The organism is Rhizobium sp. BK538, assembly GCF_014197575.1.
In the GTDB taxonomy this organism is placed as follows: domain Bacteria; phylum Pseudomonadota; class Alphaproteobacteria; order Rhizobiales; family Rhizobiaceae; genus Rhizobium.
Genome location: NZ_JACIFT010000010.1, coordinates 57672 through 229017 on the forward strand (window position 1 = coordinate 57672; position 171346 = coordinate 229017).

At 60.3% G+C, this 171346-nt stretch carries 175 protein-coding genes, 4 tRNA genes, 2 pseudogenes and 1 riboswitch (1 of these 182 running past the window's edge); of the genes and pseudogenes, 68 read left to right on the forward strand and 113 right to left on the reverse strand.

Annotation, left to right across the window (positions count from 1 at the left end; translation table 11 throughout):
• From FHX09_RS13945 to FHX09_RS14045, 21 genes are all read right to left on the reverse strand, one after another.
• Positions 1 to 288 carry the 5' portion of a rod-binding protein gene (locus FHX09_RS13945; protein WP_132588335.1) on the reverse strand. It extends 279 nt beyond the left edge of the window, so 288 of the gene's 567 nt are visible here — the first part of the coding sequence; the start codon lies at positions 286 to 288; its stop codon lies beyond the left edge, outside the window.
• Between the two features lie 32 nt (positions 289 to 320).
• Positions 321 to 734, reverse strand: a complete 414-nt coding sequence (locus tag FHX09_RS13950; RefSeq protein WP_007796668.1) for a hypothetical protein — start codon at positions 732 to 734, stop codon at positions 321 to 323.
• 4 nt (positions 735 to 738) lie between these two features.
• Complete coding sequence (fliR, locus tag FHX09_RS13955; protein ID WP_132588334.1) at positions 739 to 1491, reverse strand: flagellar biosynthetic protein FliR; 753 nt, start codon at positions 1489 to 1491, stop codon at positions 739 to 741.
• Positions 1488 to 3575, reverse strand: a complete 2088-nt coding sequence (flhA, locus tag FHX09_RS13960) for a flagellar biosynthesis protein FlhA (RefSeq protein ID WP_132588333.1) — start codon at positions 3573 to 3575, stop codon at positions 1488 to 1490. Before flhA ends, fliR begins: the two co-directional genes overlap by 4 nt.
• Before the next feature lie 88 nt (positions 3576 to 3663).
• On the reverse strand, positions 3664 to 3930 hold the full coding sequence (gene fliQ / locus FHX09_RS13965; protein WP_007796656.1) for a flagellar biosynthesis protein FliQ: 267 nt from the start codon (positions 3928 to 3930) through the stop codon (positions 3664 to 3666).
• A gap of 64 nt (positions 3931 to 3994) precedes the next feature.
• On the reverse strand, positions 3995 to 4423 hold the full coding sequence (gene flgD, locus FHX09_RS13970; protein ID WP_007796653.1) for a flagellar hook assembly protein FlgD: 429 nt from the start codon (positions 4421 to 4423) through the stop codon (positions 3995 to 3997).
• Positions 4414 to 4863, reverse strand: a complete 450-nt coding sequence (flbT, locus tag FHX09_RS13975) for a flagellar biosynthesis repressor FlbT (protein WP_007796651.1) — start codon at positions 4861 to 4863, stop codon at positions 4414 to 4416. Before flbT ends, flgD begins: the two co-directional genes overlap by 10 nt.
• Positions 4860 to 5207 carry a flagellar biosynthesis regulator FlaF gene (flaF, locus tag FHX09_RS13980; RefSeq protein WP_007530128.1) on the reverse strand — a complete coding sequence of 116 codons (348 nt, stop codon included), beginning with the start codon at positions 5205 to 5207 and terminating at the stop codon, positions 4860 to 4862. Before flaF ends, flbT begins: the two co-directional genes overlap by 4 nt.
• 36 nt (positions 5208 to 5243) lie before the next feature.
• Positions 5244 to 6290, reverse strand: coding sequence for a flagellar hook-associated family protein (locus tag FHX09_RS13985; RefSeq protein WP_007796648.1), 1047 nt, complete (start codon positions 6288 to 6290; stop codon positions 5244 to 5246).
• A 3-nt stretch (positions 6291 to 6293) separates the two neighbouring features.
• A complete protein-coding gene (flgK, locus tag FHX09_RS13990) occupies positions 6294 to 7760 on the reverse strand; it encodes a flagellar hook-associated protein FlgK (RefSeq protein ID WP_007796644.1) in 1467 nt (488 codons plus the stop codon).
• An 18-nt stretch (positions 7761 to 7778) separates the two neighbouring features.
• Entirely contained in the window at positions 7779 to 9083 is a 1305-nt protein-coding gene (locus FHX09_RS13995; protein WP_007796641.1) for a flagellar hook protein FlgE, read from the reverse strand.
• A gap of 130 nt (positions 9084 to 9213) precedes the next feature.
• A complete protein-coding gene (locus FHX09_RS14000) occupies positions 9214 to 9885 on the reverse strand; it encodes a response regulator transcription factor (protein ID WP_007796638.1) in 672 nt (223 codons plus the stop codon).
• 283 nt (positions 9886 to 10168) lie between these two features.
• A complete protein-coding gene (locus FHX09_RS14005; RefSeq protein ID WP_037083332.1) occupies positions 10169 to 10732 on the reverse strand; it encodes a transglycosylase SLT domain-containing protein in 564 nt (187 codons plus the stop codon).
• Positions 10674 to 12098, reverse strand: a complete 1425-nt coding sequence (locus tag FHX09_RS14010) for a flagellar hook-length control protein FliK (RefSeq protein ID WP_132588332.1) — start codon at positions 12096 to 12098, stop codon at positions 10674 to 10676. Before FHX09_RS14010 ends, FHX09_RS14005 begins: the two co-directional genes overlap by 59 nt.
• A 1-nt stretch (position 12099) precedes the next feature.
• A complete protein-coding gene (motC, locus tag FHX09_RS14015) occupies positions 12100 to 13407 on the reverse strand; it encodes a chemotaxis protein MotC (protein WP_132588331.1) in 1308 nt (435 codons plus the stop codon).
• Positions 13408 to 13410: 3 nt separating this feature from the next.
• Positions 13411 to 14685: a MotB family protein gene (locus FHX09_RS14020; RefSeq protein WP_132588330.1), complete on the reverse strand. Its 1275-nt coding sequence runs from the start codon at positions 14683 to 14685 to the stop codon at positions 13411 to 13413.
• Positions 14682 to 15317, reverse strand: coding sequence for a hypothetical protein (locus FHX09_RS14025; RefSeq protein ID WP_184450249.1), 636 nt, complete (start codon positions 15315 to 15317; stop codon positions 14682 to 14684). Before FHX09_RS14025 ends, FHX09_RS14020 begins: the two co-directional genes overlap by 4 nt.
• Positions 15318 to 15483: 166 nt before the next feature.
• The gene (locus tag FHX09_RS14030) at positions 15484 to 16449 is read right to left on the reverse strand and encodes a flagellin (protein WP_037083371.1); all 966 of its coding nucleotides are present in this window, start codon (positions 16447 to 16449) and stop codon (positions 15484 to 15486) included.
• 265 nt (positions 16450 to 16714) lie between these two features.
• Entirely contained in the window at positions 16715 to 17623 is a 909-nt protein-coding gene (locus tag FHX09_RS14035; protein ID WP_132588328.1) for a flagellin, read from the reverse strand.
• A 240-nt stretch (positions 17624 to 17863) separates the two neighbouring features.
• Positions 17864 to 18754, reverse strand: a complete 891-nt coding sequence (locus FHX09_RS14040; protein WP_132588327.1) for a flagellin — start codon at positions 18752 to 18754, stop codon at positions 17864 to 17866.
• Positions 18755 to 19040: 286 nt separating this feature from the next.
• On the reverse strand, positions 19041 to 19931 hold the full coding sequence (locus FHX09_RS14045) for a flagellin (RefSeq protein WP_132588326.1): 891 nt from the start codon (positions 19929 to 19931) through the stop codon (positions 19041 to 19043).
• A 353-nt stretch (positions 19932 to 20284) separates the two neighbouring features.
• On the opposite strand from FHX09_RS14045, the gene FHX09_RS14050 reads away from it, so the two are divergent.
• A complete protein-coding gene (locus FHX09_RS14050; protein WP_132588325.1) occupies positions 20285 to 22210 on the forward strand; it encodes a glycosyltransferase family 41 protein in 1926 nt (641 codons plus the stop codon).
• Positions 22211 to 22296: 86 nt separating this feature from the next.
• Here the strand turns inward: FHX09_RS14050 and fliP are convergent, their stop codons facing one another.
• The 13 genes from fliP to flgF form a co-directional block, all read right to left on the reverse strand.
• A complete protein-coding gene (gene fliP, locus FHX09_RS14055; protein ID WP_007796609.1) occupies positions 22297 to 23034 on the reverse strand; it encodes a flagellar type III secretion system pore protein FliP in 738 nt (245 codons plus the stop codon).
• Positions 23031 to 23543 (reverse strand): flagellar basal body-associated FliL family protein, encoded by a 513-nt coding sequence (locus FHX09_RS14060; protein WP_132588324.1) that lies wholly within the window; start codon positions 23541 to 23543, stop codon positions 23031 to 23033. Before FHX09_RS14060 ends, fliP begins: the two co-directional genes overlap by 4 nt.
• 11 nt (positions 23544 to 23554) lie before the next feature.
• Positions 23555 to 24271: a flagellar basal body L-ring protein FlgH gene (flgH, locus tag FHX09_RS14065; protein ID WP_007796603.1), complete on the reverse strand. Its 717-nt coding sequence runs from the start codon at positions 24269 to 24271 to the stop codon at positions 23555 to 23557.
• Positions 24268 to 24801 (reverse strand): MotE family protein, encoded by a 534-nt coding sequence (locus FHX09_RS14070; protein ID WP_007796601.1) that lies wholly within the window; start codon positions 24799 to 24801, stop codon positions 24268 to 24270. Before FHX09_RS14070 ends, flgH begins: the two co-directional genes overlap by 4 nt.
• Complete coding sequence (locus FHX09_RS14075; protein WP_007796598.1) at positions 24798 to 25919, reverse strand: flagellar basal body P-ring protein FlgI; 1122 nt, start codon at positions 25917 to 25919, stop codon at positions 24798 to 24800. Before FHX09_RS14075 ends, FHX09_RS14070 begins: the two co-directional genes overlap by 4 nt.
• Positions 25916 to 26401 carry a flagellar basal body P-ring formation chaperone FlgA gene (gene flgA / locus FHX09_RS14080; protein WP_132588323.1) on the reverse strand — a complete coding sequence of 162 codons (486 nt, stop codon included), beginning with the start codon at positions 26399 to 26401 and terminating at the stop codon, positions 25916 to 25918. Before flgA ends, FHX09_RS14075 begins: the two co-directional genes overlap by 4 nt.
• A 17-nt stretch (positions 26402 to 26418) precedes the next feature.
• Positions 26419 to 27207, reverse strand: a complete 789-nt coding sequence (flgG, locus tag FHX09_RS14085) for a flagellar basal-body rod protein FlgG (RefSeq protein ID WP_007796592.1) — start codon at positions 27205 to 27207, stop codon at positions 26419 to 26421.
• 19 nt (positions 27208 to 27226) lie between these two features.
• The gene (locus FHX09_RS14090; RefSeq protein WP_007796590.1) at positions 27227 to 27553 is read right to left on the reverse strand and encodes a flagellar hook-basal body complex protein FliE; all 327 of its coding nucleotides are present in this window, start codon (positions 27551 to 27553) and stop codon (positions 27227 to 27229) included.
• Entirely contained in the window at positions 27553 to 27969 is a 417-nt protein-coding gene (gene flgC, locus FHX09_RS14095) for a flagellar basal body rod protein FlgC (protein ID WP_132588322.1), read from the reverse strand. Before flgC ends, FHX09_RS14090 begins: the two co-directional genes overlap by 1 nt.
• Before the next feature lie 4 nt (positions 27970 to 27973).
• Positions 27974 to 28366: a flagellar basal body rod protein FlgB gene (flgB, locus tag FHX09_RS14100; protein ID WP_007796582.1), complete on the reverse strand. Its 393-nt coding sequence runs from the start codon at positions 28364 to 28366 to the stop codon at positions 27974 to 27976.
• A gap of 172 nt (positions 28367 to 28538) precedes the next feature.
• Positions 28539 to 29090, reverse strand: coding sequence for a hypothetical protein (locus FHX09_RS14105; RefSeq protein WP_007796578.1), 552 nt, complete (start codon positions 29088 to 29090; stop codon positions 28539 to 28541).
• Between the two features lie 11 nt (positions 29091 to 29101).
• Complete coding sequence (gene fliI / locus FHX09_RS14110) at positions 29102 to 30493, reverse strand: flagellar protein export ATPase FliI (protein WP_183718850.1); 1392 nt, start codon at positions 30491 to 30493, stop codon at positions 29102 to 29104.
• Between the two features lie 14 nt (positions 30494 to 30507).
• Positions 30508 to 31242, reverse strand: coding sequence for a flagellar basal-body rod protein FlgF (flgF, locus tag FHX09_RS14115; protein WP_007796572.1), 735 nt, complete (start codon positions 31240 to 31242; stop codon positions 30508 to 30510).
• A 250-nt stretch (positions 31243 to 31492) separates the two neighbouring features.
• Here flgF and motA point away from each other — a divergent pair, with 250 nt between their 5' ends.
• The 6 genes from motA to FHX09_RS14145 all read left to right on the forward strand — a co-directional run bounded on the left by motA (position 31493) and on the right by FHX09_RS14145 (position 36682).
• Positions 31493 to 32365 (forward strand): flagellar motor stator protein MotA, encoded by an 873-nt coding sequence (gene motA / locus FHX09_RS14120; RefSeq protein WP_007796569.1) that lies wholly within the window; start codon positions 31493 to 31495, stop codon positions 32363 to 32365.
• A 6-nt stretch (positions 32366 to 32371) separates the two neighbouring features.
• Positions 32372 to 33310 (forward strand): FliM/FliN family flagellar motor switch protein, encoded by a 939-nt coding sequence (locus tag FHX09_RS14125; RefSeq protein WP_132588320.1) that lies wholly within the window; start codon positions 32372 to 32374, stop codon positions 33308 to 33310.
• Between the two features lie 64 nt (positions 33311 to 33374).
• A complete protein-coding gene (gene fliN / locus FHX09_RS14130) occupies positions 33375 to 33959 on the forward strand; it encodes a flagellar motor switch protein FliN (RefSeq protein ID WP_007796565.1) in 585 nt (194 codons plus the stop codon).
• A 29-nt stretch (positions 33960 to 33988) separates the two neighbouring features.
• Positions 33989 to 35029 carry a flagellar motor switch protein FliG gene (gene fliG, locus FHX09_RS14135; RefSeq protein ID WP_007796561.1) on the forward strand — a complete coding sequence of 347 codons (1041 nt, stop codon included), beginning with the start codon at positions 33989 to 33991 and terminating at the stop codon, positions 35027 to 35029.
• Between the two features lie 128 nt (positions 35030 to 35157).
• The gene (gene flhB / locus FHX09_RS14140) at positions 35158 to 36237 is read left to right on the forward strand and encodes a flagellar biosynthesis protein FlhB (protein ID WP_132588319.1); all 1080 of its coding nucleotides are present in this window, start codon (positions 35158 to 35160) and stop codon (positions 36235 to 36237) included.
• Between the two features lie 4 nt (positions 36238 to 36241).
• Complete coding sequence (locus FHX09_RS14145) at positions 36242 to 36682, forward strand: hypothetical protein (RefSeq protein ID WP_007796554.1); 441 nt, start codon at positions 36242 to 36244, stop codon at positions 36680 to 36682.
• A gap of 21 nt (positions 36683 to 36703) precedes the next feature.
• On the opposite strand, the gene FHX09_RS14150 is transcribed toward FHX09_RS14145, so the two are convergent.
• The 13 genes from FHX09_RS14150 to FHX09_RS14210 all read right to left on the reverse strand — a co-directional run bounded on the left by FHX09_RS14150 (position 36704) and on the right by FHX09_RS14210 (position 48805).
• Positions 36704 to 37450: a helix-turn-helix transcriptional regulator gene (locus FHX09_RS14150; protein ID WP_007796551.1), complete on the reverse strand. Its 747-nt coding sequence runs from the start codon at positions 37448 to 37450 to the stop codon at positions 36704 to 36706.
• 12 nt (positions 37451 to 37462) lie between these two features.
• A complete protein-coding gene (locus FHX09_RS14155; protein ID WP_132588318.1) occupies positions 37463 to 38209 on the reverse strand; it encodes a helix-turn-helix transcriptional regulator in 747 nt (248 codons plus the stop codon).
• Positions 38210 to 38586: 377 nt separating this feature from the next.
• Positions 38587 to 40281 carry a flagellar basal-body MS-ring/collar protein FliF gene (gene fliF / locus FHX09_RS14160; RefSeq protein WP_007796545.1) on the reverse strand — a complete coding sequence of 565 codons (1695 nt, stop codon included), beginning with the start codon at positions 40279 to 40281 and terminating at the stop codon, positions 38587 to 38589.
• A gap of 110 nt (positions 40282 to 40391) precedes the next feature.
• Positions 40392 to 40784 carry a hypothetical protein gene (locus FHX09_RS14165; protein WP_007796543.1) on the reverse strand — a complete coding sequence of 131 codons (393 nt, stop codon included), beginning with the start codon at positions 40782 to 40784 and terminating at the stop codon, positions 40392 to 40394.
• Between the two features lie 16 nt (positions 40785 to 40800).
• Positions 40801 to 41355: a chemoreceptor glutamine deamidase CheD gene (gene cheD / locus FHX09_RS14170; RefSeq protein WP_007796542.1), complete on the reverse strand. Its 555-nt coding sequence runs from the start codon at positions 41353 to 41355 to the stop codon at positions 40801 to 40803.
• A complete protein-coding gene (locus tag FHX09_RS14175; protein WP_007530058.1) occupies positions 41352 to 41741 on the reverse strand; it encodes a response regulator in 390 nt (129 codons plus the stop codon). The genes cheD and FHX09_RS14175 overlap by 4 nt, the downstream gene beginning before the upstream one ends.
• Entirely contained in the window at positions 41741 to 42784 is a 1044-nt protein-coding gene (cheB, locus tag FHX09_RS14180; RefSeq protein WP_132588317.1) for a protein-glutamate O-methylesterase CheB, read from the reverse strand. Before cheB ends, FHX09_RS14175 begins: the two co-directional genes overlap by 1 nt.
• Positions 42781 to 43692, reverse strand: a complete 912-nt coding sequence (cheR, locus tag FHX09_RS14185; protein WP_007796536.1) for a protein-glutamate O-methyltransferase CheR — start codon at positions 43690 to 43692, stop codon at positions 42781 to 42783. The genes cheB and cheR overlap by 4 nt, the downstream gene beginning before the upstream one ends.
• A complete protein-coding gene (locus tag FHX09_RS14190) occupies positions 43689 to 44156 on the reverse strand; it encodes a chemotaxis protein CheW (RefSeq protein WP_132588316.1) in 468 nt (155 codons plus the stop codon). Before FHX09_RS14190 ends, cheR begins: the two co-directional genes overlap by 4 nt.
• 4 nt (positions 44157 to 44160) lie before the next feature.
• Positions 44161 to 46452: a chemotaxis protein CheA gene (locus tag FHX09_RS14195; protein WP_132588315.1), complete on the reverse strand. Its 2292-nt coding sequence runs from the start codon at positions 46450 to 46452 to the stop codon at positions 44161 to 44163.
• A 17-nt stretch (positions 46453 to 46469) separates the two neighbouring features.
• Positions 46470 to 46835, reverse strand: coding sequence for a chemotaxis response regulator CheY1 (gene cheY1 / locus FHX09_RS14200; RefSeq protein ID WP_007530053.1), 366 nt, complete (start codon positions 46833 to 46835; stop codon positions 46470 to 46472).
• Positions 46832 to 47128 carry an STAS domain-containing protein gene (locus FHX09_RS14205; RefSeq protein WP_007796526.1) on the reverse strand — a complete coding sequence of 99 codons (297 nt, stop codon included), beginning with the start codon at positions 47126 to 47128 and terminating at the stop codon, positions 46832 to 46834. Before FHX09_RS14205 ends, cheY1 begins: the two co-directional genes overlap by 4 nt.
• Before the next feature lie 63 nt (positions 47129 to 47191).
• Positions 47192 to 48805, reverse strand: coding sequence for a globin-coupled sensor protein (locus tag FHX09_RS14210; protein WP_132588314.1), 1614 nt, complete (start codon positions 48803 to 48805; stop codon positions 47192 to 47194).
• A 635-nt stretch (positions 48806 to 49440) separates the two neighbouring features.
• Between FHX09_RS14210 and FHX09_RS14215 the strand changes: the two genes are divergently transcribed.
• Positions 49441 to 50862, forward strand: coding sequence for a glycosyltransferase family 39 protein (locus FHX09_RS14215; protein WP_132588313.1), 1422 nt, complete (start codon positions 49441 to 49443; stop codon positions 50860 to 50862).
• Positions 50863 to 50866: 4 nt separating this feature from the next.
• Here the strand turns inward: FHX09_RS14215 and FHX09_RS14220 are convergent, their stop codons facing one another.
• Entirely contained in the window at positions 50867 to 51172 is a 306-nt protein-coding gene (locus FHX09_RS14220; protein ID WP_132588312.1) for a transcriptional regulator, read from the reverse strand.
• Positions 51173 to 51206: 34 nt separating this feature from the next.
• On the opposite strand from FHX09_RS14220, the gene ybaL reads away from it, so the two are divergent.
• From ybaL to FHX09_RS14255, 7 genes are all read left to right on the forward strand, one after another.
• A complete protein-coding gene (gene ybaL / locus FHX09_RS14225; RefSeq protein ID WP_132588311.1) occupies positions 51207 to 53024 on the forward strand; it encodes a YbaL family putative K(+) efflux transporter in 1818 nt (605 codons plus the stop codon).
• Between the two features lie 54 nt (positions 53025 to 53078).
• A complete protein-coding gene (locus FHX09_RS14230; protein WP_132588310.1) occupies positions 53079 to 53462 on the forward strand; it encodes a hypothetical protein in 384 nt (127 codons plus the stop codon).
• 92 nt (positions 53463 to 53554) lie between these two features.
• Positions 53555 to 56110 (forward strand): protein translocase subunit SecD, encoded by a 2556-nt coding sequence (gene secD, locus FHX09_RS14235; RefSeq protein WP_132588309.1) that lies wholly within the window; start codon positions 53555 to 53557, stop codon positions 56108 to 56110.
• Between the two features lie 218 nt (positions 56111 to 56328).
• Positions 56329 to 57951, forward strand: a complete 1623-nt coding sequence (locus FHX09_RS14240) for a VOC family protein (RefSeq protein WP_183718848.1) — start codon at positions 56329 to 56331, stop codon at positions 57949 to 57951.
• A 669-nt stretch (positions 57952 to 58620) separates the two neighbouring features.
• A complete protein-coding gene (locus FHX09_RS14245) occupies positions 58621 to 59538 on the forward strand; it encodes a glycosyltransferase family 2 protein (protein WP_132588307.1) in 918 nt (305 codons plus the stop codon).
• Positions 59539 to 59606: 68 nt separating this feature from the next.
• A complete protein-coding gene (locus FHX09_RS14250) occupies positions 59607 to 61097 on the forward strand; it encodes a lipopolysaccharide biosynthesis protein (protein WP_007796503.1) in 1491 nt (496 codons plus the stop codon).
• 41 nt (positions 61098 to 61138) lie between these two features.
• Positions 61139 to 62158, forward strand: coding sequence for a polysaccharide pyruvyl transferase family protein (locus FHX09_RS14255; protein WP_007796500.1), 1020 nt, complete (start codon positions 61139 to 61141; stop codon positions 62156 to 62158).
• Positions 62159 to 62164: 6 nt separating this feature from the next.
• On the opposite strand, the gene FHX09_RS14260 is transcribed toward FHX09_RS14255, so the two are convergent.
• A complete protein-coding gene (locus tag FHX09_RS14260; protein ID WP_132588306.1) occupies positions 62165 to 63061 on the reverse strand; it encodes a DMT family transporter in 897 nt (298 codons plus the stop codon).
• 152 nt (positions 63062 to 63213) lie between these two features.
• On the reverse strand, positions 63214 to 63639 hold the full coding sequence (locus tag FHX09_RS14265; RefSeq protein ID WP_132588305.1) for an OsmC family protein: 426 nt from the start codon (positions 63637 to 63639) through the stop codon (positions 63214 to 63216).
• Between the two features lie 237 nt (positions 63640 to 63876).
• Between FHX09_RS14265 and FHX09_RS14270 the strand changes: the two genes are divergently transcribed.
• Positions 63877 to 64083, forward strand: coding sequence for a hypothetical protein (locus FHX09_RS14270; protein ID WP_132588304.1), 207 nt, complete (start codon positions 63877 to 63879; stop codon positions 64081 to 64083).
• Between the two features lie 135 nt (positions 64084 to 64218).
• Here the strand turns inward: FHX09_RS14270 and FHX09_RS14275 are convergent, their stop codons facing one another.
• A complete protein-coding gene (locus FHX09_RS14275) occupies positions 64219 to 64623 on the reverse strand; it encodes a hypothetical protein (protein ID WP_007796487.1) in 405 nt (134 codons plus the stop codon).
• Between the two features lie 242 nt (positions 64624 to 64865).
• On the opposite strand from FHX09_RS14275, the gene FHX09_RS14280 reads away from it, so the two are divergent.
• On the forward strand, positions 64866 to 65099 hold the full coding sequence (locus FHX09_RS14280; RefSeq protein WP_132588302.1) for a hypothetical protein: 234 nt from the start codon (positions 64866 to 64868) through the stop codon (positions 65097 to 65099).
• 117 nt (positions 65100 to 65216) lie between these two features.
• Here FHX09_RS14280 and FHX09_RS14285 read toward each other — a convergent pair.
• From FHX09_RS14285 to FHX09_RS14330, 10 genes are all read right to left on the reverse strand, one after another.
• A tRNA-Phe gene (locus FHX09_RS14285) sits at positions 65217 to 65292 on the reverse strand.
• 182 nt (positions 65293 to 65474) lie between these two features.
• Complete coding sequence (gene yacG, locus FHX09_RS14290) at positions 65475 to 65684, reverse strand: DNA gyrase inhibitor YacG (protein WP_183718846.1); 210 nt, start codon at positions 65682 to 65684, stop codon at positions 65475 to 65477.
• 19 nt (positions 65685 to 65703) lie between these two features.
• Complete coding sequence (locus FHX09_RS14295) at positions 65704 to 66324, reverse strand: Maf-like protein (protein WP_007796473.1); 621 nt, start codon at positions 66322 to 66324, stop codon at positions 65704 to 65706.
• Positions 66325 to 66376: 52 nt separating this feature from the next.
• Positions 66377 to 66595 (reverse strand): translation initiation factor IF-1, encoded by a 219-nt coding sequence (gene infA, locus FHX09_RS14300; RefSeq protein WP_003545338.1) that lies wholly within the window; start codon positions 66593 to 66595, stop codon positions 66377 to 66379.
• Positions 66596 to 66712: 117 nt separating this feature from the next.
• Positions 66713 to 67189, reverse strand: a complete 477-nt coding sequence (locus FHX09_RS14305) for a low molecular weight phosphatase family protein (protein ID WP_132592453.1) — start codon at positions 67187 to 67189, stop codon at positions 66713 to 66715.
• A 5-nt stretch (positions 67190 to 67194) separates the two neighbouring features.
• Entirely contained in the window at positions 67195 to 67668 is a 474-nt protein-coding gene (locus FHX09_RS14310) for a UPF0262 family protein (protein ID WP_007796467.1), read from the reverse strand.
• Positions 67669 to 67671: 3 nt separating this feature from the next.
• A complete protein-coding gene (gene hisD, locus FHX09_RS14315; RefSeq protein ID WP_184450251.1) occupies positions 67672 to 68970 on the reverse strand; it encodes a histidinol dehydrogenase in 1299 nt (432 codons plus the stop codon).
• Positions 68971 to 69006: 36 nt separating this feature from the next.
• Positions 69007 to 69444: a DUF2948 family protein gene (locus FHX09_RS14320; RefSeq protein ID WP_007796456.1), complete on the reverse strand. Its 438-nt coding sequence runs from the start codon at positions 69442 to 69444 to the stop codon at positions 69007 to 69009.
• A gap of 115 nt (positions 69445 to 69559) precedes the next feature.
• Entirely contained in the window at positions 69560 to 70852 is a 1293-nt protein-coding gene (gene murA / locus FHX09_RS14325; protein WP_132592457.1) for a UDP-N-acetylglucosamine 1-carboxyvinyltransferase, read from the reverse strand.
• A 103-nt stretch (positions 70853 to 70955) separates the two neighbouring features.
• Positions 70956 to 71150: a hypothetical protein gene (locus FHX09_RS14330; RefSeq protein ID WP_037083322.1), complete on the reverse strand. Its 195-nt coding sequence runs from the start codon at positions 71148 to 71150 to the stop codon at positions 70956 to 70958.
• Between the two features lie 152 nt (positions 71151 to 71302).
• Between FHX09_RS14330 and FHX09_RS14335 the strand changes: the two genes are divergently transcribed.
• Together FHX09_RS14335 and FHX09_RS14340 are read left to right on the forward strand one after the other, a co-directional pair.
• Positions 71303 to 71377 (forward strand) — tRNA-Thr (locus tag FHX09_RS14335).
• Positions 71378 to 71459: 82 nt separating this feature from the next.
• The gene (locus tag FHX09_RS14340; protein WP_183718842.1) at positions 71460 to 72317 is read left to right on the forward strand and encodes a capsular polysaccharide synthesis protein; all 858 of its coding nucleotides are present in this window, start codon (positions 71460 to 71462) and stop codon (positions 72315 to 72317) included.
• Between the two features lie 146 nt (positions 72318 to 72463).
• Here the strand turns inward: FHX09_RS14340 and FHX09_RS14345 are convergent, their stop codons facing one another.
• Positions 72464 to 72712 (reverse strand): hypothetical protein, encoded by a 249-nt coding sequence (locus FHX09_RS14345; protein ID WP_007796446.1) that lies wholly within the window; start codon positions 72710 to 72712, stop codon positions 72464 to 72466.
• Between the two features lie 310 nt (positions 72713 to 73022).
• Between FHX09_RS14345 and FHX09_RS14350 the strand changes: the two genes are divergently transcribed.
• Positions 73023 to 73265, forward strand: coding sequence for a DUF982 domain-containing protein (locus FHX09_RS14350; RefSeq protein ID WP_007796443.1), 243 nt, complete (start codon positions 73023 to 73025; stop codon positions 73263 to 73265).
• 227 nt (positions 73266 to 73492) lie between these two features.
• Here the strand turns inward: FHX09_RS14350 and FHX09_RS14355 are convergent, their stop codons facing one another.
• The 3 genes from FHX09_RS14355 to FHX09_RS14365 form a co-directional block, all read right to left on the reverse strand.
• Positions 73493 to 74641, reverse strand: a complete 1149-nt coding sequence (locus FHX09_RS14355; protein WP_132592461.1) for an acyltransferase — start codon at positions 74639 to 74641, stop codon at positions 73493 to 73495.
• 153 nt (positions 74642 to 74794) lie between these two features.
• Entirely contained in the window at positions 74795 to 75052 is a 258-nt protein-coding gene (locus FHX09_RS14360; RefSeq protein ID WP_007796438.1) for a hypothetical protein, read from the reverse strand.
• Between the two features lie 222 nt (positions 75053 to 75274).
• The gene (locus FHX09_RS14365; RefSeq protein WP_007796435.1) at positions 75275 to 75538 is read right to left on the reverse strand and encodes a BON domain-containing protein; all 264 of its coding nucleotides are present in this window, start codon (positions 75536 to 75538) and stop codon (positions 75275 to 75277) included.
• Positions 75539 to 75706: 168 nt separating this feature from the next.
• Between FHX09_RS14365 and FHX09_RS14370 the strand changes: the two genes are divergently transcribed.
• Both FHX09_RS14370 and FHX09_RS14375 read left to right on the forward strand, forming a co-directional pair.
• Positions 75707 to 75985 carry a hypothetical protein gene (locus FHX09_RS14370; protein WP_007796432.1) on the forward strand — a complete coding sequence of 93 codons (279 nt, stop codon included), beginning with the start codon at positions 75707 to 75709 and terminating at the stop codon, positions 75983 to 75985.
• A gap of 81 nt (positions 75986 to 76066) precedes the next feature.
• A complete protein-coding gene (locus FHX09_RS14375) occupies positions 76067 to 78127 on the forward strand; it encodes an ATP-dependent helicase (protein WP_132592463.1) in 2061 nt (686 codons plus the stop codon).
• Between the two features lie 8 nt (positions 78128 to 78135).
• On the opposite strand, the gene FHX09_RS14380 is transcribed toward FHX09_RS14375, so the two are convergent.
• The 3 genes from FHX09_RS14380 to FHX09_RS14390 form a co-directional block, all read right to left on the reverse strand.
• Positions 78136 to 79200 carry an enoyl-CoA hydratase/isomerase family protein gene (locus FHX09_RS14380; RefSeq protein ID WP_184450253.1) on the reverse strand — a complete coding sequence of 355 codons (1065 nt, stop codon included), beginning with the start codon at positions 79198 to 79200 and terminating at the stop codon, positions 78136 to 78138.
• Between the two features lie 146 nt (positions 79201 to 79346).
• Positions 79347 to 80381 (reverse strand): UDP-glucose 4-epimerase GalE, encoded by a 1035-nt coding sequence (gene galE / locus FHX09_RS14385; RefSeq protein ID WP_132592467.1) that lies wholly within the window; start codon positions 80379 to 80381, stop codon positions 79347 to 79349.
• 171 nt (positions 80382 to 80552) lie between these two features.
• The gene (locus FHX09_RS14390) at positions 80553 to 80744 is read right to left on the reverse strand and encodes a hypothetical protein (RefSeq protein WP_037083363.1); all 192 of its coding nucleotides are present in this window, start codon (positions 80742 to 80744) and stop codon (positions 80553 to 80555) included.
• A 402-nt stretch (positions 80745 to 81146) separates the two neighbouring features.
• On the opposite strand from FHX09_RS14390, the gene cax reads away from it, so the two are divergent.
• The 3 genes from cax (at position 81147) to FHX09_RS14405 (ending at position 83092) form a co-directional block, all read left to right on the forward strand.
• Entirely contained in the window at positions 81147 to 82289 is a 1143-nt protein-coding gene (gene cax / locus FHX09_RS14395; protein ID WP_132592469.1) for a calcium/proton exchanger, read from the forward strand.
• 114 nt (positions 82290 to 82403) lie between these two features.
• Entirely contained in the window at positions 82404 to 82757 is a 354-nt protein-coding gene (locus FHX09_RS14400; RefSeq protein ID WP_184450255.1) for a hypothetical protein, read from the forward strand.
• 23 nt (positions 82758 to 82780) lie between these two features.
• Complete coding sequence (locus tag FHX09_RS14405; protein WP_132592471.1) at positions 82781 to 83092, forward strand: potassium channel family protein; 312 nt, start codon at positions 82781 to 82783, stop codon at positions 83090 to 83092.
• Between the two features lie 63 nt (positions 83093 to 83155).
• Here the strand turns inward: FHX09_RS14405 and FHX09_RS14410 are convergent, their stop codons facing one another.
• Both FHX09_RS14410 and mscL read right to left on the reverse strand, forming a co-directional pair.
• Positions 83156 to 84322, reverse strand: coding sequence for a pyridoxal phosphate-dependent aminotransferase (locus FHX09_RS14410; protein WP_184450257.1), 1167 nt, complete (start codon positions 84320 to 84322; stop codon positions 83156 to 83158).
• A gap of 122 nt (positions 84323 to 84444) precedes the next feature.
• Entirely contained in the window at positions 84445 to 84885 is a 441-nt protein-coding gene (gene mscL, locus FHX09_RS14415; protein WP_132592475.1) for a large conductance mechanosensitive channel protein MscL, read from the reverse strand.
• Between the two features lie 213 nt (positions 84886 to 85098).
• On the opposite strand from mscL, the gene FHX09_RS14420 reads away from it, so the two are divergent.
• On the forward strand, positions 85099 to 88602 hold the full coding sequence (locus tag FHX09_RS14420) for a PAS-domain containing protein (protein ID WP_132592477.1): 3504 nt from the start codon (positions 85099 to 85101) through the stop codon (positions 88600 to 88602).
• On the opposite strand, the gene FHX09_RS14425 is transcribed toward FHX09_RS14420, so the two are convergent.
• A complete protein-coding gene (locus FHX09_RS14425) occupies positions 88562 to 89161 on the reverse strand; it encodes a TetR/AcrR family transcriptional regulator (protein WP_183718831.1) in 600 nt (199 codons plus the stop codon). The two genes, FHX09_RS14420 and FHX09_RS14425, sit on opposite strands and share 41 nt — an antisense overlap.
• Positions 89162 to 89294: 133 nt before the next feature.
• On the opposite strand from FHX09_RS14425, the gene FHX09_RS14430 reads away from it, so the two are divergent.
• A complete protein-coding gene (locus FHX09_RS14430; protein WP_132592481.1) occupies positions 89295 to 90494 on the forward strand; it encodes an MFS transporter in 1200 nt (399 codons plus the stop codon).
• Position 90495: 1 nt separating this feature from the next.
• On the opposite strand, the gene FHX09_RS14435 is transcribed toward FHX09_RS14430, so the two are convergent.
• Complete coding sequence (locus FHX09_RS14435; RefSeq protein WP_007796389.1) at positions 90496 to 90900, reverse strand: GFA family protein; 405 nt, start codon at positions 90898 to 90900, stop codon at positions 90496 to 90498.
• Between the two features lie 55 nt (positions 90901 to 90955).
• Here FHX09_RS14435 and FHX09_RS14440 point away from each other — a divergent pair, with 55 nt between their 5' ends.
• A complete protein-coding gene (locus tag FHX09_RS14440; protein ID WP_132592483.1) occupies positions 90956 to 91456 on the forward strand; it encodes a MarR family transcriptional regulator in 501 nt (166 codons plus the stop codon).
• 122 nt (positions 91457 to 91578) lie between these two features.
• Here FHX09_RS14440 and FHX09_RS14445 read toward each other — a convergent pair whose 3' ends face one another.
• The 4 genes from FHX09_RS14445 to FHX09_RS14460 all read right to left on the reverse strand — a co-directional run bounded on the left by FHX09_RS14445 (position 91579) and on the right by FHX09_RS14460 (position 97476).
• Positions 91579 to 91794, reverse strand: coding sequence for a hypothetical protein (locus FHX09_RS14445; RefSeq protein WP_132592485.1), 216 nt, complete (start codon positions 91792 to 91794; stop codon positions 91579 to 91581).
• 305 nt (positions 91795 to 92099) lie between these two features.
• Positions 92100 to 95900: a peptidoglycan-binding protein gene (locus FHX09_RS14450; RefSeq protein ID WP_184450259.1), complete on the reverse strand. Its 3801-nt coding sequence runs from the start codon at positions 95898 to 95900 to the stop codon at positions 92100 to 92102.
• Positions 95901 to 96243: 343 nt separating this feature from the next.
• The gene (locus tag FHX09_RS14455) at positions 96244 to 96945 is read right to left on the reverse strand and encodes an SDR family NAD(P)-dependent oxidoreductase (RefSeq protein ID WP_132592489.1); all 702 of its coding nucleotides are present in this window, start codon (positions 96943 to 96945) and stop codon (positions 96244 to 96246) included.
• Between the two features lie 72 nt (positions 96946 to 97017).
• Positions 97018 to 97476 (reverse strand): Lrp/AsnC family transcriptional regulator, encoded by a 459-nt coding sequence (locus FHX09_RS14460; protein ID WP_132592491.1) that lies wholly within the window; start codon positions 97474 to 97476, stop codon positions 97018 to 97020.
• 121 nt (positions 97477 to 97597) lie between these two features.
• Here FHX09_RS14460 and FHX09_RS14465 point away from each other — a divergent pair, with 121 nt between their 5' ends.
• Positions 97598 to 98881 (forward strand): cystathionine gamma-synthase family protein, encoded by a 1284-nt coding sequence (locus FHX09_RS14465; RefSeq protein ID WP_132592493.1) that lies wholly within the window; start codon positions 97598 to 97600, stop codon positions 98879 to 98881.
• A gap of 13 nt (positions 98882 to 98894) precedes the next feature.
• Here FHX09_RS14465 and FHX09_RS14470 read toward each other — a convergent pair whose 3' ends face one another.
• Together FHX09_RS14470 and FHX09_RS14475 are read right to left on the reverse strand one after the other, a co-directional pair.
• Positions 98895 to 99266: a hypothetical protein gene (locus FHX09_RS14470; RefSeq protein WP_007796366.1), complete on the reverse strand. Its 372-nt coding sequence runs from the start codon at positions 99264 to 99266 to the stop codon at positions 98895 to 98897.
• Between the two features lie 378 nt (positions 99267 to 99644).
• Positions 99645 to 100118, reverse strand: a complete 474-nt coding sequence (locus FHX09_RS14475) for a VOC family protein (protein ID WP_132592495.1) — start codon at positions 100116 to 100118, stop codon at positions 99645 to 99647.
• 195 nt (positions 100119 to 100313) lie between these two features.
• Here FHX09_RS14475 and FHX09_RS14480 point away from each other — a divergent pair, with 195 nt between their 5' ends.
• From FHX09_RS14480 to FHX09_RS14495, 4 genes are all read left to right on the forward strand, one after another.
• Positions 100314 to 102110: an acyl-CoA dehydrogenase C-terminal domain-containing protein gene (locus tag FHX09_RS14480; RefSeq protein WP_007796360.1), complete on the forward strand. Its 1797-nt coding sequence runs from the start codon at positions 100314 to 100316 to the stop codon at positions 102108 to 102110.
• Between the two features lie 37 nt (positions 102111 to 102147).
• Positions 102148 to 103356: an acetyl-CoA C-acetyltransferase gene (locus FHX09_RS14485; protein WP_007796359.1), complete on the forward strand. Its 1209-nt coding sequence runs from the start codon at positions 102148 to 102150 to the stop codon at positions 103354 to 103356.
• 12 nt (positions 103357 to 103368) lie between these two features.
• Positions 103369 to 105582: a 3-hydroxyacyl-CoA dehydrogenase NAD-binding domain-containing protein gene (locus FHX09_RS14490; RefSeq protein ID WP_184450261.1), complete on the forward strand. Its 2214-nt coding sequence runs from the start codon at positions 103369 to 103371 to the stop codon at positions 105580 to 105582.
• 118 nt (positions 105583 to 105700) lie between these two features.
• Positions 105701 to 106096, forward strand: a complete 396-nt coding sequence (locus FHX09_RS14495) for a Rap1a/Tai family immunity protein (RefSeq protein WP_184450263.1) — start codon at positions 105701 to 105703, stop codon at positions 106094 to 106096.
• Positions 106097 to 106208: 112 nt separating this feature from the next.
• Here the strand turns inward: FHX09_RS14495 and FHX09_RS30485 are convergent, their stop codons facing one another.
• The 4 genes from FHX09_RS30485 to abc-f form a co-directional block, all read right to left on the reverse strand.
• Positions 106209 to 106538 carry a lysozyme inhibitor LprI family protein gene (locus FHX09_RS30485; protein ID WP_348632828.1) on the reverse strand — a complete coding sequence of 110 codons (330 nt, stop codon included), beginning with the start codon at positions 106536 to 106538 and terminating at the stop codon, positions 106209 to 106211.
• The gene (locus tag FHX09_RS14505; RefSeq protein ID WP_132592501.1) at positions 106435 to 107550 is read right to left on the reverse strand and encodes an NAD(P)/FAD-dependent oxidoreductase; all 1116 of its coding nucleotides are present in this window, start codon (positions 107548 to 107550) and stop codon (positions 106435 to 106437) included. Before FHX09_RS14505 ends, FHX09_RS30485 begins: the two co-directional genes overlap by 104 nt.
• A gap of 44 nt (positions 107551 to 107594) precedes the next feature.
• Complete coding sequence (locus FHX09_RS14510) at positions 107595 to 108068, reverse strand: VOC family protein (protein WP_037083359.1); 474 nt, start codon at positions 108066 to 108068, stop codon at positions 107595 to 107597.
• Between the two features lie 642 nt (positions 108069 to 108710).
• Positions 108711 to 110333, reverse strand: coding sequence for a ribosomal protection-like ABC-F family protein (gene abc-f / locus FHX09_RS14515; protein ID WP_037083356.1), 1623 nt, complete (start codon positions 110331 to 110333; stop codon positions 108711 to 108713).
• Between the two features lie 299 nt (positions 110334 to 110632).
• Between abc-f and FHX09_RS14520 the strand changes: the two genes are divergently transcribed.
• Positions 110633 to 111265, forward strand: coding sequence for a TerC family protein (locus tag FHX09_RS14520; protein ID WP_007796345.1), 633 nt, complete (start codon positions 110633 to 110635; stop codon positions 111263 to 111265).
• A 49-nt stretch (positions 111266 to 111314) separates the two neighbouring features.
• Here FHX09_RS14520 and FHX09_RS14525 read toward each other — a convergent pair whose 3' ends face one another.
• Positions 111315 to 111926: a DUF922 domain-containing protein gene (locus tag FHX09_RS14525; RefSeq protein WP_184450265.1), complete on the reverse strand. Its 612-nt coding sequence runs from the start codon at positions 111924 to 111926 to the stop codon at positions 111315 to 111317.
• A gap of 261 nt (positions 111927 to 112187) precedes the next feature.
• On the opposite strand from FHX09_RS14525, the gene FHX09_RS14530 reads away from it, so the two are divergent.
• Entirely contained in the window at positions 112188 to 113108 is a 921-nt protein-coding gene (locus tag FHX09_RS14530) for a sulfite exporter TauE/SafE family protein (RefSeq protein ID WP_007796342.1), read from the forward strand.
• Positions 113108 to 113914 (forward strand): TIGR02186 family protein, encoded by an 807-nt coding sequence (locus FHX09_RS14535; RefSeq protein ID WP_007796338.1) that lies wholly within the window; start codon positions 113108 to 113110, stop codon positions 113912 to 113914. Before FHX09_RS14530 ends, FHX09_RS14535 begins: the two co-directional genes overlap by 1 nt.
• On the opposite strand, the gene FHX09_RS14540 is transcribed toward FHX09_RS14535, so the two are convergent.
• Complete coding sequence (locus FHX09_RS14540) at positions 113915 to 114421, reverse strand: helix-turn-helix domain-containing protein (protein WP_007796335.1); 507 nt, start codon at positions 114419 to 114421, stop codon at positions 113915 to 113917.
• A 92-nt stretch (positions 114422 to 114513) separates the two neighbouring features.
• Between FHX09_RS14540 and FHX09_RS14545 the strand changes: the two genes are divergently transcribed.
• Positions 114514 to 115071 carry a dihydrofolate reductase family protein gene (locus tag FHX09_RS14545; protein WP_132592507.1) on the forward strand — a complete coding sequence of 186 codons (558 nt, stop codon included), beginning with the start codon at positions 114514 to 114516 and terminating at the stop codon, positions 115069 to 115071.
• Positions 115072 to 115113: 42 nt separating this feature from the next.
• On the opposite strand, the gene FHX09_RS14550 is transcribed toward FHX09_RS14545, so the two are convergent.
• Positions 115114 to 116184, reverse strand: coding sequence for a cyclic nucleotide-gated ion channel (locus tag FHX09_RS14550; protein ID WP_184450267.1), 1071 nt, complete (start codon positions 116182 to 116184; stop codon positions 115114 to 115116).
• 179 nt (positions 116185 to 116363) lie between these two features.
• Between FHX09_RS14550 and FHX09_RS14555 the strand changes: the two genes are divergently transcribed.
• Positions 116364 to 116945, forward strand: coding sequence for a transglycosylase SLT domain-containing protein (locus FHX09_RS14555; protein ID WP_007796329.1), 582 nt, complete (start codon positions 116364 to 116366; stop codon positions 116943 to 116945).
• A 150-nt stretch (positions 116946 to 117095) separates the two neighbouring features.
• Entirely contained in the window at positions 117096 to 117329 is a 234-nt protein-coding gene (locus tag FHX09_RS14560; protein ID WP_132592509.1) for a hypothetical protein, read from the forward strand.
• A 38-nt stretch (positions 117330 to 117367) separates the two neighbouring features.
• Here the strand turns inward: FHX09_RS14560 and pdeM are convergent, their stop codons facing one another.
• The 4 genes from pdeM to FHX09_RS14580 form a co-directional block, all read right to left on the reverse strand.
• The gene (gene pdeM / locus FHX09_RS14565; RefSeq protein WP_007796324.1) at positions 117368 to 118093 is read right to left on the reverse strand and encodes a ligase-associated DNA damage response endonuclease PdeM; all 726 of its coding nucleotides are present in this window, start codon (positions 118091 to 118093) and stop codon (positions 117368 to 117370) included.
• A gap of 129 nt (positions 118094 to 118222) precedes the next feature.
• The gene (locus FHX09_RS14570; protein WP_183718821.1) at positions 118223 to 120745 is read right to left on the reverse strand and encodes a ligase-associated DNA damage response DEXH box helicase; all 2523 of its coding nucleotides are present in this window, start codon (positions 120743 to 120745) and stop codon (positions 118223 to 118225) included.
• Between the two features lie 158 nt (positions 120746 to 120903).
• Complete coding sequence (locus tag FHX09_RS14575) at positions 120904 to 122157, reverse strand: FAD-binding oxidoreductase (RefSeq protein WP_132592513.1); 1254 nt, start codon at positions 122155 to 122157, stop codon at positions 120904 to 120906.
• A 63-nt stretch (positions 122158 to 122220) separates the two neighbouring features.
• Positions 122221 to 122976, reverse strand: a complete 756-nt coding sequence (locus FHX09_RS14580) for an ABC transporter substrate-binding protein (protein WP_132592515.1) — start codon at positions 122974 to 122976, stop codon at positions 122221 to 122223.
• Positions 122977 to 123151: 175 nt separating this feature from the next.
• Between FHX09_RS14580 and FHX09_RS14585 the strand changes: the two genes are divergently transcribed.
• Both FHX09_RS14585 and FHX09_RS14590 read left to right on the forward strand, forming a co-directional pair.
• A complete protein-coding gene (locus FHX09_RS14585) occupies positions 123152 to 123652 on the forward strand; it encodes an Rrf2 family transcriptional regulator (RefSeq protein ID WP_132592517.1) in 501 nt (166 codons plus the stop codon).
• Positions 123653 to 123679: 27 nt separating this feature from the next.
• Positions 123680 to 124141 (forward strand): carboxymuconolactone decarboxylase family protein, encoded by a 462-nt coding sequence (locus FHX09_RS14590; protein WP_007796307.1) that lies wholly within the window; start codon positions 123680 to 123682, stop codon positions 124139 to 124141.
• Between the two features lie 46 nt (positions 124142 to 124187).
• Here FHX09_RS14590 and FHX09_RS14595 read toward each other — a convergent pair whose 3' ends face one another.
• Positions 124188 to 124823 (reverse strand): YitT family protein, encoded by a 636-nt coding sequence (locus FHX09_RS14595; RefSeq protein ID WP_007796304.1) that lies wholly within the window; start codon positions 124821 to 124823, stop codon positions 124188 to 124190.
• Between the two features lie 210 nt (positions 124824 to 125033).
• The gene (locus FHX09_RS14600; RefSeq protein ID WP_132592519.1) at positions 125034 to 125966 is read right to left on the reverse strand and encodes a methyltransferase; all 933 of its coding nucleotides are present in this window, start codon (positions 125964 to 125966) and stop codon (positions 125034 to 125036) included.
• A gap of 146 nt (positions 125967 to 126112) precedes the next feature.
• On the opposite strand from FHX09_RS14600, the gene FHX09_RS14605 reads away from it, so the two are divergent.
• The 3 genes from FHX09_RS14605 to FHX09_RS14615 are packed head-to-tail and all read left to right on the forward strand — an operon-like array spanning position 126113 to position 128256.
• Positions 126113 to 126379: a DUF6460 domain-containing protein gene (locus FHX09_RS14605; protein ID WP_132592521.1), complete on the forward strand. Its 267-nt coding sequence runs from the start codon at positions 126113 to 126115 to the stop codon at positions 126377 to 126379.
• Position 126380: 1 nt separating this feature from the next.
• Positions 126381 to 126878 (forward strand): CAP domain-containing protein, encoded by a 498-nt coding sequence (locus FHX09_RS14610; protein ID WP_132592523.1) that lies wholly within the window; start codon positions 126381 to 126383, stop codon positions 126876 to 126878.
• A gap of 31 nt (positions 126879 to 126909) precedes the next feature.
• Positions 126910 to 128256 carry an MATE family efflux transporter gene (locus tag FHX09_RS14615; RefSeq protein WP_184450269.1) on the forward strand — a complete coding sequence of 449 codons (1347 nt, stop codon included), beginning with the start codon at positions 126910 to 126912 and terminating at the stop codon, positions 128254 to 128256.
• On the opposite strand, the gene FHX09_RS14620 is transcribed toward FHX09_RS14615, so the two are convergent.
• On the reverse strand, positions 128232 to 129320 hold the full coding sequence (locus FHX09_RS14620) for a quinone-dependent dihydroorotate dehydrogenase (RefSeq protein WP_007796286.1): 1089 nt from the start codon (positions 129318 to 129320) through the stop codon (positions 128232 to 128234). The two genes, FHX09_RS14615 and FHX09_RS14620, sit on opposite strands and share 25 nt — an antisense overlap.
• Positions 129317 to 129670 (reverse strand): DUF952 domain-containing protein, encoded by a 354-nt coding sequence (locus FHX09_RS14625; RefSeq protein WP_132592527.1) that lies wholly within the window; start codon positions 129668 to 129670, stop codon positions 129317 to 129319. Before FHX09_RS14625 ends, FHX09_RS14620 begins: the two co-directional genes overlap by 4 nt.
• Before the next feature lie 108 nt (positions 129671 to 129778).
• Between FHX09_RS14625 and FHX09_RS14630 the strand changes: the two genes are divergently transcribed.
• From FHX09_RS14630 to FHX09_RS14650, 5 genes are all read left to right on the forward strand, one after another.
• A complete protein-coding gene (locus FHX09_RS14630; RefSeq protein ID WP_007796280.1) occupies positions 129779 to 130177 on the forward strand; it encodes a hypothetical protein in 399 nt (132 codons plus the stop codon).
• A gap of 87 nt (positions 130178 to 130264) precedes the next feature.
• The gene (locus tag FHX09_RS14635) at positions 130265 to 130912 is read left to right on the forward strand and encodes a response regulator transcription factor (RefSeq protein WP_184450271.1); all 648 of its coding nucleotides are present in this window, start codon (positions 130265 to 130267) and stop codon (positions 130910 to 130912) included.
• A 103-nt stretch (positions 130913 to 131015) separates the two neighbouring features.
• A complete protein-coding gene (locus FHX09_RS14640; RefSeq protein WP_007796274.1) occupies positions 131016 to 131681 on the forward strand; it encodes a helix-turn-helix transcriptional regulator in 666 nt (221 codons plus the stop codon).
• A gap of 11 nt (positions 131682 to 131692) precedes the next feature.
• Positions 131693 to 132430, forward strand: coding sequence for a thermonuclease family protein (locus FHX09_RS14645; protein WP_184450273.1), 738 nt, complete (start codon positions 131693 to 131695; stop codon positions 132428 to 132430).
• A gap of 53 nt (positions 132431 to 132483) precedes the next feature.
• Positions 132484 to 132897 (forward strand): tellurite resistance TerB family protein, encoded by a 414-nt coding sequence (locus FHX09_RS14650; RefSeq protein ID WP_007796267.1) that lies wholly within the window; start codon positions 132484 to 132486, stop codon positions 132895 to 132897.
• A gap of 93 nt (positions 132898 to 132990) precedes the next feature.
• Here FHX09_RS14650 and FHX09_RS14655 read toward each other — a convergent pair whose 3' ends face one another.
• Together FHX09_RS14655 and FHX09_RS14660 are read right to left on the reverse strand one after the other, a co-directional pair.
• The gene (locus tag FHX09_RS14655; protein ID WP_132592531.1) at positions 132991 to 133866 is read right to left on the reverse strand and encodes a transporter substrate-binding domain-containing protein; all 876 of its coding nucleotides are present in this window, start codon (positions 133864 to 133866) and stop codon (positions 132991 to 132993) included.
• Positions 133867 to 134163: 297 nt separating this feature from the next.
• On the reverse strand, positions 134164 to 134472 hold the full coding sequence (locus FHX09_RS14660; protein ID WP_132592533.1) for a hypothetical protein: 309 nt from the start codon (positions 134470 to 134472) through the stop codon (positions 134164 to 134166).
• 105 nt (positions 134473 to 134577) lie between these two features.
• On the opposite strand from FHX09_RS14660, the gene FHX09_RS14665 reads away from it, so the two are divergent.
• Positions 134578 to 134820, forward strand: a complete 243-nt coding sequence (locus tag FHX09_RS14665; RefSeq protein ID WP_184450275.1) for a hypothetical protein — start codon at positions 134578 to 134580, stop codon at positions 134818 to 134820.
• A gap of 235 nt (positions 134821 to 135055) precedes the next feature.
• Positions 135056 to 137068 carry a methyl-accepting chemotaxis protein gene (locus FHX09_RS14670; protein WP_183718807.1) on the forward strand — a complete coding sequence of 671 codons (2013 nt, stop codon included), beginning with the start codon at positions 135056 to 135058 and terminating at the stop codon, positions 137066 to 137068.
• A 138-nt stretch (positions 137069 to 137206) separates the two neighbouring features.
• Here FHX09_RS14670 and FHX09_RS14675 read toward each other — a convergent pair whose 3' ends face one another.
• Entirely contained in the window at positions 137207 to 137392 is a 186-nt protein-coding gene (locus tag FHX09_RS14675; RefSeq protein ID WP_007796256.1) for a hypothetical protein, read from the reverse strand.
• Positions 137393 to 137674: 282 nt separating this feature from the next.
• On the opposite strand from FHX09_RS14675, the gene FHX09_RS14680 reads away from it, so the two are divergent.
• Together FHX09_RS14680 and FHX09_RS14685 are read left to right on the forward strand one after the other, a co-directional pair.
• The gene (locus tag FHX09_RS14680) at positions 137675 to 138520 is read left to right on the forward strand and encodes a glycosyltransferase family 2 protein (RefSeq protein WP_183718805.1); all 846 of its coding nucleotides are present in this window, start codon (positions 137675 to 137677) and stop codon (positions 138518 to 138520) included.
• An 18-nt stretch (positions 138521 to 138538) separates the two neighbouring features.
• Positions 138539 to 139564, forward strand: coding sequence for a glycosyltransferase family 2 protein (locus FHX09_RS14685; protein WP_184450277.1), 1026 nt, complete (start codon positions 138539 to 138541; stop codon positions 139562 to 139564).
• 43 nt (positions 139565 to 139607) lie between these two features.
• Here the strand turns inward: FHX09_RS14685 and FHX09_RS14690 are convergent, their stop codons facing one another.
• Positions 139608 to 139763 carry a CsbD family protein gene (locus FHX09_RS14690; RefSeq protein ID WP_183718801.1) on the reverse strand — a complete coding sequence of 52 codons (156 nt, stop codon included), beginning with the start codon at positions 139761 to 139763 and terminating at the stop codon, positions 139608 to 139610.
• Between the two features lie 66 nt (positions 139764 to 139829).
• On the reverse strand, positions 139830 to 140621 hold the full coding sequence (locus FHX09_RS14695) for a putative nucleotide-diphospho-sugar transferase (RefSeq protein ID WP_132592540.1): 792 nt from the start codon (positions 140619 to 140621) through the stop codon (positions 139830 to 139832).
• 430 nt (positions 140622 to 141051) lie between these two features.
• Between FHX09_RS14695 and FHX09_RS14700 the strand changes: the two genes are divergently transcribed.
• Both FHX09_RS14700 and FHX09_RS14705 read left to right on the forward strand, forming a co-directional pair.
• Positions 141052 to 141393, forward strand: coding sequence for a hypothetical protein (locus tag FHX09_RS14700; RefSeq protein ID WP_184450289.1), 342 nt, complete (start codon positions 141052 to 141054; stop codon positions 141391 to 141393).
• Between the two features lie 29 nt (positions 141394 to 141422).
• Positions 141423 to 141899: an HD domain-containing protein gene (locus tag FHX09_RS14705; protein WP_007796246.1), complete on the forward strand. Its 477-nt coding sequence runs from the start codon at positions 141423 to 141425 to the stop codon at positions 141897 to 141899.
• 284 nt (positions 141900 to 142183) lie between these two features.
• On the opposite strand, the gene FHX09_RS14710 is transcribed toward FHX09_RS14705, so the two are convergent.
• Positions 142184 to 142873: a glutathione S-transferase family protein gene (locus FHX09_RS14710; protein WP_132592542.1), complete on the reverse strand. Its 690-nt coding sequence runs from the start codon at positions 142871 to 142873 to the stop codon at positions 142184 to 142186.
• A 302-nt stretch (positions 142874 to 143175) separates the two neighbouring features.
• Here FHX09_RS14710 and FHX09_RS14715 point away from each other — a divergent pair, with 302 nt between their 5' ends.
• The 4 genes and pseudogenes from FHX09_RS14715 (at position 143176) to FHX09_RS14730 (ending at position 146756) form a co-directional block, all read left to right on the forward strand.
• The gene (locus FHX09_RS14715) at positions 143176 to 144189 is read left to right on the forward strand and encodes an AraC family transcriptional regulator (protein WP_184450279.1); all 1014 of its coding nucleotides are present in this window, start codon (positions 143176 to 143178) and stop codon (positions 144187 to 144189) included.
• 318 nt (positions 144190 to 144507) lie between these two features.
• Positions 144508 to 144922 (forward strand): annotated as a pseudogene (locus tag FHX09_RS14720) (IS21 family transposase); the annotation flags it as partial.
• Positions 144923 to 144984: 62 nt separating this feature from the next.
• On the forward strand, positions 144985 to 145506 hold the full coding sequence (locus tag FHX09_RS14725) for a hypothetical protein (protein ID WP_184450281.1): 522 nt from the start codon (positions 144985 to 144987) through the stop codon (positions 145504 to 145506).
• A 189-nt stretch (positions 145507 to 145695) separates the two neighbouring features.
• Positions 145696 to 146756 (forward strand): annotated as a pseudogene (locus tag FHX09_RS14730) (site-specific integrase).
• Positions 146757 to 146821: 65 nt separating this feature from the next.
• Here FHX09_RS14730 and FHX09_RS14735 read toward each other — a convergent pair.
• A tRNA-Gly gene (locus FHX09_RS14735) sits at positions 146822 to 146895 on the reverse strand.
• Between the two features lie 264 nt (positions 146896 to 147159).
• Here FHX09_RS14735 and FHX09_RS14740 point away from each other — a divergent pair.
• The 3 genes from FHX09_RS14740 (at position 147160) to FHX09_RS14750 (ending at position 152047) form a co-directional block, all read left to right on the forward strand.
• The gene (locus FHX09_RS14740; protein WP_132592548.1) at positions 147160 to 148545 is read left to right on the forward strand and encodes an HlyD family efflux transporter periplasmic adaptor subunit; all 1386 of its coding nucleotides are present in this window, start codon (positions 147160 to 147162) and stop codon (positions 148543 to 148545) included.
• Between the two features lie 185 nt (positions 148546 to 148730).
• Positions 148731 to 149891, forward strand: a complete 1161-nt coding sequence (locus FHX09_RS14745) for a hypothetical protein (protein ID WP_245505514.1) — start codon at positions 148731 to 148733, stop codon at positions 149889 to 149891.
• Positions 149876 to 152047, forward strand: a complete 2172-nt coding sequence (locus FHX09_RS14750; protein WP_184450285.1) for a cellulose synthase catalytic subunit — start codon at positions 149876 to 149878, stop codon at positions 152045 to 152047. Before FHX09_RS14745 ends, FHX09_RS14750 begins: the two co-directional genes overlap by 16 nt.
• Positions 152048 to 152065: 18 nt before the next feature.
• Here FHX09_RS14750 and FHX09_RS14755 read toward each other — a convergent pair whose 3' ends face one another.
• Entirely contained in the window at positions 152066 to 153160 is a 1095-nt protein-coding gene (locus tag FHX09_RS14755) for a 2'-deoxycytidine 5'-triphosphate deaminase (RefSeq protein ID WP_007796236.1), read from the reverse strand.
• A 72-nt stretch (positions 153161 to 153232) separates the two neighbouring features.
• A riboswitch (SAM riboswitch) is annotated at positions 153233 to 153311 on the forward strand.
• A 44-nt stretch (positions 153312 to 153355) separates the two neighbouring features.
• On the opposite strand from FHX09_RS14755, the gene FHX09_RS14760 reads away from it, so the two are divergent.
• Together FHX09_RS14760 and apaG are read left to right on the forward strand one after the other, a co-directional pair.
• A complete protein-coding gene (locus FHX09_RS14760; RefSeq protein ID WP_183723194.1) occupies positions 153356 to 154540 on the forward strand; it encodes an O-succinylhomoserine sulfhydrylase in 1185 nt (394 codons plus the stop codon).
• A 201-nt stretch (positions 154541 to 154741) separates the two neighbouring features.
• Complete coding sequence (apaG, locus tag FHX09_RS14765) at positions 154742 to 155134, forward strand: Co2+/Mg2+ efflux protein ApaG (RefSeq protein WP_007796230.1); 393 nt, start codon at positions 154742 to 154744, stop codon at positions 155132 to 155134.
• On the opposite strand, the gene FHX09_RS14770 is transcribed toward apaG, so the two are convergent.
• The 3 genes from FHX09_RS14770 to FHX09_RS14780 form a co-directional block, all read right to left on the reverse strand.
• Complete coding sequence (locus FHX09_RS14770; RefSeq protein WP_132592556.1) at positions 155135 to 156130, reverse strand: Hsp33 family molecular chaperone; 996 nt, start codon at positions 156128 to 156130, stop codon at positions 155135 to 155137.
• A gap of 92 nt (positions 156131 to 156222) precedes the next feature.
• Entirely contained in the window at positions 156223 to 157140 is a 918-nt protein-coding gene (argF, locus tag FHX09_RS14775) for an ornithine carbamoyltransferase (RefSeq protein ID WP_007796225.1), read from the reverse strand.
• 42 nt (positions 157141 to 157182) lie between these two features.
• Positions 157183 to 158379: an aspartate aminotransferase family protein gene (locus FHX09_RS14780; protein ID WP_132592558.1), complete on the reverse strand. Its 1197-nt coding sequence runs from the start codon at positions 158377 to 158379 to the stop codon at positions 157183 to 157185.
• Between the two features lie 428 nt (positions 158380 to 158807).
• Between FHX09_RS14780 and FHX09_RS14785 the strand changes: the two genes are divergently transcribed.
• Complete coding sequence (locus tag FHX09_RS14785; protein ID WP_007796222.1) at positions 158808 to 159341, forward strand: GcrA family cell cycle regulator; 534 nt, start codon at positions 158808 to 158810, stop codon at positions 159339 to 159341.
• 97 nt (positions 159342 to 159438) lie between these two features.
• Here FHX09_RS14785 and phoB read toward each other — a convergent pair whose 3' ends face one another.
• From phoB to phoR, 7 genes are all read right to left on the reverse strand, one after another.
• Positions 159439 to 160122, reverse strand: a complete 684-nt coding sequence (gene phoB, locus FHX09_RS14790; protein WP_007529789.1) for a phosphate regulon transcriptional regulator PhoB — start codon at positions 160120 to 160122, stop codon at positions 159439 to 159441.
• Positions 160123 to 160158: 36 nt separating this feature from the next.
• Positions 160159 to 160872 (reverse strand): phosphate signaling complex protein PhoU, encoded by a 714-nt coding sequence (gene phoU, locus FHX09_RS14795; protein WP_007796220.1) that lies wholly within the window; start codon positions 160870 to 160872, stop codon positions 160159 to 160161.
• A gap of 43 nt (positions 160873 to 160915) precedes the next feature.
• Complete coding sequence (gene pstB / locus FHX09_RS14800; protein ID WP_007796217.1) at positions 160916 to 161731, reverse strand: phosphate ABC transporter ATP-binding protein PstB; 816 nt, start codon at positions 161729 to 161731, stop codon at positions 160916 to 160918.
• A gap of 14 nt (positions 161732 to 161745) precedes the next feature.
• The gene (gene pstA / locus FHX09_RS14805; RefSeq protein WP_132592560.1) at positions 161746 to 163068 is read right to left on the reverse strand and encodes a phosphate ABC transporter permease PstA; all 1323 of its coding nucleotides are present in this window, start codon (positions 163066 to 163068) and stop codon (positions 161746 to 161748) included.
• Entirely contained in the window at positions 163065 to 164546 is a 1482-nt protein-coding gene (gene pstC / locus FHX09_RS14810; RefSeq protein ID WP_132592562.1) for a phosphate ABC transporter permease subunit PstC, read from the reverse strand. Before pstC ends, pstA begins: the two co-directional genes overlap by 4 nt.
• Positions 164547 to 164696: 150 nt before the next feature.
• The gene (locus tag FHX09_RS14815; protein WP_132592564.1) at positions 164697 to 165731 is read right to left on the reverse strand and encodes a substrate-binding domain-containing protein; all 1035 of its coding nucleotides are present in this window, start codon (positions 165729 to 165731) and stop codon (positions 164697 to 164699) included.
• A gap of 197 nt (positions 165732 to 165928) precedes the next feature.
• The gene (gene phoR, locus FHX09_RS14820) at positions 165929 to 167152 is read right to left on the reverse strand and encodes a phosphate regulon sensor histidine kinase PhoR (RefSeq protein ID WP_132592576.1); all 1224 of its coding nucleotides are present in this window, start codon (positions 167150 to 167152) and stop codon (positions 165929 to 165931) included.
• Between the two features lie 238 nt (positions 167153 to 167390).
• On the opposite strand from phoR, the gene ppk2 reads away from it, so the two are divergent.
• Complete coding sequence (ppk2, locus tag FHX09_RS14825; RefSeq protein ID WP_132592566.1) at positions 167391 to 168272, forward strand: polyphosphate kinase 2; 882 nt, start codon at positions 167391 to 167393, stop codon at positions 168270 to 168272.
• A 1-nt stretch (position 168273) separates the two neighbouring features.
• Here the strand turns inward: ppk2 and FHX09_RS14830 are convergent, their stop codons facing one another.
• Positions 168274 to 169461: a hypothetical protein gene (locus tag FHX09_RS14830; RefSeq protein WP_132592568.1), complete on the reverse strand. Its 1188-nt coding sequence runs from the start codon at positions 169459 to 169461 to the stop codon at positions 168274 to 168276.
• Positions 169462 to 169718: 257 nt separating this feature from the next.
• On the opposite strand from FHX09_RS14830, the gene FHX09_RS14835 reads away from it, so the two are divergent.
• Together FHX09_RS14835 and FHX09_RS14840 are read left to right on the forward strand one after the other, a co-directional pair.
• Positions 169719 to 170678, forward strand: coding sequence for a nitronate monooxygenase family protein (locus FHX09_RS14835; protein WP_007796198.1), 960 nt, complete (start codon positions 169719 to 169721; stop codon positions 170676 to 170678).
• Positions 170679 to 170806: 128 nt separating this feature from the next.
• Positions 170807 to 170882, forward strand: a tRNA-Thr gene (locus FHX09_RS14840).
• Between the two features lie 131 nt (positions 170883 to 171013).
• On the opposite strand, the gene FHX09_RS14845 is transcribed toward FHX09_RS14840, so the two are convergent.
• A partial coding sequence (locus FHX09_RS14845) for an HlyD family secretion protein (RefSeq protein ID WP_184450287.1) occupies positions 171014 to 171346 on the reverse strand: 333 nt, incomplete at its 5' end.

The window sequence follows — 171346 nt, forward strand, 5'->3', positions numbered from 1 at the left end:
CATGTTCTTGATGAAGTTCTGCAGGACCATCGCCTCGAACTTGCGGTAGGTTTCCGGCACCTCTTCCGTCTTGGTGCTGCGGTTCTTGCTGTCGCTCAAACCGGTCTTGCCGACGGCGCGATCGAGAATATCGACGGCCGACGTGAAGCCGTTGCCGGCTTCGGCGAGACTGTTGGCGGCAAAAGCGGCCTGGTTTGCCTTCAGTTTGTCCTGGGCCGCCTGGACCTCCAGCGGGTCGGCAGCTTTGACAACATCAAGGACCAGATCACTCGGAGGTGAAATAGCCAAGTCACAATCCTCTTGCTTTAAAATTGTGACGATTATGATTTTTGAAGCTTGCTGGAGGCTGGCGTACCGAATTTTTGATCGATGAGATCATAGACCGCGTTGTCGTCGGCCTCCCGGCGCTCGGACTCAAGCGCCTCGCGCATGCCGTCTTCCAGCCGATCGCCCTTGGCGCGCTCCTGAACAACGCGCATTTCGTGAATCTGTTGCATGCCGGTCAGCTGCTTGTCTTTGATCCCGAGCCGGTTGAAGCGATCCGCATAGCCCTGCGAAAAAGCATGGTGGACGGGGTCCATGGAGCCAAGTGCCAGAATGACGCTGTCCATCTGATCGTTGACCTCCGCGCGCTGGCGGCTCGTCTCGGCAAGATCGAATTCGGCCATCTGCTCCAGATGACGTTGAACCGCCACGAGGCGTTTCAGTTTCTGGGAGCGTGTCTTGTCCGCCATGCTGCTACCTGCCGATGAAGACGCTGGCGAAGGATTGGCCGAACTGGCTGACCAGCGCTGCCACGGAGAAGTAGAAAAGGAAGAGGCCGCCGAGAAGCAGGTAGGGCGTCGATATGAAGTACACCGGAATCTGCGGCGCCAGCTTGTTGATGAAGCCGATAGCGATGTTGAACATCAGGCCGTAGATCAGGAAGGGGCTCGAGAGCCGCAGCATGATCATGAACGTCGATGACAGCGTGTCCGTGAACGAGATGAGCGTACTGCGCATCTGCATGATGCCGCCGAAGGGCATCGACGTGTAGGAATCGACCAACGCCCGGAACACGATGTGATGAAAGTCCATCATGAACAGGATCATCATGCCGGCAAACGTGATGAAGCCGGAAAGGCTGGTTTCGGGCGTATCTTCGAAGATATCGCCCGCGCTCGGTTGCGTGTATCCGATCATCATTGCGATGACGCTGGCCGCAAACTGCAGGCCGAGCGTATAGAGCCGGGCAAGCATGCCGTACATGACGCCGATCAGCGATTCGCTGAAAATATAACCGATATAGGTGGCGTTCGATGTGTGGACGATCGGATAGACCGTATCCCAAAGCACGGGCAGAATCGCGAGAGACAGTGCAGCGGCAATGAAAACCCGCAATTGCGCCGGCACGCGGGCCGACGAAAAGCCGGGCATCGCCAGGACGCAGCCACCGATCCTACAGAAGATCAGGAACAGCGCCAGGACGGTCCCTTGCGGGTCAGTTATCATGAAATCGAGCCCAGAATCTTTATCTCGATGCCCTTGGCCAGCTCGACATGCGACAGAACCGGGAGCGTTGCGAACAATCGTTCGATGATCATGCGCACATAGGAGCGCGTTTCCGGCGAAGTGACAAGGGCGAATGGCAGGCCGCGATCCATGAATTCACGGATAACCTTCGTCGCCTGCTCGCTGAACTCCTCCAGCATGCGCGGATCGATGTCAAATTCGATGATGTCGCCCTTGTTGTCACGCTTCAGCGCCTGATGGAAGGCAAGGTCCCACTTGCTGCCGAGTCGCAACACGCGAAGTACGCCGTTGTCGGCGAGGTCGCCACATAGCTGCTGCGCCATGCGAACGCGGACGTGTTCGACAATCTGCTCGGTCTTGCGGACATGCGGCGCGAGTTCGGCGACGGCTTCCAAGATGAGGTGCAGGTTGCGGATCGACACGCGCTCGGCAAGGAGCAGCTTCAGCACGGCCTGCAGGCCGGAATAGGACATGTGCGACGAGCAGATCTCGTCTGCCAGCTTCTTGTATTCCGGATCGAGCCTGTCGATCAGCACCTTCACGTCCTTGTACGACAGAAGCGCCGGCAGATTGTTGCGAATGACTTCGCTCATGTGCGTCAGCACGACCGAGACATTGTCGATCGGCTGGAAACCCTCGCGCTTCAAGTCTTCTGCAAAGGCTTCAAGAATGGAAACCGCGGGCATGCCGAAGGCCGGTTCGCGAATCTCGTCGCCTGGAATGCTCGGCTTGCGGCCGGAGCCGGTGACAACAAGAACTTCGCCCACGCGCAGCATGTTGGAGGCAACCGTCGTGCCGTGGATTCGGATCTGATAGGACTTCTCGGCAATGCCGATATCGTCGGTGACCTTGATTTCCGGAACAACGAAACCGTACTGCGTCGCAAACTTCTTGCGCATCTTGCCGACGCGGAAAGCGAGCTCCTGGTGAGCGCCGAGCAGGCGCGTCGACACCATCTTGCCAAGCGCGAGTTCGATTTCCGAGGTACGCAGTACCGACTTGACGGAGTCCTTCTCGAGCTCCTTGTTCTGGACGACCTTCTTCTCTTCTTGTTCGCGCCGAGCCCTATTCTCGGCCTCGACCTGGCGAGGAATGAACCAGGCACCGAAGGCAAGAAGACCGGAAAGGAACATGAAGGGGACAAACGGCAGACCCGGCATGAGGCCGAGGATCGCCATCAGAACCGCGGACACCGAAAGCGCGCGCGGATAGCCGCTCAGCTGGTTGACGACCGCCTGTTCGGTGGAACCGACCGTGCCGCCGCGCGACACGAGAAGGCCGGCTGCGAGCGAAACGATAAGGGCCGGCATCTGCGAGACGAGGCCGTCGCCTACGGACAGCTTGACGAAGACGTCGGCGGCTTCGCCGATCGGCATACCGTGGCGGAAATAGCCGATGATGATGCCGCCGAAAACGTTGATGCAAGTGATCAGCAAACCGGCAATCGCATCGCCACGAACGAACTTCGACGCACCGTCCATCGCACCGAAGAAGGAGCTTTCCTCTTCCAGCTCCTTGCGTCGGCGCTGGGCTTCCTTCTCGTCAATGATGCCGGCAGAAAGGTCTGCGTCGATCGACATCTGCTTGCCGGGGATGGCATCAAGTGTGAAGCGCGCGCCGACTTCCGCGATACGCGTCGCACCCTTGGTGATGACGATGAAGTTGATGGTGATCAGGATCAGGAAGACGATCAGACCGATCACGAAGTCGCCCGACATGACGAGGCTTGCAAAGCCGGCGATGACGCCGCCGGCGGCATCGTGACCCTCGTTGCCGTGCGAAAGGATGACACGTGTGGTCGCGATGTTCAGCGCCAAGCGCGTCATGGTCGCGATCAGAAGGATGGTCGGGAAGGACGAGAAATCGAGCGGCTTCTGGATCCACAGCGCCACCATCAGGATCAATACCGAGAAGGCGATCGAGAAGGCCAGTCCCATGTCGATCAAAAACGGCGGGATCGGCAGGAAAAGCACGCAGATGATAAGGATGATGCCCATGGCAAAACCGATATCACGTACGCTAAGTCCGGCTTTCGGAAGGGGGAGTGCAGGAGGTTGCGCCATTTCGATTCCGTCTCTTCATGAGAGGTGCGGGCATGATGCCCACCAATTCGGATCGAGAATTAAATGGCGAAGCTTGCGCGAAGGTGGCTCAGAAACCTGACTGAATGCGCGAAAACACCAGATTGGTGAAAATCGAAATCTGCGATCCGACGAATGGCGCCGAGATGCCGATGGTGACGAGGACGGCCACGATCTTCGGAACGAAGGTGAGCGTTGCTTCCTGAACCTGCGTCAGCGCCTGGAACAGCGCGATGACCAGACCGACCACCATGGCCGCCGCAACCGCCGGGCCCGCGGAAACTAGGACCGTCCAGATCGCAGCCTGAAAGAGGTCAAGTGCATCAGCTTCATTCATCGTCAGGCAACCTCATATCGCCTTGCGGTTCGCCCGATATGGCCGAACCGCCTCATAATTGCACTTAGCTCGACGTCGTCGGCGCCTTGTCGGCCAGGGTGATTCCCGCCTGCACAAGGATACTCTTGCCGTCGGTCGTCGTCGCGACAATTCCGTCGGAATAGACCTTGACCGAGGCAACCGTGCCTTTGACGGAACCGTCAGCGCTGGTCATGTACTTGCCGATATAGCTGCCGGCCTGCGTCAGGCTGGAGCTGGCAAGCAGCGTGTCCAGCTTGCTGTTCGTCTGGATCGTCTGTTCGACCTGCGAGAAGCTCGCTAGCTGCGACATCTGCTCGCTGGCATCGACCGGATCCGTCGGATCCTGGTTCTTCATCTGTGCGATGAGCAGCTGAAGGAAGTTGTCGTAGTTCAGTGTCGCCTTCTGCTGCGCGCTTGATGTGCTCGACGACGACGAGGTGCTCGACGTGCTCGAAACGCCACTTACCGCCATGGTGCAATCTCCTTACGAATCTGCTCGACCATCGTCGGCGGCATTTCGTGATTGTTGAGGATGCTGTCTTCGATCGGGTAGAGACCGCGGATCGCCTTGAGCGCGTCGAAGGCTCGTCCGGTCGAGACCAGACCATCGATGCGCTTCAGCTCGGCGAGGACTTCCTCGTTCTTGAAGCAGGTCAGCAGCATGGTGATCGACTTGCGGAACATCGCCGTCGACTGCTCCTTGCCCTCAGGATTGATGAGGATCATCTGCGCGATGAAATAGAGCTGGCGCAGTGGCGTGGTCGCGTCTTCCGGCTGGAGGACGTGGTTTTCGAGAAGGAACGTTACATCATTCAGGAATTCCAGCGCGACCTTGCGATCGACGCGCAAGACCGCACCGTTAATAAAGATCTTTTCCCCGGCTTTTAGCGAGATACGAAGTGTGCTTTTCATTTTAGTCCATCCCTGATGATGGTGGTAACGTCGATAATGCCTTGGTAGTTCGTCGATTGCCGGCGCCTGATCCGATCGCACTCCTTCAAGATCCAGATCGCGATGGAGATGAGGTTGGCCCGCAACTGAATCTCAAGCTGGTTATCCGGATGCTTGAGATCCTCGATGAAACTCACCCAGACACGCCGGGTGTAGAACAATGCATCAATGGCTTCCCGGCTGTACTTCTCTTTGTCCCGCGCAATCGACAGTAGCTCGATGGACCGGTCGAGAACTTGACGTTCCCGCTCCTTCGCATCGGCCACCGAGTCCTCCATGATCTCGGAGTAAGAGAACTGATACATTCATGCATCCTTCTTTGTCTTTCATACCCTTGATCATCAAAGGTAATTCACGAGACTCAACTGCTGGATTTTCGATACGATGGTGTAGGCGGTCTCCAGCTGCGTCTGGAGGGTGTTGACGAGTGTCGATGCTTCCGAGGTATCCACGCCCTGGAGATCGACGAGCTTGTTCTGGATGATGCTCGATTGTGCATCGAGGGCGTCGTTGGCCTTCTCGACGCGCTCCTGCGAAAGGCCGAGCTGGCTTGCCTGCGTGACGATGCCCGTGGTCGCCTGGGCGGCATAGCCGATCGCCTTGGAGGTGACCGTGCCCAAGGCATCAGCACTTAGGCCCTGGCCGGCCAATGCCGAAACAGTGATCGAAGCCAGTGCGAAGTAGCGCATGCCTTCCGAGTTCGCATTTGTCGAGGAGGTCACGACTTCCGAGTTGCTGATGCGGCTGGTCATGTTCTGATTGGAAGCGCTCGACCAACCGGTCGTCGGATCGGTCCAGCTCGTCTCCGAGAACATCGGCTCGACCGTGCCGGTGATGAAGGTTTCCATCTCGGAACCAGTGAGCTCGCCAACCGTCTTGCCGAGTCCGGTCGCATAGGTGCCGAGCGCCGCGGTAATATTAGCTGTCACCGTGGCCGACTGGTCCTTCAACGGCTGCACATCGGTGTTGATACCCGAGAACAGGTATTCGCCGTTGAGCATCGAATTACCCGTATCCATCAGCTGCGACAGCGCGTCGCCGGCAGACTGCATGGCCACCGTAATGCTGGTCGTATCTTGGCTACCCTGAAGCGCGGTCAGTTTCGAAACGAGCGCGTCACCAGCAGTCTTCATGCTGTCGAGGCCGAGCTGGGACGCTTCAAGGCGCGCCGAAACGACTGAATTGCTGCCCTTGAGAGCCTTGATGCGGCTGACTTCGGACGTGAAGTTCACGCTCTTGGCCGCGCCGGATCCGAGGGAGGCGCCAATATCGGCGTAAACGCCCGTCGTTGCTTCGAGGGAAGCGCTGACCAATTGCTTCTGCGACTGGCGGATCGTCAATCGCATTGCGTTCTGAATGGCTGAGCTAGAAATAAATGAACTTTTCATGGCTTAACTCGCTATATCCAGCAATGACTTCAACATTTCGTCGACAGCGTTGAGGATCTTCGTGGCCGCCTTGTAGGACTGCTCGATGTCGAGAAGCAGTGTCAGTTCTTCGTCGAGATTGACGCCGGTCTCGTTGGAATAAGCTTCCGTCGAACGCGAGAGTGCCGCGGACGTATTCTCGGACGCTGTCGTCGCATCGCTTCGATACTGCTCAAGCCACCCAACCGAGCTCGAGGCGTAGTCCATGATGTTGACGTTGGACGAGAGGCCGGCGGCGGCCGAGAAGGTCTGTGCGGTGCCCATCGCCGTGTAGAGCGCATCGAGATTGTCGGAGAAGCCGCTGCTGTTCGTTGTGTTGAGGTTGGTGAGGCCGGAGATCGACCCATCGCGCAACTTCATCGGGTCGCCGCCCTGGCTGGTGATGACGGCGGCATTGACCGTGATGGTTCCGGCGATGCCGTCGATCACGCCCGTCGTCGTCGGCGTGCCGCCTGACGTTCCAGCCGCGGTCTTCCAGACGAAGAGGCCTGGCTGCGTCGTGGCGGGCGTCCCGCCGGTTTCCGAAAACATGGTGACGAGCGACTTCGCGATCTCGTCGAGCTGCGACTGGAATGTCGTCGCAACTTCGTCGCGCACTTGCAACAGCGCCTGCAGACTTCCCTGTGCCGTGCTCGTAGACCCTTTGCCGGCCCCGAGCAGCACGCCATCGATATAGACGCCATTGCCTTTCGTCTGCGCGGTATAGGTGTTCTGGGCAACAAACGTAATTGTGCGCGGTATCGTGTCGAAAACGACCGTGCCGTCGGTGGTGTAGAGTGCCATGTCCCCGTTGTCGCGATCGACCGCGTTGACCCCAACGATCGAGGAAATCTGCTTCAGCAGTTTGTCGCGCTCATCCAGTGCATCGGCTGGATTGCCGCCGGTTGCGGTTGCGCTCTTGACGGCATCGTTCGCCGTCTTGAACTGCGCAAGCAGCGTGTTAAGCGTCGAGACCTGGGTCGCGATTTCCTTGTCGGCGCCCTGGCGGACGGCCTGCACGGATTTCGTTGCGTCGTTCAGTGAATTGGCGACGTCCTGTGCGGCCGTGACCGCACTCTGCGCCGCAATCGTGCTGCTCGGCGACGTGCGAAAAGCCTGCAGCTTTTCACGAAACGTCGCCAGGTAGTTCGCCGGTGACGTTTCGTAATCGTTGCCGCCCATGATCGATTTCAGGTCGGTGAGGCCACTGAGCAGGGTTTGCTGGCCACTGTCCTGCGCGCTCGCCTTCAGCCACTGACGCAGCAGCGCATCTTCCTGCGCGCGGCTGATCTTCACGACTTGCGCGCCATTCAGCGACGTGGTGATCATCGCCTGCCGGCGCACGTAATCGCTGTTGCTCGAGTTCGAGATATTGTTCGATACCACACTGCTTTGAGTGCCGGTATTGCTGAATATGCTCTGCGCAGTGTTTAGTGCGGAAGTGAGCGACATGGCTTATCCGAACCCTACTTATCTCTTGAGGTTCACGAGGACGTCCATGATGTCGGACCCCGTCTGGAACACCTTGGAATTGGCGGTGTAGCTGCGCTGCGATTCGATCATTTCGGTCAGTTCGCCGGCGAGGTCGACGTTTGAGCTTTCGAGCGCGCCGGCCTGTATGGTGCCGAAACCGTTGGTCTGCGGGAAGCCGGTGACGGTAACGCCGGACTGGCCGTTGGCGCTATAAACGTTGCCGCTCATCAGCGTCATGTTGTCCGGGCTCGCGACAGTCGCCAGCGGAATGCGGTAGATCGGCTTGGAGGTGCCATCGGAGTACTTGGCATAGACGGTCCCGTCCTTGTCGATCGTCACGTCCTTGACTGGGCTTGCGGCCTGGCCGTTCGGCGTGCCGCTGCCGGCGAAATCGGAGGCGAGCTGCGTAAAGCCGCTGAGATCCATGGCGATCGATCCACCCGTTACCGTATCGGTGATCGCGAGCGCGCCGGCACCGACCATCTTGCCGTTGGCGTCGAAGCTCAACGTCGTGCTTCCGACGACAGCAGATGTTGCCGGGGCCGCAAAGCTGTAAGGGAAGGAGGACGTGCCGCCGGTGGCCGCATCGTCATGACGGAAGACCGCTACCTCCCAGGTGCTTGCGGCACCCGTCGCCGGGGGCGGCGTCGTGGCCGATGTCTTGGTGAAGTAGAAGTCATACTGAACGGTGTTGCCGAGCTTGTCGTAGCCGACCATCGACATCTGCTTGGTGTCACTGGTGATCGGCGCCGTGTTGGAGCTCGGCAGGCCGGTTGTCGTGACATTCGCGTTCGAATTCAGGTTGCCCGAGAACGTGCCGGTCGTCGAGGCGATCGCCGTCAGACCGGACTGGTTGACGTTGACCGGAACGAGACCGGAGAAGCCGTTAACGACGACAGCCGGCGCGCCGGCGTCGTAGGAATAGCCCATCAGCTTGAAGCCGGCGGAGTTGACCAGGTTGCCCTCGTCGTCCTTGGTGAAATCGCCCGCGCGGGTCAGAACCGGAACGCCGTCCGGGCTCTGCACGATGAAGAAGCCGTCGCCCGAGATCGCCAGATCGTAGCTCGACGTCGTGTAGGAGATATCGCCCTGCTCGGAAACGGACTGACGAACGGACGTCTGGACGCCGCCTGAATTGTAGTTACCCGAGGTCGACGGCAGGACCAGCGACGAGAAGGCGCTCGACACGGCCTTGTAGCCCGTCGTGTTTGCGTTCGCGATGTTATCGGCGACGGTGCTGAGGCGGTTTGCCTGGGCGTTCATGCCGGACACGGCCGTCTTCATGCTGCCAAAAATGCTCATCTGAAAACCTCGATTCCCTTAGTAGGCTTGAGAGTATTTGGTGGGCCTTGCGTGAAGCTGTCTGAGGCTGAACCATCATCGACGAGAATGCAGCGACTATGGCCAGGCAACACGGCCCGTTCTGAAAAAATCAGTTCCAGTCAATGCAGTAGCCAAGGAAGCGCTTCGAATCGACCGGATCGAAGCCGAGCTTCTTCCGGAGCTTCTTGCGCAGCTTGGAAATGTGGCTTTCAACGACGTTTTCTTCGACTTCGTCGTCGAATATCCCGTAGATCGCGTTGAAGATCTGCGTCTTGGTGACGCGGCGACCGCGGTTTGCGATCAAATACTCCAGGATGCGACGCTCGCGGCGGGGAAGCGCAAAGACTTCGCCATGAATTTCCGGATCGCGACCATCCGAGAAGACGCGGATCGCGCCGATGTCGGTGTGGCTGGATATCGCTTTCAGTCGGCGCCGGATGGCGGCGGCTCGAGCCAGGATTTCGCGGGGATGCACCGGCTTGCGCACGACGTCGTCGACGCCACAATCAAAAAGTGCAAGGGTGTTTTCCAGCGAGGGCTGGTCGCTGACCGCGATAACCGGCGCCATGGTCCGGTCGCGGATCGCACGCGGCAGCTCGAAATTCTGCTGCCCCTGCCCGATCAGGAAGGCCTCGACAGCTGCGATATCAGAATCCGCCGCCGTCTGAACCCATTCACCGAATTCATTTGGATCAAACCCCGTGGAAGGAATGCCTTCCCGCCCGAAAAGTGAAGTGTAACCATCTTTCACGAGCTCACGCTCATCAACCACTACGATCATTCGTCCGCCTCCGAATCACTTGTGGTACCTCGATGCTCTATGGGTACGAATCGCGCGATTCTGGGACAAGCTGTAGGAACTAATCGACGGGAATTAATAGTTGATTAAGAATTGAGGCGCGATTTGATCTAGATGTAGTAGGAAGTCGAAATCATGCACACAAAAATTTCGTGGAAAAGTTAACGACGCCTAAAATGTGACTTGCCTTGCCATATTGAGACAGATTCTCGCCACAATATGACACATTTCCGCTTTGTTCCGTTTTCTACCCGTTTTGATTGAATCAATTCTGGCAGAAGTTGCTCGCATTGGGAGTCCATTTGCCATAGCCGGTGGCGACCAGATTGGCGATGACCCGGCACACATACTGCTTCTGGGCAGGGTCATTGTTGGGGCCGGCGTGATAGCGGGCCACCGCCATCGTCCATGTTTCGTGCCGGTCGTGGAGATTGCGCAGGAACCTTGCCGCGTATTCCACATTGCGACGCGGGTCGAACATCTCCTCCGCAGACCGGAAATTCTCACCATGGTAGTACTGGTTGATCTGCATGCAGCCGATGTCGATGAGCTTCGCGCCTGACCTGCGTGCGACGACAACCTGCCTCAGTGCGTCCTGCTCGGAGGGCGGAAAGAAGGCCTTGCCTTCGATGTTCAGCGCGTAGGGGTAGAGCGATCCCTTGCGTCCGGTCTCGGTTAGACCAACGGAGTAGAGAATGCCTTCAGGGATGCCGTACTTTAGCGCGGCCGCCTGAATCTCCTGCTCACAGGCGCTGTTCGACGCCCGTGCGCTAGAGATAGACGTCGCCAGTGCGACCGCTGCCAGCGGCGCCAGGAGAAGTGCTTTCAACACCGCTTTCGCCCGAGCCATCGAAGCCTCCGCCAGTTCGCTGTCCTGATTGATTTTGACGTTCACGCGCCTCGCCGCCCTGACCTTGCTGGGCAAAGGCCTGACCCTGCTGCTGGCCCTGTGCGTTCGCCTGATTACCAGCGTCCGAACGGTCGACCGGCGCCATGCTGATCGTGATGTTGTCGATCGCGTAGCCCTGGCTGCGCAATGCCTCGATGATCTTGCCGTGGTCTTCCTTGAGTTGCCGATAGGCCGCGCCGCTCTCGACCTTGAGGTCGACGTTGAGCGCGTCGCCCTGAAGCCGCATCGTCGCGGTAACGAGACCGAGGTCGATCGGGTTCATCTGGATCTTGAGCGTATTCACCACCTTGCCGGTGCTCGTCCACTCGGCGGCATTCGACAGGGCGGAGCTCGCCTGCATGGCATGCGCCCATTCCGGATCACCGGATATCGCCGCCGTCACTGCGGCAGAATTGGTGTTCTGCGCCAAACCAATGTAGCGGCGCGAGTCCAGAACGGAGACGCTCTCGATGTTAGCCTTGCCGCCGGCCTCGGCGGTGGCATCCTTGTCGATGCCAACATGCATATCCATCGACTGACCGCGGCCAACGGCACGGCTCAGCCGGAATGTCGTCGCGTCGGTATCGCCGGCAACCTCTGTGCCGGGCAGCTGAGCGTCCACGGTCATATCGACGCTGGCCAGATCAGCTTCGGCAGATGTCTCATCCTTGGACTTGATACCGGCAACGGGCTTTTCTCTCGGATCGGTCGATACCTTGACATCCGCCTTTTGGTTCACCGCAGCCAGTGCGGCGAACGCTGCTGCTGCAGTTCCGTCAGTCGGCACCTGCTTCAGTAAGCTCAGGACATCGGAGAGCACGCTATTGTCCTCGGCGCCCTTCTTTACCTCGGTGCCGTCAGTCTCCGTCTGCTTGGTACCCTTGGCTGGATGGCTCGCCACGTCATCGCCCAGCGTGTCGGACAGATCCCGCGAGTTGGTGTCATCGGCGTGCTTGCCCTTGGCCTTCGGGTCACGCTCCGTTTTCTTCGTCTCTTTATCCGTCGAGCCCGCCGTCTGTTCTTTCGTCTGCACCTGCGCCGCCAGGGAGGCGCTGCCGAGATCGATCAATGCCTTCGGGCTGGTGTGGCGCGGCGCAGCGGATACGCTACCATCGGTGCCGTCGCCGGCGTGCTGGTCCACCGCGGGCTGCTCGGTTGAGTCATGCTTTCCGCCGCTTGCCTTGTTCAGGACGTCAGAGAACCCGCCTGCATCCGCATCACCACCGTTGCCGGTCTGACGGCCAATGCCCGCGGCAGAGGCAACCCCTGCTCCTGACGCACCCCCCGAAACGCTGATGTCCATCATCTCAATTGCTTTCTTTGTTCAAGATGCCATCGATCTCATCCAGTTGCGATCGACTTGACGTCACGAACGCGCTGAATGACGGGTCGGCGTCCTGCTGTCCCCCAACATTGGATGGCGGCGTCCCTGCCGCTCCTCCCACAACAGGACCTGGGGCCGGGTTGGGTATCTCTCCCTGCTCCGCCTCCGATGAGGCCGCTGCCTGTTTAGAAGTAATTTCTTGGCTATAAGATTTAGGGGTCTTCGCTTGTGTCAGGCTTGCCGGGTCCGGCGGACGAAGCACTTGTTCTGCAATGGCTTTTGCTGCGGCCCTAAGCGCCTGATCGCGCGAAGACAGCTCCTGATCCGGGATGGATGAAATGTTCTTCGCGGCCGTATTAATCTTGTCCGTCGGGATCGCCGCCATGCCGCCGTAGAAATCCGCCAGCGCTCCAAAGGCGTTGTCGGAATCGCCGGCAAGCGTCTGCGCACGCGCTGCGGCCATCCGTGCAAGATCACCCTTGCCGGCGATCGCAGCCGCGCGAGCGATGCGGAGATAGACTTCACGCTGCCTGGCCTCATCCATGAAGGAGAGAATGCCAACAACATCGTCCGGCTTCACCTCGTGATCATGATTGACCAGCAGCTTGACGAAAAGGTCCGCGAACTGGCTCGCATAGGGCGAATGCAGGAAACGGCGCACATAGCGCTGCGAATAATTGAGCCCCTTGTCCACCATCCCGGCTTCGACGCAGATCGACACGGAGCGGCGCAGCGCCGCCTCTTCGACGATCGTCCCCGGCGCATTGAGGCGCGCCTGGTCATACAGCTTCAGCGCCTCCATTGGGCTCTTGGCGATGGTGACATTGCCGCCAACCAGCGCAAGATAGGGGCCGATTTTCTTGTCCCTGTATTCGTTCGCAGTCTCGACGAGGCTCTTGGCGACGAGCAATCCCTTGCCGCTTAGATATTTGCGCAACACGTCGCTGATGCGATTGTCGAAGTGACCATTTACATCGCGGGCAACAAGGTATTCGAGCGTCTCGGGATTGCCGCCACTCATGGCATAGATCAGCGCCGCGTCGACGTTGCGGTCATCGTCGAAAACCGACGGATCGATGGTGCGCAGGCGCTGATCGATCGTGCCGAGCATGAAGCGCTGCATCTCGGCGGCAGAGTGATCGCCAAGCACGACGGAATCCTGCACGAACTGCAGCGACCGCAGCATCTTGTAGGGTGCAATGTCCTCCTGATCTTCCGCATACGCGACGGCAGCATGACTCCCCGCAAGGCCGAGAAGCAAAAGCAGAAGACGTTGGTGGAGACGGACCATGGATTATCCCTGATCCGCTTGCAACAAGATTTCGATGCGCCTGTTGGTCGCATTGAAGGGATCCGCCTGATCCTTCAACTTGCGGTCAGCAAAGCCAGAGACTTGCGAGACCCGCTTTTCGTCGAGTCCGCCTCGAACGATCATGTAGTAGGCAGCCTGGGCGCGATCCATGGACAAGCGCCAGTTCTCGTTCTCGCCCTTATACTGACGGCCGTCCGTGTGGCCGCGAATGACAATAGCGCCTGGCTTGCCCTTTAGGATCTCACCGATCTTTTCCATCGCGAGCACCATTTCCTTGCGCGGAACGGCCGACCCGATGTTGAACATGGAATCATCGCTCTGGTCGGAAATGCTGACCAGAAGGCCACCCTCCGACGGTGTTACCGTGAGACCTTCAGCGAGCTTGCCAGCCACGCCACTGATCTGCTGGGCGATTTCCTTTTGCAGGTCTTCGGCCTGTTTCTGCTCGGTGGCCTTTTGTGCCTCAGTCTGCGGCTTTTCCTTGCCCTCGGCATTTTTGGCAGCCGTTTCCGCGGAGGCTGCACCGTGTTGCGGCATGCTCTCTGCCGTTTCCTGCGCCTGCCCGTCGTGAGCCGCGGCCGTTGTCAGATCCGGCGGATTCTCGGATTCCGCCTTGGCAACTTCGGTAGCATCGGCGGGCGCGTCGCTCGATGCCGGCTGCGTCTTGTCGGCGTGCGTCACTTCGACCTGCTTCGTCCAGAAATCCGGATCGAAGGGGTCGCGGTAGGCCTGACCGCCGTCCGCGCCGGTTGCCGGACCGGAATCGCTGGCACCGCCCTCGCCCTTGGCGCTGACATTTGCCTGCTGGCCGACTTCCTGCGCAATCTCCGCCAGCACCGAATAGGGATTCTCGAAAAAGTCGGCTTCGGAGTAGTTGGTCTGGTCGCCTGACGTCGAGGTCTGGTCGTCGCCGTTTGCTGCCGATGCGCCCTTGGTGGGCTCGTCCTCTTTTTCCTTCGACTTGTCCTGCTTCTGATCGCCGTCCGCCTGGTCGACGGGCTTCTTCAAGCCTTTTTGCGTGGGCTTCTCGTCGGCGAGCTTGATCGGATTGAAATAGGTCGCAACTGAGGCCTTGGTTTCCTCGTTCGCAGCGTTGACCAGCCACATGACGAGAAAGAACGCCATCATCGCCGTCATAAAATCGGCATAGGCAATCTTCCAGGCGCCACCATGCGCACCGTCGTGATCCCCGCCGCCATGCCGCTTGACGATGATGATCTCGTTCTTGCCGTGGTGGTGGTTTTCGCTCTCACTCATTCCAGAACTTTCTTCAAGCTCGTCGCCCAGGCCGACATCCGCGTGACGAGGACAGCGTCGCCAAATTCGACGGTCAGGTCGACATCGCCGGTTTCATGATGGCGCAGAAGACCAGCCTTTTCGCCAAGTGTGCTCTTCAGCACATCGAAAAGCCGCGTCGGCCCCCTGACCGTCACGGTACCGACATCGCCTTCCAGCACCGCATCGCGAAGGATGCCGGCAACATCGACGGCAGCCTTCTGCGACAGAGCATCGGTCATAACAGGTGCAAGCGCCCGTGCGACCGTCGCGCTGACAAGCTCGGCAACCTCATGCGCCATGGCCTCAAGTCGGGAGGAGATCAGTGCCGCCGTCTCAACCTCGTATCGGTCACGGAGCTCTTCGACCTCGCGCTGATGAACGAGCGCGACCGTTTGCGCCTCGAGTTCATACTTCTCCGTCAGCGCTGCGGTTGCTTCGGCATAGCCTTCCGCATGTGCGCTGCGGCGCTCGGCTTCGAGATCCACGACCGGTTCGGATCCGATATCCGCAAAGCCGCCGAAATCATTCGCGAGATCGTCGGCTTCCGCGACGGGAGCGACCACGGCCGGCTCGCCAAAATCCTTCAGGTACCGAGAAAGCAGCGCGCTCACCGAATCCACCCTCTCGCTGCAGAGAACTGCGACATGCCGCGCTCCATCATGAACTGACAACTCATCAGGCACGGTTTCCGCACTGCGCCTTTGTATCGAAACTAGGGAGTCAAACTTGCGCGAGGATGAAGGGGGAAGCCGAACAAGCTCGACTCCACCTCCGCCACTATTGCAGCAGGATCAGCACTTTGCTGGCAGCCGTATTCAGGATCGAAATCGCCTGGACACCCATCTGCTGTTGCGTCAGCAACGCCTTCTGAATGGTCGATGCTTCGTCCATGTCGGTATCGACGAGCGCACCGACGCCCTTGTCGATCAAGTCAGACATGTCTGCGGTGTAGGCGACGCGATCACTGATACGCGCGCTCATGGTGCCAAGGCCGGCCGCTGTCGTTGTCAGTTTCGACAGGATGGAATCGACCACTGCCAGCATGTCCTTCAACTGCGCGGACGTCGTGTTACTATCGAGCTTTATTTCCGTTCCGCTCGCCGGCGTCGTCGAACCGGCGTCCAACAGATAGTAGTTGCGTGCCGTCGCGGTGCCGTCGGGATTGAGCGTGTTTGCATCTACCGTCTTCGTCAGCAGACCGCGATTGGCGTCCGTCGTGTCGATCATGACGGTCTGGTCGGCCGGGTAGCTGATCGTCTGCGCCTGGTACTCACCGTTCGTGCCGCGCACGAAGCCGCCGATCACCGAGCGCGAGGTCGGAAGCGTGGTATCGCGGTTGAGCAGCCAGTTTTCGCCCGCAAAGTTGGTCGTCTGAACGGTCGTCTGCAGCTGCCCTTTCAGCTCGGTCAGCGTTGTATTGAGCTTTGTCTTGTCGACGCCGGCTTCCTGCGCCGTCACCAAAGTCTTGCGGATTTCGCCCAGCTGGTCGATCAGGCTGTCCATGGACGTATAGGCGGTATCGACCTTCGATGCGCCGACACCGAGTGCGTCATGAATGTTCTGCAGCGAGCTGCTGTCCGAGCGCATGACGCTTGCATAGGACCAGTAGGTTGCATCATCCGCAGCCGTTTCGACGCGATAGCCCGACGAAACCTGCTGCTGAACCGTTGCGACGTCCTTGTTGATGATGCGCAGCGCCGCGAGGGCGTTTACCTGTGCCGAGCTGGTAATTTTGTATGTCATTTTCTGGCTCTGAATAGGGAAACGGGACAGGCCGGCAACCGGCAGCGACTGACCTGGCGTCATGCCCCCGGCTGGTCTCCCAGGCCCGGTTTGTCGCTAAAAACAAATCAACTGTTAAGCGAAGTTAACCAAGGCCTTCGACGGGCGCAAGTGCCGCAACTTCAGTGTCGCAAGCCTCGCGCAATCTTGATTATCGCTTCAAAAACAAAGAGAAAGCCGCATCATGGACGCGACTTTCCATCTTCTTCGGATGTTGCTGGGCGGCTTAGTTCTTGAACAGCGTGAGAACGTTCTGCGCGCTCGAATTGGCGATCGACAGCGACTGGATCGCCAGCTGTTGCTGCGTTTGCAGCGCGGTCAGTTTGCTCGATTCCTCTTCCATGTCAGCGTCAACAAGGCGTCCGACACCGGAGTCGATCGAGTCGCTGAGATTGGAAACGAAGCTCTCCTGCAGATCGATGCGGGTCGAGATCGAGCCGAGCTGCGAGGCGGCCTTTGTCAGCGCGCTGAGGCCCGATTCGACGGTCGTCAGAGCCAGGTCGATATCGCTCTGGCTGAAGCTCGTGATGTCCATGCCGTAGATTGAGCCGACGCTGCCGCTCGATGTGCCGATGATACCAGTCGTCGTGTCGATCGATCCTGACGTCGTCATGCCGAAAAGCACGTTGCCGGCGGAGGTGTCATCAAGAACGTACTGAGTCGTCTGCACGGAAACCTGACCATTGGCATTGCGGACGAACGAGGAGACAACGCTTTTCGTGGTATTGCCTGCCACCCAGTTCTCACCGGAGAAGGAAGCGGACTGAGCGACACTCAACAACTGCTGCTGAAGTTGTCCGATCTCGTCCTGAATCTTGGTCTTGTCGACGCCCTTTTCTGTAGCAGCCACGATCTTCGCCTTGATCTCACTGACGATGTCGATAGCGCTGTCCATGGCCGAATAGGCGGTATCGACCTTCGCGGCGCCGAGTCCGAGCGCATCGGACACAGCGGAGAGAGCCTTGTTGTCCGAACGCATGGTCGTTGCAATCGACCAGTAAGCGGCGTTGTCCTTGGCCTCTGCGACACGGTAACCTGACGAAACACGGTTCTGCGTGTCCTCCAGATTGCCATTGATGCTGCGGAGTGTCTGGAGAGCGGACATTGCCGCGACGTTCGTCAAAATGCTGGTCATGAAATTATCGCCCCTTGCTGGCAAAAATTGAAAAGGGACATTCCGGTCCGCCACCGGGAACGGCAATCAGCTTCATGCCCGCTAACCGCTTCTTAAGCTTGGTTAACATACCGTTTCGTTGACGGCAGAAAACATCAGTTTGGTTAACGCGGAGTTAACAAACATTGAAAAAGCCGCGCTCGGGGAGCGCGGCTTTCGATTGGCGATCTTTTATCCGAGCGCCCGGAGGCGCTCCGGCTATTAGCTGCGGAACAGCGAGAGGATGTTCTGCGAAGAGGAGTTCGCGATCGACAGCGACTGTACAGCCAGCTGCTGCTGGGTCTGCAAGGCGCTGAGCTTGGAGGACTCTTCTTCCATGTCGGCGTCGACCAGGCGGCCGATACCGGAGTCGATCGAGTCGCTGAGCGAAGATACGAAGTCGGTCTGGATGTCGACGCGCTGCTGGAGCGAACCGAGCTGCGAACCGAGGGTCGTCATGTTCTTCAGAGCGGTTTCGACGTCCGTCAGCAGGTTGTCGATGTCGGCCTGGGTCGTGCTGGCGCCGATCGTGAAGCCGTAGATGGAGCTGCCCGAGCTGGCGCCGGCGGTGCCGAGGATACCACCCGTCGTCGTGGCGTCGAACAGCGTGTTGGTGGCGCCGAGCGTGTAGTCGGTGGTCTTGATGGAGACCGCGCCGCCCGTGCCGCGAACGAAGGACGAAACGACGCTGACTGTGCCGCCGGCGTTGTTGACCCAGTTTTCGCCGTTGAACGAAGCAGACTGAGCGACGCTGTAAAGCTGGGCCTGCAGCTGCGTGATTTCGTCCTGAAGCTTCAGCTTGTCGACGCCGGCTTCGCTGGCTGCAACGAGCTTTGCCTTGATTTCGCCGACGAGGTCGATGGCACTGTCGACAGCGGTGTAGGCCGTGTCAAGCTTGGCGGCACCCATGCCGAGCGCGTCGGAAACAGCCGAAAGCGCCTTGTTGTCGGACTTCATCGTGGTGGCAATCGACCAGTAGGCGGCGTTGTCGGAAGCCTTGCCGACGCGCAGGCCAGACGAAACGGCGTTCTGCGTGTCACTCAAGCCCTTGTTGACACCACGCAGCGTCTGGAGTGCGGCCATTGCGGAGTTATTGGTCAGAATGCTGGTCATTTTTAATTTGCCCCTTTGGCATAATTGATAGGAAGGGACACTCCGGACTACCGGGAACGGCAATCAGCATCATGCCTGTTGACCGCTCTCTTCGTGCTCAGTCAACTCGCCGTTTCGATAGGCACATAAAACCTTATCATGGTTAAGAAATGCTGAACCAAAAAATTAAAAATCATTAAAAATATCCGTTGGTTAGCTTGACTTCATTAACCGGAAATTAAAACATTTGCGGCCGGGGCAAGCCCCGGCCGCAAGTCTTTTTCTCTGCTGTTGCGCGAGGCTATTATTAGCCGCGGAACAGCGAGAGGATGTTCTGCGAAGAGGAGTTCGCGATCGACAGCGACTGGATTGCCAGCTGCTGCTGGGTCTGCAAGGCGCTGAGCTTGGAGGACTCTTCTTCCATGTCGGCGTCGACCAGGCGGCCGATACCGGAGTCGATCGAGTCGCTGAGCGAGGACACGAAGTCGGTCTGGATGTCGACGCGGGTCTGGAGCGAACCGAGCTGCGAACCAAGGGTCGTCATGCCCTTCAGAGCGGTTTCGACGTCCGTCAGCAGGTTGTCGATGTCGCCCTGGGTCGTGCTGGAGCCGATCGTGAAGCCGTAGATGGAGCTGCCCGAGCTGGCGCCGTTCGCGCCGAGGATACCACCCGTCGTCGTGCCGTCGAACAGCGTGTTGGTGGCGCCGAGCGTGTAGTCGGTGGTCTTGATGGAGACCGCGCCGCCCGTGCCGCGAACGAAGGACGAAACGACGCTGACTGTGCCGCCGGCGTTGTTGACCCAGTTTTCGCCGTTGAACGAAGCAGACTGAGCGACGCTGTAAAGCTGGGCCTGCAGCTGCGTGATTTCGTCCTGAAGCTTGGTCTTGTCGACGCCGGCTTCGCTGGCTGCAACGAGCTTTGCCTTGATTTCGCCGACGACGTCGATGGCACTGTCGACAGCGGTGTAGGCCGTGTCAAGCTTGGCGGCACCCATGCCGAGCGCGTCGGAAACAGCCGAAAGCGCCTTGTTGTCGGACTTCATCGTGGTGGCGATCGACCAGTAGGCGGCGTTGTCGGAAGCCTTGCCGACGCGCAGGCCAGACGAAACGGCGTTCTGCGTGTCACTCAAGCCCTTGTTGACGTTACGCAGCGTCTGGAGTGCCGCCATTGCGGAATTATTGGTGTTAATGCTTGTCATAAGTCTGTCCCCAAAAACAAAATACCAAAGGAGGACATACCGGACTTCAATACCGGCGATGACGGTCCAGCTTCATGCCACTCGGTGCCGTTTTTCTTGAGCAACCAAACCCGTCATGTCGAGAGGCAATCTTGCACCCATTCATTGCCAACTCATTAAAACGGCTGGCGAAACGGCGTCGAATGGAGCCGGTGGTTAACAGTCTCCAAACATCTTCGAACACCTTGCAGCAGGACTGCACACCGGCTTCAAGCAAGCTTGGCGTGCCTAGATGGTGCAAACTGGGGTGTGATGTAGGCCAGCGCACGATTGGCCACGACGCTCGTTGAAGAAGTTCCGGATGGAGTGGGCTCTTGAATACGAATATTTCGTTTGCGGCGGCGTCGAAGGACTATCAGAAGGGACAATATCTCAAGTCGCTTGAAGTCCTGAACAAACTCATCAACACGCAGCAGGACGTCAAAACCTACGTTCTCCTAGCCAAAAACCTTCTCAAGTTGGGCTTCAAATCGGAAGCGGCAAGCGCATATGCGCTTGCCGGCGAACTCGATAGCAACAAGGAATCGCCCTATACCCGCGAAGCCGCGCTTCTGTATTTTGCGTGCGGCAACGAAGAGCAAGCCTTGCTCCAGGCCTTGCGCGTCATGACGCTTGCCCGCTCAGACGCCGATCTCGCCTGCGTTCTTGCCTCTATCCACCTCAAGCAAGGCCGAAAGGACCTCGTGAGCCCCTACCGCAAGGTGATCTCCGAGAGCAGCAATGCCGACCATGCCCGCCTTGCAGTGCGACTCCTCAGCGACGACATTCTGGACGCGACGAACGAGACGCTCGTCTATAATCTGTTCAAGAAGTTTCCCGACATCATGCCGCTCCGACTGCTCAAGCTCGTCTTCGCCCGCGAGGTCTGCGACTTCGAGCTCGTCGCCAAGGAATTCCTGCCGGTGCAGAAAATGCTCGATGGGGGCGACCACAGCGCCTTGGAACGAGACAATCCCTTCTACAATCTTCACTGGTGCAGTGACGAAGCGCTCAATGCCCTCGCTTCTCACAATCCGTCCCTTCCATTGAGAGAAGCGGCAGCGCGACGAAGAGCCGTTCCCCACGCCTGGAGCGAGAAGATCCGCATCGGATATCTTTCGTCTGACTTCTGGGCCGGACACGCAACCATGAAGCTACTGCGCCGTATTCTGGAGCTGCACGACCGGGACAAATTTGAAATAACGCTCTTCTGCCATACCGAGGAGAAGTACCTGGAACATGAGGCCGGCACGGTCGATCGCTCACAATGGGGTGACGTGTGCATCGTGCGAGACATGACGGACGAGGAAGCCGCCAAGGCTATCCGGGAGCGGCAAATCGACATTCTGGTCGACCTCAAGGGACACACATTTGGCGGTCGATCCCGAATACTGAACTATGGCGGCGCTCCGCTGCAGGCAACATGGCTTGGTTTCCCGGGCAGCGTGACTGACGTCGACCTTGATTATGCCATCGGCGATCGGTTCGTGCTGCCGAAAACCAGCGAAGCGAACTATTACGAGAAGCTGGTGCGCATGCCGGATTGCTATCAGCCCAACGACCCCGCCAATCGTCCGAAACCAAGGCCAACGACACGTGCCAAAGTGGGTTTGCCGGAGGGAGCATTTGTCTTTGCTTCGTTCAACGCAAACCGCAAGATCAACACGGCGATACTCGACGTCTGGTGCAACATCCTGAAGCGCGCGCCAAACAGCGTGCTTTGGCTAATGCTCTCGTCGCCACGCACCCAGACCAACCTGCTCAATTACATGAACAAAAGAGGGCTGGAATCGGATCGAGTGATCTTCTGCCCGCGCGTGTCCTACGAAGAGCACATCGATCGCCAACAAGTGGCCGATCTTGGCGTCGACACCTTCCCGGTCAACGGTCACACGACCACCTCCGAGCAGCTCTGGGGTGGCCTGCCGGTTTTGACCGTCAAGGGTACCAATTTTGCCTCTCGCGTCAGCGAAAGCTTGCTCAACGCGATAGGCCTGCCGGAACTGGTAGCCAGCGACATCAAGGCCTATGAAGACATGGCTGTCGAGCTCGCGAACGCCCCCGACCGCATCGCTGAATACAAGCGGCGCATCAGGGACAATGCCGGCATCATGCCACTGTTTGACGCTGAACGTTTCACCCTGCATCTCGAAAGGGCCTACGAAATGATGGTAGAGCGCGCGAAACTCGGGCAGGAACCGGACCATATCGACGTTCCGGCCCTGCCGCCCCGTACCGAACCGTTCTTCAGTTTTGACTAGGGAGCACTCCGAGGCATTTAGAACCCGCCGGCTTTCACCGGCGGTTTTTTTACGCCATGGTGCGTAGCGCTAAATGGAGGTACTGCTCAATGGAAGGAGCGGACAAGACTTCCGACCAGCAGGTTCCAGCCGTCGATCAGCACGAAGAAGAGAATCTTGAACGGCAAGGAAATCGATGTCGGCGGCAGCATCATCATGCCCATCGCCATAGTGATGGTGGCAACGATCAGGTCGATGACCAAAAACGGAAGAACAACCAGAAAACCGATCTCGAAGCCGCGCCGGATCTCCGAGATCATGAAAGCGGGAATCAGGACACGGTAATCGATCTTTTCTTCGGTCTCGACGCTCTGGCCGCGCTCCCTCGCTAGGTCCACGAAAAGCGCCAGATCCTTGTCACGCGTATTGGCCGCCATGAACGTCCGGAAGGGCTCGGCGATGCGCGCCACCGCCTGCTGCTCGTCGATCTGGTTCGACAGGAGCGGCTGAACGCCGGTCTGCCATGCCTGATCGAAGGTCGGCTGCATGACGTAGAAGGTCATGAACAGCGCGAGCGACAGGAGGATCATATTCGAGGGCGTGGAAGACAGGCCCATTCCCGACCGCAGGATCGAGAATGCGATGATGAAGCGCGGGAAGCTCGTCACCATGATCAGGATGCCTGGCGCGACCGAAAGAACGGTCAACAGGCCGAATGTTCTGATGATCCATGCCGCGACCGAACCGTCGACCGGCAAGTTCAACAGGTTTGTCGGGAGCTGCTGCGCATGCGCCAGCTCCGGTGCCGCCATCATGGCAGCGAACAGCAATAGGAATCGAATCATTCGACGACGAAGGTCCTGAACATGACCTTCGATACGCGGCCTTGCGCGCGAAGGTCAACACGCTCCTGGATGTCATCCTTAAGATATTCGAAGCCCCGTGGCCCTTCGATCTGCTGCAGCGAAACAGTGCGGACATAGGCGAGAATATCCTGATGGATATCCTCTGCGATTTTCACGTCGGGCGGGCCGCTAAACAGCAGGGCTACTTCCAGACGAACCCAGTTTTCCGACGGATAGGCGAGGTTGGACGTGATTGGCTCGAGTTGAACGACATTGTTGGCCTCGGTCGAAATGTGAGGCAGGCCTGCCTCACCCTCCTTCTTCTGCGCCGCCTCGTCCGCCTTGGCCTGCTCCGCCTCCTCGGCGCCCTTGATATTGGGTGCGACCATGCCGCCGACCACCCAGCCGCCGCCGGCGCCGAGCAGCGTCAGGATCGCGAGCCCGGCTATGGTCATTATTGCGGCCGACGTCTTTTTCGGCTGGCCTTCTGCGGCTTCTGTGTCTGCCATGGTGTCCTGCCTCAGAGCGGCGAGAAGAGATCGACGAGCTGCTGGCCGCGCGGCGGCTGCTGCACTTCCATCAGGCGGCCACGACCGCCATAGGAGATGCGCGCTTCAGCAATCTTCTCGTAGGAAATCTGATTGTCTGCGTTGACATCCTGAGGACGAGCGATGCCGGCGACGTTGAGAATGCGGATCTCCTGGTTGACGCGGACTTCCTGGGAGCCGCTGATCACGAGGTTGCCGTTCTCGAGGATGCCGGTGACCACGGCGGCGACCATGAGCTTCAGCGTTTCGGAACGGTCGATCTTGCCCTTGCCGTCGGTGCTCGTGTCGGAACCATAGGTCACATCGGTCTTGGATGTCGGATTCCAGCCCATGACGTTCGCGTCGACGTCCCAATTCAGGCCGCTCGAATTCGTGCGGCTGCGGCTGGTGTCATTCTCGAACTTCGCCTTATCGTTGATCTGGATATCGACGGTCAGGATATCGCCGACGTTGAGAGCGCGGGCATCCTTGAAGAGGGCGGCCTGAGAATCGCTCCAGAGAGAATAGCCCTGCGCGACCTGGCGCGGCTGCTTCGGATAAAGCGCCATCTGCGGCGTCTGGCCGTAAGCGAGACCGCTGCCGATAGGGCTCATGGCCGGCGCACGACCGACCTCATTGACAGCCTGCGGAGATGCGCAGCCTGCAAGGAGGGCGACGGCGGCGATCGCGACCGGGAAACGCTTGTTCATGAGGGGTCCTTCGACGTATTGGGATCGGACGCGCTGGCGATGATGTTGGCGATGACCGCGGCCTTCTGCGGATCCATCTCGTTGAGGATCAGGCTCGATTGCGTGGGGTTCAGCCGCATGATGACGGCCGCCGCCACTTCGATCTTGACCTCTTGCAGCTGCGATGCGGCCGCGTCCGGCTTCATTTTCTTATAGATATCGGTAAGGCCCGCTTCGGCCTGCTTGAGGAAATCGTCGCGGCGCTTCAGCCAGTCCTGATATTCCTCCTTGCGCTTGTTCATCTCAGCGATGCGCGAATCGACGTCGGCGCGGAGCTTCTCGAGCTCCTGCTTCTGCAGCAGGTAACGCTGGTCGCGAGCAGGATCGGCAATGTTCGTGCAGAACTGCTTGATCTCCTCCTGAGAGGTCATTTCCCCCTTCGGCGCCGGCTGCTCCTGCGCGAAGGCGCCGGGAATGGACAGCGCCACGACGGCAATTGCAGGCAGTGCAAGCCGCTGGAGCAAGTCTGACAAAGCCATGGTCTTCATCATTGCAGGACGAGCTCCGCTTGCAGCGCGCCGGCTGATTTGATGCCCTGGAGAATAGCGATGATGCCATCCGGCTTGACGCCGATATTGTTGAGACCGGCCACGAGTGTCCTGAGGTCAGGTCCATTCAGCAGCGCCACCTTGCCGCCGGTCTTCTGCGCAGCGATGTCGGTCTGCGGCTGAACCGCGGTCACGCCGCGCGAGAATGGCTCGGGCTGAATGATCTGCGGTGTCTCGGTCACCTGGACAGTCAAAGTACCATAGCTGACGGCAACAGGCGACACGCGCACATCGGCGCCGATAACGATTGTGCCGGTTCGCTCGTTCACCACCACCTTCGCCGGCGTATCCGTCTCGACGACAAGGTTCTCAAGATCGGCCATCAGGCGCGTGAGGTCTGCCGTTCTCGGCTTCTGGACGATGACTTCTTGCGCGTCCTTCGCCTCTGCCACCGGGCCGCCGAAGCGAGCGGAAGCATAACCGTTAACGACATCGGCGATGCGGATGGCCGTTGAGAAATCGGGGTTTCGTAGCTGCAGAACGAGATTAACGGAATCCTTGAAGCGTGACGGCAGCTCGCGCTCGATAATGGCGCCGCCCGGCACTCGCCCGGCGGTCGTCACACCCTCGGTGACCGTTGCGGCCTGGCCTTGCGCGGTGAAACCCGAGACCACGACGGAGCCCTGCGCGACCGCGTAGATCTGGCCGTCGGCACCCGACAACGATGTCATGATCAGTGTGCCGCCCCGCAGCGATGTCGCGTCGCCGAGCGAACTGACGTTCACGTCGATACGGCTTCCGGGGCTGGCAAAGGGCGGCAGATTGGCCGTGACCATGACGGCCGCCGTATTCTTTGCGTTGGACTGACTGCTCTGCGTGGAGATGCCTAGGTTCTGCAGCATCGCGCGCATCGACTGCTCGGTGAACGGCGAGGCGCGGAAGCCGTCGCCGGTTCCCTGAAGGCCTACGATAAGACCGTAACCGATCAGCTGGTTGTCACGTCCCGCCTGCAGGGAGGCAATGTCCTTGATGCGCGAGTTCATGGCCGCAGCAGGCGCGACGGCCAAGACATTCGGGGACAGAAACGCGAGGGCTACGAATAGGCGGAAAAACATCTTCATTTTGCGGCCACGTGTATGGTGCCGTCGGCGAGCACGGTGCCGCTGACAATCACACCGGAATCCATGTTGCGAACGCGGATGAGCTGGCCCGTCATGCCGTCTTCAAGCGGCGACCCGGCTGCCGAGATCGTCATCGAGCCGAGCGTGAAGATCAGCCGGATCGACGAGCCGCGCGTCACGGTATAGGGCTCTCGCAGGGCCGAGACCGAGATCGTGCGTCCCGGCAGGAGCGTGCGCTTCGAGATCATCCCTTCGACCTGGCGGATCGACTTTGCATAATCGCCCTTTAGGTTGGGATTGGTCACTTCCACTTCCTGGAGCTGGGTGCCGGAAACGGTTTCGCCGGGGTAAATGGTTGTTGTCGGAACAACCGCATAGCCCATGCCGGCAGCGGCTGCTGCCTGTGGCGCGGCAAATGCGGTGATCGCAACGGCGGCAGCTGCCACCCATCCGAGGATACCTTTGACCCGGCAAAACATCATGTTTCGGCCCTTCCCGATTACTTCAGGTTCTTGCTGACGATGGAGGCCATTTCGTCGGCGGTGGTGATGACCTTGGAATTCATTTCATAGGCGCGCTGCGCCGATATCAGCTCGGTGATTTCCTTCACCGGATCGACGTTCGACGATTCGAGGTAGCCCTGCTTCATGTAGCCGAATCCCTCTTCGTCGGGCGTACCGACAACTGGATCGCCGGAGGCCGGCGTCTGCTGAAACAGGTTGTCGCCGAGCGGCTGAAGACCGGCCTCGTTGACGAAGTCGGCGATCTGCAGCTGGCCGAGCACGGTCGGATCGGTGTTGCCCGGCAGCTTCGCAGAAACTTCGCCCGAGCGGCTGATCGTTACCTGCGTCGAGCCCTGCGGGATCGTGATGTTCGGCGCCACAAGATAGCCGTCCACGGTGACGATCTGGCCGGTCTCGTTCTTGTTGAATGCGCCGGCGCGGGTGTAGAGCGTGGTGCCATCCGGCGCCTGGATCTGGAAGAAGCCGCGGCCGATCAGGGCCACATCGAGGTCGTTGCCGGTCTGCGAAAGTTCGCCCTGGATGTGCAGGTTGCGGACGGCAGACGTCTGGACGCCGAGACCGATATTTGCACCTTCCGGTACGATCGACTGGTTCGCGCGGTTGGAAACGCCTTTAGCGCGCTCGGTCTGATACAGCAAGTCGGTGAATTCAGCGCGAGCGCGCTTGAAACCGGTCGTGTTGATGTTCGCGATGTTGTTGGCGATGACTTCAAGATTGGTCTGCTGGGCATCCATACCCGTTGCAGCAATGGCAAGCGCTCTCATGGCTTCGTCCTTAAATCAATTACATCTGCATCCGGGTGACGTCGAGAAAGGCCGAAACAACCTTGTCGCGAATGGCGATCGCGGTCTGAAGGGTCTGCTGCGCCTGCATGACGGCATCGACGACTTCACGTGTCGTGGCGGTGCCCTTGATGCCGGCGAAAGACATACTTTCCGCGTTCTTCAGGGTGCTCACTGCTCCGGTCGCAACATTGCTGAGAACCGCGCCGAAACCGCCGTCGTTTGCCGCGCTTTCTGCAGCGGAGGAGGCCGTGGAGTTGTCTTGGTCGATGGCAGCAAGGCCGCGGGTCATCGACAGGGAGCTGACACTATTGACGTTGTTGATCATTATTGGCTCTTCAGTAGATCGATCGTTGCCGAGATCAGGTCGCGGGATTGCTTGATGGTCTGCAAGTTGGCGTCGTAGGAGCGGTTCGCTTCCCGCATGTCGGCCATCTCGACCAGCACGTTGACGTTCGGTAGCTTGACGACGCCCTTTTCGTCCGCAGCCGGATTGCTGGGGTCGTATTCGGTAATGAACTTCGATTCATCTTCCCCAAGCTTCTTGACGTTGACCGTGGTGACGCCATTGGCGCGATCCACGGCTTCCCCGAAGGTAATCGTCTTGCGGCGATAGGGATCGGCGCCGGGCGTGTCGCCGGTCGAGCGGGCGTTGGCAATGTTTTCGGACACGACGCGCAGGCGCGTCGATTGCGCCTCCAGTCCCGATCCTGCGATTTTGAGTGCTGCTGATAAAGGATCCATGACCTTAGCTCTTCACCGTCATCAGCATCATCCGATTGAACGAGCTCACCAGCGAGGTGTTCAAATCGTATTGACGCTTGATTTCACCGGACTTGGAAAGCTCCTCGGCGAGGCCGACCGTGTTGCCGGATTCCTGGACGCCGATCTCCTGATCGAGAGCCGCATCCTTGACGTCGATGTCACTCTTCGTACCCAGATCGTTGCCGGTCAGGTGCGCAGCATTGGTGCGCGCCATCGTGATATCCGACCTATCGAGGGCAGCCTGGAAGGGCGTGATATCCTTGGCGCGATATTTCGGCGTGTTCGCGTTCGCGATGTTGCCGGCAACAACCTCCTGACGGATCGTCAGCCATTCGGCCTGCCGCGAGGCCAAGTCGAAAAGTTGAATCGGTTGCATGGGAACTCTCCGTTTTTGCTGAGGCGAACCTACGGCGGTAATCTTGCGTCAGACTTACGGAGAATGCGGTGCGAAAATCCGGACCTTGTTGGCCACTGCCTCCAGAATGCGAAGAAGGCTCCGACCGTATCCGGTGGAGCCTTCGGCTGATTCGCTGCGTGGCGGCAGGCACTCAATTGTGCTGGTAGACATCGCCCTTGGAGGTGATGATGACCCATTTGCCATCGCGTTCCTCCAGTGTCGCCAGCCGACTTTCGTCCGGTAGAATGGATCCGACACGCACGACGTACATCCCTGATGTGTCTTCGATCAGGGCACGACCGTTTGCCACATGGAGGAGGCGAAAACCCGATTTGCCGGGAAACGGCTGCTCTTCGGCCGGCGGCCCGTTGTCGTCTTCCTTGCCGATGGTGGAGACCGTCGCCGTCGTCAGCGGATCGACTGGGATCTCGGGCTTCTTTTCGTGTTGGTTCTTGTTGGCCATCGCCAGCGGCGAGACACTGAAGACGTTCCGCGCCGGCCAGTCCGGAAGGTCGCGCGTCCGGTCGCCCTGCGCGACATTGATGCCGAACTTGTCCTCGTTGAAGAAGACGTACCACGGAAAGAACGCGGACGCTCCTGCCAGGACGAGGCCGGCAATTGTCAGGGCACGGTCGAGAAAGATGGTTTTGCGCCGGAGAGGCTTCAGCGGGGCGATCTTCTCATCGTCATCGAAATCGTTCACGTCGCGCCTTTCTATCTGCGGATATTCGGCTGGCCGCCGATGCCGGCCGCCGCCTTCAGGGCGCCGGCCAAATCGGCAAAGGCATCCTGCGAATCGACGTCGCCAGGCGACTGTTTCAAAACATCGTAAATAATCGGTACCTGCTTGACCGCCATGTCGAGATCAGGGTCGGCGCCTGGACGATAGCCGCCGATCAGGCGAAGGTCGCGTGTCTCCTCGAAGCGGTGGATGAGCGTTTTCAGGCGAGACACGAGCTTCTCCTGATCCGGAGTCCAGGCCTTGCGCGCCAAACGCGAGATCGAGGCAAGCGGATCGATCGGTGGATAGCGCCCCTCCTCCGCGAGGCTGCGCTGCAAGACGATGTGGCCGTCCAAGATGCCGCGCGTCGAATCCGCGATCGGGTCGTTGTGATTGTCGCCATCAACCAGGATCGAAATGATCGCCGTGATGGTCCCCGTGCCTTGGGGGCCGGGACCTGCGCGCTCCAGCAGGCGCGGCAGCTCGGTAAAAACCGAAGCTGGATAGCCGCGCGCGATCGGCGGCTCGCCGGATGCGGTCGCGACTTCTCGTATGGCATGGGCAAACCGTGTGACGCTGTCAACGATCAGCAGCACGTTGTCGCCCTGGTCGCGGAAATGCTCGGCGACGGTGACGGCCGTCAGCGGTGCCATCTTGCGCAGCATCGGGCTCTCGTCGCTCGTCGCGACGACGGCGATCGCCTTCCTCATGTTGGCGCCAAGCGTATCCTCGATGAACTCGCGCACTTCGCGGCCACGTTCGCCGACCAGCGCGATCACGACCTTGTCGAAGGCATCGGCGCGCGCCAGCATGGAGAGCAGTGTCGACTTGCCGACGCCCGAGCCGGCGAAAATGCCGAGGCGCTGCCCAAGGCAGAGCGGCGAGAAAATGTCGATGGCGCGAACGCCTGTTTTGAAGCCTTTCTCCACGCGCTTTCGCGTCATGGATGGTGGAGCGGTGTTCGAAATGGAGCGGCGGCCGAGCCCTTCGACGATCGGACCCAGCCCATCGATCGGCTCGCACAGCGAGTTGATCGTGCGGCCGCACCAGCTTTCGGATGGCGAGATGCGGAACGCACCCTTGCGGATCACCGTGTCGTGGATGCCGATCGGCTCGCCCGGCTCAATTGGGCAGACGTAGGTCAGTTCAGGCTCGACGCGGACGACCTCACCGAGGTGGATGCCGGTCGACGATTTGTGCGCCACGAATTCGCCCAGGCGCACCTGACGCGACAGCCCCGTGACCGTGTAGTGGCCGGCGGCTATTGTCTGGACATGGCCGCCGGGCGCGACCAAGAGTTCGGGATTCGAATAGCGCGAGACGAGCCCGGCAAGGTGCGCGAGCTTCGGCGAGAGATCGGCTTCAGTGAGCGGCGTTTGGCTCATGCGTCAGACCTCGGCTAGCGGCTGCCGCCGAGCGTCTTGATCGCTTCGCTGAACGAGGCCTCGCTGTCCTTCGAGAGCGACGTCATGCTCTCGAAGGCGCGATTGACTTCGATCAGCTGCGTGATTTCGCGCATGGCGTTGACGTTGGAATTTTCCAGGTAGCCCTGCTGAACACCGACATTGAAGCGATCGGTGACGGCACGCGGCTGCTCGGTCGTCATGATGCCGCTGTTCTCGTAGCGCAGATAGCCCTTGCTGATATCGGCCTCGAAGAGACCCAGCGAGCCGACCTGTCTGCCGTCCTGATAGATCAATCCGTCAGCGCCGACTTTCGGTTCGCCAGCGGCCGTGTTGAGCGTGATCGGCGCACCACCGGCATCGAGAACCGGATAACCGCGGACCGAAATCAGCTCGCCGTTTTCCTTCATCGTGAAGCGGCCATCCTTGGTCAGAACCTTGCCGGCCGGCGTTTCCACAGAGAACCAGGCATCGCCCTTGATCGCGAAGTCGAGCATGTTTCCGGTGTGCTGGAGCTCACCGCTGTCACCCGAGAGATAGTCGTTGCCCTGTGAAACATAGGCAATCTTGGCGTTGATCTTATTGCCGGTCTCACCGAGCATCTCGTCGAACTTCACCTCCGTCGCGCGGAAGCCTGTCGTGTTCACGTTCGCCATGTTGTCGGCGATGGTGGTGAGGCGACGTTCGAGTGCGATCTGCGACGACAACGAAACATAAAGACCGGATTGCATCCCGATAGGCTCCTGCATTGGCGATGAACGGTACGAAATCCGGGTGTTTGCAGTCGGTTGGACCACGGATCTCGCTGAGGCGGCATCTCAGAAACAGGCACGGATGCCCATTCGTCACCAATAAGCTGACAGCAAATGCTTGCGCGAAGCTGGCATGGAAAGCTCGGGTTTGCAGGGCCAATCATCAGCCTCACGCAAGCCAGCAGCCCTATCCCTTGGGTTGAAAATAACGATCAGGTTTGGACTGACGATGAATATCATTATCGGATTTGTGATTACCTGCGGCTGCATCATCGGCAGCTTCATGGCGATGGGCGGCCATGTGGAGGCGCTTTGGCAGCCTTTCGAGCTCGTCATCATCGGCGGCGCCGGCCTGGGCAGCTTCGTCATGGGCAACCCGATGAAGGTGGTGAAGGATTCCGGCAAGGCGCTTGGTGAAGCGTTCAAGCACACCGTCCCGAAGGAACGGAATTATCTCGATACGCTTGGTGTTCTATATTCCCTGATGCGCGACCTTCGTACGAAGTCCCGCAACGAGATCGAGGCGCATATCGACAATCCGGCCGAATCATCGATCTTCCAGTCCGCTCCGACGATCCTCAAGAACAAGGAACTGACGGCATTCATCTGTGACTACGTTCGCCTGATCATCATCGGCAATGCCCGCTCGCATGAAATCGAGGCTTTGATGGACGAAGAGATCAACACGATCCTTCACGACAAGATGAAGCCCTATCACGCCATCCAGACGATGGGCGACGCCTTCCCCGCCATCGGTATCGTCGCCGCCGTTCTCGGCGTCATCAAGGCGATGGCACACATTAACGATTCGCCTGAGGTTCTCGGCCACCTGATCGGCTCGGCGCTCGTCGGCACCTTCCTCGGCATTCTCTTGTCCTATTGCGTATGTTCACCGATCGTTTCCCAGATCAAAATCGTCCGCAACAAGCAGCATCGCCTTTACGTCATCGTCAAGCAGACGCTGCTTGCCTACATGAACGGCTCCGTGCCGCAGGTTGCTCTCGAGTATGGTCGCAAGACAATCTCGGCCTATGAGCGTCCTTCGATCGACGCGGTCGAGCAGGAAATGATGAACCCCGGCGGCGAGAACAAGGCGGCGTAAAGGATCATGAACGCTACCCTCAAGACCCCCCTTATGGACGAAGCCCTGCTTGCCAAGCTGACCGGCAGGCTCGGCGACAAGGCCACCATCGAGAAGATCTGCGGCGCCTTCGGCGATGTCTACACTGTCTTCCTGCCCGACATCATCAAAAGCGAGACCAATCTCGATGTCGAGGTCGCCTATCTCGGCTGCGACAGCGGACATAAGAACGACCTCGTCGCCGATCTCGGCGGCAACGTGACGCTCGTTAACGCAACACTCCGCAACTGGTCGCAGAATATTACGCTGGCCTGCGGCAACAGCTTCGTCATCACGCTGATGGAGCACCTGCTGGGGGCGGCAGCCGAGACCGTCGAGCAGCCGGCCGACCGCCTGCTGTCCGTGATCGAACTCGAGCTTGCGGTCATGGTTTTCGACAAGATCGCCAATGTTCTTCGCTCGGCGGTGAACGCGCCTGGCGGCTTCGAGCCGGCCCTAGAGCTCCCCTATGCGTTCGAAACGCGTGCCAAGCCGGCCGAAGACAAGCCCGACGAGTTTGCGGCCGCGATCAACATGTCGATCACGCTTTCCGGCATTACCTCGGATTTCTCGCTGATCGTTCCCCAGGCTGCTCTGCTGAAGACGAGCGTGGCGGCTCCAAAGGCCAAGGGGCAGCCTGCCAAGTCGTCCGAATGGACCGATCAGCTCAGCGAGCAGGTGCGCCGTTCGCAGGTAACGCTTAACGCCAAGATCCGTCTGCAGGACCTGACGCTCAGGACCATTTCGAAGCTTGCGGCTGGTGACGTCATTCCCTTCTACGATCGCGGCGACGTCCGTGTCGAAGTCAGTGCCAACAGCAAGGAATTGTACGTCTGCGAGTTTGGGCGCTCGGGCGAGAATTATACCGTCCGGGTAAAGGATACGATTAACTCGGATGACGAGCTCATCCGCCACTTGATGAATTAGCCCATTTTCCAACCGGGCTGCCGCACGGCAGCTTGAGGCAAGTTTCAACTGGAATAGTGATTTCATGGCGACGAAGAAGACACCCAAGACCAGCGACCTTTCAATGGAGCTCCCGGGCAACGAGGCCGAGCTCGATCAGGCCATCGATGACCTGCGCGGCGTCCTGAAGACTGACGCGGAAGGCGGCCTGCCCGACTTCGCCGACGAGAGCGACGCCTTCAGCGGCAGCACTGACCTGTCCACCTTTGGCGGCGATTTCGAAGACGCGGCCGAGGAGCCTGCGTTCGGTGGCAGCGATTTCGGTGCAACGTCCGACTTTGGCGGCTCTGCCGATTTCGGCGACACCTCCTTCGGTGCGGTCGCTTCCGAACCGGCGCCGCTTGGCAGCGCCATGCAGTCGAACCTTGACCTGATCATGGACATCCCGATCGACGTTCAGATCATGCTCGGCAGCAGCCGCATGCAGGTCGCCGGCCTGATGAACCTGAACGAAGGCGCGACCATCGCGCTCGACAAGAAGATCGGCGAGCCGGTCGAAATCATGGTGAACGGCCGCAAGATCGCGCGCGGTGAGATCACCGTTCTGGAAAACGACGACACGCGTTTCGGCGTGAAGCTGATAGAAGTTTTGAGTACGAAAAAAGCCTGATCCCGGTGCAGGGACGGAGAGGTTAGACCATGATGGACTTTGACGATTTCGGCGGCGCTCTTGCCGAGAAACCGTTGACCCAGGCTGAAAAGGCGGCGGCCGTTCTCCTCGCTATGGGGAAAGGGGTCGCCGGCAGGCTGCTGAAGTATTTCACGCAGGCCGAGCTGCAGACGATCATCGGCTCGGCGCAAACGCTACGCGCCATTCCGCCGGATGAACTGCTCGGACTTGTCGCCGAATTCGAGGATCTGTTCACCGAAGGCGCCGGTCTTATGGACAACGCCAAGGCGATCGAAAGCATCCTTGAAGAGGGCCTGACGCCTGACGAAGTCGACAGCCTCCTCGGCCGTCGCACGACCTTCCAGGCCTACGAGACGTCGATCTGGGACCGCCTCGGCGAAGGCGACCCGGCCTTCATCGGCAAGTTCCTCCTGCGCGAGCATCCGCAGACAGTTGCCTACATTCTCTCCATGATGCCCTCCTCGTTCGGCGCCAAGGTCCTGATGCAGATTCCGGACGGGCGCCGCGCGGACATCATGAACCGTACCGTCAATCTCAAGTCCGTCAGCCCCAAGGCCGCACAGATCATCGAGAAGCAGGTCATGACCCTGTTGGCCGAGATCGACGCCGAGAAGAATTCGATCGGCTCGACGAAGGTTGCAGAGTTGATGAACGAGATGGACAAGCCGCAGGTCGATACCCTGCTCACCTCGCTTGAATCGATCAGCCGCGAATCGGTCAACAAGGTCCGGCCGAAGATCTTCCTCTTCGACGACCTCATGCTCATGCCGCAGCGCAGCCGCGTGATGCTGCTGAACGATATCTCGTCCGACATCCTCACGATGGCATTGCGCGGCTCGGCGGCCGAAATGCGCGAGGCGGTGCTCGCCTCAATCAGCCCGCGCCAGCGCCGCATGATCGAATCGGATCTGCAGAGCGGAACAGTCGGCATCAATCCGCGCGAAATCGCGATCGCGCGGCGCGCCATTGCCCAGGAAGCGATTCGCCTGGCAAATTCCGGTCAGATCCAGCTCAAGGAAACCGAGGGCGAAGGTTCGGCTGCAGCCTGAGCCGCTGTTGTTGTGTACGAAGCGCCCTCTCCCTACCGCCGTGGTTGATCGCGGCGGCAAAAGGGAGATACCCTTCCAGAAAGGCCGCGCTCTGGCGCGGCCGTTTCTTTTGATGGAGGGCCTCGGCCTTGGCCGACGACGACAAGGACAGCAAAACAGAAGACCCGACAGCGAAAAAGAAAAGCGACGCTGCCGAGAAAGGCAATGTGCCGTTTTCGCGCGAGGTGCCGCTTTTTGCCACCGTGCTTGCCACGTTCGTCTACATCATCTTCTTCCTGCCGGAGGGACTCAGCAAGGTTGGCGAGGCGCTGAAGGACATTTTCGAACAGCCTGACCAATGGAAGCTCGAAACCGGACCTGACGCGCTTTCCCTGTTCGTTCACCTGGGCTGGGTCTCGGCAGCATTGCTTGCGCCGGCCTTCATCCTGTTCATGGTATTCGGCGTCGCCGCGTCCATCTCGCAAAACCTTCCGACGCCGGTGCTCGAACGTATCCGGCCGCAGTACTCGCGTATTTCGCTCGCCAAGGGATGGTCGCGGCTGTTCAGCCTGCCTGGCCTCGTCGAGTTCGGCAAATCGCTGACGAAGATCGTCATCGTCGGCGTCGTCATGTTCTTCGTGCTGAAGAGCGAATACTTCAACGCAATCGACGCGATGTTCTCCGATCCGCAGACGATCTTCACGCGCATGATGACGTCGATGCAGAAGATTACGATCGTTGTCCTGATCGCTACCGCTGTCGTGGCGATTGCCGATTTCTTTTGGACGCGCTATCACTGGTTCACCGAACTGAAGATGACGCGGCACGAAGTCAAGGAAGAAAACAAGCAGTCGCAGGGCGATCCTTTCGTCAAAAGCCGCCAGCGCTCGGTGATGCGCGACCGCGCCCGCCGCCGCATGATCGCCAACGTCGATCGCGCGACGCTCGTGATTGCCAACCCGACGCACTTTGCCGTCGCCCTACGCTACGTGCGAGAGGAGAACGATGCGCCTGTCGTCGTCGCCAAGGGTCAGGATCTAATTGCGTTGAAAATCAGACAGACCGCGGAAAGGAACGGCATTCCCGTTTTCGAAGACCCGCCTCTGGCGCGCTCCATGTTTGCGCAAGTCTCGGTCGATAGTGTCATACCGTCTGTATTCTATAAGGCAGTCGCGGAACTCATCCATCGGGTTTACGCGACGCAAGCCAAGAACAAACGGGTAAGATAGCCGAATGAAAAAATGCCCCTACTCTACCCAGCGTGAAAAAATCCTGGCTGAAGCAATCAGCCCGGTGGCCACGGAATTGCGGCTTCTGGACGCTTCGGACCTCATCTCTCTTCTGCGCTTCGAGTACTACGGCAATCTTTCCGATCTGGTATCGTCAGCCGCCGAGCTTTTCTTCCATCCCGGCACGGTCAATTTCGGCCATGGCGGCAGCTATACGTTGGAGTGGGGCGGCAAGCCGGAAGTGGTGATCGACCTCGAAATCAAGCCGCGCGACGTCACGATCTATGCGCAGCTGACGCTTGCCGAGGCGCACGCCGGCATTGAGATCAACCATATCGCCTTCCAGAATCCCTCGACGGATCCTGACGAAAACACCGCTTTCCTCGAGCAGAGCCTGCGCGACGCACGCTATAACGTCGAGCCATTGCGGGCATTGGCGGGCTAAAGCACGCTAGGCACCTTCCTGTCAGCTTATGTATCCAAGGCGAATCGCTTTTGCGATCGCCTGGATTCGGTTGACCGAATCCAGCTTGATCGTTGCCGAGCCAAGATAGGCGTTGACGGTATGCACGGAGAGGCCGAGCTTCTCCGCAATCTCTTCGCTGATGCGCCCGTCGCCGGCAAGCTGCAGGCAGGCAATCTCGCGTTCGCTGAGAGCTTCGGCCGCCGCCACACGGCGCTCGTCGAGCGAGAGCAGATCGATCATGACTTGGCAGGACCTCGCATGCAATTCGACAATCATGTCGCTCGCCGGCTCGAGATCATCGCCCGTGAAGACAACGAAGCCATTGCCCACGGCGCCAAGGCGCACCGGAAAGGCCATGCCGGAAAACGGAAGAAGGCCGTCCTTCAGTCGCGTCATGAAGGGAGCAATGCTTGCGGGCCGGGGAGCGGCGCGATCGAGCCCGCCGGCCCACACGACCGGAAGGAGCGACTTCTCGATATGATCAAGCAGCGCTTCGCCATGGGCGTCGATGAATGCCCGGCTGAAGCCACTGTTCGAAGAGCCCCAGTTCTCCAGCTCGCAAACCAGACGTTGCTTCGCCGGAACGCCTGCCCCACTGACACGGTAGACGGCGAAGTTCTGGGCATCGGCAAGCTTCTGCATGCCGATCAGGCGCGGGAACAGATCAGACCGACTCGCAACCTTATTGACCCGCACGCCGCGCATCATTTCCGAATTTCCCATCGACCGACCGGATGGCTGCCCCATAACGCCGTCCCCTTAGACGAGATTGTTCCTGACCGCGAATGCGATGGCCTCTGAACGAGTCTTCGTCGCCGTTTTTCGCATGACACTGGTGATGTAGTTGTTGATGGTATTGCGGGAGATGCCGAGGATCATCGCGATCTCGTCGCTCGTCTTGCCTTCGGCGATCCAGAAAAGGCACTCCAGTTCCCGATCGGTCAATTCGAAGTCCCGGTCAGCCTTGGTAGCGCCGCATTGCAGGAAGCTTGCAAAATACGCCGTCAAAAGCCCCACATCCCGCAACCGCTCCTGCGACAGAATGAACCCATCATCAAACAGGAACATCAGCACCAGGCGCGAACGGCCGATGTTGAACATCAGCGAACAGTATTGGCGGCTGGCGCCATCAGGCGCGTCCGCCGTATCCGGCAGGAGGGCGAAGTGCGGCTGGAAGAGCAGCATGCATTTTTCGAGTTCCGTCGCACGGGCGAAGCCGCCGACGAAGGCATGCGCCAGGTTGGTGACGAGATCGAACGGCCAGTCCGAGGAGACGACGAAGTCGAGGCCAGCCTCCTGCACCAGGTCTGCTCGCGCCAAGAGATAGTGCGACGCGCCAACATAGTCCGTCAGTGCGCGCAGCCCGGGTTGCAACCGTCCCGTGTTCGATATCTCGCAGAGTTGTGCGATCAGTTCGTCGCGTGAAGAGAGGTTTGTCGCTGCTATACCAACGAAGTTTGCCTTGTGCGTGTCGCTCTTGAGAGCCTGCAATATATGCATGTCCATTGGCAAAACCCCGCGGCTGTAAACCACCTACGACAGAAGCTTGATCCGCATGCTCCCGAACAAATTACGACCTCTCCGCGAATCATCCAAGATTACGATAGGTGGCACAATTCACCATCTCCGAGTTCTTGGGATTTACATTTTCTGCATTTCGTGCCCTGATTCGCGCACAAATTCCGCTTGTTAAGGAATTATTAAATTAAAGTGATTCGGGGAACTCTGACAATACGATTCGCGTAAAACGCGTGGTCATATCAGCCCTCTGTCAAGTTCTATCCTCAGAAATCTTCATGCCCGCATTCGAGCGATGGTAAAATATGACTGGATAGCTGTGCAGCGCATGGGCAAAAGAAAAAGGCCGGTTGCCCGGCCTTTCTTTATGCGGCGGCGTTGTCGACCGCCCATTTTCTAAGGATTTTCGCGGCGCGTTCCTCGTTGATCTCGACCATACGCGCCAATTTGCGTTCCGGGCCTTCCTTGACGCGACGATTGAAGTTGCCGTCGTCGTCGCCGAGGCTGAGCAGGTCCTCGGTGCTGTCGAAACCGAAGTCCGAACCGAAGCCATCCATGAGCGCACCACCGGTGCCCACGCCTCCTGCCGGAGCGAAATCCGGAAGTTCGAGACCCGCGCTTTCCGGCGAGGTGTCGCCGATGACCGCCGTACCATTGCCCGTTACGCTGCGGATCATCGGGCGGACGCCCATCCAGATCACCAGGAAAGCGACTGCGACGAAGGCGAGAGAGTTGATGATGCCCGCAAGGTTGCGGCTCAGCATATCCATGACCCGGACGCCGCTGCCGGTCTCCTCGAGAAGCTGGTTCTCCAGGAAGTCCATAGCCGTGACGGTCACGACATCGCCACGGTTGGCGCTGATGCCGGCAGCCGATGCCACGATCTTCTGCATCTCTGCGAGATAGGCGTCGACCTTCGCCTGATCCGCGGGCTCACCGACCATCTGGGCAATACGGCCCTTGTTGACGACGACGGCGATAGAGAGTTTTTCGATCTTGTAGCTATTGCGCGTCGTAGCAGTCGTCTTGCTGTTGATTTCGTAGTTGGTCTGTTCTTCTTTCTTGTCGGACTTGTCTTGCGATTCCGGACCGGTGGCGCCGCCGGAGTCGGGCGCTGCCTGCGGAATGTTCTGCTCGACGGTGGTCGCGTTGTCGGACTGCTTCTGCTGCGACTGAGAGGCTTCCTTCGTCGTCCGGATGGAGCGCTCGACCTTCGATTCCGGATCGTAGGTCGTTTCCTGGATCTGCTGGCTGTCGGTGTTCAGTTCGGCCGTAACGCTGGAGCGGAAGTTATCCATACCCAGGAAAGGTGCGAGCGCCTTGTCGATATTGGTTTCAACTTCGCCCTGGACGTTCTGAACGATGTTCAGCGAACGGTTCAGCGAACTGTTGCTGGCTTCGTCACCGGAAGCGAGCAGTTGCCCAGCCGAATCGAGGATCGTGACATCACCGACATCGAGGCCGGGAACGGCTGACGCAACAAGGTGGCGGATCGACGTTGCTGCATTCCGGCCGGCGGCAGCGCTTGCGCGGATCATGACGGACGCTGTCGGCTTCTGTTCGGCTTTGCGGAAGTTGCCGACCTCGGGCATGACGATGTGAACACGAGCAGCTGTGATGCCGGAGATCGACTGGATCGTGCGACCAATTTCACCTTCGAGCGCGCGAACCCGCGTGACTTCCTGCATGAATGAGGTTAGGCCGAGCGAGCCGACATTGTCGAAGAGTTCGTAGCCTGCATTGGCGCTGTTCGGGAGACCCCGCTCGGCGAGCAGGAGACGCGCCTTGCCGGTCGTGCCGGCGGGAACCGTAATGCTGGAGCCGTCGGTTCCGACCTGGAACCCAATATTCGCTTCGGCGAGTGCTATGCTGATCTGATTCAGATCAGGGGTATCAAGCCCGACATAAAGCGTTTCCTGGGCGGGTTTGTTGACCAAAAAGGCTGCCGCCAGGATCAGCGCGACTGAAACGACGCCCACGCCGGCCAGCGCCAGCAGGCGATTCCGCCCTAGCGAACTGAAGTTCTTAAAGATTTGAACTAATTGATTTAACAGATTCATTCTGTTCTCGCACGACCGTCACAGACAAAGCGGGCTTATTGCCTCATCTCGACGATAGATGCCGAAACTTGTGCGAGCGTTTCGTGGGGAGGTGCGGAGTAGAACCCGGATTAGAAGAAGTCGAAGTCTCCGGCTGCCTTCGCCAGAGGCTGAACGTTGCCATGATACATGGAGCCGCCTAGCGCCCGCTGCATTTCGCTGAGTTTCACCAGGCTCAATGCCGTCGCGACATCGACCGCCCAGTCCTGCGGGATTTCGCCGGTGATGGTGTCGATGAACTCTGCAAGACCGCGCGTCTTCTGCACGGCAAGATCGATTCCCTGCATGACCTTCATACTCTCCGGCGAGTTCAGCAGTTCGGCACCGCCCCCGACTTCGAGGAGCTGCGGCTCGATCCGCTCGATCAGATAGGCGACGTCATGCAATTCCGAGACGATACGCATCAGGACATCAGGCAGGGCTTCAGCGGGCGACGGCTGCTCTGTCATTGCATTCACAGTCATTAATAGGTCCTCGCCCTCAGAAGAATTCGATGCTGGTTTCGACAGGTTTCTGCGGAGCGGCCGGACGCTGCTCAAGCGCAACAGTTCTCTGCGTTTCCGCACCGGTGAGCGGATACTGTCGAGCCCGCCCGGAGACCGGCCAGTATTCGAGCTTGCGCCCGTGCTCACCACCAGTGCTGGAGCTGATGACGGGAATGCCTTCATCCTTCAGGAACTGCACAGCAAAGGCGGCGTTCTGTTCGCCGACATTCGAGAATGTCGAGATCGTCTTCGCTCCACCGAAGATCTTGGCCTCCAGGCGGTCGCGGCGCGCGCCCTGCTTCAGGAGGCCGTTGATCAGCAATTCCATCAGATGGACACCGTAACGCGTGGCGTCTCCGCCCGTCATCGGCGTGTTTCCTGTCCCCGGCAGGAGGAAATGATTCATTCCTCCAATGCCTGCCACGGGATCTCGCAGGCATGCAGCCACACACGATCCAAGGATGGTCGTCAGTACCGCATTCGGATCATTCAGGACCTTCCATTCGCCCTGGATGATATTAACGCGGCGGGCTGCTACGTCGAGATTCATTTCAATGCTCCAAATACGGCTTCGATCGCCGCCTTCATCTTCTCGATCGTGAAGGGCTTGGCGAGAACGTTGTTGGCGCCGAGCTGCGCCGCCTTTGTGACCAGCGCACGATCGCCCTGCGCCGTCAGGATGATGAAGGCCGCCTTCTTGGTCGCCGGGTTGGCGCGAACAGCCTGCAGGAAGCCGAGGCCATCCATCTTCGGCATATTGAAGTCGGAGATGACAAGATGATGCGGCTGCTGGGTCATGATCTTCAAGCCCTGCTCGCCATCGCCGGCAGCGGTGATCTGCTTGAAGCCGAGCTGGGTCAGCGCGTCGCTGAGCAGCAGTCGACTGGTGACCTGATCGTCGACGATCAGAACTTTGATTTTCTCTGCGATTGACATTAGTCTGTTCCTTCCTTTCGGGCGGCTGTCATTTTCAAGATTTCTTCGCCGATGCCATTCAGCGGCAACTGTTGTTCGACGGCACCGAGCTCGTAAGCAACCCTCGGCATGCCGTAGACCACGCTTGTCTTTTCGTTCTGACCGAGCGTGCGCGCGCCGGCATGGCGCATCTTCAATAGACCGGCGGCACCGTCACGTCCCATGCCGGTCAGAATCACGCCGACAGCATTGCGGCCAGCCAGTTCGGCAACCGAATCGAATAGCACATCAACGGACGGCCTGTGGCCGTTCACGGGATCACGTTCGATGAGGCGGCAACAAGGCGCATGGGCGTTGGCAACCTGCAGGTGGCGTTCGCCACCGGGTGCGAGGTAGATTCTGCCTATCTCCAGACGCGCGCCGTCGGTCGCTTCCTGCACGACCGGCGCACAGAGCCGGTTGAGGCGTTCGGCAAAGCTCTTGGTGAAGGTTGGCGGCATATGCTGCGTGATCACCGTCGGAGGGCAGTTCGCCGGGAATTTCTGAAGCACCGCAATCAACGCCTCGACGCCACCGGTCGACGAACCGATCGCAACGATCTTGCGGCCAACGCGGAAGTCGGCAACAGCAGGCGGCGGTGCAGCCGGTGCCGGCTGGGTGTATTGGCGCCGCTGCGAACGAGCGGCCGCCTTCACCTTTTCGGCAAGGTCGCCGAAAGGGCGTGCGTCGCCCGGAAGCGGCTTGCCGACACAGTCGAACGCGCCGATCTCAAGTGCCGCCAGCGAGGCATCGGCGCCGCGATGGGTCAGCGTCGAGACCATGATGACCGGCATCGGACGCAGCCGCATGATCTTCTCGAGAAAGTCGAGGCCGTTCATGTTCGGCATCTCGATATCGAGCGTCACAACGTCGGGATTGAGCTTCTTGATCGCCTCGCGCGCCTCGAGCGCGTCGCCTGCCTGGCCGATGACGCTAACCTCCGGATCGGCGCTCAGCACGGCAGTGATCAGGCCGCGCATCGTGGCAGAGTCGTCGACGACGAGAACTTTAGCTGGTGCGCTCATGCCTTCCTCCCCACGCCCTTGGTCGTGTAGCGGTAGGTGGTGATGCCGATGTTGTCGAAGACGTGCTTGGCGTCGCCGGAAACGCGCTCGGAATGGCCGATATAGAGATGACCGCCTTCCGGCAGCAATTCGGCAAAGCGTGACCAGATCTTCATCTGCGTCGGTTCGTCGAAGTAGATCACCACATTCCGACAGAAGATGACATCGAACTTGCCCTTGAACGGCCACTGCGCCATCAGGTTCAACTCATTGTAGGTGATCAGACGCTTGACGCGGTCATCGACCTGGAACTTGCGCCGTCCCTGGACCTCGACCTCGCTGAACCACTGCTTGCGCATGGCAGGCGAGACGGTTTCGAGGGCATTTTCGTCATACGCGCCGGCACGGGCGATCGCCAGAATCTTCGGATCGATATCGGTCGCCAGAATCTTGAAGTCGTAGTCGGCAACGTTCGGCATCATCGACAGAACGGTCAGCGCGATCGAATAGGGCTCCTGACCATCCGAGGAGGCTGCCGACCAGATGCGGACCCGGCCGCCCATCTTTGCACGATGCAGCAGGTCCGGCAGAACATGATCGCGCAGGTGCTCGAAGTGATGGTTCTCGCGGAAGAAGCGTGTGAAGTTCGTCGTCAGATGCGACAGCATTTCACGACGAGGGGCAGCACCTGCCGGCGACGAAACGAGCGCGCAATATTCGCGAAAGCCCGACAGGCCGAGATTGCGAATGTGCTTCGATAGACGCGAGTAGACGAGCGATGCCTTCGTCTCGTTCAGGTAGATCCCCGCATCCGAGTAGATCATCGCGGCAATTTCCATGAGGTCGCGGCGGGTCAGCGGGTATTCGCCGCTCGCCAGCACCTCGTCGGGGCTTCCCTGCCGCGTGTCTCTTGCACTCAGGACATTCATGCAGCTTCGCTTTCCGTCTCGGGGAAAATGGCTTCTAGTTCGAGCAGGCAGATCATGCGCTTGTCGATCGCCAGGATGCCGCGGGCGAACTGGCGCTGCAGTTCCGATGCGATCTCCGGTGTCGGCCGCACGTTGTCTTCGGTAACGGTCAGAATGTCGGACACAGCATCGACCAGCAGGCCGACGACCTTCCGGTGAACCTGCGCAACGATGATGACGTGGCGTTGCGTGGGCACCGCCGGCTTCATGCCGAGACGGGCGGATAGGTCGATGATCGGCAACACCGCACCGCGCAGGTTGATCACGCCCCTCATGTAGGATGGCGAGTGCGGCATCGCCGTTGCCGGCGTCCAACCGCGAATCTCGCGAACCGACATGATATTCACGCAAAACTCCTGATCCCCGACGCGGAACGCGATCAATTCGCGGTCCCCCTCGTGCAGATTTTTCACGGCGTACGACATAACCTTATCCCACCGCTGCCAGCGATACTTCCTGCTTCAATGCTTGGCCGCGGGATGCACCCACGACGGCATCGACGTCCAGGATGAGCGCGACACGGCCGTCACCGAGGATAGTTGCAGCAGCGATGCCCGGAACGTGCGTGTAGTTCGCTTCGAGGCTCTTGATGACGACTTGGCGCTGGCCCTGGATGGCATCGACCATGAGGGCGCGCTGACCGCCGCCTTCGGATTCGACGAGAAGCGCAACGCCTTCCACCGGATTGGCCTGGGTAGCACGGAAGTTCAGAATGCGACCGACATCGACCAGTGGGCAGAAGCTGTTGCGGATCGAGATCAGGCGGTGGCTGGCGCCGAAGGAGTGGATCGCGGAGGCTTCCGGCTGCAGCGTTTCGACGATCGCCGTCAGCGGCACGACCAGCGTCTGGCCAGCAACGGTGACGACCATGCCGTCGAGAACCGCAAGCGTCAGCGGCAAGCTCATGGTGAAGACGGAGCCCTGCCCCGGCCTGGAGGTGATGTTGATGCGGCCGCCGAGCGCCTGGATCGAGCGCTTGACGACGTCCATGCCGACGCCGCGGCCGGAAATGTCGGAGATCTTGTCTGCCGTGGAGAAGCCCGGCAGGAAGATCAGGTTGTCGATTTCCTCGTCCGTTAGGTTGGCATCGGCCGGAATCAGCTCGTTGGCGATCGCCTTCTGCTTCACCTTCTCGCGATTGATGCCTGCGCCATCGTCGGCAAGCTCGATAAGGATGCGACCCGAGCGGTGCTTTGCCGTTAGGCGAACCGTACCCTCGACATTCTTACCGTTGGCGGCCCGCTTCTCCGGCGTCTCAATGCCGTGGTCGACGGCGTTGCGGATCATGTGCGTCAGCGGCTCGGCCAGCTTGTCGATGACCGTCTTGTCAACTTCGGTGTTCTCGCCTTCGGTGATCAGGCGGATCGTCTTGCCGGTCATGTCGGCGATTTCGCGGACGATACGCGACATGCGCTGGAAGACCGGCTTTACCGGTTGCGCGCGGATCGCCATGACGGAGTCCTGGATCTCGCGGGTGAGCTGCTGCAGCTCTTCGAGGCCCATGTTGATCGAGGACGTCCCGGTCGTATCGTTTTCGATGACGCTCTGTGAGAGCATCGCCTGATTGATGACGAGCTCGCCGACGAGGTTGATGAGGCGGTCGACGCGGTCGAGATCGACGCGGATCGTCTGGCCGGCGCTTGCTGCAGCGGCATTGTTGTTCTGGGCGGCGGCAGCCGCGCTTGCAGCGGCGGCGGCAGCAGATTCCTTCTTCTCGACACGGGCAGCGGCGGCAGCCATCTGCGTGACGTTGGTAGCCGTCTCGGCGGCAGCAACGGCAGCGGCGGTATCGGATTTCGGCTGTGCGGCCGGCACTTCGGCAGCACCGTCATCGAGGATGGAGAGGTCGAAGGGAACCGGGATCATCGGCAATTCTTCGACCTCGGCGGCGGCGGCCTTTGCCTCGATAGGTGTGATCTGCAGATCGCAATCCCACTCGGCGAATTCGAAGACGGTACGGATCGCGTCTTCGCCCTTTTCCGTCTTGAGCGTCACGTTCCAGTAGAAATAGGCCGCTTCCGGATCGAGATCATCGAGACCGGGCAGCGCATCCATGTTGCAGTAGCAGCTCATCTCGCCGAGACGGGAGAGGTCACGCAGCAGCAGGGTCGCGTCATTGCCTTTGGAATAGAGGTCCGAACGCGGCTTGAACGTGATTTCGTAGGCAGGCAGATCGGAGCCGGCTTCTTCCTCGCCGCCAAAATCATCGAAAGAGAAGGGAATCGGCTGGAAGCCGCTATCGTCGGTCGGCTTCGGCGCCGGAGCAGCGGCAACAGGTGCGGCGACGGGCGCCAGCTTCGCAGCCGGGGCTTCCACGGCAGCAGACGGCGTCGGCAGCTCGCCGTTGGCGAGCGCTTCCAGTTCCTTCACCAGGCCGCGGCTGCGGCTCTCATCGACGCTGCCGCCGTCGCGGGCAGCGTTGGTCAGATCGGCCAAGACGTCTGCCGACTTCAGCATGACCTTCAGGACATCCTGTGTCGGCTCAAGCTTGTTGGAACGAACGCAATCAAGTGTGGTCTCGAAGACATGCGCGAAGGCGACGAGATCATCCAGACCAAAGGCGCCAGCGCCGCCCTTGATCGAATGGACAGCACGGAACACCGCGTTGACGGTTTCCGGATCGCGATCGCCATCATTCATTTTCAGAAGACCGGATTCCAGTTCGGCGAGCTGTTCCTCGCACTCCTGGAAAAAGATCTCTTTGATTTCGTTCATATCCATAGGCGAAAATCCTAGGTTTAAGCAGTTACGCGCTCAATGGCGTCGATCAGCTTGGCAGGGTCGAAAGGCTTGACGATCCAGCCGGTGGCACCGGCCTGGCGCGCGCGGTTCTTCTTTTCCGCATCGCTTTCGGTCGTCAGGACCAGAATTGGGATCGCACGATACTTGTCGTTGCGGCGTACGCCCTCGATGAAGCCGAAACCGTCAAGGCGCGGCATGTTGATGTCGGTGACGATGACATCAGGATTGGATTCTTCCAGGACCTCGAGGCCCTCGACGCCGTCTTCGGCCTGGATCGTCTCGAAGCCCGCGTTGTTGAGGGTCACGAGAAGCATGTTCCGAATGGTCCGTGAATCATCCACGGTAAGCACTTTTTTCTTCATTGCCGGATCTCCTTGGCGAGCAGATGGTGGATATCGACACCAATCAGCTGCATGGTTTTCTGAAATGCGTCCGAAACCTTGCTGAATGTGAAGGCGAGCTTGTCCTGGTCCCAGGTCTTTGCCGCGGCCATCAGGACCTGCGCGCTCAATGCACCGACGCGTTCGACTGCAGAGGCGTCGATGGCCAGCTCGTTGCCGCGCAACGAAGCAAGCTTGTCACGAAGCGAGGTCGCTTCGTTTAGATCAAGCACCGCTGACAGGTTCAGCGTCTTCCCAGTTTTCCTTGCCGCCATCAGCTCTTCCTTGTCTCCTGGTTCCCGCTCAACGAATGCGAGCAGGGCTCATATACCGGTCTGTTAGTAAACAATCCGCCCTCCGACCGAGGCGACGGGCTGCACAAATCCGAAGTCCTCGTCGTCAGCCACGACATCGGCAGAGCGCCTGACATCGACGGCCGGGGATAACAGCGGTGCCGGGCGCGCGGGCTCGGCATTCTGCCGGGCAATGCGAAATTCGCGGATCGCCTGGCCAAGTTCGACGATGACGGTGTGCAGGTAGTCCGCACCGTTAGCGGAACGCGTTGCGCAAGCCGCGTTGTCGGTCATCTGCACGCCAAGGCCCTTCACGTTATCCGTCACGACATCGAGGCCAGCGGCGTGCTCGCTTGCCTGATTTGCGACCGCCGCAATCGCCGTGTTGATCTCACTGACCTGACGAACGATGCTACCGATCGAATCTTGAGTCCGTCCGACCATCTGGACGCCGGCATCCACCTGCGATTTGGTTGTGCTCACAAGGGTCTTGATCTCGCGCGCGGCGTCCGCCGAACGCTGCGCCAACGCGCGCACTTCTTGGGCCACGACAGCAAAGCCACGCCCAGAGTCGCCTGCACGGGCAGCTTCAATGCCGGCATTGAGCGCCAGGAGATTGGTCTGGAAGGCGATTTCGTCGATTGCACCGATAATCTGGCCGATTCTCTCGGCGGACTGTTCGATATCCGCCATAGCAGCAATTGCGCGTCCGACGACTTGGCCGCTTTCCTCGGCTGCCGCGCGTGTCGAAGCCGAAGCCTGCTCGGCGGCGCGACTGCCTGCGGCACCGTGGCGGACGCTTTCCGAGAGATCGGCAAGCGCGGCGGCAGAGAAGAGCAATTGCTGGGCATGAGCCGACGCATTGCCGGCGAATTGCTTCGACGCATCGCCGAGCGTCTGCACGGATGTTCCAGCAACCGCGGTCTTTTCGGCGATCGCCTGAAACTCGGACTGGACGGCATCGAGCGCGCCGTTGAGCGCCAGCGCGATGTCCTGGTGGGTGCCGTCTTCCTCGACGGTTGCTCGAACCGTGAGGTCACGGGCGGCAAGGCCATTGATCACATCGGCGAAAACGCGAGTGATTTCGGCTTTGTCACTGTTGCGCTGATCGGCGAGCGCGCGTTGCTGGGTCGCCCGCAGGGCATTGAAGCGCAGGGATACAGCAATCTCGACGTCTACGATCACGAGGCGAATGATTGCCGACATAAGGTCGGAAATTTCCTTGGCCCGGCGACGGCTGCTCGGCAGGAAGGAACGGCCGGCCAGCTCGGTCGCAAGGCCACCGATGACGTGCTCGAGAACGACGCCGTGGCCTGCGACATGCCAGCGCGGGTCGAGGCCCATCTTGCTTTCGGAATCGGACAGAACCTTCACGCGCTCGGCATAGAGACTGTCGAAGCGTGCATCCGTCAAAACATCCCAATGCGAGGACTGCAGGTCGTGGAGCCGCTCGACCTGGCGCTCACTTTCAAAATTGCGTGCAGCGTCGGGAAAGGACTGAAACCGCTGGAAAAGATCACGCAGTCCGGCGGTCAGGTGTTGCTGAAGATCGACGCGATGGCGCCGAACCAAATCGCAATGCTCGGCATCGAGACCGGCGAAGCGCAGTCGGTCACGCAAGCTGCCTGCCTGCGCGCCCCTAGCCTGATCTGATGGCATTTCCTGCCCCAACGCCTGTCCCCAACCACATGGCGGGCGCGAGCCCGTCATTAACCTGTCGCTCCGGCGGCAGCACTGCTGATTGGTGGCTTGCCTCCGGCGGGCTGCCGGCGGCCTGAAGCCTCCCGATCAGTAGATTCTGCTTCGGAGCTGCTTGATGAGATGGATTCCGGATCGACCGGTACGGCGGTGCGGCGTCATGCCTGGTGGGAACGAGTGAGTTTTCCCATTCCGACGTGTCATGCAATGTTTATGGTTAATTCCTTGCCTGAAGGTTAATGCGTATTTTATGAATGTCGACTTTCCAGCAGGCCCTAATAACCATCCACGAATTACTGGGCTTGCGTTGCATCGCTGCTACAAGTTCGACGCAAGCTTTGTGTTATACGCCCAGAAATAACCGTGACATGACGTCAGAAGGATTGGGCAATGATTGTTCTCGGATTGGGGTCGTGCTTCCTCGCACTTGCTGTTCTCGTAGCCGTTGCGGTGCTTGACCAGATCGAAGCGAGCCGCGGCCAGGTTGCCCTGCGCGTCCTTTGAATTTCCATAACCAGCCAGTACACGCGCCCGGCACGCCGGCGCGCTAAACTTCGCCTCTACCATTGTGTTTGCGTTCAGCGGAACTTCCGTTCATGTCTGCCAGACTTGGCCTCTTTATCATTCTTGGCGTGACGCTCTGGCGAGTGATCACCCTTCATTTCGACACAACCGATCTGTTCGTCGATGAGGCGCAATACTGGTTCTGGTCGCAGCATCTCGATTTCGGCTACTATTCTAAGCCGCCGATGATCGCCTGGGTCATTCGAGCGATGACGGAGCTCGCGGGATCGACCGCGATCTATTGGATCAGGGTGAGCGGACCGCTGATCCATATGGCGACCGCGATTATGCTGATGAAGACAGCCAAGCGCTTTGTCGGCTCTAAAATCGAAGGCTGGACCGGCGCCACCTTCATCACTGTGCCGGGCGTTGCGCTGTCGTCGGTGTTCTTTTCCACCGATGTTGTGCTTCTCTTCTTCCTGACCGCCGCGCTATGGGCCTATTTCGGCCTGACCGAGAAGCGCTCCGTAGGCCTCGCCCTTCTCATGGGATTTGCATTCGGCTGCGCCTTCCTATCGAAATATGCGATCCTCTTTGTCGTTCCCGGCGGGCTAATCGCGCTCATTCTGCTTCCAAGCGCGCGCATAGCCTGGCGTGATTTTTTCTTGTCCGTCATCGTTGCGCTTGCGGTCGCTACGCCGAACCTCTGGTGGAATCTTGCCCACGACGGCACGACCGTCCGTCACACCACGAACATCGCACATTGGAGCAAGCTTGGTATCGATGTCGCCGGCGGCCTCGAATTCTTCGCGGCGCAATTCGGCGTCGTCGGGCCAATCGTTTTCTTCGCGATGCTCTGGGCCGTCGCGCGCGCCTTCAAGGGCAAGAACAATGAGCGAGAAGCGCTGCTGATCTGGCTGTCAATCCCCGTCGTTCTGCTGATCACGCTTCAGGCGCTGGTGGCCAAGGCCTATGCCAATTGGGGCGTCACAGCCTACATCGCGGGAACGATCCTTGCCGTGTGGTTGCTTGACCGCCTCTGGCCGAAAGGCTTACGCCTTTCGCTTGCGATAAATGGTGCGGCCAGCTTCCTGTTTCCTCTGGCTGCGGTCTTTGCGCACCAGCTCGTTCTGCCGAACGGAAACGAGATCATGAAGCGCTATCTCGGTCGCAGCGCGATCAGCCGCGAGGCTGGTGAGCTGGCGCGGCGGTCAGCCATCCCAATCATCGTCAGCGATAACCGCGATCTCCTTGCAGACATGTTCCATACGCTGCGAAACGATCCCGTTCGCATCTACGCCAAGCCGCCTGCCGGCGCACCCGACAACTATTACGAGCAGGCCTTTGCCCTGCCGGGCGAAGTTGCGGACGGCGTCCTCTTCGTGACCACGCATCCGGTAGACTGCGCGCAAACGCCCGAACTAATCCAGAGCTGGCTGCCGGTGGAAGGCTACTATCGCGGGAAAACGATCTTCGCTTACGGGATTTCGCCGACCTGCCTCGCCGGCAAGTAGACCGTCATCTCGGGGCGGACAGGAGACCAAGACAGGTTCCCATCCCCTCGACCTCCACAAACACGACGCCGCCTTTTTCGAACGCGAGACGCAGCTGCGCCTCGGTTGCACGATGAATTTCGTGGTGTTTTCCTTCATAGTCACGGATGGTACTGCGCGACACGGCCGCATGCTCCGCGAGGTCGAGCTGCGTCCAGTCAAGCAATCCGCGAGCGGCCCGACACAATGCCGGGGTCAGAATTGTTTCCTTTGCGCCTTGACCCATGTTGCCAAACCACCCATATTGGTTGATATAGGTCATATATGTCATGTTTTAGACGGGATTTCCAGTTCGGGAGAAAGTGATGCCGCACGATACGCCTTTGATTTCGACGATCGTCGGAGGCCTCGTGCTTGCGTTCATCCTCGGCGCGCTTGCCAACAGACTCCGCATGCCCCCCTTGGTCGGATACCTCGTCGCCGGCGTGCTCGTCGGTCCGCATACGCCCGGTTACGTTGCCGATCAGAGCCTTGCGCCTGAACTCGCCGAGATTGGCGTCATCCTCCTCATGTTCGGCGTCGGGCTGCACTTCTCCCTCAAGGATCTCCTCTCCGTTCGCGGCATCGCGGTTCCCGGCGCCATCGTGCAGATTGGATTTGCCACGCTGCTCGGCTGGGGACTGGGCGCACTTATGGGATGGCCGACGGGAGGGAGTCTCGTCTTCGGGCTGGCCCTTTCCGTCGCTTCGACAGTCGTCCTCTTGAAGGCGCTGCAGGAGCGACGGCTGGTCGAGACCGATCGCGGCAAGATCGCGGTCGGTTGGCTGATCGTCGAGGACCTCGCAATGGTTCTGGCGCTCGTCCTTATTCCGGCGGCTGCCAGTATCGGCGGCGGGGAGCACGCGACGGCCGAGCCTCTTTCCGCCGCGCTCAGCCGGCTCTTCGGCCTCGATTTCGGCATCGGCGGCATCATTGTCATGACCCTGGTCAAAGTCGCGCTGTTTGTCGGGCTGATGCTGGTTTTCGGACGGCGTGTCATTCCCTGGACGATGCACCGCATCGCGCACACCGGATCCCGTGAACTCTTCCGCCTTGGCGTCCTTGCGATCGCTCTTGGCGTTGCCTTCGGCGCCTCCAAGATGTTCGGCGTATCGCTGGCTCTCGGCGCCTTTTTTGCAGGCATGGTTCTGGCCGAAAGCGAGCTTAGCCATCGCGCCGCGCAGGAAAGCCTGCCACTTCGCGACGCCTTCGCGGTTCTCTTCTTCGTCTCGGTCGGTATGTTGTTCGATCCAAACATCCTAATCGAGAAGCCGCTGCCGCTACTTGCCACCGTCTTCATCATCGTCATCGGCAAATCGATCGCCGCCTTCCTGATCGTCCTGCTGTTCCGCAAGCCCGTCGGCACGGCGCTGACGATTTCGGCGAGTCTCGGGCAGATCGGCGAATTCTCCTTCATCTTGGCAACCCTGGGCGTTTCCCTTGGCCTGCTGCCCGAGGAGGGACGCGACCTCATCCTCGCAGGCGCGATCATCTCGATCATCCTCAATCCGCTGCTCTTCTACGGCTGCGACCATCTGCGTCCCATGCTGGAGCGGACAAGGCGCGAAGAGCCTGTCGCCGAACAGACGGCAGAGAAGCTACCAGAACCGGCTGACGAGACCGCTGCAGAGGAGGACGAGATGCACCCGACGGCGCTTCGGGGGCATGCGATCCTTGTCGGCTATGGCCGTGTGGGCAATATCGTTGGCCAAAACCTGAAATCGTCCGGGACGCCTTTCCTCGTGATCGAGGACTCCGACAAGCGCATCGGTGAACTGCGGGACCAGGGAATGGAAGCAATCAGCGGCAATGCGGTGTCGCGTGAGGTGCTCGACCTTGCCAATATCGCCGGCGCCCGCAGTCTCGTCATCGCCATCCCCAATGCCTTCGAAGCCTGCGGCATCGCCGAGCAGGGCCGCGCCATCAACCCTTCCATCCTGATCGTCGCACGCGCGCATTCGGACGCCGAGGTCGACGAGCTGAAGGAATATGGTGCAGACACCGTCATCATGGGCGAACGGGAAATCGCCATGGGCATGGTTGACCGGCTCGCCCAAGTGCATCATGACAGTGTGCGCTATGAAGACGAAGCCGAGACTGCTACAATTGTAGCTGAGGAAGCGCCTTCTCCCGATAAAGAATGAGAGACTTTTGCGCCGTTGAGCCGGTACGAGGTTGAAAATCCCAACGATTACGAGATGAGGCTCGACGCGCGCCGCATAGGCAGCCGCGTTGCAATTTCTCTCGTCGTTGCCATTTTCGCCTATCTCGGTCTGCTGCTCGGCGGCAACCTCGTCATCGGTTCGACGCGCGGCCCGAATTCAGTTTCTTCGTCCAGCAAGGACAGCCAGCCGCCACAGGTAAGTGCGCGAGACGTTGTTCGCGGCATCTTAACCGCCGAGCGCAAGGCGGCCCCCAAATATATTCCTTTTGACTCCGGCAACGCGGCAGTAAGCGCAGCGCCTGGAATCGCGCTCCTCTCAACCGGGGAGCCCACATATCCCGTCGCCTTCCACCCGCAGCTTCGTGCTGCCGACGGCAAGGCTTACGATTCGCACGGCCCGCCAGCGGCCGCGGCATAAATGCACGCCAATCCGGCGCTTTCCATTGCTTTAAAGACACGCCACCTGCGCGAGGAGCGCAGGCTCAAGCGTTATCAAGGATAAACAACAACATGCGTAATTCACCATGGCTGGTGTTCACCTATTCGGTGATCATTTTCCTCGGCATTCTCATCGCTTTGCCGAACGCACTGCCGCAGTCGACGCTCGACCGCTTGCCTTCGTGGTTGCCACACAACCGAGTTTCGCTCGGTCTCGACCTTCGCGGTGGCTCGCACCTTGTTCTCGAAGTCGACGAAGCGGACCTGACCCGTGAGCGTCTGCAATCGCTCCTGCAGGACGCCCGTCGCGTGCTTCGTGAGAAGAATATCCAGACGAAGTCGATCGTTCGCAACCAGAACCAGATCGTCGTCACGTTGACCGATCCGGCCCAGAGCGACGAAGCCGTCACGCAGCTGAAGACCCTCGGCAACGCGATTGCCACCGGCCTCAGCGCCGGCCAGTCCGATCTCTCGGTGACGACAAATGGCGGTAGCATCATCGTCGCCTTCTCGCCGGCCGGCATCGCCAGCAACGTCGATTCTGCGGTCCAGCAGAGCCTTGAAGTCATTCGGCAGCGCGTCGACCAAGTGGGCGTTGCAGAACCGACGATCCAGCGTATCGGCGGAAACCGCGTGCTGGTGCAGCTTCCTGGCGCACAGGATCCGTCCCGTCTTCGCCAGCTTCTCGGCTCGACGGCGAAGATGTCCTTCCACATGCTCGCCCCGAACAACCAGCCTGGACCGGGCGTGACGATGCTGAAGGACGAGGAGGGCAACAGCTATCAAGTTCTCGATCGCGTCGAGATCTCCGGCGACCGCCTCTCGGATGCCCGCGTCAGCTTCGATCCAAACACGCATGAGCCGGTCGTCAGCTTCCGCTTCGACAGCGCCGGCGCAACCCGCTTCGCAGACATCACCCGCCAGAACGTCGGCAATCCCTTCGCCATCGTTCTCGACGACAAGGTTCTGAGCGCACCTGTCATCCGTGAACCGATCACCGGCGGCTCCGGTCAAATCTCCGGCAACTTCTCGGCTGACAGCGCAACCACGCTTGCCGCCATGCTGCGCGCCGGTGCGCTGCCTGCCAAACTCACCGTCATCGAGGAACGCACCGTCGGTGCCGACCTTGGTGCGGACGCTATCCGCATGGGTATCTACTCCGGCATCGTCGGCTTTGCGCTGGTCGCAGCCTTCATCTTCATCCTGTATGGCACCTGGGGCTTCCTCGCGAACTTCGCGCTGCTCATCCACACCATCTTGACCTTCTCTGCGCTCACGCTTGTCGGAGCGACGTTGACGCTGCCCGGTATCGCCGGTGTCGTCCTCGGTATCGGTCTTGCGGTTGACGCGAACGTTCTCATCAACGAGCGCATCCGCGAAGAAACGCGCAAGGGCAAGAGCGCCTTCGCCGCGATCGACACCGGCTTCCGCCGCGCCTATTCGACCATTATCGACGGCAACATGACGGCGCTGATCGCAGCGGCGATCCTGTTCTGGTTCGGCACTGGTCCGGTCCGCGGCTTTGCCGTGACCATGGCGCTTGGCCTCATCATCTCGATGTTCACGTCAGTCGCGTTCGTTCGGGTGACGATGATCGAGATCACGCGCCGTCGTAAGCTGAAGGTTCTGAACATCAGGCCCCTGATACCGATGATGTTCAACCCTTACGGTCGCCACATCCAGTTCATGAAGGCTCGCTTTTTCGGCGTGACGGTCTCGGCGCTTCTGTCGATTGCCTCGGTCATTCTCTTCATCCATCCCGGCCTCAACTACGGCGTCGACTTCCGCGGCGGCATCCAGATGTCTGTGAAGACGCAGGAGGCCAGTGATCTCGGTCGCTTCCGCGAGGGCTTGAACAGCCTCGGCCTCGGCGAAGTCTCGCTCCAATCCTACGGCGACAACAACACCATGGCGGTGCGCGCGCAGAGGCAGGATGGCGGTGAAGAAGCCCAGACAGCAGCCGTCGAGAAGCTGAAGGCCGAGATCATCAAGATCGACCCGTCGGCAACCGTGACCGGCACAGACGTCATCGGTCCGAAGGTCAGCGGCGAGCTGGCCTGGGCCGGCATCCTGTCGGTCGTCATCGCCAGCCTGGCGATGCTGTTCTACATCTGGTGGCGCTTCGAATGGCCATTCGCTGTGGGCGCCATCGTCACGCTGATCCTCGACGTGACCAAAGCGATCGGCTTCTTTGCGCTGACCGGCCTCGACTTCAACCTGACCGCTATCGCCGCCATCCTGACGCTGGTTGGCTATTCGGTGAACGACAAGGTCGTGGTCTATGACCGCATGCGCGAAAACATGCGGCTCTACAAGTCGATGCCGCTGCGCGAGCTGATCGACCGGTCGATCAATGAGACGCTGGCACGAAGCCTCTACACCAACGCGACGGCGTTCCTGGCCCTGCTGCCGATGGCGATCTGGGGCGGCAGCGCGGTCGAAAGCTTCGCTGTTCCGATGGTCTTCGGCATTCTTGTTGCCGGTGCTTCGTCGGTCTTCATCGCAGCGCCGATCCTGCTTTTCCTCGGCGACTGGCGCCGTCGCCACGGCAAGGCTGTCGCTGCGACAGACACCGCGGCGGAGATCATCCCCCCGGAAGAAGGCCAGCCGCGCAAGACCGTTGGCTAAATACCGTGCTGAAGTGAAACGAAATGAGGGCGCCGGTTGCAAAGCCGGCGCCCTCAGCGCGCCAAGAGTCTCGGTGCAAGCGCCTACATGAACAAGCCGCCGACCCTCCAGCGATTCCCCGAGGTTCTGGACGCACTGGACAGTTTGGATTTGCAGCCGCGTGGAGATAGCCTAATTCTTTAGGCGGAACCTTCAAGGCAAACTCCAATTATGACGCCATGACGTTTATAATCGCACTGATTCTGGCGTTTACATCGCCCTCCAAGCCATCCGGACTGTGCTCAATGGTATCTGGCATTCATCACGTGACCCTTATCACCCGAAAGGTCCAGGCAAACGTGGATTTCTACGCGGGATTTCTCGGCATGCGGCTGGTCAAGCAGACAGCCGGTTTCGAAGACGCCACACAACTTCATCTCTTTTACGGAGACGCCAAAGGCAGTCCCGGTTCGCTGGTGACCTTCCTGGTATGGGAAGACGGATCACCCGGGCGCGTCGGCCACAGCCAGATCGGTGAACTGTCGCTTGCCATCGACCCAGCCAGCATCGGTTATTGGCTGACCCGCTGTATGAGTTTCGGGCTTCGCTCGCAAGGTCCGGCCGATGAGTTTGGTGAACCGGTCCTGCGCCTGAAGGATCCCGACAACATCATCGTCAAGCTCGCAGGAGCCCGCGATCTGAAATCTTCGGCCGTTTGGGATGGCGCGGGCGTGCCGGTGGAGCACGCCGTTCAGCGCGTGCGCGGCGTTACCATGCTGACGGAAACGCCGGCCGAAAGCCGCGACTTCGTGGAGCGCCATTTCGGCTACCGTTTCCAGGCCAACCGCGGCAACATCGATCGGCTTGTGTCAGAATCGGGCGATATCGTCGACATCCGCAATGCGCAGGGCTTCTGGTCCGGCGCTCCGGGTCCTGGGACTGCCGACCACGTCGCGTTCCGTGCCACCAGCGAAGAGCAACTTCACAAAGTGCATGATGCCTTGAAGGAGAGCGGCGCGTCGGCGACGAACCTGCACGATCGCAAATACTTCGAATCGCTCTATGCCCGCGAGCCGGGCGGAACGCTGATCGAACTGGCGACCGACAAGCCCGGCATGACGGTTGACGAGCCGCAGGCCACGCTTGGCACCAAGCTTTTCGTTCCCAAGGACCCGATCACCGATCTCAAGGATCTGAAGGTCGTGCTTCCGCAGTTTTCGATGCCCGGCGAGCCCCGTATCAATTATCGCGATCTGCCCTTCGTCCACCGCTTCTATACGCCGCCAGACCCCGACGGCAGTGTCTTCGTCCTGTTGCACGGCTCGGGCGGCAACGAGACGACACTGATGCCCCTGCTGCACGAGGCGGCCCCGCGAGCCACACTGCTTGGCGTGCGCGGACGGGCGACCGAGGAGGGCATTCCGCGCTGGTATAAGCGCATCACGCCGTTCTCCTTCGACCAGGACGACATCAAGAGCGAAGCCGAAGCCTTCGCCGCCTTCATCGAGGGCGCCGTGTCATCATATGGCCTAGATCCGAAGAAGATCGTCTATGTCGGCTATTCCAATGGTGCGAACTTGCTCAACTCGCTTCTCTATCTGCATCCGAATCTGGTACACAAAGCGGTTCTGTTGCGCTCCATGCCGGTCCTGAAGACGTTTCCGCACGCCGATCTCAAGGGTACGGATCTTCTGGTCATCAGCGGCAAGACGGATGCTTACGGCAAGTATGCCAGCGAGCTCGAAGCGCGACTGAAGCAATCGGGAGCGACCGTCGATTCGGACGTCATCTCCGGCGGACACGACCTCGGCGACGCAGACATTCCGATCATCCAGAAATGGCTGTCACAGCAGAGCAACTAACATGGACAGGCTCGCAGCGCCGGCACGCCGTCTCAGGCGCGGCGAGCCCTTTCCTCAGGTACGTCGCGCGCGGAACCGCCGGCAATTCCGCCCTCTCGCATTGTCCGGAATGCAACGACTGAAAGAAAGCGCGAGCAAGCCTCCGTCAATTCTCGCTGAACGATCGCGAACAAATATCTCTGGTTCCCGACGGTTGCACTTTTCTGCTTCGTGCCGCGTTTGAACGGTGATCGCGGCGCACCGGCGCATTTCGGTTATTTGTAATTCAGGAAAAATCTGACGCTCGTTTCTCCAGGGATCTAGAGCCGCTCGCATCATCTATTGCGAGACACATATGGAAAAGTATTTGTTAAATTAAACTAAGAATTTTATACAATAAATGTCGCTTCAATTACACAACAAAACTCTATTCTCACCCTATGTATATTATTTTTCATACAATTATGAGTTTTTGAGAATTATTGCGACTTGCAATATCCACCGATTTTAAGATTTATCTTTTACATCTATATTTAGATTATCTTATTCTCTACAGACGGCAAGAAATTACCACATTCGTCTGCGAACTGCTCCATCTGTTCTATTTTGCTGCAGCGCAAAATGCTCCTTGCCGAAGCGGGGTCCCAGCCCTATCCTCGCTTCGACATCGATCGCAGAAGGGGAAATTGAATGCCTCCTCGACCCGTGGACATCAGCCTGATCATCTCGTCGAGAAATCGAGCCTATGGACTGACGAACTGCCTGGATGCCGTTTCTGTTGCCACCCGCCAGGCAGACTATCTGAGACTTGAACTCGTCTTCGTGGATAATGGATCCACGGACGAGACGTCGGAAGTCGTGCGCCGGTGGGCGTCGACCGCTCCAATCAAGACCAACTTGATCTATGAAGCGAAGCCGGGCCTTGCTGTCGCCCGCAACACGGGCCTGAACGCCGCGAGAGGCCGCATCCTCGCCTTTACCGACGACGATTGCGAGATCTTCCCCGACTATTTCAGCACGCTTGCGGCGCTTTTCAGCTCGGATACGGAGATGGTCATGCGCGGCGGGCGGATCGAGCTTGGCGATACACGCGACCTGCCGGTGACGATCAAGCCTGAAATGGAACCTGCGGTACTGACCAGCGACCTGCATGCCGGCGGCTTCGTTCATGGCGCCAACATGGCGTTTCCCTATGCGCTGGTCGAGAAGATCGGCCTCTTCGATACTCGCTTCGGGGCCGGGTCGCCGTTCCGCTCCGGCGAGGACACCGATTATGTGCACCGAGCCTTCAATGCCGGTGTGCGTGTCGAATATCTGCCGGATTTTGCCGTCAAACACTTCCATGGGCGTCGCGAGCTCGCGGACATCAAGCGCCTCCAAACCGGCTATGCCTTCGGCAACGGAGCGCTATACGCCAAATATCTCTTCGATCGCCGCTCAAACATGCGCGGCATGCTGCGCTGGGAAATCCGCCAGGCGGTCATGGAAGCCATGGGGCGCCGAAAACCCAACGAGGAACTTGGCCTGACTTACCGCAGCCAGCTTCGTGACAACCTTACCGGCATGCTCGCCTACTGGCGGGCTCCAAAGGCAAAGCAGCCCGCCTGAGGCGCTCTCCTCGCCGCCAGCAGAATCAACGCGCGAACCTTCGCGAGCCAAATTCGATTGGATAATGCATGGCCGATACGGCAATTGCCCACGCCGAGCTTAAGAAGAAAACCGCGCTCTCCGTCCTGTGGTCGGTCATCCGCGTGGCCTGGAGCACGATCGCAACCTTTGTGATCTTCGTCATCCTTGCGCGCATTCTCGGCCCCGGCGACTTCGGTACCTTTGCGCTTGCAAGTCTGTTCGTGGAAATCGGCCGCGTGCTTGCCTATGCGGGCCTCGGCGATGCCGTCACGCGCCAGCTCGATCTCGACGAGGAGCTAGCCGACACGGCCTTCTGGGCGACGATCGCATTCAGCGGCATCGTTGCTTCGCTGGTGTTCTTCTTTGCGCCCTACTACGGCGATCTAGTGCGCGACCCGTCGGTATCAGGCATCCTTCGCTGGCTCGCGCCGCTGCTTCCGATTTCCTCTCTGGCGGTTATCCACAATGCCCGCCTCGCCCGTGAATTCGGCCACAAGAGCCTCGCCGGTCAGGCGATCGCCGCCAGCCTGCTCTCCGGCGTCACCGCCGTCGTCTGCGCCTTTCTCGGCTGGGGTGTCTGGGCGCTGGTCGCGCAGACCGCGGTCAACGCCGCCGTGACCGTCCTGCTTGGGTGGTTCTACTATCCCTGGATGCCGAAGTTCCGCTTCAACGTCTCGATGTTCCGCTCCGTCTTCCTCTTCAGCATCAGCCTCGTCGTCACCCAGCTGATGTGGATGCTGCTTGCCCGCGTGCAGGATATCTTCATTTCGCGCTGGTTCGGCCCGGTTGAAGTCGGCCGCTATCGCATTGCCTGGCGGCTGATCGAGCTGATCGGCCAGGCGGTGCTTGCGCCGATCGGCAGCGTATCGCTCGTCACGCTGTCGCGCCTGCAGAACGATCACACCGCCTTCCGCAGCGCCTATAACAAGATCGTCGGCGCAGCGGCGCTCGGAACCATCCCGCTGTTGCTCGGCTTCGGCGCTCTGTCGAACGACATGATCGCCCTGCTCTTCGGCGACAAGTGGGGCAATGCGGGTGATATCGCCACCGTGCTCGTGCTGATGTCGGTTCCCTTCGTCATGAACTTCTTTGCCTCGTCGGCGCTTTCTGCGGTCAACCGGGCGGAATCGATCCTTTCCGTCGCAGCCCTACAGCTGGTGACGACGCTGATCCTCACCTGGCTGCTCGTCCCCTATGGCGTTGTCGCTGTTGCGGCGGGCTACACATTGCGTGCCTGGCTGACGATGCCCTATCAGCAATATGTGCTGGCGCGATACGCGCATATCGACGCAAAGAGCACGCTGAAGGCCGTCGCCCTGCCCTTCTGCGGCGCGGCGCTCATGGCCGTCTGCGTCTGGTTTGCGCATCCCGTCATCCTGGCGCACGTTCACAACCGCTGGCTGGCGCTCGGCCTTAGCATCGGTCTCGGCGGAGCGATTTACCTTGCCTTCCTGCCGATCTTCGGCCGCTCGGTCATCCGCCCCTACATCGCGCTTGCCATGTCCCTCAACCCATTCCGCAAACAGGCCGAAGCATAGCCGCTTGCATGGACCTCTTGTCCGTAAACAAGGAGCATTTAATGGAATCCAATATTACGATCATCAACCGCCTTCAGGGCGTGATCGCCAATTGCCTTTCCGATCTCTTTGATCCGTCGGAGCGTTTTGCGCTTCTCGACTTTCCGAATCATTACAACATCGGCGACAGCGCCATCTGGCTCGGTGAACTTGCCTATTTCGACCGCAAACGCACGCGGCCAACCTATGTGACCGAAATCCCGACCTACGACGAAGGCCGGATGCTTGGCGCAATCGGTAGCGGCCGCATCTTTCTCCACGGTGGCGGCAATTTCGGCGACATCTGGGCCGGCTACCGCCAGTTCCGCGAAGGTCTGCTCAACAAGCACAAGGGCCGACCGATCGTGCAGATGCCGCAGACCATCCACTTCAAGGAGCAGGCCAACATCGACAGCACTGCGCGGGCGATCGAGCGCCACGGCCAGTTCACGCTTCTCGTCCGCGACCAGCGAAGCCTGGAATTCGCCCAGCGCTGGTTCCCATGCGAAACACGCCTTTGCCCTGATATGGCTTTCTGCATCGGTCCGGTCACTCGCCCGGCGCCGCAGCATGAGCTGCTGCTCAATCTCCGTGAAGACCAGGAGGTCGGCGCCGCACAAGACCTGACCGCTGCAACATTGCGTCCGGGCACGGTGAAATCGGACTGGCCCGATGAGCCTGCCGATTTCCAGCGCCAGACAAAGCATGCCGCAATCTTGAAGGGGCTGCTGACCGGTCGTATCGGCGGTCGCGCGCGGATGACCGAGCTTGCCTATCGCGAGCGGGCGCAACAGCGCTTCGACCGCGGCGTGGCCCTGCTGAGCTCCGCGCGCCAAGTCATCACCGACCGCATGCACGGCCATATCATGTGCGTGCTTCTGGGTGCCGACCATTGCGTTCTCGACAATAGCTACGGCAAGACGAGCAGCTTCATCGAGGCGTGGGGTACCTGCAACAGCGACAAGGCAGAGCTTGCCTCGACGGTCGACGAGGCGCTTGCCATTCTCGATGCGCGTCGGGTCGCCCCGGCCGCGGTCGCCTGATTGAAATCAGCCTCGCCGGGCAACCAAAATCCCGGCGAGCACCACAATGCCGCCGATCGCCTGCATTGGGCCGATCGGCTCGCTGAGCAGCACCCAGGCGAGGATCGCCGCCACGACCGGCTGCAGCAGCAGTGTCAGCGAGGAGAAAGCTGCGGGAAGATAGGCAAGCGCGTAAGCGATGGCCATCTGCCCGCCGGCATGACTGACGAAGGCGAGACCGAAGACGATCGCCCAACCATAGGCCGTCGGCGGCAGCATATGGCCTTCGTAGAAGAAGCCTAACGGAAAGATGCAGACAGCGGCCGATGCGGTGCTCCAGAGCATGATCCGGACCGTATCGAAGCGGCTGCGGAGCTTGCCGATCGCCAGGATGTAACCCGCATAGAACACGGCGGCGATCACCGCCACGCCATCGCCGCGCAGATCGCCATTGCCAAGCGCTGCGGGGCCGCCCTTTAGGATAACCACGCCGGCCAGCGCCAACATGAGGCCGAGAACGAAGACGCGGGTAACGACTGCGCCGAAAAACAGAAAGCCGATCACCGTGACGAAGACGGGGGCAAGATTGGCGAGCAGCGTTGCGTTGGCGACCGATGTCATGGTGATGGAGAGGTGCCAGGCGGCAAGATCCATGGCAAGGACGACGCCAGGCAGGATCAGCAGGGCATAATCCGACAGCTTTTCTGGCTTCGGCCCGGCATCCTTGCCCTTGGCAAGCGAGAAGATGAAGATCGTGATCAGGGCCAGCGCCACCCGCCAGAAGGCCGTTGCCATCGGCCCGACTTCCGACAGCCGCACGAAGATCGGCGAGCCGCCGATCGCCGCACCGCCGAGGATCAGGGCGGCAAGGGCAAACCGGTTGGATGCGGGGGTTTCAGCGATACTGGCAGCGGCTTGCGACACATGTCTCTCGAATGCTTTCTAACCGCCTCAAGACTGGCGGCGAGCAAGGGACCTATCAGAAGCTGTGGCGAGCGGATAGCCGAGGAACGGCAAGGGCAGACAAACGCGCAATCTTAAATGCCTGCCGATGCGAATTTGCAGCACCGTACAAGTCAGCCTGAGATGACGGTCGAGAATTCAGGCGTCCCGCCGATGGTGTTGCTGACCGTACAGATCTCTTCCGCCGCATGCGCGATCTTCACGCGCGTTTCCTCATCGAGGTCGCCCTTGATCGAGAACGCGACGTTGAATGTCTGGACGCGCGACGGACCCTCGCTCGCCTTCTCGCCGGTGACGTCGGCCGTAATCTCGGTGATCCGGTCGAGAAGGCCCATCTGGCTCGCAGCGATGCGCGCGCTCAGCACAAGGCAGGCCGACAGCGACGCATAGAGGAGATCCAGCGGATTGAAGCCCGGTTGCGACGCGCCGGTAACGATATCGAGCTCACCCTTGGTGGCCGAGGTGATATGCGGAAAACCGGTACGACCAAGAACGGCGGTTGCGCCAACGGGACGGGGACGGGCCTTGAGGTCGGCCATGGGGAAATCCTTTGGTGATGATAGCCCGTTCTAGATAGGCATTTTGAATGGCCGCAACAACGCGCTTCTGGTCTGGCGGCGCGAGGAAAACAGACCGTCCCAAGTGATTCGGCCGGCTCCAATCTGCCCGCTCGTCAACCTCAGTTTCCCATCCCGATTTCTGAGGATAGCCCCGCGTCAGCTTCAAAGAGCAATATAAGGGTGCACTAAAACAGAAACGACTCATTGGAGTTATCCATGCGAGCACTTGCGGCTGTTCCTGTTGCACCCAGCGTGATCATCGATGCCGAGCCCTTCGGTTATGTCAGAAAGGTCTACGTCGACGACGAGCCCTGCTGGGGCTTGTTCGACTCAGATGGCGACGTGATCTTCGTCGGCGATGCGCCCAGCGATTGCCACAGTTATGCGGCCAAGGAACAGATCCGCATACAGATCATCCACTGAAACTCTGCGCGATGTCCGCGCAACGGTGACGCGGGCGAGCGACACGAAGACGACAGCGCACCCAGCACGGAAATCTGCGCTAACAGACCGTCCGGCAAGGCGATCACGCCCTGCCAAACGTTGCATTGGGCGGTATCAGCGGTAAGACGGCGCCGATGGTGTGACGACCACCTTCCCGTTGGAGAAAATGATGAAGGCGAAAAGCAGTACGCCGACAAGGGTGATAATCGACGCTAGAGCGACAAGCGGCTCCATGGCCGTATTGCCCTGAAGCATGAGGTAGAGCGCCGGCACCATCAGGGCGATGCCAGCCGTATACACGTAGTACTGGATCATGGCGATGCGCTTCTCGGCCTTCTGGGGATTGAGCGCATGGTAACCGCCAAAGATCGCCATGGTCACCCACCCCAGGAGATTACAGTGCGCATGCGCGCCGATGACGCTATGATCCTGTGAAATCGCCATGTTCAGACCCATGACGATGCCGACGATCAGAAATATCACTGCAGTCTTAAAGTATAGCTGCGAGATGCGTGGCATAGAGTACCCCCTCCGTTTGCGTCGATAGTATTATCATTGCTCAATAGAATTGAGAACGGCCGGCCTTCGAAGATTTAACCTTCGACAAACTATCATGTTACCATCCGGCAACTCCAACCGCGGAGCGGTATTGCCGGTTCGTTGCGGAGGCAGCACAGCCTCTGAACGGTAGCGCATTTTTAAGCACTTCCTTAAACTCATCTCGAATATACTGCCTTGTCGGCACATTCGCGGAGAGCGAGATGAGAGACATCTACAAACCCTTCGTCGCCAGCGACGACCCCGATCGGGACATCCGCTGCCAGGACGCGCTGCAGTTCGCCTTCCGCGACTTCGTCGCCGCATCGGTCGAAGCGGGCTGGAGCGAGCACGAAGCGCTCGAAGCCATCATCACGCTTGCGGACGACGGCCTCAGGCGGATCGGCGCCAATGACGACACGCAGACGCTGCTGGATGTGCTGCGACGGATGGCTTAAGCATCAATCAACACAAATTCTGTACGATGGTTATCGTGTCGCTCGGCTAAACGACGCGTCGGCGAAAAAGATGCCCTGCGATCGATCTGAAGCTAGTTTGGTACGAGTCTGAAAAAGTGGTGCCCAGAGCCGGAATCGAACCAGCGACACGCGGATTTTCAATCCGCTGCTCTACCAACTGAGCTATCTGGGCCAACCCGCTTCGCAGATGTTCCTTCCTGAGAAAGAACCGAGGACCTTGGTTCGCCCCGGAAGCGAGCGGGGTTATAGCATCTTGTCCGGACATGGCAAGCGCCAAATGACAGTTTTTTGAGAAGCCTTTGAATTTTCCAGATTCATCAACGAATTTAAGGGCTTCGCCCGTGGAAAACGAGCCTATTCCTCATCTTCGTAATCGGCCTTCGCCTCGTCGTCGGCAACGGGGATGGCATAAGAGCCGGAGAGCCAGCGCGAAAGATCGACTTCGCGGCAGCGGTTCGAGCAAAAGGGATAGTGTTCGCGGTGGGATGGCTTGCCGCATTCCGGGCAAGGGTGTGTCTTGCGCAGCGGTTCGACCTTGGCGGCTGTTTTCTTTTCGTCAGGCATGGAGCGGTCCCTTCGAGGATCAGCCCTCGGGCCACCGGCTATGCACGTCAAAGCCTTCACCGGTCAGCAGAAGGATGGTTTCATAAAGCGGCAGACCGACGACATTGGAATAGGAACCGACCATCTTCTGCACAAAAGTCCCGGCCAGCCCCTGGATGCCGTAGGCGCCCGCCTTACCGCGCCATTGACCGGAGGCGAGATAGTTCTCGATCTCGAAACCGGAAAGGCGCTTGAAGCGAACCTTGGTCTCGACGATCTTCTGGCGGATCTTGCGGTCTGGCGTCACCAGGCAGACGCCGGTATAGACCCAGTGGCTGCGGCCGGAAAGCAGATACAGCGCAGCCGATGCCTCGTCCGCGAATTCGGCCTTTCCAAGGATACGGCGGCCGACGGCGACGACGGTATCGGCGGACAGAATGTAGCTGCCCTTCCAGGTCATGTCGCCCTTGATGGCGGCAAGTGCTGCCTCTGCCTTTTCCGTCGACAGGCGCCGCGCCAGCGAGCGCGGGTGTTCCGACTTCTTCGGCGTCTCGTCGATATCCATCGGCATCAGGCGCGAGGGCTCGATCCCTGCCTGATTGAGCAGATCGACACGGCGGGGCGAGCCGGAAGCCAGAATGAGCTTGTATTTCAGCGCCATGGAACCTCGACCACCGGAAGACGGGAGCTAAAGCTTTCGAGCCTTGAACGGCCTACTTGAAGCGGTAGGTGATGCGGCCCTTAGTCAGGTCGTAGGGAGTCATTTCGACGAGAACCTTGTCGCCTGCCAGAACGCGGATACGGTTCTTGCGCATGCGGCCGGCCGTGTGGGCGATGATCTCGTGTTCGTTTTCGAGCTTCACGCGGAACGTCGCGTTCGGCAGAAGCTCGGTCACGATACCCGGAAATTCGAGGACTTCTTCTTTAGGCATATAGCGGTTTTCTTCCTGTCGGTTGAGATGACGGCGGTAGCCGCCCCAAATTTGCGCGGAAACTACACAATCAACGGGGGTTTGTGAACCTAATTGATCGCGTTTCCGTCATTTGTTTCACGCCGATTGCGCGGCGATGGTGTTTCTTCTAACCAGCCGGCTCTCGATCAGTTCGGTCAGATGATCACGGACCTCCCGGTAGCTATCCAGAATCTGCTCTCGTGTGCCCTGAACGACAGTCGGATCCATGGTCGGCCAATAGACGACTTCGATGGCATTTGACCGGGTCAGCTCCAGCGCTGCATGGTGCGCTGGAGGCGAGAGCGAGATGATCAGGTCGAAGTAGTCGTCCTCGAGCTCCTCCAGCGTGTGTGGATGATGCCGGCCGAGAGAAAGACCGATCTCCTCCAGTACGACGTCGACGAAGGGATCGCGCTCCCCAGCACGGACGCCCGCGGACCTGATATAGACATTCGCCGGCAACATGCTACGGGCGATCACCTCGGCCATGGGAGAGCGGATGGCATTCATTCCACACATGAACAGGATGGCGCCCGGCCGTGCCCCCTCGCCTGCCCCGACCGCCGGTTCCATCGCCGTCAGCCGCGCCAGTAGAGCACGCAGACCAGCGTGAACAGCCGGCGGGCCGTATCAAAATCGACCTCGATCTTGCCGTTCAAGCGATCCTTCAACGTCTGCGAGCCCTCGTTGTGAATGCCGCGCCGGCCCATGTCGATCGCCTCGATGCGGCTTGGAGAGGCCGAGCGGATTGCCTCGTAGTAGCTTTCGCAGATCAGGAAATAATCCTTCACGATGCGGCGAAACGGGGTCAGCGACAGGATGTGGGTCGCGACGGCACCTCCGTCCTCCGTCGTGATCGCGAAAACCAGCTTGGAATCGACCAGCGAGATATTCAGCCGGTACGGACCGCCGGAATGACCGATGGGCGTGAAGCTGTTTTCCTCGACAAGATCGAAAATGGCGACCGCGCGCTCGTGCTCGACGTCGGGCGTCGCTCGGCCGATGGTGTCGTCAAGGACGACGTCGCAAAGCCGGAAGTCGCCCGCTGCCATCTCTCACTTTTCCAGATTGAGGCGGATCGCAACCGATCGCGCATGCGCGTCCAGCCCTTCGGACACGGCGAGCGCGATGGCAGCAGGACCGAGCGTGCGCAGTTGCTCGCCACCAAGCCGCAGGATCGAAGTGCGCTTGACGAAATCGAGCACGGAAAGACCGGAGGAAAACCGGGCCGAACGGGCCGTCGGCAGAACGTGGTTCGAGCCGCCGACATAGTCGCCGATGACTTCAGGCGTATGTGCGCCGAGGAAGATCGCGCCGGCATTGCGGATACGAGGCAACAGTGCATCCGGATCGGCAACGGCAAGTTCTAGGTGTTCGGGCGCGATCCGGTTTGCCAACGCAATAGCGTCCTCCAGGGACTTCACGAGAATGATCGCGCCAAAGTCCCGCCAGCTTGCGGCAGCGGTCTCGGCGCGATTGAGCGTCTTCAGCTGCCGCTCGACGGCTGCTTCCACCAACTTCGCGAACTCGGCATCATCCGTCGCGAGGATCGCCTGCGCGCTCGCATCATGCTCGGCCTGCGCAAGCAGATCGGCGGCGATCCAGTCCGGATTGTTGTCCTTGTCGGCGATAACAAGCACTTCCGAGGGACCGGCGATCATGTCGATACCGACAGTGCCGAAGACCTGCCGCTTGGCGGCGGCAACATAGGCATTGCCGGGGCCGGTAATCTTGGCAACGGGCGCGATGGTCTCGGTGCCATAGGCAAGTGCCGCGATGGCCTGCGCGCCTCCGACCCGGTAGATTTCGGTGACGCCCGCGAGCTTGGCGGCTGCAAGCACGGCCGGGTTGACGGCACCTCCTGTTGCAGGAACGGCAATGACGATGCGATCGACGCCGGCGACCTTCGCCGGCACGGCATTCATCAGCACCGAACTCGGATAGCTCGCGGTGCCGCCCGGGACATAAAGGCCGACCGCCTCGATCGCGGTCCATCGGGAACCGAGGCCGACGCCAATGTCGTCCTCGTAGATATCGTCCTTCGGCAGCTGCCGGCGGTGATGCGATTCGATACGCAGGGCCGCAACCTTCAGCGCGCCGAGAACCTCGGCCGTAACCGCTTCGACAGCCGCGTCGATCTCGGCTTCGGTCACGCGCATCGGCGTTACGGCAAAATCGATCCCGTCGAACTTCTTCGAATATTCGGCAAGCGCCACGTCGCCGCGGGCCCTGACATCATCGATGATGGCGCGGACTGCCGTGTTCACGTCCTCGGAGACTTCGCGCTTGGTCGTCAGGAAGGCGGCAAACCGTTGCTCGAAGCCTTCCGATGCCTGATCCAGCCAGATTGTCAATGCGATATTCCTCTTTGATAACAGACGAACCAGATCTCAAGCGCCGGGATGACGCGGCTTGGATGCGGTTTCCCACGCCCCGCCGATATCCGCAAGCTGAACCTCGATGCATTCGACATCCAGCGCAATCGTTGCCGCGCCTGACAGCGCCAGCTCGACCGTGCCTTCCGGCCCCTCGCCTTTCTGCTCGAAGCGGATGGCAAGCAGCGACAGGACTTCGTCGCGGTCCTCGCGGTCAATGCCGGTCGAACGCACCGCAAGCACGCGCTTGAAGACGACAGCCGCGCGGCGGCGTTCGAAACCCTTGCGCTTCTTGCCGGCTTCCTCCCACACGAAGCGGTTGACCGCAGCCGAGAACTGACCCTCGCGCGGCGACCAGGCGATATCGGCGACCTTGAAGACGCTATCCTGCAAATGCGCGGAGACGACGGCAAGATCCTCGCTATCAAGTGCAACGAGCCTCAGATCAGTCATTCAGGCAAAACCCCATCGCCAATGCATCGCCGGAATGGCGATGCGTCTGACAACGGACATAAGGCGCGGCAACGCAATGCGCAACCGGGACAAAGGGTGAGTGACGCCCTTTTAGCTACTCGCTGACGCGCTCGACGATGGCGCCGCAGCGGGTGAGCTTTTCTTCCAGGCGCTCGAAGCCGCGATCGAGGTGGTAGACGCGGGAAACCATCGTCTCGCCTTCAGCGGCAAGGCCGGCAATCACGAGCGAAACGGAAGCGCGCAGATCGGTCGCCATGACGGGCGCACCCTTCAGCCGCGGCACGCCCTCGATCTTCGCCGTCTGACCCGACAGCGAGATCTTCGCGCCGAGACGCGCCAGTTCCTGCACGTGCATGAAGCGGTTTTCGAAGATTGTCTCGGTGACATGCGAGATGCCGGTCGAGCGCGTCATCAGCGCCATGAACTGCGCCTGCAGGTCGGTCGGGAAGCCCGGGAACGGATCGGTGACGATATCGACCGGCTTGATGCCGGCACCATTGCGGCGGATGCGCATGCCGTTGTTGGTCGGCGAAATCTCAGCGCCGGCGCGGCGGAGCGTTTCCAGTGCCGTGTCGAGGAGCGCGGCATCCGTGTTCTCGAGCGTGACATCGCCGCCGGTCATCGCAACCGCCATGGCGTAGGTGCCGGTCTCGATGCGATCCGGCAGGACGCGGTGGCGCGCGCCGGAGAGCGAAGTGACGCCTTCGATCGTGATCGCGCTCGTGCCGGCGCCCGTGATCTTGGCGCCCATGGCGTTCAGGCAGTTGGCGAGATCGACGACCTCAGGCTCGCGGGCAGCGTTGCCAATCACCGTTGTGCCGCGGGCAAGCGTCGCTGCCATCATCATCACGTGCGTCGCGCCGACCGAGACCTTCGGGAAGGTGTAGCGTGCGCCGATCAGGCCACCCTTCGGTGCGGTCGCGTTGATGTAGCCGCTGTCGATCTCGAGGTTCGCGCCCAGCGCCGCAAGGCCATCGAGGAACAGATCGACGGGGCGCGTGCCGATGGCGCAGCCACCCGGCAACGAGACGCGGCACTGGCCTTCGCGCGCCAGAAGCGGGCCGATGACCCAGAAGGAAGCGCGCATCTTGGATACCAGCTCGTAGGGAGCGGTGGTATCGACGATGGTGCGGCAGGTAAAGTGAATGGTGCGCGAGTAGGCGTCTTCCTGGCGCTCGCGGCGGCCGTTGACGGCAACGTCGACGCCGTGATTGCCGAGGATGCGCATCAGAAGCTCGACATCAGCCAGATGCGGCACGTTCTCAAGCGTCAGTGTATCGCTGGTAAGCAGCGAGGCGATCATCAGCGGCAGGGCGGCATTCTTGGCGCCGGAAATCGGAATGATGCCGTTAAGCTCATTACCGCCGACAATTCTAATACGATCCATGTGCGCTTACGGGCGATGCCCGCCTTTCTGAAAGGCTGTCTGTAAAAAGATGCGGGTGTTTAGACGAAATTAGCGGGGGCTTCAATTCGCCGTGAACGGAACATTACGATTCGTCCATTTTTGCGGCAGGCAGCCCATTCGTCTCATCCGCTTGCCCCGATCGGCGCGCACGGGTCTGCTGTTTGCGGCGGGACAAATTTTCACGAAGCTTTTCGGCGGCGCGCTCGCGGCGCAGGTTGGCCTGGCGCTCGATCTCCGCTTTGCGGCTGTGCTGGCCTTTTTTGGTGTTCTCGGTCATGCCGCAGGCTTATCCGAATTTGCGACAATTCAAAAGTGGCCGGGCCTCAATCTCTACAAAGATGGAAATTGCGGCTTGCGCTTATCATGAAGCTGTGGCAATAGGCCCCCCGTTCACGCAATGCAGCCGCATCGGTTGCGCGTCTGGTCCTCGCTGCCGTAGCTCAGTGGTAGAGCACACCCTTGGTAAGGGTGAGGTCGGTGGTTCAATCCCACTCGGCAGCACCAGTTTTCCTTAAAGAAATCATAGAGCGCGACCTTTTCCGGCATTGCTGGGCAGCCTGCCTTTGTAGGAGACCCGGGATTATCCATGCTTTTATTTGACGCATTTCTGATCTGGAAGAAAGTAGCCCATTCGATACGGCGCAGTTTTGTTGGAAAGAAGAAGTTCCATTCCGCGAATGCCCGCTATGCATTCGAAACGATGCCTAAAAAACTACCTCGCATAGTGTGGATGTATTGGGACAAGCCGCTAGAGCAAGCGCCGCCAATTGTCCGCTATGCCGTGGATACCTGGATTAGGAAAAATCCATCTTGGGATGTGAGAATCCTGAGCGACGCAAACGCGGCCGAATTCGTCAACGTGCCACCTCCCAAAAGCAACCGCAAAATTCAGTGGCGGGCAGACTTAATCAGGGTCGCACTGCTGAGGGACTATGGCGGGGTTTGGGTGGACGCGACGACTTTTTGCGTCAAACCGTTGGACGAATGGCTGCCACCGTTGATGGAGAGTGGATTCTTCGCATTTCCTGACAGTTACCCCGGCCGGACAATGGGCATTTCTTTTCTTGCTGCGGAGCCGCAAAATTACCTTGTGAGCAAGTGGTTCCAGTTGATGGTGAGATACTATTCAAAGCGCGGCAAGCTCCGTCATTACTTTTGGGTTATGTACCTTTTTGAGTACATCATAAGGACTGACCGCAAAGCGCTCGCTATTTGGCAAGCCACCCCGAAACTCGCATCAAAGGGTCCTATTCTTTTGAAGCGTATTCTGACACAGCCAGACCTATTGGAGCCGATCCCCGACTACGTCGATACGACGGCGATCACATGGTTGAAGATCAGCTCTGATACCAAGCTCAGCAATCAAGAGGTCACGTATGCCCTCGAAAGCAACGCGGATATCGAACTCCGGAAAGTCGCTGAAACCGCTCCTCAGAACCGGTAGGGCGAACACCGCACATCGTGAAGCTTGCGTCGCGCGGGCTGCGCGGACTCACATCAACAGGCGGCTAAGATCCGGAATCGCTTTATAACTTCCGCTCGGGTTCGCGGACCCCGCGAAGTCGTTGGCTTGAAGACGAAATGCCTGCATCAGGCGTCGAAGTGCCAGTCCTTCGTCGGACGGCATGACAGATAGTCCGACGCATCGAGATCCTGGATCATCTGCCTCAGCGTTCGGACAGTCTCCTCAAATGTCGCAAGCTTCGCATCGGTAACGTCCACTTTCTTGCCCGTGGCGTCGTCGACTTCGAGCCATCGATGCTGACCACTTCGCATGGATACGACCAGAGACACATACTTCTGGCATTCCGCATTCAGCACATGCTTGAGGTCCTGCATCTCCGATCTCCAACGCTGACAGGAGCTAACTGACGTTGAGCCTCCATGGTTGCACAAAGCACCGCATTCGGCCAGTTAAAAGTGCAGGCATCTGATCTGTCACCGCTCAAGGGGAGATAACGCCTTGCGGGCGAAAGATCGGAAGACACGGGAGGCCCATGAACACAGCGGTCGACCGGCACACGGCGCACGAGTTTTCCCATTTGCGGGGTCTGAAAATATCGCTAAAATGCCTTCAGTATGAGGCCTTCGGGAGGAACACGGAGGCTGATCTATACGTTTTTGGCCTAAGCAATGGAGGAGCACGCCGATGGCCGCAGAGAAATGGAATGATCCTATTCATGTGGGATTTGAAAATACGGGCGCGCGCACGATCCTTGGTCCTCTAGACGCGCTGAAATGCCTGGCAGACCTTTGGCCAAGTGCTCGCGGATTGCGTTACCTGAAGGCAAGAAGCACATGCAGAGCCGCTCTTGATGGCCGCAAAACGGTCGAGGAGGCTCGCGCGGAGTTCGTCGCGGCGGCAGAGGAAGCAAAACTGAAGGTCCATTGATCGGGCGTTCCTCCTCCGATCCCCGGCAGATTGTCGACAACCTGTCTCAGAATAGGGCGACAGTTTATTTTTGGTTAACCCTTGGCCGCACTTGCTGTTACCGCCGCGAGGAAGCTGATTGCCATTCAGGCACGTCTCTCAATAGAACATCGGCAGCCATCATGATGATGGTCAGAGGCTCGTCACCCTCTGCGAAAGCAGACGAGCCTCGATTGCAATAAGCCGTCTCACGCCGGCTTCAGACGCCTTTTCCCGATCTTGTCCAACACTTTGCGCCCGAGCTTCTGGCCCGGCCCTTCGATGCGAGTGAAACCGAGGTAAGCCAGTGCATAGGCCAGCGGCAGGAGGGCGGCCACGACGATCGCAAAGCGTACCGGCGCCGAAATCTCAGCCCCGAAATGCCTGATCATGAATGCGGCAATCGGCTGCAGCAGCAGCAGATGGATCAGGTAGACACCGAACGAAAGCTCGCCCAGCCAATGGCAGAAGCGGTTTCCCATGACTGACGAAACGCGGTCGCCGAGCCTTCCAATAAGACCAGGCAACAGATGGTAGTGCACCAGCGCGAAGAAGCCGATCACGAGAAGCACGCGGATAGCGACCTTCGTCGAGGTCATGTCCCCGCCAATCGGAAGCATCACCAGAATGACAGCAAGCAAGCCATTCATGATGGTTTGCCGCTGCGACACGAACAAGCCGTTGGCGATCAACATACCGCACAGGAAGACGTGCATTTTCAGCGGTAGGAAAGACGGCATCGGAAAATCGACATGCGCGGCCTGGATAGCCTTGGCGATGAAGAAGGCAGCAAGCGCAACGACGGCGGCGCCCGGCAGCCATCTGGTTTTCCGCAAAAGCAGCATCACAATCGGAAAGGCCGCATAAAACTGCATCTCCAGGCCAAGGCTCCAATCCGGCAACGGCGTGCGGAACGCGTAGGCCGGATGCAGCCCAAATAGAAAGCTTGCATGGATAAGGAGATTGCGCAGGCTGCCATCCAGATAGCGCTCAGGCAACTGCGGACCATGCGCGAGGAAGGTGTCAATGACCATGCGGCTCTCATAGAGCTGCGGGCCCAACAGCAGCGCGATGCACAGCATCACATAATAGAGCGGCGCGATGCGGAAGAAGCGCTTCATCCAGAAGCCGAACCAGGTGGACGGTTTCTCCCAGGGATTGGCTGTCTCGCGCAGCTGATAGTGAAAGACCATCAGGAAGCCGGACAGCATAATGAAGAGGTCAACGCCCAAATCCGGCGACGAAAGGATCGGAAGGTGCCAGCCTGTCAGTTGCAGGCTGTGGCCCACGAGCACCCAAAGGGCGGCTAGACCACGCAGCCCGTCGAGGCATCCGATCCGCTTGCTCTCAATGATCATCGGGTTATCCTTCTGGTTGAGGCTCAGCTTCGCGGAAGCTAACGCAATGTGCTGCAACGCACAACGCACAACCAGAAAAGTTGATCGGCCCTGCCTGGGAGAGAGCGATCTTGGCTACCCTATTTCATAGAATTCCAAACGAAACGGGGACGATCAACAGCGACCGTCACTCTGCACTTCAAGGTAGCCGACGCCGATAATGGTGCCGTCAAAAGACCGAATGAAGGATGGAACATAATGCGTTGTGGGCGCGGTGCAGGACACCGGCCCAGTATATTCGTTCATCGCCATCTCATCCTGCGGCAGAGCGGAATAGTCGCTCGTGATCTCGAGCGAAGCCGAAGCTGGCGTGATAAAGGTCCCTATTGCCAGCGCGAACGCCGGCACTCCCAGTCGAAGAAGTCTTTGCATGCGCTTCTCCCGTGTTTTGATTACAAGCATTAACTAATGAAAAGCGTTTTTAGTTCCAGTGCCGCCGCTACTACTTTCGCACAGTTAACTGGTCGTATTTTCGATTTAGCTAAATTGTATGATTTTACATGGCGGTAGGTGAACGCTTCCATGTGCATAGCTGCATGCTGTATGTGTGCGCCAAAACTGATGAGTTTTAAGTATTATATCTGGGTAGCCCGGCTAACGTCGCAACATCCGGCTGCGGACATAGCCCTTCCCCACGACGTCTTCAGCTATCTCAACGGCCCGCTCGACATGGCCTTTGTGCCGGACGAATCCCTCAAGAACGACGTAAGGTCCGAGGATCGACACAACGATTTCGCTGCTATCAATGTCATCGGCGGCGCTGAGGGCGCTTTCGACGGAGGCGCGGGTTGATGCGACGCTGTGGCCTTGCCCGCAGGCGTCACCGTGATCTTCCGTCGCCTGAAATCGAAGCACCATGATCGCCTCCGTGTGGCGAAATCAGTTACTGACCAACGCCACAGGGGAGTTTTAGTTGCACTGCATCAAGCTATACTTTGAGGAATCTCGCAGAGGCCATCGCACGCTACTTGGCGTCTCGACTTAGAGGGCCATATATACCAACGGTTTAGGGTAGGGGTTGCAACGATGAAAGTTCTGCTTCCGACAATTCTATCGGTCGCGATGCTATCGGGCTGTACCACGGACAGTTCGACCGAGGTACAGCCGATCCCGGGCAGCATCACCTATGGCGGACAACCGCGCACGAAGCTGACGAAATCGCCGCCCGGCAGTGTCATCTACAATTCCTTCTACGATTCGACCGGCAGCAGGGTTAAGGAAACCTATATCCTGCAGCCGGATCGCACCCTGAAGCTGACCCGACGTGTTATCGTGCCCGATTTCCCCTCACGAAACGGTTCTTGACAGCGGCGCCCTTCGAGAACATTCAAGGAACGTCGAATATTTCCGCGGTGCGATTCTCCGCCGAAGCAACCGGACGGCTGAATGTATCTTGAAAAGCTCAATCCCCAGCAGCGCGCGGCCGTCGAATACGGCACGATCACTGATGGCACCCATGTTGCCGGGCCGCTGCTCGTCATGGCCGGTGCCGGATCGGGAAAGACGAACACGCTGGCGCACCGCGTTGCCCACCTGATCGTCAAGGGCGCCGATCCGCGCCGGATCCTGCTGATGACGTTTTCCCGGCGTGCAGCCGCCGAGATGGCGCGCCGCGTCGAGCGCATCTGCGCCCAGGTGCTGGGCAGCAATTCCGGCATCATGGCGGATGCGCTTGCCTGGAGCGGGACGTTTCACGGGATTGGGGCTCGGCTCCTGCGTGAGTATGCCGAGCAGATCGGCATCGACCCCGCCTTCACCATCCACGATCGCGAAGACAGCGCCGATCTTATGAACCTCATCCGGCACGAGCTGGGCTTCTCGAAGATGGAGAGCCGATTTCCGACGAAGGGCACCTGCCTTGCGATCTATTCGCGCGTGGTCAATTCGGAAAGCGAGCTCAGCCTAGTGCTGCGCGACGCCTTTCCCTGGTGTTCGGCTTGGGAAAATCAGTTGCGGGAGCTCTTCGGCGCCTATGTCGAAGCCAAGCAGAACCAGAACATTCTCGATTATGACGATCTGCTCCTCTACTGGGCGCAGATGGTCAGCGAGCCGATCATCGCGGACGATATCGGCAGCCGTTTCGATCATGTACTGGTCGACGAGTACCAGGATACGAACCGCCTGCAGGCATCGATCCTGCTCGCATTGAAGCCCGGCGGGCAAGGCCTGACTGTCGTCGGCGACGATGCGCAGTCGATCTATTCCTTTCGCGCAGCCACCGTGCGCAACATCCTCGACTTCCCCTCGGCGTTCAGCCCGTCGGCCAATATCATCACGCTCGATCGTAACTACCGCTCGACCCAGACGATCCTCGCAGCGGCCAACGCAGTCATCGATCTTGCCTCGGAACGCTTCACCAAGAACCTCTGGACGGAGCGCCAGTCGGCCCAACGTCCAAGGCTCGTCACCGTGCGCGACGAAGCCGACCAAGCGCGATATGTTGCGGACAAGGTGCTGGAGAATCGCGAAGAAGGCGTGAAGCTCAAGCAGCAGTCGGTGCTTTTCCGCGCCTCCCATCATAGCGGCGCGCTCGAAGTGGAGCTTACCCGCCGCAACATTCCTTTCGTGAAATTCGGCGGGCTGAAGTTCCTCGACAGCGCGCATGTGAAGGACATGCTGGCCGCCCTGCGCTTCGCACAGAATCCGCGCGACCGCGTCGCCGGCTTCAGGCTGATGCAACTGCTTCCGGGCGTCGGCCCTTCGACCGCGCAGCGCGTCGTCGACCAGATGGCAGCGAATGCGAGCCCGATTCAGGTGCTTGCCGAACTGCCGGCTCCGCCCCGTTCCGGCGAGGATTGGACGGCCTTCGTTGCGATGCTGCAGGAGGTGAAGACAGGCAAGGCCGGTTGGCCGGCGGAGATCGGCCTCGTGCGCGAGTGGTATTCGCCGCACCTCGAACGCCTACACGAGGATGCCTCGACCCGCCAGGCCGACCTTCTGCAACTCGAGCAGATCGCCGGCGGTTATCCTTCCCGCGAGCGCTTCCTGACCGAACTGACGCTCGACCCGCCGGATGCGACCAGCGATCAGGCCGGCGTGCCACTGCTCGATGACGACTATCTAATCCTCTCCACGATCCATTCCGCCAAGGGGCAGGAATGGACGCGAGTGTTCATGCTGAACGTCGTCGATGGCTGCATCCCATCCGACCTCGCCGTTGGAACCCGCGCCGAGATCGAGGAGGAGCGGCGACTGCTCTACGTCGCCATGACCCGCGCCAAGGACAATCTCGATCTTGTCGTGCCGCAGCGCTTCTTCACGCACGGCCAGAACGCCCAGGGCGACCGGCATGTCTATGCGTCGCGCACCCGCTTCATCCCGGCGACACTGCTGCAGTTCTTCGAGGCGGTCGGCTGGCCGCAGGCCAGAACCGATGGCGGCGCCTCGCATCAGGCGCGACAGGTACGTGTCGATGTTGGTGCACGCATGCGCGGCATGTGGCGCTAAGGCTTGTATTAGAGGGCGAGCGGCGGCTCCGGAGGCCGGAAGAAGGCATCGATGGCGGCCTGATCGACCGCCTCTGGTGTCGCCGGCATCCAGTGTGGTTTACGATCCTTGTCGATAATGGCGGCGCGTATGCCCTCGTAGAAATCCGGGCTTTTCAATATCTGCTGGCAGGCGCCGAGTTCGCGGTTCAGGCATTCGGCAAGGGTCCTGCTTTGCCGACCCTGGCGCAGGAGACGAAGCGCAAGCTTCAGGCTGGTCGGGGAGCGCGTCTGGATGATCCGCAGCGTTTCGGCTGCAAAGTCGCCGGGCTCCTTTTGCAGTGCATGGCTGATTTCCTCGACGGTGCCGAAATGAAAGCTGCGCTCGATAAGGTCTCTGTTGCTTTTGACGGCGCTCGTTCCTGGATCGCTGGAGAGGTTCTTCAACACCGCCTCGACATCGCGCGGCCCCACGTTTCGCGGCAGCTCTGCAAGCGTCTCGACGATGTCAGGCAGCCGGAAGGAGGCGACGTGGTGGTCGGCCAGACCGGTATAGATGATATCAGCCGCGTCGATGGTCAGTCCCGTCAGCCCCATCCAGGTGCCGGCCTCACCCGGCGCGCGCGGCAGCAGCCACGTCGCCCCGACATCCGGAAAATAGCCGATCCCGGTTTCCGGCATGGCAAGCTTGGTTCGTTCGGTCACGACGCGGTGGCGGCCATGCGATGACAGACCGACGCCGCCGCCCATGGTGATGCCGTCCATCAGCGCCACATAGGGCTTCGGAAAGGTCGCGATGCGGTGGTTCAGGCGAAACTCTTCGCGCCAGAAGGTCATGGCCAGATCGGTGCCCGTGCTGCCGCTTTCGTGCAGCGCGCGGATGTCGCCACCGGCGCAGAAGCCACGCCCTCCTTCTCCCGATACGATCACGGTGGCGATATTGGCGTCCGCCGCGAAGTCGTCCATTGCAGCGGCAAAGGCGCGGACCATGTCGAGTGTCAGGCTGTTTAGCGCACGCGGCCGATTGAGGCGGATGATGCCGGCCGATGCACGCCGTTCGACAATCACCTCACTGTGCTGAACCTCGTCCCGCATGCTGACCTCCTCGCTTCCGCAGACATCGCTTCGCCGCAATCCGGAACCTCGCTTGGAGCGAACCGGCATTGCTGCGTGACGTCACCTTACCGCACTCGGCGGCATAGTCGATGGCCGCCGGCGGAGGTCAAGGATTGCTTTGGGTCTCAGAACGACGCGGCGGCGAGCGCCCGGTGGAGACTCTGGAGGTCGTCGGCGTTGCGGTTGAGCAGAAACTGTTCCCAGTCGAGCGCGCTTTGAACGATCGTCTCCAGCGAATCGTGCTTCGGCTTCCAGTCCAGAACGCGCTGGGCAAGGCCGGAGTCCGCGACGACGCTTGCGGCATCGCCCGGGCGTCTCGGCGCAATCTGTACCTTGAAGGAGTGCCCGTGCAGGCGCGTGACCATGTTGAGGACGTCGAGTACCGAATAGCCGGTGCCGTAGCCGCAATTGGCGACCAGCGAGCCGCTGCCACGGCGCAAATGCTGCAGAGCACTCAGGTGAGCCTCCGTGAGATCGCTGACATGGATGTAGTCGCGCACGCCGGTGCCGTCATGGGTCGGATAGTCGATGCCGTAGACATGAACGCCGCCGCGTTTGCCAAGCGCGGCCTCGCAAGCGACCTTGATCAGGTGTGTCGCTCCTGACGTGGATTGGCCGCTGCGTCGGAGCGGATCGGCGCCGGCGACATTGAAGTAGCGCAGCGCGACGTAATCGAAATCGTAGGCTGCCGCGGCGTCCCGCAGCATGAATTCCGTCATCAGCTTGGACTGACCGTAGGGATTTTCCGGCTTGAGCGGCGCGGTTTCCTTCACCGGTTCGGATGTCTTCTGCGGCCCGTAGACGGCGGCAGTGGAGGAGAAGACGAAATGGCGAATGCCGGCGGTGATCGCGGCGCTCAACAGCGCCCGCGTCTTACCGGAGTTATTGTCATAATAGGCAAGTGGATCGGCAACGGATACGGGCACGATCGCCGAACCGGCAAAATGGATGATGGCTTCGATGTCGTTCTCGATGAAGATTGTCTTCAACACCTGGGTATCGGACACATCGCCGAGATAGAAGCGCGCGCGCGGAGAGACCGCCCAGCGAAAGCCGGTCGAAAGATTGTCCAGCACGACGACGTCCTCGCCTGCATCCAGCAATGTCCAGACCATGTGGCTGCCGATGTAGCCCGCGCCGCCCGTGACCAAAATTGCCATGTCCTGCATCCCCGTTTTCATACACGCGGGTGCATCTGACGCCGTTTTTCCTTTCAGAATCTCCTATCGAATGCGCCCTCGGGGGCATCCGCGCCGGTAAGTTTGATGGCGTGGTTAGAGCCCGATTTCTACATCCGCTAGAATTTTATCGATGTGCCATTTCGGGGAGCTTCAGCGCCGTCGAAGCAATTCCGCAAGGTCTTCCCACAGGATCACTATCCCAATGGCGAGCAATCCACCGGGAATCAGGAAATACAGGATTCTGACGGGATTGACGGTGAAGAACAGCAGGTACAGGAGGCCGTAGACCCCTGAGATTACGAGAACCGTTCCCAGAACGAGGGAAATTATCTTCCTGACCAAGACCCACCCCCGAGCTAAACCCCTAAGGGAATTGCTACACCAAACATGCCCAAGCTGTATAGCCGGCACGTCTATGATCCGACCGTGGTTCGGAGGCCCGAGCAAGGAGACGAACCCAAACACGCGAATGGCACCTTCTTCCCTAGGAAATCGCGTCGCCCCAAGATACTGGTCTCGTTCTTGGCCTCGGACGGGGCGGCGGACCGCGCTGCGAGCCGGCGGATACGGGTTGAGAGACCTGCGCCTCAACTGGCTCGACAAAGCTGATCTGACAATCCCGAAGCCGGATGACGTCGTAAAGCTGAATTAGCGTGCACCAGCAAGTTCAGGACTGCCGCGACAGCAATTATAAAAGGTGGTAGCCTTCGTCACAGGTCGTCGCTCCGATTCCGGAGAAAAGACATGGGCACTCTTGACGAAAGACCTTCCATCGCGCCGTCTTCGATGGGACGGGCCATCATCGACGAAATCCATCATGCACCGGTTCTCGGGTTGATCGTTTTCGTGCCTGTCGTCATTCTTCTGGAACGGATTTTTCCCGATCGCCACACCCTGTTGTTCCTTGCTTCGGTCGTCGCGATCGTACCTTTGGCCGCACTCCTGAGCCGCGCAACCGAAGCGGTTGCGGCCAGGACCGGAGACGCAGTCGGCGGCTTACTCAATGCTACTCTCGGGAACCTGACCGAACTGGTGATCTCTCTCGCGGCCTTGCAGGCCGGTCAATATCTGTTGGTCAAGGCGTCGCTCGCCGGAGCGATCGTCACCAATACCCTGTTCATGCTGGGAGGTGCCTTCCTACTCGGGGGGCTCAAGCATCATGTTCAGGAATTCAATAGGGTCAACGCCCGCTTTCAGGCCTGCCTCCTGTTCCTTGCGACGATTGCGGTCCTGGTCCCATCTCTGATCAGCGAGGTGGACCAGCCTCCCGCACTCGACGTGTCCCAAAAGCTGAGCCTTGGATTGGCAATCCTTCTCATTGCCGTCTATGCGCTGGGTATGTTGTTTTCGTTGCGGACACACCGCGAGCTTTTCGCAAGCGTGAGCCACGCGGGCGAAGACGAAAAACCCTGGCCGCTTGGCCTGAGCATCGTGCTATTGGTTATCGTGACGCTGCTAGTTGCGCTGGTCAGCGAGATATTCGTCGGTTCAGTTCAGGCCGCCGCCGAGCACCTCGGGATGACGCCGGCATTTGTAGGTTTCATTGTCGTAGCCTTGGTAGGTGCAGCCGCCGAGATGACCACCGCGTTTTCGGCTGCCCGTGCAAATCGCCTGGACCTCAGTGTCGGCATTGCGCTGGGCAGCGCGGCCCAAATTGCCTTGTTTGTCGCGCCGATATTGGTGCTCGTCAGCTATTTCATCGGTCCGGAACCCATGACTTTGCAGTTTTGGCGGGGCGCAGTAACGATGATGATCGTCGCCACCTTGGCCGCCACCCTCTTGTCCAATGGCGGCCGTGGAGCCTGGTATGCCGGCGTCATGGCTCTGGCGCTTTATGCAATTTTCGCGTTCACGTTGTTTGTCTTGCCTCCCACGAATCCGTCGTGATGCCGCTGCCTTCCGAAAGCGGCAATCACCTCAGCAAGCGGGTTTACGAGCGCGTCGTCGTTCACTGCCCGTCTTCGCATGCCGTCCGATAGTCTTCTCGCGAAAGGACCGAAAATGACCGTTTATGTGGCCGAAATCTCGGAGCGCGGTATCGTCGCCTTCGAAGCGGCGAACGATGTCGACGCGGCAACCCGGCTCACCGACAGGACACTCCTGCGAGATCTCCGCGTGCTGCAAAACCAGGGGCGCTCGCTTTGGGACGGCGTTTCGCAGATACGGCTATGGGGACCGTCGCCGCAGGAGCTTGAGATCTGCCAGGGGCGGTCCGTTGCCGCGACGGCGGTCCTGGTGACTGAAAACCTTCTCGGCCACGCTTTCCATAACGCAGCCCTGTGCAGCTGGACGTACTTGCTTGCAGGCACGGCAAGCATATCGCACGACTCGGAAGGCAAATGGCCATGGCGGTAAGCTCCAGGTCCCAAGCAAAACGAATGAGACGACTGTTCTTTGCCGCGCTGTTCCAGCAGGTTTCCATACTCTGGCCCATCTTCTCCGGAATCCTTGTCGTCATGGTCGGATCCGGCATTGTCATCGGACAGATCGAGGGTTGGCGGATCGGCGAAACCTTTTACTTCACCTTCATCACGGGTCTCACGATCGGCTACGGCGACCTTGCACCCAAGCATACCGTGGCGCGGATGCTCGCCATACTGATCGGACTTTCCGGCATCGTCCTGACCGGCTTGGTCGCCGCCGCCAGCGTGCAGGCGCTTAACGCGGCAGGTCGCGACAAAGCCTCGTAAAACGAGGCCGCCCGCGGTTCATGAGCTGCCACGTAGGCGCGGGCAACCCAGCCGCAGATGCTATCAAAGTTTCAGGATGTAATCGCACAGTCTGTCGGCCGCTATCTGGATCTGCGCCGGATCGCGCAGGAAGCAGGCGCGTAGGAAGAGCTCGCCGCCCGGCCCGAAGGCCGTTCCCGGTGCCAATCCGACGCCGATTTTGTCGACGATGTCGATGGCTGCCTTGCGGCTGTCTTTCACCCCGTCGATCTTCAGAAATGCATAGAGCGCGCCATCCGGCTTCAGCGTCTCGACACGGTTCGTGGCAATCAGCGCGTCGCAAAGGACGTCGCGGGAGCGCTTGGCCTTGTCGATGTTGGACCGCACGAATGCGTCGCCATCGTTCAGGGCGGCAACCGCCCCTCGCTGCATGAACTGCGCCACGCCGGAGGTCGAATACTGGATGAGGTTTTCGAGCACCTGGCCGGTTTGCGGCGGGGCAACGATCCAGCCGACACGCCAGCCGGTCATCGACCAGTTCTTCGAGAAGGAGTTGACGAACATCACCTTGTCGTCCGGCTCCATGACATCGAGGAAGGACGGTGCGCGGCCGCCGGCAAAGTAATAGCGCGCATAAATCTCGTCGGCCATGATCCAGAGATCATGCTTGCGCGCCAGCGCCAGGATGGCCACGAGGTCGTCCCTGGTTGCGGTCCAGCCGGTCGGATTGGACGGCGTGTTGATAAACAGCCCCTTCATCTTCGGCGTGATTGCAGCCGCGATACGGTCGAGATCGACCGCCCACCTGCCGCCCTCGAAAGTCAGTTGGACGCCGACTGAACGGGCGCCGGCAATTTCCAAGGCGGCCGCAATGTTCGGCCAGGCGGGCGTCAGGTAAACGAGTTCGTCCCCAGGCGACGTCATAGCCTGCACGGCAATCTGGATCGCCTGCATGCCGGAACCGGTGACGTAGAAATGCTCGACGGGCAGGGTGATGTCGAAATGCCTAGCATAGTAGTCCGACAGCGCTTGGCGCAGCTCCGGAATGCCGCGCTGATAGGTATAGAAGGTCTCACCGCCCGACAGCGCGTCAATCGCCGCCTTGTTGATGAAATCAGGCGTCGAGAGATCTCCCTCGCCGACCCAAAGCGGCAGAAGGCCATCGCGGCCACGGGCATAATTGACGACTTCGACGATTCCACTTTCGGGCGCCAGAACGGCACGCGGGCTAAGGCTGCTGACAATCGACATGCATCACTCCGGTTTTCGCCTACATAAAGCAAACGCGGCGGCAAATCCCATGACAATCGGTGATGCGATATCGATTTTCGTGATGATTGGTCCCGCCGCAACGGCAGGACCAATTCTTAAACTCACGCGGAACGCTTGGCCAGCAGGTCGCGGATTTCCGTCAGCAGCGCCACATCGGCCGGCGGTGCGGCCGCCTCTTCGTTGGCCTCCTTGATCTTCAGCTGCTTGTCCACCTGCTTCTGCAGCGTATTCACGCCCTTGACCATCAGGAAGATGATCCATGCAAGGATGAGAAAGTTGATCAGCACCGTGATGAAGCTGCCATAGGCCAGAACCGCGCCCTGCTGGCGCGCGGCGCCCAGGGTCTGTGCGTTCACATTGGAAGACAGGCCGATGAAGTAGTTCGAGAAGTCGAACCCACCAAACACGGCACCGACGATCGGCATGATGACATCGTCCACCAGCGACTTGACGATGCCGCCAAAGGCACCGCCGATGATAACGCCGACAGCAAGGTCCATGACATTGCCGCGGGCGATAAATGCTTTGAACTCATTGAGCATTCGATCCGTCTCCCTCTGATGCAGTCGCACTGACAGGTCATTGTTTTCATTAGCTACATCTTCGATGCAATTATTCAATTGCCAATTACAATTTATCACCGCCCTCAGCGGTCTTTGACTTAAGGCCTAGGGCCCACCCGATGTTCAAAGCTTTGAAATTACCCTAATCTTGGAACTTCAGGAGACCGGCGCCGATGCGCTGGTGGAGGTTCGATGCTGCCAGGCTGGGTCATAGTCGCATCTGCTTTCGGCTATCTGCTGTTGCTCTTTGCAGTGGCGAGCCATGGCGATCGCAGGCGCCGGATGTTCGGCACGCCACCAGGCGGGCGACCGGTCGTCTATGCATTCAGTCTTGCGATCTACTGCACGTCCTGGACCTATTTCGGCGGCGTCGGGCTGGCATCGCAGCGCGGACTAGAATTCCTTGGCATTTATATCGGGCCAATCCTCGTCTTCACGCTCGGCATGCCGCTGCTGCGACGGATCATCGAGCTTGCCAAGGGCGAGAAGCTGACATCGGTCGCCGACTTCATTTCCGCGCGCTATGGCAAGAACCCGACCGTCGCGACCATCGTGGCACTGATTTCGCTCGTCGGCGCCATTCCCTACATCGCGCTGCAGCTTAAATCGGTATCGAGTACGGTAACGGCGATGCTCAACCCGTCGGATTACGGCATCGGCAGCGGCAATCTCTATTTTCTTGACCTGCCGCTGCTCGTAACGCTCGTACTCGCCTGCTTCGCGATCATGTTCGGCACACGCCACACGGATGCGACGGAGCACCAGGACGGATTGATCCTCGCCATCGCCATGGAGTCCGTCGTCAAGCTTTTCGCCTTCCTCACAGCCGGCGTCTGCGTCATCTGGTTCCTGTTCGATGGGCCCTCCGATCTCTGGGAGAAGGCGGCCGAGAACCAGCTCGTGCTCTCAGCGCTACACTACCAGACGCCGATCAGCCGCTGGGTCACGCTGATTCTGCTGTCGGCCTTCGCCATCATCATGCTACCAAGGCAATTCCACGTCACGGTTGTCGAGAATAGAACGGCGCGTGAGCTTCGACTCGCCGGCTTGCTGTTCCCGCTTTATCTCGTCGCCATCAATCTCTTCGTGCTGCCAGTGGCGATCGGTGGCCTGCTGACGTTCGGCGGCAACGGCAACGCAGACCTCTACATGCTCTCGCTGCCGCTTGCCGGGCGGATGCCGGTCGTCTCGCTGATCACGTTCATCGGCGGCTTTTCAGCCGCGACGGCGATGGTGATCGTCGCGTCGGTCGCGCTGTCAATCATGGTGTCGAACGACATCATCATGCCGATCTTCCTGCACCGAAAGCTGACCGACCGTACAGGACAGCGCAACGATTTCGCCAAGACGCTGCTCAACGTCAGGCGCAGCGCGATCTTCGCGGTGCTGCTGCTCGGCTACGCCTATTACCGCTCGACCGACAGCACAACGGGACTAGCCTCGATCGGCCTCCTTTCCTTCGCCGCAATTGCGCAGATGGCGCCAGCCCTTTTCGGCGGCCTTGTCTGGCGGCGGGCCAACGCGCGTGGCGCCATCCTCGGGCTGACATCGGGCTTCGTGATCTGGGTCTACCTGCTGTTCCTGCCCTCGCTTGGCGGACCGGACTATTCGGGCGTTGCAAGCGCCGTGCTCGGCTTCATCTTTCCCGGCACGACGATCTTCACGGGTAACGCTGCTGATCCGCTGGTCAACGCCACGGTGATGAGCCTGCTCGTCAATACGGCCTTCTTCGTCATCGGTTCGGTGACCCGCAATGCGCGACCGCTCGAACGCATCCAGGCCGGAATCTTCGTCAAGCGGCAGTCCCGTACGCAGTTTGCGACGCGCGGCTGGAAGACCCGCATCAGCGTCGGCGATCTGAAGGCAACCGTCTCGCGCTATCTTGGCGAGGAGCGCATGAAGCGGTCGTTCCAGACCTACCAGCAAAATTCGGGCCGCGATCTTGAGGATGAGCAGCCGGCCGACATGGCGCTCATTCACTTTACCGAACAGCTGCTCGGCAGCGCCATCGGCTCCTCGTCGGCCCGACTCGTGCTGTCGCTGATCCTTCAGAAGGTGGAAGACGCCTCCGCCGATACCGCCTGGCTGCTCGACCAGGCAAGCGAGGCGCTGCAATATAACCAAGACATGCTGCAGACCGCACTGTCGCAGATGGACCAGGGCATCGCGGTCTTCGACAGCTCGAACAACCTGACGATCTGGAACCGGCGTTTCCGGCAGTTGCTCGACCTGCCGGAGAATGCCGGACAAGTGGGTTTCCCGCTTGCCGACATCGTGGCAATCCTCAGCCAGCGCGGCGATGTTCCGGCCGGCGAGGTCAACCAGACCGTTCGCCACTTCCTGACGCTGGACAAGCCGTTCGCACTTGTGCTTGGCGGCGGCGAGCGCATCATCGAAGTCCGCTCCAATGCCATGCCGGACAAGGGCATCGTCGCAACCTTCACCGACATCAGCCAGCGGGTCGCCGCCGACCGGGCCCTGAAGCAGGCGAACGAAACCCTGGAACAGCGCGTCGCCGAACGCACGGCAGAGCTCACCCGCGTCAACCACGAACTCGGCGAGGCGCGGGCCGCGGCGGATGAAGCCAGCCTCGGGAAGACCCGCTTTTTCGCCGCCGCCGGCCACGACATTCTGCAGCCGCTCAATGCCGCCCGGCTCTATTCCTCGGCGCTGGTCGAGCGCATGGGCCAATCCGAAAGCAGTGCGATCGTTCGCAACATCGATTCCGCGCTGGAATCGGTCGAAACCATCCTTGGCGCCGTGCTTGACATTTCGCGCCTTGACACCGGAGCGATGCGGCCGCGCCTCGCCTCCGTGCCGCTTTCCGATCTGCTGGAGCGAATCCAGACGGACTTCGCGCCGATCGCCCGCGAAAAGAAGCTGAAGCTGGTGGTCATGCCCACCTCGCTGCGGGTTCGCTCCGACCCCAACCTGCTTCGCCGCCTGGTGCAGAACCTCGTCTCCAACGCGATCAAATACACGATCGACGGCAAGGTGCTGGTCGGCGCGCGCCGGCGCGGAAGTCAGGTCGTCATCCAGGTCATGGATTCTGGGATCGGCATTCCGCCGTCGAAGTTCCGGACCGTCTTCAAGGAATTCGCCCGGCTCGACGAAGGCGCCAAAACGGCCTCCGGCTTGGGGCTCGGCCTCTCGATTGTCGATCGTATCGCGCGCGTCCTCAACCATCCGGTGGAACTGCACTCAACACACGGCAAGGGCACGGATTTCCGGATCGTCATGCCGCGTGATGCCTCGCGGCTTGCCGAGCGCGTCGGCGCTGCCCAACCGATGGAGCATTCGGCGCAGAGCCTCAAGGGACTGAAGGTCCTGTGCGTCGACAACGAGCCGCATATTCTGGAAGGCATGCAGCTCCTGATCAGCGGCTGGGGCTGCGAGGTTCGATGCCTGGACTCGCTACGGGCGGTCCGCGCGCTTGATACGCGCCAAGCACCGCCCGATGTGATTATCGCCGATTATCACCTTGGCGACGACACCGGCATTTCGGCCATCGTCACGCTCCGGGAACGGTTCACGGCGTTCATTCCGGCCCTCATCGTGACGGCAGACCGCACACCCGAGGTTCGTGCCGAAGCCGAGCGGCACGGTATCGGCATCCAGCACAAGCCCGTGCGCCCGGCAGCGCTGAGGGCCTATATCACGCAGATTTCCGCTCAGAAGCGTACGGCGGCGGAGTGACGTCCATGTCCTTCGTCATCATGTCGGTCACGAGGCTGCGCACCCGTTCCGCGCTCGGCACCTCGCCGAACAGAATGCGGTAGATAATCGGCGCAACGACCTGATCCATCACGGCGTCGACTGGCGGAAAGCTTTCGCCGCGTGCAAGCGCCCGCTCACTCAGCAGTTCCATCTGTTCTCGCGTGAAGGCGCAGCACTTGCAGGCATTGGCATTGTCTTGCGCGGCCAACACGTCGCGGATCATCTCGCGTCCGACGTCGGAGGACATTTCTTCGGCATATTGTTCCGCCCAGGCTTCGAGGTCTCCCCTGCCGCTGCCGGTGTCGATCGGTTGCATATCGGGGCGCAGGCGTTCGACCGCCACGTCAGCCAGTAATTCCTGCAGGTCGCCCCAGCGACGGTAGATCGTCGATGGGGTGACGCCGGCCTTTGCGGCAATCAGCGGGATCGTGACATCCGCGCGCTCCATGCCCGAAAGCAATTCGCGGACCGCCTGATGCACCGAAGCCTGCACCCTGGCACTGCGGCCACCCGGCCGGAGATTTTCCTTTGTTGCCATTTCTAACGTCCTGTCTTCCCGCCCGGCGCATGGTTCAAAATCTTTGACCGATCCATTAACGCAAATTATTTGCTTTTAGTGTCGGATCGACCTACATGGCTAACGCAACGAATTAGCTTTAAGAGGCTTATATATGTTCCGCGCCGCCAATTCCACAACGACCTCGCGCAATCCGATCCCTTTCCACGCGATCACGCTCGCGACCTTCTTCGGCGCTTCGGCAGCGCCTACACCACTCTACCGGATCTATCAGGAAAACCTCGCGCTCTCTCCGGTGCTGATCACGGTAATCTTCGCGGTCTATGCCTTCGCGCTTCTTGCCGCATTGCTCATCGCCGGCTCGATCTCCGACCACCTTGGCCGCAAGCCGGTGATCTTCACGGCCCTCGTCATGGAGATCATCGCCATGGCGCTGTTCGTCGTTGCAAGCGGCCCAGGCTGGTTGATTGCTGCGCGGATTGTGCAGGGCCTGGCGACGGGCATCGCCGGCGCGTCGATCGGCGCAGCGCTCGTCGACGTCGACCGCGCGAAGGGACAGCTCGTCAACTCCATCGCACCGCTCTCAGGCATGGCCGTTGGCGCCATCGGCACCAGCGCCTTGATCCAATACGGACCTTTCCCGCTTCACCTCGTCTACGCCATCCTGCTCGCTGCCTTCATCGGACAGGCCGGCGCCATCTGGGCGACCCGCGAGACCGGCGGCCGGCGGCCGGGATTCTGGAACTCCCTGAAGCCGACAATTTCGATCCCACCGCAGGTCAAGCGTCCGCTCACCCTGGTCACGCCGATCAACATCGCAAATTGGACGCTCGGCGGCTTCTATCTCTCGCTGGTCCCCTCGCTGGTCGCCAGCACAACCGGCAGCCGGGCGCCGCTGACGGGCGGAGCGATCGTAACGGCGCTGATGGTCTCGGGCGCGGTTGCGGTCTATCTCAGGCGCGGCACGTCCGGTGCGGCCAACCTCGGTTTCGGCACGACCGCGACCACGCTTGGCATTCTGACCGTCGTCGCCGGCGTCCACCTCGGCAACGTACCGCTGCTGCTCGTCGGCACGCTCCTGGCGGGCGCCGGGTTCGGCACAAACTTCCTTGGTTCGATCGGCACGATCATGCCGCTCGCCAAGGCCGACGAACGCGCCGGTCTGCTGTCCGCTTTCTATATCCAGAGCTATCTGGCTTTCAGCCTCCCGGCCATCCTCGCCGGCTTTCTCGCCAAATCGCTTGGCTACCAGCTGACTACTGACCTTTATGCAACGGCGATCATTCTGGTGACGGGAGCCGGACTGCTCGGCCTCCGCGCCGAACGCAGCAGGGCTGCAAGGCTGCCGGCTTGAACTAGAGGTAGCTCGTCACCGCTGGCTCGTTCCACCAGTTGTCGTGGCGCCCATCCATGTAGCGGATGGGCAGCGCAGCAAGCTCCTCCGGAGATATGTTGTCGAGGCAGGCGATATTGATCGAAACATAGTCCCCGCCGATCTCGGGGATATGCCCGTGCCCGTAGGCATGCAGGCCACATGTCGGGCAGAAGCGGTGGTGGCCGCTCATCGTTGCGAACTGATAGTCGGCGGCCGCCGTCTCCTCGCATAGCAGACGGAAATCCTCGGGCTTCACGACCGCGCCCCAATAGCGCCGCTTGCCGCAGACCGAGCAATTGCAGCGGCCGGTGCCGGCCTGGAGATCGGCATCGACCTCGTAGCGGATTTTGCCGCAGTGACAGCTGCCCGTGTAGGTCTTTTTCATGGAAATTCCTCCTCCGGCCCTTTGCAATGGCGCCCGATCATGACAATATGTTGTCATGCTTGACGAGATACACAAACGACAACATGTTGTCAAACAAAATCGCCCGAAGCGGACTGCCGGAGGCGATGCCTTCTCGCTATTTGCTATCACCGCATTGCGGCTCGCAGGCCGGCTGACCGCCGCCGGCGACGACTTGGCGAGGCCGACCGGGCAGACGAGTGCTCGCTGGCAGGTGCTTGCAGGCGCGCGAAGTGGCGCGCATTCCGTGGCGCAGATCGCCCGGCTGCTCGGGATTGCCCGGCAGGGCGTGCAACGGCTGGCGGATACGCTCGAAGGTGACGGGTTGATCAGCTACGTCGACAACCCGCAGCATCAGCGCGCCAAGCTGGTTAGATTGACCGATGAAGGCGAAACCCGCCTCGCCGCGATCGACATAGCGCAGGCGGAGTGGGCCGATAGGCTCGGGCAGTCGTTCACATCAGCCGAACTCGATGCGGCCCGAGCCGTCATGACCAGGCTGATCGAAACTCTCGACGCGGAAACCGGGAAGGCATAGGCCGGCTATGGCGCCTAGTCGGCCTGAAGCAATTAACCTATGGATATCTGCCGGAAAGGACGCGAGCAGTAGCCGGGTTTCCCCCCTAAGCCGGCGGCTATCGTATATAGAGCAACGCAAGATTAGGCGCCGTGGCCAGGCTGCGGCCCGTCGGAATTCACATTGGCTGCATGCGCTTCAAGGATGGCGGCGGCTATGACTTTCTGAAGCTCGTAGACCAGTGTGCGTGACCGTTTGCGATCCAGATCCTGCGCCGCCTTCGCAAGATTCAATCCCTCGTTGAGGACTATATGGTGAGCTCGCGTCAGCGCCCAACTCTCAATATCAAGACCTATCATTCGGAATCTCCGCCAAATCATTCAGCATCAACGACATTCACCGAATCACGATACGCAGAGCACTTACGCAGCAAGAAGAATCATAGTTGCAATATTTTGCAAATAACATTTTCGGAAGAATACGCGCCGGATGCGAAATTTCTTCTTGAGCTGCGATAGATACAACCGCACCGCCTCTGAGCCTGCACGAACTGAATCCAGGCTCTGCCCACAAATACTCGGCGAAGCTTGCACGGACCTGCACACCATGGCGCGCATTTTGATCGATCTCCCGTAAGCGCACGGGAGATCGGAGGGCGCGGTAATCAGACCTTGGTGGCGGCGGGCGCCTTGTTGCGCTCCAGCAGCGCCTTCACCGTAACGTCGTTGATCTTGCCGCTCGGCTCCTGGCCGATCGATTTCTGGAAGTTCTTGATCGCCGCGACCGTCTTCGCGCCCATCTCGCCGTCCGGCTGGCCGGCGTCGAAACCGTTGTTGTTGAGGATCGCCTGGATGTTGCGGATCGCTTTCTTCATGTCGACGGTCGAGGTCTTCGTGGCATTGCCGACCCACTCATCCGGGACGTCCACGCCATTCGCCTTGCTATCGAGCGGTGCAGCCTTCCAAAGGTCGGCCTTGGCGCGCGCCTTTTCGAGCTGATCCGGCTTCATTGCGTTGGCGACCTCGTCACGTTTCTGTGACGCGTCCTTGTCGCCGCCCTTGGCGGCAATCGCGAACCACCTGTAGGACTCGGTCAGATCCTGCGCGACGCCATTGCCGCGGGCGCAAAGGATCGCCAGATTGAACTGGCTGTCGGTGATGCCGAGATTGGCTGCCTTGACGAACCAGTCCGCAGCCGTCTTGTAGTCCTGCTGGCCCAGCGCGCCGGAGGCATAGAGCACGGCGAGATTGTGCATCGCGCTGGCGTTGCCCTGGTTTGCCGCCTGCTCGTAATACTGCTTCGCCTTGGCGACATCGCGATCGACACCCGTGCCCTTCTCGTAAATGTTGCCGAGACGGTATTCTGCCGGCGCGAAGCCCTTGTCCGCAGCGAGCCGATACCAATTTGCCGCCTCCTTCGGATCGACGGCGATGCCGGCGCGGCCTTCGCTATAGCGAGCGCCGATCTCAAAGAGCGCCAGCGCATCGCCGTTCTTGGCGGCATCGGCGAGCGACCTCGGCTGCACGACATCGGGAACAGCAATACCCGCTGTTTCCACGGCCGGGGCGGCGGGCGCAGCCGCCATCCCTGCGGCGACCGGGGCCGCGTCCTTGGCAACGAATCCGGACGCGTCCTGCAGAGCGCCGGATGGCGCAAGCGGGGTGGCCGCGTCGCCGCTCAGCGGTGCGGTTGCGGTCAGATGGTCGGGTGCTGCCGGCGCGCGTACCGGATCGGCGCTTGCAAGCGGCGGGACCGGGGCTTCTGCGGCCGGGACTTCCGGAGCGGTCGCTTCGGCCTGGTCCGGTGCCGTTTCGCTGTCGGGCGGCAGGGCGTTGCTGGACGAATCCGTCAGCAGGGCAACTTTGGCGGACGGCGCCGGTTGGCCGCTTGTCAGCGTGCGGGCCAGCGGGAACGCCATGATCGCCAGCAGCACGGCGCCGACGGCAAGCAGGATCGGGCGCCGGAAGCGCGAGAAGGCACTACCCTTCACGGCATCCTTGTCCTTTGCCTTCTTCTCGGCCTTGACGGGCTTGGCGGCCGGTTCGGTTTCCAGCGCTGCAGCCTGCGCGGCGCGGCGGGCAGCCGCAATATAGTCGGCGCGCTCGTTTTCAGTCGCCGGCTTGACGTTCGTCCGCGCAGCGTTCTGGCTGGCACGTACACGCTCCAGGATCTTCTTGATGTCAGGCGCACCCGAGCCCGGCTCCAGTGGCTCGTTGGCGGCTTCCGGCGGCATCACGTCGACGGGATCGATGGAAGGAGCGGGATCAATAAGGGTGCGTTCAGCGGCAGGGGTCTCTGCCTTTGCCTTCTTGCTCGGCAGCAGACGCTTTCCGAGGCTGGAAAGCAGGCTGCCCTTCGAGGGGCCTGTGGAAGATGCCGGCTTGGTCGCGGCCTCAATCGCGATCGCACTGGTGTCGGTTGCAGCCATGACCGGCACGGCGGGCGCTTCATCGGCGACTTCGGGCTGACGGCTTGCCGGGGCGCGGGTTCCGAACACCGCCGGTTTCTGCGCGTCTTCGGCGCCAGCCTGCATTATTGCGTAGGTATCGACTGCGAAATCGGCATCGGCGGCAGGCATTCTCAGCGCCGGCCTTGCGATAGCGCGGTCTTCCATCATGTCCAATCGCTCGGCGATCTGGACCAGGGTTTCGTGCAGGGCCTGGAAGGTCTTGTGCGTGCGCTCGTCGCTGCTGCGGCTGAGATCCTCGAGTTGGCGCAGATCTTCGGCAAGCGCATTGAGCGCCGACATATCGGCCGCAGCCGGCGCGCCGCCTTGCAGGGCGCCGCTTCTCGCATAGGCCTCGACCACCGCTTCGGCCGCCTGGCGGGCAGCCTCGATGATATATTCGTCGCTAGTCGCCATATAGTCTTCGATCGCGCCCATGCGGCGGTCGAAATCCGCCGGCAGCTCGGCCGCGGGCCGCGGCTCGCTCATCAGCGCCGACAGGTTTGCGATCTGGTCCTCAAGATTCTTCAGCGCATATGGATCGGCCGCCGGTGCAGCGGTGCTTTCCTCCAGGCGCGCGACGATGTCGCTGAGCCTGCTTTCGATGCGGCGGAACGCGCTGTCGTCCACCGGAGCGGCGACAGGCTGGAGCGGCTGGAAATCCATTTCGTCAATACGGCGCGCAAGATAGTCCAGGCGCTGCGCGAGCGCGTCGTTGACCGAGCCAACCTCGAGCGCATCGATCTTACGCGAGATGTCGGCAAGCGCACCCGTCAGCTCCGGCTGCGGTGCAGCCTTGTGGCTCTGCTCGAGCAGGTAGGACAGGTGCTCCAGGCGCTCGTCGAGGCGCGAGGTCGCCTCGGCATTGGCGAGTTCCTCGACGCGCAGCGTCAGGGTTTCAAGCCGATCGGCCAGGCCATCGGCCGGCGCCGCGCGGCTCGCGACGCTATGACCCATCATATCGATCTGTTCGCCCAGGGCGTTCAGGCGGCCTTCGAGGCGATGCATCATGGCCGGATCGCCGCTGCCGGCGGCGCGACCGGTTGCCGCGATGGCGCGGCTGATTTCATCGAGCCGGCCATCGACCGCTGCAAACTGCTCGGCCATCGCCCGATCGTGCGGCTGGATCATGCTGCCGAACTGCTCCATCGCCGTTGCGATGGAGATAAGCTTGTCTTCCAGCGCGCGAACGGCGGGGCTTTCGCCCATGCCGCCGATATGGCGCTTGATATCATCGAGCCGGTAGGCAAGCGCCACCAGCTCTTCCTGCAGACCGGCCGTGTCGAGTGCATGCAACTGGTGCTCGAAACCGTCCCAGCGGGTTTCCATGTGGCGGATTGAATCTTCGCGTGCGAGCCCGTCCATCAGCGAGCGCAGCTCTTCGAACTCGCCGCGCAACCCTTGCGCCTCGGGCGCAGTGGAGCGACCGGCAAGCTGATCGATGCTATTCGCAAGGCGGCTCATGTCGGCGCGGATGTCATCGGCGAAGCGGCGGTCTTCCGCCCCGACCTTGATGCTGCGGATCTCTTCGCGCAGCGCGTTCATTTCGCGCGTCACGCCATCGGAGATGTCGCGCTTCAGGTCCTGGCGAAGATTGACGAGCGCCTGCGCGATCTCGGTCATGGTGTCTTCGGCGGCGCGGTGGGCCGGTTGCGGCGCGGCGGAACGCGGCGCGCGTTCGGCAACCGGGAGCGGCGCACGCGGAGAGGCCGACGGCTCCCGCGTGTACGGTGCGGGCTCGCGCACCGTCGGGCGTTCGCGGCTTGCCTCCAGAATGCGCTGGCGCTGGCGAATTTCAGCGAAGGGATCCGGCCGCGCTTCGGCGGCATAAGGCGCGCGGGCGGCATAAAGATCGGCGTAGCTCTCGCGCTCCGGCGCCGCTGGACGCTGGCGCTGGTCGCGAGCACCAGTGCCGATCAGCCCCTCGATCCTCGCCTCCAGGCCTTCGATGGTGCGGTTCAGCGCATCGAGCGACGCCCTGTCGGAATGCCGTGGGGAATTTGATCGCGATCCGTTCATCTTCTTGCTCGCTTCGTCTGTCCGAACCCTCGTCAGGGCCGATCATTGGCTTTTCCGTCAGCGCCGCACCGGAATGCGGACGAGAGCACCATTCATGAAGGGATAATCAATTAGACTTTCCGCAACCTGTACGGCGTAGCGGCATTCCATGGAACGCGAGACTGGAAAAAGGAATGCAGGTCGCCAATGCTCAGACCGCACCTTTCACGAAACGTGGTAAACAACCCGTTAACCAGCGCGAGATTTTTTTAACTTTTCAGGATTTTGAGCCGGTTTCCGTGCTGAAACCGGCCGACATCGCTTCGCGTGCAATCGTAGGCGGCAAAGCCATGTTAGTCCGATATCAGAACGATTCCGTCCATGGCCGCAACTCGATTTCCTGCGACCATGCGCTCCTATGCTGCAACAGGACATCGATGTAGCTTTGCGCAATGGCATCGGGATCGAGCGTCGCATCCGGCTTGGCCGGGTCTTCCTGACGCATCCTTGAACGGATGGCGCCGTCGATGATGAAGTGGGCGACGTGAATTCCCTTCGGCCCCAGCTCGCGGGCAGCGCTCTGGGCAAGGCCGCGAAGCGCGAACTTGCCCATGGCAAACGCGGCGGACTGGGCATATCCCTTGATGCTCGCCGTCGCCCCGGTAAACAGGATCGCGCCATGCCCATGCGGGATCATGCGCTTTGCAGCCTGCTGGCTGACCAGAAAGCCGCCATAGGCGCTGATTGCAATTGCCTGTTCGACAGCAACCGGGTCGAGCTCGGTCAAAGGACCGCGCAGGCGGCCGCTGGCGTTGTAGACGACGACCTCAGGATCGCCAATCGCAGCCGCGGCGTCGTCAAAGAGTGCTGCGACGGAAGCCGGCTGCGCGGCGTCCGTGGCAAAGGTCCTTGCGCCGGTCTCACCGGCCAGTTCGTTCAGCTTGTCGATGTTGCGCGCTGCCAGCGCGACCTTGACGCCACGCGCCGTCAGTTGGCGCGCAAGCGAGGCACTGAGGCCTGGCCCTGCACCGACGATGAGAGCCGAGCTGTAAGGAAACTCAGTCATGCCTGTCGTCCTCCGGATCGATATCGCCGAAATCCAAACCGCAGAACACGGCATCAAGCTCGCCAGCGGATTTTACACCCGCCGCGCCTTGATCGTATTCATCACGAAGCTGGTCTCGATACTATCGACGCATTTCAGCCGGGCAATCTTTTCCTTGATGAAACGCTCATAATCCTCGAGCCCCGAACTCATCACCTTCAGCACATAGTCACGCGATCCGGTGACCAGATGGCACTCGAGCACCTCGTCCCATCCGCGAACGGCGCTCTCGAACATCTCAATCTCGTCCTCGTGCTGGCGGCTGAGCCTGACGGAAGCCAGTGCCGTCATCGTCCAGCCGTCGACGGCTGGATCGACGAGCGTCGTGTAACCCTGGATGATCGCCGCGTCCTCCAGCCGGCGTAGGCGACGAAGGCAGGCGGATGCGGAGAGCCCGACACGCTCGGCGAGCTCGTTGTTTGGAAGGCGGGCATCGCCCATCAATTCCCTAAGGATCTTCCGGTCCATATCGTCAGCAATTTTCTGCGTCACAACTCTTCATTCTCCGCAATAAGTTGCATCATAGAGCACAGGTGCGCTGCAAATAGCAAGAACAGTCCTCGCGTTCTGATATAATTTGCGAGCATCACGCGCATCTCTTGAGGAGACGACAATGACCGCACCACACCCTTCCAAGACTCATATCGGCAACCACGCCCTGCATCCCGAAACGCAGATGCTGAACTATGGCTACGACCCGGAACTGTCGGAAGGGGCGGTGAAGCCGCCGGTGTTCCTGACATCGACATTCGTCTTCAAATCCGCCGAGGATGGCCGGGATTTCTTCGATTTCGTATCCGGCCGCAAGGAGCCACCTGCCGGCAAGGGTGCGGGGCTCGTCTATTCCCGATTCAATCATCCCAACAGCGAAATCGTCGAAGACCGGCTTGCCGTCTATGAGCGTACAGAAAGTTGCGCGCTCTTCTCATCCGGCATGTCGGCCATCGCGACGACGCTGCTTGCCTTCGTGCGCCCGGGCGACGCCATCCTGCATTCCCAGCCACTCTACGGCGGAACCGAGACGCTGCTGGCAAAGACGTTCCTCAACCTCGGCGTCGCGGCTGTCGGCTTCGCCGATGGCGTCAGCGAAGCGTCGGTTCAGGCCGCCGCCGAAGACGCCATGGCCAAGGGCCGGGTGTCGGTGATCCTCGTCGAGACGCCTGCCAATCCGACGAACAGCCTCGTCGAGGTCGCGATGATCCGCCGTGTCGCCGACGCGATCGGCAGAAAACAGGGCCACACGCCGATCGTCGCCTGTGATAACACACTGCTTGGCCCTGTCTTCCAGCGGCCGATCGAACACGGCGCCGATATCTCGCTCTATTCGCTGACCAAATATGTCGGCGGCCATTCGGATCTGATCGCCGGCGCGGCGCTCGGCCCGAAGGCCGTCATGAAGCAGGTCAAGGCGTTGCGCGGCGCCATCGGCACGCAGCTTGATCCGCACTCCTGCTGGATGCTCGGCCGTTCGCTGGAAACGCTGCAGATTCGTATGGAGCGGGCCAACAACAATGCCCGCGTCGTTGCCGACTTCCTGCGCGAGCATCCGAAGGTCGACGGGATTCACTATTTGCCCTATCACGACGCCAGTTCGCCAGTTGGGCGCACCTTCGCGGCGCAGTGCAGCGGTGCGGGATCGACCTTCTCCTTCGACATCAAGGGCGGCCAGCCGGCATCCTTCAAGTTCCTGAACGCCCTGCAGATATTCAAGCTGGCGGTCAGCCTGGGCGGCACGGAATCGCTCGCCAGCCATCCGGCAACGATGACCCATTCCGGCGTGCCGGCCGAGGTCCGCCAACGGATCGGTGTCCTGGAATCAACCATCCGCCTGTCGATCGGCATCGAGCATCCGGACGATCTCGTCGCCGATCTGCAACAGGCGCTGGACGCGGCGTGAATTTAACGGCGGCTTAGGCGGCCGCCGTTTCCCTCACATCGTCGAGCAGGAAATGCGCGACGATGTATTTCGTCGTGTAGTGGCGGCCGCTGTCGGAAATATTGTCGACGCTGCCGCCATCGGCAGGGTGCCAGCGATGGTAGTGCGGACTGGTGGTGATCAGCGTGATCGCCTTGCCGGCCCTCTTGCCGTCGAGCCGGAAGCGCATTTCGGCCAGCGGCCAGATGCGCTCATAGTCATCCATTGAAATGCGGACTTTCAGTGCCTTGCGGCTGACCGCTTCGCTGTGCGTGCCGTCCTCATGCTCCACCGCCGGCAGCTCCAGCGTGACTTCCTCGGCTCCGTCCAGGATGGAATTGAACTCTTCCGGCCACATCCGTCTCATAAAATCGCTCCTCCAAGCTCTTTCCTCGGTCTGCCCGCGAAGTCTAGCGCGTCTTCGTTCGGACGCAACCCGGTTGCGTGGCTGTTGCGTGGCGAGGAGGCCGGTGGCCACCCTGATCCATCGAGGCTCCTTCGGAGCACCTCAGGATCAGGGCGGAGCAGCGGTGGCGCAGGATTGGAGACGGTACGCCCAGAGCAAGGAAATCGTCGGCGACTTTTGACGCCGCACTAACGACCGGCCTTAATCCCTCAAAAGGCGCGCCAACGACCAGCCCTCATCCTGAGGTGCTCCGCAGGAGCCTCGAAGGACGAGGGCGGGTGATTGCTAGAATGACAGAGCGGTGACCGCGCATTTGCCTTTCAGCTCGCGACCCGCGTCTTACCGATAGGCTTGTTCGAGCTTCGCGATATCGAGTTTCACCATGCCGAGCATGACCTCGGTGACGCGCTTGGCGCGCTCCCGATCCGGATCAGCGATCATCTCGATCAGCGCCCGCGGAACGATCTGCCAGGAAAGGCCCCAGCGATCCTTCAGCCAGCCGCACTGCTCTTCGACGCCGCCTTTTTTCAGGAAGGCGTTCCATATCCGGTCGATCTCCGCCTGCGTTTCGCATTCGACCGAGATCGAGAAAGCGTGGTTGAAGGCGTCGAGCGGGCCGGCTTCCATCGCGACGAAATCCTGCTTCCCGAGCTTGAAGTCGATGATCTTGACGCTGCCCGGAGGGCCGCTCGGCGTTTCCGCCGGCAGGATGGTGGTGCGCCCCATCGACGAATTGGGAATGGTCGCCACATAGAATTCGACGGCTTGCTGGACGTCCTTCTCGAACCAGAGATTCGAACTGACCTTGAGCATGGATTTGTCCTCCTCGTAGGTGCTCTGACGAAATGTTCGACAGCCCTAGGACGTTCCCCGCCCGCCATTCCCGACACCGTGTCATCACAAATTCGAGGATCTGCGAAATTTGACGTTTACGCAAACGTCAATATTTTGTAAGAGACTCTCAAATGCCGGCCTCGACCGGCGTGCCGAATTGGAGGAATTCGAACAATGCCAGTCTACAAGGCCCCGGTTAACGACACGCTCTTCGTGCTGAACGACGTGCTCGGCCTGGAACGCTACAACAATCTCCCGGGGTTTGCCGATGCGACGCCTGACATGATCGAGGCGATTCTCGGCGAGGCTGCGAAGATTGCCGAAGAAGTGCTCTTCCCGCTGAACTATTCCGGCGACCAGGAAGGCTGCGTCCGCCGCGAAGACGGTTCCGTCTCCGTGCCCAAAGGCTTCAAGGAAGGCTACGACGCCTACTGCCAGGGCGGCTGGACGGGACTTGCGGTCCCCGAGGAATTCGGCGGCCAGGGCCTCCCCTATACGTTGCACGCCGCCGTCGGTGAATATACGTCGGCCGCCAACATGTCGCTGATGATGTATCCGGGGCTGACCCAGGGCGCGATCGCCGCAATTGTCGTCCACGGCTCGGACGAGCAAAAGCAGACCTATCTGCCGAAGATGGTCTCCGGCGAATGGTCCGGCACCATGAACCTTACCGAGCCGCATTGCGGGACCGATCTCGGCCTCCTGCGCACCAAGGCCGTGCCTCAAGGTGACGGCAGCTACAAGATCTCGGGCCAGAAGATCTTCATCTCCGCCGGCGAGCACGACATGACCGGCAACATCGTGCATCTGGTGCTGGCGCGCATCGAAGGCGCGCCTGATGGCACCAAGGGCATTTCGCTGTTCATCGTGCCGAAGCATCTCGTCAAATCGGATGGCACACCGGGCGAGCGCAATCAGGTCTCCTGCGGCGCGATCGAGCACAAGATGGGCATTCATGGCAACGCCACCTGTGTCATGAACTATGACGAGGCGACCGGTTTCCTCATCGGCGCGGAGAACAAGGGCCTCAACGCCATGTTCGTGATGATGAACGAAGCCCGCCTCGGCGTCGGTCTACAGGGTCTGGCGATCGCCGAAATCGCCTATCAGAACGCCGTCAACTATGCCCGCGAGCGCATCCAGGGCCGCTCGCTCTCCGGCCCGAAGGCGCCTGATAAAAAGGCTGACCCGATCATCGTGCATCCCGACATTCGCCGTTCGCTGATGACGATCCGCGCCTTCAACGAGGCAGGCCGCGCCTTCCTGCTCTGGACGGCGCTGAAATCCGACATCGCCCACCGCTCGGCGGACGAGAAGGAGCGCCAGACTGCCGATGACATTCTGGGTCTCGTCACCCCGATCCTCAAGGGCGTCCTGACCGACAAGGGCTTCGACCACGCCGTCATGGCCCAGCAGGTGTTCGGCGGCCACGGCTACATCGAAGAGCACGGCATGAGCCAGTATGTGCGCGATGCCCGCATCGCCATGATCTACGAAGGCGCCAACGGCATCCAGGCGCTCGATCTGGTGGGCCGTAAGCTCGGCTTGAACGGCGGCCGCGCCGTCATGGCGCTCTTCAAGGAGATCGGCGATTTCTGTGAAGAGAACCGCGACGACGAGAAGATGACGTTCTTCACCAAGAACCTGAAGAAGGGGTTGAACGACGTGCAGTCGGCGACCATGTGGTTCATGCAGCACGCCATGGCCAAGCCCGACAATGCCGGCGCGGGCTCGACCGACTACATGCACCTCTTCGGTCTCGTCGTCCTTGGCTATATGTGGGCGAAGATGGCAAAGGCTGCCGAGGATGGCCTTGCAAGCGGCGACGACGCCCGCGAAAGCTACCTTCGCAACAAGCTCGTCACGGCCCGTTTCTTCATGGAGCGGATCATGCCGGAAACGGCGCTGCGCAAGGCCCGCATCGAGACCGGCGCAGAAACGATGATGACCTTGGCCGCCGAGGCTTTTTGAGTTCAACGGCGCCCGACGCCGATAGGGAGATGAGACAATGACCAAGGTTTTCATTTACGACCACGTGCGCACGCCACGCGGCCGCGGCAAAAAGGACGGTTCGCTGCACGAGGTGCCGTCGGTGCGCCTTGCCGCCAAGACGCTGGAAGCGATCCGAGACCGCAATGGACTCGATACAGCAACGGTCGACGACATTATCATGGGCTGCGTCGATCCTGTCATGGAAGCCGGCGCGGTCATCCCGCGCGGGGCGGCCTTCGAGGCCGGCTATTCGACCAAGGCGCCTGGCATGCAGATATCCCGCTTCTGCGCTTCCGGCCTCGACGCCGTGAACTTCGGCGCGGCGAAGATCGCGCAAGGCGCCGATGACATCGTCATTGCAGGCGGCGTCGAAAGCATGTCGCGCGTCGGTCTCGGCATGTCGGGCGGCGCCTGGTTCATGGACCCGTCGGTGAACTTCCCGGCCTACTTCATGCCGCAGGGCGTCTCGGCCGACCTGATTGCCACCAAATACGGCTTCTCGCGCGACGACGTCGACGCTTACGCGGTCGAAAGCCAGAAGCGGGCGGCAAACGCCTGGGAGAAGGGCTACTTCAAGAATTCCGTCATCCCGGTCAAGGACCAGAACGGCCTGACGATCCTTGCCCATGACGAGCACATGCGTCCCGGCACCGACATGCAGGCGCTGGCAAGCCTGAACCCCTCCTTCCAGATGCCCGGCGAGATGGGTGGCTTCGAAGCCGTCGCGATCCAGGCCCATCCGGAGATCGAGCGCCTCAATTACGTCCACCACGCCGGCAACTCCTCTGGCATCGTCGACGGCGCGGCCGCCGTGCTGCTCGGCTCCAAGGCCGGAGGCGAAAGCATGGGCGTGAAGCCCCGTGGCCGCATCAAAGCCTTCGCCAATATCGGCTCCGACCCGGCGCTGATGCTGACCGGCCCGGTCGACGTCACCGAAAAGCTTCTGAAGCGCACGGGCATGACGCTTGCCGACATCGATCTCTTCGAACTCAACGAGGCCTTCGCCGCCGTCGTGCTGCGCTACTGCCAAGCCTTCGAGATCCCGCACGACAAGATCAACGTCAACGGCGGCGCGATCGCCATGGGCCACCCGCTCGGCGCCACCGGCGCGATGATCCTGGGCACGGTGCTGGACGAACTGGAGCGCCGCGACCTGAACACCGCGCTCGTCACGCTCTGCATCGGCGCCGGCATGGGCACCGCGACCATCATCGAACGCGTCTAAGGGAGAGAGACGATGACCTACAAGAATTTCACCGTCGAAACTGACGCAGACGGCATTGCCCTTGTCACCTGGGATATGCCTGGCAAATCCATGAACGTCTTCACCGAGGAGGTGATGGACGAGATGGACGCCATCGTTGATGCGGTCGTCGCCGACAGCGCTGTCAAGGGCGCGGTCATCACCTCCGGCAAATCGAGCTTCTCAGGCGGCGCGGACCTCTCGATGATCAAGTCGATGTTCTCGCTCTACCAGCACGAGAAGGCCGCCAACCCCGATGGCGCCGCGCAGAAACTCTTCGATCTCGTCGGCCGCATGACCGGCCTCTTCCGCAAGATCGAAACCTCGGGCAAGCCGTGGGTCTCGGCGATCAATGGCACCTGCATGGGCGGCGCCTTCGAGATGTCGCTCGCCTGCCATGGCCGCGTCGCCTCCAATGCCAAGTCGGTGAAGATCGCCCTGCCCGAGGTCAAGGTCGGCATCTTCCCGGGCGCTGGCGGTACGCAGCGCGTCTCGCGCCTGGCGGACGCCCAGTCGGCCCTGCAGATGATGACGACAGGCCAGTCGCTGACGGCAGCGCGCGCCAAGGCGATGAACCTCGTCCATCAGGTGGTCGAGCCGGATCAGCTGATCCCGTCCGCGAAACAGATGATCAAGGATGGCTTGAAGCCGGTCGCCCCCTGGGACGAAAAGGGCTTCAAGGCGCCAGGCGGCGGCATCTGGACGCCGGCCGCGGCCCAGCTCTGGCCGGCAGCTCCGGCTATCCTGCGCCGCGAGACATCAGGCAACTATCCGGCAGCACTCGCCATCCTGAAATGCGTCTATGAAGGCCTGCAGGTGCCCTTCGACACCGGTCTTAAGATCGAGCAGCGCTATTTCACCGAGATCCTGCAGACCAACGAAGCCTTCTCGATGATCCGTTCGCTCTTCATCTCCATGCAGGAGCTCGGCAAAGGGGCCCGCCGCCCCGCCGGTGTTGCAAAGACGGAGCTGAAGAAGGTGGGTGTCGTCGGCGCCGGTTTCATGGGAGCCTCGATCGCCTATGTGACCGCCTCCGCCGGCATCCCCGTCACCCTTATCGACCGCGACATGGAAGCGGCGACCAAGGGCAAGGGTGTCGGTGAAGGCCTGGTAAAGGATGCAATCGGTAAGGGACGCCTTACGCAGGACGAGGGCGCGGCGCTGCTGGCGCGCGTCGTCCCCTCCGCAGACTATGCCGATCTGAAGGATGCCGATCTCGTCATCGAAGCCGTCTTCGAGGATCGCGAGGTCAAGAAGGCCGTAATCGAGGCCGTCGAGGCAGTGCTGCCGGAAGGCGCCATCTTTGCCTCCAACACTTCGACGCTGCCGATCACCGGCCTTGCCAAGAACTCCAAGCGTCCGCTCGATTTCATCGGCGTGCATTTCTTCTCGCCGGTCGAGAAGATGATGCTGACGGAAGTGATCCTCGGCAAGCAGACCGGCGACAAGGCGCTCGCCGTTGCGCTCGATTACGTCGCCGCCATCAAGAAGACGCCTATCGTCGTCAACGACACGCGCGGCTTCTTCGTCAACCGCTGCGTCTTCCGCTACATTCACGAAGCCTACGACATGCTGATCGAGGGCGTCCCGCCCGTCATGATCGAGAATGCCGCCAAGATGGCCGGCATGCCGGTCGGTCCGCTGTCGCTGAACGACGAGGTCGCGATCGATCTCTCGCAGAAGATCCTCAAGGCCACCGCTGCCGATCTCGGCGAGGCCGCCGTCGATCCGAAGCACATGGCACTGGTCAACAAGATGGTCGACGAACTCGACCGCCGCGGCCGCAAGAACGGCAAGGGCTTCTACGACTATCCGGCGAAACCGGCCAAGAAGTCGCTTTGGCCGGAGCTGAGGACTTTCTACCCGCAGAAGAAGGCGGAAGAGGTCGATGTCGACGTGCTGAAGCAGCGTTTCCTCGTCACCATCGCGCTGGAAGCAGCGCGCACCATCGAGGAAGACATCGTCACCGATCCGCGCGAAGCCGACGTCGGCTCCATCCTCGGTTTCGGCTTCGCCCCCTACACCGGTGGCGTGCTCTCCTACATCGACGGCATGGGCGTGAAGGCCTTCGTGGAACTTTGCGAGAAACTTGCGGCAACTTACGGCGCACACTTCAAGCCGACGGCGCTGCTGAAGGACATGGCCGCCAAGGGCGAGACCTTCTACGGCCGCTTCGACCCTTATGCGAAGGAGAAGGAGGCGGCGTGAGCTGCCTCTCCCTGTGCGATCGCTATTTTTGATTGCAGCGCCACAGAACGACACGCCAGGCTAATTTTCGACACGATCCCAGCCAAAGCTCCCTTCGCCAAACGACGACCGAGGCGCAATGTCTGGTATCCTGACCGCGATCATACTGGCAACGGTTTCGGCGAAAGTGCCGTCTGGCTTTTCCAATGGCGATGTTCTTCTCTCTGATTGCAGAGGCTCGCGCCAGTTCGTCGCGGGCTACGTCAGCGGCTGGATGGACAAGTGGAACAGGGACGATTACTTGGCCGGCCGTAACTTCGTGGATGCCGTTCCCACATCGAAAGCGATGGTGAACTCCGCTTATTTTGCCAACTCCGTCGGTGCGAATTTCTGTATTCCGGTTGGGACCACGGCCGCAGCCATAAGCGACATGCTGTGCACATTCCTTGAGGAGAACCCGGGTGTCCGCGATGCCGCGGGCGACGACCTGATGATGACGCTGGTCGAAGGCAAGTACCGCTGCCCTTTGCCATAGGCGCGCTTAGGACGCCGGCAAACGCCAATCGTTCCGCCCGATCATGCGCCAATGCTTCAGCCGTAGGGGTGATAGAAGCGGTTAAGTCAGTCCGCAGCCGGAACCGGGCAACTCATGTCGCCTTCCTCGCATTTAGATAGGCCTTCAGCTCTTTGGTGCGCGATTGGGTCAGCCCATCCAGGCACGTCGAATAGACCATTGGATAGACGCTGCCTCCTGCCACGCGGGAACTGGAAGACGTGCACTCGGCGTCTCGGAAGGCGACCCAGCTTCGCTGCGCCGAGACAGCCAGTTCCAGTCGGATTGCGACAGGACCTAAACTGTTGCACGGTCGCAAATCACTCTTTGGCGATAGACGCAGCGATCTTCTCCGCCTCGAGCCCGATTTCCCGGAGCAGGCCGGTCGGTACGGCGGTGAAGCCGCAAAAGTAGAGGCCGTCATTTGCCGGATGAAGCTCGCCGCGGGCGGGGCCGTCGGCGCCGCCAAATCTCCCTTCGAAATCGGGCAGAAGCGCATCGAGCCCCGCCCGGTAGCCGGTCGCCAGGACGATCGCGTCGAACATGCCGGATCGGCCGTCCGCGAAATGCACACGCCGCTCCTCGGATTTCGTCACTGCGGGGAACACCTTGATATCCCCCGACCGGATGCGCTCGATCGTTCCGATGTTGATCAGAGGTGTGCGGCCCCTTTCGACGATGCCGGTCAGTGGTCCCCGTTTTGCCCTTTCCAGTCCGAATTTCCCGAGGTCGCCGAACCGCAGGCGCAGGATCGGCGCATTCACCGCATCGACCAGGCGATAGGGAAGGAACCGCTGGGCTATGGCGATGCTGGCGCTCGTCAGTCCGAACAGTTCAAGCGGCACGACATTGATCGGGCCGCGAACGGACATCCCGACATCAAGGCCGGCCTCGGCGCATTCAAGGGCGATCTCGCCGGCCGAATTGCCGAAGCCGACGACGAGGACGCGCTCAGCCGCAAGCGCCGCGGCATTCCTGAACTCCGAGGAATGGAGAAGCTTGCCCGCAAACAGCTCCTGTCCTTCCCAGGTCGGCCTTATCGGCGCGTTTGCGAGCCCGGTCGCGACAATGACGTTGCTCGCCTGGAATGTCCCCTCGGAACTCTCCACGGTCCACGCCTTGTCCTTGCGGATCGTCGTCGCGCGCACGCCAAACCTGACCTCGATGTCGTTCGAAGAGCTATAGGTTTCGAGATACTCGATAACCTGCAGCCGCGACGGATACTTTGGGAACCGCCGCGGCATCGGCATTCCCGGCAGGGCCGAGTGCATCTTGTGGGTATGCAGCCGAAGGCGATCATAGTGGCGGTGCCAGGCGGCGGCGAGCGTATCGCCCTTCTCAAGCACGACAAACGAGCGTCCACGCGCATGCAGCGCCACGGCGCAAGCCAATCCTGCCGGTCCGGCGCCGATGATGATCGTCTCTGCATCCGTCATAGAGGTCTCGAAGCAGCCAGAAGTCTACGTAACTACACAGTGGATTAGCCGCGCCGGGCCGCCTCAATCGCCGCGACGTCGATCTTCCTCATGGTCATCATCGCATCGAAAGCGCGCTTTGCTTGCTCCCCGCCTGCCGCAAGCGCTTCCATCAGCACCCGCGGCGTGATCTGCCAGGACACACCCCATCGGTCTTTGCACCAGCCACACTCACTCTCCTGGCCGCCATTGCTGACAATAGCGTTCCAGTAGCGGTCGGTTTCTTCCTGATCGTCAGTTGCGATCTGAAATGAGAAGGCTTCGTTGTGTTTGAACGTGGAACCGCCGTTCAAGCCGATACAAGGAATACCCGCGACAGTGAATTCAACAACCAACACGTCTCCTTGCTTACCGTCCGGATAGTCCCCCGGTGCACGAATGACGGCACCCACGGCGCTGTCGGGAAAGGTTTCAGCGTAGAAGCGGGCAGCAGCCTCAGCGTCTTTGTCGTACCACAGGCAGATCGTGTTCTTTGCCATTGCGCGGGTCCCTTTGCTCTTCATTTCCCATCTCCTCCCTGAAGTAAGGAGCAAACCGTCTTTCTCCACCCCATGTAAGCCATTTCACGCGGAGCCAACTGCCGAGCATAGAAAAGACCTATCCGCAAAAACCGTTAAAGCCGCGCATCACCGCTAGCGTGGTTGGCGCGAGAAAACATGGCGGCAAGCCCGCGTGGAAACGCATGGCAAGCGGCCTGTTCCTGAAGAGACTTCTTGCCCTGCCCCTGGCCGAGGTGCTTGCCGTTGTCGAAGCCATGAACTGGGAGGAAGGGCTTGTCGGCGATCAGGAAAAGGCGTGGCCGGGCGACTGCGTGATGACCCAGCTTGCGGCTAGCGAATGCGGTCGCGCCCGGGCATGCCGCGGCAGACTGACGGCGGCGCAGATGCAGCCCGAGGCGCTATCACCGCTATTTCCCACCTTGCACGCGAGCCGACGAGGACGGAACGACGCCCTCCGGAGGCGGCACGGCGCCAGCCGGAACTCAGGCCACGGCTCAGCGCCTTTCCTGGCCTGCTGGCCGCACCGAAATGCTGACGTTGAAGGTGGCCGCCCCGGCGAACCCGAGCACCCCGGGGCGAGGCGCTAGCAGGGGCCGGCCACCGGCATTCGTTGTGGTGTCGTCAGCTGCGCAGGCCGGGCGCTTCCTGGCCGGTGCGGGCAACGTATTCGGTGTAGCCACCGCCATATTGGTGGATACCATCGGGCTTCAGTTCCAGCACGCGGTTGGAAAGGGCTGCGAGGAAATGCCGGTCGTGCGAGACGAACAGCATGGTGCCCTCGTATTGCGACAGCGCCTTGATCAGCATTTCCTTGGTGTCGAGATCCAGATGGTTCGTCGGCTCGTCCAGCACCAGCAGGTTCGGTGGATCGAAGAGCATCTTGGCCATCACGAGCCGGGCTTTCTCGCCACCCGACAAAACCCTGCACTTCTTCTCTACGTCGTCACCGGAGAAACCGAAGCATCCCGCGAGCGCTCTCAGCGGTGCCTGCCCAGCTTGGGGGAAAGAATCCTCCAGCCATTCCAGCACCGTTCGATCTCCGTCGAGCAGATCCATGGCGTGCTGGGCGAAGTAGCCCATCTTGACGCTGGCGCCGAGGGCGACGCTGCCCTGATCCGGTTCGGTGGAACCCGCCACCAGCTTCAAAAGAGTCGACTTGCCGGCGCCGTTGATGCCCATGATGCACCAACGCTCCTTGCGGCGGACCATGAAGTCCAGGCCTTCATAGATGGTGCGGCTGCCGTACTTCTTGTGGACGTTCTTCAGGTTGATCACGTCTTCGCCGGACCGTGGTGCCGGCAGGAAGTCAAAGGCGACTGTCTGGCGGCGCTTCGGCGGCTCGACACGGTCGATCTTCTCCAGCTTCTTGACGCGGCTCTGCACCTGCGATGCATGCGAGGCGCGCGCCTTGAAACGCTCGATGAACTTGATTTCCTTGGCCAGCATTGCCTGCTGGCGCTCGAACTGCGCCTGCTGCTGTTTCTCGTTCTGCGCCCGCTGCTGCTCGTAGAAGCCGTAATCACCGGAGTAGCTGTTCAACGAGCCGGCGTCGATCTCGATGATCTTGCCGACGATGCGGTTCATGAACTCGCGATCGTGCGAGGTCATCAAAAGCGCACCGTCGTAGGTCTTCAGGAATTCTTCCAGCCAGATCAGGCTCTCGAGGTCCAGGTGGTTGCTCGGTTCGTCGAGCAGCATGACGTCAGGGCGCATGAGGAGAATGCGGGCGAGCGCCACGCGCATTTTCCAGCCGCCCGACAGCGCGCCGACGTCGCCGTCCATCATTTCCTGGGTGAAGCTGAGACCAGCCAGCACTTCGCGCGCACGGCCCTCGAGCGCATAGCCGTCCAACTCCTCGTAGCGCGCCTGGACTTCGCCGTAACGCTCGATGATCCGGTCCATCTCGTCGAGCTTGTCCGGATCGATCATTTCCGCTTCGAGCGCGCGCAGTTCAGCCGCGACGACACTGACGGGCCCGGCGCCTTCCATGACCTCGGCCACGGCGCTGCGGCCAGCCATCTCGCCGACATCCTGATTGAAATAGCCGATCGTCACGCCCTTTTCTGCGGAGACCTGGCCTTCGTCAGGCTGTTCCTGCCCGGTGATCATACGAAAGAGCGTCGTCTTGCCGGCACCGTTCGGGCCGACGAGACCGATCTTCTCGCCTTTGTTGAGGGCTGCGGAGGCCTCGATAAAGAGGATCCGGTGACTGTTCTGCTTGCTGATATTCTCGATACGAATCATGTCTGCGTGGAGTCCGAAAGCGTTGCTGTGCCCCTCCGTCATGCGTGCTGGGGCCTTTTGCGGCTCTCGCTAGCACGTTCAGAACGTCATGGCCAATCCCGGGCCATACAAAGAGTTCGATGCATCCGGAAAGCGCCCTGACAACGATGCATGAAGGGTGCTCAATCGACGGGGCGCAACATCAACGGGCCTGAGAACTTTTCCACAATGTCCCTCAGCCTCTTGATAAGGAGATCCACGATCATTTATGCGTTAGCGGCGCGCCGGCAGGCGTTTCGTATGTCAGGGATTGTCACATCATGGAAATTTTCACATCTGCCGGCTTGCTGGCGCTTCTGCAGGTCATCCTCATCGACCTCGTGCTTGCCGGCGACAACGCCGTTGTCATCGGCCTCGCCGCGGCGGGGCTGCCGACTGACCAGCGCAAGAAGGCGATCCTCGTCGGTATTCTTGCCGCCACTGTACTGCGTATTGCGCTTGCCAGCGTCACGGTCCAGCTTCTCGAGATCATCGGCCTGCTGCTTGCCGGTGGTATTCTCCTGCTCTGGGTCTGCTGGAAGATGTGGCGCGACCTGCGCAACGGCAGCGGCAGTGACGCGGAAGGAGCCGAAGGCGGCGCGGCGCCAAAGAAGACCTTCTACCAGGCGGCCAGCCAGATCGTGATCGCCGACGTGTCTATGTCGCTCGACAACGTCCTCGCCGTCGCCGGAGCGGCCCGCGAGCATCCGACGGTCCTTGTGATCGGCCTGATCCTGTCGATCGCCATGATGGGCATCGCGGCGAACTTCATCGCGCGCCTGCTCAACCGCTACCACTGGATCGCGTACCTCGGTCTGGCCATCATCGTCTACGTGGCGCTGAGCATGATCTATCGCGGCTCGCTCGAGGTCTGGCCGCATCTCGCCCCGGTCGCCCGGGCCGCTTTGGGCTAAGCCCATCCATGACAGGCATGCCGGGCCATCCGGTATGCAACGCCCCAACTCAGGGGCCGTTCACGAGTTGCAAGATGAGGCGGCGGATATTGCCGCCCTCGCTCATCTCGGCCTTGTCGAAGTCGCGGCCGCGCTGTCGCTGCAGCGCGGAGAGTTCACCGAGCCGCTTCGTCAGCTCGACCCGGATCTTGCGGCAGTCGGGGTCATCGTCGGCGGACAGCCCGACGCTCATCGCCTCGATATCCCTGACCATTTCCTTGATGTAGTCCCCATGCACCCGCTCATGCGTTTCGATGCCGGCAACGAAGGTGGCCCAGCTTGCCTGAGTGGCCATAGGAAGTTTTGTGGTGGGCTTCGGCAGCGTATAGGTGATGATCAGCTTCGGCCGCGCCACCGCCAGGACGCAGGCATCGCCACGGCGCTCGTATTTTCTCGTCCAGGTCAGCTTGAACGTCGTATGCGCCACCGCGCGACTGCCGCCAAGCTCGGGAGCGTGCTCGCCGATCGAATCGTAGAGCGCTGCGCCGGAGCTGCCGGTCACCGCATAGGTCTGCACCTGTTCAACCGGCTGCCATTCCGCCTTTGCCGCAAAGGGCTGCAGGACCCAAGCAGCCAACAAGCAACGAACCAATCCTGCCTTCACGCGAATCCCCCAGATCATGCCGTGTCGACCCTAGTCGGCGGGTGCGTCGCATTCAACCGCGACGGCTCGAGCATAACGATGGATCCTGTGAGGCTCGCCCTCTAACGGTCTGCCATAAAACCCAAAAAAAGCCTGAATATTCGAGAGTGATCACGCTATCGGGCGGATTGCACGTCGCGTATCGAAATCCTCTGGCAACGATTTCACCGTATGATGCGCCATTCGAACGGGATGTAAGAACGCCTGCCTGTGGGGGCAGTTCATAGATCGGGGTCTGCTGTGACAATCTATCTGCCTATCGCAGAATTGTCGGTGAACATCTTCATCATTCTCGGTATGGGGGCGGCCGTCGGCTTTCTCTCCGGAATGTTCGGTGTCGGCGGCGGCTTCCTGATCACGCCGCTCCTGATCTTCTATAACATTCCGCCGGTCGTTGCCGTCGCCACCGGCGCCAACCAGGTCGTCGCCTCCTCCATCTCGGGCGCCATCACACACTTCCGGCGTGGAACGCTCGATGTGAAGCTTGGAACCGTGCTACTCGTTGGCGGCCTCTCCGGCGCGACCGTCGGCATCTGGATCTTTTCGCTGCTCAGACAGATCGGCCAGCTCGATCTCATCATCTCGCTGCTCTACGTCATCTTCCTCGGCACGGTCGGCGGGCTCATGCTGCTCGAGAGCGTCAATGCCATGCGTCGCGCGGCAAAGAACGTGCCACCAACGCCGCGACGCCCCGGCCATCACCATTGGGTGCACAAGCTGCCCCTCAAGATGCGGTTCAAGAAATCGAAGATCTTTCTGAGCGTGATCCCTGTCGTCACGCTCGGCTTCGGCATCGGCATCCTGACGTCGGTCATGGGCGTCGGCGGCGGCTTCATCATGGTGCCGGCGATGATCTATCTCCTGCGCATCCCGACCAATGTGGTCGTCGGTACGTCGCTGTTCCAGATCATTTTCGTGACCGCCTATACGACGGTCGTGCAGGCCGCCACCAACTTCTCGGTCGATATCGTGCTCGCCTTTATCCTGATGATTGCCGGCGTGATCGGCGCCCAGTATGGCGTGCGCGTTGGACAAAAGCTGCGTGGCGAGCAGCTGCGTGCGCTGCTCGGGCTTCTCGTGCTCGCCGTCGGCCTCCGCCTTGCCGTTGCGCTGGTCGTAACGCCAGCGGATGTCTACTCCGTGGTCATGGGAGCGAATTGATGCACCGCTTCCTCGCCGCTCTGCTATTTTGCGCCACGACGCTGCCTGCTATCGCGACCGCGCAAATGCTGCTCCCGGGCCAAGCCACGCAGGCGACCGCCGAAGGGCTTGAAATCGGCACGTCCACCAGCGAAATCGCCATCACTTCGGATTTTCGCGGCGCAGACCTGACGATCTTTGGAGCCGTGACCAACACCGACAGCCTGCTTTTGGCGATCGGCCAGTATGATGTGGTCGTCGTTCTTGAGGGCCCGCGCGAAGACGCGACCGTGCGCCGGAAGGAGCGGGTGTTCGGCATCTGGGTCAATACGCGGTCGATGACCTTCGAAGCGGTGCCGCACTCCTATTCGATGTCGAGCTCGCGCATGCTTGACGACATCACCACGCCGCTTGACCTCACGGACAGGGGGATCGGCATCGATCACATTCCGCTGACGCCGGTCGGCTTCGTCGGCAATGCCAGCAATCTCGGCGAATTCCGGCAAGCCTTTCGCCGGCTGCAGGAAAGCGGCGGCCTCTACGATCGCGATCCAAGCGGCGTGCGTTTCGTCAGCTCCAGCCTTTTCAAGGCAAGCCTGCGGTTGCCGGCAAATATTCCGAACGGCGTGCATACCGTACGCGCCTATCTCTTCAAGAGTGGCAGCTTCCTCACCGAGAAGTCGGTTCCGCTGCGCGTTATCAAGACAGGGATCGAGCAGATGATTACGGACGCGGCGCATGCGCAGCCGATCGCCTATGGCCTGCTCTCCGTCTTCCTCGCGCTCATCACAGGCTGGGGTGCCAGCGTGGTGTTTCGCAAGGACTGATCAGGCCGATTTCGCCTTTCGGGCGACAAGATCGAGATAGGCTTGGGTCAGGCGTGCGAGTACGGACGGCGTTTCCGGAGGCAACTTCTTGCCGAGATGTTTGGCGCGCAACTCGTCCATGAATTCCTCCCAGAGCTTTTCACCTCCGGTCTCCAGAAGCTCGGCGCGAATGGAGAGCTCCTCTGAAACCGGAAGATATCTGCGGCCCCAGGCCCCCATATGGGCGAAGATCGGCACCAGCTGGATCGCCATTTCAGTCAGACTGTAGATTGCCTTTTGCTTGTGCGTCGGATCGTCCGCACGCGTCAGCAATCCCCTGTCGACCAAGCGGCGCAGGCGGTCGGCCAGAATGTTCGAGGCAATCCGCTCCTCCGAATTCTGCAGCAGCTCGCGGAAGTGGCGCCGACTGCCGAACATGATGTCGCGGATGACGATCAGGCTCCAGCGATCGCCGAGCACCTCCAGCGTCAGATTGATCGGGCAGCCGGAGCGGTGAGCATCGTCCATAAGGTTCTCCCAAAAACTGCTTGCATTTTGCCATCAGTCAATCTAGCTTTCAACCGATTGTTAATCGCAACCAGTTTCGAGGAGGACGAGAGATGAGAAAGCTTATCGTTTGGAATCTGATGACGCTTGATGGCTATTTCGAAGGCACGAAACCGTGGGATATCGACTTCCACAATCTTGCCTGGGGTCCGGAGCTGGAGCGCTATGCCGAGCAGTTTGGCGAGGAAGGCGACCTGCTCGTCTTCGGCCGCAAGACATATGAAGGTATGGCCGCCTATTGGCCGACAGCCGATAGCGAGGAGAAAATCAAGGCATACATGAACGGCATCGCCAAGATTGCCGTATCGAGGACGATGACGGCGGCCGACTGGAACAACACGCGCGTCGTCAGCGACCCTGTCGCAGAACTGAAGAAGCTGAAGAGTGAAGCGGGCAAGACGATCTTCATCTTCGGCAGTGCCAAGCTCGCGGATTCGCTCCTGAAGGAGGGGCTGGTGGATGAGATCCGCATCTGCCTTGTCCCCGTTATCCTCGGCGGCGGCAATCCGCATTTCAAGCCGGCCAGCCAGCAGCTTCCACTGAAACTGCTCGATAGCACGACGACCAAGAGGGGCGCGGTGATCCTGCGCTATGAACCGGTCAGGGCGTGACCGTCGATGGCTGCGGCAATTCCGCAGCCATACCAGGCTTGATCATTCCTTCGGCAGCTCGCCTCGTCGCTCGAGTGCCGTCTTGCGGATGGTCTCGGCAATCTCCGGACTGCTGCTCGACAGCATCTGAAAGTCCACGGCATAGAGCGACAGCAGCGACACTTCGGTTGCAGCGCTGACCGTCGCTGAGCGCGGTTCGCCACTGATCAATGCCATCTCGCCGAAAAAGCTTCCGGCACAAAGTTCCACCGGATGGTCGGGTGTCGCCACGCTTACCCGCCCCTCGACGATGAAGAACATCTGATCGCCAACATCGCCCTTGCGGCAGATCACTGCACCCGCGGGCACGATACGCGGCCGCAGCGCCCGCACGATTTCGATCAGCGCTGCCGAACCAAGCTTCTTAAACAGGGGTACCGCCGCGACCAGCTGCCAGTTGCGAACGAAGTCCTGGCGACGGACCTCTTCGTAGAAACCAGTGGCGAGGATGCCGGCCCAAAGCGCAAAAATACCGATGCCGCTCATCATCACCAATCCAGCCAATATCCGGCCTGCCAGGCTTTGCGGGATCTCGTCGCCATAGCCGGTCGTCGACAGCGTCACGACCGCCCACCACATCGCCTGCGGAATGCTGCCGAACCTATCCGGCTGGACATCGCGCTCTATGACATATCCGGCCAGCGCCGCGCCGAAGAGAACGATGCCGAAGACCGACGTCACGCCAAGCAGATTGCGGGACTCGTTTGCAACCACCTTTGCCATTAGCCTGAAGAAGGTCGAATCCCGCAGCGGCTTGAGAAGCCAGATGGCGCAATACAGGCTTCGATCGCGCGAGGCGACGAATAGGAAGGCCGCCATGGGGACGAAAACAGCAAGCAGGTCGATCACGAGGGCGGCGTTCCCACCCGATACGCGACTGCGACGCCGCGCAAAAAGCGTGCCGCTCAGTTGCAGGACATAGACGACCCAGATTGCAGCGAGCGCGGCTTCGACCCCGAGCCTGCTCTCTGCAGCGAGATCGGGCGTCGTGAGCACGGCCACCGCCAGAAGCCCAATCGCAGTCAGCAGCGCATTGAACGACGAAGAGATCTTCGAGAAAGGCAGTGCCGACATTCAATACCCCACGAACCGCTGGCACTCTTAGAATAAATGCCCTGCGGCCAAGCGCAACGGGGAGCGCTCGCCCCGCGGAAAAGACACGACACGCGCTGGCACGCAACTCACATTCGACTAAAAACCCCTCGTTAATATTTACGAGTTAGTAATCTCTCGGTAACGAGAGGTTCCCTGTAATGCGTATCCGTGCCCTCCCCGCCCTCGTGCTGCTGGCACTTGTAGCCGGCTGCGCCACGGCTCCCCGACAGACCCGAAACATCTGCGCCGTCTTCGAGCAGCGCGACGGGATGTTCACGAGCTGGCAGCGCGCAGCAGAAAAGACGGAGCGTAAATATGGTGTTCCGGTTCCGATCCTGATGGCGACGATGTATACCGAATCCGGCTTCCAGCCATATGCGCGACCGCCGCGCACCAAGCTGTTCGGCTTCATTCCATGGACACGGCCATCGACGGCCTACGGCTATTCGCAAGCACTTGACGGCACATGGGACCACTATCAATCGGCTACAGGAAGCTGGGCTGCCCGCCGCACCAACTTCGCCGACGCGATTGACTTCATCGGCTGGTATCACTCGCAAAACAGCCAGGTGACCGGCATCCCTCAGAACGATGCCTACGGCCTGTACCTCGCCTATTATTCCGGCCCGAAAGGCTACATGCGCGGCGACTGGCGCTCGAATGCGCAACTGCAGAAGACGGCGCAACGCTTTGCCAACATGGCGGCCACGTATCAGCGACAATTGCAGGAGTGCAATTGATCGCTTCGAAGGAAACGAAAAACCTAGTAAAAACGATATACAACGCCAAGGACCGAAACAAAATTGGGGTGATCGGCATACAGCGGCAGTATTGTTTGACAATGCTTTCGCCGCCATGGGATTCTTTCCGAAATAGAATCGGGAGAATAAATGGCGGCGGAGCGCTACTTATACGATTACAGCTCGCATCGGGCCGTCATGTATGAGGTTGGCGAATATCTTTATCCGCTCTCCGGCAACAAGGCAGAGCACTGGATCTCAGGCGACTATATTTTCTCCATGAAAACCCAGGCCATTTCGTTCTGGATCCTGGGAAAAGATGTCTATGGCCATGTCGGCCAAGGCGAACTGACGCGCCAGCCCCTCTACTATTTCGGTGACTAAAGCGACGATGGTTGGAGCGACCCGTGCCGCCTAGGGGCTCACCCCACGAGGTTGCCAAACCTGACGGAGTAGATCCGGTCGCGGCCGAGAAGGTGGGCAATCAGCGAGGTCTGATCGAACAGCCCTTTCATCGCCTTGTGGCGAAGGTCGAGGCCGCCGGTCATGATGCCGAAGGCGGGCATCAGCAAGCGGGCACCGTCGGTGGCGAAACACGGGCGGCGGACCGATTTCTCGCGGCGCCGGACGGTCGCGGCGGGATGCAGGTGTCCGGCGATCTCGCCGTTCTGAAGCCCGCTTTTCGGCTCGTGGCGGAAGGTGAGGCCGCCGTAATGCATTTCATCGGCGGACGTGCCCGGCAAATCGACGGTGCCGTCGGGATCATGGTTGCCGTTGATCCAAATCCATTCGCGGCCGCGCGCCATTTTTGATATCAGGCTGCGGAACGCCTGGGGCAGATGCGCCGAGCCGACGCGGTCGTGGAAATTGTCGCCGAGCGACACGACCAGCTTCGGATCGTAGCGGCTGATGACGGCAGAGAGAACCGTCAGCGTCGCCAGCGTGTCATAGGGCGGAAGCAGCATCCCGCGACGGGCAAAGGCCGCGCCCTTCTCGAGGTGCAGGTCGGAAACGACGAGGATGCCAGCATCGGGCATATAGAGCGCGCCGAGCGGATCACAAACCGCAGCAACGCCATGCACGGATGTCTCGACGCCCGGTAGCGCTGCCAGTCCGTTCAGTTCGCACGCGAGCGCCAGGCGGTTCATCACGTCTCGTATCTTTCCAGTGTGTGGGCGGCGCTTCTCGGCGTCGCCCACTCGTCCTTATGTTTGATTGCTTGTGTTGGATCCTCGGGCTTGACCCGAGGATCCAACACAAGCAGCTCATGCTTCTCCTCAAGCGGAGGAGGATCCCAGTGCCTCAGCGATCAGGTCGTCGGCGGCTTCCGCCAGAACCGCGTCGTGCGCCTCGCCATGCACCGGTTCCTTGCCGATCTCCAGCATGACGGGCACCGCCAGCGGCGAGATATGGTCGAGCGCACGATGCGTGATGTGGCCCTTGATTCGCCTCAGCATATCGCCAAGCCGAGAAATATCCAAAAGGCCGCTCGCCGCATCATACCGCGTCGCCTGCAGCAGAATGTGATCCGGCTCGTGGGTTCTCAGCACATCGTAGATCAGATCGGCCGAGACCGTCACCTGCCGTCCGGTCTTTTCCTTTCCCGGGTGACGGCGCTCGATCAAGCCTGCAATCACGGCGCAATTGCGGAAGGTGCGCTTCAAGAGGAAAGATTCGGCGAGCCAGCTCTCAAGATCGTCGCCCAGCATGTCTTCGTCGAAGAGGTCGCCGAGGCTGAGCCGGCCGTTGCGGATCATCACCCCCATATCCTCGAAGCCCCATATGCCGAGCGAATAGTCGGTTGCAACGAAGCCGAGAGGCTTGGCGCCGGCCCGCTCGAGCCGCCGCGTCAGCAGCATGCCGAGCGTCTGGTGCGCCAGCCGCCCCTCGAAGGGGTAGATGACCATGTAGCATCGGCTGCCGCGCGGGAACGTCTCGATCAGCAACTCGTCGCGCTTCGGCAGTATCGACTTTTCCTGCTGGATCGCCAGCCAGTCGCGCACCTGGTCCGGCAGGCGGCGCCAACGGTCCGGGTCGGCGATCATCGAGCGCACCTGGTCCGCCAGATAGGTGGAAAGCGGAAACTTGCCGCCGGCATAGGACGGGATCTTCGGATCCATCGAGAAGGCCTGCGAGGCGAGCGCCTCGTTCTCGCGGATGCCCTCGAAGCGGAGCACCTTGCCGGCGAAGATGAAGGTGTCGCCGGGCGAGAGCTGCTCGAGGAAGTATTCCTCGACCTTGCCCAGCGTCGCGCCGCCGCGGCCGAGCCTACCGCCTTCGCCACGCTTGACCATGCGCAGATTGAGCATCGGGCTTTCGACGATCGTGCCGAGGTTCAGCCGGTATTGCTGGGCGACCTGCGGATTGGAAACACGCCAGCGGCCTTCCTTCGTCTTGCGGATGCGGGCATAGCGCTCATAGGTGCGCAGCGCATAGCCGCCAGTCGCGACGAAATCGACCACGCGCTCGAAGGTCTCCCAGGAAAGATCGGCGTATGGCGAAGCGCTCTTGATCTCATCGTAGAGTTCCAGCATGTCGAACGGCTCGGCGCAGGCCATGCCGAGCACATGCTGCGCGAGTGCGTCAAGCGCGCCCTTGCCGACCGGCGGCGTGTCCTGCGCGCCGATATAGTTCGCGTCGAGCGCGGCCTGGCACTCCATCACCTCGAAGCGATTGGCGGGAACGAGGATCGCCTTCGAGGGCTCGTCCATGCGGTGGTTGGCGCGGCCGATGCGCTGGGCAAGCCGCGAGGCGCCCTTCGGCGCGCCGACATGGACGACGAGGTCGACATCGCCCCAGTCGATGCCGAGGTCGAGCGTGGAGGTGGCGACGACGGCGCGCAGCCGGTTGGCCGCCATCGCCGCTTCCACCCTTCGCCGCTGGGCGACATCGAGGGAACCGTGATGCAGTGCGATCGGCAGGTTCTCCTCGTTCACCGTCCAGAGCTCCTGAAACAGCATTTCGGCCTGCGACCGGGTGTTGACGAAGAGCAGTGTCGTGCGGTGTTCGAGAAGCTGCCGGTAGACATCGGGGATCGCGTATTTCGCCGAATGGCCCGACCAGGGGATGTGCTCTTCGGTGGAAAGAATTGAAATGTCGGGCTTGGCGCCGCCTTCGACGATCACCAATCCGGCGTGACGGTCCTTGCCTTCCCGCTGCGCGACCAGCCATTTCTGCAGGTCCATCGGCTCGGAGACCGTGGCCGAAAGGCCGATCGTCTGCAGAGCGGGTGCAAGCCGGCGCAGGCGGGCAAGGCCAAGCGAGAGCATGTGGCCGCGCTTGGACGTGACGAGCGAGTGCAGCTCGTCGAAGATGACATATTTCAGGTCCTTGAAGAAGCGCTCCGCCTCGCGATTGGCAAGCAGCAAGGCCACTTGCTCCGGCGTCGTCAGAAGAATATCGGGCGGGTTCAGTTTCTGGCGCTGGCGCTTGGCAACAGGTGTGTCGCCGGTGCGGTTCTCGACCGTCACCGGCAGCCCCATCTCCCCTACCGGCTTCATCAGGTTCCGCTCGATATCGACGGCAAGCGCCTTGAGCGGAGAGATGTAGAGCGTGTGAACGCCGGTGAAGGCGGAACCGGGCGGGATCCTGCCCCGGCGGGTCAGGTCGGTCAGCGAGGGGAGGAAGCCGGCAAGCGTCTTGCCGGCACCGGTTGGCGCGATCAGTAGCGTGCTTCCCCCGGCCTCGGCGCGGGACAGCAATTCCAGCTGATGGGCACGCGGGCACCATCCCTTGTCCGCGAACCAGCGGGTGAAAGGCGGAGGCAGGGCAGCGCGGGCTTCGGAATCGATCTGGTCCACGGCGCTAAAGGTAGTGCACCGACCGCCGAAATAGAATGGCGGATCTAGAGCAGGATGTCGAAAAGTGTAAGTGGTTTGCGGCCGAAATACCCGCTCTATGTCTTTGAAGCAAATCAGGATTCAGATCTCAGACCAGATCATCCCAAGATCATCCTGATCTAGAGGAAGCGATGCGGATGGAAGGGCTTGGGATCGGCGAAGGTGTCGTTGCCTGCCATTTGCTCTGCCAGCAGTCGGCCGCTGGCGGGGCCGAGCGTCAAGCCGTGATGGGCGTGGCCGAAATTGAACCAAAGGCCGCGATGGCGTGGCGCCGGACCGATCACCGGCCGCATGTCAGGCAGGCAGGGGCGCAGGCCGAGCCAAGGCGTCGCCTCTACCGGCTCGCCGAGCGGGAACAGCGCGCGCGCATGAGCCTCGTCGCGGCTTAGCTGGATGGTATTTGGCGGCGCATCGGGCGCAGCGAATTCGATGCCTGTCGTCAGCCGGATGCCGCGCGCCATCGGCGCCAGCACGTAGCCGGCCTCCTCGTCGACGACGGAGTGGCCGAGCGGCTGGCCTTCGCGCTGCGCATAGTGGCGGTGGTAGCCGCGCTTGACCGCCAGCGGCAAGGGATAGCCGAGCTTGCGGAAGATCAGGCCGGATTGCGGGCCGAGGGCGACGACAACCTCGCCAGCTTCGATGATCTCGCCTTCGGCCGTGGTGATCGACCAGCCATTCTTCTCTTCCCGCAGTGCGGAGGCATCCGCGCGGACCATCTTGCCGCCGGCCGTCGTAAAGAGGTTCGCATAGGCCGCCGTCAGCGCTTGCGGGTCGGTCACCGTCTTCGGATCAAGCCAGTGCACGCCGCCGGCGATGCGAGTGCTGTTCGCGGCGAAGGCAGGCTCCAGCGCCAGAAACTCGCTTCCATCAAGAATGCGGATCGTCAAACCATGTGCGGAGAGGCTTTCGGCCTCCGCACGAGCAGCCTCGAAGCGGCGAGGACTCTTGAAGAACGACACCCAGCCGCGTTCGCGGATGAGATCTGAAGCGCCGGCACGGCCAATCAGCTTGTCGTGCTCGGAAACGCTGGCCTCGATCAACGGCAGAAGCGCCCGTGTCGCCTTCTCTAGATTGGTCGGCGAGGAATGCCACCAGTAGCGTGCCAGCCATGCGGCTATGCGCGGCAGGAAGGCGGGATCGTAACGGACGTCCGATGAGCCGTTCAGCGCATACTTGGCAATCGCGCCGAGCTGCCGCGGGAAGGCATAGGGAACGACGGAGGAGCGCTCGATAAGCCCGGCATTGCCGTAGCTGGTGCCGCCGCCCGGCTCGCCGCGATCGGCAAGCACGACGGAGCGGCCGCGATCCTGCAAATGAATGGCCGCACTGACGCCGACGATGCCGGCACCGAGAACGAGGATATCTGTTTTCATCGGATGGACTTGGTCAAAGGGCGCGGAGGCTTGCGGCCTCCGCGCGATTGGATCGGCAAGCGATCAGTAGATATCGAAGGGGAAGTACTTCTTGGTGATTTCCTTGTACTTGCCGCTGGCGACGAGCGCGTCGATCGCCTTGTTGAAGCGCTCCTTCAGCTCGGTCTCGCCCTGGCGGATGCCGATACCGGCCTGCGTTTCCGTGCCCGGCACGTCGCCGAGCAGCTTGCAGCAATCCTTGCCGGCCTTGTTCAGCCAGTCGACCACCACGAACTTGTCGGAGATCAGCGCATCCATGCGGCCGTTCTGCAGGTCGGCCACGGCTTCATCCTGCGTCGGGTACATCTTCGCCTCGGCGCCGCCCTTGGCGTAGACGTCGTTGGCGTAGTCGGCCTGCGTGGTCGACCCCTGCGCACCGACGACCTTGCCCTTCATGTCCTGGACGCTGACGCCCTTCAGCGCGCTGTCCTTCGGCACGGCGACCGCGAGCGGCGTCGTGTAGTACTTGTTCGTGAAGTCGATCTGCTTCTTGCGCTCATCAGTAATGCTCATCGACGCGATGATGGCATCATACTTCTTGGCCAGAAGCCCGGGGATGATGCCGTCCCAATCCTGCGCGACGATCGTGCACTTGGCCTTCATCTCCTCGCAGAGCGCATTGGCCATGTCGACGTCGAGACCCTTCAGGCTGCCGTCGGATTCGACGTAGTTGAAGGGAGGATAGGCGCCCTCCGTTGCGATGCGGATCGTATCCTCGGCAGATGCGATGTGCGTCGCTGCAAGCCAGGCAGCGGCCGTCAGGAAAATCGTCTTTCTCATTGCTGTTCCCTTATTGGAATTGTTTTTGCCCAACAACTTCGACTTTAGCGAATCCTTGCCGCTTCACAACCCCAGACGTGTGCAACGCCCTTTCTATTCGATCCCTCGCATATGCCTGCTTGACATCACTGATAATCATGGATACTTTTTATCCACGAATTGAGGGGATGGTGCGATGAAACTGGGTGATGGCGTCGAGCAGGCGATACACAGCGTCGCGATGCTGGCCGGTCTGTCAAAAGGCGGCGTGCTTTCAGCCGCCGCGCTGGCGGAATTCCATGGCGTCTCGACGAGCTATCTTCTGAAGCACCTGCAGGCGCTTTCGGGTGCCGGCATCGTGAGCACGGTTCCCGGGCCGAAAGGCGGATACAGGCTGGCGAAGCCGACGGAAGAGATCAGCCTCCTCGATATCGTCCTCGCGGTCGAAGGGCCGGAGCCGGCGTTCCGTTGCAGCGAGATCCGCCAGCGCGGACCGAACCAGTTGCCGGCGCGCTACTTCACGAAGCCATGCCAGATCAGCGCGGCGATGCTGAGGGCCGAGCGCGTCTACCGCGCCGAACTCGCCAAGACCAGCATCGCCGACATCATGGCGCAGCTCGCTGCTGATGACGACGGCGGCATTGCCGCCCGCGGCTGCGCCTTCCTTGAAATGAATGAACGCAGAGCGGCTCGCTGAGCCGCCCAACCCAAAAGGAGAATGAGCATGCAAGCACGTTTCAATTTCGCAAAGGCTTCGCCGGACGCTTACAAGGCCGTTGCCGCCCTCGAGCAGTATGTTCAGACATCCGGCCTCGAGCGCCGTTTCATCCATCTGATCAAGCTGCGCGCCTCGCAGATCAACGGCTGCGCCTACTGCGTCGACATGCATGTGAAGGAATCCCGGCACGACGGGCTGAGCGAACAGTGGATCAACCTGATGTGCGTGTGGCGGGAATCGCCGGTCTATGACGCCAAGGAACGCGCCCTCCTCGGCTGGGTCGACGCCGTTACTCGCATCGCCGAAACCGGGGCACCGGACGCCGACTTCGAAGCCCTGAAGACCCACTTCACCGAAGAAGAGATCACCAAGATCACGCTCGCAATCGGCACGATCAATGTGTGGAACCGGCTAGCCGTCGGCTTCCGCTCGCAGCACCCGATCGACAAGCCAGCACAGGCTGCATGACAATCGCGTTTCCCCTCTTCCCGTCCGACGGGGAGATGGAGCGTGTTTAGAGCGCGATATAGCGATCGGCGCGGTGGTTGATCGCCACGAAAAGGTTCAGCACCACCGCGCCGAGAACCGAATAGAAGACCACGGGCGGGGTGGCGACGAAGAAAGCAGCGGCCAGCACGCAGAGGTCGATCGCCATCTGTACGAGGCCGGCGCGGATGCCGAAGCGCTCCTGCACGTAGATGCCGAGAATGCCGACGCCACCGAGACTGGCGCGGTGGCGATAGAGCGCCAGAAGGCCGAACCCCAGCAAAAGACCACCGAGAAGGGCTGCCCAGGCCGGGTGGATGGCGGAAATGGCCATGACCTTCGGCTGCAGGCTGGTCATGAGGGATGTCAGGCCGATGGCAATGAAGGTCTTTACCGTGAAGGCCATACCGAGGCGTGTCCAGGACAGATAGAAGAACGGCAGGTTGAGCAGGAAGAAGGCGAGGCCGAAGTTTACCCCGAAGGCATAGTGGAGCAGGAACGCGATGCCGGCCGTGCTGCCGGTCAGCAGACCCGCGCTGGCCAGCATATAGAGCCCGAGCGCCGCAATGAGGCTGCCTGAGAAAATGCCTTGAACATCTTCGATGAGGGTATGGCGGGTGGCGCTGGTGTTCCAGAAGCCGAGAGCATTGAAAAGTTGTGCCATCGTGATCCCCAAACGGCAAACGAGTCCAGCGCACTTGGAGAGATCAGAGCGGGACAAAAGTGATAATGAATGATGCCGGGCGTTTTCGGGCTCTTGCGAGCGCCCCCGTGCTGCGGCGAATTGCGTAGGATTATCAGGCGATTTTGCACTGCAATCAAGTGAAATACGTAAGCAATGCTGACCTATAATCACTTCGCAAGAATCGTTCCGCTATGCCGCCTTGCGCGTAAGGAACAGAATGCCTGAAATAACGTTTGCGCCATCTTTGCGAATGGCCGTCTTGCTGACGGCGCTGACATCAAGACCATAGCGGGCGCAGAGGGCGCGGACGTAGCTTTCGGAATGGGCGTAGCGCAGCGACGGCGCGAGATGGAAGCCATCTCTCCCGGCGGCATCCTCGACCGAAAAAGCGAAATCGGCGCCCGGTACAACAAGCGCTGAAACAACCTTGAACACGCTCTCGAGATTGCCGAGGTACATCAGCACATCCGCCGCAGTGACGAGGTCGGCACGATGCATCGCGCTTTCGGCAAAGAGACCCGTCGCCTCCGACACCAGCGACAGGTCGGCCTGTGCCAGGTGATCGTAGACATGCTTGTCGGCCGCCTTGGCAAGCATGTTCTGCGACAGGTCGAAGCCCTCGAGACGCGCAACGCGATCGCGGATCTCCGGTCCCAGCAAGCCAGTGCCGCAACCGAGATCAACGGCGAGCTTATACTGCCTGCCGGTTGTGGCAACGAGTGCCGCAAGCTTGGCCGGGACGCTATAATCCAGTTTTTCCACGAGCGAGGTCTCGAAACGATCCGCATAGTCGTCGAACAGCCGCTCGACATAGCTGCTCGGCGGCTGGTCCGGCGTCTCGACATCGCCAAACAAAGCGAGCTTGAGTTCGGCGCCGAAGATATCGTCCGGACTGACCTCCAAGGTCTGCCGATAGGCTTCGATCGCGCCGACCTTGTCGCCAGCCTTCTCACGGTAACCCGCGAGCCGATACCAGCCGGCCGCCCAGCGCGGCGCAAGCTCCAGCGCCTGCTCCATCAATTCGGCGGCCGCATCCGGCTCGCCGCTTTCGTCGAGCATCTTGGCGTAATCGGCGCGGCGATCGGCGATGACGTCGCCTGAAGTGAGCTGGTTGGGCTGCATGGTGAAGACCTGTTGGGATCGGTCCGCATTTGGCGGCGGCCACAAAAAAACTCAAGTCCTATTTCAAAGGCGGAGGCGCCAGATCTGAAAAAGGCTTGCGAGCGACGATTCGCGCCCGTATTTCAGGGATAAACAGGAGATGGCGCATGTCCGATCAGGTGAACAAGTTTCTCGGCGATTCCGTCGGCCGTACATTGGTCAAGCTTTTGGTCGTATCGCTGATCGTCGGCTTCATCATGGCCGTGTTCGGCTGGGCGCCGCTCGACTTCATCTATGGCTTGCGCAATTTCGTTCTGGAAGTCTGGCATCGCGGCTTCTCCGCTCTTGGACGCGTTGGCGACTATCTGCTGCTCGGCGCAACAGTTGTAATTCCCGTCTTCCTTCTCATCCGTCTCTTCAGCTATCGGCGGTAACATGACCTCTCTCATTCTCTCACGGCGCGGCCTGCTGCACATGTCCGGCCTCGTATTGGTTGCCGGTGTTGCGAGCTGTACCACCGCGCCCCAGCTATCCTCCAACCCATCAGACGGCCAGGACGAGACGGCGGACGCATTGCCGCTCGTCAACCAGTTGCGCGCCAAGAGCGGCTTGCCGCCGCTTTCGGCAGATTCCGCGGCTAAGGATGCGGCGATGTTTCAGGCAAAGCGCATGGCGTCTGCCGGCAGGATGAAACACGTGATGGGCATCGGCGACGGCTTCGCACCGCGCGTCAAGGCAAGCGGCGTGCAGATGCCGGCCGCGGAAAACATCGCAGCCGGGCAGCAATCGGTGCCATCAGTCGTAACCGCCTGGATCAACTCTCCGCACCACTTGGAAAACATGCTCGGTCGCTATAATGGCTTGGGCGTTGCAGTGGCGCACAATTCCGCTTCCAGAAACGTCCCCTACTGGGCCATGGTGCTTTCCGGCTGAGGCGATTCTGCCTCGCCTCTCAGAGGCAGACATGGATACGCACGGTCACGAGAACAGGCTGGCATTCGACGTGACGCACCGGCTGGTGCTGTCGATCGCGATCCCAATGACGCTCGGCTTCATCACCACGCCGCTGCTCGGCCTCGTCGGCACCGGCGTCGTTGGGCACATGGGCCAGCCGGACGCTCTGGCGGGGCTGGCGATCGGCGCCATGCTCTTCGACCTGATTCTCGGCAGCTTCAACTTTCTGCGTGCCTCTACTACCGGTCTGACGGCGCAGGCCTTCGGCAGGCGTGACCGGCATGCTCAACAAGGCGTTTTCTGGCGAGCGCTGATCTCGGCGCTCGGCTGCGGCGTGGGGCTTCTCTGTCTTTCGCCGCTGCTTCTCGCAGCCGGGCTGAAACTGATGGGACCGGAGAGCGCCGTCGCCGCCGCGACAAGCACCTATTTCTCCATCCGCATCCTTGCCGGGCCGGCGGCACTCGCCAATTATGCGATCCTCGGCTTCGTGCTCGGCCGCGGCCAGGGCAGCGTCGGTCTTCTGCTGCAGACCATCATCAACGGCATCAACATCGTGCTGGCGATCTTCCTTGGTCTCTGGCTCGACTGGGGCGTGGCGGGCGTCGCCTGGGGCACGATGGTCGGCGAGACGGCCGGTGCCGTCGTGGGCCTGTTGATCGTCCTCAGCGGCTTGGATCGCACGGACCGGCCGACGCGTGCGGAAATCTTCTCGCGGCAACGGTTGGCCGAACTCTTCGCGCTGAACCGCGACATCCTGATCCGCACTTTTGTGCTGCTTGCCGCTTTCACTGTCATGACAAGGATCGGCACGAGCTTCGGGGCGGTGACGCTTGCTGCCAACGCCGTACTCATGAACTTCTTTTTGCTCTCCGGATACTATCTCGACGGGCTTGCCAACGCGGCCGAACAGATCACCGGGCGAGCGATCGGCGCGCGCTACCGGCCGGCCTTCGACCGCGGCCTGAAGCTGACGGCGCTCTGGTCCTTCGGGCTTGCCGGTATAATCTCGGTGTTCTTCCTGCTGGCCGGTCCCTGGCTGATCTCCGTGCTGACCACATCGCCGGAGGTGCAGCAGGCGGCCGAAACCTACCTGCCCTGGGCCGCTGTCACCGGGCTCACCGGTGCGCTGGCCTTCCTGATGGATGGCGTGTTCATCGGCGCCACATGGTCGACCGACATGCGCAACCGGATGCTGATGTCGTTTGCCGGCTATCTCATGGCCCTGGCTGTCTTCGTGCCGCTGTTTAGCAACCACGGCCTATGGCTGGCGATGAACGGCTTCCTGCTGTTTCGCGGTGTCTTCCTGGCGATGCTCGTCCGGCCCCGGGCCGATCAAACGTTCCGCGCCGCCCAGTAATCCGTCCTCGCATCCCTGAGATCGCGGATCGATCTCACCTGCTCGCGATCGAGCAGTTTCGAGAGACCGCGAACGATGGTGCCCGGCAGGCCCGGCCCTTCGTAAACCATGCAGGAATAGAGCTGCACGAGATCGGCACCGGCCTTGATCTTTTCGAGCGCCGTTTCGGCCGATGAGACGCCGCCGACGCCGATGATCGGCAGAGCCGGGCCGACGCGCTTGCGCATCTTTGCCAGAACGACGGTCGATTTGTCGAACAGCGGCTTGCCGGAAAGCCCACCTGCTTCCTTCGCCTGACGCTGATCCCTAAGGCCGTCGCGGGAAAGCGTGGTGTTCGAAACGATCAGACCGTCCAGCGCGTGCGACAGCGCCTCTGTGGCGATGTCGTCCAGGCCCTCGGCCGTAAGGTCGGGAGCAATCTTCAGGAAGACCGGGATCTTTCTGCCTGCCTTTTCTGCTTCGGCATCGCGGGCGGCAAGCACCGCCGACAGCAGCGCGGCAAGGCTTTCGCGCGCCTGCAGATCGCGCAGGCCCGGCGTGTTCGGCGAGGAAATGTTGGCGGTAAAATAGCGCGCAACAGAATAGAAACGGCGGATACCGAGGACATAGTCGCCGATGCGGTCCTCGCTGTCCTTGTTGGCGCCTATGTTGACGCCGATCATACCGTTGCCGCGGATGGCCGACAGGCGCGCGAAGGCTGCGTCGTGGCCTTCGTTGTTGAAGCCGAGGCGATTGATGACTGCTTCATCCTCGACCAGCCGGAAGATGCGCGGGCGCGGATTGCCGGGCTGTGGCTTCGGCGTCACGGTGCCGATCTCGGTAAAGCCGAAGCCGATCTTCAGCAGCGCTTCCGGCACCTCGGCATTCTTGTCATAGCCGGCGGCCATACCAATCGGGTTGGCGAAATCCAGCCCGGCAACGCTCTGGCGCAGGCGCGGATCGGGGGCGATCCGGCAGGCTGGAACGGCACCTGCCTTCAACGCGGCAATTGACATGCCGTGCGCGGTCTCCGGATCCAAAAGGAAGAGACCCTTGCGGGCTGCTTGCTTGAAGAGATCGATCATGGCTGAAGGTCCGGAAAGATATGCTGGCCGGCGGCATCGAGCGGCAGCGGCTTTTCCCATAGAACGGCTGAGAGCGGCAGATCTGCATAGAGATGCGGGAAGAGATCGCCGCCGCGTGAAGGTTCGAAAACGAGCTTGTCGCCCAACTCTCTGCCATCGACGGCCACGAGCAGAAGTCCCGTCTGGCCGACGAAATAGAGTGCCGCCGTCTGCCTGACCTGGGCGGCCGTCGAGAAGTGGATATAGCCGTCCGTGAGGTCGATCGCGGCGCCCCGGAAGATGCCGGCTGCCCTCGCCTCCTGCCAGAGCGTTTCCGTCACGATCTTGTAAAGCGTGGGTGTCAGGGTCATGATGGCCTCAGATTGGCTGGTCTTTCCCGGGCTTTGCCGCAAAGCGACGGCGATGTCCACGCCTCGCCGTAAAAAATGCGGCGGCCACCGAAATTTCCGGAGGAAACCATGAGACATATCGCACTCGGCCTTTTCGCGCTTCTTCTGCCGCTCGGCGTCCACGCGACCGAAGCCGAAACGTCCCGCTTCCAACTGGAGCGCAGCGGCGAGCACTTCGTACGCCTCGACCGACAGACCGGCGCCATGTCACTCTGCGAGGAGAAGGACGGCACTCTCGTCTGCCGAATGGCTGCCGATGAGCGCGCCGCTTATGAACAGGAGCTTGACCGGCTTTCGGCCCGCGTCACGGCGCTGGAGAACAAAAGCATCGTCAATAAGGCCCTGCCCTCAGACGCGGAAATCGACCGCTCGATCGGCATCATGGAGCGCTGGATGCGCAGCTTCATGGGGATAGTCAAGGAATTCCAAAGCGAAGAGGAGCGTAACGCCCTTCCGCAAAAGACATGATTTGGTATAGTCATATCAGAATGGCGGCATGTATCGTGGGAGCACGAGGCATGACGCGGCGATCGATCTCTTGGGAGGGAGCCATCGATGCAGGAACAAACAATCATCATCGCCGACGACCATCCGCTTTTCCGGGATGCGCTTCGCCAGGCGGTGATCGGCATGGAAGGCCATCCTGAGATCGTCGAAGCCGGCGATTTTGCCGCTGCACGGATAGCCGCTGGGAAGCACCCTGAAGCGGACCTGATGCTGCTCGATCTGTCGATGCCTGGCGTCAGCGGCTTCTCCGGCCTGATGGCGCTGCGCTCCGAATTTGCCGGACTGCCGATCGTCATCATCTCCGCAACCGACGACACGACCACGATCCGCCGCGCACTGGAACTCGGCGCATCCGGTTTCATCTCCAAATCCTCGGGGATCGAGGACATTCGCCGCGGCATCCAGACCGTTCTCGCCGGCGATATCGCCACACCGGAGAGCTACGGTGACGGGCAGGAACAGGACCCTGACGTCGCCGACCTGATCCACCGGTTGCATACGCTGACACCGCAACAGAGCCGCGTGCTGACGATGCTGGCGGAAGGCCTCCTCAACAAGCAGATCGCCTATGAGCTCGGCGTTTCGGAGGCGACGATCAAGGCGCATGTCTCGGCCATCCTGCTCAAGCTCAATGTTGATAGCCGCACGCAAGCGGTGATCCAACTCGGCAAGATCAACATGGCCATGGTCGCCTGAGACCGAGACAGGATTTTATTCCTTTCTTCTCTTTACTCCCGCTGGGCTTGCGGTTAATATTTTGCCGTTGAAGGATGGCGCACGCGCTCAGGAATCAGGCGACATGCTGTCACACGAGCAGATCTGGGGAGCGATCGACAGGCTTGCCGAACGGCATGACCTGACCCCATCGGGCCTTGCCCGACGCGCGGGGCTCGATCCGACCTCCTTCAACAAGTCCAAGCGACTGTCTGCCGATGGGCGATTGCGCTGGCCGTCGACGGAATCGATTGCCAAGGTGCTGGATGCAACGGGCGCCAGCATGGAGCAATTTCTGACCTTCATGCGCCCGACAGGCAGCTTTTCCAGCCTTCCGGATGGCACCTTCCCGCCGCAGGGCAGCTCGATCCCGCTGCTCGGCTTTGCGCAGGCAGGCGCCGGCGGCTTCTTCGATGACGGCGGCTTTCCGGCCGGGCAAGGCTGGGACGTCGTGGAGTTTCCCGCGGCACCATCCCAGAAAGCAGGCGTCTATGCGCTTGAAGTCCAGGGCGAAAGCATGATGCCGCTCTACCGCGACGGCGACGTGCTGATCGTCGAGCCGGGCGCGCAGGTTCGCCGCAACGACCGCGTCGTCGTCAAGACACGCGAGGGCGAAGTGATGGCCAAGTTGCTGTTGCGTCAGAGCCCTCGATCGATCGAATTGATGTCGCTCAACCCCGAGCATCCGAACCGGACGATCGAACTTTCCGATGTGGATTGGATCGCCCGCATCATCTGGGCCAGCCAGTAGGAAGATATTCCATGCCTCCCGCGGCAATTCTCACAGCTGTTGCAGGGATCGGAATTGTCGCGGGCCTGATCGCGGCCGGTGGACAGCGGCTCCGTACGGCCATTGATCCGGAGAAGACGGCCGCGCCGACGGCACTCACTGCGCCGCCCGCCGCCCCCGTTGCTCAATGGATCACAAATCCCGAAGCCAGCATGCATGCGCGGCCTGTCGACGACGCCAGCCAATTCTACCCAGCAGCCATCGACGGCAAGCCGCTTGAGCGCGTCGCGGCAGCGGAGCCAGAGCAACCGGCAAAAATTCCCGAAGACAAGGGCGTGAACCTCGTTCGCCCGGTCGCGGAAAGCGCCGGCGTCCTCGCGTTTGGCGACCGCCGCCTGCAGCTTGCCGACATCAATCCCACACCGGCGGACAAGACATGTACCGACAGCAAAGGCCGGGAGTGGCCATGCGGGATGCTGGCAAAAACCAATGTGCGGCTGTTTCTGCGCCTCAGAACTGTGCGCTGCGATCTCGACAGCGCCGAGTGGACCGGCACGGTCACCGCCGCCTGCAGGATCGGCACGCAGGACATTTCGCAGTGGCTCGTTGAAAATGGCTGGGCAGAGGCAGACAGCGGATCAGCGCTTGCCGACGCCGGCGAGACGGCAAGGCGGACAGGCAAAGGCATCTATGGAGATGACCCTCGCAGCATCGCGGAAACCGGCACACCTGAGAATCTGCCGTCCGATCCGCCGCCTGACGGCTTGTAATGTCGCCGTGCAGTTCCTAGACTCTGGGCTCGTTTCAGAGGGAACATCGAGATATGAACAAGCCGCTTTCCGCCCATGACGCATTGATCTACGTGATGGTGATGGCATCCGCCGTCGACAGCACAATGAACGATCGCGAGATGGAGCGCATCGGCCAACTGATCGGCTTCCTGCCGGTTTTTCGTGATTTCGATGACGAGAAGCTGATTTCTGTTGCGCGCGACTGCGCAGCGCTGCTGGCCGGGTCCGAGGGCCTCGACATCGTGCTCGAAACCGTCAAGGACACGCTGCCCTCGCGCCTCTACGACACAGCCTATGCGCTCGCGGTCGAAGTCGCCTCCGCCGATCTCTCGGTTAAGGCGGAAGAATTGCGCCTGCTCAGCCTGCTGCGTGACCGCCTCGGCCTTGACAAGCTGACTTGCGCCGCTATCGAGCGCAGCGCGATCGCGCGCTTTCGCAAGGGCTAACGCATGTCTCCCGAAAGTGGTAACCGGTTTCGGGATAAAGACATGCGCAAAAACAAAAACTAAAGCGCGGCGAATCTGAAAGAGCGCGGCGCGCTAGTACAAGCCGTACGGGAAATAGCGCAGATAGATTTCCTGCAGGCGGCCATTGCGCGATAACGCCGCAAGCGCGTGGTCCAGCGCTGCGGTCAGAACATCGTCTTTTTGACGCAGCATGATCGTCATGCCCTCGCCGAGAAACTGCTCGGAGAGATAGGGCCCGTCGAACAGAGCGCAGCACTTCGCCGAAGCCTGTGACGAAACCCAGAAGGAAAGCTGGAGAGAATCCGCGAAGGCGGCCTCCACCTTGCCGTCCTTCAGTGCCGCAAGAAGGGCGTCCTTGCTGTCGAAGGGTACGGCCTTCACCTTCGGGAAATAGGCCGCCAGCATGGCCTCGTGCGCAGTCGCCTTGACGATGCCGACTGAATGCTCGGTCAAAGCACTCGCATCTCCACCCTTGATGGGAGCCTTCAGATTTCGAACAAAGCGAGCGGGCAACATCAGATAAGGCCGCGAAAACGCGAATTGCCGCCGCAACTCTTCGCTGACCGCAATGCCCGCGATGACGGCATCGCCTTGCGAGGCGGCGAGCGCAGCATTCAAATCAACAAACGGCAGCGCCTGGATCTGGCATTTGCTTGCGATCTCCAGTTCGTTGCAGATCTCGCGGGCGAGATCGACGTTGAAACCGCCAAGCTTGCCATTCTGATCCGTAAAGTTGAACGGCGGAAAATCGATCGTCGTCAGGAACCGCAGCCGTACGAGCGACGAAAGATCCGGCTTTGCAAGCCGCTCCCTGGAATCGAAAAGCAGCGGCAAGTTTGGCGTCACCTGTTGGGCAAGCAACGAGAACGGGCAAAAAAACACAACCAGAGACAGCCAAAAGCTGCTTAGCCCCTTAAGATTTGGGGATGCCAGTTTAAATTGCACCATTATGATCGGCCTCGGGGACAAGCATGCACTGCCATTCTGGAAACGGTGTATCAGAGTCATGCGTATCGGGGAATATGTGCCGGGCGGGGTCGAAAGCCGCGCGCTCTTGGATGATCGTTCTATTCGCCGTGACGCGCCGCCAACAGCGCGCGGCCACGGATCCCTACCAGCAGGAAGCAGAGGTTTTGCTGCAACTCGGCAGCCGAAAGTCGCCCACGCAATGCAGGTCGTCCGTCACAATGGCACGAGCATCGAGCAGGAGCTCCTTGCAAGCGGCTCCATCGATACCGACAGCGACTATGCGTCGCTGGCGCGCGCTTCGCCTTCCGTTTCAGTTCCCTCATCAACGACGACAAGGCACTCGACAGCCAGCTCCTGCAGGCTCGCTGCGTCCGGCTGAACTACATCAGCAAGGGCATGCTGGCGATTGTGCCGGAGGCCCGAAACCACGCCGCGCGCTCGCAGGCGTTCGAGACGAAGCCAGGACTGGCCGACAGCATCATCGTCACGACACCCGTGGCTGGTGATGATGCGCGAGCCAGCGCGTCTCCTGCGCGAGATGGGTGCGGGTGGCTTCCTGATGTTCCAGTTGCTGATCGCAGGCATGCTGCTTTCCTCGCTCACCCATCCCTGGCTGATCATGCTTCTGGTCAAGAGCGCCGGCTATCTGGCGCTCGGCTTTCCACCGCCGGGCGCAATGAAGGCGCGCTCTTGCTCCTCGATCTTAGCAATATGGCAGCAAGCTACGGGCTCTTTCTGCTACATGGCAGGGTCGTGATGCTGCGTGAGGAAAAGCGCAACATCGGCTGGCTCTGGATCTATGTCCCACTCTATTGGCTGATGATATCAGTCGCAGCATGGCGTGCACTGCTCGAGCTGCCTAGAAAGTCTTTCTTCTGGGACAAGACGCCTCATGTCCCCGTCAGCACCAGTGAGAAGTTGCGCCGCGCTTAGTGTTACTCGTCCCTAAGCGGCAGGACCGATATTTTTCCGGGGACAGGCCGCAAGCGTTAGGAGCGCATTAAGCAATGTCCCATTCTATTCGCCGGGACGACGCCGGCTCGCGGGCCGATTGCATGATGCGCATGTCGAGCCTTTTGGGCATCCCGTATCCTGCAACATGCCCTGCCTCTCAAAATTCTTCCATAGCCGGCCTGCCATCGGCCGGATCAAGCGACTGGACATATCCATGCTGAAGAACCTCAAAATCCGGACGAAGATCATATCCGTCGTCGCGCTTCTCGGGGCGATCGCGCTCGGGGGCCTCGTTTACGTCATCACCGAATTCCGTGGCGCCGACGCCACCTACAGCGCCTTCATCGACCACGAGGCGCTGGCCGCCATGCTGGCATCACGCGCCAGCGCTTCGGCAAACGCAGCCGTGCTTCAGGTGACGCTGATCGCCGACCTCAAGCCGGACACGCCAGCCTTCGACACCGCAGTCGCAACGCCAAGCAAGATGCCGCAGGCGCGCGATCGCCTCGAACAAGCGGCAGCCTTGGTTCCGAGCCGCAAGCAAGCGATCGATGACATCCTAGTCGGCATTGGTGAGATGGAGGCGCTTTCCGGCAAGGTCGTCGACCTCGCCAAGGCAAAGGACAGCGCGGGCGCGCAGCTTGCGGCCAGCATGCTCAACGCCAAGCTGAACATGGTCACTCCGAAGATGATCGCCAACAATGATGCGCTGATGGCATTGCTGGACGATGGCGGCGACGCGCTGTCTGCTACTGTCAACCAGCGCATCACTCTCTGCTTCGCGCTGATCAGCCTCGCCATACTAGGCGCGCTCGGCCTTGCTGTATGGGTCGCTCAAGCGGGAATCACTGCCCCGATGGCCCGTCTGCGTGACCGGATGACACAGCTGGCGCGGGGTGATACGCAGAGCGCCGTAGACGGCCTCGATCGCCGCGACGAAGTCGGCCAGATGGCCGGCGCCGTTGCCGTCTTCCGCGACAACGCCGTCGAACGTATCCGGCTCGAGGGCGAGGCCGAAACGAATCGCAATCTCAGCGACAGCGAGCGCCGCGAACGGGAAGCGCAGCGCGCAACCGAGACCGCAGACCTCTCACGCGCTGTCGGCGCACTTGGCGACGGCTTGCGCCGGCTGGCCGCCGGCGACCTCGCATCACGGATCGATATGGCTTTCGTCGGCGACCTCGACACCCTCAGGCAAGACTTCAACAACTCTGTCCTGCGGCTGAACGACACCATGCAGACTGTCGGCGCCAACGCCCGCGCCATCACCGCTGGCGCCAGCGAAATCCGCGCCTCGGCAGACGAGCTTTCAAAGCGCACAGAGCAGCAGGCAGCTTCCGTCGAGGAGACGGCCGCCGCACTCGAGGAGATCACCACCACGGTGAAGGATGCCGCCAGACGCGCCGAGGAAGCACGCGGGCTCGTGGCACGCACGCGCGCGGGTGCCGAAAAGTCCGGTCAGGTCGTGCGCAAGGCAGTCAACGCCATGCAACAGATCGAGCAGTCCTCCGCGGAGATCGGCAACATCATCGGCGTCATTGACGACATCGCCTTCCAGACGAACCTTCTCGCACTTAACGCCGGGGTCGAAGCGGCCCGCGCCGGTGAAGCCGGCAAGGGCTTTGCCGTCGTTGCCCAGGAGGTGCGCGAACTCGCACAGCGCTCGGCCAACGCCGCCAGGGAGATCAAGTCGCTGATCACGACGTCGGGCGATCATGTCCAGACGGGCGTGTCGCTTGTCGGCGAAACCGGTAAGGCGCTCGATGCCATCGTTTATGAAGTCCAGGAGATCAACCAGCACGTCGACGCGATCGCGGAGGCGGCTCGCGAGCAATCGACCGGCTTGCACGAGATCAACACGGCCGTGAACACGATGGACCAGGGAACGCAGAAGAATGCGGCCATGGTGGAGGAAAGCACGGCTGCGAGCCACAAACTCGCGGCGGAAGCGGCGACGCTAAACAATCTGCTCGACCAGTTCAAGCTCACCGGCACCGGCGGCTTCAGCGCGACCGTTGCCGCGGCGCCGCTGCCGATCCATTCAGCGCCGCGCCCGGCCGCGCCGCCGATCGCAGCCAGAAAGGCGCCGGTCCGCATCGCCACTCCGGGTGTCACACGCGCCTCCAACTCGCCAGCCCGGGCACTTGGGCAAAAGCTTGCAAGCGCCTTCGGCACTGGCAGTGCGCCGTCCGGCGCGAGCGACGACCCCGACTGGACGGAATTCTGATCCAACCAAAATGATGAAAACACAAGGGCGGCTCATTGCCGCCCTTCTTCAATTATCGCTTCTGACTTCAAGCAGTAGGCCATGGCTTCACTCCAGGGCGCGCAAACGCGCGCCGAGCGGCCATTCAAAAAACAGAGCTCAGGCAAACCCGAGCGGGATCTGTTCTACCTTGCGGCCGCGACCATAATCGCGCTCATAGGATGCACGATCGTCATCGCGCGCCGACGTAAGGGCCACTTCCGGCGCATGGTAGCCATCCGCATAGGTGCCGGTATCGCCATTGTCCCGGATTTCGCGCTTTGCCGTGAAAATCTTCAAAAGCATGCTGCCTCCTGATCATGCCGACAACGACCAAGGGGTCGTCTGCGTTCCCGTGATATCGGAGAATAGTTAAAAATTAACTATGTTTATTAGAAAATTGTCAACTACGCAGTTTCCTTCGAGCCTACCTCTTAGGGACATCTCTCCTAGTGCTCCAGGCAAACAAGCAGGCTGCCGACGTGGGTCGTTGCATTTCCGCGGCAAGGGCGTAAATCAGCGGCAGTTTAAGACCCAGGAACCGGTCCCTCGCGGTGTCGGCGTCTTTTTTGTATCTGTCATGGTGTTATGCCGATGCATGCTAGAGTTATGGTGATGTTTCCAGTCTACAACGGTGCTACGACCCTGCGGGAGAGTTTGCAGTCCGTTGCGGATCAGGACTTCGGTGATTTCCGCGCCATGATCCTCAACAATTGCTCGACGGATGAGACATTACATGTGGCGCAGCGCTTCTGCGAGGAAGATGCGCGCTTTTCCGTCATATCAAACGCAACCCATCTGAGTGCCGAGGCCAATTTCGCCAAGGCCGTGAAGCTGGGCGCTGAAGCCGCAGAGTATTTTTGCCTTCGGGCCGCCGACGATCTTTCCTCTCGGGATTTCCTGGGAAAGCTGGTCGAGGCTCTCGACGCCGACGACGCAAAGTTGCTCGCCGCCTGCTCGACAAAGAGCTTCAACGCCAAAGGCTTCAAGCTGAAGAATCCAGCAGCCAACATATTCAGGTTTCAGGAGTCGTATGCAAAGGGTCGCGTACCACGCAACCTGACATTTCCGTCCGAGTGGATCTACGGCATGTTTAGATCGCGGTCAGTCGATATATTGATGGCGCGTTGGTACGAACTAGGCAATCCTTGGGGCTTCGCCTCCTACGTCCTGTCGGAATTTGTCGTTCGCGATCTGGTCGCCTATGTCCCTGGCCCCACCCTGGACTTCAGGGAAGGATCGGGTTCCGAGGAAAAGTATGGGGCGAAGGGGTTTCGTGATAGGCTTTCCCAACGACTGACATACACCCTTGGCTGCTACCGCCTGGTCGACAAACTGCCACCGGCGGGTCTTTTGACGAAAGCGAAGTTTTTCAGGATGTGCTGGAACGATGCACGGCGGAAAACGCGCTATAAGCTGCTTTGGATATTCTAGGAGTCCTGTGTCTTTCTCATGAACTACCCATTTCCCTCCGGCGCGCCGGATCTTGCGCGCTCCTTCCTCGATCGTCTCCGGACGGACTATGACACATTTCGGGTAACTCGCCGCGAGAGACGCAATCGAGCTGATGTGACCATCCAGCCGGTTCGCGAGGTCAAGTCGCTCACGTCAGCAGATGTGCCTCTTATTTTCGTCACGCATAACGATGTTGTTCTTCTCAACGCATTCATTCAACACTATCGCCAACTGGGCGTGACACGGTTCATCTGCGTTGACGACGTCTCGACTGACGGTACAAGAGAGGCTCTCTTGAATGAACCGGACGTTGATGTTTGGACCTCGCCCGTGAGATTTGGCCAAGCAAGGCGGGGCCGAAATTGGAGGGAAGGCCTGTTCTCCAAGTATGGCCTCGATCGGTGGTATGTGAACGTCGATTCCGATGAATTCCTCGTCTACGACGATTGTTTCAACCAACCATTACCAGCCCTTATCCGCATGCTGGAAGCGCAAAATCTCAAGCGGATGGCGGCGCCGATGTTGGATATGTATCCCAAGCTGAGTGAAGTCGGCGCGAAGTCTACGTCCATCGACAAGCCGTGGCGGTTCTCGCGCTACTTCGATGGCGACAGTTATGTTTCAACGCTCAAAAAGCGAGGCGTCAGTGTCAGGGGCGGGCCGCGGGGACGGAAGTTCGGAGAGGGCAACGAACTTATCAAGTATCCCTTGATCTTCTGGGACCGAACATGCCTCTTCGGAAGCAGCCTCCACCAGCCGTTACCTTATGGGCGCAACTTCCCGTCTGTCTGGGGCGTTATTTTGCATTTCAAGTTCTTCACCAATTACAAGACAAAGATCACCGAGGCGGCTGAGGGAAAACAGCACTACAACTCTTCCGAACACTACCAGAAGATGATGGATGTGCTTCATCGCGAAGGGGAAATAGATTTCAGCTACGATCAGTCAATTCGCTATGAAGGGCCACAGCAACTGATCGATCACGGCTTCATGACGAAGATCGACTTTCCACAGGGACGCTAGCTGTGTGAAGCCCGGAGTAGCTGTCTCTCCGGGCTTGCTCTCGTCAATGCCAGGTTTGATGGCCGGTACCAATCGTCGATATCACGCCGCGCGCGATGCCGCAGCGCTCCTGGATTTTGCCCTCCAACTGATCGTGCTTCCCGGCAATCTGATCAAGATCATCGTCGGTGAGTTTGCCCCACTGCTCCCGCAGCGACACATGCGCTACGACGAACGGAACGACGCTCCTCCCCGAGCCACTCGCTTTATGTAGCGAGGATCGGCGCTATAGCTTCGGCCGTTCGTTGACTTTTGAATCCATCAAAGGCGCGAGGATCGTTTCGATCGTTGCGATGCGTTCCTTGCGCCGCTCGAGCCTTTTGTTGCGGCCCCTCTTCTCGTGGGCCGTGGCCTGCCGGCTTGCCTGCAGTTGCTCGATATAAACGGCATCGGCCTTTGTGTTTGAAAGCCGGTCGAAGATCCAACAAAACGAAGAGGGAAGCTCGCCGACCTGATATTGCGGGCTGTCGGTTGCGCGATCGTCATCAAGAATTTCTTGGAGGACAACTTGATCCCATATGTCGGGATCCTGGTCGCACCGTTCTTTCCACACTTCCAACAGGCGCAGCGTCGCCGGAGTGTCATGCAGCAGGATGGTTGCTGAAATCAACCGGTCCGCTTCTCGATAGACCGCTAGATCGCAGTTGTAGGTCGCCAAAGCCGGCCAAGGATCTCGGTGAAACACTGCGTCCACGTCTACATAAAGCAATGGGCCGCGATGGTTCCTACGCGCCTCGAGGAGAAAGGTGGGCTTCAGCGCTGCGTTGCGGACCCAACTGCCGGTACTGTCCACCGCAGTTGTGTGAACGGGCAACCCAAGGCGTTGGGCGGATGCTACCATCCGTGCGGCCTCATGCTCATAGAACGAATTTGACGTATAGAAGCCGACAATTTCCCCATGCATGGCCGGGGATATAATGATCTGCGAATCGATCGGGAACGGTACAATATGATCACGATACTTGGATTTGGACGCGCTAAATAAATCGATGAATCGATAAAGTAAATTGGAACTCATTTTTGTGGGGATCCATTAAACTTGGAGGAGGGCCTGCAAATGCCCGGCTACCTTGATCGCGCGATGCTCGCAAGGCAAATTTTCTTGATCAAAAGAACCCCGCAACCATTGTGAGGGCTATGTAACGCCTTTGCCACGCAGTGTCTTTTCCTGGAGCAATCAACCAGACAGCACCTGCCAGCTCTCCCGCAAGTGAAGGACTGGTTGACCCCGCGGCAACCTTGCCACCCATTCGACGACGAAGATGGACTGTTCCCTTCTAGGACCTCAGTCCGAGGATACAAGGACTTTGGTCCTAAACAATGGAACGACAGGAACTCTTGGATGTTCCGACCGTTAATTGCGCGGAGGAGTCCGATCTGCTGGCCTCCCCGATCAACAGGCGGAGGCGACGCACTTGCGAAACGGCCCGGTTCTATCCTCGCTTCTCATGTCTCCTGCCGCCGCATTCGGGCAGTCGACGGATCTTGAAGCAACCTGTCGATCAGTCGCCAAAGGCCTTTTCATGATGGAGAAGCTTGCCGTCGGAACTGTTCAGTCCTTTCCGGAACTGAAGCCGCCGGGCATGAGGATGACCTATTCCACTCGACAAGCTACTGCGCCCGCCGACCTGACCGAGACATTCGAATGCGAGTTCGACAAGACCGACAAGCCGCATCACCTCGTGAGGTTCTGCGTATCCAGCACGTGCTATTTGCCGAACGAGGCCGACGGCGACCGGAAGCGCCGTTTTGACGAGGCGCGAATTCTGCTGGAGCGGTCAGAAAAATGACGCTCCGGCTAGCTCGGAGGAAAGAAGGCATGACCGCGGGCCAACGAGAATGGATCAATGAACACGACGATCAGCCGGCCGCAGTCCTCCTGCATGCGGTGAAGATCGCGTTCAAGGCGCACGCGGAACAGACCGACAAAGCCGGCGGGCCGTATTTCCTACATTGCAAACGAGTGGCGGATGCTGTCGAGGGTGAAGAGGAGCGCGTTGTCGCGTTCCTGCATGACGTTGTCGAAAAAGGACCTGGTTGGACTCTGGATCGCTTGCGGGACGAAGGTTTCAGTTCGGCGGTCATCGAGGCTATCGACGCACTGACCAGACGACCCAAGGAAGGTGATGACGAGTTCGTCATGCGGGCCCTGAGAAACGCGCTCGCCCGTCCGGTCAAGGTCGCCGATCTCAAGGACAATCTCGCGCAGGCCGAGAAGATTGGATCGGACCCAGGCAAGTATGAGAAAGGACTGAAAATCGTCGCGCAAATGTACAATCATCCCGCCGGAACCTGATCAATCGGCGGTGGTGACACGAGTCTCGTGACTGGGTGACTGGCTCCAGTTGGATCGCACCAAATCGTGCTGTCCGCAAGCGGGCAGTTCCAAGCATCATTAGACCGCTGAGCGCCGCCAATACCGGACCTAGGCTCGCCTGCAATGGATGACCGAACTGGGCCCGTGAGCGGACGAGCGTCTTGCGGTCAAACTTGTGGGAAAGCGGCCGTTCAAATGGGAAACTCTAGGCGCGGATTTGCGCGAGTCGGTATTCTCCGCACCCGAGAGTGAACATGCAAAAGCTATGCGGCACGGGCCGCAGCTTGCGCTATCAATGCTTCGTCCTTGGTCACGCCCCCTTTGAAAGCGTCTCTGGTTACCAGTTTTCCGACATAGTCGATAAACGCCTGGCGCGGCTCCAGCGTCTGGAGACCAAGGCCCCAGCCAATATGGGAGCCGACGTAGATATCCGCGGCGGTGAACCTGTCTCCCGCAATGAAGGGATGTGCCTGGACCGCGCGCTCCAATTCACGCAGCGTCCGCTCATAGCTGCCATAACCGAAGAAAAACTCCTGCTCCGGCGCCGGCACGAATTTGGCGCGATGATTGGTGACGGCCTGTTCGATAGGACCGGCGGCGAAAAACATCCAGCGATAATAGTCGGCGCGCTCTTCCGGAGTAGGCGCAAGGCCGGCTTTCGGAAAGGTCTCCGCGAGGTATGCGATGATCGCGGCGCTCTCGGTCACGGTGCGGCCATCGTGCACGATCGCGGGCACCTTGCCCATTGGATTGACCTCAGTGAAGAATCGGACCCGCTCGTCATTGGGATCGCTGGACACCGGCCGTTCAAGAGCCGCACCACCCCACTCATCAAAGGCGCTGGTCTTTTGATAGTCGATGACTACTGTCTCGTAAGGCTGGCCTACCTCCTCCAGCATCCAGCGCACAATACGCCCGCGCGAGTTCGGATTGGTGTAAAATTTGAGTGTCATGTTCAATCTCCTGATGGATGGGCGATGCCGGGTTCTGCATCGGCGCCTCAGGAGCAGAAAATAAGGACGGAGGGCGCCTATGCACTAGCAGACGGCGCCAGTAGACTTGTGAAAGGCGCCAAATGCAGTGCTGTATTCGCCAGACACTGTGACCACTGCCTCCGTCCCCGAGAGCCAGACATGCATCAAAGAGGTAGTTGCCGGTGCGCGATCTGGGTGGTGGCGATATGCCCTGCGCGACAAGCTGTGCCTGTGGATCGCTTCGCCATCTGTGATCTCCAACTGAAGCTAACGAAATAGCCATGACCAAAGTGCCTTCTGACCGATGCAAATTGCCGAGGCCATTCTGGCAGTCGCTAGAACACCTGGGACTGCGGCCTTCGGCGGTCCTGCGACTGGCCAGGCTTCCTGCGACGCTCCATCTCGACAGCTCCGCCATCATTAGCACCCCGCAGCTTTTCGCGATCTGGAAAGCCATCGAGGCGCTCTCCGAAGACCCGGCCTTCAGCATCAGGATGGTGAGTGAGACCGGCACCGCCAATCACAAACTTGCATTTCTGGTGGCGTCCTACGCTGCCGACTTTCGAGACGGCATGGCGCGGATCGCCCGCTTCAACCGCCTGTGCAGCCCTGACCGCCTTTGTTTCGAGGAGCGCGACGGCAAAGTGTTTGTGACGATCGAGTGGCCTGCGGGCACAGAACCGGAGCCGCCCCTGTCGGTAGACGCAAGCTTTGCCCTTTTGCTGGAACTCGGCCGACGCGGCACTGGCCGTCACCTGCGGCCAATCTCGCTGGAGGTGCGGCGGCCAAAGCCGGGATCGGACAGGCATGGCATTTTCTTCGACTGCCCGATCCATTTCGCTGCAAAACGCGATCACATGGTGCTGAATGCGGCGGATCTCGACCTGCCATTTCCCGGGCATAACCCCGAACTGCTCAAGATGCTGACCCCGGCGCTAGCGAACGCCGTGCGCGAGATTGAGGCGCAGGCGACACTCGGTGAACTGGTGAAAGGAGCATTGAAGCGCGCCATGGCCAGTGGCCGCCCGGATATTGCAGCCGTGGCGCACGCACTGGGGTTGAGCGAACGCACCCTGCAGCGGCGAATTAACGAGGAAGGCACGACATTCCGTACGCTTCTGACCGAAGCTAGACAGGAACTCGGTGCCCAGCTTCTCTCCGATCCCTCGATTGACACGGAAGAAGTGGCCTACCTGCTCGGATACCAGGACGCCAACTCGTTCTATCGTGCGTTCCGTGAGTGGGAAAACATGACGCCCGGCCACTGGCGTCGGATCATGTCTCCGTCGGCATGACTGCTTCCGGCGGCGTTTAAATAGAGTTCCACGACCGGGTTGAAGGCGCGTTGCGGACAACCCGGGTTTCGGCCCAGCCGGCGCGTACTTGACCCTCGCTTTCCTAATCTGAGGGTCACGCGTTCGAATCGCGTCGGGATCACCAATCTTTTCAAATAGATAAAGCGCATCTTTGGCCCGTATTCGTGCGCTGCAAATTCCGAGGCAATCCGCCCCCTGATTCCGAAATGATGTCGCCCCCCGGGTGTTCTGCTGGTGTGAAGTTTCTTCCTTCGACTGTGACGAGGAAGGAACGGGATGCCTGCGGAGAGACTGGAGATGCGGCGTGTCCGCAAGATATTGAGATATCGCTTCGAGCAAGGACTTGGCCACAAGTCGATTGCGGTGCGGGTTGGGGCTGCGCCCTCAACGGTGCGCGAGACGCTACGACGTGCGGCAGTTGCCGGGCTGACGTGGCCTCTGGGTGACGACGTCAGCGACGCAGTTCTGGAAGCGGCGCTTTACAAAGTGGCCGGGACAAAGACGGGGCACCGTCGCGCCCCTGAGCCGGACTGGGCGCAAGTCCATCGCGAGCTGAAGCGCAAGCATGTGACGTTGCAGATCCTCTGGGACGAATACATCAGCCGTCATCCTGATGGATATCGCTACAGTCGCTACTGTGACCTTTACCGCGGCTGGGCGCTGAAGCTGCCGGACGATGCGGCAGGATCATGCGGCCGGCGACAAGCTGTTTCACGATGCCTTGGGTTTCCATGTATACCGCCGCCCATGAGCCCGATCGCCAGGGAGGCATCCTTGGCTTCTAACGAAGACGCCAAGCGTCTCTCCGCGATACGTGCACGCTATGCCGAGGCCAGCACCAACTGGCAGCTAGGCAGCACCGGCACTGAGCTGATCGCCGTCATCGTGCCGAACACAAAGCCGGTCCACGTGGCGCAGTTGACCGTCGAGTGTGGCTACGTTGACCGCGACTTCCTGCTTCATGCCCATGACGATATACGTTTTCTCCTTGGACTGCTCCAGGATGCATTCAGTGAGATCCGGCGCTGGAAGCCTCGCCAGCAGCAACAGGCAGAGCATGTGCGTAAGAACGCCAATTACGCGGCCGAATGTGCGATGAGATCGAACGATCAGGTGTTCCGGCGCTTCCTGCTCGAAAAGAAGGGCGCGACCGAAGTCAGCGACGCCGTCCGCGTGGACTCCCATGTTCGATACCTTCTGAAAATCGATAGTCGCAACGAATTGAACACCGACGCCGGCGCCCGTAACCGGTGGTTAGACCTTCGCGCCGAATTTGATGCATGGACAGGAAGGTGAGCGATGGGACGTCGAGCCGTAATCAGGTCTACCGACATCACTACAACACTTGCTGCCCTCAAAGCGGAGGCATCGTTCCGCTGGCAATGGACACATTGCCAGATGGTGGCATGAGGTGGCATTTTGCGCCTCCGGGACAACCTGATGAGAGCGAGCTCGATCGGGAATTGAGGGAATTCGAAGAGCGTCATGGTCGAAATCGAGCTTGAGGGTATCCATACGGTGAAGTCGAAGGGCCGTGTCTACTATTATGCCTGGCGAGGCGCCCTGCCCTCAAAGGCTTTCCGGGCTCCTTCGAATTCATGAAATCCTACAACGAGGCAATCGCCGACAGACGGACGCCGGACGAAGGCAAATTCCTGTCGGTGATCACTCACTACAAGACCCACGAGTACGGAAAGCTCGCCGCTTCAACGAGGCGCGTTTGGTCACCATGGCTCGACCGGATAACAGAGCGCTTTGGCGGGCTTAGCATCGCGCAGTTTAATCGGCCCGAAAAAATCCGCCCTCACATCATTCGGTGGCGCAGAGAGTATTCCGAGACACCGCGAACGGCAGATTTCGCGCTGCAGGTTCTCTCACGGCTGCTATCTCATGCCGTCGATCCCATGGGTAAGATCGCTTCGAATCCGTGCGAAGGTATTAAACACCTATACAGTCAATCCAGGGCGGAAATCATTTGGACGGCCGACGACATCGCGCAGCTTAAAACCGAAGCCTCTGTCGAGGTTGCCCTTGCCGTTGACCTTGCGGCACATACCGGTCTGAGAGCGGGCGACTTGGTCCGATTGGCATGGTCGCACGTGGGGCGGGATGCCATTGTGATATCTACGGGCAAAAGCAGGCACCGCAAAGAAGCGGTCATTCCCCGCTACGATGCCCTCAATGAACTTCTAGACCGAATTCCGAAGCGCTCGCCCATCATTCTCACCAACAGCCGCAAGCGGCCTTGGACGCAAGACGGCCTCGCCAGCTCATTTTGGACCGCCAAGGTCGAGGCGCGGATGCAGGAGCGCGATCTGCACTTCCATGACCTGCGCGGCACAGCTGCGACCAACTTCTACACCGCCGGACTGTCAATCCGCGTCATAGCGGAAATCATGGGCTGGGAAGAAGACCAAGTGGAGAAGATTATTCGCCGTTATGTCAGCCGCGGGGCGGCGACGCGCGAGGCAATTCGTCAGCTTAAAGAGGCGCGCGAACATAAAAAAATCGGATCGAAAAGCACGAACGACGAACAGGCGCTGTAAAACTGCCTGTAAAACCACGGTTTGTTCCGCGGTCGAAATCCTTATCTAACTTGTTGAAAGGTTGCTGGAGCGGGTGAAGGGAATCGAACCCTCGTATTCAGCTTGGGAAGCTGCTGCTCTACCATTGAGCTACACCCGCATTAAAGCGAGACTTTCTACAGATGATCGCCGCTGTCAAGCGGCCAAACACTAATGATAGCAACAAGCATGTCAGATATTTGCAGCCTCCGCGCGGTTCGCGGAATGCATCTGCAACTGCGGATCAATACTTCTTTTTCATAATAAAATGCCGTTTACCGCAAATAACCTGAATGTTATAAGCGCCAACACAGACAAAAACAAAAGTTACTCTGGAAACGCCCTTCAATTCATCTGAATCATGACGATGTCAGGACTGAAGAAAATGAAGGACGCAACTGCAGGCATTGATCAACGCGATCACAGGATACTTTTAGTATCTCGAATCCTCGGCTACTCGTTCGCGTTTATGCTGGTTTTCATCATTGCGATGGCGATGATCCCTAATCAGTTTTTCATCGTTTCGACCCGCGCAGTCGTCAACGCTCCCGTACAAATGATTGCCTCGCCAATCTATGGCAGGGTAGACAAGATTTCGCTGCAAGTCGGGCAAGTCGTCGATCTCGGCGACGTGATGGCAACGGTTTCCAATCCCAATCAGGACCAAACGTCGTTGACGGGGCTTCGGCTCGAGAAGCTCGACTTGGCGGAGAAGCTCAACAATACGACGAGCGTTGTTGCCGAGCGCAAGGAGCAATTGGAGAAGGTCAAAGCCCAGATCACCAGCGTGAAGGACGGCGTGCTCAGTGAGCTAGCCGCGGTGACCGACAATTCAAAATCCACTGTCCAGACCTATGAGGCGCGCCTCAGCGAACAGGACGCGCTGCTGCAGCGGCAGCTGGTGCTCCTGAAAAAGGGCCTCGTCTCGGAAGCGAGTATCGAGCCACAGCGCCAGAAGCGGAATGCGGCCCAATATGAACTCGACGCAGCGAGAGGCGAACTGCGCCGCAACGAGATCGTCCGATCGCTTGTCAGCCGCGATATCTATACCGGGGGCACCGTTGCCGCCAACCTTCTGACGCTTGAGATGCAGCGATCGAAGCTTTCCGGCGATATCGCCGAAGACACCATCGAAATCAATCAGATGGCAGAGCGCAAGCTGCAGGTCGAAAACCTCATTGGACGCGAAGAGGGGCGCCTCGGCAAGACCGGCGCCGCAGACGTCGTGGCCGAGCGCCACGGCCAAATCGTCAGCGTGGACGCGTCCTTCGGTGATTTCGTCATGCAGGGACAGCCGGTCGCCAAATCGCTCGATTGCGATGACGCTTTTGCTGCCGCCGTCTATCGGAGCCGTGACGTAACTTCGCTTGAGATCGGCATGCCGGCGATGGTCAATTTCCGCAGCCTGGGGGTCAAGCGAAGCGCCCACATCTACAAGATCGTTCGATACTTCAATTCGGGTCCCGAGAATCGGTATTTTGCAAAATTCCCGGAAGCCGAAGGCCACGAAGTCTACGTACTGGTCAAGATGGATGAGCCGGCGGCGGACGAGGCGATGACGGCGCAGCGTAGCAATGACAAATTCTTCGGATGCCACGTCGGCGAAGACGTGATCGTTTCGCTCGGAGAGACGATGGTCTCGCGGGTGGCCCGGTATTCAAGGTTAGCCCTCAATACGATCTTTTCCCCCGGCAATATCCTCTCCGCCTCGACGCTATTCGACAAGACCGTCCGTCCACGCGCTGCGAGCGCCCAGACCGCAGCCCCATAACACCACGCCGATCTCAACCGTTGTATTGCGAGGCAGGAATGAAGCGTGCGAAGTGGTCAATACCAAACTTGCCGGTGCTTGCGTTCGCACTTGTTGGCATTGCGCTTTTCGTCTCTTCCGCAGAGGCTGATAATGAACAACGCAGGCAGTTGGCTTGCTCGCTTTGTGACGGCTTGGCCGCACAATTGAGCGGTGACCCGGAACAGCCTTTCATCTTTCGTAGCTTCGAGCCCGCGAACGGCGGCTCCGCCCTACACCCGGCTCTCGAAAATACGGGCTTTACCTACGACAATGCGGTCGCCTTGATGGCCCTCTACGGCTGCCAGCGAAAAAAGGAGGCGCGCCGGGTTGCCGACGCGCTTGTGGTCGCGCTGGAAACCGACCGTTACTACCACGACGGACGCCTTCGCAACGCATATCGGTCGGGACCGGTCATTCCGGGCAAGGAAGGGATGTTGCTGCCAGGTTACTGGAATGCGACCAGCAACTCCTGGATCGAGGACGGCTACCAGGTGGGCTCGGCGACGGGCAGCACCGCTTGGGGCGCGCTGGCGCTGCTGATGGCCTTTGAGGAAACAGACCAGCCGGCGTATCTCGACGCCGCCCGCAAGATCATGGACTGGATTCATCGAAGCACGGCAGATCCCCGCAACGTCGGCTACTTCGGCGGCTACTTCGGTCACGAGCCAGCGCCTGAGCGCATGACGTGGAAATCGACCGAGCATAACTTGGATGTCTATGCAGCGGACAGTTGGCTTGCCAGCCTCGACAGTGGTGGTGACTGGCAACATCGTGGCGACAGCGCCCTGCAGTTTCTGAAGGCCATGTGGAATGAAGGCGAAGGGCGCTTCTTTATTGGCAGCGCACCGGACAGCAACGCTCCGAATATCGCTATGTCGGGGCTCGACGCAGAGCTTTGGCCGCTGATTGCCGTTCCCGATTTCAAGGCCAAGGCCGGCCGTGTGATCGAGTGGACAGAAGTCCACCACGGCGTAGAAGGCGGCTTCGACTTCAATAGCGACCGCGACGGGATCTGGCTCGAAGGAACGGCACAGGCCGCACTCGTGCTTCGCCTTACCGGCCAACCGGCAAAGGCCGAGCCATTGTTCAAGACGATCGAAACTCAGCTCACGCCAGGCAACCTGATCTACGCGACGGTCAACGAACAGCTGTCGACCGGCCTTCAGGTAGGGCCGAACTCGGCGCCTGGCGACTTCAAGTATTACCGTTTGCCGCATATCGGCGCCACGGGCTGGGCCATCCTTGCCGCGCTCGATCTCAACCCCTTTGTCGGCAGCGCGGGCCAGACATCCAATGGCAAGGAGTCCCCATGTCCCCAGAAGTAGTCACGCTGTCAGATTCGATGCTGTTCGCGGCGTTGGCCATTGCGCTGATACTGGGATGCAGCTGGCTTCTCGACAGTCGCCGCGGTGTCGACCGGATTATCTTCGGTTCGATCCTCATCGTGATGTTGTCGAACTACCTATATTTTCGCCTCACGAAAACCTTGCCGGACTTCGAATGGAGCGCCTATGCCATCTGGCCAAGGATTTATCTGTCCTTCGAGCTCGTCGTCATCTTCTACACGGTCTTGTCGATCGTCTTCTTTTTCCGTCGAACCGACCATCACGGCGCGGCCGACGCCAGCGAGGCACTGCTGGCAAGACTTGCGCGACAGCCTGCCGTGGACATTTTCATCTGCACCTACAACGAAGAGCTATCGATTCTGGAGCGAACAATTCTTGCGGCAAAGGCAATCGACTACAGCAATTTCACGGTCTGGGTGCTGGACGACGGACGGCGAGATTGGCTGGAGGACTACTGCGCAGAGGTCGGTGTCCGCTATCTCAGGCGCGCGGACAATGCCGGCGCCAAGGGCGGCAATATCAACAACGCCATACGACAAACAGCGAAGGAGACCAACGCGCCCTTTATTCTGATTCTCGATGCGGATTTCGCGCCGCAGCGTGCGCTTCTGAACCGTACGGTGGGCCAGTTCATCAATACGGACATCGGCGTTATTCAGACACCGCAGTTTTATTACAACGCCGACCCTGTCCAGCATAACCTTTTGGCCTCGAAAGCTTGGGTCGATGACCAACGTATCTTCTTCGATGTCATGCAGCCGTCAAAGGATGGCTGGGGGGCCGCTTTCTGTGTCGGGACGTCGTGCGTCGTGCGTCGGGACGCCTTGGCGATGATCGGTGGCATGCCACAGGAGACGGTAACCGAGGATATCCACTTGACCTATCGCCTGCTTCAGAAGGGACTGAAGACACGCTGGCTGAACGAGCGCCTGAGCGTCGGCCTATCGGCGGAAAGCCTCTCCGGCTACATTACGCAGCGCTGCCGCTGGTGCCTTGGCACAATCCAGGTAGCGCTTCTTCGCGATGGCCCCTTCCTCGGCAAGGGCTTCACCTTCGTTCAGAGGATGCACTACTTCCACGGTCTGCTTTTCTGGTTCTGCCGCCCATTCATCCTGCTGCTGATGGCAGCACCGCTGCTCTACTACTTCCTCGGCCTGCCGGCCATCCGCATGGAGCCCGAGGCCTTCTTCCTCTACGCGCTGCCGATGGTCGCCGGCATGTGGGCATTCCACGCATGGGTCTCGGGCGGACGCAGCCTGCCGCTCTTTACCGAAGTGTCGCAAATGGTGTCAGCCGTGCCGATCACCATCGCCCTCTTCCATGCGCTTCTCCATCCATTCGGTCGCCCCTTCAAAGTGACGGCCAAGGGTGAGGACCGCGGGCGCGTCGAAATCATTTACCCGATTGCCGGGACATTCCTTTGCGTCATCGTCCTGACCTTTGTTGGGATGCTGAATGGACCGTTGCTTGGAACCTATAATGACCTCGACGGCTTCAGCGTGGCATGGGGCATGGTCGTGATGGTTTACGCTTTCGTATCACTGCTCGTCTGCATCGAACTTCCGAGAGAAGCGCTGGACGACATCCAGTTTCCCCTGGATCGCCAAGGGCATGCTGCCAGTCGCGGCAGATCCTCGGCTTGCACCCTCGATACAATATCGATCCACAAGGCAAGGATAACCATGCAGGATGAGGCCGCCTTCGCCGAAATGCGATTGGGCGATATTTTGATCTTTACGCCGTTCGCAGACTTCGATGTTGCCGGCCAGGTGACCGCGATGGACAGGGCTCGATCAGGCGTGTCAGTGTCCATCGTCGGTATCAGGGACCGGCGGGATGCCTGGGAAATCAAGAAAACGCCGGAGGAGGTTCGCCAGAAGATGGTACAGCGGATCTTCAGTGAAATGCCGGAAGTCATGCCAAGGCGTGCGTATCCGCTCGCGGCCGGAAGAGGACTCTGGAAGCGTATGTTCGCGCGCCCATCGGTCCTTGTCGGCGATCTGGAACAGCACACGGTCACGGCCCGAACTCAGCAGGGCTCAAGACGATCCTACAGGCCGCCTCCCTTCATCACACGTCGGACACCGCTCTTGCAAATCGGCAACAGGAACGTTGCCCCACCCCTGGCCGAATAATAGCGAACGCCAGGACGCTCAGATGCGGAAGTGCTTCGAGAGCTTCAGGCCCTGGGCTTGATAATTGGAGCCGAGGCCGGAGCCGTAGAGGCTTTCTGGGTGTTCCTGCATGTGTTCGTAGACCAGGCGGCCGACGATCTGGCCGTCCTCGAGGATGAAGGGGACCTCGTGGCTGCGGACCTCGAGCACGGCACGGCTGCCGCGGCCGCCGGCAGGTGCATGGCCGAAGCCGGGGTCGAAGAAGCCCGCATAGTGCACGCGGAATTCGCCGACCAGCGGATCGAAAGGAGTCATCTCGGCCGCATAATGCGGTGGCACATGGATGGCTTCGCGGGAGACCAGGATGTAAAACTCGTCCGGATCCAGGATCAGTTCGTTGCGGCCACGGCTATAGAGCGGCTCCCAGAAGTCATAGATGTCGTGTTGTGCTTTCTTGTCGACATCGACGACGGCGGTGTGGTGCTTGCCGCGGTAGCCGATCAGGCCGTCCTTGTCGCCGGCAAGGTCGATCGACAAGGCAATCCCGCCACCCGATACATTCGGCTGCTTGCTGGCAACCAGCGTTTCAGCATCGTGCAGCGCCAACAATTCGGGCTCGCCAAGCAAGGAGTGACCGACACGGAATCGGATCTGCGAGAGGCGCGAGCCGCGACGCACGACGATCGGGAAAGTGCGTGGGCTGATCTCGAGATAGAGGGGTCCAGAATAGCCGGTCGGGATCTTGTCGAACTCCTGGGCGTAGTCAGTGATGACGCGCGTGAAGATATCCAGTCGTCCCGTCGAGCTCTTCGGATTGGCCGAGGCCGACATATCGGCCGGCAGGTCGAGGCGCTCCATCAAGGGAACGATATAGACGCAGCCGGTTTCCAGCACGGCACCTTCGGAGAGGTCGACGACGTGAAGGCTCAGACGATCGAGCTTGTCGGACACGAGATGGGATGGGCCTGGCATGAAGCTCGCGCGAACGCGAAAAGCCTTGGCGCCGAGCCTGAGGTCAAGGCTTGCCGGCTGGATCTGGTCGTGATCCAAATCACGCTCGGAGCTGAGGCGCCCAGCCTCAAAAAGCGCGGCAATCGCGCGATCTGCCAAAATTCCTGTTACGCGAGCCATCATGCCCCATCCATATTTGTCGCAAACAAAACCAAACTCAAGGAATTGACGCAAGCATAGAACGGCAGTATTGCAGCTTTATCCCGTGGTGATTTGGCCGGTCGGCTTGCAGCCACGTTAAACAAGTGGCTAAAAGGACCGGGTGCAAAACCGGTCTGCTTTCGCGGCCGGTTTTTTGTTGTTTGAAAGTGGTGATTCATGAGCAAGACCTGGCGCCCGGCAACCCAACTCGTCCACGACGGTTCGCTGCGCTCGCAATATGGCGAGACCTCCGAAGCAATCTACCTCACGCAGGGCTTCGTCTATGAAAGCGCGGAAGCGGCAGAAGCACGCTTCAAGGGCGAGACAGAAGGCTATATCTACGCCCGTTACGGCAGCCCGACAAACGACATGTTCGAAAAGCGCATGTGCGCACTCGAAGGCGCCGAAGAAGCCCGCGCTACGGCATCCGGCATGGCAGCCGTTACCGCCGCAATCCTCTGCCAGGTGAAGGCCGGCGACCACATCGTTGCCGCCCGCGCGCTCTTCGGCTCGTGCCGCTGGGTCGTCGAGACGCTGGCGCCGAAATACGGTGTCGAGTGTACGCTGGTCGACGGCCGCTATCTGGAGAACTGGGAAAAGGCGATCCGCCCGAACACCAAGGTGTTCTTCCTGGAGAGCCCGACCAACCCGACGCTCGAGGTGATCGATATCGCCGGCGTCGCGAAGCTCGCCAACCAGATCGGCGCCAAGGTCGTCGTCGACAACGTCTTTGCGACCCCGATTTTCCAGAAGCCGCTTGAACTCGGCGCCCATATCGTCGTCTATTCGGCCACCAAGCACATCGACGGGCAAGGCCGCAGCCTCGGCGGCGTGATCCTGTCCGACCGGGAATGGATCAACGAGAACCTACAGGACTACTACCGTCACACCGGCCCGGCGATGTCGCCGTTCACAGCCTGGACGCTGCTGAAGGGGCTGGAGACCTTGCCGCTACGCGTCAAGCAGCAGACCGAAAATGCGTCGAAGATCGCCGACTTCCTGGCCAATCAGCCCAAGGTCGCCAAGGTCATCTATCCCGGCCGTAAGGACCATCCGCAGGCCGACATAGTCGCCAAGCAGATGAAGGGCGGCTCGACGCTCGTCGCCATCGAACTGAAGGGTGGCAAGGAAGCAGCCTTCGCGCTTCAGAACGCGCTTGATATCGTCAAGATCTCCAACAATCTGGGCGACGCCAAGAGCCTGATCACGCACCCGGCGACGACGACGCACAAGAACCTGACCGACGAAGCACGCGCTGAGCTCGGCATCTCCGGCGGCACCGTTCGTCTCTCCGCCGGCATCGAGGACACGGACGATCTGATCGAGGATTTCGCCCAGGCGCTCGCCAAAGTGAAGGCCTGATCGGCCCATATCGGCCGGGTCACCCTCCGATCCGGCCGACTACCATACGCGCTTCTGCCACACGCGAAACGGGCTAAAATTGGGCTTAGCGCGCGAAACCTCTTGCTATTGCAGGCATTAGGGAGGTGATCGCCTATCGGTTTATTGACGGATCGGCCGTCGTATAAGATACCGGTAACGTATGTTGACTATGGTGTAGGCATGTACCGCGCCCTTACACGAGACATTGAAGTCGTCGTCGAACCCTTTTATCTGGAGGAGCAATCCGATCCGGAGGACGATCGTTATGTCTGGGGCTACAAGATTGTCATCAGCAACAATTCCGACACGACCGTACGGCTAGTGAACCGCTACTGGAACATCACCGACCAGAACGGAATCGTCGATGAGGTGACGGGCGCCGGCGTTGTCGGCGAACAGCCGCGGCTTGCGCCGGGCGATACCTATGAGTATTCCTCGGGCTGCCCGCTGGATACGCCATCAGGGCTGATGTTCGGCCACTACCAGATGGAAACCGACGAAGGCGAGCTTTTCGATGTCGCAATACCCGCCTTCTCGCTGGATTCGCCAGGGCTGCTCAGAGTCCTGAACTGATCACCCAGCAGTCAGGGCCACCTCTTCCACTTCGAAGCGATAGGTCGTCGAGCAGAACTCGCAGGTGACCGAAATCGCGCCGTCTTCCTGGCTGGCATCGATTTCTTCGGCAGAGAAGCCCGTCAGCACGCCCTTGATCTTCTCGCGCGAACAGCTGCAGCGATCGAAGACCTCGCGCGGTTCGTAGACGCGAACGCCGCGCTCGTGGAACAGCCGGTAGAGCAGCCTCTCGGTGCCGACCTGCGGATCCGTCAACTCGTCGGCATCGATCGTGTCGACGAGCGAGCGGGCTTCCATCCAGGCATCGTCTTCCTTGTGGGAACCGCCGGCCGTGTCGCCGTCGCCGCCGTGAAGATCCGGCTGGCGCATGCGCTCCGGCGCTTCCGGCAGGAATTGGGCGACGAGACCCCCTGCCCGCCAGCGGTGACGCGGCTTGCCCGCTTCGTCGCGGTCGAAGAGCTCGGCAGCGGCAAGACGCACCCGCGTCGGGATCTGCTCCGATTGGCGAAAATAAGTGCCGGCAATCTCCTCGAGGGTGGCCCCGTCGAGCGCAACGATGCCCTGATAGGGCTGGGTGAATTTGCCCTGGTCAATCGTAAACGCCAGCATGCCCTTGCCGAGCAGCTGTTCAGGCTCGATCTGCCCGGTGGCGATGGCCTTGTCGAGGAGGCCCTGGTCGAAGCGTGCATAAGCACGCACGTTCTCGGGCGTCGAGAAATCGCAAACGAGCAGGTCCACCGGGCCGTCGCCTTTGGTCTGCACCGTGAACTTGCCGTCAAACTTCAGCGACGTGCCGAGCAGCACCGTCAGCACGACGACTTCGGCAAGAAGCCTCGCGACAGGCGCGGGATAACGATGACGCTCAAGGATCGCGTCCAGCATCGGCCCGAGCTGGACGGCGCGACCACGCACATCCAGGCCTTCGACCTGAAACGGAACGACGTGATCATCACCGGCGAAATTGAACTCGCCGAGGGCGGCTGCAGGGTCTGCCATAGTCTTCTCCTAGTCTGAGAGCGGCAGACGAGAGTGTCCATCCGCTCGCGCGGCCAACGAGCCTTCCGGCCAAACGTGACGTCCAGTATGGTTCAGATCGCGCCCAGGCACCAAGCAAGAATCGACTTCTGCGCGTGAAGACGGTTTTCCGCTTCATCGAAGACCACGGATTGCGGGCCGTCGATCACCTCGTCCGTGACTTCCTCGCCTCGATGGGCAGGCAGGCAATGCATGAACAATGCATCCTTGCCGGCCTGCGCCATCAAAGCCGAATTGACCTGATAAGGCTGGAAGACGTTGTGACCCCGGGCCCGATGTTCCTGATTCATGGAGACCCAGGTATCGGTCACCACGCAATCGACGCCAGCGACCGCACGGTCGGCATCATGGCAGAGCATGACTTCGGCGCCCTCATTGCGGGCCCAGTTCAGATAGTGATCCTTTGGCTCGGAACCAAGGGGGACCGCCATATTCATACGATAGCCGAAACGGGCAGCCCCTTCGACCAGCGAATGCAGCACGTTGTTGCCGTCACCGGTCCAGGCAATCGTCTTGCCTTTGATGGGTCCGCGATGCTCCTCGAAGGTCATGATGTCAGCCATGATCTGGCAGGGGTGCGTGTCGTCGGTCAGCGCGTTGATGACGGGAACGGTCGCATGCTCGGCCAGCTCCAGCATGCGGGCATGATCGGTGGTGCGGATCATGATCGCATCGACGTAGCGTGAGAGTACCTTCGCCGTGTCGCCGATGGTCTCGGCACGGCCAAGCTGCATTTCGGTGCCCGACAGGAATAGCGTCTCGCCGCCCAACTGGCGCATGCCGACATCGAAAGACACGCGGGTACGGGTCGAGGGCTTCTCGAAGATCATCGCCAGCATTTTGCCGGCGAGCGGCTTGTCACCCTGCCCGGCCTTGAAGGCCTGCTTGCGGGAGATGGCGTCATTCATGATGAGCCGCAGGTCGGATGACGCAACAGCGGAGAGATCGAGGAAGTGTTTGGGGGAAGCCATTGTCTTTACCTATCACGCCCGCCGTCCGGCAGGCATTATCCATTAAGCCGTCTTCTTGACCTTCGAAGCGCGCACGCTTTCGGCAGCGCGTTCTAGGCGGGCAAGGCCCTCACGGGCTTCGTCAGCAGTGACGACCAGAGGCGGCAGAAGACGAATAACGTTGTCGCCTGCGGGAACACCGAGCAGATGGGCGTCACGGATTGCCTGCAGCAGCTCGGAAGACGGCACGGCAGCCTTGACGCCGAGCAGCAGTCCCTCGCCGCGAACGTCCTCGATGATATCAGGATAGCGATCCTTGAGCGAGGCCAAGCCCTGACGGAAAACCAGCGAGACGTCGCGCACTTGCTGCAGGAAGCCGTCTGCGAGGATCACGTCGAGCACGGCACTGCCCACAGCCATGGCAAGCGGATTGCCGCCATAGGTGGAGCCATGTGTGCCAGCCTTCATACCGGAAGCGGCCTCAGCCGTGGCAAGGCAGGCGCCGAGCGGGAAGCCGCCGCCGATGCCCTTGGCGACTGCCATGATGTCGGGGGTGGCGCCGGACCATTCATGTGCAAAGAGCCTGCCGGTGCGACCCATGCCGGTCTGCACTTCGTCGAAGATCAGCAGCAAGCCGTGCTCATCGCAGATCGCACGAAGCGCCTTAAGGAACTCGCTGGCCGCCGCACGGACGCCACCCTCGCCCTGAACAGGCTCGATGAGGATTCCGGCCGTCTCGCTGGTGACGGCGCTGCGAACGGCATCGAGATCGCCGAACGGAACCTGATCGAAGCCGGGCGCCTTCGGGCCGAAGCCTTCGAGGTACTTCTCTTGGCCACCGGCAGCAATCGTCGCCAGCGTACGACCATGGAAGGCACCTTCAAAGGTGATGATATGAAACCGCTCGCAATGGCCCTTTGAGAACTGATAGCGGCGCGCGGTCTTGATCGCGCATTCCAGGGCTTCTGCGCCGGAGTTCGTAAAGAACACCTTGTCGGCGAAGGTCGCCTCGGTCAGCCGCTTCGCGAGCGTTTCCTGACCCGGGATTTCGTAGATATTGGACAGGTGCCAGACCTTGTCGGCCTGCTCTTTCAGCGCGCCTACCACATGCGGATGGCCGTGGCCGACGGAGGTGACGGCAACGCCTGCGCCGAAATCAAGATATCGCTCGCCCGTTTCGGTGATCAGCCATACGCCCTCGCCTCGCTCGAACCGCAGCGGGGCACGAGAGTAGGTATCGTAAAGCGCGGCTTCAGCCATGGCGCGATCTCCTGTCATTGACCACAAGCGGCCGGACTCCGGCTAAGGAAAGCGGGTCCGGAAAATTAAAAATGCCGCCTTTCGGCGGCGAGCAGCACTATTTACTTTTCGCACTGCAATGTCAACAAAACTGAGGTTTTCCTGCATGCGTCAAGCCGCCATCCGGAGGCGCTGGAGCTATCAACAACTAATGTTGCAGAAATGACTCTCTCGCCCAGCAAGTTGGGGAAAACTTGAAATTCGATTCGCCGAGATTCAACCGACTCTTGTCACAGACTCAGCCTCACACTAGGTTAAAACTCAATTACTAGACTGCATGCGGCGGAACTAGTCACCAAAATCGAGCAAGCGTTTCTTGCCTCGGATACGTCCGGGGCAATGGTGAGGGATTCTGCCTGCACCAACGCTAATAAGGCGGAGACAGGGGCATGAACTGGACAGACGAGCGCGTTGAAAAACTGAAGAAGCTGTGGTCCGAGGGCCTGAGCGCCAGCCAGATCGCAGCGCAACTTGGCGGTGTAAGCCGTAACGCCGTCATTGGCAAAGTCCACCGTTTGAGTTTGCCCGGCCGCGCCAAGGCCGGAGGCTCGACGACCACTGTCAGAACGCCCAAGCGCACGACATCCGCGCCGCGCGCTCCGAACTATGCATCTCGCGTCACCACGCGCACCGTCACCCGCCAGCAGGGTGCGACGATGCTCAAGGAAGAGATCGAAATCGATGCCATCGCGGAAATCAGCTACCGTCCGGCCGCAAACGTCGTCGTTCCGATTTCTCGCCGCCTCGGCCTGACGGAACTGACCGAGCGCACCTGCAAGTGGCCGGTCGGCGATCCGCTGAAGGACGACTTCCACTTCTGCGGCTGCGAATCCCCAGACTCCTCCCCTTACTGCACCTATCACCAGCGCATGGCCTATCAGCCGGTCAACGAGCGCCGCAAGGCCGCCAACCGGGTCGCCTGACCCGGAAGCCGGATAAGGAACAAAGAAAACGGGCCCTCGCGGGCCGCCTCGCGGGCCCGTTTTTCGTTGGACGGTGTGGATGCCTCTCAGGAGAGCTTTAGGCTTCCATGGAATAGCCGGCACCGCGAACGGTGCGGATGACATCCTGCATGTTGGAGAAGTTCAGCGCCTTGCGCAGACGCCCGACATGAACGTCGACGGTACGCTCGTCGACATAGATGTCATGACCCCAGACGCCGTCGAGCAGCTGGGAGCGCGAGAAGACACGGCCAGGGGATGCCATCAGGAACTCGAGAAGCCGGAATTCGGTCGGACCGAGACGGACTTCGCGGCTCTTGCGATGAACGCGGTGCGTCTCGCGGTCAAGCTCGATGTCGCCGCACTTCAGCAGCGTGGAAAGTACCTCCGGCTTGGCACGACGAAGCATCGCCTTGACGCGGGCGACGAGCTCCGGCGTCGAGAACGGCTTGACGACGTAGTCGTCGGCGCCGGTGGAGAGGCCGCGAACACGCTCACTCTCCTCGCCGCGAGCTGTCAGCATGATGATCGGCAGGCGCTCCGTTTCCGGCCGCATGCGCAGGCGACGGCAGAGCTCGATGCCTGATACGCCCGGCAGCATCCAATCGAGGATCAGAAGGTCCGGCGTGCGTTCCTGCAGCCGGATCTCGGCCTCGTCGCCGCGCAGGATTGTGTCGACCTCAAAGCCTTCAGCCTCAAGGTTATAGCGAAGAAGTACGCTCAGTGCTTCTTCATCTTCAACGACAGCTACTTTTGGTATCATTCGTTTCGGTCTCCTGGGGGCGCGGTCGCGGAACGATTATTCCGTAACGGCGCCGACGGTGTTGGCGGTATCGTCCTTCGGACGTTCGCCTTCCGGCTGAGCGCCGGTGGCCATGTAATAGATGGTTTCGGCAATGTTGGTGGCGTGGTCGCCGATACGCTCGATGTTCTTGGCGCAGAACAGAAGATGCGTGCAGCTGGTGATGTTGCGCGGATCTTCCATCATGTAGGTGAGCATCTCGCGGAACAGCGAGGTGTACATCGCGTCGATTTCCTCGTCGCGCTCACGGATCGACTTTGCCTTGTCGGCAGCACGGCTCGTATAGACGTCGAGCACTTCCTTGAGCTGGACAAGCGCCAGTTCGGAAAGGTGCTCGAGGCCGCGGGCGAGCTTGCGCGGCACGCCGGCGCTCTGGACCGCGATGACGCGCTTGGCGGTATTCTTGCCGAGATCGCCGACGCGCTCGAGATCGGCCGCAATGCGGATCGAACCCATGATCTCGCGAAGGTCGGCCGCCATCGGCTGGCGACGGGCGATGGTCACGATCGCCTTGTCCCCGATTTCGCGTTCAGCGTGGTCAAGGATCACGTCGTCGGAGATGACCTTCTGGGCCAGGGCCGTATCGCCGTTGACGAGAGCGCGAACGGCATCCGAAACCATCTGCTCGGCAAGGCCGCCCATTTCCGAAATACGGCGGGACAGGAATTTCAGATCGTCGTCGTAGGCAGAAAAGATATGTGTCGATGCCATAGGGCTCATCCTTGAGTATGGTGAGGGTTGCCGACGCCGGCGATCAACCGAAGCGACCCATGATGTAGTCCTGGGTGCGCGGATCGTCCGGGTTGGTGAACATCTTGTCGGTATCGTTCTCTTCGACGAGGTTGCCGAGGTGGAACATGGCCGTGCGCTGCGAAACACGGGCGGCCTGCTGCATCGAGTGCGTCACGATGACGATCGTGTAGTTCTCGCGAAGCTCGTGGATCAGTTCCTCGACCTTTGCCGTCGCAATCGGATCGAGTGCCGAGCATGGCTCGTCCATCAGGATCACTTCAGGGCTCACCGCAACAGCGCGGGCGATGCAAAGGCGCTGCTGCTGGCCTCCGGAAAGACCAGTGCCGGCTTCATGAACGCGATCCTTCACCTCGTTCCACAGGCCGGCGCGCTGCAGGCTGAGTTCGACGATCTGGTCCATGTCGGCCTTCGACTTGGCGAGACCGTGGATGCGCGGGCCGTAGGCGACGTTCTCGTAGATCGTCTTCGGGAACGGGTTCGGCTTCTGGAACACCATGCCGACGCGGGCACGGAGCTCCACGACGTCGATGTCAGGATCATAGATATCATCACCATCGAGCGTGATCTTGCCGGTGACGCGGCAACCGTCGATCGTGTCGTTCATACGATTCAGGCTGCGCAGGAAGGTAGACTTGCCGCAACCTGACGGGCCGATCAGCGCCGTCACCGTGTTTTCGCGAATGTTCAGCTTCACGTCGAAGAGCGCGCGCTTCTCGCCGTAGTAAACCGAGACGTCCTGGCCGATCATCTTATAGGGAACGGTATTCATCTTCTGATCCAGAGCCTTCTCAACTGCTGCTTCCGTCAACATGTTCATAATGTCTACTCCGTTTACCAGCGGCGCTCAAAGCGACGACGCAAGAGAATGGCTCCGAGGTTCATGACGATCAGGAACAGGAGCAGGACTATGATAGCGCCAGAGGTACGCTCGACGAAGGCGCGCTCGGCTTCGTTGGCCCACATGTAGACCTGCACCGGCAGAGCCGTCGACGGATCGAGCGGAGTGCTCGGTGCATTGGCCACGAAGGCGACCATGCCGATGAGGAGCAGCGGTGCGGTCTCGCCAAGCGCGTGCGCCAGGCCGATGATCGTGCCGGTGAGAATACCCGGCATGGCCAGCGGCAGCACATGATGGAACACCATCTGCATCTTCGAAGCGCCGAGGCCGAGAGCAGCCGCCCGGATCGACGGCGGCACTGCGCGAAGCGCTGCGCGGGTTGCGATGATAATCGTCGGCAAGGTCATCAGCGTCAGCACCAGACCGCCGACCAGCGATGCGGAACGCGGCAGGCCGGCGAAGTTGATGAAGACGGCGAGGCCGAGCAGACCATAGACGATCGAGGGAACGGCTGCGAGGTTGTTGATGTTGACCTCGATCAGGTCCGTCAGCTTGTTCTTCGGTGCAAATTCTTCGAGGTAGATCGAAGCGGCAACACCGATCGGCAGCGAAAGTACGAGCACGATCAACATCAGGTAAAGCGAGCCGATCAGGGCGACGCCGAGACCGGCGGCCTCGGGGCGGCTGGAGTTGCCGTTGACGAAGAGCCCGGTGTTGAACGTCTTGTGCAACGTCCCGCTTTCCGCCAGCTGGTTCATCCAGCCAACCTGCCTGTCGTTCACCTTGCGGTTCTTCTCGTCCACCTTCAGATCGATCTGACCCTTGTTGGCGGAGTCGATGTTGGCGTCGGCAAGCAGCGTCACATTGACCGTCTTGCCGATCAGCGATGGATCAGCGATGACCATGTCGCGCAACCGGATGGGCGCTCCCTTGGAAATCATCGCGGTCGCGTCACGGACCTCTGGACGGCTCGACGCATTGAGGTTCAGCGCCTTGATCATCGCGTCACGGATGAGCACGGGATAGTTGGCGGCAACCAGCACCGACGGATCGGTGGCGCGCTTGTTGTTCGGGTCGATCGTCTTCTCGCTGAACTCGATCGGCAGCGTGATCACCGTCTGCTGGAAGGCGGTGTAGCCCTTGCTGATGACGCTCGTGAGCAGGATCGCCAGAAAGATCAGGCCGAAGGAGATTGCCGCGACGCCATAGGCGCGGAAGCGGCGTTCGGCGGCATAGCGGCGCTTGAGGCCGATATCGCGGCGTTCGGGTGCCTTGGAGACAACGACACCCTCAACCGGAGAAACAATATCCGTCATTCGTACTGCTCCCGGTATTTGCGCACGATGTAGAGCGCGTAGATGTTGAGGCAAAGCGTGATGAAAAACAGCGTGATGCCCAAAGCAAAGGCAACAAGCGTCTGCGGCGACGTAAATTCGAGGTCGCCCGTCAGCTGGTTGACGATCTTGACCGTCACCGTCGTCATCGGCTCGAACGGGTTGATCTGGATGCGGGCGGCAACACCTGCCGCAAGCACGACGATCATCGTTTCACCGACGGCGCGCGAGGCGGTCATCAGCAGCGCGCCGACGATGCCGGGAAGCGCTGCGGGAAGCACGACCTTCTTGATCGTTTCCGAGCGCGTGGCGCCGAGACCGAGCGAACCATCCCGCAGGGCGCGCGGGACTGCGGTGATAATATCGTCAGACAGGGACGAAACATACGGGATCAGCATGATGCCCATGACGATACCGGCGGTCAGAACGCTCTGCGCCTGAATGAAGTTCGCATAGTTGCCGGTCAGGAGGCCGTTGACCTGCGAGGAAAGGTCGCGGAGGAAGGGGCCGACGGTGACAAGAGCGAAGAAGCCATAGACGATCGTCGGAATACCGGCGAGAACTTCGAGCAGCGGCTTTGCAATCGAGCGGACCTTGGGAGCGGCATACTCCGCCATGTAGATCGCGGCGAACAAGCCGACCGGCACCGCGACGAGCATCGCCACGAAGCCAATGTAGAGCGTGCCGAGCAACAGCGGGATCAGGCCGAATTGCCCGAAGGACGAGCTGCCGGCACCGGCAAAGCGCGGATCCCAGACCGTTCCGAAGAAGAAGTCTGCGGCAGGAACTGTCGCGAAGAAGTGGGCGGCTTCCGTCAGCATCGACAGAACGATACCGATCGTCGTCAGAATGGCGATCGACGACGCCAGAAGCAGGCCCCAAAGCATGACGCGTTCGACGCGGTTTCGCGCACGGAACCGCGGTGCGACTTCGCGAAGCGCATAAAATGCGCCAGCAACGGCAAGAACGAGAACCAGCGCCGTCATGACGAGGCGGCTGGAGCCGGATTCCGCGTTAAGCATCTGCGCCGCATCGATCATGTAGGGCTGTGGCTGACCGGCAAGCGGAACACCCTTCGCAGCAAGCTTTGCCTGGAGGCCAGCCGGATCGCTGGCAGCACCGCTGATCTCCTCCGGAGCGAGCAGCGGCAAGCCGCGCGCAATGGCGTTGACCATGCCGTAGTTCAAATTCTGCTGCGCAGCGGGCTGCGCCTTGATGTCGTCCGGAAACGATCCGCGGACGGAGGCTTCAATGATCGAAGGGCTGATTGCCAACCAGGCGCACAGCACGATCAGTGCCGGCAGGATTGTCCAGATCGCCGCATAGGCGCCATAGTAACCCGGTCGTGAATGCAACGCAGAGGACTTGCCTCCGACAAGTGCCGTAGCGCGGCTGCGGGCTGCCAGAAAGCCAGCGGCGCCCAGCACCGCGAGGCACAGGAGTATGACGGATGTGCTCATTCGTAAGGTCCCCAGGCCCTTTGACCCCAAAAAGCGGAAACGGCAGGCGGACCGATCCGGCTCTCAAACTTGGAGAAGTTCAAACCCCGTCCCCAACTGGCGGAACAAGGCAATGCCGGCGCGATCTGGTGATCGCGCCGGCAAAGGTCATTACATGGTCTTGCCGTCTTCAACGCCCTTGCGGATCGCGTCGCGCTCTGCGTCCGGAGCAGCAACGAGGCCGTATTCAGCGAGCGGGCCGTCGGGGCCGATCATCTGGTCGGAAACGAAGAAGCTGACGTATTCCTTGAGACCCGGGATGACGCCGAGGTGTGCCTTCTTGACGTAGAAGAACAGCGGACGGGAAACCGGGTACGTGCCGTTCGCGATGGTTTCGGTCGACGGAACGATACCGTTGACGCTCGCAACCTTCAGCTTGTCAGCATTGTTTTCATAGAAGGAAAGGCCGAAGACGCCAACGCCGGTCTTGTTGGCAGCGATGCGCGCCAGCGTTTCCGGATAGTCGCCGTCGATGTCGACAGCAGCGCCGTCCTTACGGACTGCGACGCAAGCCTTGGTCTGAGCAGCCTTGTCGGTGATTTCCTTGGCGATCACGTCGAGAGCGCCGGAGGCCTTGCAGCCTGCTGCGAGAACGTTCTGTTCGAAGACTTCGCGCGTGCCGTGCTTTTCGCCCGGGATGTAGGCAGCGATGTCAACAGCCGGGAGCTTCGGATTAACTTCCGACCACTTCTTGTACGGGTTGTTGACGAGCTTGCCGTCTACGACAACCTGAGCGGCCAAAGCCTTGTAGATGTCGGCCGGGACGTAGGCAACGTCCGGGTTGGACGAGTCGGTTGCGAAGACGATACCGTCGTAACCGATCTTGACTTCCTGGATGTCGGTTACGCCGGCTGCCTTGCAGGCGTCCAGTTCCTTGGCGTTGATCGGACGCGAAGCGTTGGCAACGTCGATGCTATCAGGGCCGACGCCCTTGCAGAATTCCTTGAGGCCAGCGCCCGTGCCGCCGGATTCAACGACCGGCGTCTTGAAGTCCTTGAAGGTTTCGCCGAAGGTTTCGGCAACGATCTTGGCGTAAGGCAGGACGGTGGACGAGCCAGCAACCTGAACCTGGTCGCGAGCAACGGCCGCGCCAGCGAAAGCGGCGGAAGCGGCAAGTGCTGCGACCGTGAGTTTAAAAGCGTTCATAACAATCTCCCGGGCATATAGCGGTCTGAGTGCGGCCTTGAGCGGCCCTTGGCGGTGCCGTCTATCAGCGGCCCGCTCTCTTTAGCCTCTGATGGCTAGAGCTTTTATGTCATTTTGACGAAACATTTGTGACAGGTTAAAGATCTGAATTTATTGATAAAAATTCTATTGCAATAGCAAACGTTTACAGTTTTATGTCAAAACCGCACGGTGAAGCTCGTCCCCTTCCCGACTTCCGACTTGACGATGAGGCGCGCCCGGTGTCGCGTCAGGATGTGCTTGACGATAGCAAGGCCCAACCCCGTGCCCTTCTTCGAGCGGCTATCCTCGATGCTCACGCGGTAGAATCGCTCCGTCAGGCGCGGCACGTGCTCGGCTGGAATGCCCGGTCCCTTGTCGATCACGGTAACTTCCACCGGCTCGCCCTGACCGTTCTTAAGGAAGACATCAACGGTCTTGCCCTCCTGCCCATATTTGCAGGCATTTTCTATGAGGTTTTCAAAGACCTGAACCAGCTCATCACGGTCGCCAAGCACCTCTGCTTTGCCCTGCGGAAGATGCAAAGCGATCTCGACCCCGACGTCATTTGCAAGAGGCACCAGCGAATCCCTGACGTGCCCGAGCAAAGGAACCAGATCGACTTTCTCGTCCGGGGCGATATGAGACTTCAGTTCCAGCCTCGAAAGGGACAGCAGGTCGTCCACGAGGCGGCTCATGCGGGTAGCCTGATCCAGCATGATGCCGAGAAAGCGCTCCTGCGCCTTCGCGTCGTTCTTTGCCGGTCCCTGAATGGTCTCGATAAAGCCGCGCAGGGACGCAAGCGGCGTGCGCAACTCATGGCTGGCATTAGCGACGAAGTCGGAACGCATGCGGTCGATGCGGCGGACTTCGGAAATATCCCGAAAAGAAACCACGAAGAAACGCTCATCAGCAGGCTGCTGCCCGTCAAGATCCACAGGCGCGCTGCGGACGATGTAAACACGCTCGGATGGCAGGCGTTCGGAGTGCTCGATCTGGTTCGGTGCATTGGTCGCGATCGTTTCACTGATGATGTCGAGGACGCCAGGCGAGCGCAGGCGCGCGGAAATATGGGCACCAATCGTGGCCTCGCCAAACGCCTTTTCGGCTGCATGGTTCTGGTAAAGTACCGAGGCATCATCGGAAAGCACCATGACCGGGATATCGAGCGCCGCTAGCGTCGCGGTAACTTCGACCAGGCGGCTGGCGGGGAGGTCGATAGTCTCTGGAACAGGTTCTGGCGTGACGTCCCGGATGATCGGAACCGAGTGCCACAAAGCGGTAACGATCATCAGCAACAGAAGACCGAGCACGACCCACTTGTTCGCGCCTGCGGCAAGCGCGATCAGTGCGATCAGCAGCGCCACGAGCAGGACGGGGCGCTCCTGCCGAATGCGCAAAATCAGGCTTCGTGTCCATGGCGTCTCGTCTTGCAACTGCCCCTCGCGATTTCGACTCGTACTTCTATCTTCAAACTCTGCCTGATAGCCGTGAATCATGACAGAAGTTTTCGGCTGCAGCCAGCAGACGCAAAAGCCATGATGGGAACGCACAGGAATTTCGGCAAACTGCAAGACATTTGATTTTTAACGAGAAATATGGTCGCCTGTGCTCAACAAAACTCAGAGCGGGGAGAACGCCATGGCCGATGATGTCGAGAGCAGAGCCGTCGAACTGGACATCCGCGGAAAGAAGCGCGTCTTCGATGTCGACGATCCCGTGCTGCCGGACTGGGTTGACGAGGCCGCTTTGCAATCCGGCGGCTATCCCTACGACAAAAAGCTCAAGGAAGAGGAATACCTCGAGGAACTGGAGAGGCTGCAGATCGAGCTAGTGAAGGTGCAGTTCTGGCTGCAGGCCACCGGCAAGCGCGTCATGGCGCTTTTCGAGGGGCGAGACGCAGCCGGCAAGGGCGGTGCGATTTCCGCCTCGTCAGCGCACATGAATCCCCGTCTTATCCGCGTCGTCGCCTTGACCAAGCCTACCGAGCGCGAAGCCGGGCAATGGTATTTCCAGCGCTACATCGCACAGTTCCCGACAGCCGGAGAATTCGTTCTCTTCGACCGGTCCTGGTACAACCGCGCCGGTGTCGAGCCCGTCATGGGCTTCTGCACGCCCAAGCAGTATGAAGACTTCCTGAACCAGGCGCCCCTGCTCGAGAAGGTGATTGCCCACGAGGGTATCTTCTTCTTCAAGTTCTACCTCGATATCGGCCGCGAGATGCAGCTGAAGCGCTTCCACGATCGACGCCACGACCCGCTCAAAGTCTGGAAACTATCATCGATGGATATAGCGGCACTGACGAAATGGGGCGACTATAGCGAGAAACGCGACCGGATGCTGAAGGAGACCCATACGGAATTCGCACCATGGACGGTCATTCATGCCAACGACAAGCGCCGGGCCCGGCTGAACCTCATTCGGCACATGCTGAAAACGATGGACTACGACGGCAAGGACAAAGATGCGGTCGGTAAGCTCGACGAAAAGATCATCGGTTCAGGTCCCGGCTTCCTGAAATAGCCTACTGTCCCGGGAGGATCCGCACGGCGTAGAGGTTGATGCCGCGCGCCTTGCCGTCCACGTCGCTGTTGATCATCAGACTACCGGCAGAGTTCGGCGCCAGCGATCGATCGAAGCGGACCTGAAGCAACACATCCGACTTCTGCCGGGTGACGGAGAAGCGATGCCGGGAGCAGTCGCCGAGTGACTGGAAATCGCATTCCACCGTAATCTGAGTCGGCTCATCGGAGGTGGATTGCAGCGTGATGGCAATCGTCGAGGACTTGCCGGCCAGTTGCTGTAGCACATCGGCCGGAACGCTGATGCCGACATTGCCGTCGGCGCCGCTGCTCTGCGAGATCAGGCGCACCGCCGGGCCATCGTTTTCGGCGACCTTCTGGATCTGAGATTGTGGGCCGCCCTTGATCTCATCCACGTCGGACGGCGTGAAAACCTCGATCCAGTCGGCAGAAAACGAATTTTGAGGATCGATCGCAACTGGTTCCGCATTGCCACCTGCGGCAGCATTGCCGTTGCCGTCGTCGGCACCATCGAAATCTTCCGGCTGGGTACTCGCCGGCGGATTGGCGACGCTTGTATCTCGCTCTGTGGCGCTCTTCAGCAAGCCCGAAGAGTACACCCACCAGGCCCCCATGCCGATGAAGGCGAGAAGCACGCAGGCGACCAGCAGCCGGGAGAAGAACTTGCGAGGTCTACGGCGAACGGCCGCGCGCTCCGGCCGGAAGTCCATCTGGGCCGACTTTCGTTCCGCGACAGGCGCCTCGGCAGCCGGCGCGACGCCTAGATGATCACCGCTGCCGGCATGGACGCCAGCGAGGCTGGATTCGTCGTCGAAGCGTGGGTCCGTGATCGAATGCTCGCGGGTCTCTCCGCCGATCGAAACGCTCGTCGCCTCGTCCGCTGCCACATGGGCAACGGGCTCGTGTATTTCCACCACGGGTGGAACAGGAACCTCCGGCGGTCCCTGGCGCGGATGAAGACGCTCGCGCTCCTCCGCTTCGATCATGTGAATCGTCGTTTCGAGCCGGTGGCGGTGATAGGCAACCGCTTCCGTGTCGGTGATGTCCTGCTTGCGAAGACCGGCTTCGAGAGCCTGACGCGCGGACTGGTAAATCTTTGCACGGACTTCGGGATTGTCGCGATCGGCATTGCTGAGCGCCGTTCTGATAGCCGTTTCTAATCCGCTCACGTCCGGTCCTTTATTCTGAGACTGGGCCCTGTCCTTAACACTTCGTAAATGCGGTAACCGCTGCCACGGCAAATCGCAAGCCTCCGCCCTGCCTGCAATCCGCATCGGCGGGGGAAAACGCAGGGTTGCCGTACGCCATCTTATGTCCTTGCAAAGAATAGCCGATATTTGTGGAATCGATAGAGCGAGCTTTTCCTCCGACAAAGTCTCTGCTATCACATTGACGTTTTCGTAAACGTCAATTCTTATGGTGTCCCATGGCCCTACCCCCGATCCTGACCCAAGATCTCAGATTGCCGGTCGTCGCCTCGCCGCTCTTCATCATTTCGCACCCGGCGCTGACGCTGGCGCAATGCAAGGCCGGAATCGTCGGCGCCTTTCCGGCATTGAATGCGCGGCCGGAGAGCCAGCTCGACGAATGGCTTGCCATGATCACCGAGGACCTCGCCGCACACAACACCGCAAACCCTGGACGCCCGGCTGCCCCGTTTGCTGTCAACCAGATCGTCCACATGTCGAATAAACGGCTGGAGCACGATCTCAGGCTCTGCGTCAAATACAAGGTGCCTGTTGTCATCTCGTCGCTCGGCGCCGTACCGGAGGTGAACGCCGCCGTGCATTCCTACGGCGGGATCGTGCTCCACGACGTCATCAATAACCGGCATGCGAACTCGGCCATCCGCAAGGGTGCTGACGGGCTGATCGCCGTCGCAGCCGGTGCCGGCGGCCATGCCGGCACGCTTTCGCCCTTTGCGCTTGTCCAGGAAATCCGCGAATGGTTCGACGGGCCGCTGCTGCTTGCCGGCGCGATTGCCAATGGCGGCGCCATCCTCGCGGCGCAGGCGATGGGAGCCGACATGGCCTATGTAGGCACTCCCTTCATCGCCACCGAAGAGGCGCGCGCCTCGGAAGCCTACAAGCAGGCGATTGTCGACGGCATGGCGAACGACATTGTCTATTCTAACTACTTCACCGGGGTGCATGGCAATTATCTCAAGCCGTCGGTCAGGGCCGTCGGCCTCGACCCCGACAACCTGCCGGTTGCGGATCCCTCGAAAATGGATTTCGAACAGGCCGTCGGCGGCGCCAAGGCCTGGAAGGACATCTGGGGCAGCGGACAAGGCATCGGTGCCATCAAGGGGATCGAACCCGTCGGCAAGCTTGTCGATCGGCTGGAGGCCGAGTATAAAGCCGCCCGGACGCGGCTGTCGCTCTAGGGGCTGGCCGCAGATTTCCACAGCGCCCTTCTTTTTTACCGAAGAGATGACAGGGCGCTTGAAATCTTCAAACAATGCCTGTATCAGCGCCATGCAAATCGTGGGCCGCATCGTTCGGCCACAGAGTTGCCGCTTTAGCTCAGTCGGTAGAGCACATCATTCGTAATGATGGGGTCACGTGTTCGAGTCACGTAAGCGGCACCATTCTACTCCTTCCCATTTGAAATTATGCGCATCGCACGCGCTTGCGAACCACAGTCGGTGACAGCGGTAGCGCTCTAGGTGCCCGATCGTCGGCACCACCCCGGTCTCTGAGGTCTGCACTGTTCGATACGCTACTCCTCCCTGAATGCCTTCATCATCTGGTCGGTGAATGGCTTGAGGAGGTATGAGAGAGCGGTTCGTTCGGCGGTCTGGACGAAGACTTCGACGGGCATTCCGGGGATGAGTTTGTTGTCCTTGAGGAGGTTCTGGTCGTTAAGGGAGAGGGAGGCGAGGTAGTAGGGCTGGCCGGTTGCGCGGTCGAGGGTTGTTGCGGCGGCGACGACGGCGACGGTGCCGTGGAGTTCGGGGGTGGTGCGCTGGTTGAAGGCGGTGAAGCGCATGCGGGCGGGCTGGCCGGGAAAGACGCGGTCGATGTCGACGGGGGGAATGCGGACCTCGATGGT

Bases quoted from the DNA above. Each gene is read 5' to 3' on its own strand.
- FHX09_RS14625 (WP_132592527.1), bottom strand. From the start codon at position 129,670: ATGACCCTGACACCCACGCTTTACAAGATCGTGACGGAAACGCTCTGG.
- FHX09_RS14490 (WP_184450261.1), top strand. From the start codon at position 103,369: ATGACCTACAAGAATTTCACCGTCGAAACTGACGCAGACGGCATTGCC.
- fliN (WP_007796565.1), top strand. From the start codon at position 33,375: ATGGCGACGAAGAAGACACCCAAGACCAGCGACCTTTCAATGGAGCTC.
- FHX09_RS14270 (WP_132588304.1), top strand. From the start codon at position 63,877: ATGCGAGCACTTGCGGCTGTTCCTGTTGCACCCAGCGTGATCATCGAT.
- FHX09_RS14710 (WP_132592542.1), bottom strand. From the start codon at position 142,873: ATGACACTCAAATTTTACACCAATCCGAACTCGCGCGGGCGTATTGTG.
- FHX09_RS14770 (WP_132592556.1), bottom strand. From the start codon at position 156,130: ATGGCAGACCCTGCAGCCGCCCTCGGCGAGTTCAATTTCGCCGGTGAT.
- pstB (WP_007796217.1), bottom strand. From the start codon at position 161,731: ATGAACATGTTGACGGAAGCAGCAGTTGAGAAGGCTCTGGATCAGAAG.
- FHX09_RS30485 (WP_348632828.1), bottom strand. From the start codon at position 106,538: ATGACGGCCTCTACTTTTGCGGCTTCACCGCCGTACCGACCGGCCTGC.
- FHX09_RS14785 (WP_007796222.1), top strand. From the start codon at position 158,808: ATGAACTGGACAGACGAGCGCGTTGAAAAACTGAAGAAGCTGTGGTCC.
- cheY1 (WP_007530053.1), bottom strand. From the start codon at position 46,835: ATGAAGAAAAAAGTGCTTACCGTGGATGATTCACGGACCATTCGGAAC.
- flgG (WP_007796592.1), bottom strand. From the start codon at position 27,207: ATGAGAGCGCTTGCCATTGCTGCAACGGGTATGGATGCCCAGCAGACC.
- mscL (WP_132592475.1), bottom strand. From the start codon at position 84,885: ATGCTCAATGAGTTCAAAGCATTTATCGCCCGCGGCAATGTCATGGAC.
- FHX09_RS14400 (WP_184450255.1), top strand. From the start codon at position 82,404: ATGACCGTTTATGTGGCCGAAATCTCGGAGCGCGGTATCGTCGCCTTC.
- FHX09_RS14405 (WP_132592471.1), top strand. From the start codon at position 82,781: ATGAGACGACTGTTCTTTGCCGCGCTGTTCCAGCAGGTTTCCATACTC.
- FHX09_RS14510 (WP_037083359.1), bottom strand. From the start codon at position 108,068: ATGGCAAAGAACACGATCTGCCTGTGGTACGACAAAGACGCTGAGGCT.
- FHX09_RS14560 (WP_132592509.1), top strand. From the start codon at position 117,096: ATGGCGGCGGAGCGCTACTTATACGATTACAGCTCGCATCGGGCCGTC.
- fliR (WP_132588334.1), bottom strand. From the start codon at position 1,491: ATGATAACTGACCCGCAAGGGACCGTCCTGGCGCTGTTCCTGATCTTC.
- FHX09_RS14620 (WP_007796286.1), bottom strand. From the start codon at position 129,320: ATGATCGATCTCTTCAAGCAAGCAGCCCGCAAGGGTCTCTTCCTTTTG.
- FHX09_RS14090 (WP_007796590.1), bottom strand. From the start codon at position 27,553: ATGATCAACAACGTCAATAGTGTCAGCTCCCTGTCGATGACCCGCGGC.
- FHX09_RS14595 (WP_007796304.1), bottom strand. From the start codon at position 124,823: ATGGCACAACTTTTCAATGCTCTCGGCTTCTGGAACACCAGCGCCACC.
- FHX09_RS14175 (WP_007530058.1), bottom strand. From the start codon at position 41,741: ATGTCAATCGCAGAGAAAATCAAAGTTCTGATCGTCGACGATCAGGTC.
- FHX09_RS14470 (WP_007796366.1), bottom strand. From the start codon at position 99,266: ATGAGACGGATGTGGCCGGAAGAGTTCAATTCCATCCTGGACGGAGCC.
- FHX09_RS14495 (WP_184450263.1), top strand. From the start codon at position 105,701: ATGTCTGGTATCCTGACCGCGATCATACTGGCAACGGTTTCGGCGAAA.
- FHX09_RS14780 (WP_132592558.1), bottom strand. From the start codon at position 158,379: ATGGCTGAAGCCGCGCTTTACGATACCTACTCTCGTGCCCCGCTGCGG.
- FHX09_RS14755 (WP_007796236.1), bottom strand. From the start codon at position 153,160: ATGATGGCTCGCGTAACAGGAATTTTGGCAGATCGCGCGATTGCCGCG.
- FHX09_RS14215 (WP_132588313.1), top strand. From the start codon at position 49,441: ATGTCTGCCAGACTTGGCCTCTTTATCATTCTTGGCGTGACGCTCTGG.
- FHX09_RS14545 (WP_132592507.1), top strand. From the start codon at position 114,514: ATGAGAAAGCTTATCGTTTGGAATCTGATGACGCTTGATGGCTATTTC.
- FHX09_RS13985 (WP_007796648.1), bottom strand. From the start codon at position 6,290: ATGAAAAGTTCATTTATTTCTAGCTCAGCCATTCAGAACGCAATGCGA.
- FHX09_RS14345 (WP_007796446.1), bottom strand. From the start codon at position 72,712: ATGCAGGACCTCAAGCATGTGCTGAATGCGGAATGCCAGAAGTATGTG.
- FHX09_RS14575 (WP_132592513.1), bottom strand. From the start codon at position 122,157: ATGAAAACAGATATCCTCGTTCTCGGTGCCGGCATCGTCGGCGTCAGT.
- FHX09_RS14655 (WP_132592531.1), bottom strand. From the start codon at position 133,866: ATGGTGCAATTTAAACTGGCATCCCCAAATCTTAAGGGGCTAAGCAGC.
- FHX09_RS14295 (WP_007796473.1), bottom strand. From the start codon at position 66,324: ATGGCGCTGAAATACAAGCTCATTCTGGCTTCCGGCTCGCCCCGCCGT.
- FHX09_RS14435 (WP_007796389.1), bottom strand. From the start codon at position 90,900: ATGAAAAAGACCTACACGGGCAGCTGTCACTGCGGCAAAATCCGCTAC.
- FHX09_RS14305 (WP_132592453.1), bottom strand. From the start codon at position 67,189: ATGGAACCGGCGGTCGGGGCAGGCGAGGGGGCACGGCCGGGCGCCATC.
- FHX09_RS13950 (WP_007796668.1), bottom strand. From the start codon at position 734: ATGGCGGACAAGACACGCTCCCAGAAACTGAAACGCCTCGTGGCGGTT.
- FHX09_RS14410 (WP_184450257.1), bottom strand. From the start codon at position 84,322: ATGTCGATTGTCAGCAGCCTTAGCCCGCGTGCCGTTCTGGCGCCCGAA.
- infA (WP_003545338.1), bottom strand. From the start codon at position 66,595: ATGCCTAAAGAAGAAGTCCTCGAATTTCCGGGTATCGTGACCGAGCTT.
- FHX09_RS14190 (WP_132588316.1), bottom strand. From the start codon at position 44,156: ATGTCGTACGCCGTGAAAAATCTGCACGAGGGGGACCGCGAATTGATC.
- FHX09_RS14640 (WP_007796274.1), top strand. From the start codon at position 131,016: ATGCTGTCACACGAGCAGATCTGGGGAGCGATCGACAGGCTTGCCGAA.
- FHX09_RS14630 (WP_007796280.1), top strand. From the start codon at position 129,779: ATGAGACATATCGCACTCGGCCTTTTCGCGCTTCTTCTGCCGCTCGGC.
- fliI (WP_183718850.1), bottom strand. From the start codon at position 30,493: ATGAGCCAAACGCCGCTCACTGAAGCCGATCTCTCGCCGAAGCTCGCG.
- FHX09_RS14310 (WP_007796467.1), bottom strand. From the start codon at position 67,668: ATGGCAGCGGGCGACTTCCGGCTTTGCGACGTCGTCCTTGACGACACC.
- FHX09_RS14000 (WP_007796638.1), bottom strand. From the start codon at position 9,885: ATGATCGTAGTGGTTGATGAGCGTGAGCTCGTGAAAGATGGTTACACT.
- FHX09_RS14685 (WP_184450277.1), top strand. From the start codon at position 138,539: ATGAACTACCCATTTCCCTCCGGCGCGCCGGATCTTGCGCGCTCCTTC.
- ppk2 (WP_132592566.1), top strand. From the start codon at position 167,391: ATGGCCGATGATGTCGAGAGCAGAGCCGTCGAACTGGACATCCGCGGA.
- phoB (WP_007529789.1), bottom strand. From the start codon at position 160,122: ATGATACCAAAAGTAGCTGTCGTTGAAGATGAAGAAGCACTGAGCGTA.
- galE (WP_132592467.1), bottom strand. From the start codon at position 80,381: ATGGCAATTTTGGTCACGGGCGGCGCGGGCTACATCGGCAGCCACATG.
- FHX09_RS14380 (WP_184450253.1), bottom strand. From the start codon at position 79,200: ATGCGGGACGAGGTTCAGCACAGTGAGGTGATTGTCGAACGGCGTGCA.
- FHX09_RS14505 (WP_132592501.1), bottom strand. From the start codon at position 107,550: ATGACGGATGCAGAGACGATCATCATCGGCGCCGGACCGGCAGGATTG.
- flgC (WP_132588322.1), bottom strand. From the start codon at position 27,969: ATGGATCCTTTATCAGCAGCACTCAAAATCGCAGGATCGGGACTGGAG.
- fliF (WP_007796545.1), bottom strand. From the start codon at position 40,281: ATGAATCTGTTAAATCAATTAGTTCAAATCTTTAAGAACTTCAGTTCG.
- FHX09_RS14330 (WP_037083322.1), bottom strand. From the start codon at position 71,150: ATGACCGAGAACACCAAAAAAGGCCAGCACAGCCGCAAAGCGGAGATC.
- pdeM (WP_007796324.1), bottom strand. From the start codon at position 118,093: ATGAACCGCCTGGCGCTCGCGTGCGAACTGAACGGACTGGCAGCGCTA.
- FHX09_RS14150 (WP_007796551.1), bottom strand. From the start codon at position 37,450: ATGGGGCAGCCATCCGGTCGGTCGATGGGAAATTCGGAAATGATGCGC.
- FHX09_RS14020 (WP_132588330.1), bottom strand. From the start codon at position 14,685: ATGAGTGAGAGCGAAAACCACCACCACGGCAAGAACGAGATCATCATC.
- FHX09_RS14430 (WP_132592481.1), top strand. From the start codon at position 89,295: ATGTTCCGCGCCGCCAATTCCACAACGACCTCGCGCAATCCGATCCCT.
- FHX09_RS14535 (WP_007796338.1), top strand. From the start codon at position 113,108: ATGCACCGCTTCCTCGCCGCTCTGCTATTTTGCGCCACGACGCTGCCT.
- secD (WP_132588309.1), top strand. From the start codon at position 53,555: ATGCGTAATTCACCATGGCTGGTGTTCACCTATTCGGTGATCATTTTC.
- FHX09_RS14125 (WP_132588320.1), top strand. From the start codon at position 32,372: ATGAACGCTACCCTCAAGACCCCCCTTATGGACGAAGCCCTGCTTGCC.
- flgD (WP_007796653.1), bottom strand. From the start codon at position 4,423: ATGGCGGTAAGTGGCGTTTCGAGCACGTCGAGCACCTCGTCGTCGTCG.
- cheB (WP_132588317.1), bottom strand. From the start codon at position 42,784: ATGAGCGCACCAGCTAAAGTTCTCGTCGTCGACGACTCTGCCACGATG.
- motC (WP_132588331.1), bottom strand. From the start codon at position 13,407: ATGGTCCGTCTCCACCAACGTCTTCTGCTTTTGCTTCTCGGCCTTGCG.
- FHX09_RS14350 (WP_007796443.1), top strand. From the start codon at position 73,023: ATGGCCGCAGAGAAATGGAATGATCCTATTCATGTGGGATTTGAAAAT.
- murA (WP_132592457.1), bottom strand. From the start codon at position 70,852: ATGGATCGTATTAGAATTGTCGGCGGTAATGAGCTTAACGGCATCATT.
- FHX09_RS14650 (WP_007796267.1), top strand. From the start codon at position 132,484: ATGAACAAGCCGCTTTCCGCCCATGACGCATTGATCTACGTGATGGTG.
- motA (WP_007796569.1), top strand. From the start codon at position 31,493: ATGAATATCATTATCGGATTTGTGATTACCTGCGGCTGCATCATCGGC.
- cheR (WP_007796536.1), bottom strand. From the start codon at position 43,692: ATGAATGTCCTGAGTGCAAGAGACACGCGGCAGGGAAGCCCCGACGAG.
- FHX09_RS14240 (WP_183718848.1), top strand. From the start codon at position 56,329: ATGACGTTTATAATCGCACTGATTCTGGCGTTTACATCGCCCTCCAAG.
- abc-f (WP_037083356.1), bottom strand. From the start codon at position 110,333: ATGATTCGTATCGAGAATATCAGCAAGCAGAACAGTCACCGGATCCTC.
- FHX09_RS14280 (WP_132588302.1), top strand. From the start codon at position 64,866: ATGAGAGACATCTACAAACCCTTCGTCGCCAGCGACGACCCCGATCGG.
- FHX09_RS14245 (WP_132588307.1), top strand. From the start codon at position 58,621: ATGCCTCCTCGACCCGTGGACATCAGCCTGATCATCTCGTCGAGAAAT.
- flgB (WP_007796582.1), bottom strand. From the start codon at position 28,366: ATGCAACCGATTCAACTTTTCGACTTGGCCTCGCGGCAGGCCGAATGG.
- flbT (WP_007796651.1), bottom strand. From the start codon at position 4,863: ATGAAAAGCACACTTCGTATCTCGCTAAAAGCCGGGGAAAAGATCTTT.
- FHX09_RS14205 (WP_007796526.1), bottom strand. From the start codon at position 47,128: ATGGCGGCAAGGAAAACTGGGAAGACGCTGAACCTGTCAGCGGTGCTT.
- FHX09_RS14670 (WP_183718807.1), top strand. From the start codon at position 135,056: ATGCTGAAGAACCTCAAAATCCGGACGAAGATCATATCCGTCGTCGCG.
- FHX09_RS14680 (WP_183718805.1), top strand. From the start codon at position 137,675: ATGCCGATGCATGCTAGAGTTATGGTGATGTTTCCAGTCTACAACGGT.
- FHX09_RS14700 (WP_184450289.1), top strand. From the start codon at position 141,052: ATGTCTCCTGCCGCCGCATTCGGGCAGTCGACGGATCTTGAAGCAACC.
- FHX09_RS14555 (WP_007796329.1), top strand. From the start codon at position 116,364: ATGCGTATCCGTGCCCTCCCCGCCCTCGTGCTGCTGGCACTTGTAGCC.
- yacG (WP_183718846.1), bottom strand. From the start codon at position 65,684: ATGCCTGACGAAAAGAAAACAGCCGCCAAGGTCGAACCGCTGCGCAAG.
- FHX09_RS14320 (WP_007796456.1), bottom strand. From the start codon at position 69,444: ATGACTGATCTGAGGCTCGTTGCACTTGATAGCGAGGATCTTGCCGTC.
- FHX09_RS14615 (WP_184450269.1), top strand. From the start codon at position 126,910: ATGGATACGCACGGTCACGAGAACAGGCTGGCATTCGACGTGACGCAC.
- apaG (WP_007796230.1), top strand. From the start codon at position 154,742: ATGTACCGCGCCCTTACACGAGACATTGAAGTCGTCGTCGAACCCTTT.
- FHX09_RS14750 (WP_184450285.1), top strand. From the start codon at position 149,876: ATGTCCCCAGAAGTAGTCACGCTGTCAGATTCGATGCTGTTCGCGGCG.
- fliG (WP_007796561.1), top strand. From the start codon at position 33,989: ATGATGGACTTTGACGATTTCGGCGGCGCTCTTGCCGAGAAACCGTTG.
- FHX09_RS14605 (WP_132592521.1), top strand. From the start codon at position 126,113: ATGTCCGATCAGGTGAACAAGTTTCTCGGCGATTCCGTCGGCCGTACA.
- FHX09_RS14360 (WP_007796438.1), bottom strand. From the start codon at position 75,052: ATGCAAAGACTTCTTCGACTGGGAGTGCCGGCGTTCGCGCTGGCAATA.
- FHX09_RS14255 (WP_007796500.1), top strand. From the start codon at position 61,139: ATGGAATCCAATATTACGATCATCAACCGCCTTCAGGGCGTGATCGCC.
- FHX09_RS14210 (WP_132588314.1), bottom strand. From the start codon at position 48,805: ATGCCATCAGATCAGGCTAGGGGCGCGCAGGCAGGCAGCTTGCGTGAC.
- FHX09_RS14645 (WP_184450273.1), top strand. From the start codon at position 131,693: ATGCCTCCCGCGGCAATTCTCACAGCTGTTGCAGGGATCGGAATTGTC.
- FHX09_RS14480 (WP_007796360.1), top strand. From the start codon at position 100,314: ATGCCAGTCTACAAGGCCCCGGTTAACGACACGCTCTTCGTGCTGAAC.
- FHX09_RS14010 (WP_132588332.1), bottom strand. From the start codon at position 12,098: ATGATGGACATCAGCGTTTCGGGGGGTGCGTCAGGAGCAGGGGTTGCC.
- FHX09_RS14040 (WP_132588327.1), bottom strand. From the start codon at position 18,754: ATGACCAGCATTCTGACCAATAACTCCGCAATGGCCGCACTCCAGACG.
- FHX09_RS14705 (WP_007796246.1), top strand. From the start codon at position 141,423: ATGACCGCGGGCCAACGAGAATGGATCAATGAACACGACGATCAGCCG.
- pstA (WP_132592560.1), bottom strand. From the start codon at position 163,068: ATGACGGATATTGTTTCTCCGGTTGAGGGTGTCGTTGTCTCCAAGGCA.
- FHX09_RS14450 (WP_184450259.1), bottom strand. From the start codon at position 95,900: ATGAACGGATCGCGATCAAATTCCCCACGGCATTCCGACAGGGCGTCG.
- FHX09_RS14275 (WP_007796487.1), bottom strand. From the start codon at position 64,623: ATGCCACGCATCTCGCAGCTATACTTTAAGACTGCAGTGATATTTCTG.
- FHX09_RS14045 (WP_132588326.1), bottom strand. From the start codon at position 19,931: ATGACAAGCATTAACACCAATAATTCCGCAATGGCGGCACTCCAGACG.
- flhA (WP_132588333.1), bottom strand. From the start codon at position 3,575: ATGGCGCAACCTCCTGCACTCCCCCTTCCGAAAGCCGGACTTAGCGTA.
- FHX09_RS14365 (WP_007796435.1), bottom strand. From the start codon at position 75,538: ATGGTGCTTCGATTTCAGGCGACGGAAGATCACGGTGACGCCTGCGGG.
- FHX09_RS13995 (WP_007796641.1), bottom strand. From the start codon at position 9,083: ATGAGCATTTTTGGCAGCATGAAGACGGCCGTGTCCGGCATGAACGCC.
- FHX09_RS14440 (WP_132592483.1), top strand. From the start codon at position 90,956: ATGCTTGACGAGATACACAAACGACAACATGTTGTCAAACAAAATCGC.
- FHX09_RS14540 (WP_007796335.1), bottom strand. From the start codon at position 114,421: ATGGACGATGCTCACCGCTCCGGCTGCCCGATCAATCTGACGCTGGAG.
- FHX09_RS14420 (WP_132592477.1), top strand. From the start codon at position 85,099: ATGCTGCCAGGCTGGGTCATAGTCGCATCTGCTTTCGGCTATCTGCTG.
- FHX09_RS14030 (WP_037083371.1), bottom strand. From the start codon at position 16,449: ATGACATACAAAATTACCAGCTCGGCACAGGTAAACGCCCTCGCGGCG.
- FHX09_RS14550 (WP_184450267.1), bottom strand. From the start codon at position 116,184: ATGTCGGCACTGCCTTTCTCGAAGATCTCTTCGTCGTTCAATGCGCTG.
- ybaL (WP_132588311.1), top strand. From the start codon at position 51,207: ATGCCGCACGATACGCCTTTGATTTCGACGATCGTCGGAGGCCTCGTG.
- FHX09_RS14445 (WP_132592485.1), bottom strand. From the start codon at position 91,794: ATGATAGGTCTTGATATTGAGAGTTGGGCGCTGACGCGAGCTCACCAT.
- FHX09_RS14585 (WP_132592517.1), top strand. From the start codon at position 123,152: ATGAAACTGGGTGATGGCGTCGAGCAGGCGATACACAGCGTCGCGATG.
- FHX09_RS14715 (WP_184450279.1), top strand. From the start codon at position 143,176: ATGACCAAAGTGCCTTCTGACCGATGCAAATTGCCGAGGCCATTCTGG.
- FHX09_RS14815 (WP_132592564.1), bottom strand. From the start codon at position 165,731: ATGAACGCTTTTAAACTCACGGTCGCAGCACTTGCCGCTTCCGCCGCT.
- phoU (WP_007796220.1), bottom strand. From the start codon at position 160,872: ATGGCATCGACACATATCTTTTCTGCCTACGACGACGATCTGAAATTC.
- FHX09_RS14475 (WP_132592495.1), bottom strand. From the start codon at position 100,118: ATGCTCAAGGTCAGTTCGAATCTCTGGTTCGAGAAGGACGTCCAGCAA.
- flgH (WP_007796603.1), bottom strand. From the start codon at position 24,271: ATGAACAAGCGTTTCCCGGTCGCGATCGCCGCCGTCGCCCTCCTTGCA.
- FHX09_RS14070 (WP_007796601.1), bottom strand. From the start codon at position 24,801: ATGATGAAGACCATGGCTTTGTCAGACTTGCTCCAGCGGCTTGCACTG.
- FHX09_RS14375 (WP_132592463.1), top strand. From the start codon at position 76,067: ATGTATCTTGAAAAGCTCAATCCCCAGCAGCGCGCGGCCGTCGAATAC.
- flgK (WP_007796644.1), bottom strand. From the start codon at position 7,760: ATGTCGCTCACTTCCGCACTAAACACTGCGCAGAGCATATTCAGCAAT.
- FHX09_RS14835 (WP_007796198.1), top strand. From the start codon at position 169,719: ATGGCCCTACCCCCGATCCTGACCCAAGATCTCAGATTGCCGGTCGTC.
- cax (WP_132592469.1), top strand. From the start codon at position 81,147: ATGGGCACTCTTGACGAAAGACCTTCCATCGCGCCGTCTTCGATGGGA.
- FHX09_RS14165 (WP_007796543.1), bottom strand. From the start codon at position 40,784: ATGACTGTGAATGCAATGACAGAGCAGCCGTCGCCCGCTGAAGCCCTG.
- FHX09_RS14600 (WP_132592519.1), bottom strand. From the start codon at position 125,966: ATGCAGCCCAACCAGCTCACTTCAGGCGACGTCATCGCCGATCGCCGC.
- FHX09_RS14740 (WP_132592548.1), top strand. From the start codon at position 147,160: ATGAAGGACGCAACTGCAGGCATTGATCAACGCGATCACAGGATACTT.
- FHX09_RS14195 (WP_132588315.1), bottom strand. From the start codon at position 46,452: ATGGATATGAACGAAATCAAAGAGATCTTTTTCCAGGAGTGCGAGGAA.
- FHX09_RS14075 (WP_007796598.1), bottom strand. From the start codon at position 25,919: ATGAAGATGTTTTTCCGCCTATTCGTAGCCCTCGCGTTTCTGTCCCCG.
- flaF (WP_007530128.1), bottom strand. From the start codon at position 5,207: ATGTATCAGTTCTCTTACTCCGAGATCATGGAGGACTCGGTGGCCGAT.
- pstC (WP_132592562.1), bottom strand. From the start codon at position 164,546: ATGAGCACATCCGTCATACTCCTGTGCCTCGCGGTGCTGGGCGCCGCT.
- FHX09_RS14060 (WP_132588324.1), bottom strand. From the start codon at position 23,543: ATGGCAGACACAGAAGCCGCAGAAGGCCAGCCGAAAAAGACGTCGGCC.
- FHX09_RS14525 (WP_184450265.1), bottom strand. From the start codon at position 111,926: ATGATCTGGGGGATTCGCGTGAAGGCAGGATTGGTTCGTTGCTTGTTG.
- FHX09_RS14675 (WP_007796256.1), bottom strand. From the start codon at position 137,392: ATGCTTTTGAAGATTTTCACGGCAAAGCGCGAAATCCGGGACAATGGC.
- FHX09_RS14635 (WP_184450271.1), top strand. From the start codon at position 130,265: ATGCAGGAACAAACAATCATCATCGCCGACGACCATCCGCTTTTCCGG.
- argF (WP_007796225.1), bottom strand. From the start codon at position 157,140: ATGGCTTCCCCCAAACACTTCCTCGATCTCTCCGCTGTTGCGTCATCC.
- FHX09_RS14230 (WP_132588310.1), top strand. From the start codon at position 53,079: ATGAGGCTCGACGCGCGCCGCATAGGCAGCCGCGTTGCAATTTCTCTC.
- FHX09_RS14465 (WP_132592493.1), top strand. From the start codon at position 97,598: ATGACCGCACCACACCCTTCCAAGACTCATATCGGCAACCACGCCCTG.
- FHX09_RS14485 (WP_007796359.1), top strand. From the start codon at position 102,148: ATGACCAAGGTTTTCATTTACGACCACGTGCGCACGCCACGCGGCCGC.
- cheD (WP_007796542.1), bottom strand. From the start codon at position 41,355: ATGAATCTCGACGTAGCAGCCCGCCGCGTTAATATCATCCAGGGCGAA.
- flgA (WP_132588323.1), bottom strand. From the start codon at position 26,401: ATGATGTTTTGCCGGGTCAAAGGTATCCTCGGATGGGTGGCAGCTGCC.
- FHX09_RS14355 (WP_132592461.1), bottom strand. From the start codon at position 74,641: ATGATCATTGAGAGCAAGCGGATCGGATGCCTCGACGGGCTGCGTGGT.
- FHX09_RS14590 (WP_007796307.1), top strand. From the start codon at position 123,680: ATGCAAGCACGTTTCAATTTCGCAAAGGCTTCGCCGGACGCTTACAAG.
- fliQ (WP_007796656.1), bottom strand. From the start codon at position 3,930: ATGAATGAAGCTGATGCACTTGACCTCTTTCAGGCTGCGATCTGGACG.
- FHX09_RS14250 (WP_007796503.1), top strand. From the start codon at position 59,607: ATGGCCGATACGGCAATTGCCCACGCCGAGCTTAAGAAGAAAACCGCG.
- fliP (WP_007796609.1), bottom strand. From the start codon at position 23,034: ATGATTCGATTCCTATTGCTGTTCGCTGCCATGATGGCGGCACCGGAG.
- FHX09_RS14425 (WP_183718831.1), bottom strand. From the start codon at position 89,161: ATGGCAACAAAGGAAAATCTCCGGCCGGGTGGCCGCAGTGCCAGGGTG.
- FHX09_RS14220 (WP_132588312.1), bottom strand. From the start codon at position 51,172: ATGACATATATGACCTATATCAACCAATATGGGTGGTTTGGCAACATG.
- flgF (WP_007796572.1), bottom strand. From the start codon at position 31,242: ATGCAATCCGGTCTTTATGTTTCGTTGTCGTCGCAGATCGCACTCGAA.
- FHX09_RS14370 (WP_007796432.1), top strand. From the start codon at position 75,707: ATGAAAGTTCTGCTTCCGACAATTCTATCGGTCGCGATGCTATCGGGC.
- FHX09_RS14610 (WP_132592523.1), top strand. From the start codon at position 126,381: ATGACCTCTCTCATTCTCTCACGGCGCGGCCTGCTGCACATGTCCGGC.
- FHX09_RS14145 (WP_007796554.1), top strand. From the start codon at position 36,242: ATGAAAAAATGCCCCTACTCTACCCAGCGTGAAAAAATCCTGGCTGAA.
- FHX09_RS14695 (WP_132592540.1), bottom strand. From the start codon at position 140,621: ATGAGTTCCAATTTACTTTATCGATTCATCGATTTATTTAGCGCGTCC.
- FHX09_RS14760 (WP_183723194.1), top strand. From the start codon at position 153,356: ATGAGCAAGACCTGGCGCCCGGCAACCCAACTCGTCCACGACGGTTCG.
- FHX09_RS14265 (WP_132588305.1), bottom strand. From the start codon at position 63,639: ATGGCCGACCTCAAGGCCCGTCCCCGTCCCGTTGGCGCAACCGCCGTT.
- FHX09_RS14155 (WP_132588318.1), bottom strand. From the start codon at position 38,209: ATGGACATGCATATATTGCAGGCTCTCAAGAGCGACACGCACAAGGCA.
- FHX09_RS14455 (WP_132592489.1), bottom strand. From the start codon at position 96,945: ATGACTGAGTTTCCTTACAGCTCGGCTCTCATCGTCGGTGCAGGGCCA.
- FHX09_RS14340 (WP_183718842.1), top strand. From the start codon at position 71,460: ATGCTTTTATTTGACGCATTTCTGATCTGGAAGAAAGTAGCCCATTCG.
- FHX09_RS14580 (WP_132592515.1), bottom strand. From the start codon at position 122,976: ATGAGAAAGACGATTTTCCTGACGGCCGCTGCCTGGCTTGCAGCGACG.
- FHX09_RS14660 (WP_132592533.1), bottom strand. From the start codon at position 134,472: ATGCCTGCGATCAGCAACTGGAACATCAGGAAGCCACCCGCACCCATC.
- FHX09_RS14035 (WP_132588328.1), bottom strand. From the start codon at position 17,623: ATGACCAGCATTTTGACGAACGTCGCGGCAATGTCCGCTCTCCAGACA.
- FHX09_RS14520 (WP_007796345.1), top strand. From the start codon at position 110,633: ATGGAAATTTTCACATCTGCCGGCTTGCTGGCGCTTCTGCAGGTCATC.